General features: G+C 62.6%; 221 protein-coding genes, 3 tRNA genes and 1 pseudogene (2 of these 225 cut by a window edge). 132 read left to right on the top strand and 93 right to left on the bottom strand.

Features of this window, described 5'->3' with window-relative positions; genetic code table 11:
* The 3 genes in view from rfbC to rfbD are tightly spaced (at most 31 nt apart) and all read left to right on the top strand, a layout consistent with a single transcriptional unit that may run on beyond the window.
* Positions 1-30, top strand: the end of a protein-coding gene (gene rfbC, locus LB566_RS03705) for a dTDP-4-dehydrorhamnose 3,5-epimerase (protein WP_140550994.1). 525 nt of this gene lie to the left of the window's left edge; only the last 30 of its 555 coding nucleotides appear in the window; its start codon lies off the left edge, out of view; it ends in the stop codon at positions 28-30.
* A 31-nt stretch (positions 31-61) separates the two neighbouring features.
* Positions 62-1,132 carry a dTDP-glucose 4,6-dehydratase gene (rfbB, locus tag LB566_RS03700; protein WP_224623218.1) on the top strand — a complete coding sequence of 357 codons (1,071 nt, stop codon included), beginning with the start codon at positions 62-64 and terminating at the stop codon, positions 1,130-1,132.
* Positions 1,129-2,004: a dTDP-4-dehydrorhamnose reductase gene (rfbD, locus tag LB566_RS03695; RefSeq protein WP_224623217.1), complete on the top strand. Its 876-nt coding sequence runs from the start codon at positions 1,129-1,131 to the stop codon at positions 2,002-2,004. Before rfbB ends, rfbD begins: the two co-directional genes overlap by 4 nt.
* Before the next feature lie 80 nt (positions 2,005-2,084).
* On the opposite strand, the gene LB566_RS03690 is transcribed toward rfbD, so the two are convergent.
* From LB566_RS03690 to LB566_RS03680, 3 genes are all read right to left on the bottom strand, one after another.
* On the bottom strand, positions 2,085-2,876 hold the full coding sequence (locus LB566_RS03690; RefSeq protein ID WP_224623216.1) for an ABC transporter ATP-binding protein: 792 nt from the start codon (positions 2,874-2,876) through the stop codon (positions 2,085-2,087).
* 12 nt (positions 2,877-2,888) lie between these two features.
* Positions 2,889-3,704: an ABC transporter permease gene (locus LB566_RS03685; RefSeq protein WP_224623214.1), complete on the bottom strand. Its 816-nt coding sequence runs from the start codon at positions 3,702-3,704 to the stop codon at positions 2,889-2,891.
* A gap of 346 nt (positions 3,705-4,050) precedes the next feature.
* Positions 4,051-5,184 carry an acyltransferase family protein gene (locus tag LB566_RS03680; protein ID WP_224623212.1) on the bottom strand — a complete coding sequence of 378 codons (1,134 nt, stop codon included), beginning with the start codon at positions 5,182-5,184 and terminating at the stop codon, positions 4,051-4,053.
* A 561-nt stretch (positions 5,185-5,745) separates the two neighbouring features.
* Between LB566_RS03680 and LB566_RS03675 the strand changes: the two genes are divergently transcribed.
* Both LB566_RS03675 and LB566_RS03670 read left to right on the top strand, forming a co-directional pair.
* The gene (locus LB566_RS03675; RefSeq protein WP_224623210.1) at positions 5,746-6,888 is read left to right on the top strand and encodes an acyltransferase family protein; all 1,143 of its coding nucleotides are present in this window, start codon (positions 5,746-5,748) and stop codon (positions 6,886-6,888) included.
* Between the two features lie 553 nt (positions 6,889-7,441).
* A complete protein-coding gene (locus LB566_RS03670; protein WP_224623208.1) occupies positions 7,442-10,522 on the top strand; it encodes a glycosyltransferase in 3,081 nt (1,026 codons plus the stop codon).
* A gap of 206 nt (positions 10,523-10,728) precedes the next feature.
* On the opposite strand, the gene LB566_RS03665 is transcribed toward LB566_RS03670, so the two are convergent.
* Positions 10,729-12,192: a hypothetical protein gene (locus LB566_RS03665; protein WP_224623206.1), complete on the bottom strand. Its 1,464-nt coding sequence runs from the start codon at positions 12,190-12,192 to the stop codon at positions 10,729-10,731.
* A gap of 182 nt (positions 12,193-12,374) precedes the next feature.
* On the bottom strand, positions 12,375-13,571 hold the full coding sequence (locus LB566_RS03660; protein WP_224623204.1) for an acyltransferase family protein: 1,197 nt from the start codon (positions 13,569-13,571) through the stop codon (positions 12,375-12,377).
* Between the two features lie 548 nt (positions 13,572-14,119).
* Between LB566_RS03660 and LB566_RS03655 the strand changes: the two genes are divergently transcribed.
* The gene (locus LB566_RS03655) at positions 14,120-15,001 is read left to right on the top strand and encodes an NAD-dependent epimerase/dehydratase family protein (RefSeq protein ID WP_224623202.1); all 882 of its coding nucleotides are present in this window, start codon (positions 14,120-14,122) and stop codon (positions 14,999-15,001) included.
* Between the two features lie 120 nt (positions 15,002-15,121).
* Here LB566_RS03655 and LB566_RS03650 read toward each other — a convergent pair whose 3' ends face one another.
* The 4 genes from LB566_RS03650 to LB566_RS03635 form a co-directional block, all read right to left on the bottom strand.
* Positions 15,122-16,546 (bottom strand): mannose-1-phosphate guanylyltransferase/mannose-6-phosphate isomerase, encoded by a 1,425-nt coding sequence (locus LB566_RS03650; RefSeq protein ID WP_224623200.1) that lies wholly within the window; start codon positions 16,544-16,546, stop codon positions 15,122-15,124.
* Positions 16,547-16,652: 106 nt separating this feature from the next.
* Positions 16,653-18,092: a phosphomannomutase gene (locus tag LB566_RS03645; protein WP_224623198.1), complete on the bottom strand. Its 1,440-nt coding sequence runs from the start codon at positions 18,090-18,092 to the stop codon at positions 16,653-16,655.
* Positions 18,093-18,368: 276 nt separating this feature from the next.
* Positions 18,369-19,466, bottom strand: coding sequence for a glycosyltransferase (locus LB566_RS03640; RefSeq protein ID WP_411910456.1), 1,098 nt, complete (start codon positions 19,464-19,466; stop codon positions 18,369-18,371).
* Complete coding sequence (locus LB566_RS03635) at positions 19,466-20,593, bottom strand: glycosyltransferase family 4 protein (protein ID WP_224623194.1); 1,128 nt, start codon at positions 20,591-20,593, stop codon at positions 19,466-19,468. The genes LB566_RS03640 and LB566_RS03635 overlap by 1 nt, the downstream gene beginning before the upstream one ends.
* A 250-nt stretch (positions 20,594-20,843) precedes the next feature.
* Here LB566_RS03635 and gmd point away from each other — a divergent pair, with 250 nt between their 5' ends.
* From gmd to LB566_RS03620, 3 genes are all read left to right on the top strand, one after another.
* A complete protein-coding gene (gene gmd / locus LB566_RS03630; protein WP_140878908.1) occupies positions 20,844-21,821 on the top strand; it encodes a GDP-mannose 4,6-dehydratase in 978 nt (325 codons plus the stop codon).
* Between the two features lie 520 nt (positions 21,822-22,341).
* Positions 22,342-24,330: a nucleoside-diphosphate sugar epimerase/dehydratase gene (locus tag LB566_RS03625; RefSeq protein WP_224623192.1), complete on the top strand. Its 1,989-nt coding sequence runs from the start codon at positions 22,342-22,344 to the stop codon at positions 24,328-24,330.
* 219 nt (positions 24,331-24,549) lie between these two features.
* On the top strand, positions 24,550-25,089 hold the full coding sequence (locus LB566_RS03620) for a sugar transferase (protein ID WP_140494844.1): 540 nt from the start codon (positions 24,550-24,552) through the stop codon (positions 25,087-25,089).
* Here the strand turns inward: LB566_RS03620 and LB566_RS03615 are convergent.
* Both LB566_RS03615 and LB566_RS03610 read right to left on the bottom strand, forming a co-directional pair.
* On the bottom strand, positions 25,077-26,024 hold the full coding sequence (locus LB566_RS03615) for an NAD-dependent epimerase/dehydratase family protein (protein WP_224623190.1): 948 nt from the start codon (positions 26,022-26,024) through the stop codon (positions 25,077-25,079). The two genes, LB566_RS03620 and LB566_RS03615, sit on opposite strands and share 13 nt — an antisense overlap.
* A gap of 17 nt (positions 26,025-26,041) precedes the next feature.
* Positions 26,042-27,319 (bottom strand): O-antigen ligase family protein, encoded by a 1,278-nt coding sequence (locus tag LB566_RS03610; protein ID WP_224623627.1) that lies wholly within the window; start codon positions 27,317-27,319, stop codon positions 26,042-26,044.
* Between the two features lie 481 nt (positions 27,320-27,800).
* On the opposite strand from LB566_RS03610, the gene cysD reads away from it, so the two are divergent.
* Genes cysD through cysQ form a run of 3 tightly spaced genes read left to right on the top strand, consistent with a single transcriptional unit; the run spans position 27,801 to position 31,448 of the window.
* Positions 27,801-28,706 carry a sulfate adenylyltransferase subunit CysD gene (gene cysD, locus LB566_RS03605; protein WP_140550973.1) on the top strand — a complete coding sequence of 302 codons (906 nt, stop codon included), beginning with the start codon at positions 27,801-27,803 and terminating at the stop codon, positions 28,704-28,706.
* A 2-nt stretch (positions 28,707-28,708) separates the two neighbouring features.
* A complete protein-coding gene (cysN, locus tag LB566_RS03600) occupies positions 28,709-30,646 on the top strand; it encodes a sulfate adenylyltransferase subunit CysN (protein WP_224623188.1) in 1,938 nt (645 codons plus the stop codon).
* A gap of 10 nt (positions 30,647-30,656) precedes the next feature.
* On the top strand, positions 30,657-31,448 hold the full coding sequence (cysQ, locus tag LB566_RS03595) for a 3'(2'),5'-bisphosphate nucleotidase CysQ (protein ID WP_224623186.1): 792 nt from the start codon (positions 30,657-30,659) through the stop codon (positions 31,446-31,448).
* A gap of 10 nt (positions 31,449-31,458) precedes the next feature.
* On the opposite strand, the gene LB566_RS03590 is transcribed toward cysQ, so the two are convergent.
* The 4 genes from LB566_RS03590 to LB566_RS03575 form a co-directional block, all read right to left on the bottom strand.
* Positions 31,459-32,601: a DegT/DnrJ/EryC1/StrS family aminotransferase gene (locus LB566_RS03590; protein WP_140550970.1), complete on the bottom strand. Its 1,143-nt coding sequence runs from the start codon at positions 32,599-32,601 to the stop codon at positions 31,459-31,461.
* A gap of 496 nt (positions 32,602-33,097) precedes the next feature.
* Positions 33,098-34,021, bottom strand: a complete 924-nt coding sequence (locus LB566_RS03585; protein WP_224623183.1) for a carbohydrate kinase family protein — start codon at positions 34,019-34,021, stop codon at positions 33,098-33,100.
* Positions 34,018-34,464: an RbsD/FucU family protein gene (locus tag LB566_RS03580; protein ID WP_140638723.1), complete on the bottom strand. Its 447-nt coding sequence runs from the start codon at positions 34,462-34,464 to the stop codon at positions 34,018-34,020. Before LB566_RS03580 ends, LB566_RS03585 begins: the two co-directional genes overlap by 4 nt.
* Entirely contained in the window at positions 34,465-35,691 is a 1,227-nt protein-coding gene (locus LB566_RS03575) for an ROK family protein (RefSeq protein WP_224623181.1), read from the bottom strand.
* A 189-nt stretch (positions 35,692-35,880) separates the two neighbouring features.
* Between LB566_RS03575 and LB566_RS03570 the strand changes: the two genes are divergently transcribed.
* The 10 genes from LB566_RS03570 (at position 35,881) to LB566_RS03525 (ending at position 52,232) form a co-directional block, all read left to right on the top strand.
* A complete protein-coding gene (locus LB566_RS03570; RefSeq protein ID WP_411910452.1) occupies positions 35,881-36,936 on the top strand; it encodes a sugar ABC transporter substrate-binding protein in 1,056 nt (351 codons plus the stop codon).
* A gap of 156 nt (positions 36,937-37,092) precedes the next feature.
* A complete protein-coding gene (locus tag LB566_RS03565; RefSeq protein WP_224623179.1) occupies positions 37,093-38,154 on the top strand; it encodes an ABC transporter permease in 1,062 nt (353 codons plus the stop codon).
* 2 nt (positions 38,155-38,156) lie between these two features.
* Positions 38,157-38,939: an ATP-binding cassette domain-containing protein gene (locus LB566_RS03560; RefSeq protein WP_224623177.1), complete on the top strand. Its 783-nt coding sequence runs from the start codon at positions 38,157-38,159 to the stop codon at positions 38,937-38,939.
* Between the two features lie 132 nt (positions 38,940-39,071).
* A complete protein-coding gene (locus tag LB566_RS03555; RefSeq protein ID WP_224623176.1) occupies positions 39,072-41,540 on the top strand; it encodes a glycogen/starch/alpha-glucan phosphorylase in 2,469 nt (822 codons plus the stop codon).
* Between the two features lie 104 nt (positions 41,541-41,644).
* Positions 41,645-43,858, top strand: coding sequence for a 1,4-alpha-glucan branching protein GlgB (gene glgB, locus LB566_RS03550; protein WP_224623175.1), 2,214 nt, complete (start codon positions 41,645-41,647; stop codon positions 43,856-43,858).
* Between the two features lie 35 nt (positions 43,859-43,893).
* Positions 43,894-45,159, top strand: coding sequence for a glucose-1-phosphate adenylyltransferase (gene glgC, locus LB566_RS03545; RefSeq protein WP_140550962.1), 1,266 nt, complete (start codon positions 43,894-43,896; stop codon positions 45,157-45,159).
* A gap of 107 nt (positions 45,160-45,266) precedes the next feature.
* The gene (glgA, locus tag LB566_RS03540; protein ID WP_224623626.1) at positions 45,267-46,712 is read left to right on the top strand and encodes a glycogen synthase GlgA; all 1,446 of its coding nucleotides are present in this window, start codon (positions 45,267-45,269) and stop codon (positions 46,710-46,712) included.
* A gap of 3 nt (positions 46,713-46,715) precedes the next feature.
* A complete protein-coding gene (locus tag LB566_RS03535) occupies positions 46,716-48,344 on the top strand; it encodes an alpha-D-glucose phosphate-specific phosphoglucomutase (protein ID WP_224623174.1) in 1,629 nt (542 codons plus the stop codon).
* Positions 48,345-48,600: 256 nt separating this feature from the next.
* Positions 48,601-50,598 carry a glycogen debranching protein GlgX gene (gene glgX, locus LB566_RS03530; protein WP_224623172.1) on the top strand — a complete coding sequence of 666 codons (1,998 nt, stop codon included), beginning with the start codon at positions 48,601-48,603 and terminating at the stop codon, positions 50,596-50,598.
* Entirely contained in the window at positions 50,598-52,232 is a 1,635-nt protein-coding gene (locus LB566_RS03525) for an alpha-glucosidase family protein (protein ID WP_224623170.1), read from the top strand. Before glgX ends, LB566_RS03525 begins: the two co-directional genes overlap by 1 nt.
* Before the next feature lie 20 nt (positions 52,233-52,252).
* Here the strand turns inward: LB566_RS03525 and LB566_RS03520 are convergent, their stop codons facing one another.
* The gene (locus tag LB566_RS03520; RefSeq protein ID WP_224623168.1) at positions 52,253-54,019 is read right to left on the bottom strand and encodes a TadG family pilus assembly protein; all 1,767 of its coding nucleotides are present in this window, start codon (positions 54,017-54,019) and stop codon (positions 52,253-52,255) included.
* Positions 54,019-54,465 carry a TadE/TadG family type IV pilus assembly protein gene (locus LB566_RS03515; protein WP_224623625.1) on the bottom strand — a complete coding sequence of 149 codons (447 nt, stop codon included), beginning with the start codon at positions 54,463-54,465 and terminating at the stop codon, positions 54,019-54,021. Before LB566_RS03515 ends, LB566_RS03520 begins: the two co-directional genes overlap by 1 nt.
* 285 nt (positions 54,466-54,750) lie before the next feature.
* On the opposite strand from LB566_RS03515, the gene LB566_RS03510 reads away from it, so the two are divergent.
* From LB566_RS03510 to LB566_RS03495, 4 genes are all read left to right on the top strand, one after another.
* Positions 54,751-56,343 (top strand): peptide ABC transporter substrate-binding protein, encoded by a 1,593-nt coding sequence (locus LB566_RS03510; RefSeq protein WP_140494803.1) that lies wholly within the window; start codon positions 54,751-54,753, stop codon positions 56,341-56,343.
* A 171-nt stretch (positions 56,344-56,514) separates the two neighbouring features.
* The gene (locus LB566_RS03505) at positions 56,515-57,438 is read left to right on the top strand and encodes an ABC transporter permease subunit (protein ID WP_224623166.1); all 924 of its coding nucleotides are present in this window, start codon (positions 56,515-56,517) and stop codon (positions 57,436-57,438) included.
* Positions 57,431-58,549, top strand: coding sequence for an ABC transporter permease (locus tag LB566_RS03500; RefSeq protein WP_224623164.1), 1,119 nt, complete (start codon positions 57,431-57,433; stop codon positions 58,547-58,549). The genes LB566_RS03505 and LB566_RS03500 overlap by 8 nt, the downstream gene beginning before the upstream one ends.
* Position 58,550: 1 nt before the next feature.
* Complete coding sequence (locus tag LB566_RS03495; protein WP_140550954.1) at positions 58,551-60,170, top strand: ABC transporter ATP-binding protein; 1,620 nt, start codon at positions 58,551-58,553, stop codon at positions 60,168-60,170.
* A gap of 26 nt (positions 60,171-60,196) precedes the next feature.
* Here the strand turns inward: LB566_RS03495 and LB566_RS03490 are convergent, their stop codons facing one another.
* Positions 60,197-60,541 carry a hypothetical protein gene (locus LB566_RS03490; protein WP_224623624.1) on the bottom strand — a complete coding sequence of 115 codons (345 nt, stop codon included), beginning with the start codon at positions 60,539-60,541 and terminating at the stop codon, positions 60,197-60,199.
* A 303-nt stretch (positions 60,542-60,844) separates the two neighbouring features.
* Here LB566_RS03490 and LB566_RS03485 point away from each other — a divergent pair, with 303 nt between their 5' ends.
* Positions 60,845-61,963, top strand: a complete 1,119-nt coding sequence (locus LB566_RS03485; protein ID WP_224623162.1) for a glycosyltransferase family 9 protein — start codon at positions 60,845-60,847, stop codon at positions 61,961-61,963.
* A 218-nt stretch (positions 61,964-62,181) separates the two neighbouring features.
* Here the strand turns inward: LB566_RS03485 and LB566_RS03480 are convergent, their stop codons facing one another.
* The 15 genes from LB566_RS03480 to LB566_RS03410 form a co-directional block, all read right to left on the bottom strand.
* A complete protein-coding gene (locus tag LB566_RS03480; protein WP_224623161.1) occupies positions 62,182-63,522 on the bottom strand; it encodes a tyrosine-type recombinase/integrase in 1,341 nt (446 codons plus the stop codon).
* Between the two features lie 187 nt (positions 63,523-63,709).
* Positions 63,710-63,928 carry a hypothetical protein gene (locus LB566_RS03475; RefSeq protein ID WP_224623159.1) on the bottom strand — a complete coding sequence of 73 codons (219 nt, stop codon included), beginning with the start codon at positions 63,926-63,928 and terminating at the stop codon, positions 63,710-63,712.
* Positions 63,925-64,188, bottom strand: coding sequence for a hypothetical protein (locus LB566_RS03470; protein ID WP_224623157.1), 264 nt, complete (start codon positions 64,186-64,188; stop codon positions 63,925-63,927). The genes LB566_RS03475 and LB566_RS03470 overlap by 4 nt, the downstream gene beginning before the upstream one ends.
* Positions 64,188-64,652 carry an ASCH domain-containing protein gene (locus LB566_RS03465; protein ID WP_224623155.1) on the bottom strand — a complete coding sequence of 155 codons (465 nt, stop codon included), beginning with the start codon at positions 64,650-64,652 and terminating at the stop codon, positions 64,188-64,190. The genes LB566_RS03470 and LB566_RS03465 overlap by 1 nt, the downstream gene beginning before the upstream one ends.
* Positions 64,649-65,071: a hypothetical protein gene (locus LB566_RS03460; protein WP_224623153.1), complete on the bottom strand. Its 423-nt coding sequence runs from the start codon at positions 65,069-65,071 to the stop codon at positions 64,649-64,651. The genes LB566_RS03465 and LB566_RS03460 overlap by 4 nt, the downstream gene beginning before the upstream one ends.
* Positions 65,068-66,153, bottom strand: a complete 1,086-nt coding sequence (locus tag LB566_RS03455) for a DUF5131 family protein (RefSeq protein WP_224623151.1) — start codon at positions 66,151-66,153, stop codon at positions 65,068-65,070. The genes LB566_RS03460 and LB566_RS03455 overlap by 4 nt, the downstream gene beginning before the upstream one ends.
* Before the next feature lie 2 nt (positions 66,154-66,155).
* On the bottom strand, positions 66,156-67,277 hold the full coding sequence (gene dnaN / locus LB566_RS03450) for a DNA polymerase III subunit beta (protein ID WP_224623149.1): 1,122 nt from the start codon (positions 67,275-67,277) through the stop codon (positions 66,156-66,158).
* Positions 67,274-68,494, bottom strand: coding sequence for a DUF2303 family protein (locus tag LB566_RS03445; protein WP_224623148.1), 1,221 nt, complete (start codon positions 68,492-68,494; stop codon positions 67,274-67,276). The genes dnaN and LB566_RS03445 overlap by 4 nt, the downstream gene beginning before the upstream one ends.
* A gap of 106 nt (positions 68,495-68,600) precedes the next feature.
* Positions 68,601-68,951, bottom strand: coding sequence for a hypothetical protein (locus LB566_RS03440; RefSeq protein ID WP_224623146.1), 351 nt, complete (start codon positions 68,949-68,951; stop codon positions 68,601-68,603).
* 16 nt (positions 68,952-68,967) lie between these two features.
* Positions 68,968-69,444, bottom strand: a complete 477-nt coding sequence (gene ssb, locus LB566_RS03435) for a single-stranded DNA-binding protein (protein WP_224623144.1) — start codon at positions 69,442-69,444, stop codon at positions 68,968-68,970.
* Positions 69,445-69,726, bottom strand: coding sequence for a hypothetical protein (locus LB566_RS03430; RefSeq protein WP_224623143.1), 282 nt, complete (start codon positions 69,724-69,726; stop codon positions 69,445-69,447).
* Positions 69,727-69,972, bottom strand: a complete 246-nt coding sequence (locus LB566_RS03425; protein ID WP_224623141.1) for a hypothetical protein — start codon at positions 69,970-69,972, stop codon at positions 69,727-69,729. It abuts the gene before it with no gap.
* Complete coding sequence (locus tag LB566_RS03420; protein WP_224623139.1) at positions 69,969-70,670, bottom strand: hypothetical protein; 702 nt, start codon at positions 70,668-70,670, stop codon at positions 69,969-69,971. The genes LB566_RS03425 and LB566_RS03420 overlap by 4 nt, the downstream gene beginning before the upstream one ends.
* Complete coding sequence (locus tag LB566_RS03415) at positions 70,667-71,182, bottom strand: hypothetical protein (protein ID WP_224623137.1); 516 nt, start codon at positions 71,180-71,182, stop codon at positions 70,667-70,669. The genes LB566_RS03420 and LB566_RS03415 overlap by 4 nt, the downstream gene beginning before the upstream one ends.
* On the bottom strand, positions 71,175-71,585 hold the full coding sequence (locus LB566_RS03410) for a hypothetical protein (RefSeq protein ID WP_224623135.1): 411 nt from the start codon (positions 71,583-71,585) through the stop codon (positions 71,175-71,177). The genes LB566_RS03415 and LB566_RS03410 overlap by 8 nt, the downstream gene beginning before the upstream one ends.
* An 83-nt stretch (positions 71,586-71,668) precedes the next feature.
* Between LB566_RS03410 and LB566_RS03405 the strand changes: the two genes are divergently transcribed.
* Entirely contained in the window at positions 71,669-72,103 is a 435-nt protein-coding gene (locus LB566_RS03405; RefSeq protein ID WP_224623134.1) for a hypothetical protein, read from the top strand.
* Between the two features lie 124 nt (positions 72,104-72,227).
* On the opposite strand, the gene LB566_RS03400 is transcribed toward LB566_RS03405, so the two are convergent.
* Positions 72,228-72,497 carry a hypothetical protein gene (locus tag LB566_RS03400; RefSeq protein ID WP_224623132.1) on the bottom strand — a complete coding sequence of 90 codons (270 nt, stop codon included), beginning with the start codon at positions 72,495-72,497 and terminating at the stop codon, positions 72,228-72,230.
* A 419-nt stretch (positions 72,498-72,916) separates the two neighbouring features.
* Complete coding sequence (locus LB566_RS03395) at positions 72,917-73,303, bottom strand: helix-turn-helix domain-containing protein (protein ID WP_224623131.1); 387 nt, start codon at positions 73,301-73,303, stop codon at positions 72,917-72,919.
* A gap of 73 nt (positions 73,304-73,376) precedes the next feature.
* On the opposite strand from LB566_RS03395, the gene LB566_RS03390 reads away from it, so the two are divergent.
* The 14 genes from LB566_RS03390 (at position 73,377) to LB566_RS03325 (ending at position 81,614) form a co-directional block, all read left to right on the top strand.
* Complete coding sequence (locus LB566_RS03390; protein WP_224623130.1) at positions 73,377-73,652, top strand: helix-turn-helix domain-containing protein; 276 nt, start codon at positions 73,377-73,379, stop codon at positions 73,650-73,652.
* Positions 73,649-73,855, top strand: a complete 207-nt coding sequence (locus LB566_RS03385) for a hypothetical protein (protein ID WP_224623128.1) — start codon at positions 73,649-73,651, stop codon at positions 73,853-73,855. Before LB566_RS03390 ends, LB566_RS03385 begins: the two co-directional genes overlap by 4 nt.
* An 11-nt stretch (positions 73,856-73,866) precedes the next feature.
* Positions 73,867-73,938 (top strand) — tRNA-Met (locus tag LB566_RS03380).
* 191 nt (positions 73,939-74,129) lie between these two features.
* On the top strand, positions 74,130-74,594 hold the full coding sequence (locus tag LB566_RS03375; RefSeq protein WP_224623126.1) for a hypothetical protein: 465 nt from the start codon (positions 74,130-74,132) through the stop codon (positions 74,592-74,594).
* Positions 74,591-75,091 carry a GcrA family cell cycle regulator gene (locus tag LB566_RS03370; protein ID WP_224623124.1) on the top strand — a complete coding sequence of 167 codons (501 nt, stop codon included), beginning with the start codon at positions 74,591-74,593 and terminating at the stop codon, positions 75,089-75,091. The genes LB566_RS03375 and LB566_RS03370 overlap by 4 nt, the downstream gene beginning before the upstream one ends.
* Positions 75,088-75,651, top strand: a complete 564-nt coding sequence (locus tag LB566_RS03365) for a hypothetical protein (protein WP_224623122.1) — start codon at positions 75,088-75,090, stop codon at positions 75,649-75,651. Before LB566_RS03370 ends, LB566_RS03365 begins: the two co-directional genes overlap by 4 nt.
* Complete coding sequence (locus tag LB566_RS03360; RefSeq protein ID WP_224623120.1) at positions 75,648-75,836, top strand: hypothetical protein; 189 nt, start codon at positions 75,648-75,650, stop codon at positions 75,834-75,836. The genes LB566_RS03365 and LB566_RS03360 overlap by 4 nt, the downstream gene beginning before the upstream one ends.
* Positions 75,833-78,544: a DNA methyltransferase gene (locus tag LB566_RS03355; RefSeq protein ID WP_224623118.1), complete on the top strand. Its 2,712-nt coding sequence runs from the start codon at positions 75,833-75,835 to the stop codon at positions 78,542-78,544. The genes LB566_RS03360 and LB566_RS03355 overlap by 4 nt, the downstream gene beginning before the upstream one ends.
* Positions 78,541-78,777: a hypothetical protein gene (locus LB566_RS03350; protein ID WP_224623115.1), complete on the top strand. Its 237-nt coding sequence runs from the start codon at positions 78,541-78,543 to the stop codon at positions 78,775-78,777. The genes LB566_RS03355 and LB566_RS03350 overlap by 4 nt, the downstream gene beginning before the upstream one ends.
* The gene (locus tag LB566_RS03345; protein ID WP_224623113.1) at positions 78,774-79,040 is read left to right on the top strand and encodes a hypothetical protein; all 267 of its coding nucleotides are present in this window, start codon (positions 78,774-78,776) and stop codon (positions 79,038-79,040) included. Before LB566_RS03350 ends, LB566_RS03345 begins: the two co-directional genes overlap by 4 nt.
* Complete coding sequence (locus LB566_RS03340; RefSeq protein WP_224623111.1) at positions 79,033-79,335, top strand: hypothetical protein; 303 nt, start codon at positions 79,033-79,035, stop codon at positions 79,333-79,335. The genes LB566_RS03345 and LB566_RS03340 overlap by 8 nt, the downstream gene beginning before the upstream one ends.
* Positions 79,325-79,621 (top strand): hypothetical protein, encoded by a 297-nt coding sequence (locus LB566_RS03335; RefSeq protein ID WP_224623110.1) that lies wholly within the window; start codon positions 79,325-79,327, stop codon positions 79,619-79,621. The genes LB566_RS03340 and LB566_RS03335 overlap by 11 nt, the downstream gene beginning before the upstream one ends.
* Positions 79,618-79,872 (top strand): hypothetical protein, encoded by a 255-nt coding sequence (locus tag LB566_RS03330; RefSeq protein WP_224623108.1) that lies wholly within the window; start codon positions 79,618-79,620, stop codon positions 79,870-79,872. The genes LB566_RS03335 and LB566_RS03330 overlap by 4 nt, the downstream gene beginning before the upstream one ends.
* Positions 79,872-81,614 carry a DNA cytosine methyltransferase gene (locus LB566_RS03325; RefSeq protein WP_224623106.1) on the top strand — a complete coding sequence of 581 codons (1,743 nt, stop codon included), beginning with the start codon at positions 79,872-79,874 and terminating at the stop codon, positions 81,612-81,614. Before LB566_RS03330 ends, LB566_RS03325 begins: the two co-directional genes overlap by 1 nt.
* An 8-nt stretch (positions 81,615-81,622) precedes the next feature.
* Here the strand turns inward: LB566_RS03325 and LB566_RS03320 are convergent, their stop codons facing one another.
* Positions 81,623-82,645 carry a hypothetical protein gene (locus LB566_RS03320; RefSeq protein ID WP_224623104.1) on the bottom strand — a complete coding sequence of 341 codons (1,023 nt, stop codon included), beginning with the start codon at positions 82,643-82,645 and terminating at the stop codon, positions 81,623-81,625.
* Between the two features lie 68 nt (positions 82,646-82,713).
* Here LB566_RS03320 and LB566_RS03315 point away from each other — a divergent pair, with 68 nt between their 5' ends.
* The 21 genes from LB566_RS03315 to LB566_RS03215 all read left to right on the top strand — a co-directional run bounded on the left by LB566_RS03315 (position 82,714) and on the right by LB566_RS03215 (position 101,416).
* Positions 82,714-84,030 carry a P4 alpha zinc-binding domain-containing protein gene (locus LB566_RS03315; RefSeq protein ID WP_224623102.1) on the top strand — a complete coding sequence of 439 codons (1,317 nt, stop codon included), beginning with the start codon at positions 82,714-82,716 and terminating at the stop codon, positions 84,028-84,030.
* A complete protein-coding gene (locus tag LB566_RS03310; protein WP_224623101.1) occupies positions 84,030-85,838 on the top strand; it encodes a phage/plasmid primase, P4 family in 1,809 nt (602 codons plus the stop codon). Before LB566_RS03315 ends, LB566_RS03310 begins: the two co-directional genes overlap by 1 nt.
* Positions 85,839-86,195: 357 nt before the next feature.
* Positions 86,196-87,029: a hypothetical protein gene (locus tag LB566_RS03305; protein WP_224623099.1), complete on the top strand. Its 834-nt coding sequence runs from the start codon at positions 86,196-86,198 to the stop codon at positions 87,027-87,029.
* Positions 87,030-87,122: 93 nt separating this feature from the next.
* On the top strand, positions 87,123-87,914 hold the full coding sequence (locus LB566_RS03300; protein WP_224623097.1) for a hypothetical protein: 792 nt from the start codon (positions 87,123-87,125) through the stop codon (positions 87,912-87,914).
* 192 nt (positions 87,915-88,106) lie between these two features.
* The gene (locus tag LB566_RS03295) at positions 88,107-88,763 is read left to right on the top strand and encodes a hypothetical protein (RefSeq protein ID WP_224623096.1); all 657 of its coding nucleotides are present in this window, start codon (positions 88,107-88,109) and stop codon (positions 88,761-88,763) included.
* Positions 88,764-88,784: 21 nt separating this feature from the next.
* A complete protein-coding gene (locus LB566_RS03290; RefSeq protein WP_224623094.1) occupies positions 88,785-90,818 on the top strand; it encodes a phage terminase large subunit family protein in 2,034 nt (677 codons plus the stop codon).
* Positions 90,819-90,824: 6 nt separating this feature from the next.
* Entirely contained in the window at positions 90,825-91,052 is a 228-nt protein-coding gene (gpW, locus tag LB566_RS03285; protein WP_224623093.1) for a gpW family protein, read from the top strand.
* Entirely contained in the window at positions 91,049-92,671 is a 1,623-nt protein-coding gene (locus tag LB566_RS03280) for a phage portal protein (RefSeq protein WP_224623092.1), read from the top strand. The genes gpW and LB566_RS03280 overlap by 4 nt, the downstream gene beginning before the upstream one ends.
* Positions 92,668-93,567, top strand: coding sequence for a S49 family peptidase (locus LB566_RS03275; protein ID WP_224623090.1), 900 nt, complete (start codon positions 92,668-92,670; stop codon positions 93,565-93,567). Before LB566_RS03280 ends, LB566_RS03275 begins: the two co-directional genes overlap by 4 nt.
* A gap of 26 nt (positions 93,568-93,593) precedes the next feature.
* Positions 93,594-94,124 carry a hypothetical protein gene (locus LB566_RS03270; protein WP_224623088.1) on the top strand — a complete coding sequence of 177 codons (531 nt, stop codon included), beginning with the start codon at positions 93,594-93,596 and terminating at the stop codon, positions 94,122-94,124.
* A 128-nt stretch (positions 94,125-94,252) separates the two neighbouring features.
* Positions 94,253-94,879, top strand: coding sequence for a head decoration protein (locus LB566_RS03265; RefSeq protein WP_224623086.1), 627 nt, complete (start codon positions 94,253-94,255; stop codon positions 94,877-94,879).
* A gap of 107 nt (positions 94,880-94,986) precedes the next feature.
* Positions 94,987-96,003, top strand: a complete 1,017-nt coding sequence (locus tag LB566_RS03260; RefSeq protein WP_224623084.1) for a major capsid protein — start codon at positions 94,987-94,989, stop codon at positions 96,001-96,003.
* 74 nt (positions 96,004-96,077) lie between these two features.
* Entirely contained in the window at positions 96,078-96,593 is a 516-nt protein-coding gene (locus LB566_RS03255; RefSeq protein WP_224623082.1) for a hypothetical protein, read from the top strand.
* A gap of 41 nt (positions 96,594-96,634) precedes the next feature.
* Positions 96,635-97,009, top strand: coding sequence for a hypothetical protein (locus LB566_RS03250; RefSeq protein ID WP_224623080.1), 375 nt, complete (start codon positions 96,635-96,637; stop codon positions 97,007-97,009).
* Between the two features lie 2 nt (positions 97,010-97,011).
* Entirely contained in the window at positions 97,012-97,353 is a 342-nt protein-coding gene (locus LB566_RS03245; RefSeq protein ID WP_224623078.1) for a hypothetical protein, read from the top strand.
* A 16-nt stretch (positions 97,354-97,369) separates the two neighbouring features.
* The gene (locus LB566_RS03240; protein ID WP_224623076.1) at positions 97,370-97,810 is read left to right on the top strand and encodes a hypothetical protein; all 441 of its coding nucleotides are present in this window, start codon (positions 97,370-97,372) and stop codon (positions 97,808-97,810) included.
* A gap of 11 nt (positions 97,811-97,821) precedes the next feature.
* Entirely contained in the window at positions 97,822-98,262 is a 441-nt protein-coding gene (locus LB566_RS03235) for a phage tail protein (protein ID WP_224623074.1), read from the top strand.
* The gene (locus tag LB566_RS03230; RefSeq protein WP_224623072.1) at positions 98,262-98,609 is read left to right on the top strand and encodes a hypothetical protein; all 348 of its coding nucleotides are present in this window, start codon (positions 98,262-98,264) and stop codon (positions 98,607-98,609) included. The genes LB566_RS03235 and LB566_RS03230 overlap by 1 nt, the downstream gene beginning before the upstream one ends.
* Positions 98,513-98,833, top strand: coding sequence for a phage tail assembly chaperone (locus LB566_RS30550; RefSeq protein WP_224623070.1), 321 nt, complete (start codon positions 98,513-98,515; stop codon positions 98,831-98,833). The genes LB566_RS03230 and LB566_RS30550 overlap by 97 nt, the downstream gene beginning before the upstream one ends.
* Complete coding sequence (locus LB566_RS03220; RefSeq protein WP_224623068.1) at positions 98,820-100,808, top strand: hypothetical protein; 1,989 nt, start codon at positions 98,820-98,822, stop codon at positions 100,806-100,808. The genes LB566_RS30550 and LB566_RS03220 overlap by 14 nt, the downstream gene beginning before the upstream one ends.
* A complete protein-coding gene (locus LB566_RS03215) occupies positions 100,805-101,416 on the top strand; it encodes a hypothetical protein (RefSeq protein WP_224623066.1) in 612 nt (203 codons plus the stop codon). The genes LB566_RS03220 and LB566_RS03215 overlap by 4 nt, the downstream gene beginning before the upstream one ends.
* 63 nt (positions 101,417-101,479) lie before the next feature.
* Here LB566_RS03215 and LB566_RS03210 read toward each other — a convergent pair whose 3' ends face one another.
* The gene (locus LB566_RS03210; RefSeq protein ID WP_224623064.1) at positions 101,480-101,881 is read right to left on the bottom strand and encodes a hypothetical protein; all 402 of its coding nucleotides are present in this window, start codon (positions 101,879-101,881) and stop codon (positions 101,480-101,482) included.
* 123 nt (positions 101,882-102,004) lie between these two features.
* Between LB566_RS03210 and LB566_RS03205 the strand changes: the two genes are divergently transcribed.
* Genes LB566_RS03205 through LB566_RS03180 form a run of 6 tightly spaced genes read left to right on the top strand, consistent with a single transcriptional unit; the run spans position 102,005 to position 108,656 of the window.
* The gene (locus tag LB566_RS03205; RefSeq protein WP_224623062.1) at positions 102,005-102,583 is read left to right on the top strand and encodes a hypothetical protein; all 579 of its coding nucleotides are present in this window, start codon (positions 102,005-102,007) and stop codon (positions 102,581-102,583) included.
* Between the two features lie 23 nt (positions 102,584-102,606).
* Entirely contained in the window at positions 102,607-103,026 is a 420-nt protein-coding gene (locus tag LB566_RS03200; protein ID WP_224623060.1) for a DUF6950 family protein, read from the top strand.
* Positions 103,026-105,623 (top strand): phage tail protein, encoded by a 2,598-nt coding sequence (locus LB566_RS03195; RefSeq protein ID WP_224623058.1) that lies wholly within the window; start codon positions 103,026-103,028, stop codon positions 105,621-105,623. The genes LB566_RS03200 and LB566_RS03195 overlap by 1 nt, the downstream gene beginning before the upstream one ends.
* A complete protein-coding gene (locus tag LB566_RS03190) occupies positions 105,620-107,215 on the top strand; it encodes a hypothetical protein (RefSeq protein WP_224623056.1) in 1,596 nt (531 codons plus the stop codon). Before LB566_RS03195 ends, LB566_RS03190 begins: the two co-directional genes overlap by 4 nt.
* 59 nt (positions 107,216-107,274) lie before the next feature.
* A complete protein-coding gene (locus LB566_RS03185; RefSeq protein WP_224623054.1) occupies positions 107,275-107,502 on the top strand; it encodes a hypothetical protein in 228 nt (75 codons plus the stop codon).
* Positions 107,503-107,504: 2 nt separating this feature from the next.
* Positions 107,505-108,656, top strand: coding sequence for a tail fiber domain-containing protein (locus LB566_RS03180; RefSeq protein WP_224623052.1), 1,152 nt, complete (start codon positions 107,505-107,507; stop codon positions 108,654-108,656).
* Here LB566_RS03180 and LB566_RS03175 read toward each other — a convergent pair.
* The 4 genes from LB566_RS03175 to LB566_RS03160 form a co-directional block, all read right to left on the bottom strand.
* Positions 108,637-109,854, bottom strand: coding sequence for an acyltransferase family protein (locus tag LB566_RS03175; protein WP_224623050.1), 1,218 nt, complete (start codon positions 109,852-109,854; stop codon positions 108,637-108,639). The genes LB566_RS03180 and LB566_RS03175 overlap by 20 nt on opposite strands.
* On the bottom strand, positions 109,818-110,945 hold the full coding sequence (locus LB566_RS03170; RefSeq protein ID WP_224623048.1) for an acyltransferase family protein: 1,128 nt from the start codon (positions 110,943-110,945) through the stop codon (positions 109,818-109,820). Before LB566_RS03170 ends, LB566_RS03175 begins: the two co-directional genes overlap by 37 nt.
* Positions 110,939-111,205 (bottom strand): hypothetical protein, encoded by a 267-nt coding sequence (locus LB566_RS03165; protein ID WP_224623046.1) that lies wholly within the window; start codon positions 111,203-111,205, stop codon positions 110,939-110,941. The genes LB566_RS03170 and LB566_RS03165 overlap by 7 nt, the downstream gene beginning before the upstream one ends.
* Before the next feature lie 153 nt (positions 111,206-111,358).
* Complete coding sequence (locus tag LB566_RS03160) at positions 111,359-111,571, bottom strand: hypothetical protein (protein ID WP_224623044.1); 213 nt, start codon at positions 111,569-111,571, stop codon at positions 111,359-111,361.
* Positions 111,572-111,645: 74 nt separating this feature from the next.
* Between LB566_RS03160 and LB566_RS03155 the strand changes: the two genes are divergently transcribed.
* The 5 genes from LB566_RS03155 to LB566_RS03135 all read left to right on the top strand — a co-directional run bounded on the left by LB566_RS03155 (position 111,646) and on the right by LB566_RS03135 (position 114,408).
* The gene (locus LB566_RS03155) at positions 111,646-112,767 is read left to right on the top strand and encodes an N-acetylmuramidase domain-containing protein (protein ID WP_224623042.1); all 1,122 of its coding nucleotides are present in this window, start codon (positions 111,646-111,648) and stop codon (positions 112,765-112,767) included.
* Positions 112,767-113,162 carry a hypothetical protein gene (locus tag LB566_RS03150; RefSeq protein WP_224623039.1) on the top strand — a complete coding sequence of 132 codons (396 nt, stop codon included), beginning with the start codon at positions 112,767-112,769 and terminating at the stop codon, positions 113,160-113,162. The genes LB566_RS03155 and LB566_RS03150 overlap by 1 nt, the downstream gene beginning before the upstream one ends.
* Positions 113,159-113,452 (top strand): hypothetical protein, encoded by a 294-nt coding sequence (locus LB566_RS03145; protein ID WP_224623038.1) that lies wholly within the window; start codon positions 113,159-113,161, stop codon positions 113,450-113,452. Before LB566_RS03150 ends, LB566_RS03145 begins: the two co-directional genes overlap by 4 nt.
* 150 nt (positions 113,453-113,602) lie before the next feature.
* Positions 113,603-114,058, top strand: a complete 456-nt coding sequence (locus LB566_RS03140; protein ID WP_224623035.1) for a hypothetical protein — start codon at positions 113,603-113,605, stop codon at positions 114,056-114,058.
* Positions 114,058-114,408, top strand: coding sequence for a hypothetical protein (locus LB566_RS03135; protein ID WP_224623034.1), 351 nt, complete (start codon positions 114,058-114,060; stop codon positions 114,406-114,408). The genes LB566_RS03140 and LB566_RS03135 overlap by 1 nt, the downstream gene beginning before the upstream one ends.
* Before the next feature lie 74 nt (positions 114,409-114,482).
* Here the strand turns inward: LB566_RS03135 and LB566_RS03130 are convergent, their stop codons facing one another.
* On the bottom strand, positions 114,483-114,710 hold the full coding sequence (locus tag LB566_RS03130) for a hypothetical protein (RefSeq protein WP_224623033.1): 228 nt from the start codon (positions 114,708-114,710) through the stop codon (positions 114,483-114,485).
* A 49-nt stretch (positions 114,711-114,759) separates the two neighbouring features.
* A complete protein-coding gene (locus LB566_RS03125; RefSeq protein ID WP_224623032.1) occupies positions 114,760-115,032 on the bottom strand; it encodes a DUF982 domain-containing protein in 273 nt (90 codons plus the stop codon).
* Between the two features lie 42 nt (positions 115,033-115,074).
* On the opposite strand from LB566_RS03125, the gene LB566_RS03120 reads away from it, so the two are divergent.
* Positions 115,075-115,392, top strand: a complete 318-nt coding sequence (locus LB566_RS03120) for a hypothetical protein (RefSeq protein WP_140732025.1) — start codon at positions 115,075-115,077, stop codon at positions 115,390-115,392.
* Between the two features lie 73 nt (positions 115,393-115,465).
* On the opposite strand, the gene LB566_RS03115 is transcribed toward LB566_RS03120, so the two are convergent.
* Positions 115,466-115,542: transfer RNA gene (locus LB566_RS03115), tRNA-Pro, on the bottom strand.
* 198 nt (positions 115,543-115,740) lie between these two features.
* Here LB566_RS03115 and LB566_RS03110 point away from each other — a divergent pair.
* Together LB566_RS03110 and LB566_RS03105 are read left to right on the top strand one after the other, a co-directional pair.
* Positions 115,741-115,902, top strand: a complete 162-nt coding sequence (locus LB566_RS03110; RefSeq protein WP_224623646.1) for a hypothetical protein — start codon at positions 115,741-115,743, stop codon at positions 115,900-115,902.
* Between the two features lie 10 nt (positions 115,903-115,912).
* Positions 115,913-118,152, top strand: a pseudogene (locus LB566_RS03105) (AGE family epimerase/isomerase).
* A 30-nt stretch (positions 118,153-118,182) separates the two neighbouring features.
* Here LB566_RS03105 and betB read toward each other — a convergent pair.
* From betB to betI, 5 genes are read right to left on the bottom strand one after another with little or no spacing between them, the layout of a single operon-like run.
* Complete coding sequence (gene betB, locus LB566_RS03100; protein WP_224623031.1) at positions 118,183-119,646, bottom strand: betaine-aldehyde dehydrogenase; 1,464 nt, start codon at positions 119,644-119,646, stop codon at positions 118,183-118,185.
* Positions 119,647-119,703: 57 nt separating this feature from the next.
* A complete protein-coding gene (gene betA / locus LB566_RS03095) occupies positions 119,704-121,356 on the bottom strand; it encodes a choline dehydrogenase (RefSeq protein ID WP_224623029.1) in 1,653 nt (550 codons plus the stop codon).
* Positions 121,357-121,359: 3 nt separating this feature from the next.
* Positions 121,360-122,367, bottom strand: a complete 1,008-nt coding sequence (locus LB566_RS03090) for a threonine/serine dehydratase (RefSeq protein ID WP_224623028.1) — start codon at positions 122,365-122,367, stop codon at positions 121,360-121,362.
* The gene (gene betC, locus LB566_RS03085; RefSeq protein ID WP_224623026.1) at positions 122,364-123,893 is read right to left on the bottom strand and encodes a choline-sulfatase; all 1,530 of its coding nucleotides are present in this window, start codon (positions 123,891-123,893) and stop codon (positions 122,364-122,366) included. Before betC ends, LB566_RS03090 begins: the two co-directional genes overlap by 4 nt.
* Entirely contained in the window at positions 123,890-124,480 is a 591-nt protein-coding gene (gene betI, locus LB566_RS03080; RefSeq protein ID WP_224623024.1) for a choline-responsive transcriptional repressor BetI, read from the bottom strand. Before betI ends, betC begins: the two co-directional genes overlap by 4 nt.
* A 189-nt stretch (positions 124,481-124,669) precedes the next feature.
* Between betI and LB566_RS03075 the strand changes: the two genes are divergently transcribed.
* Positions 124,670-125,836 carry an acetyl-CoA acetyltransferase gene (locus tag LB566_RS03075; protein WP_224623023.1) on the top strand — a complete coding sequence of 389 codons (1,167 nt, stop codon included), beginning with the start codon at positions 124,670-124,672 and terminating at the stop codon, positions 125,834-125,836.
* Between the two features lie 26 nt (positions 125,837-125,862).
* The gene (locus tag LB566_RS03070) at positions 125,863-126,867 is read left to right on the top strand and encodes an asparaginase (protein ID WP_224623020.1); all 1,005 of its coding nucleotides are present in this window, start codon (positions 125,863-125,865) and stop codon (positions 126,865-126,867) included.
* A 12-nt stretch (positions 126,868-126,879) separates the two neighbouring features.
* Here LB566_RS03070 and LB566_RS03065 read toward each other — a convergent pair whose 3' ends face one another.
* Entirely contained in the window at positions 126,880-128,256 is a 1,377-nt protein-coding gene (locus LB566_RS03065) for a TIGR03808 family TAT-translocated repetitive protein (protein ID WP_224623018.1), read from the bottom strand.
* Positions 128,257-128,374: 118 nt separating this feature from the next.
* Between LB566_RS03065 and greA the strand changes: the two genes are divergently transcribed.
* Positions 128,375-128,851: a transcription elongation factor GreA gene (gene greA, locus LB566_RS03060; RefSeq protein WP_140553974.1), complete on the top strand. Its 477-nt coding sequence runs from the start codon at positions 128,375-128,377 to the stop codon at positions 128,849-128,851.
* Between the two features lie 9 nt (positions 128,852-128,860).
* On the opposite strand, the gene LB566_RS03055 is transcribed toward greA, so the two are convergent.
* The 4 genes from LB566_RS03055 to LB566_RS03040 form a co-directional block, all read right to left on the bottom strand.
* Positions 128,861-129,250 (bottom strand): type II toxin-antitoxin system death-on-curing family toxin, encoded by a 390-nt coding sequence (locus LB566_RS03055; RefSeq protein ID WP_224623017.1) that lies wholly within the window; start codon positions 129,248-129,250, stop codon positions 128,861-128,863.
* Positions 129,247-129,468 (bottom strand): AbrB/MazE/SpoVT family DNA-binding domain-containing protein, encoded by a 222-nt coding sequence (locus LB566_RS03050; RefSeq protein ID WP_140494768.1) that lies wholly within the window; start codon positions 129,466-129,468, stop codon positions 129,247-129,249. The genes LB566_RS03055 and LB566_RS03050 overlap by 4 nt, the downstream gene beginning before the upstream one ends.
* A 111-nt stretch (positions 129,469-129,579) precedes the next feature.
* Entirely contained in the window at positions 129,580-131,700 is a 2,121-nt protein-coding gene (scpA, locus tag LB566_RS03045) for a methylmalonyl-CoA mutase (RefSeq protein WP_224623015.1), read from the bottom strand.
* Entirely contained in the window at positions 131,697-133,139 is a 1,443-nt protein-coding gene (locus tag LB566_RS03040; protein WP_224623013.1) for a methylmalonyl-CoA mutase subunit beta, read from the bottom strand. Before LB566_RS03040 ends, scpA begins: the two co-directional genes overlap by 4 nt.
* A gap of 283 nt (positions 133,140-133,422) precedes the next feature.
* Between LB566_RS03040 and LB566_RS03035 the strand changes: the two genes are divergently transcribed.
* Positions 133,423-134,961, top strand: a complete 1,539-nt coding sequence (locus tag LB566_RS03035; RefSeq protein ID WP_224623012.1) for a helicase HerA-like C-terminal domain-containing protein — start codon at positions 133,423-133,425, stop codon at positions 134,959-134,961.
* Positions 134,962-135,046: 85 nt separating this feature from the next.
* Here LB566_RS03035 and LB566_RS03030 read toward each other — a convergent pair whose 3' ends face one another.
* Positions 135,047-135,871 carry a L,D-transpeptidase gene (locus tag LB566_RS03030; protein WP_140553967.1) on the bottom strand — a complete coding sequence of 275 codons (825 nt, stop codon included), beginning with the start codon at positions 135,869-135,871 and terminating at the stop codon, positions 135,047-135,049.
* Between the two features lie 216 nt (positions 135,872-136,087).
* A complete protein-coding gene (locus LB566_RS03025; protein WP_224623011.1) occupies positions 136,088-136,750 on the bottom strand; it encodes a haloacid dehalogenase type II in 663 nt (220 codons plus the stop codon).
* Between the two features lie 155 nt (positions 136,751-136,905).
* Between LB566_RS03025 and LB566_RS03020 the strand changes: the two genes are divergently transcribed.
* The 4 genes from LB566_RS03020 (at position 136,906) to LB566_RS03005 (ending at position 140,118) form a co-directional block, all read left to right on the top strand.
* Positions 136,906-137,784: a branched-chain amino acid aminotransferase gene (locus LB566_RS03020; RefSeq protein WP_224623010.1), complete on the top strand. Its 879-nt coding sequence runs from the start codon at positions 136,906-136,908 to the stop codon at positions 137,782-137,784.
* Positions 137,785-137,957: 173 nt separating this feature from the next.
* Positions 137,958-138,560 (top strand): superoxide dismutase, encoded by a 603-nt coding sequence (locus tag LB566_RS03015; RefSeq protein WP_140553963.1) that lies wholly within the window; start codon positions 137,958-137,960, stop codon positions 138,558-138,560.
* 160 nt (positions 138,561-138,720) lie between these two features.
* Positions 138,721-139,158: a c-type cytochrome gene (locus LB566_RS03010; RefSeq protein WP_140553962.1), complete on the top strand. Its 438-nt coding sequence runs from the start codon at positions 138,721-138,723 to the stop codon at positions 139,156-139,158.
* Between the two features lie 9 nt (positions 139,159-139,167).
* Positions 139,168-140,118 (top strand): cytochrome c, encoded by a 951-nt coding sequence (locus LB566_RS03005; RefSeq protein ID WP_224623009.1) that lies wholly within the window; start codon positions 139,168-139,170, stop codon positions 140,116-140,118.
* On the opposite strand, the gene LB566_RS03000 is transcribed toward LB566_RS03005, so the two are convergent.
* From LB566_RS03000 to LB566_RS02990, 3 genes are all read right to left on the bottom strand, one after another.
* Positions 140,119-140,508: an SET domain-containing protein gene (locus tag LB566_RS03000; protein WP_224623007.1), complete on the bottom strand. Its 390-nt coding sequence runs from the start codon at positions 140,506-140,508 to the stop codon at positions 140,119-140,121.
* 160 nt (positions 140,509-140,668) lie between these two features.
* Positions 140,669-141,295: a LysE family translocator gene (locus tag LB566_RS02995; protein ID WP_224623005.1), complete on the bottom strand. Its 627-nt coding sequence runs from the start codon at positions 141,293-141,295 to the stop codon at positions 140,669-140,671.
* Positions 141,296-141,361: 66 nt separating this feature from the next.
* Positions 141,362-143,476, bottom strand: a complete 2,115-nt coding sequence (locus LB566_RS02990) for a S9 family peptidase (RefSeq protein ID WP_224623003.1) — start codon at positions 143,474-143,476, stop codon at positions 141,362-141,364.
* A gap of 113 nt (positions 143,477-143,589) precedes the next feature.
* Between LB566_RS02990 and LB566_RS02985 the strand changes: the two genes are divergently transcribed.
* Positions 143,590-143,961, top strand: coding sequence for an SH3 domain-containing protein (locus tag LB566_RS02985; protein ID WP_411910455.1), 372 nt, complete (start codon positions 143,590-143,592; stop codon positions 143,959-143,961).
* A 429-nt stretch (positions 143,962-144,390) separates the two neighbouring features.
* A complete protein-coding gene (locus LB566_RS02980; protein WP_095089970.1) occupies positions 144,391-144,816 on the top strand; it encodes a MucR family transcriptional regulator in 426 nt (141 codons plus the stop codon).
* 187 nt (positions 144,817-145,003) lie between these two features.
* Here the strand turns inward: LB566_RS02980 and LB566_RS02975 are convergent, their stop codons facing one another.
* Entirely contained in the window at positions 145,004-145,432 is a 429-nt protein-coding gene (locus LB566_RS02975; protein ID WP_224623002.1) for a SufE family protein, read from the bottom strand.
* 98 nt (positions 145,433-145,530) lie between these two features.
* Positions 145,531-145,881: a DUF5330 domain-containing protein gene (locus tag LB566_RS02970; RefSeq protein WP_140553953.1), complete on the bottom strand. Its 351-nt coding sequence runs from the start codon at positions 145,879-145,881 to the stop codon at positions 145,531-145,533.
* Between the two features lie 533 nt (positions 145,882-146,414).
* On the opposite strand from LB566_RS02970, the gene LB566_RS02965 reads away from it, so the two are divergent.
* The 3 genes from LB566_RS02965 to LB566_RS02955 all read left to right on the top strand — a co-directional run bounded on the left by LB566_RS02965 (position 146,415) and on the right by LB566_RS02955 (position 149,318).
* Entirely contained in the window at positions 146,415-148,160 is a 1,746-nt protein-coding gene (locus LB566_RS02965; RefSeq protein WP_224623000.1) for a PAS domain-containing sensor histidine kinase, read from the top strand.
* Positions 148,135-148,899 carry a peptidoglycan-binding protein gene (locus LB566_RS02960; protein WP_224622998.1) on the top strand — a complete coding sequence of 255 codons (765 nt, stop codon included), beginning with the start codon at positions 148,135-148,137 and terminating at the stop codon, positions 148,897-148,899. The genes LB566_RS02965 and LB566_RS02960 overlap by 26 nt, the downstream gene beginning before the upstream one ends.
* A gap of 71 nt (positions 148,900-148,970) precedes the next feature.
* Complete coding sequence (locus tag LB566_RS02955) at positions 148,971-149,318, top strand: DUF1491 family protein (RefSeq protein ID WP_224622996.1); 348 nt, start codon at positions 148,971-148,973, stop codon at positions 149,316-149,318.
* Here LB566_RS02955 and LB566_RS02950 read toward each other — a convergent pair.
* The 6 genes from LB566_RS02950 to LB566_RS02925 all read right to left on the bottom strand — a co-directional run bounded on the left by LB566_RS02950 (position 149,296) and on the right by LB566_RS02925 (position 156,937).
* Complete coding sequence (locus tag LB566_RS02950; RefSeq protein WP_224622994.1) at positions 149,296-150,327, bottom strand: hypothetical protein; 1,032 nt, start codon at positions 150,325-150,327, stop codon at positions 149,296-149,298. The genes LB566_RS02955 and LB566_RS02950 overlap by 23 nt on opposite strands.
* A 423-nt stretch (positions 150,328-150,750) precedes the next feature.
* Positions 150,751-151,320, bottom strand: coding sequence for a DUF1254 domain-containing protein (locus tag LB566_RS02945; RefSeq protein ID WP_224622992.1), 570 nt, complete (start codon positions 151,318-151,320; stop codon positions 150,751-150,753).
* The gene (locus LB566_RS02940; RefSeq protein ID WP_140553942.1) at positions 151,313-151,897 is read right to left on the bottom strand and encodes a DUF1214 domain-containing protein; all 585 of its coding nucleotides are present in this window, start codon (positions 151,895-151,897) and stop codon (positions 151,313-151,315) included. Before LB566_RS02940 ends, LB566_RS02945 begins: the two co-directional genes overlap by 8 nt.
* A gap of 133 nt (positions 151,898-152,030) precedes the next feature.
* Positions 152,031-154,184, bottom strand: coding sequence for a transglycosylase domain-containing protein (locus LB566_RS02935; RefSeq protein ID WP_224622990.1), 2,154 nt, complete (start codon positions 154,182-154,184; stop codon positions 152,031-152,033).
* A gap of 206 nt (positions 154,185-154,390) precedes the next feature.
* Positions 154,391-155,323: a dimethylarginine dimethylaminohydrolase family protein gene (locus LB566_RS02930; protein ID WP_140553939.1), complete on the bottom strand. Its 933-nt coding sequence runs from the start codon at positions 155,321-155,323 to the stop codon at positions 154,391-154,393.
* Between the two features lie 24 nt (positions 155,324-155,347).
* Positions 155,348-156,937: an amidohydrolase gene (locus LB566_RS02925; RefSeq protein ID WP_224622988.1), complete on the bottom strand. Its 1,590-nt coding sequence runs from the start codon at positions 156,935-156,937 to the stop codon at positions 155,348-155,350.
* Positions 156,938-157,011: 74 nt separating this feature from the next.
* Between LB566_RS02925 and LB566_RS02920 the strand changes: the two genes are divergently transcribed.
* From LB566_RS02920 to LB566_RS02900, 5 genes are all read left to right on the top strand, one after another.
* Positions 157,012-157,908 (top strand): LysR substrate-binding domain-containing protein, encoded by an 897-nt coding sequence (locus LB566_RS02920; protein ID WP_140553936.1) that lies wholly within the window; start codon positions 157,012-157,014, stop codon positions 157,906-157,908.
* A gap of 157 nt (positions 157,909-158,065) precedes the next feature.
* Positions 158,066-159,160, top strand: coding sequence for an ABC transporter ATP-binding protein (locus LB566_RS02915; RefSeq protein WP_140553935.1), 1,095 nt, complete (start codon positions 158,066-158,068; stop codon positions 159,158-159,160).
* Positions 159,161-159,229: 69 nt separating this feature from the next.
* A complete protein-coding gene (locus tag LB566_RS02910; RefSeq protein ID WP_224622986.1) occupies positions 159,230-160,339 on the top strand; it encodes an ABC transporter substrate-binding protein in 1,110 nt (369 codons plus the stop codon).
* Between the two features lie 16 nt (positions 160,340-160,355).
* A complete protein-coding gene (locus LB566_RS02905; protein WP_140553931.1) occupies positions 160,356-161,189 on the top strand; it encodes an ABC transporter permease in 834 nt (277 codons plus the stop codon).
* Between the two features lie 4 nt (positions 161,190-161,193).
* Positions 161,194-162,000 (top strand): ABC transporter permease, encoded by an 807-nt coding sequence (locus LB566_RS02900; RefSeq protein ID WP_140520723.1) that lies wholly within the window; start codon positions 161,194-161,196, stop codon positions 161,998-162,000.
* Positions 162,001-162,042: 42 nt separating this feature from the next.
* Here LB566_RS02900 and LB566_RS02895 read toward each other — a convergent pair whose 3' ends face one another.
* On the bottom strand, positions 162,043-162,831 hold the full coding sequence (locus LB566_RS02895) for a 2-keto-4-pentenoate hydratase (protein WP_224622984.1): 789 nt from the start codon (positions 162,829-162,831) through the stop codon (positions 162,043-162,045).
* Between the two features lie 261 nt (positions 162,832-163,092).
* On the opposite strand from LB566_RS02895, the gene LB566_RS02890 reads away from it, so the two are divergent.
* The 14 genes from LB566_RS02890 to LB566_RS02825 all read left to right on the top strand — a co-directional run bounded on the left by LB566_RS02890 (position 163,093) and on the right by LB566_RS02825 (position 178,641).
* Positions 163,093-163,500 (top strand): DUF3168 domain-containing protein, encoded by a 408-nt coding sequence (locus LB566_RS02890; protein WP_140553928.1) that lies wholly within the window; start codon positions 163,093-163,095, stop codon positions 163,498-163,500.
* Positions 163,501-163,674: 174 nt separating this feature from the next.
* Positions 163,675-163,965 carry a hypothetical protein gene (locus LB566_RS02885; RefSeq protein ID WP_224622982.1) on the top strand — a complete coding sequence of 97 codons (291 nt, stop codon included), beginning with the start codon at positions 163,675-163,677 and terminating at the stop codon, positions 163,963-163,965.
* A gap of 72 nt (positions 163,966-164,037) precedes the next feature.
* Positions 164,038-164,703, top strand: coding sequence for a response regulator transcription factor (locus LB566_RS02880; protein WP_140494700.1), 666 nt, complete (start codon positions 164,038-164,040; stop codon positions 164,701-164,703).
* Between the two features lie 28 nt (positions 164,704-164,731).
* On the top strand, positions 164,732-166,120 hold the full coding sequence (locus LB566_RS02875; RefSeq protein ID WP_318012814.1) for an ATP-binding protein: 1,389 nt from the start codon (positions 164,732-164,734) through the stop codon (positions 166,118-166,120).
* 187 nt (positions 166,121-166,307) lie between these two features.
* Positions 166,308-166,745 (top strand): hypothetical protein, encoded by a 438-nt coding sequence (locus tag LB566_RS02870; RefSeq protein ID WP_140638774.1) that lies wholly within the window; start codon positions 166,308-166,310, stop codon positions 166,743-166,745.
* 127 nt (positions 166,746-166,872) lie between these two features.
* Complete coding sequence (gene ccmI, locus LB566_RS02865; protein ID WP_224622980.1) at positions 166,873-168,027, top strand: c-type cytochrome biogenesis protein CcmI; 1,155 nt, start codon at positions 166,873-166,875, stop codon at positions 168,025-168,027.
* A 14-nt stretch (positions 168,028-168,041) separates the two neighbouring features.
* Positions 168,042-168,485 carry a cytochrome c maturation protein CcmE gene (gene ccmE, locus LB566_RS02860; RefSeq protein WP_140494692.1) on the top strand — a complete coding sequence of 148 codons (444 nt, stop codon included), beginning with the start codon at positions 168,042-168,044 and terminating at the stop codon, positions 168,483-168,485.
* Positions 168,486-168,514: 29 nt separating this feature from the next.
* Positions 168,515-170,506 (top strand): heme lyase CcmF/NrfE family subunit, encoded by a 1,992-nt coding sequence (locus LB566_RS02855; RefSeq protein ID WP_224622978.1) that lies wholly within the window; start codon positions 168,515-168,517, stop codon positions 170,504-170,506.
* The gene (locus tag LB566_RS02850) at positions 170,503-170,970 is read left to right on the top strand and encodes a cytochrome c-type biogenesis protein (RefSeq protein WP_224622976.1); all 468 of its coding nucleotides are present in this window, start codon (positions 170,503-170,505) and stop codon (positions 170,968-170,970) included. The genes LB566_RS02855 and LB566_RS02850 overlap by 4 nt, the downstream gene beginning before the upstream one ends.
* Positions 170,971-171,105: 135 nt before the next feature.
* The gene (locus LB566_RS02845) at positions 171,106-172,647 is read left to right on the top strand and encodes a Do family serine endopeptidase (protein WP_140553916.1); all 1,542 of its coding nucleotides are present in this window, start codon (positions 171,106-171,108) and stop codon (positions 172,645-172,647) included.
* A 344-nt stretch (positions 172,648-172,991) separates the two neighbouring features.
* Positions 172,992-173,666: a response regulator transcription factor gene (locus LB566_RS02840; protein WP_181172647.1), complete on the top strand. Its 675-nt coding sequence runs from the start codon at positions 172,992-172,994 to the stop codon at positions 173,664-173,666.
* Between the two features lie 8 nt (positions 173,667-173,674).
* Positions 173,675-175,150: a sensor histidine kinase gene (locus LB566_RS02835; protein WP_224622974.1), complete on the top strand. Its 1,476-nt coding sequence runs from the start codon at positions 173,675-173,677 to the stop codon at positions 175,148-175,150.
* On the top strand, positions 175,150-178,110 hold the full coding sequence (locus LB566_RS02830) for a bifunctional [glutamine synthetase] adenylyltransferase/[glutamine synthetase]-adenylyl-L-tyrosine phosphorylase (RefSeq protein WP_224622972.1): 2,961 nt from the start codon (positions 175,150-175,152) through the stop codon (positions 178,108-178,110). Before LB566_RS02835 ends, LB566_RS02830 begins: the two co-directional genes overlap by 1 nt.
* A 51-nt stretch (positions 178,111-178,161) precedes the next feature.
* Positions 178,162-178,641: a DUF4179 domain-containing protein gene (locus LB566_RS02825; RefSeq protein ID WP_224622971.1), complete on the top strand. Its 480-nt coding sequence runs from the start codon at positions 178,162-178,164 to the stop codon at positions 178,639-178,641.
* A 44-nt stretch (positions 178,642-178,685) separates the two neighbouring features.
* Here the strand turns inward: LB566_RS02825 and LB566_RS02820 are convergent, their stop codons facing one another.
* Positions 178,686-181,013, bottom strand: coding sequence for a PAS domain-containing sensor histidine kinase (locus LB566_RS02820; RefSeq protein ID WP_224622969.1), 2,328 nt, complete (start codon positions 181,011-181,013; stop codon positions 178,686-178,688).
* Positions 181,014-181,258: 245 nt separating this feature from the next.
* On the opposite strand from LB566_RS02820, the gene LB566_RS02815 reads away from it, so the two are divergent.
* Complete coding sequence (locus tag LB566_RS02815) at positions 181,259-181,672, top strand: cupin domain-containing protein (RefSeq protein ID WP_224622966.1); 414 nt, start codon at positions 181,259-181,261, stop codon at positions 181,670-181,672.
* A gap of 101 nt (positions 181,673-181,773) precedes the next feature.
* Here the strand turns inward: LB566_RS02815 and pepN are convergent, their stop codons facing one another.
* On the bottom strand, positions 181,774-184,419 hold the full coding sequence (gene pepN / locus LB566_RS02810) for an aminopeptidase N (protein ID WP_224622964.1): 2,646 nt from the start codon (positions 184,417-184,419) through the stop codon (positions 181,774-181,776).
* A 282-nt stretch (positions 184,420-184,701) separates the two neighbouring features.
* On the opposite strand from pepN, the gene LB566_RS02805 reads away from it, so the two are divergent.
* Positions 184,702-185,604, top strand: a complete 903-nt coding sequence (locus LB566_RS02805; RefSeq protein WP_263498006.1) for a DMT family transporter — start codon at positions 184,702-184,704, stop codon at positions 185,602-185,604.
* A 9-nt stretch (positions 185,605-185,613) separates the two neighbouring features.
* Here LB566_RS02805 and LB566_RS02800 read toward each other — a convergent pair whose 3' ends face one another.
* The 3 genes from LB566_RS02800 to LB566_RS02790 all read right to left on the bottom strand — a co-directional run bounded on the left by LB566_RS02800 (position 185,614) and on the right by LB566_RS02790 (position 188,093).
* A complete protein-coding gene (locus LB566_RS02800) occupies positions 185,614-186,417 on the bottom strand; it encodes a helix-turn-helix domain-containing protein (RefSeq protein ID WP_140553898.1) in 804 nt (267 codons plus the stop codon).
* Positions 186,418-186,465: 48 nt separating this feature from the next.
* Positions 186,466-187,341 carry a uracil-DNA glycosylase gene (locus LB566_RS02795; protein ID WP_224622959.1) on the bottom strand — a complete coding sequence of 292 codons (876 nt, stop codon included), beginning with the start codon at positions 187,339-187,341 and terminating at the stop codon, positions 186,466-186,468.
* A gap of 107 nt (positions 187,342-187,448) precedes the next feature.
* A complete protein-coding gene (locus LB566_RS02790) occupies positions 187,449-188,093 on the bottom strand; it encodes a hypothetical protein (RefSeq protein ID WP_140517982.1) in 645 nt (214 codons plus the stop codon).
* A 221-nt stretch (positions 188,094-188,314) separates the two neighbouring features.
* Here LB566_RS02790 and LB566_RS02785 point away from each other — a divergent pair, with 221 nt between their 5' ends.
* Positions 188,315-189,994 (top strand): electron transfer flavoprotein-ubiquinone oxidoreductase, encoded by a 1,680-nt coding sequence (locus LB566_RS02785; RefSeq protein ID WP_224622958.1) that lies wholly within the window; start codon positions 188,315-188,317, stop codon positions 189,992-189,994.
* A gap of 137 nt (positions 189,995-190,131) precedes the next feature.
* Entirely contained in the window at positions 190,132-190,725 is a 594-nt protein-coding gene (locus LB566_RS02780; protein WP_140553893.1) for a DUF922 domain-containing protein, read from the top strand.
* A gap of 13 nt (positions 190,726-190,738) precedes the next feature.
* Here LB566_RS02780 and LB566_RS02775 read toward each other — a convergent pair whose 3' ends face one another.
* From LB566_RS02775 to LB566_RS02755, 5 genes are all read right to left on the bottom strand, one after another.
* Entirely contained in the window at positions 190,739-191,767 is a 1,029-nt protein-coding gene (locus LB566_RS02775) for an endonuclease/exonuclease/phosphatase family protein (RefSeq protein WP_224622956.1), read from the bottom strand.
* A gap of 141 nt (positions 191,768-191,908) precedes the next feature.
* The gene (locus LB566_RS02770; protein ID WP_224622954.1) at positions 191,909-193,369 is read right to left on the bottom strand and encodes an AMP nucleosidase; all 1,461 of its coding nucleotides are present in this window, start codon (positions 193,367-193,369) and stop codon (positions 191,909-191,911) included.
* A 101-nt stretch (positions 193,370-193,470) separates the two neighbouring features.
* Positions 193,471-193,665, bottom strand: coding sequence for a hypothetical protein (locus LB566_RS02765; RefSeq protein WP_224622953.1), 195 nt, complete (start codon positions 193,663-193,665; stop codon positions 193,471-193,473).
* 54 nt (positions 193,666-193,719) lie between these two features.
* Positions 193,720-193,878 carry a hypothetical protein gene (locus tag LB566_RS02760; RefSeq protein WP_181172646.1) on the bottom strand — a complete coding sequence of 53 codons (159 nt, stop codon included), beginning with the start codon at positions 193,876-193,878 and terminating at the stop codon, positions 193,720-193,722.
* Positions 193,879-194,085: 207 nt separating this feature from the next.
* Positions 194,086-194,427, bottom strand: coding sequence for a DUF2147 domain-containing protein (locus tag LB566_RS02755; protein ID WP_140517988.1), 342 nt, complete (start codon positions 194,425-194,427; stop codon positions 194,086-194,088).
* Positions 194,428-194,875: 448 nt separating this feature from the next.
* On the opposite strand from LB566_RS02755, the gene LB566_RS02750 reads away from it, so the two are divergent.
* Both LB566_RS02750 and LB566_RS02745 read left to right on the top strand, forming a co-directional pair.
* Positions 194,876-195,142 (top strand): sel1 repeat family protein, encoded by a 267-nt coding sequence (locus tag LB566_RS02750; protein ID WP_010915070.1) that lies wholly within the window; start codon positions 194,876-194,878, stop codon positions 195,140-195,142.
* A gap of 395 nt (positions 195,143-195,537) precedes the next feature.
* Positions 195,538-196,659 carry a branched-chain amino acid ABC transporter substrate-binding protein gene (locus LB566_RS02745; RefSeq protein WP_140553885.1) on the top strand — a complete coding sequence of 374 codons (1,122 nt, stop codon included), beginning with the start codon at positions 195,538-195,540 and terminating at the stop codon, positions 196,657-196,659.
* 151 nt (positions 196,660-196,810) lie between these two features.
* On the opposite strand, the gene LB566_RS02740 is transcribed toward LB566_RS02745, so the two are convergent.
* The 6 genes from LB566_RS02740 to LB566_RS02715 form a co-directional block, all read right to left on the bottom strand.
* Positions 196,811-198,772: an acetyl/propionyl/methylcrotonyl-CoA carboxylase subunit alpha gene (locus LB566_RS02740; protein ID WP_224622951.1), complete on the bottom strand. Its 1,962-nt coding sequence runs from the start codon at positions 198,770-198,772 to the stop codon at positions 196,811-196,813.
* On the bottom strand, positions 198,754-199,317 hold the full coding sequence (locus LB566_RS02735; RefSeq protein ID WP_224622950.1) for an O-acetyl-ADP-ribose deacetylase: 564 nt from the start codon (positions 199,315-199,317) through the stop codon (positions 198,754-198,756). The genes LB566_RS02740 and LB566_RS02735 overlap by 19 nt, the downstream gene beginning before the upstream one ends.
* Position 199,318: 1 nt before the next feature.
* Positions 199,319-200,926 carry a carboxyl transferase domain-containing protein gene (locus tag LB566_RS02730; protein WP_224622949.1) on the bottom strand — a complete coding sequence of 536 codons (1,608 nt, stop codon included), beginning with the start codon at positions 200,924-200,926 and terminating at the stop codon, positions 199,319-199,321.
* A gap of 1 nt (position 200,927) precedes the next feature.
* Positions 200,928-202,091, bottom strand: a complete 1,164-nt coding sequence (locus tag LB566_RS02725; protein WP_224622948.1) for an isovaleryl-CoA dehydrogenase — start codon at positions 202,089-202,091, stop codon at positions 200,928-200,930.
* Between the two features lie 67 nt (positions 202,092-202,158).
* Entirely contained in the window at positions 202,159-202,809 is a 651-nt protein-coding gene (locus LB566_RS02720; protein WP_224622947.1) for a TetR/AcrR family transcriptional regulator, read from the bottom strand.
* A 69-nt stretch (positions 202,810-202,878) separates the two neighbouring features.
* The gene (locus tag LB566_RS02715) at positions 202,879-203,163 is read right to left on the bottom strand and encodes an acylphosphatase (RefSeq protein WP_224622945.1); all 285 of its coding nucleotides are present in this window, start codon (positions 203,161-203,163) and stop codon (positions 202,879-202,881) included.
* A 161-nt stretch (positions 203,164-203,324) separates the two neighbouring features.
* On the opposite strand from LB566_RS02715, the gene LB566_RS02710 reads away from it, so the two are divergent.
* On the top strand, positions 203,325-204,326 hold the full coding sequence (locus LB566_RS02710; RefSeq protein WP_224622943.1) for a GNAT family N-acetyltransferase: 1,002 nt from the start codon (positions 203,325-203,327) through the stop codon (positions 204,324-204,326).
* Positions 204,327-204,362: 36 nt separating this feature from the next.
* Here the strand turns inward: LB566_RS02710 and LB566_RS02705 are convergent, their stop codons facing one another.
* The 4 genes from LB566_RS02705 to LB566_RS02690 form a co-directional block, all read right to left on the bottom strand.
* Entirely contained in the window at positions 204,363-205,475 is a 1,113-nt protein-coding gene (locus LB566_RS02705; RefSeq protein WP_224622941.1) for a pyridoxal phosphate-dependent aminotransferase, read from the bottom strand.
* Between the two features lie 246 nt (positions 205,476-205,721).
* Entirely contained in the window at positions 205,722-206,861 is a 1,140-nt protein-coding gene (locus LB566_RS02700) for a porin (RefSeq protein WP_224622939.1), read from the bottom strand.
* Positions 206,862-206,957: 96 nt separating this feature from the next.
* Complete coding sequence (locus tag LB566_RS02695) at positions 206,958-207,209, bottom strand: GIY-YIG nuclease family protein (RefSeq protein ID WP_224622937.1); 252 nt, start codon at positions 207,207-207,209, stop codon at positions 206,958-206,960.
* A 58-nt stretch (positions 207,210-207,267) separates the two neighbouring features.
* Positions 207,268-207,358 (bottom strand) — tRNA-Ser (locus LB566_RS02690).
* 470 nt (positions 207,359-207,828) lie between these two features.
* Between LB566_RS02690 and LB566_RS02685 the strand changes: the two genes are divergently transcribed.
* Together LB566_RS02685 and LB566_RS02680 are read left to right on the top strand one after the other, a co-directional pair.
* Complete coding sequence (locus LB566_RS02685; protein WP_224622936.1) at positions 207,829-208,968, top strand: porin; 1,140 nt, start codon at positions 207,829-207,831, stop codon at positions 208,966-208,968.
* Between the two features lie 242 nt (positions 208,969-209,210).
* Entirely contained in the window at positions 209,211-210,278 is a 1,068-nt protein-coding gene (locus tag LB566_RS02680) for a tyrosine-type recombinase/integrase (protein WP_224622934.1), read from the top strand.
* A gap of 133 nt (positions 210,279-210,411) precedes the next feature.
* Here the strand turns inward: LB566_RS02680 and LB566_RS02675 are convergent, their stop codons facing one another.
* Entirely contained in the window at positions 210,412-211,308 is an 897-nt protein-coding gene (locus LB566_RS02675) for an alpha/beta fold hydrolase (protein WP_224622932.1), read from the bottom strand.
* A gap of 176 nt (positions 211,309-211,484) precedes the next feature.
* Positions 211,485-213,530 carry a lytic transglycosylase domain-containing protein gene (locus LB566_RS02670; protein ID WP_224622930.1) on the bottom strand — a complete coding sequence of 682 codons (2,046 nt, stop codon included), beginning with the start codon at positions 213,528-213,530 and terminating at the stop codon, positions 211,485-211,487.
* A gap of 301 nt (positions 213,531-213,831) precedes the next feature.
* Here LB566_RS02670 and dapA point away from each other — a divergent pair, with 301 nt between their 5' ends.
* The 3 genes from dapA (at position 213,832) to LB566_RS02655 (ending at position 216,012) form a co-directional block, all read left to right on the top strand.
* Entirely contained in the window at positions 213,832-214,713 is an 882-nt protein-coding gene (gene dapA, locus LB566_RS02665; protein ID WP_140494617.1) for a 4-hydroxy-tetrahydrodipicolinate synthase, read from the top strand.
* A 25-nt stretch (positions 214,714-214,738) separates the two neighbouring features.
* Positions 214,739-215,218 carry an SsrA-binding protein SmpB gene (gene smpB / locus LB566_RS02660; protein ID WP_224622928.1) on the top strand — a complete coding sequence of 160 codons (480 nt, stop codon included), beginning with the start codon at positions 214,739-214,741 and terminating at the stop codon, positions 215,216-215,218.
* Positions 215,219-215,301: 83 nt separating this feature from the next.
* Positions 215,302-216,012, top strand: coding sequence for a GH25 family lysozyme (locus LB566_RS02655; RefSeq protein WP_224623621.1), 711 nt, complete (start codon positions 215,302-215,304; stop codon positions 216,010-216,012).
* A gap of 12 nt (positions 216,013-216,024) precedes the next feature.
* On the opposite strand, the gene LB566_RS02650 is transcribed toward LB566_RS02655, so the two are convergent.
* Both LB566_RS02650 and LB566_RS02645 read right to left on the bottom strand, forming a co-directional pair.
* Positions 216,025-216,687 carry a uracil-DNA glycosylase gene (locus LB566_RS02650; protein WP_224622926.1) on the bottom strand — a complete coding sequence of 221 codons (663 nt, stop codon included), beginning with the start codon at positions 216,685-216,687 and terminating at the stop codon, positions 216,025-216,027.
* Positions 216,688-216,698: 11 nt separating this feature from the next.
* Positions 216,699-217,280, bottom strand: a complete 582-nt coding sequence (locus tag LB566_RS02645) for an NYN domain-containing protein (RefSeq protein ID WP_140494612.1) — start codon at positions 217,278-217,280, stop codon at positions 216,699-216,701.
* Between the two features lie 334 nt (positions 217,281-217,614).
* On the opposite strand from LB566_RS02645, the gene rpoZ reads away from it, so the two are divergent.
* From rpoZ to LB566_RS02625, 4 genes are all read left to right on the top strand, one after another.
* Positions 217,615-218,016 (top strand): DNA-directed RNA polymerase subunit omega, encoded by a 402-nt coding sequence (gene rpoZ / locus LB566_RS02640; RefSeq protein WP_140494610.1) that lies wholly within the window; start codon positions 217,615-217,617, stop codon positions 218,014-218,016.
* 211 nt (positions 218,017-218,227) lie between these two features.
* A complete protein-coding gene (locus tag LB566_RS02635; RefSeq protein WP_224622924.1) occupies positions 218,228-220,456 on the top strand; it encodes a RelA/SpoT family protein in 2,229 nt (742 codons plus the stop codon).
* A gap of 28 nt (positions 220,457-220,484) precedes the next feature.
* Complete coding sequence (gene pyrE / locus LB566_RS02630; RefSeq protein WP_140517801.1) at positions 220,485-221,063, top strand: orotate phosphoribosyltransferase; 579 nt, start codon at positions 220,485-220,487, stop codon at positions 221,061-221,063.
* Between the two features lie 10 nt (positions 221,064-221,073).
* Positions 221,074-221,454, top strand: a complete 381-nt coding sequence (locus LB566_RS02625; RefSeq protein WP_224622922.1) for a VOC family protein — start codon at positions 221,074-221,076, stop codon at positions 221,452-221,454.
* Here the strand turns inward: LB566_RS02625 and LB566_RS02620 are convergent.
* Positions 221,435-221,626 (bottom strand): hypothetical protein, encoded by a 192-nt coding sequence (locus LB566_RS02620; RefSeq protein ID WP_224622920.1) that lies wholly within the window; start codon positions 221,624-221,626, stop codon positions 221,435-221,437. The two genes, LB566_RS02625 and LB566_RS02620, sit on opposite strands and share 20 nt — an antisense overlap.
* Positions 221,627-221,834: 208 nt before the next feature.
* Here LB566_RS02620 and LB566_RS02615 point away from each other — a divergent pair, with 208 nt between their 5' ends.
* From LB566_RS02615 to LB566_RS02585, 7 genes are all read left to right on the top strand, one after another.
* Positions 221,835-222,434: a DUF2062 domain-containing protein gene (locus LB566_RS02615; protein WP_140549343.1), complete on the top strand. Its 600-nt coding sequence runs from the start codon at positions 221,835-221,837 to the stop codon at positions 222,432-222,434.
* On the top strand, positions 222,431-222,844 hold the full coding sequence (gene acpS, locus LB566_RS02610; RefSeq protein ID WP_140494597.1) for a holo-ACP synthase: 414 nt from the start codon (positions 222,431-222,433) through the stop codon (positions 222,842-222,844). The genes LB566_RS02615 and acpS overlap by 4 nt, the downstream gene beginning before the upstream one ends.
* A gap of 77 nt (positions 222,845-222,921) precedes the next feature.
* A complete protein-coding gene (gene lepB, locus LB566_RS02605; RefSeq protein WP_140517805.1) occupies positions 222,922-223,671 on the top strand; it encodes a signal peptidase I in 750 nt (249 codons plus the stop codon).
* Between the two features lie 4 nt (positions 223,672-223,675).
* Positions 223,676-224,401, top strand: coding sequence for a ribonuclease III (gene rnc / locus LB566_RS02600; protein ID WP_140494593.1), 726 nt, complete (start codon positions 223,676-223,678; stop codon positions 224,399-224,401).
* Complete coding sequence (gene era / locus LB566_RS02595; protein ID WP_224622919.1) at positions 224,398-225,330, top strand: GTPase Era; 933 nt, start codon at positions 224,398-224,400, stop codon at positions 225,328-225,330. Before rnc ends, era begins: the two co-directional genes overlap by 4 nt.
* Before the next feature lie 5 nt (positions 225,331-225,335).
* Entirely contained in the window at positions 225,336-226,226 is an 891-nt protein-coding gene (locus tag LB566_RS02590; RefSeq protein ID WP_224622917.1) for an aminoglycoside phosphotransferase family protein, read from the top strand.
* 583 nt (positions 226,227-226,809) lie between these two features.
* On the top strand, positions 226,810-227,840 hold the 5' portion of the coding sequence (locus LB566_RS02585) for a porin (RefSeq protein ID WP_224622915.1). Its footprint extends 106 nt past the window's final position; only the first 1,031 of its 1,137 coding nucleotides appear in the window; it begins with the start codon at positions 226,810-226,812; its stop codon lies beyond the right edge, outside the window.

Raw genomic sequence — 227,840 nt, 5'->3', positions numbered from 1 at the left:
CTGCTCGCCGCCGCCGAGGTGTTTGCTTGATGAACATTGCCAGATGCATGGGGATTGCGGCATGAATTTTCTGGTGACGGGTGGGGCCGGCTTCATCGGTTCGGCGGTGTGCCGGCATCTGTGCGCCAACCCGGCCTACCGGGTGACCAATCTCGACAAGCTGACCTATGCGGGCAACCTGGCCTCGCTGCGGCCGATCGAGAATGCACGAAATTACAGCTTCGCCCACGCCGACATCTGTGACGAGCGGGCGGTGCTCGACATATTGCGCCGCGACGATATCGACATCGTCATGAACCTCGCCGCCGAGAGCCATGTCGACCGCTCGATCGATGGGCCGGGCGCCTTCATCGAGACCAACATCGTCGGCACCTACCGCATCCTCAATGCGGCGCTGGAATACTGGCGCGGCCTATCCGGCGACAGGAAGAGCCGGTTCCGCTTCCATCACGTCTCGACCGACGAGGTGTTCGGCGACCTGCCCTTCGATGGCGGCATGTTCGTCGAGGAGACGCCTTACGCGCCCTCCTCGCCCTATTCCGCCTCCAAGGCGGCCTCCGACCATCTGGTGCGGGCCTGGCACGAGACCTACGGCCTGCCGGTGGTGCTGTCCAATTGCTCGAACAATTACGGGCCTTACCATTTTCCCGAAAAGCTGATCCCGCTGGTCATCCTCAACGCGCTCGACGAGAAGCCGCTGCCGGTCTACGGCGCCGGCGCCAATGTGCGCGATTGGCTGTTCGTCGAGGACCATGCGCGCGCGCTGGAACTGATCGCCACCAAGGGGCAGCCGGGTGAGAGCTACAATGTCGGCGGCAATTCGGAACGCACCAATCTGGGTGTCGTCGAGACGATCTGCGACCTGCTCGACGCCAGGCGCCCCCGGGCCGGCGGCAAAAGCTATCGCGACCTGATCTCTTTCGTCACCGACCGCCCCGGCCATGATCGCCGCTACGCCATCGACGCCTCCAAGATCGGCCGCGAACTCGGCTGGGCGCCGAAGGAGAATTTCGACAGCGGCCTGGCAAGGACGGTCGACTGGTACCTGGACAACAAATGGTGGTGGGGCCCGATCCGCGAACAGCGCTATGCCGGTGAAAGACTGGGCGAAGCCCGCAAGGAGGCCATGTGAGGCTCGTTGTCACCGGGCGCGAGGGCCAGGTCGCGGCAAGCCTTCTGGAGCGCGGGCGCGAAGACGTCGAGGTCATCGCCATCGGCCGGCCGCAGCTCGACCTGACACGGCCCGAGACCGTGACCGCAGCGCTCGAGGCAGCTCAGCCCGACATCGTCGTGTCGGCCGCCGCCTACACGGCGGTGGACCAGGCCGAGGATGAGCCTGAGCTGGCCCATGCGGTGAACGCCGCCGGCGCCGGCGAGGTGGCGCAAGCGGCAGCGCGGCTCGGCGTGCCCGTCATCCATCTTTCGACCGACTATGTCTTCGACGGCACCAAGGACGGTCCCTATCTGGAAACCGACGCGACCGCGCCGATTGGCGTCTACGGCGCCTCCAAGCTTGCCGGCGAACAGGCCGTGGCATCAGCCAATCCGCGCCACGTGATCTTGCGCACTGCCTGGGTCTACAGCCCGTTCGGCAAGAATTTCGCCAAAACCATGCTGAGGTTGGCCAGCGATCGCGACGAGATACCGGTTGTGGCCGACCAATGGGGAAACCCCACTTCCGCGCTTGATATCGCCGACGCGATCCTGCATGCGGCAGCACGGCTGCACCGCAACGAGGATTTCGCCGCGTGGGGCATCTATCATCTGGCCGGCACGGGCGAGACCAACTGGAGCGGCTTCGCCCGCCATATCCTGGACACAAGCGGTGGGCTCGGGGGCCCCTCCGCGCGGGTACGGGACATTGCTGCGACGGACTATCCGACCAAGGCGCGCCGCCCCGCCAATTCACGGCTGTCGAGCGCGAAGTTTGCCTCCGTGTTTGGATGGCGTGCACCGGACTGGCGGCTATCGACTGAAGCGGTGGTGCGGCGTACCTCCGTCTGAGAGCCCGTTCCGGGTCACGGACGGGCGAACCATTTGCCAAGTGGGAAGCCGACTGGTCCGCAGCACACGGCCGACTAGTCCTAATTGAACAACGATTCGTCCGGCTCTCGCCCCGCATCGCGCAACGCGACAAGCCCGGAATAGGCTTTCATCGCCTCCTCGACGCCCATGATGCCTGTGGCCCTGCCACGATGCATGACAATGCACTTGTTACAGAAATCACGGATGAGGCTGTCGGAATGCGATGCCAGCACCAGGACTCCAACACTGCGCATGAAGCTTTCGAGGCGTTCGCGGGCTTTGTGCATGAAATGGGTATCGCCCGCGCCGATGCCTTCGTCCAACACCAGTATGTCAGGCTGAATGGCGGTCGAAATAGCGAAGGCCAGTCGCGCCTGCATGCCGGTGGAGTAGGTGCGGATCGGCATATCGAGATAGCTGCCGAGTTCGGTGAAGCTCTCGATTTCGGGGATGAGCTCTTCGATTTTGCTCCGGCGCAGCCCGAGCAGCAAGCCGCGTATGCGAATGTTCTCATAGCCCGTGGCTTCGGCATCTATGCCGAGACCCATATCGAACAGTGATCCAACGCTGCCTGAGACGTCGATCGATCCGGTGGTGGGGTGATAGATACCCGAAATAACCCGCATCAATGTGGACTTGCCTGCACCATTGGTTCCGATGAGGCCAAGCCTGTCGCCTGCGGCGAGATCAAGGCTCACGCCGCTGAGCGCCCGTATGACCACTGTGTTTTCATCGGCGGAGTTGATCCTGCCTCCTGTTCCAGCCGACAGGATGGTATTTTTGAACGAGCGTGACCGCGCCGAATAGATCGGGAGATCAAGGGTCACCGATTTGAGAGAGACACGTGCCATCCGCCAGCTCCGCTATACCCAAAGCGCCAGGCGCTTGTAGGCTCGATTATAGATCAGAGCGGCCACCATCCAGCCGACTACCGCCATGACCATGCTGCCGACCCACTGCAGCGTGAGAGGCATATTGCCCAGCATCGGCTCCCGAACCAGCTGGATAAGCCAGTAGAGCGGATTGTAATCTATGGCAGCGAGATAATTGGGATTGCTCGAACTGGGCTCCCAGAAAACCGGCGTCAGGAACATCAGAAAGCTGAGAAAATTCCCGACCACGAGCGGAATGTCGCGGAACCGCGCCGAGACGGTTGCAAGGATCACAGACATCCAGCCGAGGTTGAGAATCAGGAGGGCCAGACCCGGGATCGCCATGAGCAGATTGGCGCTCATCGGGATTCCGGTCAGCAGCACGACGAATGGATATAAGATCATCGTGTGGAAAAATATCAGCACCTGCACCCAGAGGGTTCGCAATATGTTCGCGCAGACCGGCTGGGGAAGGCTCTTGATATAGGCTGCGCGCCCGATCAGCGCCTGACAGGATTCGGCCAGGGCCGTGGATAGAAATTGCCAGATCATTATTCCGACGATTATGTATGCGATCAGGTTGGCGATCGGGCGTCCCTGGATGGACGACATCATGAATCCGATGCCGCCGGCAACAGCCGCCGTGCTGATCACGATCCAGAATGGCCCGATAGCCGAGCGCCGGTAACGCTGGCGTATATCGAACGCTCCGAGACTGAGCCAGGATTCGAAGGCGGCAATGGCAGCCAGAATATCGCTCGTTCCTGATCGCGGCGGGGTCGTTGCGGGAGCACCCGAGACAGTCATGATATCACCAGTGGCAATTCGGCGGGAACTCCGGCCTGAGGAGCTAGGCGAAGAGACCCTGCCTGCGCATAGCATTGAGGCAGGCCAGCGATCCCCGCAGGATTGCGCGGCTCGCGCCTGGCGTCGAGGGGCAGCGCTTAACATGAGTTTTGCAATAAGCCAAGGCGTGACCCAGTGCTTGCCCAGAAACAGTGTCGGTGGCAGGATACCTTGTACGAGTAAGTATATTAAGTATAGATATCACAAATAGGTATTTATAACGGAGGCTTCTTCGAAGAAGAACGCAACGATGCAATTGCGGGTCAGAGCACGGACCGCTGGACTGGACGCCTTAAACGAGAATTCGTCAGGATACAGGAACGGATGACACTGCCTCGGCCGACGGGCTAACCCGCGAGCCGCGCCCACTACCGGTTAGGCGTCCGCTCAAAATGATGAACGGTTTTTCCACCCATCGGTACGACAGCATGGCAACCGGGATTGTTGCTGCCACCACGAGCGCGGCCAATGGAACTCCGGCCTCAAGCGGATAGTCCTTTACCCATGGGTCAATCCATTTGAGAATCCCGCCGAGCAGAAACATCATGGGGGCCGCAAAAAGGTAAAAGCTGTAGCTAATCCGGCCCATGAACACCGAGATCGGCCTATCTAAAAACCGTCCCAGACTTCCGGCTTGACCATAGTACAGCAACGAAACCAACAGTGCAGCGGATACCCGATGAACGACTGTCGCATAACCGGGATAGGGGATGACATAGTTGGCTATCATCATCACGATCAATGCAACGATCCAGGAATGTCTTGGCAGGTACCTTGCGACAAGTTCACCAACGTGTGTCGGAACCAGCATGCCTACAGCGAAACATGACCAGTACGTTCGGAGAAATTCAGGTGGTCCAGGAGGAATTATATGGTGGAAGGCAAGAGAGATGGCTATCAAGGCAATAATTAGGCCGACCTCGCGGAAATAGGCGAAGCCAACAAAAGCCAGCAGGATCAATGGTCCCGCCAGCATTTCGACGTTCAACGTCCAGGTCGAGCCGTTGGGGGTGAAATCATAGAGAATTACGTTCCGTCCAAGGTCGGACAGCGGAATAGGATAGACCCAAGCGTTGAAAATCATCCACGCCGGAATCAGGCAGACAAGCAGCGCAGGGTAAATCCGCAGGACTCGCCTGATCAAAAAGTCTTTCGCTGTGGTGCGCAATGGGCCATCTGCCCGCATAAGGCTTTTGCTCAAAACCGCACCGCTCAGAATAAAGAAAATGACAACCGGTGTAAGGCCATTGAACAATGTGAAAACGACCTTTGTCAGCCGGTCGTAAGTTCCGTCGATCTGCCAGAACATCTGAAAATAAATGCGCCCGACCTGGGTGTAATCGACCGACGTGATGGTGTGGAAGACGGCCACGGACATAGCCGCATAGCCTCGCAAACCATCCAGTTGAGCATTGCGCCCGGACCCTTCGGAAGAGGCCATAAAAACTTGCCTTACGAGAGTTTTGACTGGGCGCGACCTACCTTACATGAGACAGTTTAACAAGCTTGGTGTTCGCCCATCAGCGTGGTTTTGTCTCGAGCATGCTGAATGACCGGTTGTTGGTGCTTCTGAGCGATTCGTCGTTTGCCTTGTACATGGTCCACCAGATCGGCATCGGGCCCCCGGGGCCACAAACCCCGATACCATCTTGAGATTGAGGGACATGCTGAAAGAAACCGTTATCCTGGTCGGGTCGCGGTCATTTTATCCGCTGTCTTGCACATTTGCTATGAAAAAGCCCGTCAACAACTGGCTTCAGCGGTGTGGAAAGGACGGTCGATCATGTTGGCCGATAGACAAGTAGCGGGCATTCGTGGCACTAGAAGCCCGGATTCGAGGAAGGCAGAGCAATGACTTGGTCGATTGTATCGGTATCGCCCTCCTAATGACCGCATGACCGCCGCGCTATGGAATGTTTGCCCGGAATGGCAAATGGCATGCATCGATGCGCAGATGGATTGGTGGGAGGTTTGAATATCGGCCGATGACCGATGACGAAGCATGGCACGACAAGGACTCAAAGATTTGGTGACATCGAACCGAAACCGCCAGCTCGACGGTCTTCGTGGATATGCGGCAATTTCAGTCGCCTTTTTCCATACCATCACGGCTCTGGATCACTCCCAAGTCCAACGCATCGAATGGACTGTTTTCTGGAATATTCCGGACTTCTACGGACGGTTGACAAAGATCGTCTTTGCCCTTTTGAATGGAGAAACCCCGGTGGTCATCTTCTTCATTCTGAGCGGCGCAGTCCTAGTCAAGAGCCTGATGCGCAGTTCCGAACCTATGCCACCGACCGCGCGGCGGTTTCTGGTGCGCCGGTTCTTTCGTATTTACCCTCCGCTTTTGCTCTGCCTCTTGCTCTGCTGGGGGGCTTTCAATCTGATCGTACGGCCGATCTCGTTAGCCGAACTTGTCAGGAACGTCTTTCTGTACGAGTTCCAAGTCAACGGAGCGACATGGACGCTCAATGTCGAGATGTTAGCCGCTCCCGTGATTTTGGTCGCCTTTACCGGATTTCGATATTTCAAAGAAGCCGGCTTGGCCTTTGCCCTGATCGTGATATGGGCCGTTTTTTCCTATGCGGGTCAGCCCGATCTAGCCAAGTCGTTTAGGTGGGTCTGGTCTTGCTTCGCTCTTGGAATGCTGATCCCAACGAGGATTGGTGGTTTTGCTGCGTACTTATTGCCGCGCTACGCATGGATCCCGGCAACCGCTGTGATGCTTTTCGCCCGACACATGATTCCTGACGTAGGCGCCTCGATCATCGTTCACCGTCTCGCGGCTGCAACACTCGTCACGTGCATCTACTATGGCAAGGCTGGGTCGCTCGGACCGTTCCTTGAACGTCCGGTTTCGCTTTTTCTCGGAGACATTAGCTACAGCTTCTATCTCTACGCTGTTTTCGTGATGGAAATAATCGACCATCCTTTCCAGGCATGGCCGTGGGCGACCGCACACCCCCTTGAAGTCGGCTTGCCGCTATCCGTTGCCGTCGTCGCATTGACCATCCCCATTGCAATCGTGTCATTCCGGTGGACCGAAAAGCCCTCGATCAGGCTTGGCAACTGGATTGCAGGGAGAGAGGGCCACGGACCCGAAAACACGACAAGGTCGGCCGCACCGGCCTCTTACGGATAGAAGCTCGCACCATCCAGACCGGTCCAGGTGGCATTTGCCGCGCCAACCCAGTACATCACCGTTCGTTCTGACCCTATACCAACAATGGTTCCGATGCAGTCACGCCGAAGATACGAACCTCGATCGAGGGACGGAAGTCGACAGGTAGAGTGCCGAAGTCACCAAAGCGTTCCAGAAGTAGTCGTGGCGCTCTTGATCACACGTCGTCAGAGATCGGCACCACGGCATCGACGATCGGCTTCGGCGGTCCGTGGGACAACGGCTTGGCGGCGCCGGCGGTACCGCACCTTCATCTGCCGCGGGGTTCCGGTCGTCGGATCTCCGGGCCCGAGCCAAGCGCAGGAAGCTTTTGCAGGCTAGCAATCCCGCAGAACTGCGTGGCTCGCTGTAGGCGCTGGCAACTCCTAAGGTGAGTGTTGCAATAAGCCAGGGCATCACCTAGTGCTTTGCCCGGAAGCGAGATCGGCGATTGGGATGCTGGTAGGAACTGGTATCTCCAATATAGATTGTCGGATCTCTGTAGATATAGTGTATAATTCCGGAGAAGAAGACGATGGCTGGAATTGCCGACGAGTTGGAACCCGTCTTGTGGATGGATTTGACCGCCACATTGCACGCCACTGGCGGAGTTGTCGGCATTATCCGCGCCGAAATGGAGCTGGCGGTCGGTCTTTATCGCAATCGGGCAAATGTCCGATTCTTTTGCCTGCAAGACGAGGCGCTTGTGGAAGTGCCGGCCTCTGATCTCGATTGGCTTTTGTCCTCGGAAAATGTGGCGGATGCGTTTGTGGCGCGGCTGAAGGATTCGGGTCGCTCCGGCAAGCCTTCCCCGGTGAATGGCTTCGATGCCGTGCCATCCCACATCCGTAAGGAAATTCAACGGGTCAGCCAACTCGATATCAGTCGTTTCAAACGGTTTCGGACGGGTCGCGCTCTGTTGATAAACGCAATGCAACCCGGCTGGCGAGGTGTTATGCGCGTGGCGACAGCGCCGGCTGTGGCAGTGGGAGTAGCGTTCTCCAAAGCAGGGGCAATCGGTCGCGCCGTCCGCGCGAAGATGAGGCGCAGCGGAACCCATCCCGTAGAATCCGTTCTTGCTGAACCTGTCGTCTCTTTTCATCCGGCCAAGGTTTTTCATCCGTTCAAGGATGGAGATATCGTCTTCAGCGCCGGGTTCATCTTTAACGACAAGGAAGAAGTGATAGAGCGGGTCAAGGCATCGGGAACGAAGATATATCTGGGGTATCTCATCTACGATACGATCCTTATCAACCCGGTTACCAAGCATCTTTATCTCGATATTGGATTCACCACGTTCCAGGCCTATTTCGACTGGGCCGCGCAAAATTGCGATTTCCTGATTTATGGTGGCCAGACTGCGTTAAATGATTCGCAGCGAATACAGCGCGAACGTGAATTGCCGGTACCCCCCGCAGCCGCCATTCAGTTTGGCAGCAATCTTGGCAACACACTCAAAGCCAGCGAGGACGATGCAACGGTGCTGGCAAGACTCGGTCTTTCCGGCAAGTTCATGATGACGGTTGGCAGTATCGAGGGTCGCAAGAACCACGAGACTCTCTATCGTGCGTACGTGATGCTTCTCGATAAGATGGGAGACGCAACTCCACAACTCGTGTTTGCAGGGCGGCCCGAACCCTATTCGGCGATCGAACTGATGGACACGCTTATGCGTGACCCGCGCATTCACGGCAAACTGTTGGTCATGCAGCCCTCCGACGGCGAACTCGATGTTCTCTACCGGAATTGCGAATTCACTCTGCTGCCGACGCTTTATGAAGGCTGGAGTCTGACGCTTCCGGAAAGCCTGGGATACGGCAAGCTATGCCTGTGTTCCGATGTCGAACCGCTTCACGAAGTCGGAGGCGATCTGGTCGACTATATCGCGCCCTGGGACGTTGTCCGTTGGCGCGATAAGATGGAATACTACGCGACTAATTCCGAGGTTCTGGCCAAACGCAACGCGACAATCGCGACGCGATGGAAAAACACGACCTGGAACGACTGTGCCATCGCGCTCAGCCAGAAGATCGCTGCACTGCACCGTGACCGCCTTCCGGCTGTTCACGCTCTGGCGATAGCACGCCCAGCGACAACTCGGCCGATATGGGTGGACCTTACCCTGAGCTATCTCTGGCCGCGTCCAGGAATCTCCGGCATCATCCGGGCGGAGCTACTTTTAGCAAAGGAACTCTACAGGATAGACCCGAGTGTTCGCTTCTTCGCCTGTGATAGAGGGCGAGCGTTCGAGGTGCCCAAGGAGAATCTTGAGTGGCTTTTCCACGGTGAAAATCTGAGCTCAGATTTCATCCAGTTCAACAAGATCATGGAGGAACGTGCGCAACAGGGAATTTATCGAAGCCCCTATATGAGCGTGGATAGCCTTAGCAATAAGAAGCGCCGCGAAAATGCTCTGGCGCTTCTGCGAAAGGGTCCGCAACTGCGCAACGTGTGGGACGCCCGTGAAGGCTCATTGCTGATCGCCAGCGTGCTGCCTAGAGAGTTACAGTCTTGGCTGTACCATAAGGCGGCGAGCCGTCGCCAAACGAAAATACTGGAGGACACGCCTTCGGATGCACCGGTTTTACAGGCGGGCGATATGAGCCTTTTTCAGGATGGGGACATTGTATTCTTTGCCGGCATCGACTGGACGTTGATATCGCTCAAGGTATTGCGCGATATGCCGGATCGTCAGCGGGTGTTTCTCGCCCATGTTCTCTACGACATGACGCCGACGATAACGCCGCATCTGCATGTCAGCCAGAACCCACCGATCTATCTCAAGTTCCTGGAGTTGGTTTCCAACACATTCGACTTTATCATCTATGGCGGGAAAACAGCGCAACGCGACGCAACGCTTATTCAAAAGCAGAACGGGTTCGAGTCCCCCGACAGTATTCCGGTCCATTTCGGAGGCGATATTGTTAAGATGGATAGCACGCAAGAGCGGGACCGTGAGCTTTTGCAATCGCTGGGCGTGACCGGAAAGTTTCTGCTGGCCGTCGGCACGATCGAAAACCGCAAGAATCACGATACGCTCTACAAGGCTTACCTCACTTTGCTGGAGCGTGGCGGGGACGTGCCACAGATGATCTTTGTCGGTGGGCATGGTTGGCATACAGACTATTTTATGAGCCGAATAACCCGTGATGACCGGGTGAAGGACAAGATCATCATTTCACGCGCCAATGACGCGCAGCTTGACGCTCTTTATCGCCATTGCGAGTTCACGCTTCTGGCAAGCCTGTACGAGGGGTGGAGCCTGACTCTGCCGGAAAGCCTCGAATACGGAAAGTTCTGCCTTGTTTCCGACGTCGAGCCGCTGCGCGAGGTGGGCGGTGATCTCGTCGATTACGTTCTGCCCTGGGATGTGATGGGGTGGGCGGACAAGATCCGTTACTATCTCGATCATCCGGCACAATTGAAGAAGCGCGAACGTGCCATCAAGCGCAACTGGAAAACCTATAGCTGGGCAGATTGTGCGAAGGACGTGTACGCGGCATTGCAAAGCAATGCCGATGCCCACTTCGCCAGGCTCGCCGGCACAGACTCGCTCGCAAAGACGTCTCAACCTGTGATTTCCCGTGCGAACCCGGCTAGGCGCGCGCAGCCATGATTTCACAACCGGGCGCGGGAAAGGCAATGGAATTGCAGGTCTGGACAGCACCAGGCGACCCCGAAAGCCTTGATCGTCGCAGTGTGAAAGACCGTCCGGCGGCGGCAGCCCACCGCGCCACCGGCCAAGCCGCAGTTTCCCGTGCTTTGACCGTTTCGTAGAACGCTTTTAAAAGCTGACGGCAGGGCCTGCCTGTGCGAACAGCGTCAGGTTCCGTCCCGCCGCAATGACCGCGTCCAGCGCCATGTGCGGCTGGATTCGATTGCCAGAATGCGCTCCCGCGCGACAGCCAAGGCAGCCTCTGCTGCCGCCAACTCAGATTGCAGGTCGGTTGATCGCTGCCTTGCACGCGCATGCTTGTCACGCCAGTCCTCGACTTCCGCGCCCAGGGCTTCGTTGACCGTGCCGAGTGCGTGGATTTGGGTGTGCAGATCGCTCGCCTCGCCCTGAGCGACCGCCAATTGCTCCCTTAGGCTCTGGACTTCATCTTTGCCTGCCGCAAATGCTCGATCCAGGTTTGCATAGTGCCCGGATGCCTCCTTCAGGCTGTCGAGCAGTTCGGCCTTCTCGGCCCTGAGTGCCTGTACGGTGTTGAGCAGTTCGGTTTTGTCGGTCTCTGCAACCCGGTCTTGCTCCTGGGCCTGTTCCTCCAGCCGCCGCACGATCCCGCGATATTCGGCTGCCGCCGACGCATCGGCCTGTGGCTCGGCTGACCAATAATCGTCGCCGCAAAACGCCAGCAACGCCTTAGTGGATACGCCGGATTGCTCCAAAAGCTCTATCGCACGCGCTTCCTGCGTCCGATAAAAATCCAGTTCGCTTGGCTGATACCAACGCTGCGGCGCATGGACACCTTCAAGATCGATGCCAGGGACGTCAAGCGCCTCCAATTGGCTCCCGGCATTCTGACGCAATTCGGGATTCTTCGTCATCCGATCGATGTCGAGTACCAGGTCGGCGTGGTCGAGGGCGTGACACAGCGCCAGCCCCCACAGAACGCAATGTTCGAGATAGCTGTCGGCGGGCGACCGATGCACACGCGAAAAATGGCCAAACTCTGCCATGATGTCGGAAGCGGAGAACGGCACAAAGGCTATAGCCTCGCGCAATGCCAGAATACTGGCTGGCGGGTTCGCCGCATTGACGCACAGCGCGCGCGCGCGCTCGAAGAATTCGTTGACCTTGTAGGACCACCACGTATCGCGCGGATTGCGGATCAGCACCAGATGCACCCCGCCCAGCCGTTCACGAAGTTTCGCGATCCGCATACCCGTCCGACATTCCTGAAATACCGGCCGGCGCGGAGAAACCTCGATGAGTGCATCGAAAAAGGCGGCCGTATCGACGCCATCGGCCGTGCCAAAAAAATCGTCATAGAGCATCGGCTTCTGCAAGACGTTCGCCCATGCGGCGTAGGTATCGTGCAGTTCCTGGAAATAGGGTTTTCCGAGATCTGGATGTCGCAATTGCGAAGCGAGCACCTGGCTGGACTGCAGCAGGACTTGCGGGTCTCGCTGCCCCAACAACGCCACTTCGTTCAGCGGCTCCTGGAATGCGTAGTAGAGCTCGGTCTGCTTGCGGAACAGCGAGTAGACGTAGGTACTGCTCGAACGCCAGGACGAGTGGATGAAGATCGGCGGCAAGCCTTTGTCGACTGCAATTTTTTTCATTGAATGCTTCCGCATGCCCGCACTTGGGTTCGTTCAACAAGAACAGTCCGGCAGAGCGGAATCCGCGCGGAAGTGCCCTGCCAGAACCTGTAGTCGTTGATTGTGTCGAATTTAGCTCGCCGCCCGATCTTGTCTCACCGGCTGGAATTTTGATTTCGATCTTGGTGAATGTGGCGAATTCTCTATTCGCCTATGTATAGGCGCTCCGGCACATCTACCCTCTTCGTTTCCGGCACGGTCGAAGGCTTGCGGGTCATGAATGGTCTTTCGACCACAATGTATGAAGCCATCGCGACAGCCACGGCAATCACAAGCATTACTGCGCTCAACGTCATATAGGCAAAAATCGAGCTTGTATTGAACAGTTTGGCGGATACCTTGATGACATACCAATTAATGACCAAATGCCACAGGTAAAGAGAATAGCTAATCTTGCCTATCAGCTGGACGGACGGCGCAAAGATCCATTTCTGAGGATTGTGTTTGCTGGCCCAAAAATAGAGGAATATGCCAAATGACACCAGCAGCAAAGGAATGCTGCGGACGGGCGCGATCGGAACATCAAGGCCCCGGATATAAAGTGCAATAACGGCAATCCATAATATGGCGAAGTAAGGTGACGCCAATATCCTCCCAAGCGTATCCAACACTTGCGGCTTCAATCTGTCGGCGTAGGACATTAGTCCACCAAGGAAGAACGCAAGCAGGAAAATTGCGTCGGAATTTCCCCCGACAATCTGCCGCGGATCCATGAAGACCATTATCAGAAATATGAGAAAGCCGGTGATCGCAGGCAGGGATTTGAAACAGGATGCCAAGGGCAGCCAAAGGTAAAATAGCCACTCCCATTTGAGCGACCATATGACATTGATACGTTGCACCGTCTCCGGGAAAAAAACGTCGTTTGTTCCGCCGAAACCAAAGGCAAGATTGCGGACGAGCAGCATGATGTGATCGAAGGTGAGGCTAGGCATCCTGGCAAGGACAAGCCAGTCAAAAAACATCACCGTGCCAACCATGACCGTCGCCGCGGGAACCAGTCTTCTCAGACGCTTGGGAAAGAATGTGGTGTAGTTAAAGCTACCCGTCAAAACCTGCGACCAGAACAGATGGCCAGTCAAAAAGAAAAACAGGATAACCCCAACTGCACCCGGGAATGAAGGGATTGGGGAGCCTGGTATGAGGTTTCCAAAATACATCATGGAGTGAGTGGTGAACACCATCATAGCTGCGATGCCGCGCACAGCCTCCAAAGGATGAGAAAACGCCTTTCCGCCGGACGGTTCTACCTTGGCCCAGCGATTGAATAGTGTGGCGACAGGCAGCGCCAACGCATAAAGAGCGCAGGAGTACACCGCAAAAAGAACTTCAAACGCCATTCATCTTACCCGGCATGATCGCGAGAGCCTTGTGCGCCCATAAACCAGCAACCAGCAATTCACCAACTCAATTCGACGGAAAAAGCTGATTGTGGTTGGTCACGCCCGGCGAAATATCCAACAACTGCACCGGACTGACCCACATGGATGAATGGTGGATCGCCCTAGGCAAAGAGCTGCAGGATCAGTAACCCATCCAGACGCGGGGCGTAGCATGACCAACTTTGCCAGTCTAGACAAACTTGAAATCGTCGGCGATGAGATGGCTCGGCGAAAGTGATCGAGGTGTTGGTGTCGAAGGTGAACACTGTGCTGGAGCCAACCTGCTGTCCGATGCCAATGATCTCCGAGAACCCTATCGTAGCCGGCGGTCGTCAGGATGTTCAGAACATCGGCCGCGCCCGTTCCGGCGATGAGGCGTCACCTGCTCGATTCAGGGAATACGCATTGAATTCGCGCGCTGGTTCGTGCCAGACAGGAGCGCGGCGTTCGGGCCATTTGCGCCGGAGTGCGGTCATTTGTGATGACAATAATGAGGCAGTCACTTCGTGAGCAAAATACTCGTTACCGGGGCTTCGGGTTTCATCGGCACCCGCCTGTGCATGTTGCTTCGAGAGCAGGGGCATACGGTGTATGGCGCGAGTTCCGGCGCGGAGCCCTTTCAACAAGGTCCCGCTTTTTCCCTTGAGAGCGCTGAAGCGGTATGGGCAGCGGTGGCCCATGCCAATCCGGATATCGTCATTCACCTGGCGGCGCTTGCCACGGTCACGGGCAACGAAGCAAGCGCCTACTACGAGATCAACGCGCTGGGCACCGAGCGCCTGATCAAGGCCGTCGACCGTCTCGGGCGGCGCACACGGCTTATCTTTGTCAGCACGGCCGGCGTCTATGGCAACCAGCCGTCCAATGTGCTCAGCGAGGATATGCCGCCTTTGCCGGTCCATCACTACGGACTGAGCAAGTTCGTTGCCGAACGGCTGACCTTTCTGGCCGCCGAACGGCACGACATCACCATCGTGCGGCCATTCAACGTCATCGGCAAAGGGCAGCGGGCGGACTTCATCGTTCCCAAGCTGGTCGACCATTTCATCCGGCGTGCGCCTGTCGTGCGTCTCGGCAATGTCGATGTCATCCGTGATTATATCAACCTCGACGCGGCATGCTCGATCCTGATCGAGGCGATCGGGGCGCCAGCCACTTTCGGTGAAGTCGTCAATCTGTGTTCGGGACGCGGAACGAAGCTGCGCGAGCTCCTGGAGGATCTGACCGGCCTGACAGGCCACAAAATTGAGATAGAAGCCGCGCCGGAATTCACGCGCAAGAATGAGGTGTGGCACCTTGTCGGCTCTGTCGAAAAGCTTAACCGCTTGCTGCCAAACCGTCTTCCGCCTTTGCCCGTTCGCGATGTCCTGGCGCAAATGCTGACCTGAAATCCAGAGCATCGGACTGAAAAGTGCGAATCTTTTTCGGATGATTCCGATGCTCAAGTAGGAGATAGAGTGGCGTCAGATTCCCATGAACGGGCGCCGATCTGGTTCAACCGCAAACCGTCAAACCCGGCCAAACTCGTCCTCGATGCGAACGATGTCGTCTTCGCCCAGATAGGATCCGGTCTGCACCTCGATCAGTTCGAGCAAGATCTTGCCGGGGTTCGCCAGCCTGTGCGTGCATCCAAGCGGAAGGTAGATGGATTGATTTTCCGTCAGCATCGAAATCGTACCGTCGATCGTCACTTCGGCTGTACCTGAAACAACGATCCAGTGCTCGGCCCGGTGAAAATGCTTTTGCAGGGAAAGCTTCTTGCCGGGCTTGACGAAAAGCCGCTTCACCTGGAAACGATCACCGTTCAGAACGGAAGAATAGCCGCCCCAAGGGCGGTATGCAGTGCGGTGGATCTCTGTAAGGTGCGACGTCTCCGGCAACGCTCTAAGCTCGCTGACAATACGGCCAACACTTTGCGCATCCGACAATTTCCCAACGAAAATCGCGTCTTCGCTGGCAACGACGACGACATCGTCAAGCCCGTGCACCGCGACATAAGCCTTCTCCGAAATGACCAACGATCGCTGCGTAGACGAAAGGCCGACGCGGCCGACAATGACATTGTCGTCGCTGCTCTTTTCACTTGCTGTCCAGACGGCGTCCCAGCTGCCCATGTCGGACCAGGAAAAATCAACGGGAACAATCGATACAATCGAAGATTTTTCAAAAACAGCGTAGTCGATCGAAATGCTGGGAGAGGCCTCGAACGATTTTCTGTCCAGGCGCACGAAATCCAGGTCGACAACCGATTTATCGACCGCATCCCGCGTAGCGGCCGAAATTTCGGGTGAGAATTTTTCCAGCTCGGAAAGGAAGGTTTCTATCCCAAACATGAACATGCCGGAATTCCAGAGGTACTTGCCTGAGGCGAGCATTCTCTGAGCTTCTTCAATGCCTGGCTTTTCCGTAAACCGCGCCACTTCATGGACGCTGGCGGAGCGCTCCTTGCCGGTCTCGATATAGCCGAAACCTGTTTCTGGCCGCGTCGGCGTGATCCCAAATGTCACCAGCCTGGCGCTGCGGGCTTCAGTCGCCGCCGTATCGACGGCAGTCCAGTAGCTTTCGTCGACAACAATGGAGTGGTCGGACGGAATGATCTGGACCACCGCGTCCTCGCCGAACTTTTGAACCGCGAAATGCGACGCCGCGGCGATCGCGGCGCTGGTATTGCGGGCGACGGGTTCCAGCAAGACGCCTGAGAGTTCACATCCGACCTCGGCTGCCTGCTCGGCGACGAGAAACCGATATTCATTGTTGGTGATAACGATCGGATCGGCATAGCGCGTGTCAGCGACCCGCTTCAGCGATTCCTGAAACAGGCTGTGCGGCCCCAACAGTGGCAAAAACTGCTTTGGCCGCGCCGAGCGCGACATCGGCCAGAGGCGCGTGCCTTGGCCGCCAGCAAGAATAATCGGAACGATCAATCCGGACATACATATTCCTCATCGAAGACAATGGAGCGTTTTAGGCAGCAAAATGCGCAAGGCAAGCGCAATTTCGCTTCTCTCCACGGCCTGTTATTTTCGCAGTCACCTTGGATTACGATTGTGCCACTGCCGCCGCCGCTCTCTCTAGGCCGGATTGCAGGATCATCTTGGAGCGTTCGGCATCGCCGGTCTCTACATAGCAACGCAACTCCGGAGCGTTTCCGGATGCGCGAAAGTGGACTGTGTCGCCATTCTCAAGTGTCATCCGAACGCCATCCATCGTGTCCGTGCCAGCCAAGTCGCCGAAATCGGCAAGAAAGTCGGCGGCGTATGACCGGCTTTCAGCCAGCCGGGCGAGGAGGGGAGCGCTCTTCTGCGATGGAATGTTCTTGAGCCTGTCGCTGACTGTGAACCGGGGCGGCAGATCGGCTGCCAGTGCAGCCACGCTTCGCTTGTTCTGCTGCGCCAACGCCAGGACGGCAATGATCGGCAAAAAGGCGTCGCGAGTGGGCAGCGCGCTCAGCACGAACCTGTCACAGTCGATATTGGAGCCAAGCAATACGCCGCCATTGGCCTCAAAGCCAACGACAAGGCGCGAACCTTCTTTTGAAGCGCGCACCATGCCTTCGATCACATAAGGCGAGCCAACCCGCGTGCGTTTTACCGATGCAAAGAGGCCGGACGCTTCGATTGCGGAGGTGGACGTGACGGGCGTGACGACTGCATCGGCGCCCAGCCAGCGAGCAGTCAGAATGCCGATGACATCGCCGCGCACAAATGCACCACTGGCGTCTGCAATCATGGGGCGGTCGGCATCCCCATCGGTGCTGACGACGGCATCGACGCGCATTGAAGCGCAGGTCTCACGCACCAACGCCGCATCTTCCGGTCGAACAGCCTCCGTGTCGACTGGAATGAAGGCTTCCGCCCTGCCAAATGGAATGCAGGAGGCACCGAGACTGGAAAGCACCTCCACGAGAAGATCGCGCGCGACTGAGGAGTGCTGATAGACCGCTATCCGCAGACCGGACAAATCGACATGGCTTGCGAGGTTGGCATAGCGTTGCTTGTAGCGATCCAAGGCTTCCGGGCTGAAGGAGGCTTCGGAACTGATAGGGGCTGATGGAGTGTCGCGGCGCGTGGTCGATCCGTCGTCAAGCTGGTCGATTATGCCGGCCTCGTCCGCTTTGTCGATTTCGCCTTCTGCCCGATAGAATTTCAGGCCATTGCGATCGTCGGGTATGTGGCTGCCGGTCACCATGATCGCCGGCCGCCTTATTCGGGCAGCCTCGAGCGCCAGCGCGGATGTCGGCAAATGCCCGCAATTCAGCGGCGTAAATCCCTGTTCGGCAATGGCTCCGAGGCAGGCAGCGGCGATCCGGGCGCTGCTGGCCCGCAAATCCTGTCCAACCAGAATCGGACCATGTTGCCTAGTCGCTCCTATGCTGCGCAGGTGGACAATGAACGCGCTTGTGTATCGTTGGCAAGCCGCATCGGTCAGATCGGTGACCAACCCACGCAGCCCACTTGTACCAAATTTGAGGTCGCTCATGTCGGTCCATGGCAGCTGGAAGGAACGGGAAATGGCGTATCTATAGCGGCGAACTGAGCTACTATGGCACGACGACATCCGTCAACCGCGTCGGCTGAAAATGGAGCCGGCATCCGTCGAAGGCATTCTTGTCAACTCGGGCGCCCGCGGCAGCAACAGCCACTCCTCCGGTTCGGCCCTCTGCTGGCTGAGACCGCCAGCCGGTGGATGCTATAGCGTGCGGCAAAGCGTCAGCGATTGCTCTCCGGCCTGATGCCCGGGATCGTCAATTCAGGATCATCCGAGCAGATTTCGATAGAGCGTAACGTAGCTGTCGATCATGGCGCCTGCCCGCAGGTGCGCCTGATAGTGCACCCGTGCCGCGTCGCCCATGCGGCGGGCAGCATCCCGGTCGGTCCAAAGCGCGCGCATGGCCCGATCCAGGGCAGGCACATCGGCTGGTGGAATGACGATCCCGGTTTCGCCGTCGCGGTTGACGAAACTTGTTCCGGTGCCGAGTTCGCAGCTGATCATCGGCCGCCCGGCCATCGCCGCTTCGACCAGCGCCAGGCCAAACGCCTCGCTGCGGACATGGGACGGAAACACGAAGGCCAGTGACAGGTGCAGCAAGGCGGCTTTGTCTGCATCGGAAAATTCGGGCACGTGAACGATGTTGGGAAGGTTGGCGTCACCCACGGCCGACGCCATATCGCCGTTGCCGGCGACAACGACCGGCAACCGGTTCTGCCGCGCGGCTTCGATCAAGAACTGCAGGCCCTTATAGTAACGCAAGGAACCGCAAAAGAGAAAAAAGCCTGATCCCACCCGCGCGCGCCATTGCTCGACCAGTGCTGGGTTGGGAGCCAGTATCGCGGGATCATCGAGCCCGATTGGAATGACCGTGGTTTTGGCCGCGTAGCGCTGCAGAACAGGGCTGCTCGCCAGGTAGTTGGGCGAGGTCGCGACGATCGCATCCACGCGGTTGAGAAAGGCGAGCATGAGCGGCCTGTAGAATGGCATCAGAAGGCGCTGCTTGACGATATCAGAATGGTAGGTGACGACGCTGGGTTTATTGACCCGGCTGACCAGATGCACCAGGTCCATGAACGGCCACGGGAAGTGGTAGTGGATGATGTCGGCGTTTTCGGCAAGTTTCTTGAAACGGCCGAACGCGTTGATCGAAAGGCCGGTGGAGGCGACATAGAAATCGAGCTTGGCCTTGTGCGCGAAATGTGAACCGGCCACCATTGCTGCGGTTTCGGACGATCTGCTGAGCGAGAGAACGTCGCTTTGAACATCGTGGTGGGCAGCACCTTCTGCTATGGTCCAGATAACGCGCTCGACGCCTCCGAAACTGTCAGGAACATAGGTTTTGAAAAAATGCAGGACCCGTATCATGTACGGTCCGCGCGTTGTGCCATCGCCTGCTGGAAACAGTCGACCAGCTTTTGGGCACTGTTGGCCCAGTCAAACCGCGCCGCATTGGGCTGAGTTCGCGCCGACAGCGTCTCGTAGAGCGGCTCGTCGGTAAGAAGACGAAAAAGGCCATCGGCGATCGAGTTGATGTCGAAAGGATCGACCAACACTCCGGCGCCCCCAACGACCTCAATCATCGACGAATTGGCCGAAGTCAAAACGGGTTTGCCGACCCGGTTTGCCTCAATGATCGGAAATCCGAATCCCTCATAGAGCGAGGGGAAGGCAACAAACCGGCAATGCCGGTACAGGCTGTCCAGCATCGCCTCGGAAACGAAGCCTAGCACTTTCACGGATCCTATAAGGTCGAGTTCAGCAACCAAGTCGGCGACATTGCGCTGCCGCCAGCCGGGCGCGCCGGCGATTGCCAGCGGGCATGCACGACGAAGCTCCGGAGCAAGCGCAGCGTAGGCCATCAGCAGGCGTTCAAGATTTTTGCGGGGCTCGAGTGTGCCGACAAAAAGCACAAAAGGTCTGTCCAGACCCTTGGGCAGGGAGGGCGTTGTTGAGTTTGCCGCCACGTCGGCGGTCGTGCCGGGATAGACGATACGCATTTTGGCGTGGGGCACCGCCAGCACGTCGTGAAGCGCGTCGGCCGTCGCGTTCGAATCGGCGACAACGATGTCCGCTGTCGCTATGGCGCGCGGCATCAACAGGCGATCTGCCAACCATCCCGAGCGGCGCATGGTCTGTCCATGATAGTACCAGACCAGGTCATGGATGGTGACTACCCTGGCAACCGTTTTCAGCATCGACAACGGCAGGCGATGAGCCGGCCCCCAGAACACGTCCAGCTTGTCCTCGGCTATCTGCCGGGGAAGGGTGATCTGTCCCCAAATATGCCGTTGGATCGCGCTGGTACGTGCTGGCGCGTCGACTCGCGACGTAACGATGAAATCGGAGGGCAGCGGCTGAGCTGGTGGCGAGGGCATATAGAGAATGAGCTGGTGGCCGGCCAACGACAAATGCCGGGCCATCTCTATGAGATAGCGCCCGATGCCGCTGAACGATGCGGTCAGGTTGCGGGCGTCGATGCCGATTTTCATTGTAACACGCACCTGGACGGCGTTGCGTTCGAACGATGATTCGCATGACGTCCGCATAGCCTTCGGCGCGATTCGAAAATGCTTTCGGCAAATCCCGGTGGGGCTTCGGCGAGACGGTGGAAACCGCTAACGTCGTGTCTTGTGCACACTGCCAAACACCATGAATTGCGGGGTGTTCGGAAGTGGACAACCCTGTATTGATGCCCTATGGGAGGGGCATGAATAGCAGTCGATTTTCTGGGAGTAGTCGTTGAAAAAGGCATTGATTACGGGCATTACCGGCCAGGACGGAGCTTATCTCGCGCAGTTACTACTGGGCAAGGGCTATGAAGTCCATGGACTTGTTCGCCGGTCCAGCCATGCGGAAGTTACCGACCATCGGTTGCGCTGGCTTGGCATCGAGAACGACGTCCATTTCGTCGACGGCGACCTTAGCGATCTTGCCGGCCTCATGCGCACCTTCAAGCTGGTAAGGCCCGATGAGGTCTATAATCTTGCCGCGCAGTCGTTCGTCCATTCGTCGTGGCAGCAACCGCTTCTCACTGCCCAGATAACCGCTCTTGGCGTCACCAACGTGCTCGAATGTGTTCGGCTCGAATGTCCGGAAGCGCGTTTCTATCAGGCTTCGTCTTCGGAGATGTTCGGCCTTATCCAGGAAGAGATGCAGAGCGAAACGACACCGTTCTACCCGCGCTCGCCCTATGCGGTCGCCAAGCTCTATGGACACTGGATAACGATCAATTATCGTGAAAGCTTCAATCTGCACGCTTCTTCAGGTATTTTGTTCAATCACGAATCGCCGCTCCGCGGCAAAGAATTCGTTACCCGCAAGGTTACGCATGCGGTCGCCCGCATCAGTCTTGGCCAGCAAGACGAGCTCAAGATGGGCAACATCGACGCCAAGCGGGATTGGGGGCATGCCCGAGATTACGTGAAAGCGATGTGGCTGATGCTGCAGCAGGACAAGCCTGATGACTTCGTCGTGGCCACCGGACGCACCACGACAGTGCGTGACATGATCCGTATCGCCTTCAACCATGTCGGCCTCGATCCTGATGCCTATGTCAAGATCGACCCGGCGCTGTTCCGTCCGGCGGAGGTCGAAGTTTTGCTCGGCAATCCCGCCAAAGCCAAGGCCAAGCTTGGCTGGAGCACCAACATCACGCTCGAAGAGATGATTGCCGAAATGGTGGACGCCGATATCGCCCGTTTGAAGCGAAACGCGTAAGGTCTTCCCATTCGGCCGTATGTGCTCGTTGGGATCAGCTTGAAACGAATTCGAAGTGCATCCGGCGCATTGCCTTGATGTTCCTTCATCCAAGGTCAACTGCAACTCGCGCTGCTTTCGGGCATTTCAATTGCCCGGTTGGGACCGGGGCTTGGCTCACAGGATTCCCGGATGACTCCGATGAATCGCAAAAAAGACCCATTCACAACCATTGTGACGGTCATGGCAACGCATTCGCAAGAAGGTTGAATGCCGCGCTGTATCGGAGGCCGTGCCCCTTGGAAGGGAACTATCGGCCTGTCCTTACGACCTAGCGTTGTTCTCCGAATTGAAATAAACATAAGCGTCAGCTTAACCAAGCGTTGTTTGAAAAAAACATCTGGCTATGATCTCAGCCCCGCAGTATGCGATACACAGGACGGCGGGGCCGGAGATGGTGCGTTGAAGGGGCGGCGAATGATCTTGGTGTCCGCACTTTGCCGGTGCCTATAGCCGAGAGCCTGGAGTCTAGTGCCGTTCTATGAATTCTTACCTCGAAGCTGTCTTCGGACTCAGGCCGGGAATGCGGCGCGCCTTCATCATGGTCCAGGACGTAGTTATGGTCTTGGTCGCGGTAGCGCTCAGCCTGGTTTTGTCGCGCTCGGATCTCTCGTTTGATGCATTCTCCCGCGAGGGTCTTGCTACCTGGGCGAGTATCGTCCTCATAAGCCATCTTCTGTTCAGATATTCCGGGCTCTACACCACGGTCTGGCGCTTTGCCTCGACGCCGGATTTTTTCAACATCCTCAAGAGCTGCTCGATTTTGACGCTAGTTCTTTATGGCGCTTCGTTGGTGGTTCGTGCTTTCCAGCCGGTCGCAGGCCTCAATGAGCGTCAGTTTATCGTCTTCTTCCTCGTCTCTTTCACCATCATCTCGGCGCCGCGGCTGTTCTACCGTTTCCTGCGCGACGGTGCGAGTTGGGGTATCCTGAACCGCAAGACCGACAAGACGCAAGTCAAGCAAGCGTTGTTCGTCGGCCGCCTCGGCGAGGCCGACTTGATCATTCGCTTCACGCGCACGGCGCAACCCGCGGATTATTCCATCGCCGGTGTCATGGCGATTGAGCACGGTGTTCCGCAGGGCACTCGGATCCAGGGCGTTCCCGTGGTGGCCACCCGCCCCCGCCTGATCGAGGTGCTGGAAGAATACGCCAAGGGTACGACGAGCCTGGACCTGCTGATTTTCGGCAGCGGCGCCGAACATGAGATCGAGGAGTATTCGGAGCTCGTCCGTGTTGCCCGGCAAGGCGACATAGCGGTGGTGCAGTTCTCAGGGCTTTCGCAGCTTGGTCAGGAAGGAAAGCTCGTTCTCGACGAGGTCGAGATGGAAACGATCCTGCGCCGCCCCACGGTTCCGTCCGACATCGAACGCATCGGGGCCTTCGTCGGCGGCAAGCGCGTCCTGGTCACCGGCGGCGCCGGTTCCATCGGCCGCACCCTGGTCAAGAGGTCACTGGAACTGGGCGCGGAGGCGGTGCTGGTCGCCGACAATTCCGAGTTCGGCATTTTCCAGTTGAGCCAATATGTCGAAGAGAAGGACCACGACCGCCTCAAGGTCCGCATTGTCGATGTCGCCGACCGGCGCCAGATGACGCGTGTCGTCACCGAGTTCAAGCCGGACATCGTTTTCCACGCCGCGGCACTGAAGCATGTGCCTTTGCTCGAGGAAAACTGGGATTCGGCCATCCAGACCAATGTCTTCGGAACGCTTGTCTGCGCCGAGGTTGCCGCCAAATGCGGCGTCAAGCAATTCGTGCTTATTTCGAGCGACAAGGCCGTGGATCCGACATCCGTGCTGGGCCTGACGAAGCGGGCGGCCGAACAGATCGTCAGCGCCTTGCATGAAACGCCCGCCGGCGAGCCCGGCGCACGGCGCCCCGCCACCAAGTTCATAGCCGTTCGGTTCGGCAATGTCTTTGGCAGCAATGGCTCGGTCGCAACCATATTCCAGGCGCAGATCGAGGCCGGGGGTCCGGTCACCATAACCGACCGGCGCATGACGCGCTATTTCATGACCGTGGCCGAAGCCGTCGACCTCGTCATCATGTCGGCGGCCGATGCCGCCTCGCGGCAAGCCGGCGACGACTACGCCGTCTACATGCTCGACATGGGCAAACCGGTGCCGATCCTCGAAGTTGCCGAGACCATGATCCGCATGTCCGGAAAAAGCCCATACACGGACATCCCCATTCGCTTCACCGGAATCCGGCCGGGTGAAAAACTCCATGAAACGTTGCACGGTGAGGATGAGGAGCTGGTCGAACTCGGCATTTCGAAGATCTTTGGCCTGAGCACCGATGTCGCGGAATGGTCCGATGTCCAGGCGGCGCTTGCGGCCCTGCAGCAATCCGTGAAGAGCCAGGACAAGGCATCCTCGCTCACTGTGCTTGCGGGTCTTGACCATACCAAGAAGGCAAGAGGGGACGTGCCTGAGGCCGTGATCCCGAAAGCGGCCGGGCAGGCGAACTGATGCTTCAAAAGACGCTGGCCCTCTTCGGCGCTTGAGCAGCCTGCGCAAGAGCGGCATTTATCGGCGGACCTTCGGGACCCTGGGGCGCTGGCTGGCATTCCTCTGCGGGCGCATCTGAGCAGGCGAGGGGTCGAGCTTGGTCGAACGATAGCCTCATGCTACGTCGAGCGGATTCGTATTTTCGTCTTTGGTTTGGGCAACGAGCACTATCGGCGGTTCATGAAGACAGCCAAGCAAATCTTCGATCTTGCCGGCGCGGCGCTGCTGCTCCTGGTCACGTCGCCCGTCCTGGCGCTCGCTGTCCTGGCTGTTCGTATATCGTCGCCCGGTCCGGCCATCTTTTCTCAAACGCGGGTTGGCCGCGATGGCGTGCTCTTTCGCTGTCACAAATTGCGCACGATGTATGTCGGCACGCCCTCCTTGCCTTCGCACGAGGCGCCGGCGAATGCCGTGACGCCGGCCGGAAAGACCCTGCGGAAGTTCAAGCTCGATGAACTGCCGCAGTTCTGGAATGTTCTGAAGGGCGAGATGAGCTTGGTCGGACCGCGTCCCTGTCTGCCGACGCAAACCGAGCTGATCGAGTGCCGCCGACGGCTGGGCGTTTCATCGGCGCTTCCCGGCATCACCGGCCTGGCACAGGTCAAGGGCATCGACATGTCGGACCCGGCCCTATTGGCCGAAACCGATGCCGACTATCTCAAGGTCGCGTCGATCGGCCTTGATCTTCGCATCCTGCTCGCGACGATTTATCCAGGTTGAGCTTGCCTGCTGCGCGCCGCGATTTCGCTTAGACGATCAAGCGTCGCTGTTTCCGGCAGCCAGCCCTGCGAGATGAGCAAGGAAGGGTCGCATATCTGTGTCGCCGTCATGCTCTCCCAAAACGCCCGCTTGCCTAGCGCCACCGCGGCCATCCGCATCAGGCTGGCCGGTACGGCAGTCAGGCGCGCCGGCCGCCCAAGTCCCTTACGGAAGGCGCTTACGACGGCCGCCATCGACACCGGAGACACGTCGCTGGCTAAATAGGCAGGGCTAAGCGGCCCCGGATGAGACAACAAATGCCGCACGGCTTGCGCCGCTGCGTCGGCCGACACCAGCGAGCGGGTTCCTGTCAGAATACCCGTCGGCAGCGGCAGGCTCGTATCGGCGAGGCGTAGCAGCATCGCCAGATTGCCTTTCATGCCGCTTGCGTAGGCGGCAGGCAGGCGCAGCACGACGGCGTCGGCGCGGCCGTGCGATGCATAGGCGTCCAGGACCCTGATCTCGCCCTCGCGTTTCGAGCGCCCGTAGGCGCATTGCGGATCGGGGACCGTATGCTCGTCTATCGTTGCACTGACGCGGGCGCCGATCACGGCCCGGACCGATGACAGTTGGATGAAGCGTCCGCTTGCCTGCATGGCAGCGGCATGCGCCAGCCGAGCGCTCAACTCCGCGTTGGCCGCTCGGTAGTCGGCTTGGGTGGCCCCGCCTTGATCATTGTTCAGGCCGGCGCAATGAACGACGTCCGTGACATCACGAGTAACGGCAAGAAAGGCCTCGGCCGGCGCATCGAAACGCGGCAAGGCGACGATGTCGCTGCCCGAACCAAGCCTTTCGGGATAGCGCGAGGCGAGGCGAACCTCCACGCCCGCCTCGCGAAGCCTTTGCACGACGAGACGTCCGATGAAGCCCGATGCGCCTGTGACCAAGACCTTCATTGCCTTGCCCGGAGCCGTTATTGCGTGACTGGCGGATGTGGCATCTCTTCCGGCAACGGGGCCTGGCGGCCCGACGCAAGATAGGTCCCGGACACCAGGAAGACCATGAATACCGAGTCCAGGATGTCTTGGCCGATCAGGATGCCCGTCATTCCGGCCGTCAGATAAGTGATCACCAGGACGACGACCATGGTGGCGCCAAAGCGCTCGATCGGGTCGGCGCTGTTGCGCAAGACCCGGGCGGCGTTTCTGGCGGCGACGACAAAGATCGCCGCCAAAGTCACGGCGCCCAGGATGCCCGCCTGCACCAATGCGGTCAGAAAACCGTTGTGGAAATGGTTGTAGCCCTGCGACTTCGCGAACAGGTCTTGAAAACCTTGGTTGATCAAAGGCCGACTGGCACCCACTCCATGTCCGAACAAGGGCATGTCGCGGAATGCCTTCAGGCCGATGTCCCAAAGGGCAACACGTATTCCAAGCGAGGTGTCGGAATTGCCGTGCGCCCCAAGCGCGTCCCAATCAGAGCGCAGAAAATCGAATCTGTCGGATATCGTATGGAAGCCGATAGCGGCGACCGCGACGCCGATAGCCGCCAGCAGAAGCAGCAGACGGACGGCATTCTTCCCTTTCAGCCAATGCTGGTTGATCAACAGCACGGCAATGCCGGAAATCAGCAGCGCCAGCCAGATGATGCGCGTGCCGGAATAGATGATGGCGATCGTTCCGCCGAGCGCTGCGCAGATCAGCGCACTCCTGTGTCTTTCGATGCCCGACAGGGCACCGGCCACGCAGGCCATCACTGCAAGGCAGACGACCGTGGCGAACACGATCGCATTTCCCGCTCCGCCCTCCGCCCTCATCCCGATCCAATATTGCTGGATGATTGCCAACAGCAGCGCGACGAAACAGGCGGCCATGCTGCTGAGGATGATGATCCGGACAAGGGTTGTTTTCTGCGTAATGCTCCAGGTTGAATAGGAGAGGGGGAAAAACAGGAAGGTGACGAGCGGAATGAGATGCGGCGCATCCCTGACGATTGCGTTGTTGGCGAGCGAAGCCAGGAGATTTGCCGCGCAATAGGCATAGATCGCGACCGTGAGCGCCATCATCGCTCGGTCGATGTTGAAGCGCCTCTTTTTCGAGGCGATCAAAAGAACCGACCACAGGCCGCCGCCGTTGAACACGAAGCTCACCGCCGACCCCAGGACCGGTGGAAAAAAGAAGCAAGCGATGGAAAAATAGATATTGATCCGCGAGGGCGAGAATTGCTGCCTTATCGATGAAAGCTGGCTCAAGGGCGGCTCACCATTCTCGGACGCTTCACACGGCGGATTGTCTGACGGCGGCGAACATAGCCCTGCCGAAATTGCCCGTGTCGCATCGTGCATCTGCCCGCTTTCAGTGGCCGGTATAGCGGCTTGGGTCTTTTCCTGAAAGTGCATCAGGGCCGATTGCCACCGAAAATCGGCAGCCGCTGACAGACGATCGGATTGGGCGCGGCGAGACTGCGTGCTTTTCATCAAGCAATTTTTTCCCCCGCATTTTCTCAGCCGCCGGCGTGACAAGCAGGAATTTCCGGATTTTGACGCATGGATGGAAAATTCATTCCCGAACCACTCCTTGCCGGGCGCGTCTTGCATTGTTCTGGGCAGCGGCGATCTGCTAGAACGCCCGCAAGAATAACATTGTCCAGAAGCAAGCTTGAACCGGGCGCGAAGCTCGATGATTTGATGCCAGGTCTTCTGTCGGAAGGCACGAGAGAACGCTAGACAGGCCATGACAACAGCGCTTACGCACCTGCAGCGGCTTGAGGCCGAGTCAATCCACATATTCCGTGAAGTCGCGGCCGCCTTCGCCAAGCCGGTCATGCTCTATTCCGTAGGCAAGGACTCGTCCGTGCTGATGCACCTGGCGATGAAGGCGTTCTATCCCGCCAAGCCGCCCTTTCCGTTCCTTCATGTCGACACAACCTGGAAATTTCGCGAGATGATCGCCTTTCGCGATCAGATGGCGCAAAAACTCGGCTTCGATCTCCTGGTTCACGTCAACCAGGATGGCGTGCGCGACAACATCAATCCCTTCGATCATGGCTCGAACACGCACACCCATGTGATGAAGACAGTGGCGCTGCGCCAGGCGCTCGACAAATACGGTTTCGATGCCGCCTTTGGCGGCGCTCGCCGCGACGAGGAAAAATCGCGCGCCAAGGAGCGCATCTTTTCCTTCCGCAACGCCCAGCATGTCTGGGATCCGAAGAACCAGCGCCCCGAAATGTGGAAGATCTTCAACACCCGCATCGCCACGGGTGAATCGATCCGCGTCTTTCCGCTGTCCAACTGGACCGAGCTCGACATCTGGCAGTACATCCTGCAGGAGAACATCCCGATCGTGCCGCTCTATTTCGCCAAGCAGCGGCCGGTCGTCGAACGCGATGGCATGCTCATCCTCAAGGACGACGATCGCATGAAATTGCGCCCCGGTGAGACGGTCGAGAACCGGCTGGTGCGCTTCCGCACGCTCGGCTGCTACCCGCTGACCGGCGCCATCGAATCGGAAGCCGACACGCTCGAGGCCATCGTCGGCGAGATGCTGACCGCGCGCACCTCCGAACGGCAGGGCCGCCTGATCGACCGGGACGAAGCCGGCTCGATGGAAAAGAAGAAGCGCGAGGGGTATTTCTGACCATGCGCCACATCATGGCAAAGAGCCTCGCACCTACCGACGGCGTCCGCGACTATCTGGCGGCGCAGGAGAAGAAGTCGCTGCTGCGCTTCCTCACCTGCGGCTCCGTCGACGATGGCAAGTCGACGCTGATCGGCCGCCTGCTGTCCGACACCAAGCAGATTTTCGAGGACCAGCTCGCCGCGCTCGAACGCGATTCGCGCAAGCATGGCACGACCGGCGACGACATCGATTTCGCGCTGCTGGTCGACGGCCTCGAAGCCGAGCGCGAGCAAGGCATCACAATCGACGTCGCCTATCGCTTCTTCGCCACGCCAAAGCGCAAATTCATTGTCGCCGACACGCCCGGCCACGAGCAGTACACGCGCAACATGGCCACCGGCGCGTCCACCGCCGACCTGGCGATCGTGCTGATCGATGCGCGGCAAGGCGTGCTGCGCCAGACCAGGCGCCACTCGATCATCGCCTCGCTGCTCGGCATCCGCCATATCGTGCTGGCCGTCAACAAGATCGATCTCGTCGATTTCGACCAGGCGGTCTTCGACCGGATCACGCAGGACTATCAGCAGTTTTCGCGCGATCTCGGCTTTGAGACCATCGTGCCGATCCCGATGTCGGCGCGCTACGGCGACAACGTCACCGGCCGCTCCGACAGGATGGAATGGTATTCCGGCCCGACGCTGATCGAACATCTCGAAACCGTTTCGGTCGACGAGGCCGCGGCCGAGTTGCCGTTCCGTTTTCCGGTGCAGTACGTCAACCGTCCCAATCTCGATTTTCGTGGCTTCGCCGGAACGATCGCCTCGGGCGCGATCTCGCAAGGCGACGAGGTCGTCGTCGCCAAGTCTGGCAAATCCTCCCGCGTCAGGCGCATCGTCGCGCAGGGTGGCGACCTTGCCCAGGCGGTTGCCGGCCAGGCCATCACGCTTGTCCTCGATGACGAGGTGGAGATTTCCAGGGGCAACATGCTGGTGGCGCCTGCCGCACGCCCGCAGGTCGCCGACCAGTTCGCCGCCAACATCGTCTGGTTCGACGAACATGCGCTGCTGCCGGGCCGCTCCTATATCCTGCGCACCGAGACCGACCAGACCAGCGCCACCGTCACCGATCTGAAATACCGGGTCAATGTCAATGACTTTGCCCGTGAAGCTGCCAAGTCGCTCGAGATGAACGAGGTGGGCATCTGCAACATCTCGACGCGCACGCCGATCGCTTTCGACCCCTTCGCCGAGAACCGTACCACCGGCGCCTTCATCCTGATCGACCGCATCAGCAACGCCACCGTCGGCGCCGGCATGATCCTGCATTCGCTGCGCCGTGCCGAGAACATCCATTGGCAATCGCTCGATGTCGGCAAGCGGGTACGTGCCGACATCAAGAACCAGCGGCCCGCCGTGTTCTGGTTCACCGGGCTGTCGGGCTCGGGCAAATCGACCATCGCCAACCTGTTCGAGAAGAAGCTGTTCGCCTCCGGGCGCCATACCTACATTCTCGATGGTGACAACGTCCGCCACGGCCTCAACCGCGATCTCGGCTTTACCGACGCCGACCGCGTCGAAAACATCCGCCGCGTCGCCGAAGTGGCCCGCCTCATGGCCGATGCCGGGCTGATCGTCATCGTTTCCTTCATTTCGCCCTTCAGCGCCGAGCGGCGCATGGCCCGCGAATTGATGGCCGAAGGCGAGTTCGTCGAAGTGTTCGTCGACACGCCGTTCGAGGAATGCGCCAGGCGTGACCCGAAAGGCCTCTACGCCCGCGCGCTCAATGGCGAGATCAAGAACTTCACCGGTGTCGACTCGCCTTACGAAGCGCCGGAAAAACCGGAAATCCATCTGAAGACACTCGGCAAATCGGCCGAGGAGATGGTAGATGCCCTGGAACACTGGCTGAACGAGCGTGACATTGCCGAAGACCAATACGACAATGGCGGCGGCATCTGACGACAGGTCGATGCTCGAAATTTTCGAGGGGCTCGCTTTGGCGGCCGGCCGCGAGGTCATGCGTGTGTTCCACGCCGGCTGCGCGGTCGACCAGAAATCAGATTCCTCGCCGGTGACCGAGGCGGACCGCGAGAGCGAGAAGATCATTCTGGCCGGATTGCGTGCCGCCTTTCCCGACATTCCCTGCGTGGCCGAGGAAGAAGCATCCGCCGGCATCGTGCCGCCGGACCTGGACGGGGCTTTCTTCCTGATCGATCCGCTGGACGGCACCAAGGAATTCGTCAATCGCCGCACCGATTTCACCGTCAACATCGCGCTTGTCCGTCATGGCGTGCCCGAAGTCGGCGTCGTCTTCGCGCCCTGCACGGGGCGCTTCTTTTCCGGGCTGCCGGGGAGGGCGGAATGCCTCGAAATAGTTGGCGACTACCGCATCGCTTCTCGCCGGCCGATTTCGGTGAGAGCGGCTGCGACGCCGCTGGCTGTGGTTGCGAGCCGCTCCCACAACACGCCCGAAACCGAAGCCTATATTCGCGACCTAGGCGTCGCCGAGATCGTCTCTGTCGGCTCGTCGCTGAAATTCTGTCTGGTCGCCAATGGCGAAGCGGACATTTATCCGCGTTTCGGTCGTACCATGGAGTGGGATACCGCAGCCGGCGATGCCGTGCTGCGCGCCGCCGGCGGCATCACGCGCACGCTGGACGGACAGCCCTTGATGTATGGCAAGCGAAACCAGGGCGGCGATGCGGATTTCGCCAATCCGCATTTCATCGCCAGCGGCAGGGCAGGGGCAAGCCCCGCCTGAAGCCGGCTGGTTACTCGGCCGCGGCCTGCGCCGAGTTCGATCCGACATAGTTGCGGATTGTCTCGATGATCCGGTCCTGATCGGCTTCGCTGAGATAGGGGTGCATCGGCAGGCACAGGATGCGCTTCGGCAATTGCTCGGATACGGCAAGGCCGGTCGGCGTTCTCGGATAGTCGCGATAGGCGATCTGCTCGTGCAGCGGCTTCACATAGTAGATGACCGACGGAATGCCTTTTTCGCCGAGATGAGCCTTCAGCCCGTCGCGCTTGGGCGTCTCGATGGCGTATTGCGCCCAGGCCGAGCGGCTGCCATCCAGGTTGCGGGCTGCCGTGACGACATCGCCAAGCCCTTCCGCATAACGGTTCGCCACCGTTTGCCGGGCAACCATCTCGTCCTCGAGAATGGCGAGCTTTTCGATCAGGATCGCGGCCTGCAGCGTGTCGAGCCGTGAATTGATGCCGACCCGGATGTTGTCATATTGCGTCTCGCCCTTGCCGTGGAAGGCGAAGGAGCGCAGCTTGTCGGCCAAGGCATCGTCGTTGGTGAACATCGCTCCACCGTCGCCGTAGCAGCCGAGCGGCTTCGCTGGATAGAAACTGGTCGAGCCGACCGTGCCGAACGACCCGCACATCTTGCCGTCCGCCGAACCGCCCATCGACTGGGCGGCATCCTCGATCACCATCAGGCCCTCCCGATCGGCGATCGCCATGATGGCATCGTAGTCGGCGGCAAGGCCGAAGAGGTCGACCGGAATGATCGCCCTGGGCTTCAGCCGGCCTTCGTTCTTGATCATCGTGATCGCCGCCTCGAGGCTGGCGATATCGATGTTGTAGGTGTTGGGATCGACGTCGACGAACACCGGCTCGGCCTTGGCGAGCGCTACCACTTCCGCCGTGGCGGCAAAAGTGAAGCTCGGAACGAACACGGCATCGCCCGGGCCGATCCCGGCGGCGAACAGCGGCAAAAGCAGTGCGTCGGTGCCGTTGGCGCAGGCCACGACATGCTTGACGCCGACATAGGCGGCGAGCTTTTTCTCGAATTCGGCTACCTGGGGACCGAGGATATAGCGGCCGTCCTCAACGACATGGTCGATCGCGGCCTTCAGCCGGTCGCGGATTCGTTCGCGCTGTGCGCCAAGATCGATGAACTGCATGTCGTCCTCAAACGATTTTTAACCAGGCGGTCTAGCCTCGGCCCGCTGGTATCAGAGTTGCGCCTGCCGAGAAAGCCGGGCGCGCGGAGCGACAGATTGCCCGGTCATGGCGGTCTGTTACCGGATTTCCCGGTGCTGGTCAGCCAGACGCCGGAAATCCGGGCTTCGTCGGGCGCAATTACGGGTTTATAACCCCAGAGTCGACCCTGCGAAACATAAAGTGATCGACCGGCTCAATCCATGTTGGGCCTTTACCGAGGCCCGAACCTGGGTCACCCAAGGCCTGAGAAGGGCAAGTCCGCTGTGCCGCAGCTATCCGAGGATAGGAATTTTTTCTTGACGGGGTGAAGGCAACTATGCTATATCTTTGCCTATGGTGCTGAGTTGCGCCAGGGACCCGCCGCACAGGCGGGTTTTTCTTTACCACTTCATCAACAGCGCGCCGGGAAGGTTCCAGGGAACCCGTTAATTCGGAGTCGTTGCCCTGGAGCGCTGCTCAGGCGATCTCATGCCGCCAGGGCGGATTGGCGCCGGCCCGCGCCACGGTTACCGCCGCTGCCTTGGCACCAAGCACCAGCGCCTTGCGGATAGCGTCCTGCGATAGCCCGGAGATTGCCGCCTTCGTCAGCAGGCCTTGTTCGTGCAGGGAGGCGAGGATGCCGGCATTGAACGTATCGCCGGCGCCGACCGTATCGACCACCTCGACTTTTTGCGGCGTCACGCTGACCATGTGATCCCTGGTGTAACCGACGGCGCCTTCGGCGCCATGGGTCACGACGATCAGCTTGGGGCCGCGGTCGAGCCAGTTGCGCACGACATCCTCGTGCGAGCCGGCTTCGTCGAACCAGTGAAGATCTTCATCCGAGAGTTTTACGATATCGGCCATCGCCATCATCTCGCGAATACGCTTCAGATGCTTCGCCTTGTCCGGGATGAAGTTCGGCCGGATGTTGGGGTCGAGCATCATGACGCGACGACCATGCTCGCGCTTCATCAATTCCTCGTAGGCGGCGCCCGCCGGGTCCGAAATAAGGCTGATGGCGCCGAACAGCATGGCCGCGATCTCCGGACCGAGTTGCGGCAGATCCTCGACGGTCAGCATGCGCCCGGCGGTGTTCTCATCGTAGAAAGTGTAGGTTGCCTGGCCATCGTTCAGCCGCACGAAGGCGAGGGTCGTGGGCCGGGGCGAAGTGTGCGCATAGGTGGAACTGACTTTGCTCGCCCCGAGCGCTTCGCGGAGTTGGCCGCCGAACAGGTCCGACGACAGGCCCGAGAAGAAGCTGGCAGGAGCGCCCAGCCGACCGAGCGCAATGGCGGTGTTGAACACCGCGCCGCCGACATAGGGTGCGAAGGCCCGTTCTCCCTCCGTCGTCGTGCGCGGCAGCATATCGATCAGGGCCTCGCCGCAGCAAAGGATCATTGTCTTGTCGTCTCCGGCGGATGGATCACGCCCTTGCGGATGATGATGTTGGCGTAAAGCCTGGGTTCGCTGGTCGCGACGATGGCGTGCGCGGCCCTGACGCGTGCATAGAAGTCGGCACCGGCCAGCGCAACCACCTTGCGCCCGGGCGCGCGTTTTGCACACAGCACTTCAATTTCATGATGCACGGGATCGGCGAGCGAAGGATCGCCCTTGGCCGAGGCGCGAAACAGCGCCTCCGGCACGACGTCATCGACGGGCAGCACGCTCAATATGGCGTCCAGCACCGGCATGAGATGGTGGCCGTCGGCCCGCACCAGCCGCCTTGCCTGCTCTTCGGCCGGGTAGTTTCCATCGACCAGGGCGATTTCGTCGCCATGCCCCATCGCACGCAGGATCGCCAGAAGCTCCGGACCAAGCAGCGCCGGAATTCCGATCAGCATTCAGATGCTCCTGGAAATCGTGGTCGAACCGATCAGGAAGCGCTCGGATAGTGGCAGGCTGGCGCCGCCGAGAGCGCGCGCGTGAATGCCGACGGTGCCTTCGCGGACGTTTGGCAGTTTCAATCCCTCGGCATCGATCGTGTCGATGGTTGCGATGACCGCGTCGACCAGCCTGCGGCGCACCTCTTTCGGCATCCAGCCGTCGATCACCGCCGCCTCGAAGTCGATGACGGACGACGCCGCGACGATGGCATAGGCGAGCGCCCGCGAGGCGTTTGTGATCCAGTCGTCGAGCTCGGCGCCGATCTCGCCCCAGTCCTCGGGCGACGTCCACAGATGCGACGCCTCGACGCCACGCGCATTGAGCGCTTTTTCGAGCATGGCGATCGAGGCCACGTCGATCAGTTGGGTCGGCTTTCCCTCCGGTCCGGGCACCGGCATGGAGCCCAGCGCGCCGGCGTTGCCGGTCGGACCGCCAAAGAGCCGTCCGTTGAGGACGATGCCGCCGCCGGCAAAGGCGCCGATATAGAAATAGACGAAATCACGCGGGGCGCCTGCCTGGCCGAAGACCAGCTCCGCGCCGCAGGCCGAAGTGGCGTCGTTCTGCAGATAGACCGGAAAATCGCAGCACGACTGGATCTCCGCGCGGATATCGCGATGGCGCCATTCGTCCATGACGTCGCGCGGCGCGCCGGCGGTATCGGCCCAGTTCCAGAGCTCGAACGGCATGGCGATGCCGAGCCCCGCTATGCGCTTGTCCTGCGCGGGCGAAAGCTCGCCACGCATCTTCTTCATGCCTGATGTGACGAAGTCCACCGTCTCGCGCGGGGCAGGGTAGCGGTAGGAATGCTGCAGCATCGAACGCACATTGCCGAGGAAATCGATCAGCACGAGTTCGGCGCTGCGGCGGCCGATCTTCAGGCCGATGAAGAAGGCACCTTCAGGATTGAGCGCCATGGGGATGGAGGGCTGGCCGATCTTGCCGCGCAGCGGCGCCTGCCGCAGCAGCAGGCTTTCCTCCTCCAGCTCGCGCATGATGACGGAGACGGTTTGCGCCGACAGTCCGGTCATGCGGGCGATGTCGGACTTCGCCAGGCTGCCATGCTGGCGCACCAGCGACAGCACCAACCGCTCATTGTGGTCCCGCATGCCGCTCTGGTTGGTGCCGCGGTGAATAAGGCTCTCATTCGCCTCGGGCGAACCATGCCTGGCAATGGCCGTCTCCACCCTGTTTCCTCCCGTCTTTCCCCTCAATGCTTTTGGGGCAGAATGTGGGAACGGCGCAAGGCTGTCAATAATAAATAAGAGTGATTTAATTATTGACAGAGAGATCGGTCTGGTGTCATTTGAGGCAGGCATCCGTACCGGGAGAGGTTGCTTGGATGCCGGAGGGGTGCCGGTTGGCCGGCATCTGAAATGTTCCACTGGGAGGAAATCGTGACCAATACAAAACTGTTGAAGTCCACCGTTTTCGCGGCGGCTGCTCTGGGCCTGATGGCATTCGCCTCGTCCGCATCCGCGGCCGGTGTCGGCGCCTGCCTGATCACCAAGACCGACACCAATCCCTTCTTCGTCAAGATGAAGGAGGGTGCGACCGCCAAGGCCAAGGAGCTTGGTGTCGACCTCAAGACTTATGCCGGCAAGATCGACGGCGACAGCGAAAGCCAGGTCGCGGCGATCGAGAGCTGCATCGCTGACGGCGCCAAGGGCATCCTGATCACCGCGTCGGACACCAAAGGCATCGTGCCGACGGTGAAGAAGGCGCGTGATGCCGGCCTGCTGGTGATCGCGCTCGACACGCCGCTCGATCCGATCGACGCCGCCGACGCGACCTTTGCCACCGACAATTTGGAGGCCGGCAAGCTGATCGGCGCCTGGGCCGCCGCGACGCTCGGCGACAAGGCCAAGGACGCCAAGATCGGCTTCCTCGACCTGACCCCCTCGCAGCCGACAGTGGACGTGCTGCGCGACCAGGGCTTCATGATGGGCTACGGCATCGACGTGAAGGATCCCAACAAGATCGGCGACGAGGATGACGCGCGCATCGTCGGCCATGACGTCACCAACGGCAATGAGGAGGGCGGCCGTAAGGCGATGGAGAACCTTCTGCAGAAGGATAACACCATCAACGTCATCCACACCATCAACGAGCCGGCCGCGGTCGGTGCCTATCAGGCGCTCAAGGCCGTCGGCCTGGAAAGCCAGGTGCTGATCGTCTCCGTCGATGGCGGCTGCCCCGGCGTGAAGTCGGTGGCCGAAGGCGTCATCGGCGCGACATCGCAGCAATATCCGCTGCAGATGGCGGCGCTCGGCATCGAGGCCATCGCCAACTTCGCCAAGGACGGCACCAAGCCGAAGCCGACCGAAGGCAAGAACTTCTTCGACACCGGCGTCAATCTGGTGACCGACAAGCCGGCCAATGGCGTGAAGTCCATCGACACCAAGGAAGGCCTCGCCAAGTGCTGGGGCTGATGCCGGCCTGACCGGCAACGAAAAACGGAGCGGCCGGTCTTGATCCCCGGCCGCTTCGGGTGGACGATTGTCGCGTGACCGCGAACAATCCCGGCAGGAGACCGGAAAGGCGTGGACGGGTGTCGCCGCGTGGCTGATACCCTACGGGGAGGAAACATGTCTCAAGCTCAGGAATTCGAGAAGGTTCTCTCGGGCAGCGACACGAGCGTTGCCGCGTTTGACGAGCATAAATCGGCGGTCAGACGCATCCAGCATTTTCTGCATTCGACGCCGGCCGCGGTGCCGCTGATCGTTCTGGTCCTGGCGATCATCGTGTTCGGCCTCACCATTGGCGGGCGTTTCTTCTCGTCCTACACGCTGACGCTGATCCTGCAGCAGATCGCAATCGTCGGCATTCTGGGTGCCGCCCAGACCCTGGTCATCCTCACCGCCGGCATCGACCTGTCGATTGGTGTCATCATGGTGATTTCAGCCGTGATCATGGGCAACTGCGCCGTCAATTACGGCTTACCGACCGTGCTCGCCGTAGCGATCGGTCTTGCCGCCGGCGCGGCTTGCGGACTGGTCAACGGACTGCTGGTCGCCAACATGAAGCTGCCGCCCTTCATCGTGACGCTCGGCACCTGGAACATCGTCATGGCCACCAACTTCATCTATTCGGCCAATGAGACGATCCGCGATACCGATGTCGATGTCCAGGCGCCCCTGCTTCATTTGTTCGCCTTGAGCTTCAAGGTCGGCTCGGCGGTGCTGACCGCCGGCGTCATCGCCATGGTCCTGCTTGTTCTGCTCCTCTGGTACGTGCTCAACCACACGGCCTGGGGCCGCCATGTCTATGCCGTCGGCGACGATCCCGAAGCAGCCAAGCTGTCGGGCATCCAGACCAAGAAAGTGCTGATCGCGGTCTACACGCTCGCTGGCCTGATCGCGGCTTTTGCAGCCTGGGTATCGATCGGGCGCAACGGCTCGATCTCGCCGTCCGCAGCCGTCACCGACTATAATCTGCAGGCCATCACCGCGACCGTTATCGGCGGCATTTCCCTGTTCGGCGGCCGCGGTTCGATCCTGGGCACGCTGTTCGGCGCCATGATCGTCGGCGTCGTCTCGATGGGCCTCAACATGCTGGGCGCCGACCCGCAATGGAAGGTGTTGCTCACCGGCGTGCTGATCATCGGCGCCGTCGCGATCGACCAGTGGATCAGAAAGGTTTCGGTGTAGCCATGACCCAACATCCCATTCTCACCGCGCGCGGCCTGGTCAAACGCTATGGTCGTGTCACCGCGCTCAACAATTGCGACTTCGATCTCTATCCCGGCGAGATCCTCGCCGTGATCGGCGACAATGGCGCTGGCAAGTCGACGCTGATCAAGGCGATCTCCGGCGCCGTCGTTCCCGATGAGGGGACGATCGAGCTCGACGGCAAGCAGGTGCTGTTCAGGTCACCCATAGAAGCACGTGAAGCCGGCATCGAGACCGTCTACCAGAACCTGGCGCTGTCGCCGGCGCTGTCGATCGCCGACAACATGTTTCTCGGCCGCGAGATACGCAAGCCCGGCTTTGTCGGCCAATGGCTTCGCATGCTCGACCGTCCGGCGATGGAAAAGCGCGCCCGTGACAAGCTGACTGAACTCGGCCTGATGACCATCCAGAACATCAGCCAGGCGGTAGAGACGCTGTCGGGCGGCCAGCGCCAGGGCGTGGCAGTGGCGCGCGCCGCCGCTTTCGGCTCTAAGATGGTCATCATGGACGAGCCGACGGCAGCACTTGGCGTCAAGGAAAGCCGCCGCGTGCTGGAACTCATCCTCGACGTGAAGAAGCGCGGTCTGCCGATCGTGCTGATCTCGCACAACATGCCGCATGTCTTCGAAGTGGCAGACCGCATCCACATCCATCGGCTGGGTCGTCGGCTGTGCGTCATCGATCCCAAACAACATACAATGTCCGATGCCGTCGCCTTCATGACCGGTGCAAAGACGCCGCCGGAGGCGGCGCTGGCGGCCTGAACTGCCAAATTGCCGCTGGGTAAGTCGGCTCCGGCTGACTTAAATCGATTGAACGTTTGCTGCAATGCGGTAGCATGGGCTGGGATGAATGATGAAAGCCGGTATGATCGTGGCAACCGCACGAGAGGCAGCATGACGCGCACGATGACATCCGATCCCCTCCCGCCACTGCTTGAAAATCCCGATCCCAAGACCCTCGCAAGGGAAGTCTTGATGGCCCTCAAATACAGGGTCGGCAAGGACACCACCGTCGCCACCCAGTACGATTGGCTGACCGCCTCCATCAAGGTCGTGCGCGACCGCATCGTCGATCGCTGGATGCAGGCGACGAAAGAGGCCTACGCCCAGCAGGAAAAGCGCGTCTATTACCTCTCGCTGGAGTTCCTCATCGGCCGCCTGATGCGTGACGCCTTCTCCAATCTCGGCCTGATGGAGAACATGCGCGAGGCGTTGTCGTCGCTGGGTGTGGAACTCGACCTCATCGCCACGCTTGAGCCGGATGCAGCACTTGGCAATGGCGGCCTCGGCCGGCTTGCCGCCTGCTTCATGGAAAGCATGGCCACCGTCGATATTCCCGCGCATGGCTACGGTATCCGCTACGCCAACGGCATGTTCCGCCAGGAGATCCATGACGGCTGGCAGGTAGAATTGCCCGAGACCTGGCTCGATCACGGCAATCCCTGGGAGTTCGAGCGCCGCGAACGGTCGTTCGAGGTCGGGTTCGGCGGCTCGGTGGAATCGGTCACCACCAGGGATGGCCGGCTGGAACGCCATGTCTGGAAGCCGACCGAGCATGTGCTGGCCGTTGCCTACGACACACCCGTCGTCGGCTGGCGGGGGAACCGCGTCAACACACTGCGGCTTTGGTCGGGCATGCCGGTCGATCCGATCCTGCTCGACAAGTTCAACGCTGGCGATCACATCGGCGCACTCGCCGAAAGCAACAAGGCCGACGCGTTGTCGCGCGTGCTCTATCCCGCCGATTCCCACATGGCAGGGCAGGAACTCAGGCTGCGGCAGGAATATTTTTTCTCCACTGCTTCGCTGCAGGACATCGTGCAGCGGCATCTCAGTCAATATGGCGACCTGAAGTCGCTGCCCGACAAGGCGGCAATCCACCTCAATGACACCCATCCGGCGATCGCCGTGCCGGAGCTGATGCGCCTCCTGATGGACGTCCACGGCATGGATTTCGACCAGGCCTGGGACACCACCAAACGCACCTTCGGCTATACCAACCACACGCTGCTGCCGGAGGCGCTGGAAAGCTGGCCGGTGCCGCTGTTCGAGCGGCTTTTGCCGCGCCATATGCAGATCGTCTACGCCATCAATGCGCAGGTGCTGCTCGAGGCGCGCGCCACCAACCAGTTCTCCGGCGAGCAGATCAGCCGCATCTCGCTGATCCAGGAGAATGGCGACCGCCGCGTGCGCATGGGCAATCTCGCCTTCGTCGGCTCGCATTCGATCAACGGCGTCTCCGCGCTTCATACCGAGCTGATGAAGGAAACGGTATTCGCCGACCTGCACACGCTTTATCCCGACCGCATTAACAACAAGACCAACGGCATCACGCCGCGGCGCTGGCTGATCCAGTGCAATCCAGGTCTGACCGCACTCGCCCGCGAGGCGATCGGCGACCGCTTTCTGGATGACATCGAGGCCATCAAGGGGCTCGATGCCTTTGCCGACGATACTGCTTTCCGCGAAAAATTCGCCGGCGTGAAGCGGCAGAACAAGGTGAAGTTGGCCAATCTCGTCGCCGAGCGGCTCGGTATCAGACTCGATCCCTCGGCGCTGTTCGACATCCAGGTCAAGCGCATCCACGAATACAAGCGCCAGCTCCTGAACATCCTCGAGGCGGTCGCGCTCTACGACCAGATACGCTCGCATCCGGAGCGTGACTGGATGCCGCGCGTGAAATTCTTCGGCGGCAAGGCGGCGCCCAGCTACCACAACGCCAAGCTGATCATCAAACTGGCCAACGATGTCGCCAGGGTCATCAACCGTGATCCGGCCGTTCGCGGCTTGCTCAAGGTGGTTTTCGTGCCGAACTACAATGTCAGCCTCGCCGAGATCATGATGCCGGCCGCCGACCTTTCCGAGCAGATCTCGACCGCCGGCATGGAGGCTTCGGGCACCGGCAACATGAAGTTCGCGCTGAACGGCGCGCTGACCATCGGTACGCTCGACGGCGCCAATGTCGAAATCAAGGAGTGTGTCGGCGACGACAACATCTTCATCTTCGGCCTGACCACGGCGGAGGTCGCCGAGCGCCGCAACAATGGCTATGATCCGCGTGCCGTCATCGAGGCATCTTCCGAACTGTCGCAGGCGCTCGCGGCCGTTTCATCGGGCGTCTTTTCGCCCGATGATCCCAACCGCTACCGCGATCTCATCAACGGTCTCTACGACAGCGACTGGTTCATGGTCGCGGCGGATTTCGACGCCTATGCCGCTTGCCAGAGAGACGTCGACGCCGTCTGGCGCAACAGTCCGGACTGGTACGCCAGGGCAATCCATAACGTTGCGCGCGTCGGCTGGTTCTCTTCCGATCGCACGATCCGCCAATACGCGAAAGACATCTGGAACGTGCCTGCCTGATGTGGTTGCATGAAGCGACGAACGATGTGGTCCTGGGTGTGAGTTCGAACGCCGAATTTATACCTTAAAACAAACATTTGGTGCCCGGGGAGGGACACTGCCCGATGAGGAAACCGCGCGCGACCGCTGCGACAAGCGGGCCGGACGGATCGGCGCCGGCCAGCGATGTCGCGGCGATTGTCGCCGGCACGCACGGCGATCCGTTTGCGGTCCTCGGCGTCCATGAGGTCGGCAAGAACCTGTTTGCCCGCTGCTTCGTTCCGCATGCGGAGTTCGTCACCGCCTATACGCTGACCGGCATGATTGCTGGTGAACTGTCCAGGCGTGACGATGGCGGCTTTTTCGAAGGCAAGCTGTCGATCAGGAAGCGCCAGCCGTTGCGCTATCACGCCAGGAATGCCGGCGGCGACTGGTGGCTGACCGATCCCTATTCTTTCGGCCCGGTGCTCGGTCCGATGGACGATTACTACATTGCCGAGGGCTCGCATCTGAGGCTGTTCGACAAGCTCGGCGCGCATGTCATCGAGCACGAAGGCGCCACCGGCGTGCATTTCGCCGTCTGGGCCCCCAACGCAAGGCGCGTCTCGGTGGTCGGCGATTTCAACGACTGGGACGGCCGCCGCCATTCGATGCGCGACCGCCGGGACACCGGCATCTGGGAGGTGTTCATCCCCGATATTGCCGCCGGCAGGCCCTATAAATACGAGATCATCGGCCCCGATGGCGTGAGGCTCCCGCTCAAGGCCGATCCGTTTGCCTTCAAGTCCGAACTGCGCCCGGCGACCGCTTCGGTGACCGCTGCGTCGCCCGCCCATCAATGGGGCGATGAGGCGCATCGCAGTTTCTGGCGCAATGCCGATCCCCGGCGCGAGGCCATCTCCATCTACGAGGTCCATGCCGGCTCCTGGCAGCTTCGCGATGACGGCGCGTTTCTGTCATGGGATGAACTGGCCGACCGGCTAATCCCTTATGTCGTCGAGACCGGCTTTACCCACATCGAGTTTATGCCGATCTCCGAACATCCCTATGATCCTTCCTGGGGCTACCAGACGACAGGCCTCTACGCACCGTCGGCCCGCTTTGGCGACCCGTCCGGCTTTGCCCGCTTTGTCGACGGCGCCCACCGTGCCGGCGTCGGCGTCATCCTCGACTGGGTGCCGGCGCATTTTCCGGTCGACGAGCATGGCCTCATCCATTTCGACGGCACCGCGCTCTACGAACATGCCGATCCGCGCCAGGGTTTTCATCCCGACTGGAACACGGCGATCTACAATTTCGGCCGCCGCGAAGTGGCGTCGTTCCTGGTCAATAACGCGCTGTTCTGGGCCGAAAAATACCATGTCGACGGCCTGCGCGTCGACGCGGTCGCCTCGATGCTTTACCTCGATTATTCGCGCAAGGCAGGCGAGTGGATCCCCAACGAGAAGGGCGGCCGCGAGAACCTCGAGGCGGTCAGCTTCCTGCAGAAGATGAACAAGGAGCTCTACGGCCACCATCCAGGCGTCATGACCATCGCGGAGGAATCGACCTCGTGGCCGAAGGTCTCGGCGCCGGTCCATGAAGGCGGGCTGGGCTTCGGCTTCAAGTGGAATATGGGCTTCATGCACGACACGCTGGAGTATTTTTCCAAGGAGCCGATCTTCCGCAAACACCACCACAACGACCTTACCTTCGGCCTGGTCTACGCCTTCTCGGAAAACTTCGTGCTGCCGCTCTCGCATGACGAGGTCGTGCACGGCAAAGGCACGCTGCTTGGCAAGATGGCCGGCGACGACTGGCAAAAGTTCGCGACCTTGCGCGCCTACTACGCTTTCATGTGGGGCTACCCCGGCAAGAAGCTGCTGTTCATGGGCCAGGAGTTCGCGCAGCGCCGCGAATGGAGCGAGGCGCGCGCGCTCGATTGGAATCTTCTCGAGTTCCGCTCGCATCGCGGTGTCTGGCAGGTGGTGCGCGACCTCAACTATCTCTACCGCTCGCGTCCGGCCCTGCACGGACGCGATTGCGAGCCGGAAGGCTTTTCCTGGTTGATCGTCGACGACAGCCAGAATTCCGTCTTTGCCTGGCTGCGCAGCGCGCCGGGAGGCAATCCGGTCGCGATCATCTCCAATTTCACGCCTGTGCCGCGCGACAATTACCGCGTGCCGCTGCCGAAAGCAGGCACATGGCGCGAAATCATCAATACGGACGCTTCCGAATATGGCGGATCCGGCAAGGGCAATGGCGGCGCCGTCGAAGCGCGGGCGGAGGAGGGGGGCATCTCCGCAACGATGCTCTTGCCGCCGCTGTCGACGATCATGCTTGAACTGGTCGCGGAATAAGCCATGTCGAGACCGGGTAACTTGGGAGGGTAGAAATGGCAAACTCGAAACGAACCCAGCCGCTGGCCCGCGACGCCATGGCTTATGTGCTGGCCGGCGGCCGCGGCAGCCGCCTCAAGGAACTGACCGACCGGCGCGCCAAGCCGGCGGTCTATTTCGGCGGCAAGACGCGCATCATCGATTTTGCGCTCTCCAACGCCCTCAACTCCGGCATCCGCCGCCTCGGCGTCGCAACCCAATACAAGGCGCATTCGCTGATCCGCCATTTGCAGCGCGGCTGGAACTTCCTGCGGCCCGAACGAAACGAAAGCTTCGACATCCTGCCGGCCAGCCAGCGCGTGTCGGAGACGCAGTGGTATGAAGGCACGGCCGACGCGGTCTACCAGAACATCGACATCATCGAGGCCTATGGTCCGGAATACATGGTCATCCTGGCCGGCGACCACATCTACAAGATGGATTACGAGATGATGCTGCGCCAGCATGTCGATGCCGGCGCCGATGTCACGGTCGGCTGCCTCGAAGTGCCGCGCATGGAGGCCACCGGCTTCGGCGTCATGCATGTCGATGCCAAGGACAACATCATCGCCTTCGTCGAAAAGCCCGCCGATCCTCCCGGCATTCCTGACAAACCCGAGTTCGCCCTGGCCTCGATGGGCATCTACGTGTTCAAGACCAGGTTCCTGATGGAGCAGTTGCGCCGCGACGCGGCCGAGCCCGGCTCGAGCCGTGACTTCGGCAAGGACATCATTCCCTATATCGTCGAGCACGGTAAGGCGATCGCCCACCGCTTCGCCAAGTCCTGCGTGCGTTCGACCGCCGAGAACGAGGCCTACTGGCGCGACGTCGGCACCGTCGATGCCTATTGGGAAGCCAATATCGACCTGACCGACGTGACGCCCGAACTCGACCTCTACGACCGCGACTGGCCGATCTGGACCTATGCCGAACTGAAGCCGCCGGCGAAATTCGTCCATGACGAGGATGGCCGGCGCGGCTCGGCCGTGTCCTCGCTGGTGTCGGGCGACTGCATCGTCTCGGGCGCCACGCTCCGCAAAAGCCTGATCTTCACAGGCGCGCGCATCAATTCCTATTCGACGCTGGAAGAGGTCGTCATGCTGCCCGACGTTCATGTCGGCCGGAACGCAAAGTTGAAGCGCGTCGTCATCGACCACGGTGTAAGGATACCGGAAGGGCTGGTGGTCGGTGAGGATCCCGTGCTCGACGCCAAGCGCTTCCGCGTTTCGGAAAAGGGCATCTGCCTGATCACGCAGGACATGATCAACAAGTTGTCAACCTGATCAGGTTGATCAACAAGCTGTCACTTTAGGGTGGTTTGTGCATGTCCTTGCCCAAGAACCGCTGCACGGTTGTGGGCTACATGCACCAGGAGCGGTTCGGTAAGCGCATGCAGGTTCTGTCGGTCACGCCCGAGATCTTTCCGCTGATCAAGACCGGCGGGCTTGCCGATGTGACCGGCGCGCTGCCCGTCGCGCTGGCCGCCAAAGGCGTGACCATGCGCACGCTTATTCCGGGCTTTCCCATGGTGATGGACGCCTTCAAGAAAAAAAAGTCTGTCTACAAGTATCCGCTGCTGCAGGGCGGCAAGGCTTCGGTCCATTCCGTCCAGCTTGCCGGGCTCGATCTTTTCGTGCTCGATGCGCCGCATCTGTTCGATCGCCCCGGCGGTCCCTACGGCAATGCCGCGGGTGCCGATTGGCCGGACAATTGGCGCCGTTTCGCAGCGCTCAGCCAGGCCGGCGCCGATATCGCCGGCGGCGCCATCTCCGGCTACATGCCCGATATCGTGCATGCCCATGACTGGCAGTCGGCGATGACGCTGGCCTATATGCGCTATGGCAAGGCGGTGGGCACGCCGTCGATGATGACCGTCCACAATCTCGCCTTCCAGGGGCAGTTCGGCGCCGGCATCTTCGGCGAACTCGGCCTGCCGACGGCGGCGATGGCGCTTGACGGCGTGGAATATTATGGCGGCGTCGGCTTCCTCAAGGCCGGCCTGCAGGCCGCCTGGGCAATCACCACCGTCAGCCCGACCTATGCGCAGGAAATCCGCTCACCCGAATTCGGCATGGGTCTCGACGGCCTGATCAACATGCGTTCCAGCGATCTCTATGGCATCGTCAACGGCATCGACACCGCCATCTGGAACCCGGAAACCGACAGGCATCTGGTGTCGAACTATACGGCCGCCTCGCTCAAGGCGCGCGCGCCCAACAGGGCCGCTGTCGAGGACCGTTTCGGGCTCGATCGCGACGGCAGCCCGATCGTCTGCGTCGTCAGCCGCCTGACTTGGCAGAAGGGCATGGATATATTGGCGACGGCGGTCGACGGCATCGTTGCGACGGGCGCGCGGCTGGCCATTCTCGGCTCGGGCGATGCCGGCCTCGAAGGCGCGCTGCTCGCCGCTGCCGCGCGCCACCGCGGCCGCATAGGCGTGGTCGTCGGCTATGACGAAGGCCTGTCTCATGTCATGCAGGGCGGCTGCGACGCCATCGTCATCCCGTCGCGCTTCGAGCCTTGCGGACTGACGCAGCTTTATGGCCTGCGCTATGGCTGCGTGCCGGTGGTCGCCCGCACTGGCGGCCTCGCCGATACCATCATCGACGCCAACGAGGCGGCGATTGCCGCCGGCGTGGCGACCGGGTTCCAGTTCGCGCCCAACGATGGCAGCGCGCTGCTTCACGCCATCCGCCGCCTGGCCGACGCCCATGCCAGCCCCGCGATCTTCGAGACCATCCAGCGCCAGGGCATGAAGACCGACCTGTCCTGGGATCGAAGCGCTGACAAATATGTTGAACTCTATCGCCTGCTGCTTTCGAAAAGGGTTGCTTGAAGCATGATACGCACCGTTCCCACCAAACCCTATTCCGACCAGAAGCCCGGCACGTCGGGGCTGCGCAAGAAGGTGCCTGTGTTCCAGCAGGAGCACTATGCCGAGAACTTCATCCAGTCGATCTTCGACGCGCTGGACGGGTTCAAGGGCAAGACCCTGGTGATCGGCGGCGACGGCCGCTTCTACAATCGCGAGGTCATCCAGAAGGCCATCGCCATGGCCGCCGCCAATGGGTTCGGCAAGGTGATGGTTGGGCAGGGCGGCATCCTGTCGACGCCGGCCGCTTCGCATATTATCCGCAAATACAAGACGTTCGGCGGCATCATCCTGTCGGCCAGCCACAATCCGGGTGGCCCGCATGAGGATTTCGGCATCAAGTACAATGCCGGCAATGGCGGTCCGGCGCCGGAAAAGCTGACCGATGCGATCTTCGCCAGGAGCAAGGCGATTTCCAGCTTCAAGACCGCCGACATCAATGCGATCGACATCGACACGATCGGCACCGTCAAGGCCGCCGGCATGACCGTCGAGATCATCGACCCGGTCGCCGACTATGCCGATCTGATGGAAAGCCTGTTCGATTTCGACGCGCTGCGCAAACTGTTCAAGTCGGGCTTTCGCATGCGCTTCGACGCCATGCACGCGGTGACCGGTCCCTACGCCAAGGAGATCCTCGAACACCGGCTCGGCGCGCCCGATGGCACCTGCCGCAACTTCAAGCCGTTGCCGGATTTCGGCGGCCACCATCCGGATCCGAACCTGGTCCATGCCAAACATCTCTATGACGAGATGATGGGACCGGACGCGCCGGATTTCGGTGCCGCCTCCGACGGTGACGGCGACCGCAATTTGATCATCGGCAAGGGTATTTTCGTTACCCCGTCGGATTCTCTCGCCATGCTTGCCGCCAACGCCCGCCTGGCGCCGGGCTACAAGAAAGGCTTGAAGGGCATCGCCCGCTCGATGCCGACCAGCGGGGCCGCCGACCGCGTCGCCGAAAAACTCGGCATCGGCATGTATGAGACGCCGACCGGCTGGAAATTCTTCGGCAATCTGCTCGATGCCGGCATGGCGACCATCTGCGGCGAGGAAAGTGCCGGCACCGGCTCCAACCATGTGCGCGAGAAGGACGGCCTGTGGGCCGTGCTCCTGTGGCTCAACATCCTCGCCGCGCGCGGCGAGAGCTGTAAGCAGATCGCCACCGAGCACTGGGCGACCTACGGCCGAAACTACTATTCACGCCATGACTACGAGGAAGTCGAGAGCGCGCGCGCCAATGCGCTGATCGACGAACTGCGCGCCAAGCTTGGCTCGCTGCCCGGCACCAGCGTGCGCGGCCTGAAGATCGCCAAGGCCGACGACTTCGCCTATCACGATCCGGTCGACGGTTCGGTGAGCGAGCATCAAGGTATCAGGGTGCTGTTCGAAGGCGGCTCGCGCGTCGTCTTCCGGCTTTCCGGCACGGGCACCTCCGGCGCCACCTTGCGCGTCTACATCGAGCGCTACGAACCGGACAAGGCCAGGCACGATCTCGACACGCAGGCAGCGCTCGCCGATCTGATCGCGGCAGCGGATGACATCGCGGGAATCAGGAGCCACACCGGCCGCAACAAGCCGAGCGTGATTACTTGAGGGTGGTGCTGCGTGCGCCCATAGCTGCTCGCAGAGTATCAGGCGAGACAATGACGGGCGTATGGCGCTGTACCCCCCTCTGGCCTGCCGGCCATCTCCCCCTCAAGGGGGGAGATCGACAGTTTCAGCGCCTCGTTCCTCATGCTGCCTTGGCCGTTAGCGAAAGCGATGAAGCAGTTCGATCTTCCCCCTTGAGGGGGAGATGCCCGGCAGGGCAGAGGGGGGTGCCTCGCGCCAACCTGGGCGACATTTTCCCGTGAACCAATTCGGTGCCACCATCACCCGCGACGGCATCCGCTTCGCCGTCTGGTCGTCATCGGCGCATCGCTTGTGGGTCTCGATCTTCGACGGCCAAGGAAACCGCGAACTCGACCGGCTGGAACTGCGGCCAGAAGGGGACGGCGTACATGCACTCTTCGTCTCCGGCCTTGCCGAGGGCACCCGCTACGGCTTCCGCGCCGATGGCGACTACGCTCCCGAGCGCGGATTTTGGTTCGACCCCGACAAGCTGCTGACCGATCCCTACGCCATCGAAATCGACCGACCCTATGCCTATCATTGGCGCCTCGCTGCGTGCCGCAACGAGGGTGCCGACACCGCGCCGCTGATGCCGAAGGCCGTGGCGAAAGCCCTGCCCACGGCTGTGCCTGTGTTGCCGCCGCTGTTCCGTCCCGGCGGCCTGATCTACGAAGTGCCGGTGCGCGCCTTCACCATGCGGCATCCCGATATACCGGAAAGCCAGCGCGGCACGATCGCCGCACTTGCTCATCCGGCTCTCATCGAGCACCTGCAAAGGCTCGGCGTCTCCGCCGTCGAACTGATGCCCGTGACCGCGTCGATCGACGAGCGGCATCTGCCGCCGCTCGGGTTGAGCAACGCCTGGGGCTATAACCCTGTCACCTTCATGGCGCTCGACCCGCGCCTGGCGCCTGGCGGCCTGGCCGAATTGCGCGACACCGTTGCCGCGCTGAGGAAAGCCGGCATCGGCACCATTCTCGACCTCGTCTTCAACCATACGGGCGAAAGCGACAGGCTCGGTCCGACATTGTCGCTGCGCGGCCTCGACAATCAGGCCTACTACCGGCACCTGTCGGATGGCAGGCTGGTCAATGACACCGGCACCGGCAACACGGTCGCGTGCGACCATCCGGTGGTGCGGGAAATGGTGCTCCACACGCTTCGCCATTTCGTCCGCCACGCCGGCGTCGACGGATTTCGTTTCGACCTGGCGCCGGTGCTGGGACGCGTCGGCGGCACCTTCGAGCCCTCGGCGCCCTTGCTTGAGGCGATCGCCGCCGATCCTGTCCTTTCAGATCGTGTGTTGATCGCCGAACCCTGGGACATCGGCCCCGACGGCTATCAGCTTGGCAATTTTCCGCCGCCTTTCCTCGAATGGAACGACCGCTATCGCGACGATGTCAGGCGCTTCTGGCGCGGCGATGCCGGCGGTGTCGGCGTGCTCGCCACACGGCTTGCCGGCTCGTCCGATATTTTCGACGGGGCTGGGCAGCCGACCAGCCGAAGCGTCAATTTCATCGCGGCCCATGACGGCATGACGCTGGCCGACATCGTTGCTTACGAGGAGAAGCACAACGAGGCCAATGGCGAGCAAAATCGCGACGGCCACAACGAGAACCTGTCCTGGAACAACGGCGTCGAAGGCGCGACGGACGACGCGGCAATTGTCAAGGCGCGCTTCAGCGACCAGTGCGCGCTGCTCGCCACGCTGTTCGCCTCGCGCGGCACCATCATGCTGACATCAGGCGACGAATTCGGCCGCAGCCAGAAGGGCAACAACAACGCCTACGCGCAGGACAACGCCATCACCTGGCTCGACTGGGCAGGCCGCGACCAGGCGCTGGAAGGCTACGCATATGCGCTGGCCGCGTTGCGCCGCGCGGTGCCGGCGCTCTCCAATACGCATTTCCTCACCGGACAGCCGCTGGCGGGTTCGGACACGGCCGACGTCACCTGGCTCACCGAGACGGGGGCGCCGCTTGGCGAGGAGGAGTGGAACGATCCCGCCCGGCATCGCCTCGTCATGCTGCTCGGGGGCGTGGATGGCCGGCTGGCCGTCATGATCAATGGCGATCGCCGCCAATGCGTCTTCACTTTGCCCGCACGAGACGGATTTCAATGGCATCCCGCCATCGAAGCGCAAGCGATCGATCTTTCTCGCGCGCTGCCGGGCCGCAGCGTGAATTTCATGATCGAGCGCGGGGCCGGAATGGCCGACACAGGGAAAGGATCGTGATGGCTGACGATAATGCCGAGCGGCCGGTCGACTGGTGGCGCGGCTGCGCGATTTACCAGGTCTATCCGCGTTCCTTCCAGGACACGACCGGCGACGGCAGTGGCGATCTCGCCGGCATCACATCAAGGCTCGCCCATATCGCCTCGCTCGGTGCGGATGCTGTCTGGCTGTCGCCCTTCTTCAAGTCGCCGATGGCCGATATGGGCTACGACGTGTCGGACTATCGCGACGTCGATCCGATGTTCGGCACGTTGGAGGATTTCGACATTCTGGTTGCCGAAGCACACCGGCTCGGCCTGAAGATCGTCATCGACCAGGTGCTGTCTCATTCCTCCGACAGGCACGAATGGTTCGTCGAAAGCCGCGCCAGCCGCGACAATCCAAAGGCCGACTGGTATGTGTGGGCCGACGCCAGGCCCGACGGCGGCGCGCCCAACAACTGGCTGTCGGTCTTCGGCGGCCCCTCATGGGAATGGGATGCGACCCGCCGGCAGTACTACCTGCACAATTTCCTCGCTTCGCAGCCGGATCTCAATTTCCACAATCCCGAGGTCCAGGACGCGCTCCTGGATACGGTGCGGTTCTGGTTGGAGCGCGGCGTCGACGGCTTTCGGCTGGACACCGTCAACTACTACGTCCACGACCGCTGGCTGCGCAGCAATCCGCCCTTGGCGTCGAGCGTTGCGGGCACCAATACCGAGACCAACACCTACCTCTACCAGGAGCACCTGTTCGACAAGACGCAGCCGGAAAACCTGGCGTTCCTGCGGCGCTTTCGGGCGCTGCTCGACGAGTACGGGGATCGCGCCGCCGTCGGCGAAATCGGCGATGAGGGGCGCTCCCTGCAGACGCTGGCCGCCTACACCTCCGACGGCGACAAGCTGCAGATGTGCTACACCTTCGATCTGCTCGGCCCGCAATTTTCGGCGGCGCATGTGCGCGGCTGTGTCGAGGCTTTCGAAAATGCTGTCGCCGATGGCTGGGTCTGCTGGGCGTTTTCCAATCATGACGTCATGCGTCATGTCAGCCGCTGGACGCGGCCTGGCGACGATCCCGACACGGTGGCCAAATTCTCGATCATGTTGCTCTCTTGCCTGCGTGGCTCGATCTCACTCTACCAGGGCGAGGAACTCGGTTTGCAGGAGGCGGAACTTGCCTATGAGGACCTGCGCGATCCGGTCGGCATCCGCTTCTGGCCCGGTGTGAAGGGAAGGGATGGCTGCCGCACACCCATGGTCTGGGAGTCCGGCGCCAACAATGCGGGCTTCTCCACCGGCAAATCCTGGCTGCCGGTGCCGGAAAGCCATCGCGCTCGCGCGGTCGATGTACAGAGCGGCGATGAGCAATCGGTACTTTCCGCTTACCGTTCGGCGCTCGCTTTGCGCAAGCGGCATCCGGCGCTGGTCGGCGGTTCGATCCACTTTCTCGACGCCGAAGGCGACGTCCTGGCCTTTGTCCGCGAGCACGGCGATGAGAGGCTGCTCTGTGCCTTCAATTTCGCCGGGGAACCGGCCAATTGGCCGCTGCCGCAAGGCTTCGGAGCGGTTGCGAAGCTTGGTGGCGATGCCTCGCTCGCCGGGGAGGCCGGGCTTTTGCTGCCGGCACTCGGATGCTTTCTTGGACGGCTTGCCTGATTCAGCGCGAGCCGGCCACCTTACTGGACAAGCACGGCACGTCCGCACGTTGCGCCGGTGACCCGGACGTCGGCCTCGCCGAGACGCACGCCAAGAGCTCCGAGCAGATTGGTAAGCAAACTGTCGACCGGGGCCGACACGCCGTTCAGAAGCGCCACCACCGGCGGCTTCACAAATCCCAGAAGGCTGTTCAGATTCAGCGGCAGACCCAGTAAATTCGCGGTCAGCGACAAATCGCTGACCAGCGACGTAGTCAATGACTGGGTGAAATTCTGCGTGTAAGCGGTCCTTATCGTCTTGGCATCGATATCAGCCTTGTTGAAGGTCAAAGTCGTCGGCGTGTTGTTGGCCATGTCAAACGCCGCTGAGCCCACCACGGACAGCACGGGGATGATCAGAAGTTTCACGGCCGCGATCTCGGTGTTGGAAAACGTCTCCTTGCTGGTGAAATCGGCAAAGCCGGCGCTGCTGCTGTCACCGAGATGCCCTTCGACGATACCGGGGCGCGTAGCGATGGTGACCTTGATACTGCCAGGGCCGGTCGGACAACTTATGTCGGCGAGCTTGGCCTCGGCATAGGCGACTTCGACATGCAGAGGCAGGCTGACCGACACCAGGGTGATGCCGCCTCCGACATTGCTGTTGCCGGCTCCGATCTTCACCACCAGCTTGATGCGGGTCTGGGCCGTCCGCACAATGGTACCGACTTCGCCGACCGTCAGCCATGGCGTGGATTGCGGCGGTTCGCCGACGGCGATGGCGAGCGTGCTCGACAGCACCCCCGGTATGCCGGTGCTGAGACCGAGGTCGATCTGCTTCGAACCGTTTGCCAGTCCGGCGGCGGCCATCAGCATTCCCATCGCGCTGGCGTCAACGCCAAGGCCGGCCGGCCTTTGCCCGAGGCCGAGGCTGCCGACGGAACCGAGGTCAATGAGATGGCTGAGCGGAATCTTGATCGTGCTGGTCGATTTGGTCGCGATGGTTTGCAGGGCGGCCTTGGCCGTGTTGCCAAGCCCGGGAACATTGGCCATGGCGATGGCGACCTGGCCGACTGTAGCCTTCGAGGCCAGAACGTCCGAATAGGTCACACCGGTCAGGTTCAACTGCACCGCCAGGGCATCGACGAAGGAAAGCACGCTGACATCGGCCGAGATCAATCCGTTGTAATCCATGACGCTGAGCGAGATGTTGCCGCCGAGGAGCCCGCCGAGAAGCGCGTTAAGGATGGGGCTGTTGCTGGTATTGACGCTGAGCAACCTCGATCCGACCGAGAAAGTGGCCTGTGGCGTCATGCTGGCGGTGGCCTCGGTGCCAATGACGGGCGTGGGGATCAGCGAGCTTGCGAAATAGCGGTTGGGGATCTTGCGCAGGGTCAAATGGACCGCGTTGTAAGGCGCTGCGCCTGCCTGGAAGCGTTGACCCACATTGACCGAGGAAGCCCCGGCATACCGGCCGGGCGTGACCGTCACGACGGTTTTGCCGACCGCCGCGGGGATGGTCTGACCCGGGCCTTGAACGACGACACCTGGCATGCCGTTGTCGGTGAGCGTGGTCACGACCGCGGTCTGGACGTTGTCGATGTTCGAAGCCGCGGTGATCGCTGCCAGGTCGACCATTGCCTGTGCTTCCCGGCGCTCGGTGTAGATGGAGGCCTCGTCGATGGCGACCGCCGCCAGCGCCAAGGCAACGGGGGCGCTCAATGCGGTCATGACGGCGAAGTTCGCCTTCCTGTCTCGCATCATCGACCGCGCGAGCCAGCCGGCACCCTTGCGCGCATCCAGAGCCATTAGATACCTCCCACCCTGATCGTGGACTGGCGCTTAATCGTGGTATCCGGCATGGCTATGCCCGGAAACAGACTCCAGATCGGCAGGTTGCGGGCATCGTACTGGATCGACACCACGAACTGATTGCCGTCGGCCGTGCTGTCATTGGCCTGGTAGGTCAGCTTGCTGGCGTCGACGAAGGGATATCCACCGGCATTATTGGCGAGAAACGAGGCCACCAGCGTCTGCCGCTCGGTCTGGTTCAGCCCCGAGATGGCCGTCCGGGCGGCGTCCGCCGCGATCTGCTGTATTGAATTGGCCGCGCCGAAATAGATACCGTATGCAACCATTCCGAGCAGGAGAAGGATGAATATCGGTGACAGCAGAGCGAACTCAACCGCCGAAGTTCCCGAAGTGTCTGTCTGGAATCGGCGCCCCGGGATCCGGCGAATGAGGTTCTGAACCATGCCGCCGAGCATGCCAAAGTTCGCATGCAGAAAGCGAAAACTCTAGGCGCAACCTGGAAGTGTGTATGATTGAAAAGCTGCGCTAATTTAGCCGCGGCTTCTTTGATTCCTGGCTATTGACTTAGGGTCAATCAGTACTCGGTTGAAAAGAGCTTGCCGCCTGTCTAGTCTCCTGCCACCAGCCGACGGAGGGAACCGGCGGCGCGCTCAAAGGGGCCAGACATCGGTCCCGGGGCGTCAACACGCAAAGGCGCGCCGTTGGCAGCGCCGACAGGGAGAAACTTCATGCTGAAAAACATGCTGAAGGCGACGGCATTCGCCACAACCATGGCGCTGGCCGCCGGAACATTTTACACGCCGGCCTTTGCCGAGGTCGTCTACAACAGGGGCACTGCTGCCGAATCCGAGTCGGTTGATCCGCATAAGACCTCGACCGTCTATGAAGCCAACGTCTTGCGCGACCTGTTCCAAGGGCTGGTGATGCAGGACGAGAAGGCCAACGTCATCCCCGGCGCCGCCGAGAGCTGGACGGTGTCGGATGACGGCACGGTCTACACCTTCAAGCTCAGGAAGGACGGCCAGTGGTCTGACGGCAGCCCAGTGACGGCCGAAGACTTCGTCTTCGCTTTCCGTCGCCTCGAAGACCCGGCCACGGCCGCCGAATATGCCTCGATGCTCTATCCCGTCAAGAACGCCGAGGAAGTCAACACCAAGAAGGGCAAGCCCGAGGACATGGGCGTCAAGGCGATCGACGCGACAACCCTTGAAGTGACGCTGAAGGCGCCGACGCCCTATTTCCTCGAAATGCTGACCCATCAGGCGACCTATCCGGTCAACAAGGCGTCCATGGACAAGCTCGGCGCCGACTGGATCAAGCCGGGCAATCTCGTTTCCAACGGCCCCTATACGCTGGCCGAGTGGGTTCCCAACGATCATATGAAACTGGTCAAGAATCCGAAATTCTGGGATGCCGGAAGCGTCAAGATCGACGTCGTCAACTACATCCCGACAGAGGATCGCTCGTCGGCGATGAAGCGCTTCGAGGCCGGCGAACTCGACAGCTACGACGATCTCCCGACCGAGCAGCTCGCCGACCTCAAGGCCAAGTTCGGTGACCAGATCAAGGTGGGGCCGTATCTCGGCACCTACTACTACGCGATCAAGACCGACAAGAAGCCTTGGGACAATGTCGAGCTGCGCAATGCCATCTCGATGGCCATCGACCGTGATTTCATCGCCGAGAAGGTCTGGCAGAACTCAATGCTGCCGGGCTATTCGATGGTCCCTCCGGGCATCGAGGGCTACACGCCGGCAATGGCCAAATATGCCGACATGTCGCAGATCGACCGTGAGGACGCAGCCAAGAAAATCCTCGAGAAGCTCGGCTACACGCCGGAGCATCCGCTGAAGATGGAGATCCGCTACAACACGTCGGAGAACCACAAGAATACGGCGGTCGCCATCCAGGAACAGCTGAAGCCGCTCGGCGTCGACGTCACGCTGCTCAACACCGACACCAAGACCCACTACTCCTTCCTCGAGCAGAGGGGCGACTATGACGTGGCGCGCGCCGCCTGGATTGCCGACTACAAGGATCCGGAAACCTTCCTGGGCATCTCGCGCAAGGCCAGCGGCAACAACTATTCGGTCTATGACAGCCCGCAATACGAGGCGGCCATGGACAAGGCGGCCGCCGCCGGCGGCAAGCCGGAAGAGCGCATGAAGGAACTCGCCGCCGCCGAACGTATCCTCGTCGATGACGTCGGCCAGATTCCGCTTCTCTACTATAGCTACCACGATATCGTTTCCCCGAAGCTGCACGGCTTCGTCGACAACGTCATGGACGTGCATCCGTCCCGCTTCATCTCCAAGGATTGAAAACCTTGATCGACCCGCCGCCCGTTCGGGACGGCGGTTCGATCTGTCGTCGCAGGGGGCCCGAAAGTCGAAATCGATTTTCGTAGGCCACGATGCGAAGATGAGAGGTGCCAGAGCGCTGCGGGCGTCCGGTTGGATGCCCGTCACCCTGGCCGAAGCAGGGCACCGCCGATGCTACGCTACATTTTCAGGCGGCTTCTGACCGCCATTCCGACGCTATTCGTCATCGTGACGTTGGCGTTCTTCCTGATGCGCGTCGCACCGGGCGGCCCGTTCAACCAGGAGCGCGGCCTGAGCCCAGAGATCAGGGCCAATCTTGAAGCCCAGTTCGGGCTCGCCGACCCGCTCTGGCTGCAATATGTCCACTATCTCGGCAATCTCCTGCGCGGCAATTTCGGCCCGAGCTACAATATGCCAGACTTCACCGTCACCGAGCTTTTCGCCAAGGGCCTGCCTATTTCCATTCAGCTCGGCGCCTCCGCGCTGATCCTGGCGCTGCTGCTCGGCAGCGTGCTCGGTACCATTGCGGCGCTCAACCAGAACAAACTTGGCGACTACACGGTGATTGCGCTGGCGACCGCCGGCAGCACCATCCCGACCTTCGTCATCGCGCCGGTGATCCAGCTTGTGTTCGGATTGACCTGGAAGCTGTTGCCGATCGGCGGCTGGGGCGATGGCGCGCTCATCAACAAGATCGGTCCCGTGCTGACGCTTGCCCTGCCGCAGATCGCCATCGTCGCCCGCCTGATGCGCGGCTCGATGATCGAATCGCTGCGCTCGCATCACATCCGCACGGCGCGCGCGCTTGGCCTGTCCGACTGGTCGGTGGTGGTCAAGCATGCGCTGCGCGGCGCCGTCCTGCCGATCGTCTCCTTCACCGGTCCGGCTGCCGCCGCACTGCTCACCGGCTCGATCATCGTCGAGACGATCTTCTCCATTCCGGGCGTCGGCCGCTACTTCGTCGATGCCGCGCTCAACCGCGACTACACGCTGGTGATGGGGACGGTGGTGGTCATCGCTATCTTCACCATCGTCTTCAACCTGATCGTCGACGTCATGTACGCCGTGGTCGATCCGAGGGTGCGCTATGACTGATATCGCGATCGCCGCACCGGTCGTCGGCCGTTCGCTGTGGGGCGATGCCTGGGCGCGCCTCAAGGCCAACCGCGCCGCCATGTTCAGCCTCTACTATCTGATCCTGATCGCTGTGATCAGCGTGTTCGGACCCTGGTTCGTACCGCACCAATACACCACCATCTATGGTGATTATGTGCGTACGCCGCCGAGCCTGTCGGCCTATCCCAAGGCGGACATGATCGAGACCGCGCTTGATGAGGCGATCAGGCGCATGCGCGTCGACATCAAGGAGTGGCGCCAGGAGGGCAATCGCGTCTTCGTCACTGTCACCTCCAGCAAGGCAATCGACGACCGCAACATCCGCTATCTCGACCGGTCCGATGCCTTCGATGACACCAGGATCGAAAGCAAATCGCCCGATGGCCTGGAAGCGACGATGAGCGCCTCGGTCAAACAGCAATATTTTCTTTTCGGCACCGACAACACCGGGCGCGATCTGTTGTCGCGGACGCTGATGGCCGGGCGCGTCTCGCTGGCCATCGGTCTGCTCGCCGGCGTCGTGGCCGTGGCCATCGGCGTGCTCTACGGCGCCACTGCCGGCTTTGCCGGAGGCAGGGTAGACGAGGTGATGATGCGCATCGTCGACGTGCTTTATTCGCTGCCCTTCATCTTCTTCGTCATCATGCTGGTGGTTTTCTTCGGTCGCAACTTCGTGCTGATGTTCCTGGCGGTCGGCGCCGTGCTGTGGCTCGACATGGCTCGCATCGTGCGCGGCCAGGCGCTGTCCATCCGCCGCCAGGAATATGTCCAGGCGGCCGAGGCCATGGGGGTCGGCCAGCGCGGCATCCTTTTGCGCCACGTCATTCCCAACCTGCTCGGGCCGGTGGTGATCTACATGACGCTGCTGGTGCCACAGGTCATTATCCTGGAGAGTTTTCTATCGTTCCTCGGGCTCGGCATCCAGGAGCCGATGACCAGCTGGGGCGTGCTGATCTCGGTCGGCGCCAAGAACATCGGCACCGCCAACTGGCTGCTTCTGTTCCCTGCCTTCTTCCTGGTCTCCACCTTGTTCGCCCTGAACTTCGTCGGCGACGGCCTGCGCGATGCGCTCGACCCCAAGGACCGCTAAGATGGACGCAGCAGAGACCATTCTCAGCGTAAAGGATCTTCGCGTGCGCTTCCGCACCCTCGACGGCGCGGTCGAGGCGGTGAAAGGCATCAACATCCATGTCAAGGCGGGCGAAACCGTCGCTGTGGTAGGCGAATCCGGCTCCGGCAAAAGCCAGACGATGATGGCGGCGATGAGCCTGCTGGCCTCCAATGGAGAAGCCACCGGCAGTGTCGATTATCGCGGCCGCAATCTTCTGACGCTGAGCAAATCCGAGCTGAACAAAGTCCGCGGCCGCAAGATCAGTATGATCTTCCAGGAGCCGATGACCTCGCTCGATCCGCTCTATTCGATCGGCAACCAGCTGATCGAACCGATCCGCCGGCATCGCGGCTTGAATGCGGCGCAAGCGCGCGAGGAGGCGCTCAACCTGCTCAGGCTCGTGCATATTCCCGATCCCGAACGGCGCATGAAATCCTATCCGCATGAAATGTCGGGTGGCCAGCGCCAGCGCGTCATGATCGCCATGGCTTTGGCAAACGATCCCGACATCCTGATCGCTGACGAACCGACGACAGCGCTCGACGTCACCATCCAGGCGCAGATCCTCATGCTTCTGGCCGAGCTGCAGCGCAAGCTGGGCATGGCGATCGTCTTCATCACACACGATCTCGGCATCGTGCGGCGCTTTGCCGACCGGGTCTATGTCATGCGCTCCGGCGAAGTGGTGGAGGAGGGGGACGCGCAAGCGATTTTCGCCAGTCCTCAGCATGCCTACACCAAGATGCTGCTGGCGGCCGAGCCGACCGGAACGAAGGCGCCGCCGCCGGCCAATGCGCCGGTCCTGCTCGAAGGCAGAAACGTCGAGGTCACCTTCCGCATCGGCGGCGGCTTTCTGGCCGGCGAGCCGCTGATGCTGCGCGCCGTCGACCACATCTCGATCAGGCTGAGGCGCAATCAGACGATCGGCATCGTCGGCGAATCAGGTTCTGGAAAATCGACGCTTGGCCGCGCTTTGCTGAGGCTGTTGCCGAGCGATGGCGTGATCCGCTTCGGCGACCGCGATATCTCGACCGCCGACCGCCAGACGATGCGGCCGCTGCGGCGTCAGTTGCAGCTGGTCTTCCAGGATCCGTTCGGTTCGCTGTCGCCGCGCATGACCATCGGCCAGGTCATCACAGAAGGGCTGCTGGTGCATGAACCGAACCTCTCGGGCAAGCAGCGCGACCAGCGCGCCGTCGAGGCGCTGCGCGAAGTCGGCCTCGATCCCAACTCGCGCAATCGCTATCCGCATGAATTCTCAGGCGGCCAGCGCCAGCGCATCGCAATCGCCCGCGCCATGATCCTCAAACCCAAGCTGGTGGTGCTGGACGAGCCGACCTCGGCCCTCGACCGCTCGGTGCAGAAGCAGATCGTGGAGTTGCTGCGCAAGCTGCAGGCCGACCATGAGCTGTCTTACCTCTTCATCAGCCACGATCTCGCCGTGGTGCGCGCCATGGCCGACTACATCATCGTCATGAAGCAGGGCAAGATCGTCGAGGAAGGGCCGACGGAAGACATTTTCAGCAATCCGCAGGCCGCCTACACGCAGACTCTGATGAGCGCCGCGATCGATGTCACGCGGTTTCGTTTGAGTGCGTGAGGCGAGTCGGGCAGCGGCACCTCAGCTCAATTCGCCAGCCCTGGGCATTTGCGCGCCCTGGCGGCGGCCATGGCCGCTTGCTGCTGCTTTAGCCGATCGATCCTGGTCGTTTCGCGATTGGCGACGGCGGCCTTGACGCTTGAGCCGCCCAGCAGCCATCTGGGAACACTGGTGCTGGCGACCTTGCCGCGCGTGATGGCTGTCTGCGAGATGCCTTTGGCGGTTTCGCCTATGGCGCTGTTCAGTTCGGCGCATGTCATCTTGTCGTAATTCGCCGGGTCGATCGATCCGCTGGTCGACGCGCAGCCTCCGACAAGGGCGAGAAGGATCACGGGGATGAAGGGCCTGCTGGGGGTCGACTGCAATTTCATGTCCACGACCTTACTCCAGCGTAAGCGACCATGGCCACCCTCCGATATGCTCGCATCCATACGTACGCCGAAACGAACCGGGATCATTCACATTCACGACGGTCCCGAGTTCGGCCTCGGCGGAACCCTTGAAAGAGACCTGCGAGCCCCACCTGCGTTGACAAATATTCCTGGCTGGTTGATGGCTGAGGCGATATCCTATATCAGCGGACAGAACGAGCTTGTCATTGCGCGGCTATTGCCTAGATCGATCGTTTGTCGAAAATTTTGGATTCTTTTTGGCTGAAATGGAATAGTCATTCCATGAAAAGTTGGATCAAGAATTCAAAAGAGCCGGCAAAGGCGCTGCCGAAGGCTGGCAACGTACAATCAATACTCATAAATCAGACGAAGTTTATCGGGGATGTTGTTCTAACTTCGGTTCTGGTCAGGCATCTGCGGGCAGAGTTTCCGAACGCGACGATCACCATGCTATGCCAGGCGGCGCTGGCGAAATTCGTTCTGGAGCAAGGCATCGCCGACAGCGTGGTTTCGCTCGATCGCGGCAAAATGCGCGGCTCCCCTTTCGAGCGCATGTCCGGAATGTCCAGGCTCCTGCACGATCTGAGGAAGTCGGATTATGATCTTATCATCGATCTGTCCGACTCCAAGACGTCACGGCTCGTCATGCGCTTCGTCAAGGCGCCCTTTCGCGTGGGCTATGTTCCATCGGAGCAGCCCCTGAAATTCTGGGAGCGCCAAAGCGCCAACATCTTTGCCGCCACATACGGCCATGGCGGCGAGCACTATCTGCATCGGTACCTGTCGCCGCTGTTTGCCCTTGGCATTCCTGTGACCGATCCTATCCCGTCCCTGAAGCCCACCGAATCCGGTTCGCGTCAGGCAAAGCAGCTGCTTGCCCGACACGAATTGGAAAGGAAGTCGTTTGTCGCCGTCCATGCCGGCGCCAGTTTCCCAGGGCGTTGCTGGCAGCCTGACCGTTTCGCTTCAGTCCTGGGAGAGATTTACCGGCGAAAGGGTCTGCGGGCGGTCATCGTTGGCGGCCCCGACGAGGCAGGTATCGCAGGCAAGGTGTTGGATGCGGCAACATCGCCGATCGTGAATCTCGTTGGCCAGGCACCCCTGACCACCCTTTTGCCCCTGCTGGGCGAGGCCCTGATCTTCCTTGGCAACGAGAGCGGACCCATGCACCTGGCCGCGGCCATGAAAACGCCCGTCGTTGGCCTGTTCGGTCTGACCCAACCTGACATCTGGGGGCCTCTTGGCGTTCCTAACCGTACGCTGCAGCCTCCGATGCCATGCAAGTGCATAGCGCCGGGCCTCTGCAAAGTGGGCAATGCAGGGGGCGTTTATTGCGTTCAACGGCTTGACGCCGCCGACGTCACGAAAGCGGCTATCGAACTCATAGACCGCGTCAGCTAAAGCAATTCCAGAAAAAGTGCGCAGCGGTTTTCCGTCCGCAATTGCGTAAAGCAAGCAGTTGGAGCGGGCGGTCCCATCAAACGCTGAGCCGCTGTTGCGGGAGCGACAAACACGCGAAGTGCTTGTTTTTTCTGGTCGGAGTGGCAGGATTTGAACCTGCGACCCCCTCGTCCCGAACGGGCGGGATGGCCAGCAAAGGCGTGAATTTCCGCGCTTTTTCAGGCGCCGCTGTGGCGCTTGTTCACGTTTGTTTCCGGGGTTTCTGTGGGGAAACTGTGGGGAGCGGCGGCTTTGTTCCCCCTTGGTTTCGCGGCGATCGGCACCACGTTGTGCGGCAGCCGGCGCGACCGCGCCTTGGACGTGATCGCCTCGGCGGCGTCTGCCTGGAAATCGGGATGATGATGACCATAGGTCTGGATCAACATCTCGACGGTCATGCCAAGGAATCCTGCGGCCGCCCACGGGTCGGCGCCCCGCTGCATCAGCCATGTCGCCGCGGTGTGGCGGAAGACGTGCGGGGTAATGTCGGTCTTGAATGCACGCCGAGTGCTGCCATCGTCGGCGGGCACGTCTTCATACCAGCCGAGGCCGGCCGCTTCGACCACCGACCGGAAGGCCTTCTTGATCGACTGGACGGGCTTGCCGTTCCACTCGACGACGTAATCTTGCGCGATCATGCGGCCGATGTTGGCGCTCTTGCCGCGTCCCTTGGTCTTGATATCTAGGGGAGTGACTGTCCATCGCCTGATATGCGCAAGCAGTCTGTCCGGCAATCTGACCGGAGGCTGCCGCTTTTTGGTCTCACGCTGGCCGCGCGCGCGGCGATAAAAGATGCCGCGATCGAGGTCGATGTGGCCCGCACCTTCCATCGGCCTGACCGCTGCGCCGCAGATCGCGCCCGAGCGCGTTCCGGTGTAGAGCGCGACCAGGATAAAGCGAGCGACATGACGCGCTACCTGCCGGTCGCTGGGCTTGCCCTTCCATGTCTGGCGCATACGCCATGCGGCGTGCAGCAATGCCGCAGCTTCGTCACGCGTCAGCCAGCGTTGGCGAGGATTGGACTTGTCCGGCAGCACGATCGCGGGCGCCGACGTGACATACCCTTCGCGATGATAGTGATTGACAGCCGAACGCAGATCTTCCAGCTGGCGACGGGCAGCGGCGCCATTCCCATGAGCCTTGGCGTAGTCGCGGCATAGCTTGCCGTTGACGTCACCGAACGTCCGTTCGCCAAACCATTTCAGGACTGTCACAAGGCGGTCGGCAGTTTCACCCGGGTCGGCATGCGCCGGCGCGACATCCGTCAGGTAGACGTTGACCGCATCGGCTATCGGGACGGAATCTGGATCACGGCCGCGCTCTCGCGTCGGCTGGTATTTTGCGGTGATGTAGGCGGCAAGCGCTTTTTCAGCGCGTTCGCGGTCGCCAGTGCCGCCGCAACCGCTGGTGAATTTCTGTCCGTCGCGGATGAACCATCCTGCCCGGTTGCGCAAGGATCCGTCGGCCTTGCGGCTTTCGTCGCGCCAGACGAGACGCGCGCCTTTCGAAGTCCGCGACATTTTTCCCTCATCAGTTCGATGTCGGCGAGGGTCACATACTCCTTGCCGGCGATCATTTCGGTCACCAGGCGGCCGGCGTCGCGCTCCTTGCGCAGGCCCGGCGCGCCCATGGTGCCGTCAGGAAAGGCGATCCTGGCGGCGATGTCCAGTCGCAGCGGCGTGGTAGCTGTGTATTGTTCGGGCACATTCACGGCCGCACCTTCTGGATGGCATTGCCGCTGGTGACCATCGCCAGGCCGTCGGCGAATTCGACCCGGATGGAGTTGAAGCGGGCGGCAGCCGGGCTGCCGAAGCCGAGCAGGGCGAAGGAGGCCAGCGCAGGCTTGCTGCGCGCGGTGACGGCGCAGCGCTGACCTTTGCGGCCATCGCGGTCCCAGCGATAGAGGTAGGGCAGGGCCGCGATCACCACAGATCCTCCGAATAGAGGTTCGGCGGCCATTGGGGCTTGATGATCTGGCCAGCCGCCCTGGCTACATCAACGGCTTCAATCCGTCCGACGAAGCGACCCGTGCTGGTCAGAAAGCCTTGATCGTTGGGCTGAACCAAGACGCCGCTCGCGATGTGCAGTGGTTTGAGGATATCGCCGTGGCGCGCGGGCGCTGGCAGCGAGACGGTCAGGCCGTATTGCCGTACCGCTGCCGCGACGATGCGTTCACACAGCGACATCAAGTCGGCCTCCAGTTCCAGAAGCCTTGCGAACCCTTGGCGGGCTGGATCGGCTGCAACGGCTCGATGTAGGTCAGCGGCCATGCCCAGTTGGCATGCTCGTTGCGGTCACTGTCGTTCAGCTGGCTGACGCCGAACTCGGCCACGATGTCGAAGGCGCGCTTCGGTTCGCCGAGCGAGGCTGTGCCGAGGATGGAGGCCAGCGGCAGGGCGGCGGGGTTGGAATGCCAGCGCTCTAGCATGGCCAGCGCCTCCGGCTTCAGCCCCGTCGACCAGGCCTCGGGCGAGCGCAGCCGGATGATCAGATCCTTCAGCTCGGCCTTCCTGACCGGCCGGGCGCCGGCGTGGATGGCTATTCGTGTGCCACGCAGCGCGCGCGGCGCCGGCCAGCCGCGGAACTCATAGGGCTTGACGCCTGCCATGATTAACGTAGCCCATGGCTGCCAGATGGTCAGCGCTTTCATGCTGCCTCCGCTTTTTCAACGGGCCACGCAACGCAATCTCGCGGGAGCAGGGCGCGACGCAACGTCGTCATCGTCTCCTCGCCGTAACCCCAAAGGTCGCCGTCGCAGATATACTGTGGCCATGGCCCGAAATGCCCGGCCGGAACACGTTCTCCGGTCCTGATGTAGCGAGCGAGGTCCTCCACAATGCGCTGAAGAGTGCCTCCGTTGCTGAAGTGCCGCCAGCGGCCCCGATAGGCCACATAGATCCGCTTGTCCGTGTACTCGTCCCGAAACCACAACTTGCCATCGATCGTTGTCTCAAAGCGAGCAACACGGTTGAAGCACGGGCTGTAAAAGAACCGCCTCCCGTAGATCGAGATCGTGAGAATCAGGTAGTTCGCGTCGGCGATGCGCTGCGTCTTGGTCAGGGATCTCATGACACTGGCAACTCCCGATATTGGGGCATGCCGTTGTGCTCGACACCGTCCAGCAGGCGGCCGGCGCGCTTCTTGCCGATCCGGGTCATTGGCTGTTCGGGCTGCCAATAATCAGTCGCCGTGATCCAGTTTTCCGGATCGTCCCAACTTCCATTCGTCTTTTCAAAGCGCTGCTTGTCGACATCCCAGACACATGTTGGGAAGCGGCTCTGCTCTGCATCGTCATCCGGAAAGTTCTCGCACTTTTCGAAATCCGGCATCCAAGCGCCCCACTGCTTGAAGAAGAACGGCACGCCGGTGGCGGCGCACTGGTCGCGGATCAAGCGCGGCCATGAGGGATGCATCGGGCGGGCGTCGGGACCGCTTTCGCCGCCGGCGATGACCCAGTCGAGCGGACGCAGGGTTTCCAAGCCGGGAGAGAAGCTGCCGCGCGTTAGGAAACCGGCCCCGATGTCGAGACGATTCGGCGATAGCGCCCATGCAATATCAAGCGACCCGAGCAGCGGCTCGGCCGAGACGAAGCGAATCTTCGCGGGCGTGCCGATCAGGTCTGGCACGCGTTCGTCGGCGCGCTTCTGATCCTCGGCCGAGACGCCGCACCACACGTTGTGAAGCGGCCAGGAATAGACCTCCGCCGGCTTGCCGGTGAAAGTGTACCAGTTGGCATAGATGTCATCGAGGAGATCGCGTCGCGACAGGAACTCGCGCATCCTGTCGGAGCGCTTGGTCAGCACCTGATAGGTGTGATGGTCGGCGGCGGCCATGACGGTGAAGACGTCGAGGATCCATTCGTCCGGCACGTTCTCGGCGAAGAGATCGCCGTGGGCGCAGACGAAGATGCGCCGCGGCTTCTTCCAGTCGAGCGGCTGGTAAAGCCACTGGCGGTTGAGCCGCACCTCGCCGGTCCAGACCGGGCCGGCCTTGGTGTCGCGGGTCAGGCCTTTGCGGCTGTCGATGTGCTTCAGCCGCGTGCCGGCAAGCTTCATGGCGTAGCAGTTGGTGCAGCCGGGCGAGACGACGGAACAACCGGTGATCGGGTTCCAGGTGGCGTCGGTCCACTCGATCGAGGAATGATCAGCCATGGTCACACCCTCATTGGCATCAGGACGAAAAGCGGCTTGAGGGCGGGGTCGCCGTCCTCGGGGCGGATCAGGGTCGGCGAGCCGGCAGTGTCCAGGCTGAAGGTCAGCCGCTTTCCTTCCGCGGCGCCGAACAGGTCGAGGCAGTAGCGGCCGTTGAAGCCGATCTCGACCGCTTCGCCTTCGGCGACATCGATCGCGATCTCGTCATTGGCGCTGCCGGCCTCGGGATTGGTCGTGGTGAGCGTCAGCGTCTCGCCGGCGAAGCTGAACTTGACGGCGCTGCCCTTGCCGCTCGAAACGGTCATGACGCGATCGACCGCACGGACCAGCGCATCCTTGTCGACGGTGAAATGGTTGGCGTTTCCGGTCGGGATGACGCGCCGGTAATCGGGGAAGGTGCCGTCGATCAGCTTCGAGACCAGCGACACGCTACCGCTCGTCAGCCGAATGCGCGTGTCCGAGACCTCGACTTTGACCGGTCTCTTGTCCTCGAGGATCTTGCCGATCAGGTCGACCGTGTGGCGCGGGATGATGATAGCCGGCATGCCGGCCGCGCCTTGCGGTGCCTGCGCCGTGAACTTCGCCAGGCGGTGGCCGTCCGTCGCGACGGCGTGCAGATGCTCGTCGACATGCCAGTGGATGCCGTTGAGATAATAGCGCGTCTCCTCGCTGGAAATGGCGAACGACACCGTGGCGAGCATGGCGCGCAGCGCGCCGGCATCGAGCTCGAATGTGTTGGCATAGCCGGCCTCGCTCATGGCCGGGAAGTCGGCCGCCGGCAGGACCTGTATCTTGAAGCGGGCGCGCCCGGCGCTGACCGTGGCGAAATCCTTTTCCGCCGCTATCGCGATCTCGGCGCCGTCGGCCATCTTGCGCACGGCGTCGTGGAGCAATGTCGCCGGCAGGGTGAAGCTGTCATCCCGGCCGGCCTGACAGGCGAGGCTGGTGCGCAGCTCGCAATCGAGATCGGTGCCGGTCAGGGTCAGGGTGCCGGCCGAGGCGTCCACGGCCAGCAGGATGTTCTGCAGCACGGGAATGGTGCTGCGCCGTTCGACGGCCTTGATGACGAGCGCGAGCGCGGGAAGCAATGCCTCCCGCGCCAGGATGATGGTGTCCGCCTTCACGCCGACATCTCCGGCGTGCCTTCGAAGGTCGGCAGGTTGGTCTTGTCGCGGGCTTCGGCCAGCACGTCGCGGACATGCTGGGTGATGAACTGGTCGGGCCGGTAGATCTGATAGAACCAGATGACCTTGCCGCCCGCCGGCCGGTAGCGCAACCGCACCGGGATGCGCACTTTCTCGCCCATGAAGAAGGGTGCGATGTTGAGCATGAAGATGCCCGGCACCTTCAGCGGCTTGCCATCCGCGCCGCTGTGGCTTTCTTCCCAGGCGATCTGACCTTCGCCGCTCTGCAAAGTGGTCGAGGCCTTGACCTTGCTTTCCACATTGACTTGAAGCCCGCGCGAAAGCTCGACCAGCTGCGCCGGCGTGGCGATGGTGGTGGCGAAGTCGCGCTCGTACTGGATCCTCTCCTCGTCGGTCGGCGACGAAAGCTCGGCGATCCGATCCTCGAGGAACCAGGCGAAGTCGCCCTGGTCCATCTTCTGGCCATCGCCGCCCACCCACTTCTGCCATTCGTCCGACAACGGGAAGGCGTAGTGCACCCGGTGCTTGCCGAAGTCGGGGTGGCCGGGCCCCAGCTGGTGGTAATCGACGATCGTCGTCAAGGTCGGCTTGCGCCAGTCCATGTTGGCGAAGATGGCGCTGTGCTCGGTCTGGTGCCGGAGCGTCAGGTTGCAGTAAGATTCGAAGGTCTGCGCCTCTGCCCGACCGGACTTGCGGGCCGGGTGCTGGCGGTACGGTTCGAAGAGTTGGGCAATGCCTTCGATACCGGGCAAGCTGCCGCGCTTGAGCAATACAGGAACGGCTTCCGGCAGGCCCGGTAGCTTTCCGGTGTTGACCAGCGGGGCGATCTCGACGCCATCCGCCTTGGTGCCAAGCGCGGCCATGATGTCGAGGTCGGCGCGCAGGGCGTCGCCTAAAGCGTCGGTTTTCTTGTCAGTCATGGAAAGGTCGTCGTCGGTGATCCAGTAGAAAGAAGATCCGCGCGGCGCCTTCGGCACCTTGGTGTCGATGCCGGCCTGTACGTTGACCGAGCCGGCCTCGACCTCGAAGTCGAGCGTCAGCGTGACCTTGCCCTTGACCTTGGCCTTGCGGCCCATGGTGTCGGACAGGTCCTTGAGCTTGGTCAGCGTCTCGGTGATGTCGCCGGACAGCGCGGCAGCGAGTTCGCCGCCCTCCAGCATGCCGATGATGGTTTGTGCGTCTCTGATCTTTTTCATGTCCTCGCGGCCGTTCCGCGCCCGCCTTGAGCTTGTCCGATCCGGAAGCGCCCGGGCGCTGGCCTCCGGACGGGGCGGCGAACGATCGCCGGCCCGCAGTCGCGGGCTAGAAGGGGATGGCGTCGTCGAGCTGGCGGCGTGTGGCTTCACGTTCGTCGAAGTCTGTGAGCAGGACGCTCATGACCTTAATGGTCTCATGAGCTCGCTCGACCCTGTTGAGCGCGGCAGTCAGTTCGCGATCGTACTGCGCCAGGCGGTTGTTGAGCCGCGAGACCTCGGATTGGAGGACCAGGAGTTTCTTCTGCTCGGAAGCCGTTACGTTCTCGTTGACGGTCTTTGCCGCATTCCTGGCAGTACGATCACTGGCGACAAGCCGTCGAGCGCGATCTCTATCGATCGCCTTCGCCTTGGCATCCGACACCGCCATCATCTTGCCGTCTATCCTGCGCTTCTGCATCGTCCAGTCCACTCCATCAAAACGGGATTTCGTCATCCAGGTCGCGCGAACTGGATTGCTGGTGGTCGGCGGGGCCGCGCTCTGGGCGGGATGAGCCGCTGCGCTGGGTGCCGTAGTCGCCGGGGTCGCGGGCCGGGTGCTCGGCCTTGTCGAGCATCTGGATTTCGCCACGGTATTTTTGCAGCACCACTTCGGTGCTGTAGCGGGCCTGGCCGGATTGATCTTCCCATTTGCGGGTCGAGAGCTGGCCCTCGACATAGACCTTCATGCCCTTCTTCAGATACTGCTCGGCCAGTTTGGCGAGGCTCTCATTGAACACGACGATCGTATGCCACTCGGTCTTTTCCTTGCGCTCGCCGCTGTTCTTGTCGCGCCAGCTTTCGGACGTTGCGATGCGGAAGTTGACCACCATGTCGCCGCTATTGAGGCGGCGGATTTCCGGGTCGGCGCCGAGATTGCCGATCAGGATGACCTTGTTGACGCTGCCGGCCATCTAGAGGCCTCCTGCCTGGAGCCGCAGCCGTTTGGCCGTTTTCTTCAGCGTGGACGTGCGGCCGGCTGGGAAGCTGCGGCGCGACATGTACTTCTTGGCCGCCTCGCGACCTCGCCAGATCGCAGGTGTAAGCTTCGGTACGAGCTTGCGCCTCTTCTTGGCACGGCTCGCTGTAACAGCCGGGCGCGCCGGCAGGATGGCGGCGAACGACTGGGCGCTGGTCGAGATGGCTGAAGCAAGCAGGGCGGTGGCCAACACGGAGCCGCGCAGAGAGATTGCCATTCAGGTGGTCCTTTCGTCGGATGGAACAGGCGAGGCGATGGTGGCCGCCTGATCTTGCGGAGTGAGGCTGGCGATCTGCGCCTCTATGTCGGCGATCAGATCGTTGCGCAGGCTGGCGCTGAAGGCTGCCGCGAGGATGATCTCGCTGGAGCTGTAGAGCCGCTCGCCGATCAGGACCCGCAGCGGTTCGCCGCTGCGCAGGCGCTCGGCCGTGTCGTGATACTGCCGGATGATCGCCTCGCTCACGACGGCCTCGCGACGATGCCGAGATAGCGCTCCAGGCGATCGAGGAAGGCGATCTCGGCCTTCATCGCCCCCCACGGTTCGATCGCACCGGTCAGGCGCGGCGGCGGCAGGTCGAGCTTGGGCAGGCACCGCCTGTCGGCCTTCGGCCCGAACAGCGCCAGCGCCTCGGCGACCAGCATGCGTTCGTCCATTTCACGGACCTGCCGCACGTAAAGCGGCATGCGCTGGATGTCGGGCAGTTGCGCCGCCTCGTAAATGGCGAGGTCGAGACACCGCTTGACCTCCCCGACCGCGCGATGGACGAGCTTGTCGATGAAATCGGGCCGGTCGAGATTGGCCGAGGCCGCGAGCTTCGCCACCCAGTACTGGATGATGTCGACGGCCGGGCGGGTGATGTCGCCGAACGGATATTCATGGCCGTCGTGGATCAGGAAATAGCCGGCGAGCACGCTGTCGCCGGTCTCGCGGAACAGCGCGTCGGCGCCCATCACCGAGTGCTGCGCCACGACATAGGCCTGGCAGCGATAGATGCCGTTGAAGCGGGCGATCTTCGACAGCGCATTGGCCATGTCGGCGAAATTGATGTCGGCGGCCGTCGGGTTCATCAGGTCGAAGGCCGACCCATCGGGGCGGAAAGCCGGCAGGATGGCTGCCGACGTCGGTTCGTGGCGCTTGGGGATGCGGATAGCTTGGTTCACTGGGCCACCCGCGGCAAGGTTTCTTCCACGGCCGTCAGCACCGCCTTGCGGATCGTCGGGAAGATCGGCAGGCGGTCGAGATAGGCCGACAGCACGAGGATGCAGCGCTCGCGCTGGCCGGGCCAGGGGTCGACCAGCAGCGCGCCGCGCGCCGCGCAATATTTACCCCAGGCTATCGTCAACGCCTGCGTCTGCGTGGTGTCGCGCGGCAGCGGCAGCCGGTTGGGAATGGCTTGGCGCGCCTTCTCGACAATGTCGGCCATCAGGTCGGGACGGATCGAGACCTGCCTTGTGCTGCTTTCGGTGGCGAGCCTGGAAGCCTCGTCCTTGAATTCGAGGATCTCGGCCCAGGTGAAGCCGGCGCCGACCAGGTCCTTGGGGCGAACCCCGCCTCCGGCCGCGAACAGGTCGCGCAGGGTCTCGGCCATTTCCAGGCAGCGCGGGTGCGCCTCGCCGCCATTCTCGGGAAGATCGGGACGGGTCTGCAAGGACGGGCGATGATGGTCAAGCATGGGCGGCCTCCACTTGGCTTCCGGGGGGGGCTTTGGCGATGTCCTCGAGGAGTTGCTTCTGCCGGTCGAGCGCGGCAAAGACGCGCTGTTCGTTTGCCGGCGTGTCCGCCGCGTCATAGGCATCGGAGGCGTCGAGCATTTCCTGCATGGCGTCGACCAGCTTGGCGGAGAACCCCCAGCGGTCGGCCTCAAGTTTCGGCATGGAGCGCTGGAAGGTAGCATTGATCGCTCCGACGACCTGGGCGGCATAGTTGTCGATGGCGACCCGAAGCTGGTTGTCGGACAGAAACTCACGCCAGTCCTTCTGGACGCCGGGCCAGGCATCGTAGCCGAACGCTTCCAGCGTCTCGATGAGGTCGCGCCGCTCGGCCGACATGCCTGCGGGGAATTCGCCGACATTCATCAGACAGCCCTCAGCATGATGGCGGCGCAGAACAGGATCGACGCCACCGCCAGGAACGAAGCGAGATTCTTGGCGAGGCTACAGTGCTCGTGATAGCCTCGCGTCCGGCTCAGGCGCTCACCTTCGATGACGCCGAGATTGCGGGGGGCTTGGACATGCGAAGACTGATGTTCGCGGCGGCGGTCATAGCGACTTGCGCCGGCCAGGCGCGTGCAAGTGACGTGGCCGAGGCGATCATCGATCCGATCGCCGAGGCGATGGCGCTCGATGGTCTGTGCGACGCCCTCAAACCCTCCGAAGCCGGTCTGGTCGCCTATTTGGCCAAGAACGGGTTCATCGAAGAGAACGCCGGTCCGGAATTCAAAAAGGGAACGCCTCTTCGTGACTTCCTCGACATGCGGGCCGCCGAGTACGAGCTCCAGTTCCGGGGCCTGTCTGAAGAAGGGCGTTGCGCCAAAGGACGATACTTCTTTGGACCGGCTGGCACCAAGGTGCCTGGCTTGCTGATTGGCAATTGAAGGGGGCACGAAACGCTCCATCGGCTGTGCGATGGGCAAAGTGTGAATTACTCACATTACGATGTCAAGCAATAATGTGATAAACTCACACATCGTGCCGCGGACGTGAGAAATCAGCTAAGGCTTATGAAACCCGTTTGCGCGGCTTTTTCGCAAGCACGGTCGCAAGTTCGCCGGCCAGACCAAGGACTTTCTCCCGGTCCTCAGCGTCGAGATGCGCAACGTAGGCAGCGATAATCGCACCGAAGCGTGTCGCCAGGTCTTCTCCGAAGGATCGTTCCAGCCTGTCGTTGACCTCGCGGTTGAGGCTCTTGTGGCCCCGAACCGCTTCCAGCCTCGACTTCAGTTCGGGCGAAAGGCGGACATGAAAACTTGGGCGCGGCGGTCGGGACATGGCTCCGACTTATCGCCGAAAGGTCAATCGTTCGAAATCGTTCCAGATTTGGCCGAAATCTGGTACTACTTTCCCCGCTATTCACAGGGCATCGTTACAGGTTGAAATAATCTGGTGATCGATACGTAAGGGTTGTAGACGTATCAAAATGAGACACCGGGCGGCATGAAAAACTTTGTTTGACAGCCTAGAGGAAATTGTTCCTAATTTCGGTGCCGTACGGTTTGGGAGAGAGAGCAGGTGATCCAGTACGAATCGCGCGAAGCGGCGGGCGAACAGGCGATGGTAAAGTTGAGGGCGATTGCGACTTCGCCTAAGTCGAGGGCGGCCATAATCGCCAAGCGCATTGACAGGGACACTCGCTCGATCGCCGCTGCAATGAGGGAAATCCACGGGGGACGCTGGCGCGTGCTAATCGATCACGATGTCGGCGTGGTTGCAGTTTCGCGAGATTTTTCGGCGCCGCTCGGCTCGCCGAGTGCAAATCTGGCGTAAGTAATTACGGCAGCCTGGACCTCCCGCGGCGCCGTCGCCAGGCGCGTGAAAACCTCACGCAGTTCGTCGCTGCCGTCGATGTCTTGGGGCAAGCCTTCGCCGGTGATCAGCCAAGCCTCTCTGACCCGGAAGGCGCGGGCATACTCTTTCGCCGCACGGGTGATGCCGGCCCTGCCGTTTTCGTGTTGGGCATAGGTATTATAGTTGAAGCCAAAATAGCTGGCGGCAGCCTTTGCGCTGTCGAAGCCGCGCATCTCGCGGGCCTTTTTTAGGCGCGCCGCCTGCTCGTCTATTCGGGTGATATCCGTCATGACGTGACTTTTTCACATATCTGATGTGAGTTTCTACTTGACAGAATGATGTGACTTTCTCACACTATCGGTCATGATGGATCAACCAATCGACGTAGAAGCCCTGCGAGGCAGGCTCGAATGGACGCAGCAACAGCTCGCGGATCATTGCGGCGTCGATCGCTCGACGGTCTCCACTTGGGAGACACGGCCGCCGACCAAAGGGCCTGCATTGATCCTCCTGCGGCAGCTTCAAGCCTCGCTTGAGGCCGATCCCTCCGATTTCGATGCCGCTCGCCCCGGTGGCGTCGCGGCCGGCTCCGATCCCCAAGCCGGAGCCGGCCATTATTCCTGCGCGGTGGCCGAATGACCGCCGTCCGCTGCTCACCCTCCTTGACGCTGCTCCAGCCGCCGGCCGAGCCTTCGCGCAAATTGCCGGCGCAGACGATGCTTCTGCTGAAGCTGTTGTCGGCCTATGCCGGGCGCCATCCGGCCGACCTCTTGTCCCGGCTGCTGCGCAACGAGGCAAAGCGCGTGCTGCGCTGGTCCCCGATGGAGGCCGGCGATGCGTGACAGTCTTTTCCGGCAGGGTAGGGAAGCGGCATCCCGCCTGGTTCATACCCAGGAGATCGCAGGTTCGAGTCCTGCCCCTGCAACCGATACCCCCCGAGCGAGAGGACCCGAGAGAGCTGGCCTTTGGCAGCTCTCTCGGGGGCCGCCCTGACAGTGTGATGTGATTGCGGGTTTCCATGCCTGCGAGTTGAACACCATCCGACCGGCCGCCGCACGGAAACAGATTTCCCGACTGTTTCCTTGACAGCTTGGCCTTGCCTCTGCGGAGCTGATGATGAAACTGCCGCGACCGACATCCGAAGCCGACCGCCTCGATCTCAAGGCGGCGACGCGGCAGGCGCTTGACATGGCGCGGCCGGCGAAGTTCGCGCTGATCACCCGCGTCGACACGCCCGCCCTGTCCAACTACGGCAGCCCGTCCGAGCCGGACAAGTTCATGCCCATCGACATCGTTCTCGACCTGTGCCGCGACATCGGCGCGCCGGTGCTGATCGAGGAAATGGCGCGCCAGCTCGGCTTCAAGCTGGTGCCGCTGGAGCCATGCGAGGGCGGCGATCCCGGCATCGCCGACATCGCCGCGGTCAGCAAGGAAGCCGCCGATGTCGTCGGCGCCCTGGCCGCGGGCCTGTCGGGTGACGGCAAGCTCGATGGCGCGCAGCGCCGGGCGGTTCGCACCGAGATCAGCGAGAACGTCACCGTGCTGCGCCGCCTCGAGCGGAAGATGGGCGGTGCGGCATGAGCGGCTGGACGCTGGCCGAAGCCGAACTGCTGCGCAGGCTCGCGGACGAAGGCCTTTCGGCCGGAAAGATATCCGCGCAGATGCCCGGCCGCAGCCGCAACTCGATCATCTCGAAGCTCGCTCGCGGCAAAGGCCGGTTCGGCAAGCTGGCCGGCCAGCCGACGAATGATGTGCGCAGCCGCCGGCGCGAGGCGCCGCCGAAGCTGCGGCGGACACCAAGGCCGCCCGTCAAGCCGAAGGTCGTCCACGCCAGCCCGGCGCGCCAGATCCTGGCCGAGGCGCCGCCGATCGTTCCGGTCGCGAACCTGCCGGCAGCGCTGCCGATCACGTTCCTCGAGGCGATGAACCGCAAGCGCTGCCTGCACTATGTCGGCGACCCCTTCGCGGCCGACGGCCCCGACATGGCGGTGTGCGGCGCCGAGCGCTCGGAGCTGTCGGGCCTGAAACCGTATTGCCGCAGGCACCTGGCGAGTTCGTTCCGGGCGGTGCCGGCATGAGGGCGATCGGCTTCGAGACCATCCATGGCGTCGAGGGCGAGCATGAGACGCCGTTCCTGACGCGGCTGCGCATCGGCCGGCTGCGCCTGCACATCTTCCACCGTGGCGATGCCGACCCCGACCCGCACGATCATCCCTGGGATTTCTGGACCTTTCCGCTGACGCCTTATGTCGAAGAGGTGGCGACGATCGGGGGGCTGGAGCCTGTCGGCGAATACGATCCATGGGTGTCGCGCGCCATTGTCGTGACCATGGCCCGGACGATCGTGCCGGCGTTCCGCTGGTCCTATCGCCCGGCCGAATACACCCACCGCGTTCTCGGCCGCTATGACGAAGCGGCCACGATGGAAGCGGCGATGGAGGCTTTCGTCTTCGGCGCCGGGCGCGCGGCCCCGCTGTTCAAGCCGGGCAAGATCGTCACTATCGTCTGGCAGGGCCGGTCTACCCGCAAATGGGGTTTCCTCAAGCAGCGTGACGGCAACTGGTGCTGGACGCCCTGGCGCGAATACGTCTTCGGCGGCGGCAAGCACGCGCCGTGCGAACCGGAGGGCGGCGAATGAGCACGCTGATCGATCCGGAGCTGAGGCGGCTGGTTCTCGCTGAAGTGCGCGACCAGGGCTTCGTAGAGCGTTTCGTTGAAAGCATCGAGGCGATGCTCGATGATGGCCGCCTGGTGCCGGTAAGGATGCCTGACGGGTCGCTGGGGGTCCGCCTGGGTGTCGGCGTCGGGAGCACACGGCAATGACCGCGCATCCCGACTATGCCGAATTCCTCAAGGCCAAGGTGCGGCTGGCGCCGTCGCTCGGCTTCGCGGTCGATCCGGCGACAATCAATCCCGACCTGAAGCCGATGACGCAGGCGATCGTGCCATGGGCCTGCCGCGGCGGCCGGCGCGCGCTGTTCATGCGCTTCGGGCTGCACAAGACGTCGACGCAGCTGGAGATCCTGCGCCAGTCGATGATGCATGCCGGCGGCCACGCGCTGCAGGTGACGCCGCTCGGTGTCCGCCACGAGTTCTTCCTCGAGCAGGCAAAGCGCCATCCGGACATCGAGCTGAAATTCGTCAACCGCCCCGAGCAGATGGAAGAGCCGAACAGGACAGGCGCCGGCACCAAGCTCATCCACCTGACCAATTACGAGACGATCCGCGACGGCAAGCTCGACCCCTGCCGGTTCACCGCCGCTTCGCTCGACGAGGCCGCCTGCCTGCGCGGCTTCGGCGGCACCAAGACTTTTCGCGAGTTCATGGCGACCTTCGCCGGCGACGATCGCAAGAACGGCCTCAAGCATGCCGGCGTGCGCTATCGCTTCGTCGCCACCGCCATCCCCGATCCGAACGATTATATCGAGCTGCTCGCCTACGCGGCCTTCCTCGGCGTCATGGATGTCGGCGAGGCCAAGACCCGGTTCTTCAAGCGGGACAGCACCAAGGCCGACAAGCTGACCTTGCATCCGCACAAGGAGGACGAGTTCTGGCTATGGGTCGCGAGCTGGGCCTTGTTCGTCCAGATGCCGTCCGACTTGGGCTTTTCCGACGAGGGCTACGACCTGCCGGAGATCGACGTGCGCTGGCACGAGATTGCATCCGACCATGGTGCCGCCGGAATCGAGAAGAACGGCCAGGCGCGCATGTTCGCCGACGCTGCGCATGGCGTCGTCGACGCTGCCAGAGAGAAGAAGCGCTCGCTCGACGCCCGTGTCGACAAGATGATGGAAATCCGCGCCGAGGATCCTACCGCGCATCGCATCATCTGGCACGACCTCGAGGCGGAGCGCCAGGCGATCGAGGCGGCGATCCCGACCGTCAAGTCGGTGTGGGGCACGCTCGATCCCGAGCCCAAGGAAAAGCGCATCATCGGTTTCGCACGAGGTGAATTCCAGGAGCTGGCGACCAAGCCAGTGATCAGCGGTTCCGGCTGCAATTTCCAGGAGCATTGCTGGTGGAACATCTATCTCGGCATCGGCTTCAAGTTCCACGACTTCTTCCAGTCGCTGTTCCGCACCCAGCGCTATGGCCAGCAGCACCGGGTCCGCGCCGACCTGATCTACACCGAGGCCGAGCGCGGCACCCGGCGCGAACTGGAGCGCAAATGGCGCGAGTTCGAAGCGCAAGCCGCCAAGATGTCGGCCATCATCCGCAAGCACGGACTGGCCGAGCAGGCGCTTGACGGCGCCATGAAGCGCTCCATGGGGGTCGAGCGGCGCGAGGTGCGCGGGGAAAACTTCCTGGTCGTGCACAACGATACGGTGGAGGAGACCAGGTCGATGGCCTCCGACAGCGTCGACCTGATCGTCACCTCGATCCCGTTCTCGACGCAGTACGAATACACGCCGTCCTTCAACGATTTCGGCCACACCGACGACGATGCGCATTTCTGGGCGCAGATGGATTTCCTGACCCCCGAGCTGCTGCGTGTGCTAAAGCCCGGGCGGCGCGCGGTCATCCACGTCAAGGACAGGATCGTGCCGGGCGGCATCAATGGGCTCGGCTTCCAGACGGTCAGCCCGTTCTCCGACGATTGCTCGGCGCATTTCCGCCGGCACGGCTTCGCCATCCTGTCGCGGGTGACGATCGGCACCGACGTCGTGCGCGAGAACAACCAGACCTACCGGCTGGGCTGGACCGAGCAATGCAAGGACGGCACCCGCATGGGCCACGGCATGCCGGAATATCTGCTCGAATTCCGCAAGCCGCAGACCGACCGCTCGCGCGGCTATGCCGACGAGCCGGTGGTGAAGGCGAAGCCCGACTTCGTCTCCATCATCGATCATCGGCCGGTCGAGCCCGGCGACGACGACTATGACGGCAAGATGATCCGCGCCGTGCCCGGCACGGGCTACAGCCGCGGCCGCTGGCAGCTCGATGCGCATGGCGTGTGGCGTTCGTCCGGCAATCGGCCGCTGCTGCCCGACGAGCTGGCGCGCCTGGTCAAGCTGACCGGCAAGGGCTCGGGCAGGGCGATCTATCAGGGCTGGAAGAAGTTCTGCCGGGAGTTCGTCTACGACCATGCGACCCATGTCGAGTTCTGCGAACAGCTCGACGAGGCGGGGCGCCTGCCGCCGACCTTCATGATCGCGCCGCCGCACAGCACCCATCCCGAGATTCGCACCGATGTGGCGCGGATGCGCACATTGAACATGCTGCAAAAACGCAAGGGCAGGGAGATGCATCTGTGCCCGCTGCAGTTCGACATCGTGGAGCGGGCGATCGAGGACTATTCGATGCCGGGCGAGACGGTGTTCGATCCGTTCGGCGGCATCATGACCGTGCCCTATTGCGCGCTGCGCATGGGCCGCAAGGCGATCGGCGTCGAGCTCAATCCCGACTATTTCGCCGACGGCGTCACCTATGCCCAGATCGCAGCAGCCGGCGACATCGGGCCGGCCATGTTCGACCTGATCGAGGCCGAGACCGAGCTTGAACAAGGGCAGACCGACGAGGCGGCGGAATGAGCAACGTCGTCGCCTTCCCGAGATCGGGTGTGCCGCGTTGGCGAGCGGAGGTCACCTATCGCTCCGACCTTGGGCCGCTTGAGATCGTCCACGTCTTCGAGGAGATCGAAGATCTGGCGGCCCTGATAGAGCGCGGTCCCGACTGGCGGTGCATGGTTTCCTGCGAGATCACGCTCAATCGAAGCGGCAAGGAATTCGAAAAACTGACGATCGAACAGGCGGCGAAGCTATGAGCCTAGCCGCTGCCCCGATCGTCAAGGACGCGTTCGACCCCAGCCATGTCGACTTCGACGTGTTCGCGATCTTCCTCGAGGCGCGGCGTATCCATCGCGGCAAGTCGGCCAAGCGCGTCGCTAGGGAGGCGGCGGTCGAGCTTGACGCCGTGCTGCGCGCCGCGCGCGGGCGCAACCCCGGCAGCCGCGAGTTCTTCGCCCTTTGCGACTGGATAGGCGAGGCGCCGGCCGTCTTTCTGAAGAAGGAGCTTCGCCATGGGTAGGCTCGCCACCTACGATTATCGCGGGTTGGGCAGGCTGTTGCGCGCCAGGCTGGAGGATGACGGTCGCGGCTGGCGCATCTGCGCCGCCGAGATCGGCGTCTGCGCCTCCGACCTCTCACGCATCTGCAACGGCCAGAGCGTCTCCGCGCCCAAGGTCATCGCCGTCTGCGACTGGCTGAAGCTCGCCGTTCGCGCCTTCTACGATCCGCCGGAGAAGCCCGATGCCGACCGTGAAACAGCGGCAGTGTTTCACGGGAAGAGCACTGAAACAGCGGGGGCGGCCGATGTCGCTTGAGCCTCTCCCCAATCAACAGGGCTACGTCTACTGGGTCCAGCTGGTGAACGGGTTCGGCCCGCTATCCAAGGCCTTCGCCGTCGTCTTCGAATGCCCCTTCGCGTCCACCGCCGATCTCGACCGCGAGTTGCGCCAGCACGGCGTCGTCAACGGTTCGCGGCTGGACACGGTCGATGACGGCAAGGGCGGCCGCCTGATCCGCAAACGGACCGATTTCATGTTCGGCGTCGCCGGCCTGATCACCGTCCAGTCCTATCACAAACCATGCTGGGAGCCGGCAGAATGACCCCTTTGACCAAGGCGCCACGCCACGGACCCGGCTTCGGCACGCCCGCCAGCGTCGATCCGGCGAAGCTTTTCAAGCTGCCGCTGCCGATGCAGGCAGAAGGTGTGCGGCTGCTGTTCGAGATGGGCCAGACCATGGACCAGGTGCGGGCGCGCATCGGCCTGTCCCGCAAAGCGGTCGAGCAGCTGTTGCAGGTCGACCTGCCGTTCCGGCGCGGCGGCGATGTCAATGTCGTGGCGGAGGGCGTGTGATGCTGCTCGACTTCGAAGCCCGCGCGGCGCAGATCGACTATCCCCCGCTGATCATGGACAGCTTCGCCGGCGGCGGCGGCGCCTCGACCGGAATCGAGATGGCCTTGGGACGCTCGCCAGACATCGCGATCAACCACAATCCGGCGGCCCTGGCGCTGCATGCGGCCAACCACCCCGAAACGCTTCACCTGTCGGAAAACGTCTACAAGGTCGATCCACTGGACTATGTGGCCGGCAAGCACATCGGCCTCGCCTGGTTCTCGCCCGATTGCAAGCACTTCTCCAAAGCCAAGGGCGGCAAGCCGGTCGAGAGAAATATTCGCGATCTCGCCTGGATCATCCCGGGCTGGGTCGAACGTATCCAGAAAAGTGGAGGCGGCATCGATGTCGTCATTCTGGAGAACGTCGAGGAGTTTCAGGACTGGGGGCCCTTGGTGGAAACCGAAAAGGGTCTGATGCCCAATCCGCAATCGCGCGGCCTTACCTTCCAGAAATGGTGCAAGGCGCTGCGCGCGCTCGGCGGTAAGATCGAACATCGCGAGTTGCGCGCCTGCGACTATGGCGCGCCGACGATCCGCAAGCGCCTGTTCATCATCATCCGCTTCGACGGGAAAAAGATCGTCTGGCCGAAGCCTACGCATGGCAAACCTGATGATCCTGACGTTATCGCAGGACGGAAACTGCTATGGCGCACCGCGGCGGAGATCATCGACTTTTCGCTGCCATGCCCTTCAATCTTCGACACGACTGCGGAGGTGCTGGAAAAGCATGGGCTGCGCGCCGTGCGCCCCCTGGCCGCCGCGACAATGAGCCGTGTGGCGCGCGGCGTCGACCGCTATGTGCTGAAGGCCAAGCGGCCGTTTTTGGTCGATGTTGCGCACGGTGAGGTATCGCCTTCCGGCGTCAAGCGTTGGGGGAATGGGTTTCGGTCCGTCGATAATCCGCTCTCAGTCGTCACCGCAGGCGGCATCAATCATGCCGTTGTTGCGCCGACGCTGATCGGTTGCGGAGGGCGCGCTGGGCAGAGCCGTCCTCGCGGCGGCGATGAGCCGATGGCGACGCAGACGGCCAAAGCTGACGTGTGTGTGGCGGCGGCGTTCCTCGCCCAGAATAACTATCAGGAACCCGGCCATGACGCGCGGGAGCCTGTTTCCACAATCGTGCAGAAGGGCAGCACGCAATCGGTAGTGAGCGCCTTCATATCTCGCCAGTTCGGGACCTCGATCGGCCACGATATGGACGAGCCGACGCATACGGCAACGGCGAAGGTCAACAAGTCGATGCTCGTCGCGCCGTTCATGCAGAAATACTACGGCACCGGCGACGGTGCGCGCGTCGACGATCCTTGCCATTCCGTGACCACGAAAGACCGCTTCGGCTTCGTGGAAGGTAAACTCGGCTGGCGGCCCTTCACCGAAGCGCAGGCGGCGCAGGCGCGCCAGGTTGCCGCCTTCATGCGCGCGCACGGCTTCTGGGACGAACGCGAGTTCGTGACCATCGATATCGCCGGAGAAACTTTCACCATCGTCGATATCGGCATGCGCATGCTGACGCCGCGCGAACTGTTCTGCGCACAGGGCTTCCCGCCTGACTACATCATCGACCTTGAATTCAACGGCAAGCCGTTGCCGAAAAGCGACCAGATATCTTGTTGCGGCAACAGCGTCTCGCCGCCAATGGCGGCCGCGCTGGTGGCGGCAAACTGCGGTCATCTGATACGGTACCGGGAGGCTGCGGAGTGAAATCGGCCTCAGCTTACGTCTTCTATCATGCCAATCTCATCGAAGAGAAGCAGCACGTCATTCCAAACTGCGTTGGGGCCGGTGTTTGCCACCGCAATGGGTGGGAAGCTTGCAAGGTAAAAATTATCCCCTTTTCGAAGGTCCGGCATGGCTTGATTGAAGACGATCTGCGTTTGCGAAAAATTGCAATTTTCGAAGAGGTGTTCCGCCAAATCGTCAGTATGAATTCGTCCGAATTCGCAATTAGTAAACCGGCACCTATCCCACGCGCAGGAGCTAAAATCCTCAATAATACAACCGCTGAATTGCACGTAAGAAAAGGCTACCGACCCACAGCCTTTGGCAATCCGTTGGCCAACCATGAGTCCTCCGGAATACATGACGCGGGCAACGCCTTCGACCATGTGCCAATTGGCATAATAGTCCTCATGAACGGCTGCAAGTTTCTCATCCATCTCGAAATGGATGCTCTCGTTGAGAAGCGCGGAGTGTTTCCTGAAGCCCGCGTTGAGACCGGCTATGGCCTGTTGGACCAGTCGCCCGCTGTGGTCCTTGTGCCCGTACGTGCGGATGAACTCAAGAAGCAAACGTCTAGATGGATCTTTGAATTTAGGAGTGTCTGCTGCCGCGACGGCCTCGAGAGTCGCAAGTCCCGCCGATCGCTTAGCTTGATTTTCGTCGGCAATAAGCTCGGCGCCTTTCTGCATCAACGATGCGAGGCCCGACTCCTCGTTGATGGCAATTTGCCTTGTGAGCCCCTCGATTTGTCGCTGACTAATATTGGCTTGCCTCGCCGAGATCAGCCCTCGCCAAACAACCGTGGCAAAAGTGATGGCCGCAACGGCAAGCACTCCAAGGGGCGAAACAGTTTGAACTCGTTGCAGCAGATCAGGGCCTGTGCTTGCCTCAATCACCCATCCAGTCAAAAACGCTCCGCTAGCCGTGAAGAGTATGGCACCAGCGATGGCCATACTAAGCCAAGTATCCTCACGCTCGTAAGCGGCTCTGCCGTCATCGTCCCGTTCGGTCATAACCCATCCCCCACTTCGACGTCTCGTTCGTACAACTTTGATCGGGCTTCATCTACCGGGCGCCGCCCGTGAGCGAGGCCATAAAACTCTTTATCGAGGATGCACGCGCCGTGTCGATCGAGGAGACGGCGAAGATCCTCGGGTTGAAATTCTCCGGCAAGCGGCACGAGCATGCGCAGCCATGCCCGAACTGCGGCGGCACCGATACCTTCGCCTTCAACACGGCCAAGGAAAAATGGAACTGCCGCGCCGGCGGCATTGGCGGCAATGACGGTATCGGCATGGCCGCGCATTGCGCCGATCTCGATGTCAGGCGCCGCGATGGCTTCCTCGAGGCCTGTTCGATCGTGCTCGACCGCGATATTCCGGACGAGGGCGAGCGTGAGAGCGACGAGGATCGCGCTGCCCGCCTGCAACGGCTGGAACAGCGACGCCTGCAGAACGAGGCGGACGCGACCGCGCGGTCCGATAGCCAGGCCGATTTCCGCGAGAAGGAACGCGCCAAGGCGCGCGGCATCATCAAGGCGTCGATCGTGCTGTGTTCGGTGGCCGCCCCGCCGCAGGGCCGGCACTACCTCCGGCATCGCTGCAACGGCTTTCCCGATGCGTCCTGGCTGCGTGTCGGCGCCAACGTCCCCTATTGGCACGGACAGGACGAGCGCGGCGGGCCCCTGGAGTTGTTCTCTGGCCCGGCGATGGTCGCATCGTTCATCGGTCCCGGCCTGGTCGAGATCGGCTGCCACATCACCTGGATCAACCTGAACGAACCGCCAAAATTCCGCCCGAAGCTGTTCGGTCTCACCAGGGACGGCATAGCGGCTGGGCTTGTCGAGTGGGCCTTTGGCGACGCGCCGCCCCCGGATGTCGATGTCGCCGACGGGCTTTATGAACCGCTGCCGGCCAAGAAAATGCGCGGCTCCAAGAAAGGCGGGCTGATCCCGATCGCCGGTCATCCGGAGGCACGGCGCTGGGTCGGCGGCGAGGGGATCGAGAACGGCGTGGCCTTCGGCATCTGGGAGGGGTGGCGCCAGGACACGTTCTATTTCGCTGCCGGCGATCTCGGCAATCTCACAGGTCCGGCCGAGCCGTCCTCGCGCTTCGCGCATCCGATGTTGAAGAAGCCGGACGCCAAGGGCGTGGCGCGCGCCGTGATGGTGCAGGGTCCGGTGCCAAAGCGCGACCAGGGGGTCGAGGATGCCATGTGGGTGGCGGATCACGTCGCCGAGCTGGTGCTGCTTGCCGATGGAGATTCGGAGCCGGTGATGACGGCCGCCGCCATGGCCAGAGCGCGAAAGCGCCATGCCCGGCCGGGGCGTCTCATACCGATCGTCTGGCCGCGCGCCGGATATGACTTTTCACGCATGGCTGTCGAGGCGGGGGAATAGTGGGCAAGAAAAAGACCGGCATGCCTGACGAGGTGGCCACCATTCTGGAGGAAGCGACGCGGCAGGCGGAGGCGGCGGGTTTACCCCGCACCCCTCTCGATCTCGATGCAGGTGTCGCGGAACTGGATGATGGCGAGCCCGGCACTGGCCCGCGGCGCGGTAGCAAGGTCGACCTCGAAGTGGTCAAGGCCTGTGCCGGCCTCGACCATTCCGACACCGACAATGCCGAGCGGCTACTCGCCCATTTCGGCGAGGATCTTCTGGTGCGCGCCCAGTCGAAGGCGCGCAAGGCCGCCTATGCGGTCTGGACGGGCACGCACTGGGATATAGACACCGGCGAGCCGCGCGCCCTGGCGGTGGCGCAGAATGTCGGCGGGCGCATTGCGCTCGAGGTCGAGTACATCGATTTCACCCCCGCCGAAAAGCAGGCGATCGAGCGCGGGCTCGAAGCAATGAAGAAGCCGGAGGAGGAGCGCTCCCCTGGCGAAAAGAAAGTGGCCAAATTGGCCGAGCGGGCCAACGCCAATCTCGCGGCGCGTCTCAGCCGGCGCATGAACCATGCCGTGTCGTCGAAAAACAAGGGCAGGCTCGAGGCGATGCTGGCGTGCGCCGCGCCGCATATCCAGCGCGGACCCGACGAATTCAATGCCGACCCGCTGAAGGTCGCGCTCGCCAACCATACGCTGTGCTTCAGGCGCGTGCTGAAGCGTGTCCGCAACCCGGCTTTCGATGATCCGGATGACAGCCGCGAGGACGTGCCGGAGTTCATCCAGGCCGCGGATGCCGAGCTGAAGGTGGTGAACGGCCATCGCCGGCAGGACATGATCACGCAACGCGTGCCGGTCGATTACGACCCGCAGGCCCAATGCCCGAAATGGGACGAGTTCCTGCGCGACAAGCTGCCGATCGACGATGTTAGGCGCATGGTGCAAGTGGCGTCAGGCCTCGGCCTGGTCGGGCTCACGGTGCAGAAGCTGTTCTTCCACTACGGCAAGGGCGCCAACGGCAAGTCGGTCTACATGGAGACGCTCTGCCGGCTGCTGGGCGAGGTGGCGGTCACACTGCCGTCCGAATCGTTCATCGGCGAGGGCAAGGCCGGCGGCGCGGCCAATCCCGATATGGCCAGGCTCTATGGCCGCCGCTTCCTGCGCGTCAAAGAACTGCCCGAGGGCGAGGATCTGCGCGAGAACCTGGTCAAGGACCTGACCGGTGGCGAGCACTTCACCGTGCGCGACCTGTTCGAGGGCTATTTCGATTTCAAGCCGGTGTTCATCGGCCACATGTCCGGCAACGGCTATCCCAAGATATCGGGCACCGACAACGGCATCTGGCGACGCATGGCCGTCGTGCACTGGTCGAAGATCATCGCCGAGGCCGACCAGCGCGAATTCGAGGAGGTGGTGGCCGAGTTCGTGCCCGAATATCCGGGCATCCTCAACTGGCTTATCGAGGGCGTGAATATCTTCCTGCGCGAGGGGCTGGTGATCCCCGACGCGGTGCGCCTGAAGACGCAGGAATACCGGGACGAGATGGATCGGACATCGGCCTTCTGTGCCCGCTGCGTCGTGCCCGACAGCACGGCCGAGCTGACCGCCAAGGAGTTCTATCAGGCCTATGTCGACTTCACCATTGACGAGGGCGGCAAGCCGATCTCGCTGACCGCCTTCGGCCTGATCATGAAGAAGAAATACGACAAGGTCGACGGCCGCATCGTCATCTATCGCGGTGTCCGCCTCGTCGACGTGCCCGCCTCGAAACAGGGCAGTCTCGGCTCCGGCTCCAACGATTTCGAGGGCCATTTGCGATGATCCCCGCACCCCTGCCGACACCTCGCAAACCCGCCTGCAAACTGGCGGATGCATTGATTTCGTTCAGTTTTCCGCCGCGACAGTTGCGACAGTTCGCGATACCACGCGACACTTGCAACGGCGGGAATAGAGTAACAAAATCAAGTGCTTGCGATAGTTTGCACCAGTTTTCCGGGGTCTATAGGTGTGAAGGGGGGTCGGGGGGAACGGCAAATCTTGCGTCTATGCATCCTCGAAACTGTCGCTACTCCCGCACATCCTCCGCAACGAATTGAAAACATTCGATAAGTCGCTCTCTGCAACTATCGCTAAACTCTCGCAAAACTCTCGAAAACTGTCGCAAGGGAATTGAGATCGATGAAAACCGTGATCATTGAAGAGCTGCTGACCTGGGCCTTTGTCCATGAATTGCCGAAGGGCGGTGGCGTGGATGGTCTGGACAACGCCAATTCGGCCTGGCGCATGCTGGAGGCGTCGTCATGGGGCAAGATCACAAGCTTTGCCGAATTGGGCGCTTTGATCGACACGGGCGGCGGCGGCAACAATTACTTCATCGAGCAGGGTGAGCCGCATGACGATGCGGTGACTGTCGGGCGCGCCGTGGCAGGGCTGGCGCGGTGCGATGTCGCCATTCCGGCGAACTGGCATGCCTTGGCCGACTGGCCGGATACGGAAGGCATGGCCGATGCCGCGGTCAAGCGCGCGGTGGATCGCTATTTGGTCAGGACGCCGCACCGTCGCGCCGCCGGCATCGTCAGCCTCGTCGTCGGCACAGCCATCCTCGGCCGCGAGCCGGACTTCGGTGCGGAGCCGAGCAAGGTCAGGATGGTCGAGCGCGGCGGCAAGCCGGCGTGGTTCGTCACGCGCCGCATGAGCCATGAGGACGGCCAGAGCTATGATCTGGAGGTGGACGGCTACAACCCTCGCACCCAGAAGCCGGTCAAGGGCGCTTACCGGAAGTACGAATTCTCGGTCGATCCGAGCGGCGACATTCTCGGCCGGCTCGATTACCAGATCTGGGTTGCCGCGCTGCGCAGGCTGGAGGCGGAGATCGCAACGGACCTGACGGCGCACCGGCTCGTCCATTCCGATCGGTCGATGACGCCTTGGCTGGACAGGGACAGGCCTGGCGTGGCCATCGTCGAAAGGGCGGCTGAGCGGTCCGCGAAAAAAACTGCGGCTGCTTGTTGACGTGCGGCAGAAACTTGACATACACCTGAACACGGTAAATCAGATCACAGCCCGCCCGGCCAGCCGAGGCGGGTTTTTCATTGGTCCCGCGACATGGCTGGCTTGAGTTTCACCAATGCCCGCGCCGGTGGCGTCGGATATTCGGCTGGCGGACCTGCCGTCTCGATGGTGTTCGACTTCGACCGCCTCTTCCTGCGGGCCGATGACATCGAGCGCAAGCAGTTGCCCTTCGCCACCGCGCGGGCGCTGACCTGGACGGCGCAGGCGGCGCAGAAGGATATGCGGGCGGCCATGGGCAAGGTCTTCGACCGCCCGATCGCCTATACCCTGCGCGGCGTCACGATCGAGCCGGCCCGGAAGGATCGGCTTAGCGCCACCGTGCTGCTGAGCGGTTATTCGCCTGGCAGGCTTCCGGTCGGCGCCTACCTCTATCCGCAGGTGTTCGGCGGCAAGCGCGGTCAGAAGTCGTTCGAGCGGGCCTTGAGCAGGGCAGGGCTGTTGCCGTCCGGATGGGTGACCGTGCCGGCTGCCGGCGCCAAGATCAACGCGGCGGGCAACATCACTGCTGGTCAGATCGTGCAGATGCTGTCCGACCTGAAGCTCCAGTTCGACGCAACGGCCAATCGCAGCAAGCGCTCTGTCGTTCGCAACAAGAACTACAAGCGTCAGCGCTTCTTCGTCCCCGCTCCTGGCTCGCACCTCAAGCCCGGTGTCTGGATCAGGGATGGCAAGGGCTCGATCCGTCCGATGCTCCTGTTCGTGCAGGAGCAGACCTACGCGCCTCGCCTCGACTACTATGCCATCGTGAGGGAGAGCGCCGAGCGCAACTTCCCCGAACTGTGGACGAAGTCATTCGGTCAGGCGATGGCATCGGCCAAGCGGTAGACCACAACAGTCGACCGATTACCCCACAAGGCAGCCGCAACCCCACAAGACCGGCTTTTGGGTCCTTCCCCGAGGCCTCCAACCGCGGGTATTTGGGACCGCGTGGGGTCGGTAGTCAGCGTCGATTTTTGAAGCCTAAAGTTGGCGCTAAACTCAGGCCTAAAGAGCGGTAAAGTCGGCGGAATTTTGCAGATGTCGACCGAGACCAAGACCGAGTTTGCCGCGCGCTGCAATGTCAGCCCGGGCCGCGTGTCGCAATGGATCGCGGCGGGCAAGATCAAACAGACATCGCTGTCGGGCGAGGGGCGCTCCGCCAAGATCGTCATCGCCGAGGCGCTGGCGGACCTGAAGCGCAATCTCGACATCACGCAGTCGATCGGCCTCAACGGGCTCGGCACGAAGCTCAACGGCGGACCGCCGCCTCCGATCTCCTTGCCGGGCGCGCCGTCCCCTGAAACGCCGTCCAACCAGTCCGAACCTGCCCGGCCCGACGACACCGCCGAGCAGATCGCGAAGGAACGCCTGGCGCTCGCCAAGATCCAGACGCGAAGGGCGGAGCGCGAAGAGGCGCTTGCCGATGGCCGCTACATGGTTCGCGAGGACGCCGAGGCGCAGATCGCCCGCACCGCCTCGATGGTGCTGACCACGGTCGAGAGCGGCTTCAACGGCATGGCCGATGCGCTCGCGGCGGAGTTCGGCATCCCGCGGCGCGACGTGTTGCACACGCTGAACAAGTCGTTCCGCGCCGTCCGCGAGGCCGCCACGCGTGCTTTCGCCGAGAAGGCGGCGGCGATCGCGAAGGCCGAGGCGGACGTACACGAAGATGAAGAGGAGGACGATCAGGACTAGTCCGATCGCGAGGTCAGCAGCATGAGCTTTCACGATCGGCACCTCGCCAATGCCGAGGCCTCGCTGTACCAGGTGCTTGGCAGCATCTTCGCACCGCCGCCGCCCGTCGACTATCTGCGCTGGGCAAAGCGCAACATCGTCTTCTCCGAGCGTATCACCGCGCGGCCGGGTCCCTACAGCGAGGAGACGTTCCCGTTCTTCTCGGAGATCCTGACGGCGCTCGGGCCGGACGATCCCTGCCAGATCGTCACCTTGCAGAAATCGGCGCAGGTCGGCGGCACGGTTGCGGCGAACATCTTCACGCTCGGCACCATGGACATGGACCCGTGCGACCTGCTGTACGTCCACCCGACGGACAGCAATGCGATCAAATGGTCGAACCAGAAGCTGGTTCCGCTTCTGAAGGAAACGACCTGCCTCGCGCCGCTGTTTCCGCTGACCAGCCGCGAAGGCTCCAACTCGAAGCTCTACAAGGAGCGGAAGGATGGACGCGGCGCGATCTCGGCCGCCGGCGCCAATTCGCCGTCGAACCTGTCGATGGTGTCGCCGAAGCGGCAGGTCCAGGACGATCTGGCGAAGTGGGAGAACAACCAGGCCGGCGACCCGGAAGCGCAGGCCGATTCCCGATCGAAGGCGTTCCTTGCCCGCAAGGTGCTCAAGATCTCGACGCCGCTGGTTTCTCCCGGCTGCCGGATCACGGCGAACTACGAGGCCGGCAGCCAGGAGCGGTATCACGTTCCTTGCCCGCACTGCGGTCACCTGCAATCGCTCGAATGGGAAGCGATGCGGGACCACATCGATCCGACCCACCCGGAGAAGGCCGCGTTCCTGTGCGTCGCCGAAGGGTGCGGCGGCTTCATCGAGGAGCATCACCGGGCGGAAATCTGCCGGCCGGTGCATCTCGGCGGCAAGGCCCGGTGGATCGCGAAATATCCGGAGCGCAAGCGCCATCACCGGTCGTTCTTCCTGTGGGTGCCGTACTCGCCGCTGGAGAGTTGGGAGGCACTGGCCCGAGCCTACCTGAATGTCCGCGCCGGCGGATCGGACGAGCAGAAGCGCGACCAGGAGGCCGAGCAGGTCTTCTGGAACGACTGGCTGGGCCTCGCCTACGAAGCGACCGGCGAGACGCTGCCTTGGGAGGATCTGCGCGACCGCGCGGAAGAGATCGGACACCGCAAGGGTGTCATCCCGAAGGGCGCCTTGACGCTGACCATCGGCGTCGACGTGCAGGGCGACCGTGTCGAATGGCACCTGGTAGGCTGGGGCGCCCGCCGGCAGCGCTGGACCATCGACTATGGCGTGTTCGACGCCCAGACGGTGCCGCCCGGCGGCAAACCGCATTCGGGTCACATCTCCGAACCGGAAATCCGCACCGCGCTCGACAATCTGCTCAAGCGCGAATGGCCGGATTTTCTCGGCAACCGCCGCGCGGCCGATCTTCTGGCCATCGACGGCAACGCCTGGACGGCGGACGTCTGGGAATGGGCCAAGCGACACCCGCTGTCGCGCGTCATCATGACCCGCGGCGTGCCGAACGAGACCGCCTCGCTGCTGGCGATGGTCAAGAAGGAGCGGGATTCGAAGGGCCGCGTCGTCAAGTACTCGCGCAAGTTCTTCAACCTCGCGGTGTCCATTCTGAAGATGGGGCTCTATCGCGGCCTGAAGAAGCAGGACCCGGACGAGGTCGGCTACGTCCATCTGCCCAAGGGCCTGCCGGATGACTTCTTCCGGCAGCTCGTTTCGGAGCGACGCCTCCAGGAGAAGAGCCGTTCCGGCATCGTGTCCTGGCGCTGGCTGCTGCCGGACGGGCTGCGCAACGAAGTGCTCGACACGATGAACATTGCCGAAGGCGCGGCGATCCGGCTCGGTGTCCGCCAGCGCACCGACGACGAGTGGGAGACGCTCGCCGCGACGATCGAGGTGCCGCCGACCGAGGCGCAGCTCGACCTCGAAGAATTCACGCCGCTGCCGCTCTTCGAGCCGGCGGCCATTCCGGCCACAGAGAAGCCGACCGGCCTCTCCGTGGCTGATCTGATGAAACAGTTGAACAGGTAAACCGCGATGGCTTTGACCGACGACGAAAGGGCGGTGCTGACCGCACGCCTGGCGTCCGCCGAGGCGGCGCTGCATAGCCTGATGATCGGCAAGGCGACGGTGTCGCTGTCCTATGACGGCGAGAGCGCGACGTTCAGCCAGACCGACGAGGCCAAGCTGCGCCGCTACATCGCCGATCTGAAATCGCAGCTCGGCCTCGGCTGCAATCCGTATCGACGGGGCATCCACGCATGAGCGCCATTCTCGATCGCTTCGGCGCGCCGATGAAAGCACAGGCCATCATCCAGCGCGGCGAGCCCTTTGGCCGCTCCGCGTATGAGGCCGCGAGCTATTCGCATCAGGACATGGCGGGATGGCTGCCGCGCTCGGTCTCGGGGCAATCGGCGCTGACCACCGAGCGCGACCTCATCAGCGACCGCGTGCAGGATATCGCGCGCAACGATGGCTGGGCCTCCGCCTCGATGTCGCGCTCGCTCGATCTCGTCGTCGGCTCCGGCTGGCGCCTGTCCGTCGACCTGCCGGCGAAGCTGCTCAACCTCGAGCCCGACGAAGCCGACGAGATCGCCGACCAGATCGAGGAGGCGTGGACCTCCTACGCCGAGGATCCCGGTTTCTGGTGCAATGCGTCACGCCAGGGGCCGATGGCCGCCGTTCTCGGTCTTGCCTACCGCCAGCGTGTCGGCGACGGCGAGGCTTTGGCCGAAATCTGCTGGGACGAAACGCGCGGCGGATCGTTCGCCACCTTCGTCAAGATGGTCGATCCCGACCGCCTGTCGAACCCGAATGCCACCTTCGACACGTCGGACCGGCGCGCCGGCGTGCAGCTGGACGAGCACGGCGCCGCGATCGGCTATCACATCCGCACGCATCATCCCGACGACGATGCGGTGTGGGGCGCGAGCTTGCCGGAATGGACCTTCGTCGAGCGCGAAACGGAGTGGGGCCGGCCGGTGATGGTGCATGCCTTCGAGGCAGACCGCGCCGGACAGTTCCGCGGCGTGCCGCCGATGGCACCGATCCTGCGCAAACTGAAGCAGATGGTCAAATATGACGAGGCCGAGCTTCAGGCCGCTATGGTCAATGCCGTTCTCGCCGCCTTCATCACGTCGCCGGGCAATCACGACGATCTCGCCGAGGCGATGACGGCAAAAGACATCAGCGCGCTCAATCTCGACCGGCTCAAATCCTACCAGGAAGCGCCGCCGCGCATGCCGGGCGGCACCGCGCATTTCCTCTATCCCGGCGACCAGGTGACGCTGACCCAGCCCGGGCATCCGAATTCCGGTTTCGAGGCCTTCTTCCGGGCCGGCCTGCGCAACGTCGCCTCGACGGTCGGGCTGACCTACGAGCAGCTGACCATGGACTGGAGCCAGGTGAACTATTCCAGCGCCCGCGCCGCGCTGCTGGAGATCTGGCGCGGCCTGACGGCGCGCAAGGACATGTTCGCGGCCCAGTTCATGGGCCAGATCTACCGGGCTTGGCTGGAGGAGTATTTTGACCGGCGCCTGATCAAGCTGCCCGCCAAGGCGCCGTCATTCGAGGCGATGTCGGCGGCATGGGCCCGCGCCGACTGGATCGGCCCGGCTCGCGGTTGGGTCGATCCACAAAGGGAAGCCGAAGCCGCCGGCATGCGCTTGTCGCTCGGCATTTCCGATCTCGATCGGGAATGCGCTGAGCAGGGTCTCGACTGGAAGCAGGTGACGCGCAAGCGCGGGCGCATCCGCCGCATGATGATCGCCGAAGGCCTTGATCCCGATGCAGGCCGCGTCGAGGCGAGAATTCAGACCGAATCGACTGTCGACACGGAATCGAACGACCAGCGCGACAAGCGCGAACGCGAGGAGGCGGCATGATGCGCACCTATCCCCTCCAGGCATCGCGCTTGTTCAACACGCCGCTGCTTGTCCATCCCGGCAAGGCGGAGATCATCTGCCGCGCCGTCGGCCGTCGCGTTCTCGGTGCACAGTTCGAAATCCGCGCGCCGCAGGCCGGCGTGCTCGGCGAGCCGATCCGCGACGACACCAATTATGATTGGTTCACCGGCGAGGAGACGAGTTCGCTCGAAAGCGTGCGTCGTGTTGGCAATGTCGCGGTGCTGGAAATCGAGGGCACGCTCGTCGCCAAGGGCAAATGGACCGGCGCCTATTCCGGCATGACCTCCTATGAGGGTATCAACGCGCAGGTCTCGGATCTTCGTGCCGATGCCGGCGTCAGCGCCGTCGTGCTGGAGGTCGACAGCTTCGGCGGCGAGGTGGCCGGCGTTTTCGATTGCGCCGATCAGATCGCAGCGCTCGCTGCCGAGAAGCCGGTGATTGCTATCCTCACCGATCATGCCTGCTCGGCCGGCTTTCTGCTGGCGTCCGCCGCGCGCTCCATCATCGTGCCGCGCACAGGCATGGTCGGATCGATCGGCGTCATCTCCATGCATGTCGACATGTCGCGCGCGCTCGACGAGGCCGGCCTGACGGTCACCATCCTGGCGGCCGGCAAGAACAAGGCGGACGGCTCGCCCTATGCGCCGCTGCCCGATGCCACGGCGGAAAAGTTCCGCACCGAGATGGAAGCGCTTCGCGACCTCTTCGCGGAGGCGGTCGGTCGCTATCGCGGCGACCGGCTGCCGAAGGCCAAGGCCCTCGCCACCGAGGCCGAGACCTACGTTGGACAGGCGGCGGTCGACGCCGGTCTGGCCGATGCGGTGGCAAACCCGACGGAGGCCTTCCGGGCCTTTGTAACCGAGATGGCCGGCTGAAGCCCGCCAAACTGGAGAACAGCACAATGAGCAGCCTGATGAACGCAATCCGTCGCGCGACGGGCGGCAAGCCGCGCCTCGAGGACGACAAGCCAGCCGAGACCGACGAAGACAAGGCCGAGGCCGTCGACACCACTGACGGCGACGACGAAGACGAGACGGATGACGACGAGCCCGACGCCGAGGATGACAAGGACGAGCCCGACGCCGAAGACGACAAGGACGACAAGGACATGTCGGCCGCCGATCGCGCCACCTTCGCCAAGGGCCGCAAGGCCGAACGCAATCGCATCGGCACGATCCTCGGCTCGAAGGCTGCGGAAGCCAATCCGACGCTCGCCGCGCATCTGGCATTCGCCACCAACGATCGCGCCGCGAAGGCGATTGCGGCGCTGAAGGCCGCCGGCCCGGCGGCTTCGGCCACCAATCTCGCCTCCCGCATGGGCAGCCGCGCCTCGCAGCTCGGCCGTGGCGGCGAGAAGCCGCGCAGCAAGGATGCCGGCGCAGCCTGGGACGGTCCGCTGGCAGCCGCCGGCGTCAAGGTCAAGGGCAAGTAGCCAACTCTGAGAAAACCTGCCGTCGCGACCAGCCGCGGCGGCCATGACATTCCCCGCTCGACGACGCCGGCTCGCCGACATGCCTTCGGGAAAAAGCGTCCGGCGTCAGAAAAGGAAAGGAAAGTGACATGACGACCTTCACGGAAGGCCCGCGCACCGCCGAATTCCTGATCTCCGAAGCGGAACATTTCCGCTCTCGCGATGTCGGGACCATCGACGCGACGGGCGGAGCGCTCGAGGCGGGCACCGTTCTCGGCAAGGTGGCGCTCGGCGCCGCAACCGCCGCCGCCAAGGGCGGCAACACCGGCAATGCGACCATCTCGGCGGTGACCCGTGGCCCCGGCGCCAAAGTCGGCGTCTATTCGGTCGACTTCACCGCCGCGACCAAGTTCGACGTGACCGATCCCGACGGGTTCCGGATCAAGTCCGGCACGACCGGCATCGCCTATGCCGACGATCTTGGTTTCACCATCACCGCCGGCGCCACGCCGATGGTGGCCGGCGACGGCTTCAACATCACCGTCGCGGCCGGTTCGAACAAGTTCAAGCGCCACGATCCGGCCGCCGTCGACGGCAGCCAGGTCGAGGCGGCGATCCTGTTCGAAGCGATCGGCGCCGTCGAGGATGAACGCACCGTGATCTCCCGCGCGGCGGCCGTGAAGTCCTCGAAGCTGATCTACGCCGCCGGCGCCAACGACGCGCAGAAGGCCAAGACCAAGGCCGCCCTCGACGCCCGCGGCATCGTCGTCCGCTGATCCCGCGCCCGGCGCTCCGGTAGCGCCTGGCGCCCTTCATCCACATCCGGCGCGAGCCGGTTCCCAACACAACAACGCGGCATGTCGCCGCCGATGGAGAAACCGCCATGCTGTCCATGGACGCATTCAACGACAGGGCCTTCTCGATGGTCAGCCTCACGGCGGCTATCAACAAGGTTGATTATGTGCCGAGCCTGCTCGGTTCGCTCGGCATCTTTGAGGATGTTCCGGTCTACACCCGCACCATCGCGGTCGAGAAGAAGGGCCAGACGCTTACCCTGATCCCGACCTCGCCGCTGGGCGCGGCGCCCCGAGAGACCGATCGCGACGGCCGCGACATCAGGGACCTCCGCACCACGCGCCTGGCCGATTCCTTCACCATGTACGCCCACGAGATCGAAGGCATCCGCGCCTTCGGCACGGAAAGCGAATTCGAATCTCTCCAGGTCGAGTATGCGGGGCGGCTGGGCAAGGTGCGCAGCAACATGGAGCTCACGCACGAGTACCATCGCCTCGGCGCCTTGCAGGGCAAACTGCTCGACGCCGATGGCACCACCGTCATCTACAATTATTTCACCGAGTTCGGCATTGCCGAGCCCGCCGCCATCAACTTCCATCTGGATGTCGATACCACCAACGTCTGGAGCATCTGCCAGGACGTCAAGCGCTTGGTGATCCGTGCGTCGAAGGGCGCTTTCACCCTTGCCTCGCGCGTGCATGCCATCGTCGGCGATGATTTCTATGACGATCTGGTCACGCATCCCAAGGTGGCCCAGTTCTACCTGCAGTGGCAGGCGGCGCAGGCGCTTCGCGAGACCCAGGCCTTCGAGAGCTTCGAGTTCGGGGGCATCGTGTTTCACAACTATCGCGGCACCGACGACAATTCGACCGTCGCCGTCGCCGCCGGCGAGGCGAAGTTCTTCCCGGTCAACGCGCCGGGCGTCTTCGTCAAGGCGATGGCGCCGGCCGAGTTCGGCCCCTTCGTCAACACGCGCGGCCAGGATACCTACGCGATCAATGTCGTCGACAAGGATCGCCAGGCCTGGACCAAGGGCGAGCTCTATTCCTACCCGCTCTACATCTGCGCACGCCCCGACGTCCTGCAAAAGGGCGTCAACCACTAATCAGGCCGCGCGATCGATCAACAGCCGGGCGTCAACGCCCGGCTGCTGGCGATTGGAGATAAGGAAAACCAGCGATGACTGCAAAAGCCTCAATTTCGATGAACGTCTCGGGCGGACAGCAAGGCGCCGATACGTTCGGCGGCGGACCGTTCTGGAACGGCGCGATTGCGTTCGCCGCCGCGCTGGGTTCCGGTGTCGCGGCCAAGCAGATCGATGTCCTCTACATGGCGGAACGGTCGGTGGCCGCCTCGGCGAACGATGACATCGATCTCGCCGGCGTTTTGACCGATGCGCTCGGAGCTGCTGTCGCTGCCGCCGAGCTGGTCGGGATCATCGTGGTCAATGAACCCAAGGACCGCGCGACGGCGAGGAATCTCTCCAGCCTGACGCTCGGCGGCGCGACAAATCCCGTCCCGGGCTTTGCGGCGGCGATTGCCCCCATCGAACCGGGCGGCATGTTCGCCGCGTTCTCGCCTGGCGCCGCCGGCCTTGCCACGGTGACGGCGGCGACCGGCGACAAGATCCGCGTCGCCAACGGCGCCGGAGGAACGGCAAAGTACCAGATCGCCATCCTGGCAAGGTCCGCCTGACCGCCAGTATTTCTCTCCGACCTTCGATAGAGGAGCCACCCATGGACAATGCCCAAACCATCCGCGTAAAGGCCGTGAATTCCAGCAACCGCGGCAAGGTGCTGCGCACCCATGGCGGCACTGTCGAGGTGCCGTCGAACGGCTCGATCGAGGCGGACATCCTGCCGCTGACCGAGGAGCAGATCGCGACCTATCGCGATGTGCACAAGGTCGCCATCACGCCGGTTCGCGCCACGCCGCGCAAGCCCAAGGGCGGCAAGCAGCCCGACCTGCTGACTGACCGGGCGGCTCTGGAAGCCGCCGTGGCGGAGGCCAGGGAGGCGTTCGAGGCGGCGCAAAAGCACGGTGACGCCGCCGATATCGCCGAGGCTCAACAGGCCGTGGATGAGGCCGAACGCGCTCTTGCCGCCGCCTGACGATGGCGACGCGTCCATCTCTGTTCTTTGGCATGGGCGAGGCCTTCGTCTCGGCCTTCGGCGGCGATCATGAAGCCCTCATCACGGTGGCGGTCGGCGACGTCAGGCGCGTGCCCTGCATCTTCCGCGAATTCCGCTCCGGCGGCTTCGCCGAGGAGCAGGGCGCTTCGGTCGAGGGCGTCACGCATACTTTGGCGATCGACGCCGCGGCCGATCCCGGCGTTGAGCAGGAGATGCCGATCCTGGTCGTTCCGGTCGGTCTCTCGGCCGGGGAGGCCTTCATCGCCGCCGGCGTGCATCGCGATGGCCGCGCCATGACGCGCGTCCTGCTTGCCGCTGCTTGAACAAGGTACCAATCCGATGCATGTCCGCGAACAGATCGCGCAGCGCTTCGACGCGCTGCTGGCTGACATTCCCGATTTCGCCGACACGTCGGGTCCGCGCACCCGCGACATTCCGGAAGAACGGCTGCCGGCCGCGACCGTCTTTTCGGCGCGTGAAACCGCGAGTGTCGATCATCAGACGTCCGTCACCGATATCGCCTACCGGCGCCAGGTCGAGTTCCTGATCGTCATCCATCTCGCCGCAGGTGCGCTGCGCACCGCCTTCAACGCCCTCTGCGTTCCGGTCGAGGCCGCGCTTCTCGCCGATCCGCGTCAGGGCGGCCTTGCGCGCGACACCACGCTCGCCGGCAGCGAGTTCGCCATCGACCCGCAGACCGCCCGGCCGCTCGGCTTCGGCTTCGTCCGCATTCTGGTGACCTATGTCGCCAGCTCCGCCAACCCTGAAACCCCGCTCTGAAGGAGACGGCAATGGAACTCGGCAGAACACTCACCATCGCCCGCCACACCACCAACACGCCAACCGCCGCGACCGATCCGGCCGAATACGATTTCGTCTGCGGCGGCCGCAGCCGCTCGTTCGACATGAGCGCCAACCGGTTCGACCGCACCATCCCCGACCTGACCAATCCGGGCGCGCCGCTGGTCAAGGCCGAAGGCTCCGGCATCCAGAACCGCACCTTCCAGATCTCCGGTCTCCAGATCAACAACACCGCCGGCAAGGGCATGCTGGAAGACGCCCGCCAGGCGCGCGACTGGTACTACCTGATCTCAGTGCCGGGCTGGGGCGACTTCTCCGGCAAGTACAACGTCTCGATCACGCTGGCCGGCGAGCTCGAGGGCGACATGACCTATGACGCCAACTTCTCGCTGGCCGACGGGTCGACCGAAGCGTTTACGGCTGAAGTCTGATGATCAAGCTGCCCAACCCGTTGCGCGGCGAGGCTTCGCTGAAGATCGGCATTGTCGATGTCGTCGTCGGCATCGAGTTCGATCGGCTCGCCGCCTACAGCGAGGTGACCGGTATCGACGAAATGTCGTCGGTGCTGCAATCCCTGATCTCATTCAGCCCACGGCGCGCCAAGCCGGCTCTTGACTGTTTTGTCATCGACGGCGACGCAATCGCGGCCAAGGCGGCGCTCACGGCGGCAGATGCGACGGCATGGCGAAAATCCTTCACCATGGCCATTGCCGCGCATCTGGCAAAGGCCGACGCCCGTGGGAAGGAACAACCCCAGGGAAACGTGCAAAGCCCCTGACAGTCAGGGGCTTTGTTGAACTGTGGCAGCAAGTGGCCACCGGGCCGCTCGGATGGTCGCCAGCCACCTTCTGGCGCTCGACCCTGGCCGAACTCGTCATCGCCCTTGAGGGCAAATTTCCAAACAGCAAACCGCGACCCTTGACTGGCGAAGAGAGCGCGGCGCTCGAAGCGCAATTCCGCGCAAAGCAGATGAAGGGACGAAAACACCATGGCGCGTCCTGATGTCGAAGCCTTCATAACCGCCAACGCCAGTGGCTTCGAGAAAGCCATGCGCGACATCCGCCGGCTGGTCCAGCAGACGGCACGTGGCGCTTCATCGGACTTCAGTGTGTTGCAATCCACCATCGCCACCATGTCGCGCGGGGTTGTAGCCTCTCTGGCGGCGATCGGTGTCGGCTTCTCGTTGGACGGGGTGAGAAAGGCGATCAAGGAGGTTGCCGATATAGGCGATGTCGCGGACAAGGTAGGCCTGACCACGGACGCGCTTCAGGAGCTTCGTTACGCGGCCGAGAAGACCGGAGCGTCGACCGATACACTCGATCAATCCATGGCCGGTTTTGCCAAGCGGATCGCCGAGGTTGCCGCTGGTGGCGAAAATGACCTGTCGCGTGTGCTGAAGGCCAACAATGTCCAGCTCCGTGACCAGGAAGGCAATCTTCGCAAACAGACCGATATCCTCGGTGACTATGCGAACCTGATCAAGAATGCCCGCACGGAGCAGGATCAGCTCCGGCTGGCGACGATCGCTTTCGGAGACAGGGGCGGAGACTTGGTCAACACCTTTCGCGGCGGCGCCGGCGCGATCCGCGACATGAGCGACGAGGCGCACAATCTCGGACTTGTCTTGTCGACCGATATGGTGAACAGCGCCGACGAGATTGACAAGAAGTTCGACGCGCTCGCCAACACTGTCGAGGTCGGTTTGAAGGGCGCCATTATCAGGGCGGCGCAGGATCTCGAGAACTTCATCGACAAATTTCAGTCTTTCGAAAACCAGAAGTCATCGAGCCTGGATGATCAGCTTGCGTCCATCGGCAAGCAGCGCCTCGATATCGAGAACCAGATCAAGCGCTACCAGAACGGTGAACAGCCGGACGATGGTATTTTCGGAACGTCGCTCGGCCAGTCAACCGCCGATGATGCCATCCGGGACCTTCAGCGCGAAAACGAGGCGCTCGGAGCGCACGAGAAGCGCATTCTGGACGTCGTTGCCGCACGGCGGCAGGAAGCGGAGGCCCGCAAGGCACAGGCGGCGGCGACGCCGCCCGAAAAGCCGACCGTCATTCCCCCTGCGCCGAAACCCGCTACGAGCCATCACGCGACCGGCGACGACAAGGTCCAGGATGACATCCAGGCGGTCAAGGATCGCACGGCTGCCCTGTTGAACGAACAGCAGGCGCTTGGCCTGTCGTTCAAGGAGCAGCAGCAGCGCCAGGTCTCGCTCGACCTCGAGCAGCAGGCGCTGAAGGATGTTCGCGAGGAGGCCCGCCGCAAGGGCGACCAGGACTGGCAGAACGCGCAGCTGTCGCCGAAGCAGGTCGCCGACATCAATGCCGTTTCGGAAGCCTATGCCGAGCAGGCCGACCAGCTGCGCAAGGCAAGTCAGACGCAGCAGCTGCAGCGCGATGTGTTGCAGGGCGCCTTCGGCGACCTCCGCTCGGCGCTCGATGACGGCAAGCTCGACTGGCAGGATCTTGGCGATGTCGCCATCAACGCCTTGAACAAGATCGTCGACAAGATCGAGAACGATCTGATCGACGCCATCATGCAGGCTAACAGCGCCGCCGGGGGCGGCGGCGGTGGAGTGCTTGGCACCATCCTCGGCGGTATCGGCAAACTGTTCGGGGGCGGTACCGGCGGCGGCGGCATCCCCTGGTCCGAGGACATATTCAGGGCCGGCGGCGGCCCGGTCACGGCCGGCCAACCCTACATCGTCGGCGAGGAGCGTCCCGAGCTGTTCGTGCCGCGCGTCAGCGGCGTCATTGTTCCCAAGGTGCCGGACATGGACCGCTATTCCGCCGAGGCCGCAGCGCCGAGCGCTTCCGTAACCTATGCCCCGAATATCACGATCGGGCCCAATGCCCAGCCGGGCGTGGCGGAGCAGTTGCAGGAGGTGATGGCGAAAGAGCGGCGCGAGTTCACCGCCAACGTTGCCAAATCGTTGCGCGAAATGAAAATCAAGGGCATCCGCGCGTGACCATCGATCTGCCTGCGGTTCGTTTCCTGTTGACGCGGCCGGCCCTGGTCGATTCCGTGTCCGTCGACCGGGCCGGCGAGCGTTATATCGGCTTCACCGAATACGCCGATTCCTACTGGCAAATCCCGATGCGCACGAAGCCTCTCGAAGCCAGCGAACTGATGCTGGTGCAGGCCTTCGGCGCGCTGGCCAGGAAGGGAAAACTCACTGTCGTATGGCGCCCGGTCGATATCAGCCTGCCGCAAGCCTATTGGGGCAACCCGACCGCCCCGGCCTTGGCTGATGACGGCAACCTGGTCTCGGTGACGAACGGCTTCACCGTTGCGCTCGACGGCGTCGTCAACGGCCTGACCATGATGCCGGGCGATCTGTTCTCGCTTCAGAAGGATGGCTATCGCTCGCTGCACCGCGTCGTCGTCGGCGCCGTCGCCGCGGCTGGAGCGATCGGCCTCACCGTCGAGCCGGAAGTCCCCGGCTACATCACGGCCGGCGCCATCGCCAAGTTCCTGCGCCCCGAATTGAACTGCCGCGTGGTGCCTGGCTCCTTCACCATTCCCGACGATCACAAGCCGGTTGTCGCCTTCACCTTGGTCGAGGTGCCGAAATGAAGAAAGCCACGAAGATATTTCGTGTTACAATGGCGAGCCATCCGGGCGCCTATTGCGGCACGGCTATCTCCGATAGTCGCCAACCCATCGAAATTCGCTTGGTTGATCTGGTTGGTCGAGGATCAGCCTGCCGTATTGGAATAGGGACTTTCCAAGGATCGACTGAAACGGGCGCCCTTGATAGGGAAACGTCATCTCGACAGCTTGAATCTCCAGCTTCATGTCGACCCCTTCCAGAATAACATCGAGATCGTACAGCGGAGAAACACCCGATTCCCCGCCGATCCCGTGCACGATGATAGAGCTTCCATTCTTGGCAGCGCCGATCTTTCGCAGGAAGTCCATTGGTAGATGGCAGTAATCAGTGCCAGTGTCGACCATCCCCCAAACCTGGATAGCACCTGTGAGGTTTGTCGAGTTCTCATCCCGTTTAGCGCAGGCAATGCGCAGGCATGGCATCGCCATGGACCGGTCTCTCGTAACTCTACCGTGCTCATCGAACCAAACAATCTTCGCGATCCCTGACACCCGTATTCCCCCCCATTTGTCCGCGCGAGGCATAACCTATCCATTCGATTGGAGAAATCCATGACCTTCCCGACCCGATTGCAGGACCTGCTTGAGGAAGGCCGCGTCGTCATTCGCGGCATGGTCAAGTTCCAGCTCGGATCCGGCTTCCATGGCATGTGGCTTGGCAATTACGACCTGGTCTATGACGATGGCGCCGGTCCGATCACCTACAGGCCGAACCAGCTGCTGTCCGCCGAACCTCCAGAGGGCTCGCTTGGCATGGAGGCGACCGAGTTTGTCGTCTCGATGCCTGCCGCGACCGACTTCGGCGTGACGCCGGACATCCTCGCCCTCATCGAGCAGGAAGACTACAAGGGCCGGCCCTGCTGGATCTACGAGGCCTATATCGATCCGGACACCCGCGAACTGCTCTATGTCGAGCAGGAGATGGCCTTCGGCTATGTCGACTTCATCGACCATGTCCAATCGGGCGGCGAGCTTCGGCTGGAAGGCCATGTCATATCCGGTGCGGTGGACAACCATCGTGACGGCTACCGCTCGGCCAGCAATGAAGACCAGCAGCTGATCTCGGCCGGCGACCTGGGCTTCCAATACGCCACCAGTATCAAGACCGAGAAATTCGACATCACCTTCTGATCGTCACCTCTCCCGGAACCAGCATGACCACGACACCTCGTCTTCACGACTGGGATCGCCGCCTCGCGCGCGTGACCGAAAAGCACCTCGCCATGGCTGGCGAGTGGGGCGTTTCCGATTGCCTGCAAACCGCAGGTGATGCCGTCGAGGCCGTCATCGCCACCAATCCGTTCGCTGAGGTCGCCGGCAAGTACAAGACGGAGCCAGGCGCCGCCCGGATGCTGCGCAGGCGCGGCTTTGCGAATGTCGAGGAGGCGCTGGCCAGCCTGTTTGCGAAGATGCCGCGGCTGATGGCGCGCCGTGGCGATCTCGTCGTGGTGGAGCGCAACGGCGATCTGTGCGCCGGCTACATCTGCGAGTACGGCGCGGCGGTAAAGACGGAGGCCGGGCTGACCTTCGTGCCGCAGACCGAAATCCGCTCGGCTTTCCGCGTGGGTGACTGATGCCTTTCCTCGGGTCGATCGTCACCACCATTGGCGGCGTCCTTTCGGGAGCGTCGGCGTTCCTGAGTTCGGGAACGATCCTGGCCGGCGTGGCGCGCCTCGGCCTTGGCATCGCCGCGCAATATGCCGTCGGCGAACTGATCGGCCAGCCCTCGGCGCCATCGCAGGTCACGCACCTCCAGGCGCAGTATGGCGAAAACCTGCCGCGCACCGTGGTGCTGGGCAAGCGGGGACTGGCCGGCCATTTCATCTACCGGAACGCCTACGAGACCGGCAACCGCAGGGTCCAGGACGTCTATGTCCTCTCCCACTTCCGGATCAGCGGCGTCACCCGCGTTCGCTACGATGGCGCGTGGAAAACTCTCGGCGGTGCGGAAGACCCGGAAAGGGGATTCCGCATCCAGGACATCGATGCCGAAATATGGGTCAAGGTTTATACGGGCGCGCTCGACCAGGCCGCCGATCCGAACCTCATAGAGGAGAGCAACCCGCCCGGCCGCTGGACGGTTGCGCACCGGCTTGCCGGCCTAGCCTACGCCGTCGTCACCCAGCAGCTCGACCGGGAAAAACTGCCCAACCCATGGGATGCCTTCTTCGAGGTCGAAGGCGTTTGCTACGATTGGCGCCAGGACGATTCGGTCGGCGGTGACGGCGATCAGCGCTGGAGCGATCCCACGACGTGGGGACCGTCCGCCAATCCGATCATCCAGGCCTATAATCTGGAGCGCGGTTTCTACCTGGGCGATCAGCTGATTGTCGGCAAGGGCATCGCGGCGTCACGCCTGCCTCTTGCGAACTGGACGCTTGCCGCCAACATCGCCGACGAGGCCATGGCCAGCGGCCCGCGATACACCTCGGCCTATATCGCCTCGGCCGGCCAGGGCGTCACCCATGCCAACAACATGGAGCCGATCCTGGCGACGTGCGCCGGCTCCTGGTACAACGGGCCAGCTGGTGAATACCCGATCGCGGGCGCGAACCAGGCCGTCGTCGCCACCATCACCGATGCCGACTTGCTGGTCGACGAGGACGAACGGATTTCGCTGAAGCGGACGCGGTCCGAGCTCGTCAACACCATCGCCGGCACGTACTACGATCCGACCACTTTCTATGAGCCGTTGCCGCTGGCGACGCGCACCGATGCGCCCGCCTTCGCAGCCGACCGCGAACGGCTTGCGGCGTCGATCGGCTACGAGGCGGTAACCGATCCTGCCGTCGGCGACCGGCTGAACGATATCGCGCTGCGCGCCAGCCGTTATCAGGGCAATGCGGAAATCTGCCTGCGGCCGAAATTTCTCGGCCTGAAGGTCGGACAGTGGATCAGGTGGCAGAGCGACAAAGCCGGGGGTTTTGACAAGAGTTTTCAGATCCTGCGCCGCCGGCTCGGCCCGCTCGGGCCAAAGGCCTGCCGCGCCGTCTACCTGACCTTGCAGGAGGTTGGAGAAGGCATATTCGACCCGACCGCCTACACGACCCAGCCGCCCGATTCCGTGGTGCCCGGCGCACCAGACTATCAAAGCGAACTGGTCAATTTCCAGGTCAGTGGCATCGTTGGAGAGGCAACCACCGGTTCGAAGCGGGCCGCCATCCGCGCAACCTGGAATGCGCTCGAAGACATCACCATCACCTATGTCGATCTTGAATACGGCCCGATCGACGCGACCGGAATGGTGCCGACCACCACGATAAGGAAGCCGGCTACGGCCGACCAGACGAGAGAGGATTTGTACGAAGGCGTCATGTCGTCGTCGCTGTGGGCGGTGCGCTATACCTTGCGATCGTCGCCGCCGCGCACGTTCTTCCCGTCCGCGTGGTTCGAGGTCGACACGCTGGAAGCGCGTCTCGGCGACGCCGACGTCTATCTCCCGGGCTTGGTAGACGAGATCAACCAGGCAACCGCCGACCAGCTTGCGCCTCTCAACGTCAACATCCGCGACCTGATCGACGAAGCGCGGCGTGTTGCCCGCGAGGCGTCGAACCAGGACGCCGGGCAATATCTCGACCGGCAAAGTTCCTTGACGCAGGTCAAGTCGGTCTACGACCGGGTGACCGCCGATTACCAGTTGCTGGTGACGGCCGCGACCGGGCCGGGATCGGCCATCGTGCAGCGGCTGGAAACGCTCGAAGTAGCTCTGCCCGGTCTGGCCACTGTCTCGGCCCTGAATTCGATCGGCCTGGTGGCGACCGACATCAACGGCCAAATCACAGGCGTAGGCACCTCGGTCTCGGGGCTCCAGGCGACCGTTGGCAACTTCTCGGCCTCCAACCTGTTTCGCGCCTATGTGAGCGCCACTGAGGCTGGCGCACTGTCCACCATCGGTATCAGCGTGGCGGCCACTGCGGGCGGCGCGACCTCGCAGGCGGCGCTGCTCCTCTCCGCCTTGGCCGGTGGCGACAGCATGCTCGGACTGGTCGCCAGCAAGGTCTACATCACCGACGGGACAAACAAATACAATCCGTTCGTGTTCACGGCCGGCGTCGCCTATCTCGAAAATATCGTCGTGGGCACGCTCAAGTTCAATCAGCTCTCTTCCAACAACAGCAAGCTTGTCATTCGCGGCTCGGGCACGCTTGCCGATATCTCGGTGTTCGTATGAAGCGCGTCTATTGGGGAAACGTCGCCGGCGTCGGTCCGGTCCTCAAGGGCTTCTACAGCGATGCCGACGATCCGCTGACGACGCCCGACACCGCCACAGGGAAGTTCTTCTTCAATTCCAATATCCAGACCATCGGCTACATTCTGGACATTGTGGCGGTCAGCCCTGACTTCGTCACGTATCCGGCAGCGGGCGGTTCGGGGCTTAACCCCAACCGCTACTATCTGCCGGCCGGTACCGACGAAGACAATTGCCAAATCAGGATTTCCAGTTGGATGAACGACGGAAATTCCTTCCAGGTGTTCGCCTATTACCAGTCCTGGTTCACGGCGACCTATGGCCTCTCTTACCTGCCTCTCGTCGAATACCGCTTGGCGCTCGACTACGTGACCAACAAGTTCCGCGGCCCGTATCTGGATCTGCGGCAGGGACAGGCCACCGGCCAGGGTAAGATCTTTTCCTGGTCCGGCGCCATATCGCAAATGTTTATCGATCTTGACTCCGGCTACGACAGCGGGGCCGGCGCCAATCGTGCCAGCGTCAAAGTGGGTGCGCTCACATCGTCCGGGGCGGCGCCGCCGACTTCCCGAGCCCTCATGTCCGTCTATGCGCTCCCTGCGGAGGCGGACGCGATTCCGAACTTTGCCGGAAACGCAGTTTCGGGCCAGGAGCCCATCCGCATAAGCCCGTCGATGTTCCGGATTGCTCTTCCTGGCTATACGGTCGCCGACACAAATCTCGACCATTACATCGTGCATGAGAACAAGGTACCGGCGAAAATCATGCGGTCCGGGTCTGTCACCGTGCCGGCGCTCGGCACCGTGAACATCACGACACGCCTGCCGATGACCGATACGACCTACATGGACTTTCTCTGCAAGAAATCGAGCGAGGCCACCTACTGGAACCCTCCCTTCATCGACAGCTTCAACTCGCACGCCAACGACTTCACCTACACCATCTCGGGATCGACGCTGACCATCGTCAGCACCTGCGATGTGTCGATCGACATCCTCTATGTGATCTACGCCGATTCAGGCGATGCCTATACGACAGGCGGCAGCAAGGTCACGGTGAGAGCTTCTGATGCCGTGGGCGAATACTATCAGATAAAGCGGCCGGGCTCTTCCGATGCCGCGCCGGGGCTGAATGACATCCTGTTCGACACCAGGCTGTCGTATCTGCCGATCCTCAAGGAGGGGTTTCTTAATTTCCCTGGCGATTTTCCGACGGACATTTCCGGCGGCAGCGACCGGTTCAAGGGCGTGCGCAAGGCGACGGTCACGGTTCCAAACCCGCAAGGCTTGGCGCTCTTTCCCAAATGCGGGTCGGTCTATAATGCGCCTGCGCCTCAAGATTACGACGAACCTCGCGTGATGTGGCAGCACCATTCGATCTTCGTCAATGTGGGATCCGATTCCGGCAAGTCGGCAGGTGGGTCGACATGGATCAACCCGACGAGCCCGACGAGCGTCGACATCTACACGTCGGGCAACCAGCCCTGGGCGGTCGCCAATGGTTCCTATAGCTCCTACAACGCCCAGCTGAAGGGCGTTCGCTACTATATCTTCGGCGTCCCCAACAGCCTCTGACCACTACCCTTTACCATCTTCGCCCTGCATCAGCGGGGTTTCCAGTCATGGAGAACAGCATGTCCGATCCCAACCAGGTGCAGATCCACCCGCTCGCCGCGCTGTCGGAAGCGACGTTCGATTGCGAGGTGCATCGAAACCGGCGCCTCATGCTCGCCGGCGACATCCATACCTTGACCCAGATGGTTGCGGAGCGCGACGCGAGGATCAAGGAGCTTGAGGCCGAATTGGGCGAGTATCGAATCCGCGGCGATGGTGGCGCCGACGGGCAGCGGGAGGCCAAATAATCATGGCCACTCCCCTCTACGCCGTCGGCACAGCCACGCTGACTGCGGGGCAGACTGCCATGGTCGGCCAGACCACGCTCTGGCTCGGCAACGTTCGGCCCTACGATATGGTCATCGGCCAGGACGGCAGCGTCAATCTGGTCTTGACCGTCAACAGCAACACGAGCATCACGCTGCTCTTCCCGTGGGCCGGCGCGACGCAGACCGCTCAGCCTTATCGCATCCTCTACACCGCCGACGATCCGTTCACGCAGACCTTGGTGCGGCAGGTGATGCAGACCTTGGCGGCCAGCGCCCTGGTCGCACTTGGCGGGCTGGTGCCGACGGCACGGCAGGGCGTCTATTTCGACGCGGTGGCGAATGCAGCGTTGTTCAGCCTCACAGACTTTGCCCGAACGCTGCTGGACGATGCCGACGCAGCGACCGCGAGAACCACACTCGGTGCGCAAGCTGCGTTGGGGTATACGCCGGTCAATAAGGCCGGAGACAGTGGCGTCGGCACAACAAGTTTCACGAACATTGTCAATGTAGGTTTCTTCAGCGCGACTGGTGTCTCTGCCGGATTTAACATTGCCGGCAGCAGCGGGCGCTTGAACGTTTCGACCAATTCGCCAACAACGCAGGGCCTCATCGGCTTCTACAACCCGAATGGAAACGTTGGCTTTATCGCCACGACCGGATCAGCCACGAGCTATAGCACCTCTTCGGATTACCGACTGAAGACCGATATCGAGCCTTTAGTGGAGTTCACTCTTTCCGGCGACCAATTCGATTTGGTGCCCGATGCGCTTTTGCGCGTGCTGGCGCTGCGTCCTGTTCGACACAAGTGGTTGGCTGATCCCAATGGACCATCTACGCACGGTTTTGTCGCCCATGAGGCGCAAATCGTCGTGCCTCATGCCGTGGTGGGCGAAAAAGACGCCGAAGTTGATATCGGAAACATTGTCACTCCCGACAAGACCATCATCACTGATGCAACCGAAGATGAAGTGACTGAAGGTTCGGCGTGGACAAAGACCGGAACTCGACCTCTATATCAAGGCATCGATCCTTCGAAGATCGTCGCTGATCTCACTGCCGGTCTTCAAGCGTTGACAGTTCTTGTGTTGGAGCAACAAGCGCAGATTGCGGCCCTCACCCCGCAATCGGAGTAATCGCTAAAGGGGTTTCCAGAAGACGCTCTGGAGCAGATTGGGCCGATGTACCATGGGGGCGCGCCTTCCACATCTTTCTCAGGAAGCGCTCGGTCGGCTTCTCGAACAGCAAATGCAGGGCGATGGCCAAAGCAATGGCTATCGTTCCTGTTATCGCCAGGATCTGCAAGGCGCCCCAATTATCGATCACTTGGTTGGTGCCATACGTGTCGAATTGCCATTGCAGGTACCGTGCGATCACCATCTGGTGAACCATATACAGGGCGAAAGATGCATTGCCGAGCAGCACAAGGGGCGGCCACGACAGGGCGCGAGAGATGGATCCGGTTCCATGCGCGAAGACGAAAATAGCCAGTGCCATCGACGGCACGTAATAGAGATCTAGTCCAAGCTGACCTGCGACCATCGGGGCGAGAAACACACATAGACCGATGCCAGCAATGGAGGCGATTTCGGCCGCCGTCACAGCGTAGGCAGGTATCGCCCATCGGTGCGAGACGAAAGCCCGGTATACAATCATCCCGGCAAGGAAATCAGCCAGCCGCATGACGGGGTTCACGTAGAACAGCCACAGGCCAACCGTCCCGTCAGGCTGTGGAGTTTGCAGTTGGATGAACACGACGGCGACTATCGCTGTCAGGATGAAAACCAGAACGCGCGTCGGCAGCCCGACCAGCAGGCAAAAGCTGAGATAAAAGAACATCTCGACTGAGATTGACCACGATACCCCATTGAATGAAAAGTACGTGAACACGTCGGTTGACCATGCATGAAGAAGCGACAGGTTGGCTAGGAGCCTGATAAGGTAGACGGCTTGCCCATCCCAGGGGTGAAACATCACAATTGATGCTGCCAGTGTCAGCCAGTGCAAGGGGAATAGCCTCGCGGCGCGGCAGTACAGGAAATAGGAAAAGGCTGCTCTGCCTTCTCGCTGCCGGGCACTGAAGCTGTAGCAGATGATGAAGCCCGACAGGATGTAGAAGAACTGAACGCCGGATAGCCCCTCATGGAAAACGGAGTAAAGTGCTCGAACATCCGGGTCGGAGCTGGTCTGCATGAACTGCATGTGATGCAGAAGCACCGCGAACGCTGCGAAAAATCTCAGCGAAGTTAGGCTGTCGATATGTCGCATCAGTCTCCCCGGTGCCAACTGCGGCTGTTCTATTCGGCGGGCGCTACTTTGCTCATTCGCAGCCATGGTGCCATCCAGAACGTCGCCACTTTGTTGCCCATCCAGATCGACGGTTTCTCAACCCATCGATACGACGCCATTGCGATCGGGATGGTCAGCAAGACAACCACAACGGACAGGGGTAGGCCGACTTCAAGCGGATGGGAGACAGCCCAAGGCCATGCCTTGAACGGACCGTCAATGATCTGCATCACGAATACTGCGTAGAGGTAGAAGCTGTAGCTGATTTCCCCGAGGAAGAGGGAGATCGGGCGTTCGAGGAATTCACCAAAACGCCCGGCCTTGCCATAGTAGATGGAGGTCACCAGAGCGGCCGCGGCAATGCGATGAACCCAGAAAGCCGAGCCGACATCCTCGATCATATGCCGGGCAAAGAACATCACCGCCAGCGAGGGTATCCACGCATATTTCGGCAGCAGATAGGCCGCGAACTCGCCAACCCTGGTAGGGATCAGCATCCCCAGGGCAAAGCATGTCCACACAAGTCTGATGTTCACAGGCGGCGCCGCCGGGTAGACATGGACGAAGGCGGCCGAGATCGCGATGATCGCCAGGACGAACCCGGCTTCCTTGAAATACCGGAATGCGAAGAACGCGACCAGGATCAAGGGCGCGGCTAGCATCTCGATATTCAAGGTCCACGTCGCGCCGTTTACCTTGAAGTCGTAGAGGAAGATGTTCTTCACCAGATCATCGACCGAAATCGGCCTCGCGATGAGATTGAACGCCGTCCAGCACGCCAGGAGACACAGCAGCAGCGGCGGATAGATACGAAAGAAGCGGCGGACGAGGAACTGCCACGCCACGACCGGAAATGGGCCATCGCCGCCGCTGCGCATCAGGCTTTTCACCAAAACCGCGCCGCTGAGAACGAAAAAGATAACGACAGGCGTTTCTCCGTTCAAAAGCGCGAAGACGAGCTTTGTCAGGCGCCCGTAAAAATCCGGGATCTTCCAGTATACCGTCCACTCGATGCGCTGGACCTGGGAGTAGTCGAGCGCCGTGATGGTGTGAAAGAAAGCCACGGAGATGGCGGCATAGCCACGAAGGCCATCTAGCTGGCGGTTGCGGTTACCCGCTGCTGTCGAGGCTACCAAATCACCGAATCCATATCGTCCCAGGCCTCATGGGCGGTCATCGGTCTGAACACCCAATGCGTGCCGGTCCAGCGCTTCATTTTCTGCCCGCCGGATACGCTGATCCATCTGCCGTCACGATTGGAAAGGTAGGCCCATCGCGCGACGACGACCAACAGAAACCCTATCCAGGCCAGTGGTCGGAAATCCATCGGGATGATTCTCCTGGCCTTGATGCAGCGCTTGTCAGAAAAACGACTGCGCGCCGAGCGTGAATGCATGGTGTCATCGAGCGAGGCCGCACCCCACTGGTTCGGTTGGTCACTACCCCGCTTTGAGATTGGCCGCAATGCTTAAGTTGCTCTTGTGCAGCACTTGCCATGCCCGCCAACGCGCCTGAGCGGCGCGCGAACACAAAAGCACACAGATAAGTTCTAGACTCCGGCCCGAAACCAGTTCGTCCGACCGCTGACGAACTCCGTCACGCGGACCCATTCCCCTGATGTCGGCTCCCGGTCTAGTCCGGATTTGACCGGACCAAGCGTTTCCGCCGCTTCGACCATACTGCCAGCCTGAACGTCGATGCGCGTCACGGCTTTGCCGTCACGCATCGTCTCGACCGTGTACCTGACCTTGATATCCCCCATCGGCCCCTCCCGGCGCCGACCATAGTCAAAATTCGAAACCGAACAACTGCCCGCGAGGGTGGAAAGGACTTGCTATGTTCGATGGATCGACCATCGCCGCGATCGGCGATCTCGCCGCACAACTGAAATGCTCACCTTTCGCGCTACAGGCCGTTGCCGAAGTCGAGAGCGCCGGCCAGGTCTTTGCCCTGGTCAAAGGCCAGCATGAGCCGCTGGTGCGCTGGGAAGGCCACTATTTCGACGAGCGGCTGTCGGCTGCCGATCGAGCGGCGGCGCGCGCCCAGGGGCTCGCCAGTCCCAAGCCCGGCGGCGTGAAGAACCCCAAATCGCAAGCCGACCGCTGGGCGCTGATCGCCCGCGCGGCCAGCATCGATCGGCAGGCGGCGCTGGAATCGTTTTCGATCGGCCTCGGCCAGGTGATGACGGCGCACTGGAAGAAGCTCGGCTTTGACAGCGTCGACGACCTGATCAGGCTGGCCCGCCGCGACGCAGCCGGGCAGATCGATCTGATGGCGCGTTTCATCGATAAGTTCGGGCTGGACGACGAGCTGCAGCGGCTCGACTTCACCGGGTTTGCCCGCGGCTATAACGGCAGCGGCTTCCGCAAGATGGGCTACCACCTGAAAATGGCGGCGGCCTACCAGCGGCTCAGCGGGGCGGCGCCGGTCTCGGCCGCCACGGGTATGCTGCGCATGGGCTCGACCGGCGCCAGAGTAAGGGACCTGCAGACTCTGCTGCTGCGCGCCGGCTACGCGGTCAAGGTCGACGGCGACTATGGTCCCTCGACGCGTGATGCGGTGAAGGATTTCCAACGCGCGCAGAAGATCACCGCCGACGGTGTGGCCGGCCCCGAGACCTTCCGGCGCCTCGAGGCGTGGAAACAGAGCCCGGCCGAACAGCCTGGCCAGCAGCTTGTCAGCCAGGTGCCGGAGGTCAAGGACGCGACCAAGGCCGGCGGCCTGATGGTGCTTGTCGTGGCGGCGCGCGACCAGATCGCCGAAACTGCGGGTTACCTCACCGGTATCGAAGCAGACACGGCGCAGACGGTCGCCAACATCCTGCTCGCCGGATCCGGAGCGATCGGCCTTGGCCTTGCCGCCTATGCCATCTTCGGCTGGCTGAAGAGCCGCAAGACCGACGAGGGCGACATCGAGACGGTGGGCGATGCCGCCGCTCTCGATCCGGTGCTTGCGTGATGCGGACGCTGCACCTCGGCGCCGCCGTCGTGGCGCTGCACGAGAATGGCCTGACGGTGACGCACCTGATGGACGGCAAGGAAATCCCGGCCGTCCCGCAGGATACCGAAGACTATCGCGCCCGTGCCCGCGAGCTCGGCTATGGCGGCGACACGGCGGCCATGAGCCGCGATCATGAAATCGGCCATTCCGTGCTGGCCTGCCTTCTCGGCCTGCCCGAAAGCCCGACGCTGCGCGGTGTAGCCGACGAAAGATTCTGGCGGCACTGGCGCGCGGAGGAGGCCGCCGTGCTCGCATTCCAGGCTTATGCCCGGATTGTCGGTGTCGACATGGTGGAAATTGCCGATCGTCTTGAGAGAGCGGCTCGCGCAAGCTTGGTGGGGGAGCGCGCATGACCTGGCTCATCACCCTTGTTGCGCGCCTGCTCGGCGTCTCGCCGGCCGTCGCCAGCATCATCGCCATCGTAGCCGCTCTGGCGGCCGTCTCCGGCACGCTCTGGGGCGGCTACGAGCTCATCAAGCATTGGGGCGCGCAGGAAGTGCGCGACCAGATCCGACAGGAGAACCAGGATGCGATCAACAAAGGCATTGAGGCCAGCCGGTCTTTTGACGACTGCATTGCTGCTGGCGGGGTGTGGGACTTCCGGCGTCAGCGGTGTTCCCGCGCTACGCTCGGCCCTCGGTAGCAGCCTCGCCGGTGCGCAGGGCAAGACGGTCGAGGATCAGAACAAGATCGACCGGACGATGGCTCCGGGATGCGCCGTGAAGCTTTACACGCCGGCTGAGTGCGACCGGCACACCAGGGCCAGCGCTGCGCGCCGGGCAGAGCTGAAGGCATGATCATCCTGCGAATAGCCGGCGGCATCCGCCAGCACTTCGGCATGCGCGTCACGGAATGGATCATGACCGCAGCGCTGTTCGGCTGGTCGGCGGTGCTCGCCGCCGATCCCTCGACCTTCTCTTCGGCGCGGTCGTTCACGGTGATAGCGAGCTACGGCAGTGAGGCGACCTGGGCGAACATATGTCTGTTCGCCGGCCTGCTTCGCCTGGGCGCGCTGACGGTGAACGGCACCTTCCGCCAATTCCGGTTCTCGCCGCATCTGCGGGCGGGCGCCTCGATCGCGTCCTGCGTGTTCTGGGGGCAGATCGCCCTTGGTGTTCTCATGGCCTGGCTGACCGTCGGCGGTGCTGGCGGCGACGGCGTGATCGCCTATTCGACTTTCATGGCGATCGAGATGTGGAACCTCTTTCGAGCATGGGCTGATGTCGGTGCTGGCCATCGGAGGCATTGATGATCTTCGGCATTCCGGCGGAGCAGCTCGTGCCCATCGCCAACTTTATCGGCCTCGGCCTCCTTGGCGTGCTTGCCGCCTTCGGCCTGGGCTATGGGCGCAAGAACGCGACGCCGGCCGAGCGCCAGGTGGAAGTTGCCGGCGCACTTGTCGACAACTCCGCGGTCAAGGAACTGGCGGAGGCGATCGAGGCCTACACGAAAGAACTGATCGAAGGGCGCGCAGACGATGAAAAGCAGCGCGCGGCCCTGTACCGGCTGATCGAGGTCGGCAACCGCTTCGTCGACGAGGTCGGTGACCTGCGCCGCGACGTCGGCGATCTCGCCAAGGAGATCGCGCGCGCGAAGTGATCCGCGCCGTTTATGTTACTGCATAACAAAATCGCCCGCCTCGGTTCGCCGGGGCGGGGTTTTTGCGTTTCAGGCTATGCCTTGATGCTCGGCGCCGGGGGCTTCGCAGTCGTCTGTAACTGCAATCTCTCGACCGTGGCGACAATTGCGGCGGCGATCGCCTCGGCCTCGCCCATCAATGTCGGGCTATAGAGCCCGTTGACCATCTCTTCGCTGGGCAGCACGCCGGGCGGACAGTGCTCCTCGATCGTGCGCCTGATCAGCGTCAGCGCGGCCTCGGCGTCCTTGATATCGATCTTCATCCAAACCATTCCCGCATTCAGGCCGGCTTGGTTTCGCCGGGGCGGGCTTTCATTGGCCGCGCAACATGCCGCAAGCCTTCGCTGCGGTCAGAAACGCTTGCCTGGCGGCCTCTGGCGTCCTGGTACCTTCCTTGGCCGCTATGCAGGCTTTGACCGCCGTCTGCCATTGGGCGTTGCGCTTGTGCCATGTCAGCAGCTCCTCCGCCGCGGCATCGACACTGTTCACCTCGCGCGTCACGCCGACGCGCTTCGTCTTGACGGGAACAGGCGGTGAAAACCACAACATCGGCATGGCATATGTGACGGCGCTAAAATTCGTCAAGGACGCCTTGACGAAACAGGAAAATGTTCCTTTTCTGTTCTCATGCCAGAGACCTATGCGCCAAAGCGGAAAGACTACCCGCTATCGAACCTCAACGACGGCCTGCGCCTGGTGCGCGTGCGCTGCGGTTACTGCAAGCGCCAGCACTGCTACTATCCGGATGACCTGATCCGCATCTTCGGCGATGTCGACGTCGACTCACTCAGCTGGCGCATGCGATGCGAGAACGATCCTGCCCACGGCCATCCGCATGTCGAAGCCTTCGCCCCAACTGGCAGGGAAGCCGTAGGCCTGGTGATCCGCCGCTTGAAGGCGCTCAAGATCCAGACGGTTCCAGTGTGGAAGGAGGAGCGGCGGTGATGCCGCGACGCCAATCTGTGGGGAAATCTGTGGGGTGCCGGGAGCAACAAACACGCGAAGTGCTTTGTTTTTCTGGTCGGAGTGGCAGGATTTGAACCTGCGACCCCCTCGTCCCGAACGAGGTGCGCTACCAGGCTGCGCTACACTCCGTGACCAGACCGCGGGCTTATAGCCGCCGCATCTGGTTCCTGCAAGCGTCAATGGCAGCACTTCTGTCGCATTTCGCCAGCTTTCTTCGCGAGCCTGTTTCAGCGCCTCGAATAAACGTCGCTTAAGGCTTCCGTGTTAGGGGCACCGTCGGCGACCGTTTGCGCGATTTGTGTTTTCAGCCGCTCGGAGATTGCAGTCTTGACCCTCAGGGTCGTTGGCGAAGCACGGCCCAACAGTTTCGGATTGCCGGAGCTTGTCGTGGTGGTGGAGAGCCCGGTATCGTCGCAGCGGCGCCGGCAGATGTTCGACGCTGTGCTGCGCCGCAGTCCGGAAGTCGGCGCCTGCAACCAAACCTTTTGACAAGGGCATCATGAGCCAGCGCATCGTCAGTTTCGTCATCAGCGGCGGCGTCGGCTCGCGGCTCTGGCCGCTATCGCGCGAGGACAATCCCAAGCAGTTCCACGATCTTTCGGGCGACGGCTCGATGCTGGCAAAGACCTTGCGCCGGCTGGCATCACGGCCCAGCGGCGAGACGCCCATCTTCATGATCGCTTCCGAACGCCATGCCGAGCGCGTCCATGCCGATCTCGCGGGCATAAACCTTGCCGGCGGCGGTCCGCTGTTCGAACCCATCGGCCGCAACACCGCCGCGGCGGTGGCGCTGGCAAGCCTGCGCACGCTCTCCGAATTCGGCGACGAACTGGTGCTGGTGGTGCCGTCCGATCACGAGATTTCGACCGCGCGGCAATTCTGGCAGAGCGTCGAGGCGGGTGCTGCCGCTGCCAATGCCGGGCGGCTGGTGGTGTTCGGCATCAAGCCGACACAGCCGGAGACCGGCTATGGCTACATCGAAGTCGCTGCCGAAAGAGAGGGCGTGTTCGACGTCTCGCGCTTCGTCGAAAAGCCGGACCTTGCCACAGCCCAGGCCTATCTCGAAGCCGGCAATTTCCACTGGAACACCGGCATCTTCCTGTTTCGCGCCGGCGCCATGCGCGATGCATTCGCGGCTTTCGAGCCGAAGATCTGGCAGGCGACCGAAGCTGCCTACAAGGCTGCGACATCGGATCTTTCCGGCTTTTACATGCCGCTGGACCTCTATGGCGCCATTCCTTCGACCTCGATCGACTACGCCATCATGGAGCGGGCAAAGGACATCGCCATGGTGCCGGCCGGCTTTCGCTGGAACGATCTCGGCTCCTGGCAGTCGCTGCTCGATGTCGGGCCTGCCGATAGCCAAGGCAATGTCATCGCCGGCGACGTCGTCGCCATCGATTGCGAGAATTCCTACATTCGCAGCGATGGCCGGCTGCTGTCGGCCATCGGCATGAGCGACGTCGCCATCGTCTCGACATCGGACGCGACCTTCGTCGCCCCGGTCAGCCACAGCCAGCACGTCAAGAAGATCGTCGAGCAGCTCGAAAAATCCGGCCGGCTGGAAACCCGCTTCACGCCTGCCCACGACCGGGTCATCGAAAGCGGCGCCTGGCGTCGCCGCGTCCATCACTGGCTGTTTCAGGAGACGCTTCCGCTGTGGTCGATATCAGGCGTCGACGAACGCTATGGCGGCTTCCACGAGGCGCTTGGCTTCGACGCCACGCCGCTGATGAAGCCCAAGCGCATGCGCACGCAGGCCCGCCAAGTCTACGCCTTTGCGGTCGCCAAGCAACGCGGCTGGGACGGCCCGGCCGCCCGGCTCATCGCCCACGGCATCGACTTCATGGCCGGAAGCGGCCGAACGGCAAGGGGCGGCTGGGTGCGCACCCTCGACATCGACGGTTCGGTCGCCGACCCGGTCGAGGACGCCTACGATCATTCCTGCGTGCTTCTGGCGCTGGCACATGCCCATATGTCGGGCCATCCGGATGCGCTGCGGCTCGGCGAGGAGACCTTCGCCTTTCTCGATGCCCATCTCGAGGATAGCCGCATGACCGGCTTTCTCGAAACCTCGGACGGGCAGGGCGAGCGGCGCTCCAATCCGCACATGCATTTCCTGGAAGCCTTCCTCGCTTGGCACCAGGCGACAGGCGAGCGCCCTATCTGCGGCGCGCGGCGCGCATCATCGACTTGTTCCGCAGCCACTTCTTCGATCCCGAAAGCTGGACGCTGGGTGAATATTTCGACGCCGGCTGGAGGCCCGTGGCGGACGAGAAGGGCACCTGGACCGAGCCCGGCCATCATTTCGAATGGGCCGCGCTGCTTGTCGATTTCGCCGCACGCAGCGGCCAGGCCGAACTGAGTGGCTTCGCCAGGAAACTCTATGCCTCGGCGATCGCCAATGGCCTTAACCGCGCCACAGGCCTTGCCTATGGCGCGGTCTCCCGGCAGGGTCTGCCGCTGGACCTGATCTCGCGCAGTTGGCCACAGGCCGAAGCGGTCAAGGCGGCGATTGCGTTGGACGGTTCTGGCGGACCCGACCTCAAGCCGGAGATCGAGGAACGCGTAGGCCGGCTGTTCCGCTGGCACATCGATCCGGCGCCGCTGGGTCTGTGGATCGACCGCGTCGACGAGCGCGGCCGCTCGCGGGCATCAGACGTGCCGGCCAGCATTTTTTACCATCTCGTGTGCGCGCTGACGCAGTATCTGGATGGGACTGCCGAGAAGGGCGGCTGAGAAAGAGTCGCTGTCCCGACGAGATTTTGCTCAATACGGGCTGGCCACATCCCCGGTCTCGACATAAACCGCCTTCAGCTGGGAATAATGCGCCAGCGCGGCCAGCGAATTCTCCCGCCCGATGCCGGATTGCTTGACACCGCCGAAGGGGATTTCGACGGGGGTCAGGTTGTAGGCGTTGATCCAGCACGTGCCAGCCTGCAGCTCGGCGATGACGCGGTGGGCGCGCGGCAGGTCGCGCGTGAACACGCCGGCCGCGAGGCCGAACTCGGTGTCGTTGGCGCGCTCGACCACCTCGTCCTCGCCGTCGAATTTCAGCACGCTCATGACAGGCCCAAAGATTTCCTCGCGCGCGATGCGCATGCCGTCGGTCACCCCGGTGAACACAGTCGGCTCGATGAAGAAGCCGCCTTCAAAACCTTGCAGCGAGGGCACGTTGCCGCCGCAGGCGAGGGTGGCGCCTTCTTGCTCGCCCGCCGCGATGTAGGAGACGACCTTCTCCTGCTGCGCCTTGCTGACCAGCGGCCCCATCTGGGTTTCGGCATCGAGCGGATCGCCGATGCGGATCTTCTTGGTTCGCTCGACGAGCCGCTCGACGAAGCGGTCATGGATGCCCTTCTGGACGAAGACGCGTGTGCCGTTGGAGCAGATCTGCCCCGTCGAATAGAAATTGCCGAGCATGGCCCCGCCGATGGCATTCTCGAGATCGGCATCGTCGAAGACGATCAGCGGCGACTTGCCGCCGAGTTCCATCGTCGCGTGCTTCATCTTCGAGCCGGCTGATGACAGCACCTTGCGGCCGGTCGGCACCGAACCGGTCACCGACACCTTGGCTACGACATCGTGGCCGACGAGGCTGGCGCCGACATCGCCATAGCCTTGCACGACGTTGAACAGCCCGTCGGGCAGGCCCGCCTCACTGTAGATCTCGGCCAGTGCCAATGCCGACAATGGCGTGTTTTCCGATGGTTTGAACACCATGGCATTGCCCATCGCGAGCGCGGGCGCGGATTTCCAGCCGGCGATCTGGATCGGGTAGTTCCAGGCGCCTATGCCAACGCAAACCCCGAGCGCCTCGCGCCGCGTGTAAGCGAAAGCCCCGCCCAGATCGACGGCCTCGCCATTGTAAGCAGCAACCGCGCCTCCGAAATATTCCAGGCAATCCGCGGCCGAAGGGGCATCCGCCACCAGCGTTTCCTGGATCGCCTTGCCGGTGTCGAGCGTCTCGATGCGGGCAAGATCGGCATTGCGGGCGCGCAAGATGTCGGCGGCGCGGCGTAGAATGCGGCCGCGCTCCACCGGCTTCAGCCGCGCCCAAGCCGGTTGCGCGGCACGCGCCGCCTCGATTGCGAGTTCCAGCACGTTCGGCGTCGCCGAGCGTAAAAGGGCGATGGTCTCGCCGGTTGCTGGATAGATGACCGGCAGCGGCGCACCTTGCTCGTCCTCTATGTAGCGTCCGTTGACATAGTGCGATGCCGTTGGCTGGGCGCGCATGGGCTTCTCCAAATCGTCTTTCGCGACATGCCGATCGTGCGGTTGCACGATCATGCTCTATCTGTCGGACGCCTGCCAGCGGGGATTGATCCATGGTTCCTGGTTGGAAGGCGCCAGCGGCGTGCGGCCAAGAATGTGGTCGGAAGCCTTCTCCCCAGTCATGATCGACGGCGCGTTGAGATTGCCGTTGGTGACGCGCGGGAAGATAGAGGAATCGGCGACGCGCAGGCCCTCGACGCCGATCACGCGGCATTCCGGGTCGACGACGCTCGCGGCGTCGTCGGCGCGGCCCATCCGGCAGGTGCCGCAGGGATGATAGGCGCTTTCGGCATGATCCCTGATGAAGATGTCGAGGTCGTCGTCCGACTGCACGTGGCTGCCGGGCGAAATTTCCTGTCCGCGGAAGCCGTCGAACGCCTTCTGGCCGAAAATCTCGCGCGTCAACCTGATGCAGTGTCGGAACTCGCTCCAGTCGTCGGGATGCGACATGTAGTTGAAGTGGATCACCGGTTTCGAATTCGGATCCGGCGAGCGCAGCGTCACCGAGCCGCGCGACTTCGAGCGCATTGGCCCGACATGCGCCTGAAAACCATGCGACTTCGCCGCCGCCTTGCCGTCATAGCGCACCGCCGCCGGGATGAAGTGGTACTGGATATCAGGATAGTCGACGCCGGCGCGCGAGCGCACGAAGGCCGCCGCCTCGAAATGATTGGTGGCGCCAAGGCCGGTCTTGAAGAACAGCCACTGCGCCCCGATCATCGCCTTGGAAAACGGGTTGAGCACCGAATTCAGCGTGATCGGCTTTGTCGATTCCTGCTGGATATAAAGTTCCAGATGGTCCTGCAGGTTGCGGCCGACGCCGGGTCTATCGGCCACCACCGCAATGCCGTTTTCCCTGAGATGCTCTGCAGGCCCGATGCCCGACAGCATCAGGATTTTCGGCGAATTCATCGACGATGCCGCGACGATCACCTCACGTCGCGCCTTAACGACTTGAATCTGTTTGCGAGCTTCGATTTCGACCCCGATGGCGCGTTGATTCTCGATGATCACCCGCCGCGCAAAGCCCTTGACCAAGCTTACGTTTTTGCGCCTGAGCGCCGGCTTCAGATAGGCTGATGCCGCCGACCAGCGGCGGCCACCGAAAATTGTCTGCTCCATCGGGCCGAACCCCTCTTGCCTGGAGCCGTTATAGTCGTCGGTCAGTTCGAAGCCGGCCTGGCGGCCCGCTTCGACGAAGGCGCCATAGAGCGGATTTTTCCGCGTGCCGCGCCGCACGTGCAGCGGCCCGCCATGGCCCCGCCAGCCGTCCTCGCCACCATCCGAATCTTCCATGCGCTTGAAATAGGGAAGCACGTCGGCAAAACCCCAGCCGGCGGCTCCCTGTTCGGCCCAGTGGTCGAAGTCGCGGGCGTGGCCGCGCACGTAGACCATGCCATTGATCGAGGACGAGCCTCCGATCACCTTGCCGCGCGGCGTTGCCAGCACGCGGCCGCCGAGATGCGGCTCCGGTTCGCTGGCGAAGCCCCAGTCGTAGAGGCTCATGTTGAGCGGGATCGACAGCGCCGATGGCATCTGGATCAGCGGCCCGATATCGGAGCCGCCGAATTCGATAACGATGACAGAGTGCTTGCCATCCTCCGACAGGCGATAGGCCATGGCCGAGCCGGCGGAGCCGGAGCCGATGATGACGAAATCCGCTTCAAGCATTGTTCATATGCGCCCATCGTTCATATGCGTGATGAAATCGGCGAGCGAGACATTGCCGCCGGTAGCCACCACAAGGACGGTCTTGCCGGCCACATCCACCTTGCCGCCGAGCAGTGCCGCCAGCGAGGCAGCTCCGGACGGCTCAAGCACCAGCTTCATCCGCTCGAAGGCGATTTTCATTGCCCGCCGCACCAAGGCGTCGTCGACGGTGATGCCGCGAACGCCGGCGGTTCTGACCGCCGCGAACGGCGCGTCGCCGGGCCGCCGCGACATCAGCCCGTCACAGATCGAGTTCGGGGCGAGCGGCATGGTCTCGATGCTGCCATGCGCCAACGAGGCGCCCATGCCGTTGAAACCTTCGGGCTCGACGCCGATGGTTTCTGTGGCCGGCGACAGATAGTGGAAAGCGAGCGAAACGCCGCCGATCAAGCCGCCGCCGCCGACCGAGCAGAACAGCACGTCCGCCTTCGCGCCCTTGGCAGAAAGCTGCTCCAGCGCCTCCAGCCCGGCACCTGCCTGGCCGGCCACGATTTCCGGATCGTCGAAGGGATGCAGCAATGTCAGCCCTTCGGTCTCGGCGATCTCGCGCGCCTTGGCGGCGGCGACTTCCTCACGCGCAAGCTCGCCGTGATCGGTAAGCACCACGCGCGCGCCGTAGCCTGCTGTGGCGTCGCGCTTGGCGGCCGGCGCGTCGATCGGCATGACGATCGTGACGGGAATGCCGAGCGCCTGGCCGGCAGCCGCCAGTCCTTGCGCGAAATTGCCGGAAGAATAAGCGACGACGCCCTTCTTGGCTTCGTCGGGCGACAGCCGCTTCAGCCGCCAGTAGGCGCCCCGCACCTTGAACGATCCCGCCCATTGCAGCGATTCCGCCTTGACGAAGACGCGAGCGGCGCCGGTTTCCCTGGCGAGCGCCGCCGATTCCAGCAGCGGCGTGATCTGCGTCGCCTTGGCGGTGACTGCATACGCTTGCTTCAGGTGGTCGAGTGAGGGAACAAGCGTAGCCATCATTCGCCTCGCGGATACCGTTTGCTCTCCTCGAGATTGTCGAGGTTCATATGGTTGCGCATGTAGCGCTCGGACGCTTTCTGCAGCGGCTGGAAATCCCAGGGGTAGTAGGCGCCGTTGCGCAGCGCCCGATAGACGACCCAGCGGCGCGCCTGGCTTTCGCGCACCGCAGCGTCGAAAGCGGCCATGTCCCAGCGCGCCCGCACCTTCTCCATGAACGCCGCGACCAGCGGTTCGTTGGCCGGATCGGCGGCGAGGTTTTTTCGCTCGAGCGGATCTGATTGGAGATCGAACAGTTGCGGCGCATCGAGCTCGCAATGGACGAACTTGTATCGGCCCTCGCGCATAGCCACCAGAGGCGCGTATGAACCCTCAGCCGCATATTCCATCAGCACAGGCGCGCTGCGCTGCTCACCGTCGATCAGGGGCAGCAGCGATTGGCCATCGGTCCATGGCGCGACGGCATCGATGTCGATGCCGGCGAGGTCGCAAAGCGTCGGCGTCACGTCGAGATTGGAAACCGGCGCTTCGATCAGACCGGCCGCAACGCCCCTGCCGGCAACCATCAGCGGCACCCGCGCCGAGCCCTCGAAGAAGCTCATCTTGAACCATAAGCCGCGCTCGCCGAGCATGTCGCCATGGTCGGAGCAGAACAGGATGGTGGTGTCGTCAAGCATGCGCGTCCGCTTGAGGACGTCCAGGAGCTCGCCAAGCTTGTCGTCGACATAGGAAATATTGGCGAAATAGCCGCGCCGCGAACGGCGCACCTGCTCAGGGGTGATCTGGAACGACGGATAATCGCTGGCGACATACAGCCGCTGCGAATGCGTGTCCTGTTCATCATACGCGATGAAACCGGTTTCCGGGTCGAGCGCCTGGCAATTTTCGTAGAGGTCCCAATATTGCTTGCGCGCGACATAGGGATCGTGCGGATGCGATAGTGAGACGGTGAGGCACCATGGCCGGCGCTCCTCATCGTCCTGTTCGCGTGAAAGCTGGTAGAGCTTCTGCGTGGCGAGGAACACGACCTCGTCGTCATATTCCATCTGATTGGTGGTTTCCGCAATGCCGGCCCCGGTCACCGAACCCAGATTGTGATACCACCAGTCGATGCGCTCGCCGGGCTTGCGATAATCCGGCGTCCAACCGAAATCGGCGGGGTAGATGTCCGTGGTCAGCCGTTCCTCGAAGCCGTGCAACTGGTCCGGCCCGACGAAGTGCATCTTGCCCGACAGGCAAGTGTAGTAGCCGGCGGCGCGCAGATGATGAGCGAAGGTCGGGATCGACGAGGCGAACTCGGCGGCGTTGTCATAGACCCCGGTGCGCGACGGCAACTGGCCGCTCATGAACGCGGCACGGCCGGGCGCACAGAGCGGCGAGCCGGTGTAATTGTTGCGGAAGCGCGCCGAGCGGGCGGCCAATGCCTTCAGATGCGGCGCGTGCAGGAAGTCAGCCGGCCCGTCCGGAAAGAAAGTCCCGTTGAGCTGATCGACCATGACGACCAGGAAATTTGGTTGCTTGCGTGTCACTGCCTCTGCCGTCCGCTGAGTTTCGTTTCGAGATAGTCTTCGACCAATGCGATCGCGGTCGCGGCATCGGGCACGCCGTCCTTGAGCGCGCGCCTGATGTAGAGCCCGTCGATCATCGCCGCCGTCGCTTCGGCGACGCGGTCGGCCTCGGCTCGGGGCAGGATGCCGGCCAGCCCGCTCATCAGGTTCGAATGCAGCCGCCGCGCATAAATCCTGAGCAGCCGGCGCAACGCAGCCGATTTCTGCGCCTCGACATAGAAGGCGAGCCAGGCGGCGATCGTTTCGGCCCGGAACTGGATCTCGGAGAAATTGACGGCCACCACCGCCGAGACGCGTTCGCGTGGGGAACCGGCGGATTGAAGCGCGCGCCGCATGTCCGCGGTCAGTTCGGCCAGGATATGCCGCATCGTCGCGAACAGCAGTTCATCCTTGGCGCCGAAATAATGATGGGCCAGCGCCGACGACACGCCGGCGCGCCCGGCGATCTCCGACATCGTCACGTCAAGCGAGCCGCGCTCGCCGATCGCCGAGATCGTCGCGTCGATGAGCGCTTTGCGGCGCAGTGGCTCCATTCCGACTTTCGGCATGCTGTTCCCGATGTTTCGGCCGAAGATTATTTTTTATTGACGGGTCAATCAACAAAAATCCAGCCCGAACGACAACCGATTGTCGGCTCTGGCTCATCCCGCGCACTGGAAAACGGTTCACTATTGAACAATATTGAATGCTCAAGCCGCGATATGACGTGTTAGGATCCGCGGCAGATGGAGATTGCCATGACCGCATGCATCGTCGGCTGGGCGCATTCGCGTTTCGGCAAGCTTGAAGGCGAAACGCTGGAGAGCCTGATCGTCAAAGTGGCAACCGAGGCGCTCGACCATGCCGGCATTGGCCCGGACGATGTCGACGAGATCGTACTCGGACATTTCAACGCCGGCTTTTCCGCGCAGGATTTCACCGCCAGCCTTGTCCTCCAGGCCGACGACCGGCTGCGCTTCAAGCCGGCGACGCGCGTCGAGAACGCTTGCGCCACCGGTTCGGCCGCGGTCAGACAAGGCATCCGCGCCATCGATGCCAATGCCGCCCGCATCGTGCTGGTGGTCGGCGCCGAGCAGATGACGACGACGCCCGGCCCCGAGATCGGCAAGAACCTGTTGAAAGCCTCCTATTTGCCCGAGGATGGCGAGACGCCGGCCGGCTTTGCCGGCGTCTTCGGCAAGATCGCGCAGGCCTATTTCCAGCGCTACGGCGACCAGTCGGATGCGCTTGCCATGATCGCCGCCAAGAACCACAAGAACGGCGTCGACAATCCCTATGCGCAGATGCGCAAGGATTTCGGCTACGAGTTCTGCCGGCAGGAGAGCGAGAAGAACCCCTTCGTCGCTGGCCCGCTGAAGCGCACCGACTGCTCGCTGGTCTCCGACGGTGCCGCCGCTCTCGTCCTCACCGACACGGCGACGGCACTGAAGATGCGCCGCGCCGTCACCTTCCGCGCCAATGAGCACGTGCAGGATTTCCTGCCGATGTCGAAGCGCGACATTCTCACCTTCGAAGGCTGCGAGCAGGCCTGGAGCCGCGCGCTTAAGAAAGCTGGCGTGACGCTTGACGATCTCTCCTTCGTCGAGACGCATGATTGCTTCACGATCGCTGAACTGATCGAATATGAGGCCATGGGCCTGGCAAAGCCCGGCGAGGGCGCCAAACTGGCGCTGGACGGCACGACCGCAAAGGACGGACGGCTGCCGGTCAACCCGTCCGGCGGCCTGAAGGCGAAGGGTCATCCGATCGGCGCCACCGGCGTGTCGATGCATGTGCTGAGCGCCATGCAGCTCGTCGGTGAGGCGGGCGGCATCCAGGTGCCCAACGCCAAACTTGGCGGCATCTTCAACATGGGGGGCGCGGCGGTCGCCAACTACGTTTCCATTCTCGATCGGATTCGGTAAAAGCGACCCGCATCCGCGGGGGCAACATGACAAATCCGGTTCTGATCGAAGTTCTGCGTGGCGCCATCGTCGAGAGCGCCCACCGGGGCGCGGTCGCGGTTTTCGATGCCGATGGCACGCCGGTTCTGGAAATCGGCGACACGTCGAGGCCGGTGTTTCCGCGCTCCGCCGTCAAGGCCATCCAGGCGCTGCCGCTGGTCGAAAGCGGCGCCGCCGATGCATATGGCTTCGGCAACCGCGAACTGGCGCTGGCCTGTGCCTCCCATTCGGGCGAACCGGCCCATGTCGAACTGGCCAGGTCGATGCTCGCCAGGGCCGGGCTGGACGGGTCGGCGCTTGAATGCGGCACGCACTGGCCCTCAAACCCTGATGCGGAGATAGCACTTGCGCGTGCCGGCGGCTCGCCCAACGCGCTGCACAACAACTGCTCCGGCAAGCATTCGGGCTTCCTCTGCACCTGCGTTCACGCGGGCATCGCGCATGGCGGCTATGTCAGGGCGGATCACGCCTTGCAGGAGATGGTGCGCGACGCCATGCAGGCGGTAACAGGAGCCCGCCACGGCGCCGACGAGCGCGCGACCGATGGTTGTTCCATCCCGACCTACGCGGTGCCGCTCAGGAGTTTCGCGCTGGGCTTTGCCCGGATGGCGACCGGGACGGGTTTTGCACCGGTGCGAGCCAAAGCTGCAAACCGTCTGCTGGCCGCCTGCATGGCAGAGCCGTTCTTTGTTGCCGGAACGGACCGCGAAGACGTCGCGTTGATGGAAGCCGCCCCCGGGCGGATTTTTGCGAAAGGTGGCGCTGAAGGCGTTCATTGTGCCGCAATTCCCGAACTGGGTCTCGGCATCGCGCTCAAATGCGACGATGGCGCCAGCCGTGCCAGTGAAGCAATGGTTGCCGCCATCCTCGCAAGGCTGTTGCGCGCGGACCACGCCCTGGCGGCGAGGCTGCTCGAAATGGCAAACGCACCCATCGAAAGCCGGGCCGGCGCCAAGGTCGGTGCGCTGAGGCCGACGGCGGCGCTGGCCTGAGACAGGCGCTTCTCAACTGACGTGATTGCGCTCGACGGTCAGGTGCGGATAGCCGGTATCGCCTGACGCGGCGAGATCGCCCGTGGCCGGGTCGGCCCAGCGCTGCCCGACAATGGCGCCGTTGCGTGCGCCGTCGATGACATTGTCGGAGATGATGGCGGTTCCGGCACCGTCGACCACGCTGACGACGATGCCGGTGCCCGCCTTGCGGATGATGTTGCCGGTGGCCACGACGTTGCGCAGATACGGTCCCCAGCCGATCGACATCCCGTAGAGCGGCGCGTTCTCGATGACATTGTTGGACACGGTGGTGTCGGCCTCGACGCCGATGCCGATGCCGAATCCCGGCGGGTCGGCCGGGTAGGGACCTGATGTCGACAGGTTGCGCACGATGTTGCCGGAGCAGACACCCATGCGTCCGCCTTCGTTGAAATTAACGATCGAGATGCCGTTGGCGGCTCCATCGACGATGTTGTTGCTGATGACGGCGCCCTCGAACGAGAATTCGGAGTAGACCGCCGTTTCGCCGGAGCGCATGCAGGTGTTACCTGATATCTGCAGATTGCTGGCGCTGTTGGCGCGGATGGCGGAGAATGCGCAGTCCGAAACGATATTGCCGGAGACGATCACGTTGGCGGCGCGGAAGGTATTGATGCCGTTGCCGTTCTGGCCTGTGCCGCCGCCGCGCGCCGCTATGCGTTCGACCCGGTTGCCCGTGACGATGGTGCCGTCCTCCGCCGCTTGCCAGCGGTGCACGAGGATGCCGCCATTGGCGCAGTCGGAGACGGTGTTGCCTGTGATCGCCAGCCCTGCGGCCTCGACCGAATAGATGCCGGCGTCCGCCGCTCCGGATATTTCCGTGCGCTCGACCCGGCCCGCCGCGTGCTCGAGCGCGAGCCCATTCTTGCCGCTACCGGTTATCTGGCAATTATCGACAATGAGATGCGCCACGCGGCGCAGATCGAGCAGTCCTTGCGCATAGTCGCCCATCGAGCGGTTTGAGCCGTCGAGGACCAGGCCGCTGAGCTCGATGTGATCGGCTTGTTCGGCCATGAACAGGTGACCGTCGCCACCATAGACGATGCGTGTTGCGCCAGGCACGCCGCTAAGGCGCACCCGGCCGGGCAGCGTCAGATTGGATACGACGTAGGTGCCGGGCTGCAGGAACACCGGCATGTCCCGATCGCTGGCCTCGCGCAGCAGCTTGGCGAAAGCCTTGCTCTGATCGTCAAAGGTGCCGGGTTGCACGCCAAGCTCGGTGGCGTTGATCGATCCGCGCATCGAGGCTTTCTCGGTGCCGGGCAAGCTCGCGGCGGCTGCCTTGCCCAGCGAAAGCCCGAACACGGCAAAACCGGCTGTCCGCACAAGCAGTTTGCGTCTGTTCAACATCGGCACAGGTCCTGGCGTTTTACACGTCTAGTGGCAGGATTCATGCCAGCCGGGCTCCTGCGTTCCCGCCGAGGGGCAATGACTTGTGAAGTCGTGAGGGCGGGCATAAGTTCAAGGAATGAGCAGAGCCTTTACCCGCGAGGAAGACAGCGAAAACGCCATCGCAGGCGTCGGCGAACGGCCGATCAGCCAACACCGCAACCTGGTGACGGAGCGTGGCCTGGCAATGATCGAGGAGAATCTGGCCGATCTGCGCGACATATTGGCCAAAGCCGAGCGCCGGGGAGACCGCGAGCGCATCGCGCTGGTGTCGCGCGACCTACGTTACTGGACCGCGCGGCGCGAAAGTGCCGAGCTTTCGGTGCCCGAGCCCGGGAGCGACGTCATCCGCTTCGGCATGGGCGCCACGCTCGAAGCCGAGGACGGCAAGAAGGTGCACTGGAAGATCGTCGGCGAGGACGAGGCCGACCCGTCGAAAGGCAGCATTTCCCATGTGTCTCCAATGGCGATTGCTTTGTTTGGCAAGAAGGTCGGCGATGTCGCCACCGTCAACGGCAAGGAATGGGAAATCGTCAAGCTGAGCGCGGGCGGCTGAACCCCAACGTCAGTTCTCAGTCTGCACGATGTGGTCGCGAAAGAACGCGGCGGCACCGGCTTCATCGATCTCGCCGGCGGCGATAGCCATCACGAATTCATAAAGCGTGCCGTTGTCCGCCGTCAGGACGTGACCGTTGACGATCAGGAAGGCGCCGGCGGCGACAATCGCCGTGCGTTTGTTGCCGTCGACAAAGGCATGATTTCTGGCAATGCCGAAGACATAGGCTGCTGCGAGATCTTCAATCGACGGAGTGCCGTAATTGGCCTTGTTCTGGGCCCGGGCCAGCGCCGATTCGAGTGCATTTTCATCCCGCAAACCTTGTGCGCCGCCATGCCGGCGCAATTGCTCGGCATGCATCGCTTCGACCGCGCGGCGCGACAGGAACTCCCAGTTCATTCGGCGAGCTTCTGAAGCGCGACCTTGTACTTGTCCATGACCTTGCGAGCAGCTTCCATCTGCCGCTCGAAACTATCGTCGACCGGTTTGAGGACGATGTCCTTGTCCGTTTCGAGAACCTGAAGCTGATCACCGGCTTTGAGATTCAGGCGGTCGAGTAGCTCCTTGGGCAGGATCACACCTTCGGAATTGCCGATCTTGCGAATGGTGGTGTTCATGCTGGATTGCTCCTGTTGCAACGTCAATTATAACTCGACCGCCGCGCCGTTGCAACAGATATTATAACTTACGAATGGGAGGAAGGCCCGGACACGTTCATTGCCGAGAATTCACGATACCAGCAGCCGGTCCATCAGCCGCTCCGCCGCTTCCGGGATCACGGTACCGGGCGGGAAGATCTCCGCCGCACCCGCTTGCAGCACGGCATCATAGTCCTGCGGAGGGATCACGCCGCCGGCAACGATCAGCATGTCGCCGTGGCCGAGCCTCTTCAGCGCATCCCTGAGTTCCGGGATGAGTGTCAGATGTCCCGCCGCCAGCGATGACGCGCCGACAATGTGCACATCCTGCTCGTGGGCGAGCTTCGCGATCTCCTCCGGCGTCTGGAACATGGCGCCGACGGTGACATCGAAGCCCAGGTCGGCAAAGGCTGTGGCGATCACCTTCTGGCCGCGGTCATGTCCGTCTTGTCCCATTTTGGCGACCAGGATGCGCGGCTTGCCGCCGGTCTTCTTTTCGAACGCGCCGATCTTCTCCTGCAGCCGGTCGACGGCCGGGTTGTCGCCGAGCGCTTGGCGGTAGACGCCGGAAATCGTCTGCACCGAAGCGACGTGGCGGCCAAAGACCTTTTCCAGCGCCAGCGAAATCTCCCCGACCGTCGCATTGGCGCGCGCGGCATGGATGGCGAATTCGAGCAGGTTCTCGCCGCTCTCGGCCGCGCGGGAGAGTGCTGCGAGCGCATTCTCGAGCACTGCCACGTCGCGGGTGCCTTTCAACCGCTGCAGCTTCGATAGCTGCCGGGCTCTTACCTCGGCATTGTCGATCTTCAAGACGTCGACTTCGATATCCGTGCCGGGCCGGTGCGCGTTGACGCCGACCAGCATCTGCTCGCCTGAATCGATGCGCGCCTGAGTGCGGGCGGCTGCCTCTTCGATGCGCAGCTTCGGAATGCCCTTCTCGGTCGCCGCAGCCATGCCGCCGAGCGCCTCGACCTCCTCGATATGGGCAAGCGCACGCGCCGCCAGATCATGCGTCAGCCTCTCGAGATAAGCCGAACCGCCCCACGGATCGATGATGCGCGTGGTGCCGGATTCCTTTTGCAGGATCAACTGCGTGTTGCGGGCGATACGGGCCGAATGATCGGTCGGCAGCGCCATGGCCTCGTCGAAGGAATTGGTGTGCAGCGATTGTGTATGGCCCTGTGTGGCGGCCATCGCCTCGATCATCGTGCGGATGATGTTGTTGTAGGGATCCTGCGCCGTCAGCGACCAGCCAGAGGTCTGGCAGTGGGTGCGCAAGGACAGCGAACGCTCGTCCTTCGGCGAAAAATTCTTCATCATCAGGCTCGACCACAGCAGCCGCGCCGCCCTGAGCTTGGCGACTTCCATGAAGAAGTTCATGCCAACAGCCCAGAAGAAGGACAGGCGCGGGGCGAAGCGGTCGATGTCGAGCCCGGCGGCGACGCCGGCGCGGGCATATTCGATTCCGTCGGCGATCGTGTAGGCGAGTTCCAGGTCCGCCGTCGCGCCGGCCTCCTGCATGTGATAGCCGGAGATCGAGATCGAGTTGAATTTCGGCATGTTCTTCGACGTGTAGGAGAAGATGTCCGAAACGATCCGCATCGAGGGTATTGGCGGATAGATATAGGTGTTGCGGACCATGAACTCCTTCAGAATGTCGTTCTGAATGGTGCCAGTGAGATCCTTCTGCGCAACGCCCTGTTCCTCGGCCGCCACGATGTAGAGCGCCATGATCGGCAGCACCGCGCCGTTCATGGTCATCGACACCGTCATCTCGCCGAGTGGAATGCCGTCGAAGAGCTGGCGCATGTCGAGGATGGAATCGATGGCCACGCCCGCCATGCCGACATCGCCGGCCACCCGCGGATGGTCGCTGTCATAGCCGCGATGCGTGGCGAGATCGAAGGCGACCGACAGGCCTTTCTGGCCGGCGGCAAGATTGCGCCTGTAGAAGGCGTTGGACTCTTCCGCTGTCGAGAAACCGGCATATTGCCGGATCGTCCACGGCTGCTGGACATACATGGTTGGATAGGGTCCGCGCACGAAGGGAGGCATGCCCGGATATGTGTCGAGATGCGGCAGCCCCTTGAGGTCGCCCTGATTGTACAGATGTTTGACGGCAAGGCCTTCCGGCGTCATCCGCTGGCCCTTGATCTCGCCCGGCGCCCGCCGCGGCGGCGCCCAGCCGACCTGGCTGAAATCCGGAATCAAGAAGCGGCTCCGATCGCTTGATCGATGCGGACCGGAAACAGCGGCTCGCACATGACGATGCCTTCCGTGAAGGCAGGTCGCCGCTCCGCGGCCAGCGTCTCGACCGCGCGCTCGATTTTCTGCGGATAGAGCGTGGCGCCGACGATGGCGCGCTCGCGGGATCGGAAGGCGGCGGCGCGCTGGGAGGCGGCGGTGCGAACGCGCTCCTGTATGTGTCCCTCCTTAAGGCTGGACAGCACGCCGCCCTCGGCCTCAATCGCCTGCAACTCGGCCCAGGCCGCTTCGCAGAGGCCAGCGGTGAGCGCTTCGACGCCACCGGAGCCGCAGGCGGGATCGGCGACCTGATCGATGTGGCTTTCATTGGCCATGATCAACTGCGCGTTACGGGCCACGCGGCGTGCGAAAGGCGCCGGCAGGCCATGCGCGACGGTGTGCGGCAGGATGGCGATCGAATCGGCTCCACCCGCCGCCGCGGCGAAGCAGGCGATCGTCGTGCGCAGGATGTTGGTCTCCGGATCCAATGCCGTCATCATGCGAAACGACGTCTCGGCGTGAATATTGGCCGTCGAAGTCGGGATCGAGCAAGCCTCTTGGACGCGAGCCCACAGCCTGCGCAAGGCCCTGACCTTGGCAATCGACAGGAACTGATCCTGGTCGGCGCTCAGCGCAAACCCGATATGGGGCGCCGCGTAGACGAGCGGTTGCCGCGCTTTCTCAAACATCCTGAGATAGGAGACGGCCGAAGCGAGCATGATGCCAAGCTCCTGCGCCTCCGTGGCGCCGGCATTGTGGAACACCCGCCCATCCGCCTCTAGCAGCACGCCGGGTACGCCCATCGAAAAGAAATGCGCCAGCGATTGCGGCATGGATTCCTGCAGCGCCTCGATCGACATACGCAACCGGCCGGTTCCGGCCAGGATAGCCGCCGGATCGATGCCGAAGGAGAGGTTGAGCTTTGCCGGGTCGGAGCGGCGCTTGCCAAGGAACGCCACCAGCCAGTCGGCCATGGGGCGGCTCCACGGATGGGCGTCGATGCGGATCTGGACGCGGTTCAACGGTATGCCGTCCAGAACCGTTTCCAGCGCCTGCGCCGTTCTCGGCAGGCCGTAGCCGAACGCGTTCGGGGCGCCTTCGAAGACGAGCGACAATCCCGTCGCACCCTGCGCGACGTCCTCCAGCGCCTGGGCTTTGGCGCGACCGATGTCGGGATCGTCGATGCGTTGGCTGACGATCCACGGCGATCCGGGGTTGGCGCGCACGATGGGCTCCGCCGCCGCCGCGCGCTCATAAATCGGTTCCACGCGGATGCCGTCATCGGTGTGCGAGACCAGTTTTTCCTCGAAGGATGCGCCGGCGAGCGCCTTTTCAGCCAAGGCCAGCCATCGCTGCCGGTCGGCATTCGGAAGTTCGTTATCCCTGGTCAAGGCTCCGGCGCTCATCCACTGTCCTCGTCACTATGCGGCCGCATCAGCCTGGAGCACTTCAGTCTACGGGTCCCGGTGCGATACCGCAATGCAATGCGCTTCCAAGACTCGAATTCGATCCCTCGAGCGTACACCAGCCTTCGAGCACGAAGCATGAACGATTGCCAAACACGGGCAAAATCCGCAAGCTCCAAAAAAGGCCATTTTCGCTGACTGCCATTGTCGCTGTGCAGGGGCGCCACTATACCTTCGGGCAAGGGGCTGGTTCTATACACAGCAGTTTGCGGAGACCGGACATATGGCTGACGACACCATTTTCATCGGCGCCAGCCGCAAGCCCGACGACAGCTATCAGCGCGGGGAAAAACTGCTTTTGCAATATGGCAACCGTCACGGCCTGGTGACCGGTGCCACCGGCACCGGCAAGACGGTTACCTTGCAGATATTGGCCGAGGGATTCTCCAATGCCGGCGTGCCGGTGTTCTGCGCCGACATCAAGGGCGACCTCTCCGGTATCGCCATGATGGGCACGGCGCAGGATTTCCTGGTCAAGCGCGCCGAGCAGGTCAAGCTCGACCCCTATGACTTCCAGGAATTCCCCGTCATCTTCTGGGATCTGTTCGGCGAACAGGGCCACCCCATCCGCGCCACCGTCTCCGAGATGGGCCCGCTGCTCTTGTCGCGGTTGATGAATCTGTCCGAAGCCCAGGAAGGCATTATGAACATCGCCTTCCGCATCGCCGATGAGGAAGGCCTGCTGCTGCTCGACCTCAAGGACCTGCAGGCGCTGCTCGCCAATATCGCCGGGCGCGCCGAAGAGATCAGCGCCCGCTACGGCAATGTGACGAAACCCTCGGTCGGCGCCATCCAGCGCACGCTGCTGGTGCTGGAACAGCAGGGGGCGGCGAATTTCTTCGGTGAGCCGGCATTGCGCATCGCCGACATCATGCGCACCACCCGCGACGGTCGCGGCGCCATCAGCGTGCTGGCCGCCGACAAGCTGATGATGAATCCGCGGCTCTACGCGACGTTCCTGCTTTGGCTGATGTCGGAACTGTTCGAGGAACTGCCCGAAGTGGGCGATCCCGACAAGCCGAAGCTGGTCTTCTTCTTCGACGAGGCCCATCTGCTTTTCGACGACGCGCCGAAGGTGCTGATCGACCGCGTCGAGCAGGTGGTGCGCCTGATCCGCTCGAAGGGCGTCGGCGTCTATTTCGTCACTCAGAACCCTCTGGATATTCCTGAAAAGGTCTTGGCCCAGCTCGGCAACCGCGTCCAGCACGCGCTACGCGCCTACACGCCGCGCGAGCAGCAGGCGGTAAGGACCGCAGCCGAGACGTTCCGGCCAAATCCGGATTTCGATTGCGCGACTGTGATCACGCAACTGGGCACCGGCGAAGCGCTGGTTTCAATGCTGGAAGCCAAGGGCATCCCGTCCATGGTCCAGCGCACGCTGATCCGCCCGCCGTCGTCACGGCTGGGGGCGATAACCCCCGCCGAGCGCCAGAAGCTGATCCAGGAAAGCCCGGTGATCGGCCAGTACGATGAGCGTGTCGATCGCGAATCGGCTTTCGAGATGCTGCAGAAGAAGGCCAAGGACGCTGCGGATGCCGAGGCACAGCAGGCCGAGGCCGGCCGTTCACGCTGGACCATTCCGGGCTTCGGCAATGATGCCCCGCCGCAGCAGCCCGGCGGCAGACGCTCCCCTCAACCGCGCCCGTCCAACCGCCAGACGGTGGCGGAAGCCGCGATCAAGTCGGTGGTGCGCTCTGTCGGCTCGTCGGTCGGCCGCGCCATCGTGCGCGGGATACTTGGCAGTCTGTCGAGGGGCAGATAGGCAAGCGCGATCGCGCAACGGCCATGCGGGGATAGGCTGATGTGGAGGGTGAAGGCGGCGAGTCGCCGCATTCACCTCCCTCCGATCAGAAAATCGCGTCGGTCACCGCTTTCACCGGGCCAAGCAGCACCGATCCGTCCGGCACGCCGGCATCGATCGGGATGGCCTTGTGGTTCGCCGTCGCCACCATGGGCTGGCTGGCGTCGCTGGTCACGATGACCGGGGTCTTCGAAGGCACGCGGTCATAGAGGTCTATAATGTCCTGGTTCATCAGGCGCACGCAGCCGGACGACACCGACTTGCCGATCGAACGCCATTCCGGCGAGCCGTGCAGTCGGTAGAGCGTGTCGACGTTGCCCTGGAAGAGATAGAGCGCACGTGCACCGAGCGGGTTTTTCAGCCCGCCCGGCATGCCGCCATTGTCGGCGCTGTATTGCCTCAGTTCCGGCTGCCGGGCGATCATCTCGTCCGGCGGCGTCCATTTCGGCCACTTCTGTTTCCACTGGACGACGGCATCGCCAGACCATTCGAAGCCGGCGCGGCCGAGGCCGACGCCGTAGCGGATCGCCTGGCCGCCCGGACGAACCAGATACAGGAAGTGCCCGGTCGTATCGACGACGATGGTTCCCGGCTTCTGGCCGGTCGGGTCGGGCACGATCTGGCGCAGGAATTGCGGATCGATCCTGTCGACGGGAATGGCCGGCACTTCGAAACCGCCATCACTGACGGCGGCGTACATCGTCACGTAGTCGGCGAGCGGCGGCTCGACGTAGGCCGGTGGCGGTGGCTCGACTGGCCCGGATCCGGTGGTGGCGCATGCGGAAACCGCGATCGAGGCGGCGCCCAGGGCTGCGGCGTTGAGAAAGCCGCGACGGCTCAGGCGATAGGATTCGATTTCGGCTGGGAACATGGTTGCCTTCTTTAAGTCTGAAATCGCAACAAAGCGTGAATATGCCGACCGTTGCGAGGGTGCCTGATCAACACTTGGGCGCGATAGGCGGTTCCGAATCTGGCCTCAAGGTGGACAAACAAAGGCGAAGCTGTGACCGCGTCGCCACTGTGGCGCTACGGTCACAGGAGTGTGCGGGCTAGAGTGAAAACCAGGCTTACTTTTGGGCCGCATGCGTTAGCCACCTGTGACAAGGGCATCGAGCGACGGCAGGATCAGGGCCGGTGGAAAATCCCGATACTCCTCCGGCTGGTTGGAGCGGTTGATCCACACGGTGCGGAAGCCGAACTTGGTCGCGCCGGCAATGTCCCAGCGGTTGGACGACTGGAAGGAGACCGCACCCGGATAAAGGCGCCAGCCCGTGGTGACCATGTCGTAGACCGACGGATCGGTCTTGAAGCGCCGTACCGCATCGACGGAATAGATATCGTCCAGCACCTGATCGAGCGCCGCGGATTTAACGGCTGCATCCAGCATTTCCGGTGAACCGTTGGACAGGATTGCCAGCTTGGCGCCGGACGCCTTGAGCGCCTTCAGTACGGCGGGCACTTCCGCATAGCAGTCCAGCCGCCAATAGGCGTCCAGCAATGCCGCCTTGAGGCCGGGATCGGCAGAGGGCACCTTGTGCAACGCGAAATCAAGTGCCTGCTCGGTGAGTTGCCAAAAATCGGCATAGGCGCCCATCAACGTACGCACCCAGGAATATTCGAGTTGCTTGGCGCGCCAGATCTCGGACAGCAACTGGCCGTCCGGTCCGATGGCGTCGGCGTGGCGGCGCACGGCGGCATGAACATCGAACAGTGTGCCGTAGGCGTCGAAAACATAAGCGGCGTATTGCATGGCAACAGTTTTGAGGCGAGGCGGGGCAAGGTGCAAGTCTTGATTGCAGCGCGCCGTCCGTGGCCTCAACAAAACTCCGCGATGCTGGTTGACGACGCCGGCCAAAGCGTCATCCAATGCCGCAACACGAGATTGGATCGAAACGGGACAAGGCAATGACACTGGCGGCTGCCGCACTTTCCGCGACATGGACTTTCGTCGACGGCGACTGGTACGAGGGCAATGTCGCCGTTCTGGGTCCGCGCAGCCACGCAATGTGGCTCGGCACCAGTGTGTTCGACGGCGCCCGCTGGTTCGAGGGTGTCGCTCCCGATCTTGAGCTTCATGCCGCGCGCGTGAATGCCTCGGCGATCGCGCTGGGTCTCAAGCCTTCGATGACGGCCGAGAAGATCGTCGGGCTGACCTGGGACGGATTGAAGAAATTCGATGGCAAGACGGCTGTCTATATCAGGCCGATGTATTGGGCCGAGCACGGCGGCTATATGGGCGTGCCGGCCGATCCCGCCTCGACGCGTTTCTGCCTGTGTCTCTACGAATCGCCGATGATCTCGCCGACCGGCTTTTCCGTGACGGTATCGCCGTTCCGACGCCCGACTATCGAAACCATGCCGACCAACGCCAAGGCCGGCTGCCTCTATCCCAACAATGGCCGTGCCATCCTCGAAGCCAAGATGCGCGGCTTCGACAACGCCCTGGTGCTCGACATGCTGGGCAACGTCGCCGAGACCGGAACCTCGAACATCTTCCTGGTCAAGGACGGCCACGTCCTGACGCCGGCGCCGAACGGCACCTTCCTGTCCGGCATCACCCGCTCGCGCACGATGACGTTGCTTGGCGAGTACGGGTTCAAGACCACCGAAAAGGCGCTGTCGGTGCGTGAATTCCTCGAGGCGGATGAGATTTTCTCGACCGGCAACCATTCCAAGGTCATTCCGATCACGCGTATTGAGGACCGCAGCCTGCAGCCCGGGCCGGTGGCCAAGAAGGCGCGGGAACTCTATTGGGATTGGGCGCATTCGACGGCGGCGGGCTGATCCGCCCAGGCTTTTTGTCGCAATGCGCCCGGTTTCCGGAAACTGTGTGACAGTTCTCCGGAACCCGCTTAGAAAGAGCACCCGGCGCTTCACTTTTCGGAGTTGTCCGAACCCAATCCAGACCTATCTTAGTCCGGTATCGACACCGGATTTTCCTTGAGGGAGTACCTTCCATGGCTTTTGAATTGCCCGCTCTGCCTTACGACTATGAGGCCTTGCAGCCCTATATGTCGAAAGAGACGCTGGAATATCACCACGACAAGCACCACAAGGCCTATGTCGACAACGGCAATAAGCTTGCCGCCGAAGCCGGCCTTGGCGATCTGTCGGTAGAAGAGGTGGTCAAGCAGTCGTTCGGCAAGAATGCCGGCCTCTTCAACAATGCCGCTCAGCACTACAATCACATCCATTTCTGGAAGTGGATGAAAAAGGGCGGCGGCGGCAACAAGCTGCCGGGTGCGTTGCAGAAGGCTTTCGACAGCGATCTGGGTGGCTACGACAAGTTCAAGGCCGACTTCATCGCCGCCGGCACGACCCAGTTCGGTTCCGGCTGGGCCTGGGTTTCGGTCAAGGATGGCAAGCTGGCGATCTCGAAGACGCCGAACGGCGAGAATCCCCTCGTCCATGGCGCGACGCCGATCCTCGGCGTCGATGTCTGGGAGCACTCCTATTACATCGACTATCGCAACGCCCGGCCGAAATATCTCGAGGCCTTCGTCGACAGCCTGATCAACTGGGATCATGTTCTCGAACTCTACGAAAAAGCGAAAGCCTGATCGAGATTAAGAAAGCCCCGGCACCCCCGGGGCTTTTATTTTTCTGTACCGGGATCCCACAGCAGCAAAGGTCTGGCAAAATCGTCGGGGGAAGGAATATTCCTCCCGCCACGTCCGTTAACGTCCTGTCCCGAAATGCCTTCATCATGGAGCCAATTGAATGAGAAAGCTTGTCATCGCCATCTCTATGCTCGCGTTCGCCGGTTCGGCGGCCTTTGCTGACCCGATCCTCGACCGCCAGGCCCTGATGAAGGAACGCGGGAAGATCGTCGGTGGCCTGTCGAAAGTGGTCAAGGGTGAGGAGCCTTTTGATGCCGCCGCCGTACTGACTGCGCTGCAGGCGCTCCAGGCGAACGCGGAAAAATTCGACGCCGACGTCCTGTTCCCGGCGGGCAGCGACACGGGCGACACCACGGCGGCGCCGAAGATCTGGCAAGACATGGCCGGCTTCAAGGCGACAGAAGACAAGTATCTTGCCAACGTCAAGGCTGCGGTCGCCGCGGCCCCAGCCGACGTGGATTCCCTGAAGACGCAAATCGGCGTCATCGGCTCCGACTGCGGCACCTGCCACAAGGGCTACAGGGTCAAGAAAGGCTGATCGCCGGCCATGGCATGGCTGAGGAAGTTGGTCGGCGCCGCACTCGTGCTCGGCGGCGTCGGCGCGGTTGCTGCGTGGACGCTTTCGGCGCCGGTGAAGCTCGATGCGGAAACCATGGCCAAGCTCGCGCCGGGTGACGCGGCCAGAGGCAAGCGCATTTTTTATGCCGGCGGCTGCACCTCCTGCCACGCAAAACCCGGTTCGAAAGGCGATGGGCGGCTCGAACTTGTCGGCGGCCTTGAACTCAAGACCCCGTTTGGCACGTTTGTGCCGCCCAACATTTCGCAAGACCCCAAGGACGGCATCGGCGCGTGGTCGGCCGAGGATCTCGCCAATGCCATGCTGAAGGGTGTCTCGCCGTCGGGCGAGCATTTCTATCCGGCATTTCCCTATACGTCCTACGCGCGCATGAAGCCCGCCGACATTGCCGATCTCTATGCCTTCCTGCAGACGCTGCCGGCGGTTGCCGGCCGAGCGCCGGCCAATTCATTGAGTTTCCCGTTCAACATCCGTCGCGGCATCGGCTTGTGGAAACGGCTCTATCTCAGCCAGCAGCCTGTTGTGTCCCTGCCCGAAGGCGCGCCTGGTCCTGTGATTGCCGGTCGCTACTTGGTTGAGGGACCGGGTCATTGCGGCGAGTGTCACACGCCGCGTGACCTTGCGGGCGGGACAAGGAAGAGCGAGTGGCTGGCTGGAGCCACAGCCGCCGAAGGCAGCGGCGTCGTCCCCAACATCACCTCCGGGGAGGGCGGTATCGGCGACTGGTCGCAGGCCGACATCGCCAACTATCTCGAAACCGGCTTCACGCCCGATTTCGACTCCGTCGGCGGGGCCATGGTCGATGTGCAGAGGAACATGGCCCAACTGGCGCCCGAGGACCGCGCGGCGATCGCGGCCTATCTCAAGGCGGTTCCGCCGCATCCGAACGGCTATCCGGCGCGAAAAAAACCGGCGAACTGACTACGGGTGGCGATCGCCCAGGAAGTCGAAACCCGCCTCGAAGAAATGATTGTAGTTGCAGGTCAGTTCCTCGCCGGCCGCGATGTCGCGCAACGCAAAGCTTTCCTCGGGCGAGGATACGTCGCAATTCGGCTCGTCGGCGTGGTTCATGTAGCGTGCATCGTCGGCCTCGAAGACGATATAGTTCGGATCTCGTCTGTCCGGATAGGCATAGCGGTCGAGATAACTCTTCACCGGTCCTGTCTGGCTCTCATAGGTCTCGACCTCGATGAGCCGGTCGAATCTCGGATCCAGCTTCCAGATCATCGTGCCGCGGGAAATGGCATTCTTGGCAAAGACACCAATCCCCTGGATGGGGGATTTGTCGAGATAGACGTCGACGAGCAGCATGGCAGGCCCTTGTGCGATTGTGGGCTGTCATGGCCCGGGACAAAACGCGCCTTGGGTAGCGCGCGGGCATCGCAATTGCGAGCGAAAACCAGCAACACGGAATTCAAAAACCACTGATTGCCCGGCTCGCCGAGAAGGCCGCGCCGGTCACCGTTTCGCGTCAGCGCTGCTGAAGCGCCAGCCGCACGCCCAGGCCGCAGTAGATGCCGCCGACAATCTTGCCCTGCCATTTCAACACCGTGGGATTTCGACGCAGGAAAGTGCCAAGCCCGCCTGCGCTCATCGCGAAAACCACTGTGCTGAAGAGGCCCAGCAGAACAAAGATGATCCCCAATACCGCCAGCTGAAGCATCACCGATCCGTTTTCGGGCCGCACGAACTGTGGCAGGAACGCGAGGAAGAAAAGCGCCGTCTTGGGGTTGAGCATCTCAGTCAGTATGGCTTGCCGAAACGCCTTGCCCGCCGATATTGGGAGCCTGCCGGCGACGAGATCGGCCGCTGTCTTTTCCATGATCGCGCGAATGCCGAGATAGACGAGATATGCCGCACCGATATACTTTACGGCGCTGAACAGCACCGCCGATGTGGCGATGATCGCCGAGATGCCGACCATGGCCGTGAAGGTATGAAACACGTCGCCGGCCGCGATCCCTGCGCCGGTTGCGATGCCGGCTTTGGTTCCCGAACTCGTTGCCCGCGCGACCGTCAGCAGCGTGGCGGGGCCGGGAATAAATACAAAACCGAGCACCACGGCGACATAGGTGGTCAATGTGGCCAGGTCGATCATTGCTCGTATCCTCCTCGGCGTTCGTCGCCGATCAAGTCACGCCAGGGCCGAAAGGCAATGACCGCTTCAGCCCTGCGGCCCTGTTGCCTTGCCTGTCACTTTCAAGGCGAATGAGTATGTGTAGGCGATCTCTTCCAGCCGGGAAAACCGGCCGGAAGCGCCGGCATGGCCCGATTCCATGTTGATCTTGAACAGAACCGGATTGTCGCCCGTCTTGCGCTCGCGCAGCCGCGCCACCCATTTGGCCGGTTCCCAATAGGTGACGCGTGGGTCGGTGAGACCGGCGAGTGCCAGGATCGGCGGATAGCCGAGCGCAGCGACATTGTCATAGGGCGAATAGGCGGCGATCGTCCGGTAGTCGTCCGCCGACGCGATCGGATTGCCCCATTCAGGCCACTCCGGCGGGGTCAGCGGCAGGCTGGCGTCGAGCATGGTGGTGAGCACATCGACGAAAGGCACCTCGGCAACGATGCCGCCGAAACAGTCCGGCGCCATGTTGGTGACCGCGCCCATCAGCATGCCGCCGGCGGATCCACCTTGCGCGACGATGCGGTCATGCACAGTGTAGCGTTCGGCGACCAGATGGCGTGCACAAGCGATGAAATCGGTGAAAGTGTTCATCTTGTGCGCCCGCTTGCCGTCATCGTACCAGCCATAGCCCTTGTCCTTGCCGCCGCGGACGTGGGCGATCGCAAAGACAAAGCCGCGGTCGACCAGCGAGAACCAGTTGGTGTTGAAGGCCGCCGGCACTGTGATGCCATAGGAACCGTAGCCGTAAAGCAGGCAAGGCGCGGAGCCGTCCAGCGGGGTATCGCGGTGATACAAGAGCGAGACCGGCACCAATTCGCCATCGGCCGCGGGCGCCATCAGCCGACGCGTGACATAGTGCTCCGGCTCATGGCCGGACGGCACCTCCTGGGTCTTGAGCAACACGCGCTCGCGGGTGCGCATGTTGTAGTCGAAGACCTGCGCCGGCGTCGTCATCGATGAATAGGTGAAGCGCATGATCTCGGTGTCGTATTCCAGGGATCCCGACAGGCCGAGCGAAAACGCCTCCTCGTCGAAGGAGATCAGGTGTTCCTCACCGGTTGCCCGGTCGCGCACGACGATGCGCGGCAGGCCCTCCTTGCGCTCCAGCCTGACCATATGGTTCTTGAAGCCGATCACCGACAGGATCAGCCGGCCGGCCTCGTGCGGAACCAGCTCCTGCCAGTTGGCGCGGATCGGATCGCTCGCCGGCGCCGTCATGATCTTGAAGTCCTTGGCCCCATCGGCGTTGGTCAGGATGAAGAAAATGTCGCCGCCTTCCTCCATCTCGTATTGAACACCGGTCTCGCGCGCCGCCACCAGCTTCGGCTCGGCAAACGGCTCACCGGCGTTCAGCAGCCGGTATTCCGAGGTCTCGTGGTCGTTGATGGCAACCATGATCCATTCATTGGAACGCGTGCCGCCGACATTCATGAAGAAGCCGGGATCGTTTTCCTCATAGATCAGCCGGTCACTTGCCGGATCCTGCCCAAGCGCATGGAACAGCACCTTGGAGGGGCGGTGGCTGGGGTCGAGCCGCGTATAGAAAAAACCGTCATTGCCAGCGTTCCACACCCCCGAACCGCCTGTGTCGGGAACCGTGTCCGCGAGTTCCTTGCCGTCGGAGAGGTTGCGCACCCGAAGCGTATAGAATTCGGAGCCCTTGTCGTCGAACGCCCATAAAAGCTTGCCATGGTCGGCCGAATGATCGACGCCGCCAAGCCGGAAATAGGCCTTGCCTTCGGCCTCGGCATCGCCGTCGAGCAGGATATGCTGTGCGCCGCCGTCCCGCGGCATGCGGAAATAGCGCGGCTGCTCGCCGCCGAGTTTGAAGGAGGAGCCGTACGCGTAGGGTCCGTCCTTCATTGGCACGGAAGAATCGTCTTCCTTGATGCGGCCCTTCATCTCCTTGAACAGCCGCTTCCGCAAATCGGCCGTGTCGGCCATCAGTTTCGACTGGTAGGCGTTCTCAGCTTCGAGATGGGCGCGGATGCCCGCATCGAGCAATGCGGGATCCCTGAACATCTCCTGCCAGTTGTCGGCCCGCAGCCAGGCATAGTCGTCCGTTCGCGTGATACCGTGATGCGTGTCGAAAACCGGCCGCTTCTCGGGCGTTGGCGGGGTGACATCTGGGAATGCAGAAGTTTTGGTCATTGCGTCTCGCTTTGGAAATGTCCTGAATGGCCAATGAACACGCCGATCAGCGCGGGTTCAAGAGCCGGGCCTTATTGCTGCGCCGGGCTCCAGAAAGTGGGCCGGGAGGAGAAATGATGAATATCTATGCTCGCACCGTCGCGGCTCTCGCCGTTGTTTCCGCAACCATGGCCATCGCCGGCCAATCTCATGCGACCGTATTCGCCGCTTGGCAAGTGGCCAACGTGCCGTTCGGCGACACGCTCAACGTGCGCAAATATCCCTCGGGCACCTCCCAGAAACAGGCCGCATATCCGAACGGCACCGTTTTGCAGATGACCGGACGATGCACCGGCGGGACGAACCTGCTCGACATCGCCAATCAGCCGGCATGGAAGCAGCAGCAGGCGGTTCGCTTTCGCTGGTGCGAAGTCTGGCATGATCCGGACAAGAACGGCGGTTTCGTCACCGGGTGGGCCTATGGCAAATACATCGCTCCGTATTGAGTAATCCCGAGCTGGTCGGCTGCACTGCGCGTGAGGGCCGGCAATGGCAGAGGTAAGCAACCTCTGGTTTTGCGAAGGAGGGTGAGCAACCAAGATTGCCGGCGCGATCGCCAAGCAAAGCAAAGCACTCGGAGATGCTTTGTGAGTTAGCGCGAATGTAATGGTTAGCTAACGCCGCGTCACCGGCCGTTGGTTTCGCCTGCGAAATATCGAAAAATTACATCGTGCACGAAAGATTGAAGCTGATTCGGAAATATTTGATCAACATCGCTCAATATAGTGCAAGGATCGAATTGACTTACTTGCTAGGTAGGTTCATTGATGCCCCCGCGACGCGAATCGCAGAAGCTCTGTCTGCACAAAATTCGTGCAATGCCTTGCCTGTAAAAAAGGGCGCACTAAACTAACTCTCGTTGGGGCCTGAAGACCATGGATATTGTCGAAACACCTTCCAGAAACAGCGACGCGCTGATCGAGCTGACCGCCGACGTGGTGGCTGCCTATGTCAGCAACAATCCCGTGCCGGTCGGCGAACTGCCGAATCTAATCTCCGATGTCCATGCTGCTCTCGGGCGTGTGGGCGGAACCGCCGAACAGCCGCCCGCCGACAAGCAGAAGCCGGCAGTGAACCCGAAGCGCTCGGTTCATGACGACTACATCGTGTGCCTTGAAGACGGCAAAAAGTTCAAGTCGCTCAAGCGTCACCTGATGACCCACTATGATCTGACGCCGGATCAGTATCGCGAAAAGTGGAACCTCGACCCGAGCTACCCGATGGTTGCCCCGAACTACGCGGCCGCCCGCTCCCAGCTCGCCAAGAAGATGGGCCTCGGCCGCAAGCGCAAGGCCCGCTAAGCATTTGCTGCCAGGTGAGTACACTTGGCATCGCAGAATGCGGTTCAAACGATAGATAGAGCCGGATGGACAGTTCAACCGGATCGACATCGGCGCCTTCGGGCGCCGTTTTACTTTGCCGGCCGGGCCGGGACAGCGCTGGTACCAGTGCGCGGCATGATGCGATCGGCTGATCGCAGAGGCGATATCAGGCCGTCTGCTCGAGTGCGGCCTCTGCGTCGCGCCTGATGCGCTTGACCATCGAGCGAAGGCCGTTGGCGCGCTGCGGCGACAGGTGCTCGTCCAGGCCGAGCGCCTTGAGCGTCGCTTCCGCATCGATTTTCTGGATTTCGCTGGCGGTCCTCCCGGAGAACAGCGCCAGCATGATCGCCACCAGCCCGCGTACGATATGGGCGTCCGAATCGCCCCTGAAAGTGATGACCGGATCGCCGCCCGGTCCCCGTTCGGTGGTCAGCCAGACCTGGCTGACGCAGCCCGGCACCTTGTTGGCGGCGGTGCGTTCCTCATCCGGGAATGGCGGCAGCGCCTCGCCGAGTTCGATGACATAACGATAGCGGTCCTCCCATTCGTCGAGGAAAGAGAAGTCGTCGCGGATCGTCTGGATCGTGGTCGTCATGACAGGGATATAGTCATCCACCATCGCCGCGTCACGGAAAAACAAGGACACCGCGGGCGTCGAGAGGCAGACTGCCCGCGGTGCGCCGTCGAAACGGCTTAATTCTTTACCGGCAGGTTGACCGTCTCCGGCAAGACGACTTCTTGCGGAACGCTGCCAGTCATTGTGGAGATGTCGGGGCCTGCGGACTTGTCGTCCAGCATGGCGGCCGCGATCTTGGCTGTCTCCTTGGCCCTTGCGGTGATGGTGTGCATTGCCGACTTGCCGGTCTCACAGACATCGGGCTTGCGTTCGCAGATGCCGGCGATGTCGCCGACCGCGTCGCGGGCCGCGAACAGGGCCTGGATCGGTCCTACGCTTTCCTGGCCCGGCTCGCCGGGGCCGACGCCCAGCGGCAGTGCCAGCAGCACTAGCGAAAACCAGAAAGCCATTCTCATCAGGAAGAACATGTTCGCCTCTCGTCGTGACCGGATCATGCATCCATGAGCATGACCTCTTTTGTGGGCGGGATATTGGCACACAGGCGCAAAGGACGGCTTGCGGGTTAGCCGAGAATTTTCTTCAAATTTGAGGCAAATTCGAAACGAAGCGTTTTGCTGTCGATTTGTCTCAGATTGGGATCATTTTTCTTATCATCCATTAACCATATACTCCCTTGTTTCTATTGCATTTTCCACAAAATCAGGCGGTCGGTGCGCTGCGGCTGGCCACGCCACGGGCGGTCCCTGCGGATAACCCTCCGTTTACTATGGTGGCATTTGCCCGGGTTTTCGGGCGCTCCCATCCCGATATTCGCCGTGGGCCGAGCCTTGGGTCGGCCCTGCCTTATCCATTCTTTAAAGGCTGGGTGCGAGTTTCAGAGTCAATCAAAACGATCTGCAAAAGCAGAGCTGTTCACGACGAGTGCGGGTGCGTTGAGTTGATGCCGATCAAGGCCAGATACGTTGAATTGCCTGGCGCAATGGCGGCCGGTTGCGAACGTATGGTCCATCCCTCCATTCTTGGGCTGGACGACCGCGAGCGTCAGCGCCGCTTTATCGGCGCCATGCTGGCCGCTCCGTTCTTTGCCGCCGGTGCCGCGGTCACGCTCGTCACGTCAGGCATGGGCGCAGCCGTCACCGTGGCCGCCATCTTCGCGGCCTTTGGTCTCTGCTGGTTCATCGCCTTGCTGGTGGCCGCGACCGGAAGGATGGATCTGGCCGGCCGGGCGGCGCTGGCGATCGCGGGACTTGCGCTCGCCGGTCTTGTTGCCGCTGCCGGCGGGCTGAGCTCTCCAGTCGCGATGCTTGTCGTGGCGCTGCCGTTCGAAGCCTGGTGGATCAGCGCCTCTCGCCGCGCGGCGCTGTGGGGGGCCGTTTGCGCCGTCGTCGCCATTCTGTTGCAGCCTGTGGCGGCAACCGTCCTCCCGCACGCCGGGGTGCCGATCGCCGCGTGGCACTGGCTGCTGCCATTGGCCTGGGCGCTGACGCTGGTGCCGCGTATATCGGCGGTTCGCAATGCGGCGGCTGCGGCCGACGTAGGGGACCCCGGCGATCGTCTCGAAGACATGATCGACGCGGTGGTCCTGCGCGTCGCCCGCCATGGCGAGGTTATCGATGCCTCGGCAAAGGCACGTACGCTATTGAAACTGCCCCCGGAACTGCTTTGCGGAACCGGGCTTTTCGATCGCGTGCATCTGTCGGATCGCGTCTCCTATCTCAGTGCCTTGGCCGACATGCGCGACGGGGCGCTGTCGCGCAGGTTGGAGTTACGCGTCAGGCTGCCGCAGGACGGCAATGGACAGAATGGCAATGGCCCGGCGGACAACTATCGGCCGTTTTCGCTCGAACTGATGCGCGCGCAGGAGCAGGGCGACGTTTTCACGCTTGTGCTGCGCGAGAACGACGAGGTCGCCCGCTTGCGTGAAGACCTCGGTGCCGCCAATGACGCCGCGGCCGCCGCCGAAGTGGCGAAAGGGCGCTTCCTGGCGGTGGTGAGCCACGAACTGCGCACGCCGCTCAATGCCATCATCGGATTCTCCGACATGCTGCTGCACGAGATGTTCGGCGCCTTCAAGGATCCGCGGCAGAAGGAATATGTCGGTCTGGTGCACGATTCCGGCCAGCATCTGCTTGCCGTCGTAACCTCCATCCTCGACGTGTCGCGGATCGAATCCGGCGTCTATGCGACCGAACCGGAGCCATTCCGCTTCATGGAAGCCGTCGACATGTGCCAATCGATGATGCGGCTGCAGGCGCAGGCCAAGAACATCGATCTCAAGGCGCAGATCGCGCCGGACGCCGGCGAAATCAACGCCGACCGACGCGCGGTGCAGCAGATCCTCATCAATCTCGTCTCCAATTCGATCAAGTTCACGCCCGATGGCGGCGATGTCGTCGTCGGCGCCAAGCGGATCGGTTCGCGCCTGCATTTCTGGGTCCGGGACACCGGCATCGGCATCGCCGAGGAAGATTTCGCCAATCTCGGCAAGCCGTTCATGCAGATCCAGAACGACTATACCCGCCGTTTCGAGGGGACCGGCCTTGGCCTGTCGCTGGTCAAGGGGCTGGTGGCGCTGCACGAAGGCACCATGTCGATCGAAAGCATGCCGGGCGAGGGCACCACGGTCACCATCAGCCTGCCGGTGAACGGACCGAAAGGGCGCCCGGCGGACAAGGCCGGGGTGCTGACGATGCCGCTGGCGAGGGCGAAAGGGGACGGAAATGGCGCGCTCCGCAAAACAGCCTAAGGCGGCCAAGCGCCGCAGCAACGCCTTCCAGGACGGGGCCGTCGCCATCGGCGGCATGATTTCGCGCAATCCCGTCCTGGTAGGAGGGTCGACGGCATTCCTGGTGACGCTGTTCTACGTTTCGGCGAATGCGCTGTGGTACCAGCCTTTTCCGCATACTGGAGCCTTCTTCGCGACCCGCAGCATACAGGGCGTTCCGCATGCGGCCGCTGATGAGCCGGAGACCACCTTCAATATCGTGCGGCCAGGTACCGCGCCGGCGCCGGTCAAGGGCGATCCGGTGGTCGAGCAGGTGCAGGGCATATTGAAGGATCTCGATTTCTACGCCGGCACGGTCGACGGCATTTCCGGACCCAACACGCGCAAGGCGATCCAGGCCTATCAGCAGAAGGTGGGGCTCAACACGTCCGGCGAGATCGACGCGCTGCTGCTCGATCAACTGGGCGCGACCCCGAAAACCGCCGCCGTGCCGAAACCGCAACCGCGTCCCGAAGTGTCGCAGGCGGTTCCAGTGTCGCTTCAGACCGATACGGCTTCCCAAGCGCCGGATCCTCGCATTGTCAAGATACAGGCCGGGCTCAAGGCCTTCGGCAATGACGACATGCAGCTCGACGGCGTCGTCGGTGCCCGTACAAAGGCGGCCATCAAGGAATTCCAGTCGCTGTTCGGTCTGCCGCAGACCGGCGAGCCCGACGAACTGGTCTATGTCAAGATGCGCGAGATCGGCCTGACCAACTGACGGCGCAGATAACGGGTCGCCCAGCGGTGTAAATACCGATAGATAGTCCGCATGCTGTTCGGACTTTTCTCATGCGCGTGACCACGGATCTGTGGGTATCGGCCCTATTGCGTCGGGTTTTCGGCGCGGGCGGATTTGCCGCCGTGGTCAAGCGCGGCGCGACCGAAGCCGGCGCCGTGTTCGTCCTGACGCGGAGCCGGCTTGGTGAAATCGCCCTCTATGGGCCGGCGCCGCAGACGAGCTACGATTCGGCCAAGCCCGACGACCGTTTCTTTAGCCTTCTCGCCACCGCCGCCGATGCTTTGGTGCTGGACGCCAGGCTGGAACGCGAGAAGAAATTCGATCCCGACATCTGGGTGGTTGAGATCGAGGCCGGCGCTGTTCCTGTCGAGGAGCTTATTTCCGTGAAGATATCCTGAGGCCAGGGAAGGCCGCTGCATCGTCGCTGTTCGACGCCTCGCGGCTGGCGCTGTTGGCGGGGGCGGCGTCGCGAACCACATCTGACGGGGTCTCGGCCTTCCATTCCCGCACCTTGTCCAGCGCCGCGTCGCGGTGCAGGAGCCGGTAGCGATCGAGGAAGGTGCGGATCGCCTGCGGATTCGGAAACTCGCGGGAGTAGACGGCAACCGTGATCAGGAATGCCCGGTCCTCGCTGAGGTCGAGCGAGCGCAGCGCCGCCAGCAGTGGCATGTAATTCTGGTTCGCCGTCAGCGACCTGGCGGTTGAGAAATCGATATCGAGCGCATCGGCGAGCGCGGTCTGGAAGAAGGCGGCGTTTCCGGTCAGCGCCGTCTCCCGCAATCTGGCATAGGTGTCGGCTCCGGTGAACGGACCGACCTGCGCCGACTGCGCCTCCTCGCCGGTCCGCATCATGGAGCGCAGCCTGCGCCGGGCATTTTCGGCACCAACGCCCGGCGTCTGCTGCTTCGCCGCGCTGTCGGCGGCCGGCGCCTTCAAGGGAGCGGTTTGTGCCGGGGAGGCTTCCGCTTCCGGATCGCGCACCCGCACCAGCGTAGGCCTTTCCAGCGCCCTGATCAGATCGGCGATGGTTGGATTCAGGTTCTTGCGGCGCGCGATCGCGCGCGCATGCGGCAGCCCGTGCCGGCCGATCAGCGCAATGAGGTCGATGTCACCGACTGCGCGCGAGCGGATGAGCAAGGGGGCGGCGATGTCCACCGGCTCCTCGCACAGGCGTCGCACCAGCCCGGCAGGAGCGTATTCGCATTCAGAGAGAGCCGCCGCCACGTAGCGGCGCGATTCGACGGAGACGTTGTCGAACAGCGGCAGCGTCAGATCTTCCAGTTGGCCGATTTCACGGCGGGACGGCCGCGTAAGCGAGCAGAACGCAGACACCGCTGCGCGGAACAGCCTTTCGGCCTTTCCCGATTCCGTCCCTACCGCGATTTGCCTGAAGTCCGAAGATGACACGAGGGATACGCCCGATACTCTATACACGCTTGACCATGCTCGACCGGAACGTGTCGGTTTCGCGATTGCCTCGGTCAGGATGTCCTGACCTTAGAACAAAGATCAATTTAGCCGGGATCCGTTAGCGCTCCGTTAACCCTCTGCCGGCCTTAATGATATTTGGAGGCGTTGCGTTGTGCTCCGGGGCAACCGAGAGGAATACGCGAACCATGGGCATGGTACTGTCTTTCGTGCCGAGAACGGCACCGACCAATCGAGCAAAGCAAACCGCCGAAATACCGGCGGCGGTGATCATCTTTCCCGGCATCCGCTATGAGCGGTCCGCCGCGGCGGAAGCGCGGCCAGCCGGCCCTGACAAACCGGGATCGCCACGCACGCCAGTGCCGCATCACTGAACTGATGCGGATTGTCCGGGCCGCGGGTCTAAAAGTCCTGCAGCTCGCACGAACTCTGCTCCAGAAAGCGCGAGACGATCGACTTCCAGCTGTCGTCCGGCACGAAGCTGCGGATGACGAATATGCCCTCGTCGATCGGCGCTTCGACGAAGATCGCTCCCTGAAGCTCCTCGGGAAGGTCCCTGCGCATGTCGATCATCTGCGCCGGCGTCAGCACCACGGCATCCAGCTTGCCCCCGGTCGCCGTGTGGTCGTTGAATGAATAGATGTTGTGGCCGTTGCGGTCATAGACCGACACCGACCAGAAGGGCACATTGCCCGGCGCCCTGATCCTCACCATTCCCTCATCCAGATCGAACCGGCAAGCCGTCGCATAAAACAGCGGGTCGACCGATTTCACCACCGGTGCGCCGCCCGCCTCGGCATCGAGCCGGGTCATCCGGTAGAGATCCGACGCCAACGACAGCCGCGACCAGGCATCGCGTTCCGAGAATTCAGGCACCAGAAGCAGCACGACGATATGCACGATGCCGGCGCCGACGAGGCCGAGAAGGACGGCATGCACAAGTCTGCGCATCGCGGCGTAGACACTACGCATCGCAGCCCACCTTGGTGATCTTGGGCAGCGAAACATCCGACAGACCGGTGCTGCTGGCGATCGGCGTGTCGTAGAATGTCAAAACGAAATACATCCTGCCGGAACCGTCGGTCAGCAGCCAATTGCCAGGCATCGGGTGATGGCCGACGGAAATGAGCACCGAATTGTCGGATTGGCGCAGCACGCCATAGGATTGAAGCGCGGCAAGCCGCGATTTGCCGGTCTCGACCACGCTGAGCGATTGGTCGGCGGCATAGAGGGTCCAGAACCGGGCGGTCGGAAATCCGCCTTCGATCGTGTAGGTGCATTCGCGCCTGAGCTCTCCGCCAGCTGCGTCGTCCTCGGCGACAAAGGACAGCCCTTCGGCGCGGCCGAGCGCGAGCACGCCCTCGCGCGCCACGCGGGCCTTGGAATAGGGGTCGGCTGTGGGTGTGCCGATATCGGGAAAGGCGGTCCACTGGCCGATCCTGATCGCCCCGACGCCATCCTGCATGTTCAGCGCATACCAGACGCTGGCGCCGCCGCCGCCAATGGCTATGGCAAGCGAAAGCAGCGTCAGGAAGGCGTTCTTGAGCATGAAAGGCCGGGCGCATGAAGAATTGCCGCTCGGGGATATCGCGGCGCGGGGTCGTGTGGCAAGCCGCAGGACGCGGATTCGGAAGGTGCGGCTTTTGCTTCTTCGCGAAGACAGAAGGGAAAAGGCGCCGCGATCACAGCGCCGACAGCGTTTCGGGCGGAGCCGACGTGCCGAGCCTGCGCGCCGTTTCGAACAGGTGGGTCATGTCCCTGAGCGTCTGCGTCGTGCGGCTGGACAGCACCGGCGGCCGTTCGGCGGCGGCATCGGCCGCTGCCTGTTCCTCGCTCTTCTTCTGCGCTTCCGCGGCCTTGGCCGCGATCTCCTCGTCGACGAAGGGCTTGTCGATACCGGGGATAGGCTTGAGGTCGATGTTCTGATGCGCATAGACCATGAGCCGCTGCCACACCATCGCCGGCAGCGAGCCGCCTGTCATGTTCTTGGTCGGCGTGAAATCGTCATTGCCCAGCCAGACGGCCGCGGTGTAGTTGCCGGTGAAGCCGACGAACCAGGCATCGCGGTAGGATTGCGTCGTGCCGGTCTTGCCGGCGACGACGATGTTGGGTATCTGCGCGCGCCTGGCGGTACCCATCGCCGGTACCGCGACAAGCATGGTGTTCATCGATTTCAGCGCCTGCTCGGACAGCACGCGATGCGGCGGCGGCGCATCCTTGGCGAAATCGTAGACCACCTCGCCGGTGCGGGTGACGAGCTGCGTGATGCCATGCCTGGAGCCGACGAAGCCGTTCTGCGCGAACACGCTGTAGCCCGTCGCCTGGTCCATCACGGTCATGCCCGAGGTGCCGAGCACCATGGTCTTGTGCGCTTCGAGCGGCGATTCCACGCCGAACGATTCCGCCATCGCCTTGATCGGCCCGATGCCGAGATAGTCCTTGGCAAGCCGCACGGGCACGGTGTTGATCGACTTGGCCATGGCCACGATCAGCGGAACTTTGCCCGCCGACTCGCCGCCGTAATTGTGCGGCGACCAGTTGCCCCAGCTGATCGGCCCGCCTGATACGATCGAATTCGGCGTAAAGCCGTGCTCCATAGCCGTTGCATAGACATAGGGCTTGAAGGAGGAGCCGGTCTGGCGCAGCGCCTTGGTGGCGCGGTTGAATTGGCTGGCGCCATAGTCGCGGCCGCCGACGATCGCGCGCACCGCGCCGTTGGTCTCGATGACCACCACGGCGCCTTCGGTGACGTTGTACTCCTTGCCGAACTGGCGCAGGTGAAACTCCACCGACTCTTCTGCCGCCTTCTGGATGTTGGCGTCGAAGGTGGTGTGCGCCACCAGCGAGTGCTGGCCGGGCTTGGCGATCTTCTTGACCTCGTCGAAGGCCCAGTCGAGGAAATAATCGGGGCTCTTCTGTTCGCCGCGATCGACGACATCGGCCGGATGCAGCCTTGCCTGAAGCACCTGGCCCTCGGTCATGAAGCCGGAATCGACGAGATTGGACAGCACCACATTGGCGCGCGCACGCGCGGCCGGCAGGTTGATGTGCGGCGCGTATTTGGTCGGGGCCTTGAACAGGCCTGCAAGCATTGCCGCCTCGGCGAGATTGAGGTCCTTGACGCTCTTGCCGAAATAGAAGTCCGCGGCCGCCTCGATGCCGAACGTGCCGCCGCCCATATAGGCGCGGTCGAGATAGAGCTGCAAGATTTCCTTCTTCGACAGATTGGCTTCGAGCCACAGCGACAGGAAGGCTTCCTTGATCTTGCGCTCGAAGGTGCGCTCATTGGTCAGGAACAGGTTCTTGGCCAGCTGCTGCGTGATGCTGGACCCGCCCTGGACGACGGAGTTTGCACGCACATTTTCGAAGATTGCGCGCGACAGGCCGAGAACGTCGATGCCATAATGGTCGAAGAAACGCCGGTCCTCGGTGGCAAGCACCGCCTTGATGACGTGGTCCGGCATTTCATCGACCGGCACGGAATCGCGCTGGATGATGCCGCGCTGGCCGATCTCGTTGCCATAACGGTCGAGGAAGGTAACGGCGAAGTCGCCCTGGGCGCGCCAGTCGCCGGCCGTGTCCTGGAAGGCGGGAATAGCCAGCGCCAGCATGACGACGATGCCGCCGGCGCCAAGCGTGAAACCTTCGCTCAACAGCTCGACGATGCCACGGCGCCAGCCGTTGACGCGGAAGCGCCGCGAGAAAATCGTCGCGCCCTCCCAGAACTGGCGCGCCTTGAACCCGATCTCGTAGAGAGAGGAATCGATCCATGCATCGAGCGCCAGCAGCCGGGCGGCGATCGGACCTCTTCTCTTAGGCGGTTCAGGACTGACCATTCAAAAACCCGGACGGCTATGGCACGGCCTGAAAACCAAGCGGGCAGTTTCAGGGCGACGCCGCCCTGACTATTCATCCATTTGCGGACGCCCACAAGGGTGGCGAGGACACACCTGCAGGGTTTGTTGATGGGGGCGGTTGCAAACCGCCATTCACCTGCCTGACGCTGATCAGGCGGGCGAAGGTGGGGGTTGCCCTTCCGGACTCAGGCCGCCTCGCGCTTCAGCGCCTGCGCCATGCAGTGGATGCCGCCGCCGGTCTTGGAGATCTCGCTCATGTCGACGGCCGCCACTTCGAAGCCGCGCGCCTTGAGTTGACCGATCAGCGTCTGGCTGGATGTCGGCGCGATCACCCTGTCCTTGCCCAGCGACATGAAGTTGCAACCGAGCGCCATCGTGTCCTGGAACGGCACGTCGATGATCTCGTGCCCTTTGCCCTTCAGCCAGTCGACGATCCCCGGCTCGGTGCAGGCGAGGCAGACGGCGGTGAGCTTTTCTGCGATCGGCACCACCATCAGGTCGATATGGACATAGTACTCGTCGATGAAGGCGATGCGTGTTTCCCAACCCTCTTTTTCGAACCAGGCCTGCACTTGGCGAGCGCCTTCTTCCTGCGTGCGGGCGCCGCCGCAGCCGATCAGCACCACGCCGTCCTCGATGACGTTGAAATCGCCGCCCTCGAAGGTGCCTGCGGTGACCATGTCGTAGATCGGGATGCCGAGTTTTTCATAGGTTCGGATGGCGGCATAATTCTCGCCGCGCCGCCACCAGTTGGCCATGGCGGTGATGATGGCGCCGTAGGGCGTCATCACGCTGGAATCGCGGGAGTAGACCTGCATCGGCAGCTCCGGCGTCGGCTCGTGCCAGTGGATGTTGACGCCGAAATGCTCGTAGGCCGCGACCAGATCCTTGTGTTGTGCCTGCGCGATCTGGATGTTGCAGGGCGCCTCGCGCAGGTGCTTGCGCGACAGCGAGCTGGTCGAGAGATGGCGCAGGAAATTGGGCGAGCCGAGCAGCACGTCGGTCAAGACGTCGGTCTCGTTGGCGAAACCCCATGATGTCAGCGGCTTGGTGCCGCCGGCCGGGTTGCGGCGCTGCAGCGAAAACGGCTCGGCGATGATGCGGTCATGAACGGTCATTCGGTTCTCCTCGGGCGTTTGCGGTCATTGCTTGCTTGGTATCCACCAGTCGCGGCCGCGCGGCGTGGTGACATATTCCGGCCAGCGGAAGTTGATGGGCGGATCGTAGTCGCAGAGCGGCGCGATCCAGGTCGAACCGCCAATGCCGCCGCCGGTCCGGGCGACGAACTCGTCCATCGCCATGCCGCGCGCGGCCTTGTCTTCCAGCAGGCGAAGGGCCGATAGCGCGATGGTCTTCGCCGCGCAGGTGACCATCGGGTCGATAGTGGCCGGGATGCCGCCCAGCGCATTCATCGCCCAGGCTGGAAAAACATGACCGTTTGCCGAACGCAGGGCAGGGCGGGCGACATAGAAACGCGCCGTCGGCGCGTGCCAGCTCATGTCGGTGTAGTCGTCCGAGGTCGAGTTCACCTGCGATGGCGGCAGATCGCGGCGCAGGATCGCCTCCGCCTCCTGCGGCGCAATCAAACGCTCCAGCTCGTCGATGAATGGATTTTCGCTCGCCACCCCACCGGCATTGACCTGGATCTCGCGGGCGATTGTCTTCGCCGCCTCATCCCATCGGGGTGGGCCGACGCTCGCCAACGCCTCATAGGCGATTCCGGCCATGGCATGATTGGCCAGCCCCGGCCGCGACTTCGAAATCCAGTGCCGTTCGTAGCGGCAGCCGCTGATCGCGGCGGCGGCCGAGGCGTTGCGGTCGAGCACCGCAGTGACCTGCTCGGCCATGCGAAGCGTCGGAACGCGGATCATGTACTGGATCTCGGCAAGACCCGCCGGCAGATTGTCGGCAGTGGCCTGGCCCGCCGTCAGGATCGCCTCGCTGATCGACCAGCCGCCCTGGTGCGGCAGCATGGAATCGCGCAGCGCCTTGGATGCCATATACATCGTCATCAGCGCGTCGTTGGCGCCGGGCGCGCGAACCGCCGAATGCGCCTGCGGGATCGGGGCGCCGTCGCCCGCGGCGCGTGCCCAATTCTGCGGCTCGTCGCAGATGAAGCGATAGATCATCGCGTAGGCCGCGCCGCAATGGGTGTCCCAGCGCGCCGTGTTGCAGAGCGGCAGCATATAGAAGGGATGGAAGGAGATCATGCCGGCAAGGCCGTCATAGTAACCTTTGGCTGCATGGATCGGTTTCGAGCCGCGCACCTTCTCCGCCGGCTCGCCGGTGAAGCGCAGCGTGCCTGCAATGCCGTGGCGCTGCATGGCGGCCTTGGTGGCAAGCAGACCGCCCAGGCTGGCCATGCCCAGGCCCGAATGTGGATCGGTATGGCCGCCGGCCTCGATGCCGAGCCCCGGGCGGGGCCGCTTCACCGTGGCGGCGTCCTGACAGTTGCCGGGCACGGCGTCGTATTCGGCATACATGCCGATGGTCGGACCGTCCCCATTGGTCCAGTGGGCGCAGAAGGCCGTCGGCATGCCCGCGGAGCCCTCCTCGACCGAAAACCCCTCGCGCTTCAGCCGATCGACATACCAATCTGCCGACTGGTACTCGCGCCAGGCGGTCTCGCCGAAGTCGAAGATGGTACGCGTCCAGGCCGACAACAGCGGCTGGATGCCGTCGAGGCAGGCAAGAGCGGTTTCTTGCGCCGATGTCGTCACCGGTTTCTCCATACCCAAAGAAAGCAGTGAAGCGGCTCGCCAAAAAGTGATATGTTTTCCCGGTTCGTGCAAATTCGGTTCACCTCTTGAGAATTCCATCGACGCAGGCGCTGCGCGCCCTCGACAGTTTCGCCCGTCATGGCAGCGTCTGGCGCGCCGCCGACGAATTGCACCTCACCCGCAGCGCGGTCAGCCATCAATTGCGCTTGCTCGAACGCGACCTCGGCTTCGATCTGCTGGAGCGCATCGGCAAGGGCGTGGCGCTGACGCCGCGCGGCCAGCGCTATGCCGCGGACGTGCGCAAGGCGCTGACCGTGCTCGGCGACGCGGTGGCGCAAAACGCCGGCACCGGCGTCGGCGGCTCTTTCGCAGTCTCATGCACGCCAGGCTTTGCCTCGCTGTTCTTGTGCACCCATATCGGCGAGTTCCGGCAGATGTATCCGGATGTGGCGCTGAGCATACTGACGCCCCGGCGGCTCGACGACGTCAGCAATCCGGACGCCGACGCCTTCATTGCCTTCGGCGTCGGCAACTGGCCGAACCGCGTGGTGGAATTGCTGTGCGAGATCTCGTTCACGCCGCTCTGCAGCCCGACGCTGCTCAACAAGGTCGGCGGCTTTTCCAAGCCGGCCGACGTCCTGCGCGCCAACCTGCTGCACCTCGGCGATACGGAGGACTGGGCGCGCTGGCTGGCGCTGGCCAAGGTCGAGAACCCCGACACCGAGGGCGGCATCTTCTTTTCCGACATGAACCTCGTTTTCTCAGCGGCGATCGCCGGCCAGGGCATCGCCATGGGCGACGAGCTGACCAGCCGCCGGGCGCTGAGCGAAGGCCGGCTGGTCAAGCCGTTCGAGACCTCGATCCCGTCGCCGCGTTCCTATTTCCTCGTTTCCGAGCACGCCAAGGCGGGGCATCCGGTACTGGAGGCATTTGGGGGATGGTTGCGGTCGAAACTATCGGAGAACAGGCTGCGGACATATTGAAATCAGCCGATCTTCCCACGAGGGGTGAAATCGGCGGTTCCAGCGTCGCCGACATTCATTATAGATGAATCAAATTTGCCGATCAGGCGAAAACTATTCGGTTGCGGTGAGCCTTCGCGCTGCCTACGATTTCCCCAGCCACCAAGGAAGAGGCAGGATGCAGCAACCCGGCCGGGCCGCAGAGATCAAGGCGAACGGGATCGGCAAGAGCTTCGGCTCGTTCCGTGCGCTGGACAATCTGACGCTCAATATCGGCCGCGGCGAGTTTTTGACGCTGCTCGGCCCCTCCGGCTCCGGCAAGACCACCTTCCTGATGATCCTGGCCGGCTTCCTGCAGCCCAGCGAGGGCCGCCTGTTCAGCGACGGCGTCGATATTACCGACCGGCCGGCCGAGCAGCGCGCCGCCGGCATGGTCTTCCAGGGCTATGCGCTCTTCCCGCATATGAGCGTCGAGCAAAACATCGCCTTTCCGCTCAAGGTGCGCAAGAAATCGGCCGCCGAGATCAAGCGTAGCGTCGGCGAGATGATCGAGCGCGTCGGTCTGCTCGGCCACGAGAAGAAGCTGCCGGCGCAGCTCTCCGGCGGCCAGCAGCAACGCGTGGCGCTGGCCCGCGCGCTGGTGTTCGAGCCGGGCGTGCTTTTGCTCGACGAGCCGTTCTCGGCGCTGGACAAGAGCCTGCGCGGCCAGATGCAGGCCGAGATGAAGCGCCTGCACCAGGAGACCGGCACCACCTTCGTCTTCGTCACCCACGACCAGAGCGAGGCACTGGCGCTCTCGTCGCGCGTCGCCATCTTCAACCATGGCAAATTGTTGCAGGTCGGAGCGCCTGACGAGGTCTATGACCGGCCCGCCAACCGCTTCGTCGCCGAGTTCCTGGGCGAGATCAACATGCTGCCGCTGAAGGGCGTGCGCGCCGCCGATCATGGCGCGACCGCGCTCTGCGAAGACCGGGCAATCAAGCTGCGCGGCAACGCCGAAGCGGTGGACGGCAACGCCATCCTGGCGATCCGGCCGGAACATATGTCGATAGCGCGCGAGGCGGCGGCAGGCGAGAACGGCATTGCCGCCACCGCGGTCGGTTCGACCTATCTGGGCGCGGCGACCAAACTCGACCTTACGACACGCCAAGGTGCGAAAGTGACCGTTTCGGTGCCGAACGAGGTCGCGGCCGCGGCACTTAGCAAGGGCAACTCCGTCTGGCTGACCTGGCCGGCGGAAAAGGGCTTCCTCCTTCCGGACGGAGGACAATGAGCACCGGCGCGGCCTGAATTCGCCGCACCGGATTCCGGATTCGATCAACGAAAACAAAGGGGAACTAACATGAACGATACCAAGAAACAGGCCCTCGAAACGCTGTCCGAAAGGACAAAGCGCGGTGAGATATCGCGCCGGCAATTCACGCAACTTGCAGCCCTCGTGCTTGCCGGGACGCCGCTGCTGCGCTCGACCAAGTCCTTCGCCGCGGCGAAGGAACTGGTGCTGGTCAACTGGGGCGGCGACGCCATCACGGCTTACGACGCCGCCTATGGACAAGCTTTCACCAAGGACACCGGCATCACCGTGAAGATGGATGGCTCCGGCCCGACCGAAGGGGCCATCGCGGCACAATTTAAAAGCGGTGCGCCGACCTGGGACCTTGTCGACGTCGACCCGTTCTCGGCCATCACGCTCGGCGCGCAAGGCATGCTCGAGCCGATCGACTACACAATAGTCGACAAGAAGAAGATGCGGCCGGGCTTCGGCTGGGATTACGCCGCCTCGACCTATTTCTTCTCCTACGTGATCGCCTACGATTCGCAGAAATACGGCAGCAATGCCCCGACCGGCATGGCCGATTTCTTCGACGTGAAGAAATTCCCCGGCAAGCGCTCCCTCTACAAATGGGGCGTGTCGAGTTGGGAGGCGGCTCTTCTCGCCGACGGCATCGCGCCGGCCTCGCTTTATCCGCTCGACCTCAAGCGCGCGCATGACAAGATCGCCGCGTTCAAGGAGAACGTCGTCGCCTATTGGGGCGGCGGCGCGGAAAGCCAGAGCGTGTTGCTCAACGGCGAAGCCTCGATGGCCATCGTCTGGTCGACGCGCGCCTCGCTGATCGAGCAGGATTCGGGCGGTCAGATCAAATTCATCTGGGACCAGGGCCTGATCTCGCCCGGCGCATTGGCCGTGCTGAAGAACAACCCCGGCGGCAAGGACGCGGCGATGAAGTTCATTGCCAGCGCGCAGGACCCGCAAAAGCAGCTCGTCATGTTCGACAAGCTCGGCCAGGGTCCGGCCAACCCCGCCGCCGATGCGCTGGTCCCGGCCGATAAGAAGCGCATCAATCCGGTCGATCCCGAGAATATGAAGAAGCAGATCCCGCTCGACATGGATTGGTACGCCAAGAATTACGGCGCGGCGCTGGACGAATACACCAAGATCATCTCCGCCTGACCGGCGCTGGGCTGACATGAGAGGCGTTCTCTCCGACAGGATGGGCGCGGCGCTATTGATGGCGCCGCTGCTCCTGTTCCTTGGCCTCGCCTATGCCTGGCCTTTCCTCGGCGTGGTGAAGTGGAGCTTCACGCTGCCGACGCCCGGGCTTGGCCAGTACGGCGCGCTGATGACCGACCCGCTGGTGCAGTCGGTGTTCGTCCGCACGCTGCGCATCGCGGCGATCGTCACCATTGTGTCGGTTGCCGCTGCCTATGCCATCACCGTGGTCTGGGTGCGCGGCAGCCCGGTGCAGCGGGTGCTGGCCGAATTCTGCATCCTGGTGCCGTTCTGGATATCGGTGCTGACGCGCGCCTTCGGCTGGGTGGCGCTTCTCTCCAACCGCGGCCTGATCAACACGTGGCTGCAGTCGATCGGTTTCATTAGCGAACCGCTGACGCTGGTGCGCAACGAATTCGGCGTCATCGTCGGCATGACGCATTTCCTCATTCCTTTCGCCGTCTTTCCGCTGGCGTCTTCCATGCGCAGCCTCGATGAGCGTGTGCTGCTCGCCGCGCGCGGGCTGGGTTCCAGCCGCATGCGCACCTTCTGGACGGTGTTCGTGCCGATGACCCGCTCCGGCATCATCGGCTCCGCGCTGATCGTCTTCGTCTTCTCCCTCGGCTTCTTCGTCACGCCGGCGATCCTTGGCGGCGGCCGCAGCGTCATGATCGCCGAATTGATCTATCTCCGCATCTTCCAGAGCCCGGACTGGGGGCTGGGTGCCGCCATCAGCGTGGTGCTGGTGCTGTTCGTCGGCGTTCTGATGGCGCTGCTTTTCCGCTACGTCAGACCAAAGCAATTGGTGTAGCGCGATGCCGACCTATCGCCCCGGTCCCGTTTCGCTGGCCCTCGCCGTCCTGGTGGCGCTGTTCCTGCTCCTGCCGCTGCTGGCCGTGATCCCGGTCTCGCTGACGCCGAGCCGCATGCTGGCGATGCCGACGGGCGAGTTGTCGCTGCGCCATTACCGCTCGCTGGTCGAGGATCCGCGCTGGCTCCAGTCCATCCTGCTTTCCATTAGGATCGGCATCGTCAGCAGTGTCATCTCGACGGTGCTGGCACTGTGCTTCAGCCTTGGCGTGTGGATGTTCCAGCCGCGCTTCACCGCGGCTCTGGTCGGCTTCGTGCTGTTGCCGATGGTGGTGCCGCCGGTGGTCTCGGCGGTGACGCTCTATTTCCTGCTCACCTCGATCTCCGGCGTCAGTTCCTTTTTCGGCTACGACACGTGGCTGGGTGTGGCCATGGCGCATTCGGTGATGACGGTGCCCTTCGCCACGGTGCTGATCCTGGTCTCACTCAGTCAGCTCGACCGTCGTATCGACCTCGCAGCGCGGGGCCTTGGCGCAAGCGTGTGGGAGCGCGCCACGCGCATCATCATGCCCAACATCAAATTCGGCATCGTCACCGCGGCACTGCTGTCCTTCGTTCTCTCCTGGGAGGAGATAGGAGTCACGCTGTTCATCACCTCGGTCAACGCCATCACGCTGCCCAGGCTGATGTGGATGGGCCTACGCGACAATATCGACCCGGCGATCGCCGCACTTTCGGTGATCCTGATCGTCATCACCGTGCTGGTGCTTGCAGTGCGCAGCGTCGTGGTGCGGCTGCGCGGAGGACAATGACCGGGGGCTGGCTGCCTCACGGGATTGTCACCGAGGTAACTGCTAGCAGAAGCACACCGAGACCCGGCCGAACCTACCCAAATCGCCGATGACTTCGTCGCCGGCCTCTATGCTGATCGGCGTCACGCAAGTGCCTGTAATCACCACTTGCCCCGGCTGGAGCGCTATGCCCAGCCCCGACAATTCGTTGACGATCCAGGTCAGCGCAATACGAGGATCGCCCAACACGGCTGCTCCTGATCCGTTATGCTGCGACTTTCCAGAGACAGAAGCTGCCACCGGGTGCTTCGCGAGATCTACGTCGCGCCAATCGTCTTCCACCGCCTCGCCGATGACGAACAGATTGGCACAAGCATTGTCGGCGATGAGCTGCGGCGCCCCGACAGCGCAGAAATCCTCATAGCGGGAGTCCGGTATTTCGATCGCCGGATGCAAACTCGCCACGGCGTCCATCACATCACCGATTTCATAAGGCGCCGGGCGAGGCGGCAACTGACGGCCGAACCGGAAGGCGAATTCGATCTCGGCGACACGCATCTTGCTAGTCGCCAGGGAAACGGAGCCACCGACCTCGACTGCCTTCTCGGCGAGGAGGCGCCCGGCCATCGGGCCATCGACATTGATATGCCGCTGGCCGGCCAGGCTGGTTGCCGCGATCTTCCAGCCGAAGAGTGGAGCCACTGAGCGATCCATCACATGCGACTGGATGGCGTAGCCTTCGGCCCGCGTCTTCGGCCGCAATTCCTCGGGTATGGCGTCGAGACGAGTGCCCTGGTCCCAATGGCCTACCAGGAGGCGCGACGCGGCCCTGGCCTTTTCTGGATCGAGCATGATCAGCTCCTGAAATCTAGGAAAATGAGCCGCTGCCGGGCGTTGCTGATGCTTGCGGTGCGCAACGGGTATCCGCTATGCGTCGTCGCTGACGAGATTATCAGGAAGTCGTATTTTCGAAATCATCGACATTCATCATCGTGACGACGAATCGGCAATCATGTCCGTACGGTAAATGGCTATATATGGCAAAGCGTCTAGAACGCGGAAGAGCTTCTGGCATGCTAGGGTCGGTAGCGCAACGGGCGAGGGAGAAAAACGATGACGGCGCCCGGCGATTTGCAGCAGGGATTGTTTCTGAGGCTGAAAAGCGATCCGTCCCTGTCGGCGCTGCTGGGCGGCGCCGGGTTGCGGCAACAACCAACCGACAACGCCGCCTTTCCCTATGTGACATGCGGCCAGACCTGCGCCTTTGACTGGGACACTGGCGCCGAGAACAGCGACGATCAACTAATTACGCTGCATGTTTGGTCGAAAGCCCATGGCGACGCCGAAACGCGCGCCATCATGGATGCCATCGAGGCCCGCCTTGCCGACGCGGTGCTGGAGGTCGGCGCTCGCGGCCAGACACGCCTGTCGCTCGAATTCAGCGAGGCACGCTATGACGAGGAACTGCTTGTCCATCACGGCCTGCTGCGTTTTCGGGCGCTGACCCAGGAAAACGCCTGACGCGCGCTTTCAATATGAACGAAACGGAGTCTAGACTGGAACTTCATGGGTTTCATCGAGTTGGGCGATGAAATCTCAATTGTTTGTCTCGCGTTGCAGGGGTGTGGCGAGCATGGTTTCAGCGGCGGTCACCGTTCATTTCACGTTCAGCGCCGATGCGTTACAACGCTGGCCATGAGAACGCTCCGCTCCCATTTCCGAACCGCGACCCTGGCGCTCTGCGCCGGGCTGATTGCGGCGCCGGCAAGCGCAGCGCCGGCAGCCGCGCAGGATGAACCGGTCGTCGTGGCGGCGGCCGACTGCTACGCGATCGGCCAGCGGGTGGCCGAGCAGAATGGCGGGACCCTTGCCAAGGCTTCGCAGTCGACGCGAGGTGGGCAGCCGGTCTGCGTCATCGTCGTGCTTGTCCCCGGCAAGGATGGGCAGCGTCCGCGCCGCTCCGAGATTGTCGTCCCGCAGAACTGACCCCATCGTTTCCCAGACCGGCGGAATCGGCCTATAGCTGGAAGCCATCGGTCAACAGGCAGTGGTCCCCGCATGCGCGTACTGGTCGTCGAGGATGACAAGGATCTCAACCGGCAGATATCGGATGCGCTGGTCGACGCAGGCTATGTCGTCGATCGGGCATATGACGGCGAGGAGGGCCATTTCCTCGGCGACACCGAGCCCTATGACGCGGTCGTGCTCGACATCGGCCTGCCGCAGATGGACGGCATCAGCGTGGTCGAGCGCTGGCGGCGCGGCGGCCGCAAGATGCCGGTGCTGATCCTGACCGCCCGCGACCGCTGGAGCGACAAGGTCTCCGGCATCGACGCCGGCGCGGACGACTATGTCACCAAGCCGTTCCATATCGAGGAGGTTCTGGCGCGGGTCAGGGCGCTGATCCGCCGCGCCGCCGGCCACGCCTCATCCGAACTGACCTGCGGGCCGCTGCGCCTCGACACCAAGGCCTCGAAGGCCGATGTCGCCGGCGTGCCGTTGAAGCTGACATCGCATGAGTTCCGCCTGCTTGCCTACCTGATGCATCACATGGGCGAGGTCGTCTCGCGGACCGAACTGGTAGAGCATCTCTACGACCAGGATTTCGACCGCGATTCCAACACGATCGAGGTGTTTGTCGGACGGCTCCGTAAGAAAATGGGCATCGACATGATCGAAACCGTGCGCGGCATGGGTTATCGCATGCGTGAGCCGGAGGCGTAAGGCGGAACCGCTCCCTACCAACCCAACCGTGAGCAAGCGGCTCTCGCTGCGCTTGTGGCCGCGCTCGCTGACGTTCCGCGTCATCGCCTTTTCCACGGTCTGGGCGATCCTGACCCTCATCGTCATTTTCACCCTCATTACCACGCTCTACCGCCAGGCCAGCGAGCGCGGTTTCGACAGCCTGCTTTCGGCGCATCTGTTCAACCTGATCGGCTCCATCGGCATTTCCGATACCGGCGCTCTCACCGGCGCTCCGGATCTCGGCGACCTCCGCTTCTCGGAACCGAATTCGGGCTGGTACTGGTCCGTCGAACCCGCCTCGGAAGGCGTGCACGGCAATCTCCACTCATCATCGATGACCCGGACGATCCCGTCGCCCGACGTGGCGGACGTTCCCTTCAACGCCAATTTCCAGCGCAGCTACGCGGCGCAAGGCATCGATGGCGAGGAGTTGGTCGTGTTCGAGAGCGAATTCGTTCTCGATGCCAAGAATCGCGCCGCCCGCTTTCGCGTCATGGGCAACAAGACCGAACTGGAACAGGAGATCGCCACCTTCCAGCGCCGCCTCCTGACCTACCTTTCCCTGTTCGGCGTCGGCATGATCGCCATCAACGCCATTGCCATCCTGCTCGGCTTGCAGCCACTGCGAAGGGTCAGGAATGCGCTCGCCATGGTGCGCGAAGGCACCGCGCAAAGGCTTGACGGCCAGTTTCCAGCCGAGATTGAACCGCTTGCCAACGAAACCAATGCCTTGATCGAGAACAACCGGCGTATCGTCGAGCGCTCGCGGACTCAGGTGGGCAATCTCGCCCATTCCCTGAAGACGCCGCTGGCGGTGCTGCTCAACGAGGGGCGGGCGCTTGGCGGCGCCAAGGGGCAACTGATCGCCGAACAGGCCGCTTCCATGCAGAAGCAGGTCGATCACTATCTCCAGCGCGCCCGCGTCGCGGCGCAGCGCGACAGCGTCGTCTACCGCACACCGATAACGCCGTTGGTGCAGCGCATGGCCAGGGTCTTGCAGAAGCTCAATCCGCAGACCAAGCTGTCGTTGTCGCTGCCGCCGATCGAGATCGTCTTTGCCGGCGAGCGCGAGGACCTCGAGGAGTTGCTCGGCAATCTGCTCGAAAACGCGATGAAATGGGCGAAGAGCGCGGTTTCGGTCTCCGTCGTTCCCGTGGGTGACAAGGACGACAACATATTCGAGATCGCCATCGAAGACGACGGGCCGGGCATACCCGAGGAAAAAGCGCGCGAAGCGTTGAAACGTGGACGACGCCTGGACGAGACCAAGCCGGGCACGGGTCTCGGCTTGGCCATTGTCGCCGACCTCGTCAACGAGTATGGAGGCGTACTGCTGCTCGAACGGTCCGGCATGGGCGGATTGAAGGCGGTAGTGCGATTGCGGAGCCTTCAGTGATGCCTTTCCCCGGCCGATCGACATTGACGGACTGGGCATGTTATGGCGGCGCACCGATTGGCTCCGTAGCGGGCCCAACGGCCAAATTTCCGACAAATATCAACATTATAGGCTCGCCGACTTCTCCGATGACGCGGCCCCCGGCTCATCCATGACAGGCTCCAGCTCAAGAAAACCGGTTGTTGGCATGAAGATTCGCGTCGCACTTGTTTCCGCATTGATGGCCGTTTCCGGCTGCACCACCTTGGGCGGCAAGGCTCCCACCATCGCTGCGACGCCGGCCTCCACGCCACCCAGCAGCGGCAAAGTCGCCACGACGATTATCTCTGCGATGGGCGGCGGCCTCATTGGCGGGTCGATCGGCAGCGGGCTTAGCGACGCCGAAAAGCGCAGCGCGCTCGAGGCGGAATACAAGGCGCTCGAATACACCACGAGCGGCCAGAAGGTGACGTGGAAGGGCACCCAGGCGTCCCGCTATGGCGAAGTGGTTCCGGCTCAACCCTACCGCGTCGGCTCACAGGACTGCCGCCAGTATACGCAGACCGTCTTTACTGGCGGGGCAGGCGTCACGGCGCGTGGAACGGCTTGCCGCAACGCCGATGGCAGTTGGACGCCGCTCACCTGACGGCCTAGCCGGTCCATTTCGGACCCGGCCGATTGATGTCGATGAAGGATATGCAGCGCGCCCGCCGTCAAAGCGTCGCAGTATGCTTGTGTTGGCAGGGCAAGGCTATGCCGTTATTGGAAGAACCATGCTGTTCTGGGTCATAGCCGCAATCCTGACGCTGGGCGCCAGCCTGGCGGTGCTGCTGCCGCTGGCCGGTGGCGCCAGAAGCGCGTCTTCAAGCGGCGAGCACGATCTGGAAGTTTATCGCGATCAACTGTCCGAACTCGACCGCGATGCCGCCCGAGGGCTGATCAAGCCTGCCGAAGCCGATGAGGCGCGCGCCGAGATCGCCCGGCGCATCCTTCGCCTCGACAATACGGACCAGGCCGGCAGCGCATCCGTCGGACGCACATCCGTCGCGACGCGGCTTGTCGCCACCGCGGCCGTGCTGGCGGTGCCGCTGGTCAGTTGGGGCTTGTACATCAATATCGGCTCGCCCGATCTGCCCTCGCAGCCGCTCAGCGAGCGCCTGGCCAAGAATCCGGCCGACAGCTCGGTCGACGAACTTGTGGCTCGCGCCGAAGCCCACCTTACCGCCAATCCGTCCGACGGCAGGGGATGGGACGTGTTGGCGCCGGTTTATCTGCGCATGCAGCGCTTTTCCGACGCGGTCGCCGCCTATCGCAACGCCATTCGCCTCGACGGCGACAGCGCCGTTCGCCGAGCCGGTCTCGGCGAGGCGATCGCCAGTGCGGCCGGCGGCATCGTTTCGGCGGATGCCCAGGAGGCCTTCGAGGCGGCCCTGAAGCTTGACCCCGCCAATGCCAAGGCCGGCTTCTACCTGGCCATGGCCCTGGCGCAGGAGGGCCGCAGCAAGGAGGCGGCCGCGGCCTGGCAGGCGATGCTGGGCACGCTGCCGAAGGATTCGCCATGGCGCGGCGCGATCGAGCAGGCGCTGGCCAAGTCCGGCAGTTCCGGCGCCGGCAATGCAGGCGTCGCTTCGAGCGAGCCGGCAAACGGACCGACCGCGGGCGATATCGATGCCGCTTCATCGATGTCGCCGCAGGACAGGGAAGCCATGATCAACACCATGGTCGCCGGGCTCGGCGAGAAGCTGCGGCAGAATCCGCGCGACCCGGAAGGATGGATGCGGCTCGTTCGTTCCTACATCGTGCTGGGCAAGGCCGACCAGGCGCGCGAGGCGCTGAGCCGCGCTATTGCCGTCTTTGGAGCCGACAGTGACGAAGCCAGGAAATTCACCGCTTTTGCCGCTTCGCTCGGCCTGACGGCGACGCAATAGGGCTGGACCGTACAATGACGCGCAAACAGAAACGATTGTCGGTGATCGCGGGCGGCCTGGCCTTCCTCGGCGCCGCCACCGGCCTGACATTCTATGCGCTCGGCCAGAAGGCGTCCTATTTCTACATGCCCGCCGATCTGGCCACGGCGACGGTGCAACCGGGCCAGCGCATCAGGCTCGGCGGCCTGGTGGAAAAAGGCACGATCCAGCGCGGGCAGGGGGCGACAGTGGCGTTTTCGGTGACCGACACCCATAAATCGGTCAAGGTCACCTATACAGGCATCCTGCCTGACCTATTTCGCGAGGAGCAGGGGGTCATCACCGAGGGCACGTTCGGCCCGGATGGCGTCTTTGTGGCCGACAGCGTTCTGGCCAAGCACGACGAGCGCTACATGCCCAAGGAGGTGGCCGATGGGCTGAAGGCCAAGGGCGTTTGGCAGGAGAGCAAGAGTGAATAGGCAGGCTCGATATAGCCGGGTTGGCGATCATGGTTGAGACCGGACATTTCGCGCTTGTCCTGGCCTTCGCGCTGGCCCTGGTGCAGACGGTGGTGCCGCTGTTCGGCGCCCGCACCAACAATCAGCGCCTGATGGCGGTCGGCGCTCCCGTCGCGATCACCGGCTTTGCTTTGACGGCGCTGTCCTTCGCCGCACTGGTCACCGCGTATGCGAGTTCCGATTTCTCGGTCGCCAGCGTCTGGGAAAATTCCCATTCGCTGCAGCCGATGATCTATAAGATCACTGGAACCTGGGGCAACCACGAAGGCTCGATGCTGCTCTGGGTGCTGATCCTGACCTTCTTCGGTGCGCTGGTCGCCGCCTTCGGCTCCAACCTGCCGGCGACGCTGCGCGCCAACGTGCTTGCCGTGCAGGGTGCGATCGGCGCGACATTCTTCCTGTTCATCCTGGCGACGTCCAATCCCTTCGCCAGGCTGTCGCCGGCGCCCATCGAAGGGCGCGATCTCAATCCCATCCTGCAGGATCTCGGCCTGGCCGTTCACCCGCCGTTGCTCTATCTCGGCTATGTCGGGTTTTCGATCTGTTTCTCCTTCTCGGTAGCCGCCCTCATCGACGGACGCATCGATGCGTCCTGGGCGCGCTGGGTGCGGCCGTGGACGCTGGTCGCCTGGATGTTTCTGACCGGCGGCATCGCCATGGGATCGTACTGGGCCTATTACGAACTCGGCTGGGGCGGCTTCTGGTTCTGGGATCCGGTCGAGAACGCCTCCTTCATGCCGTGGCTGGCGGGCACCGCGCTGCTCCATTCGGCCATTGTCATGGAAAAGCGTTCGGCGCTGAAGATCTGGACGCTGCTGCTCGCCATCCTGACCTTTTCGCTGTCGTTGCTCGGCACCTTCCTGGTGCGTTCGGGCGTCCTGACCTCGGTGCATGCCTTCGCCACCGATCCGACGCGCGGCATCTTCATCCTGTGCATACTGACGCTGTTCATTGGTGGATCATTGACGCTGTTTGCGGTGCGTGCCTCGAGACTGACGGCTGGCGGCCTCTTTCATCCGGTTTCGCGCGAAGGCGCGCTGGTGCTGAACAATCTGTTCCTGACCACGGCCACCGCCACCGTACTCGTCGGCACACTCTATCCGCTGGCCGTCGAGGCCCTTTCGGCCGACAAGATTTCGGTCGGCGCGCCGTTCTTCGACCTCACCTTCGGACCGCTCATGGTGCCGTTGCTGGCCATGGTTCCGTTCGGGCCGCTGCTGGCCTGGAAGCGCGGCGACATCTTCGCCGTCGCGCAGCGCCTGATGGCGGCGTTCGCGGCAGCGCTCCTGGCAATGCTGGTCACCGCCCTGTTCATCGACGGCGCTTCGGTATTCGCGGCCCTTGGCGTGGGTCTTGCCGTCTGGCTGATCCTCGGCGCTCTCACCGACCTCGCCGTTAAGGCAGGGTTCGGCAATGTGGCCGCAAAGGTCATGGTCAGGCGCCTGCTCGGCCTGCCGCGTTCGGTCTTCGGCACCGCGCTTGCCCACCTCGGTCTTGGCCTGACCACGCTTGGCATCGTCGGCACGCTTTGCTTCGGCACCGAGAAAATCCTGTCGATGCATGCCGGGCAAACCGTCGAATTGTCGGGCCACACTCTGCGTTTCGTCGGGCTCCATCCGGCGCAGGGACCGAATTACAGCGAGGATCGCGGCCGCTTCGAGCTGATCGGTGTCGGCGGCAGTCCCGTTGGCGAAATCAGCTCGGCCAAGCGCTTCTATCCGGTACGCCAGACGACGACGACGGAATCCGGCATCAGGACGATGGGCCTTTCGCAGCTTTATATTTCGCTCGGCGACGAGGGCAATGACGGATCGGTCGTGGTGCGCCTGTGGTGGAAGCCGCTGGTGACGCTGATCTGGGGCGGCGGCCTGGTCATGATGGTTGGTGCGGCCATGTCGCTGATGGACAGGCGCCTGCGCGTCGGCGCACCCTCGCGCCGCCGCAAGCAGACGGGCGCCATGAGCCCCGCGGGCCTGCCATGAAGGCGAAGTTGTCCATCGCGTCGCTCGTGATGGTGCTGGCGCTGTCCTTTGCTGGCACGGCGCTGGCGGTGAAGCCCGACGAGATGCTTGCCGATCCGGCGCTGGAAGCGAGGGCGCGAGCGCTGTCGGAAGGGCTGCGCTGCATGGTCTGCCAGAACCAGTCGATCGATGAATCCGATGCCGACCTTGCCCGTGACCTGCGCGTTCTGGTGCGCCAGCGCCTGGTCGCTGGCGATACCGACAAGCAGGTGATGGACTATGTGGTTTCACGCTACGGCGAGTTCGTGCTGTTGAAGCCGCGCTTCGACCTGCGCAACGCTCTACTTTGGGGCACGCCGGTGCTCCTGCTTTTGGCCGGTGGCCTGTTTATCGTACTCAACGCCAGATCGCGCCGGACACTGGCGACGAAATCCCTCTCCGCCGACGAGCGGGCGGCACTGGAGGCGATCCTGCGCCGCGATTGAGTGCAGGCGGCGATCGTTCGCCAACATTACCAAAGTTTCATGCGTCGGAAATGGCGTCGTAATGTACGCCGCTCTAATTCTCTTCCTCAGGATGCCGACAAGGCGCGTCCCTTCGAAAAGAGGATACGAGACCCCATGACTATTGCTCCCAATTCATATTCCCGCACCCGCAAGCGTCTTCTGGCTGCCGTCGCTTCCGTCGCCGTTGCCGGCGCGATAGGCGTTGGCGCGTTGACCAGCGGGACCAGCCCCGTTCTGGCCGATGCCGTGCGTGTCGAGGCGCCGCAGGTCCCCAGCTTCGCCGATGTCGTCGAGCGCGTTTCGCCCGCCGTGGTCAGCGTCAAGGTCAAGGCCAAGGTCCAGCCCACGGCCGATGACGGTTCCGACGACCAGGACGGCTTCGACAATTTGCCCAACAATCCGCAGCTGCGCCGCTTCTTCAAGGAATTCCGCGGCTTTGGCGATCAGGGCCAGAACGACGACGGTCCCCGCCGGTTCGGGCATCGTGACCGCGGCCACGGCGAGCCGCGCCCGGTGGCTCAAGGGTCGGGCTTCTTCATCTCCGAGGATGGCTATCTCGTCACCAACAACCATGTCGTCGAAGAGGGCACCGCCTTCACCGTGGTGACCAATGACGGCAAGGAACTCGACGCCAAGCTGGTCGGTACCGACCCGCGCACCGACCTCGCGGTGCTCAAGGTCGAGGGTGGCGGCAAATTTACCTATGTCGACTTCGCGGATGACTCCAAGGTTCGGGTCGGCGATTGGGTCGTGGCCGTCGGCAACCCCTTCGGTCTCGGCGGCACCGTCACCGCCGGCATCGTCTCGGCGCGCGGCCGAGACATCGGCGCCGGTCCCTATGACGATTTCATCCAGATCGACGCGTCGGTCAACCGCGGCAATTCCGGCGGCCCCACCTTCAACCTCAGCGGTCAGGTGGTCGGTATCAACACCGCCATCTTCTCGCCTTCCGGCGGCAGCGTCGGCATCGCCTTCGACATTCCTGCCTCGACCGCTAAGCAGGTCGTCGAGGATCTGATGAAGAGCGGTGCCGTGCAGCGCGGCTGGCTCGGCGTCGAGATTCAGCCGGTCACATCGGACATCGCCGAATCGCTCGGCCTGAAGTCCAACAACGGCGCATTGGTGTCCAGCGCTCAGGACGACGGCCCCGGCAAGAAGAGCGGCATCACCGCCGGTGACGTGATCACCCAGGTCGACGGCAAGGATGTTGCTTCGCCGAAGGAGCTCGCCCGCCTGATCGGCGCCTATTCGCCGGGCAAGTCGGTTGACGTCACGGTCTGGCGCGACGGCAAGAGCCAGAGCGTCAAGGTCGAGCTCGGCAAGCTGCCTTCAAGCGACAAGCAGGCCTCGGCCGACGACAAGCCGGCGGCTCCGGCCAAGGCCGATACGCTCGCCGATCTCGGTCTGACCGTCACCAAATCCGAGAACGGCAAGGGCCTGGTGGTGACCGATGTCGATCCCGATAGCGATGCCGCCGACCGTGGCATCCAGCCGGGCGACGTCATCACCGCGGTCAATTCGACGGAAGTCAACGGCACCGACGACGTCACCAAGGCCATGGATGAAGCGGTGAAATCCGGGCGCAAGGCTGTCCTGATGCAGATTACCCGCGACGACAACAACCGCTTCGTGGCGCTGCCCGTCGCCAAGGGCTGACAACGACTTTCCGGCGCGGCGGTGTCAAACACCCCCGAGCCGCCGCACGGGAAAGTATGGAGCCGAGCGCGTTAGTCAGTCATCGTGCTCCCCTCCGGCGGCAGCGGGCTTCCCATCGCCCGCTGCCGCACTCCGCCCGCGGACCATGCGCTCAGGCTTGAGCGGACAAGCGGAGCGCTTTGGTGGCAACGGCATGCCGGCAGCATGTCTGGGACAGTGACACCAGAGAACCAAGACTTTATCGCGCACGGCCTGGATCATCTTGATCGCGATGCGCTTTGGCGAAGGCTAAAATGCAGATGCCGGCTACTCAATCTTCCAGCGAAATCGCGTATAACGGCCCTATGAAGATTCTCGTCATAGAGGACGATCGCGAGGCTGCGGATTATCTGCAGAAAGCTTTTACCGAGGCCGGCCACACCGCGCATGTGGCGGGTGACGGCGAGACCGGCTTCGCGCTCGCCGATGCCGGCGACTACGACGTGATGGTCATCGACCGGATGATGCCGCGCCGCGACGGCCTGTCCGTCATCGCCGGCCTGCGCTCCAGGGGCAACACCACGCCGGTGCTGATCCTGTCGGCGCTCGGCGAGGTCGACGACCGGGTTACCGGCCTGCGCGCCGGCGGCGACGATTATCTGACCAAGCCCTATGCCTTTTCCGAGCTGCTCGCCCGCGTCGAGGTGCTGAACCGCCGGGCCAGCGCCAAGGAAGCCGAAACCGTCTACCGCGTCGGCGATCTCGAACTCGACCGGCTTTCGCATTCGGTCAAACGCGCCGGACGCGAGATCACTTTGCAGCCGCGCGAGTTCCGCCTGCTCGAGTATCTGATGCGCCATGCCGGCCAGGTGGTGACGCGCACCATGCTGCTCGAAAATGTCTGGGATTATCATTTCGATCCGCAGACCAACGTCATCGACGTCCATGTCTCGCGACTGCGCGGCAAGATCGAAAAAGGCTTCGACAAGCCCATCCTGCATACGATTCGCGGCGCCGGCTACATGCTTAGGGCCGGTTAGGCGGCGGCATGGCCCTTTCCGTGCCCGCCATCATGAAGACGACGGCTGCGCGGCTCTCGGCGCTCTATCTTCTGCTCTTCGCACTCTGCGCCGTGCTGCTTGTCCTCTACATGACCTCGCTGTCAGCGCGCATGCTGACCGCGCAGACGCAGGAGACCATCAATGACGAGGTGCTCGGCCTTGCCCGCGCCTATCAGCGCGGCGGCCTGCCGGTGCTGGTCCGCGTGGTCGAGGCCCGCTCGCGCCAGCCCGGCGCCAATCTCTATTTGATCGCCGACACCAACGGTCAGATCCTGACCGGCAACGTGCAGAGCCTGGAGCCGGGCGTCATCGAAACCGAAGGCTGGACGACCGAGCCGTTCTCCTACCGCCGTTTCGGCGAAGGCGAACTCGACCGGCAGCGCAGCACGCCCTCCGATCAGGCCACGCCGCAGCCGGGCGATACGGCGGTCCGATCCAAAGGCGAGAAGGGCCACAACGCGATCGCTCTGGTGCTCCGCCTGCCGAACCAGATGATCATGCTGGTCGGCCGTGATCTCGGCGAACCTGAGCGGTTCCGCGCCGTTATCCGCCGCTCCCTGATGCTGGCGCTCGGCATGATGGGGCTGGGCGGACTGCTGATCTGGTTCTTCGTCGGCCGCGCCGCGCTGAAGCGCATCGATGGCGTCTCGGAAGCCAGCCGCCGCATCATGGGCGGCGATCTTTCGGGCCGGCTGCCGATGACCGGCGCCGGCGACGAGTTCGACCGACTTTCCGAGAACCTCAACGCGATGCTAGCCAGGATCGCCATGCTCAACGAGGGGCTGAAGCAGGTTTCCGATAACATCGCGCATGACCTGAAGACGCCGCTGACCCGGCTGCGCAACCGCGCCGAAGCGACGCTTTCGGGCAAGCACAAGACATCGGACTACCGCCAGGCGCTGGAAGGCACCATCGCCGAGTCCGACCAGCTCATAAAGACATTCAACGCCATCCTGATGATCTCCAGACTGGAGGCGGGTTATTCCTCCGAAAGCACCAGTCGCGTCGATCTGGCCGCAGCCGTGCGCGATGTCGTCGAACTCTACGAGCCGGTGGCGGAAGAGGCTGGCGTTTCGCTCGAAGCCGCGGTCAATGGCGCATTCCTTGTCGACGGCAACCGCGAGCTGATCGGCCAGGCGCTGTCCAACATCGTCGACAATGCGATCAAGTACTCGATCGATTCCACCTCCAAGCCGGCGGTTCGCGTGACGCTCGAACGCATGCATGGCGAAATCAGGCTTGTCGTCACCGACAACGGCCAGGGCATTCCGGACGATGCCGATCGCGCCCGGGCGACGGAACGGTTCGTGCGGCTCGAGAAGAGCCGTTCCCAGCCAGGTTCCGGGCTTGGCCTCAGCCTCGCCAAGGCGGTCATGACATTCCACTATGGCCGGCTTGATCTGTTGCCTGGTAATCCCGGATTATCGGTGGTCATGAGTTTTCCCGCGCGGGAGGATCATTGATGACGGCGGCTGCAAAGCGGATGGCGAGGGACTGGCTGTTGAAGCCGGCGGCAAGGCTTGCTCCTCTGGACGACAGCCGGGCCCGGCAGGAGCTGGCCGAGATCGCCACCTTGGCACGCGAAGAAGGGTTGACGCGGCTGGCGAAATTCCTGGCTGGAACGGGTGAGGCGCAGGACTTCCTGGCCGCTGTCTTCGACCTGTCGCCGTTCCTGCGTGACACGGCGCGTCGCCGGCCGCAGATATTGGATGGGCTTTTCGACCAGCCGGTCGAGGCCCGGCTGAAGGCGATCATCGCGGCGATCGACCAGGTATCGTTTTCCGAGGCGATCTCCGAATCCAGATTGATGATGGAACTGCGGCAATGGAAGGCCGATGCGCACTTCCTGATCGCTCTGGCCGATCTGGCCGCCGAGGCCGAGACCTCGCTTACTGTGCGGCGGTTGAGCGACCTTGCCGATGCGTGCACGCGCGCTGCCGTCGATTTCCTGCTGCGCGACGTGCATGACCAGGGCAAGCTGAAGTTGCCGGATCCCGCCAATCCCTCGGACCGGTCGGGCTGGATCCTGCTCGGCATGGGCAAGCTTGGGGCGCATGAGCTTAATTTTTCCTCCGACATCGACCTTGTGGTCTTCTTCGACCCGGAAGCGCCGGCCGTCGTCGATCCGCTCGATGCGACGGAGTTGTTTTCGCGGCTGACGCGCCGTCTGGTGCGAATCCTGCAGGACCGCACCGAACATGGCTATGTCTTCCGCACCGACCTCAGGCTGCGTCCCGATCCCGGTTCGACCCCGCTGGCTATCCCGGTCGAGGCGGCGCTGCGCTACTACGAGGCGCGCGGCCAGAACTGGGAGCGCGCCGCCATGATCAAGGCGCGTCCTGTGGCCGGCGATCTGGACGCCGGCGCCGCTTTCCTCAAGGAGCTCCAACCCTACATCTGGCGCAAATACATGGACTATGCCGCGATCGCCGACGTCCACTCGATCAAACGCCAGATCCACGCCCACAAGGGCCATGGCGAGATCGCGGTCAAGGGCCACAACGTCAAGCTCGGGCGCGGCGGCATCCGCGAGATCGAGTTCTTCGTCCAGACGCAGCAGCTCATCGCCGGCGGCCGCTTCCCGGAACTGCGCGGCCGCGAGACCGTGCCGATGCTCGGCCAGCTGGCCGCGCGCGGCTGGATCACCGCCGAGGCACGCGACGCACTGGCCCGACAATATTGGTTTCTGCGCCGGGTCGAGCATGCTATCCAGATGGTGGCCGACGAGCAGACGCACACCCTGCCGGAGGATGATGAAGGGCTGGAGCGAATCGCGCGCATGTTGGGCTTCGCCGACGCGGCTGCTTTTTCCCTGGGCTTCCGCGCCTCGCTCCAGCAGGTCGAACGTCACTACGCGGCGCTGTTCGAAACCGCGCCGGAGCTTTCGGCAGGCATCGGCAATCTGGTTTTCACCGGCGACGTCGACGACCCCGATACGCTGCAGACGTTGCACGGTCTCGGCTTCCAGCGAACGAGCGACATCTGCCGCGTGATCCGCGGCTGGCATTTCGGCCGCTACCGCGTCACCCGGTCGGCCGAGGCGCGCGAACGGTTGACGGAACTGACGCCGGCGCTGCTCAAGGCTTTCGGCCAGACGCGCCGGGCCGATGAGGCGTTGATCCGTTTCGACGAGTTCCTCGCCGGCCTGCCTGCCGGCATCCAGCTCTTCTCGCTGCTCCAGTCCAATCCGGCGCTGCTGAAGCTTATGGCGACGATCATGGGCGCAGCACCCCGGCTGGCCGCGATCATCACGCGCCGTCCACATGTATTCGATGGGCTGCTCGATCCCGCTCTTCTCACCGAATTGCCGGATCGTGGCTATCTATCGGCACGGCTTACCGCGTTCCTCGAAGGCGACCGCGCCTATGAGGACGCTCTCGATCGTCTGCGCATCTTTGCCTCCGAGCAGAAATTCCTGATCGGCGTGCGGCTGCTCGCCGGCTCGATCGATCCGGCCCGTGCCGGCCACGCCTTTTCTGATCTGGCCGACCTCACCATCGCGGCCGCGTTGCGCGCGGTCATGGCCGAATTCGAGGCGCGCCACGGCACAATCGCCGGCGGCGTGGTTTCGCTGCTCGGTATGGGTAAGCTCGGCAGCCGTGAATTGACGGCGGGGTCGGACGTCGACCTCATCCTGCTCTACGATCACGATGCGGACGCCGAGGAATCCGACGGTGAAAAGCCGCTGGCGCCCTCGCATTACTACACCAGGATGACGCAGCGCCTCATTTCCGCCGTTTCCGCGCCGACCGCGGAAGGCGTGCTGTATGAACTCGACCTGCGGCTGCGTCCGTCCGGCAACAAGGGGCCGGTGGCCACCCACATCGACGCCTTCAAAAAATACCAGCGCCAGGAGGCCTGGACCTGGGAGCACATGGCGCTGTCGCGGGCGCGCGCCATTGCCGGAGATGCCAGGCTCTGTGCCGAGGTCGAAGCCGACGTTGCGGCGGTGCTCGCGCAATCGCGCGACGCAGCAAAGGTGAAAGCGGAAGCGTCCGACATGCGCGCCATGATCGAGAAGGAAAAGCCGCCGCGCGACCTCTGGGACATCAAACTCATTGCCGGCGGCCTGATCGATCTCGAATTCATCGCCCAGGTGGCCGTCGTCACGGGCAATGTCGAACCCGGCCGCAGGGTCACGGCAACCGCGGAGGTGTTGTCGCGCCTTGCGCCACAATTCGCAGCCGCCGATATCAGGGACGAGCTTGGCGAGGCCTACCGGCTCTATCTGGCGCTGACCCAGGTGATCAGGCTTTGCCTCACCGGCCAGTTCGAGCGGAACGATGTGCCGCCGGGGCTTTCGGATCTGCTTCTGGCAGTTACCGACTTGCCGGATTTCGGTGTGCTGGAAGCACATCTCAAGGAGACGTCGCGGAAGGTCAGGAAGGATTTCGACCTTCTGCTTCGTGCCCGGCGGCCGTGATCAATGGCCGTGCGGATCGCATCGGGGGTGACGATGCAACAGGAGAAGACCATGAGAAAGACAACCAAGCTCGCATTCGCCTTCATTGCGTTGGCAGGGGCCGTCGGCACTGCGGCCTATGCCGAGAACATCGACAGCGCAAATATGCGTGAGCGCACGATGATGCGCCTCAACAAGGCGATCAAAGATAATGACGGCACCATCAGCTTGGACCAGTTCTCAAGCGTCATGGATTCGCGGTTGAAGAAGCTGGTTGCCGACAATGGCGGCAAGCTCACGGTGGAGCAGCTCGCCGCCGCGCTGGAAAAGGCGCGCTTCGAGCGCATGGCCAGGCGCATCATCGCGCGTTACGACACCAAGGGCGACGCTACACTGACGACGAACGACATCGCCAGTCGCGACAAGAAGCTCTTTGCCCTGCTCGACAAGAACAATGACGGAAAGATCAAGAGGGGTGAACTGCCAAAGGGCGGCCGCTTTGGCCTACACCGTCAGTGGGATGACGAAGGCGACGACGACAGCATGCAATAACGCCTTCCGGCACGGGCTTCGGCGACGTCGCCGGAGTCCGTTGCTCAAGCTGCGACCTTGACCACGGGCGTCGCCTTCTTCACCGGAATGCGCACCGACACAATCGTGCCGACACCTTCGGTTGAGCGGATTTTCAGGGCACCGCCTTGCAGTTCGGCCAGAGAGCGCGAGATGGCGAGTCCGAGGCCGGACCCGGCATGGCTCTTGGAGAACTGGTTCTGCACCTGTTCGAAGGGCCGTCCGAGCTTGCCGAGCGCCTCCTTCGGGATGCCGCAGCCATTGTCCTCGATCGTCAGCACCAGCGCGCCTGAGGTGTTGCGTGCCCTGACCGATATGTGGCCGCCCTGGCCGGTGAATTTCACTGCGTTGGACAAAAGGTTGATGACGATCTGCTTGATCGCGCGGCGGTCGGCGAACAGCGTCAGCGCGTCTGCGATGCGGGTCTCGACGGTGATCGCCTTCTGTGCGGCCTGCAGCGACACGACCCTAACCGTTTCGCTGATCAGCGGGCCGAGATCGATCTCTTCGCGGTCGAGCGAGAATTGGCCGGCCTCGATTTTCGACATGTCGAGAATGTCGTTGATGACGCCCAAGAGATATTTGCCGCTGCTGTTGATGTCGGTGGCGTATTCCTCGTAACGCTCCGATCCCAGCGGGCCGAACAGCCCCTGTTCCATCAGCTCGGAGAAGCCGATGATGGCGTTCAAGGGCGTGCGCAGTTCATGCGACATGTTGGCCAGGAATTCGGACTTGGCCCGGTTCGCCGCTTCGGCGCGCTCGGTTTCCTTCATGTATTTGCGGTTGAGCTCGACCAGTTCGCGCGCGCGCTCCTCTTCGGCCCGGCGGGCGAGGCTGAGATCGTGGATGGTCGCCATCAGCCGGCGCTCGCTGTCGACCAGCTTCTCCTGATGCAGCTTGATCTGGGTGATGTCGGATCCGACCGAGACGATACCGCCGTCGCGGGTTCGGAGTTCGTTGACCTGCAACCAGCGGCCGTCGGCCAGCTGCCGTTCGAAAGTCGCGCCGCCCTGCGGCCCATTGCTGTTGGCAAGCCGCCGGTCGGAAGCGAAAGCGAGCATGCGCTCTTCCAGCGTGGCGCGCACGGCGCCTGGCATCACGTCACGGTCCGAAAGGCCATTGTCCTTCTGGTATTTGGAATTGCACATGATCAGCCGCTCGGCGGCATCCCACAGCACGAAGGACTCGTTGATGTTCTCGATCGCCGTCCTCAGGCGCAGATCGGCTGCCTCGGAACGAAGCACCAGGTGACGCTGCTCGGTGACATCGACGGCGATGCCGATCAACTGGATTTCGGGCGCTTCCGGATCCATGACCTGCGCCCTTGCGCGCATCCACACCCACTGGCCGTCGGCATGCCGCATCCGGAACACCTGATCGATATGATCGATCTCGCGCGCGACGATCTTGTTGGCGAGCTGGAACAGGTCGCCATCGTCGGGGTGAATGATCTCGTCGACCTCGCCAAAGGACAGCATCGTGTCGCACGGCTCGTAGCCCAGCATGTCGTACATCGAGCGCGACCAATACATCTTGCCGCGCACCATGTCCCAGTCCCACAAGCCGCAGCGGCCGCGTACCAGCGCCATGTCGATGCGTTGATGCGCTTCCAGGTAGATGCGGTCGGCCGCCTGCGCGCGCGCCGCCTGGCCGAAATAGGCATAGAGGATGATGATCAGCACGCCGGCCGTCAGCACGAACAGCGTGACGTTCAGCGAGACTGTCTTGCGCCAGGCGTCGAAAACCGCGTCCTGCGGCACCAGCGCCGCTGCCGCGCCTTTGCGACCGTTCGCCAGGCTGACCGCCGCATACCAGTCCTGCCCGCCAATATCGACCTCCATCACTCCGGCGCGGTCGCCGAACATGAACAGAGGCTGGCCGCCCTGGGCGAGGCTGTCCAGCGAACGGCCTTGCCAGGACATCGAGCGCGGCGTCACCGCGGTGATCTTGAAGGCGCCGTCGGTGACGACAAGAACGTGGCCGCGGCTCATCGCGCCCTGGCGGTTGGTCGTTTCCAACAGGTCCTGGATGGCGCCCGACGCGGTGTCGGACGTGGTGCCGGCCAGCGAACTCGCCAGTTGACTGGACGCCAGCATCAGGATCGCCTTGGCGTTGCGCTCGATATCGTCGCGTTCGTTCATCAGCGACAGGACGCGCAGCGCCGCGATCGCGATCAGGAAGATGACGATGAGAGCCGGTATCGATCGGCGCAGCAATGGCTCGGCGGCCAGAAGCCGCTTGTAGGCCGGTTCGGCAATGAGCCGCGCATTCCCGGCAAGGCCGTCGCTTCGCGGCGTCTCGCGACGCGCAAAAGCTATCCCTCCGGGCGCGCCCCACGCGTCCGCCTTCGCCATAAATGGCACTCCCCGATTTGCCTATGCTGTCTGATGATCCGGCAAACGCCGCACTTCCGAATCGTCATTAAAGAATCAAAGGTGATTCGCCTTGTCCAGTGGCCCGGCGAAAAAACATTAAAAATAGACTAAAATAGTGGCTTTTCTGCCAACCGAGCAGGGCATGCGATGGCGATCACCGTTGAAAGGGAGTAATATTAGAAATCACGCATATTCCGTGCGGGATTGCACATTGGGAGGAAAGCATGAATCGCAGATCTGCAATTGCTCTCGGCGTGTCAGCGGCAGCGGTAACGCCTTTGTTCGCCCTGGCGGCGTCGGCAAAAACCAAGACATACGGCCCGAAGGAGGGCAAGGAAATTGCGCCCGGCATCAGAGTGGTGGAGGTCGGCACGGGAAACTCAGACATTCCTGCCTACAAAAGCATCTCAATCGTCGATGTCGTGTTTCAGCCCGGCGCACATGCCCCGGCGATGGTGATGGACAACGACATGGTATGCATCGTCACTGCCGGCGAATTCACGATCAAGAAGGCCGACAAGGAGTTCAAGCTCAAGGAAGGCGACATGTACACTTGCGCCAAGGGCAAGACCGACGAGGCGACGAATACGAGCGCCGAGGTCGGCGTGCATCGCATCGCCATGTTAATATCCGCGTAGGGAGGCGGGAATCCGTTCGAGCAGCGGAGGCACAGCCCGACGGGCCGGTGGCGTTGCCTTGGCATTGCCGCCGACCATCATGGTGGCCGCTTGGATCTGGCTCACGCCAGCGTACGCTCGACAATATCGCTTAAATCCGCCGACAGGTTTTCGGCATTGGCGATCGAAAGCAGCGCTTCCCTGGCCTTGGCCTGCCGGCCAGGTTCGAGCGAACGCCACGACCGGAGCGCCGTTGCCAACCTTGCCGCCACCTGCGGATTGCGTTTTTCGACCTCGAGCACGGTCTGCGTGAAGAATAGGTAGCCTTCGCCGTCGGCGCGGTGGAAGCCGGTCTGGTTGGCACTGGAGAATGTGCCGATCAACGAGCGCACCCGGTTCGGATTGGCCATCGAGAAGGCCGGATGCGTGGTCAGGGCGCGAACCGTCTCCACCGCTTGCGGACCGGGTACGCTGGCCTGAATCTGGAACCATTTGTCCATGACCAGCGGGTCGGACGCATATGTCTCTTCGAAAGCCGCCAGTGCCTTGTTTGCCTCCGGCGAACCATGGTGGCGATGCGCGAGCACGGTCAGTGCCGCAGCGCGGTCAGTCATGTTGGTGGCCGACCGGAAGTGCTCCGCCGCAAGCCCGGCGCCGCCTGACAGCAGAGAGAGATAGTCGAGCATGACGTTACGCAGCGCCCGCCGTCCGGCGGAAGTTGCGTCCGGGCTGAACGGGCCGGCGCCGGCAAGCCGCTCGTAGAGGCCGGCGAACGCATCGCGGTTAGCCCTGGCGATTGCCAGCGCCAGCGCCTCGCGGGCAGCGAAGATGGCGTTGGGTTCGATGTTCTTGCCGATGTCGCGGGCTATGTCGGTCTCGCCCGGAAGGGAAAGCGCTAGCGCCCGGTAGGCCGGCTCCAGCGTCTCGTCGCTCGCGATCCTGCCGGCAAGCTCGGTCAGTCGCGCGGTGAAGCCAGGCTCAGCGCCGCCGAGAATCTGGCGGAAGGCCAAGATCAATGCATCCGTAAGCAGCGTGTTGAAGGTCTGCCAGCGCGAGAAGCTGTCGCTGTCATGGCCGGCAAGGAAAAATTGGTCATCGGTCTTCTGCTCGACGGCAAGCGTTATCGGCGCCGAGAAGCCGCGGTTCAGCGAAACCGCCGGACGCTCGGCGACGCCTGAGAAGCGCACCACATGCCGGCGCTTGCGGATGTGGATGATGCCGTCCTCGACGCTGGCGCCGTCGACCGCGTCATAGGCGACCGGCTCGCCATCGGCGCCAATCAGACCGAAGGCGAGCGGGATGTGCATCAGCCGTTTGCGGCTTTCCGACGGGGTCGGCGGCACCGATTGCTCGATTTCCAGCGTGAATTCCCGCTCCGCCCGGTTATAGGTCGAGCTCACCGCCAGGTTAGGCGTGCCGGCCTGATGGTACCAGAGCGCGAATTGCGACAAGTCGCGGCCGGACACCTCCTCGAACACTGTCAGGAAATCCTCGATCGTCGCCGCCGTGCCGTCGTGCCGCTCGAAATAGAGGTCCATGCCGGCGCGGAAGTTATCAGGCCCGAGGATGGTACGGATCATGCGCACCACCTCCGAGCCTTTTTCGTAGACGGTCGCCGTGTAGAAATTGTTGATCTCGCGATAGCGGCGCGGCCTGACCGGATGCGCCAGCGGCCCCTGGTCCTCGGGGAATTGATGAGCGCGCAGCGTGCGCACCTCGGCGATGCGCTTGACCGCACGCGAACGTTGGTCGGCGGAGAATTCGTGGTCGCGATAAACGGTCAGCCCTTCCTTCAGGCAAAGCTGAAACCAGTCGCGGCAAGTGATTCTGTTGCCTGTCCAATTGTGGAAATACTCGTGCGCGATGATCGCCTCGATATTGGCGAAATCGGCGTCCGTCGCGGTCTCCCGGTCGGCCAGCACGTATTTGTCGTTGAAGACGTTGAGGCCCTTGTTCTCCATCGCGCCCATGTTGAAGTCGGACACGGCGACGATGTTGAAGACATCGAGGTCGTATTCGCGGCCGAATGCCTCCTCATCCCATTGCATCGATCGCTTCAAGGCATCCATGGCGTAGCCGGCGAGCTTCTCCTTGCCGGGCTCGACATAGATGCCGAGCTCGACCGTGCGGCCGGACATGGTGACGAAACTGTCGGCGACCCGGCCGAGATTGCCGGCGACCAGCGCAAACAGATAGGATGGCTTGGGGAAGGGGTCGTGCCAAATGGCATAGTGCCAGCCATCGCCGAGATCGCCCTTGTCGACCGGGTTTCCGTTGGACAGAAGCAGCGGCGCCTCGTCGCGGCGGGCTTCGATCCGCACCGTATAGACGGACAGGATGTCGGGGCGGTCGAGGAAATAGGTGATGCGGCGAAAGCCCTCTGCCTCGCATTGCGTGCAATAGACGTTGCTTGAGCGGTAGAGGCCCATCAGCGCTTCGTTGCCCGACGGCACCAGCTCGGTCTCGATCGACAGCCGAAAGCGACGCGCGGCCGGGGGCTTGAGGATGGTCAGTCGGTCGGGCGTCACGGCAAAATCCGTCGGCTTGGCTTTCCTGCCGTCGATCTCGACGCGCCTGAGCGTCAGCCCGTCGCCGTCCAGCACAAGCGGCGCAGAGGCCGTGACGCCATCGCGGCGCTCGACGGTCAAAATTGCCGTGACGATCGTCGCCCCTGGCGAAAGACGGAATTCAAGGCTCGTTTCCGGAATGAGATAGTCGCTGGGGCGATAGTCTTCGAGTTTGAAGACCTGGCCAGTGTCGGTGCGCATCCCGTGGTTCCTGTCTTTCCGGGCCTGTCCTGCCCGTCCAAAAATTTGAAGTCCGCGCTCTTTACACGAACCGGCGCCTCGACAAAACTGCGAGAAGGTCTATTCAGACCCTCCTTTCCAACATCGCGAGGCAGTCATGGCCGCCGTCTACGACGTCAGGCATATCGAGAGACCGGCAACGCCGGCGCGCACCTGGGCAGCCATGCGGGAAGCGGCGGGAGCGTGACAGCAGGCCCCGGCAACAGTGACAATACCGTAGGGTACAACACGCTCACTGGCATTATGCTGAAGATCGTCTCGGTGGCGGTCTTCGTCGGCATGTCGACCTGCATCAAGGCGGCGGGCACCGTGCCGGCGGGACAGATCGTCTTCTTCCGCTCCTTCTTCGCTATCTTTCCGATCATCGCCTTTCTGGCTTTCAAGGGAAATCTCGGCACGGCTTTCAGTACAAGCCGTCCGTTCAACCACATCGCGCGCGGCGTCGTCGGCGTCTGCGCCATGGGGCTCGGCTTCTTCGCGCTGACGCGGTTGCCGTTGCCGGAAGCAATCACGCTGAATTACGCCCAGCCGCTGTTGGTGGTGGTGTTCAGCTCGATTTTCCTCGGCGAAGCCATTCGTGTCTATCGCTGGAGCGCGGTCGCCGTCGGTCTCGTCGGTGTGCTGATCATCTCCTGGCCGGAGCTGACGCTCCTGAGTTCCGGCGAGGCGCTTGACGACCAGGAGGTGCTCGGCGTCATCGCCGCATTGATAGCGGCGGCGATTTCGGCCGTCGCCATGCTGCTCGTGCGCAATCTCGTGCAAAGCGAGCGCACCGCCACGATCGTGCTTTGGTTTTCGGCGACCGCGAGCGTCATGGCGCTGCTGTCGCTGCCGTTTGGGTGGCAGGCGCTGACGCCGGGGCAGGCGGCCCTTCTTGTCGCCGCCGGCTTCTGCGGCGGCCTCGGCCAGATCCTGATGACCTCGGCCTATCGCCATGCCGAGGCATCGGTGGTGGCACCGTTCGAATACACCTCGATGATCCTCGGCGTCGTGGCCGGCTACCTCGTCTTCGGCGATGTCGCCACGCTGAACACGCTGACCGGCGGCCTGATCGTCGTTGCCGCCGGCATCTTCATCATCTGGCGCGAACGTCAACTCGGCCTGGAACGCACCCGCACGCGCAAGGCCGCCCCACCGCAGGGGTGATCAGCACCGTTAGGCCCGCTCTTTGGCCAATCTTACCAGCGCCGTCCGCGTCTGCTCGTCGGCCGGAAAGAAGGACTCGATCGCCAGTTCCGACAGCGTCACGTCCAGCGGCGTGCCGAACACGGTGATGGTGCTGATGAACGACAGCACCTGATCGCCATGGGCAAGCCGCAGCGGATGCACGATGCCGCTCGGCTCGACCGGCGCCGGCCGCCCGCTCTTCAGGCCGGACGGATAACCGCGCAATTCACGCTCCAGTTCGATCAGCACCGGATCGCCTGACGCGTCGTTCTGGTGCTTCAGGCGTTCCAGCAGGTGCGCCCGCCACTCCGCGAGATTGACGATGCGCGGCGCGACACCTGCAGGGTGCAGGCTGAGCCGCAGCACGTTGACTGGCGGCTTGAGCAGCGAGGGCTCGGAAATGTCGGCCAGGAACGGCCCAATGGCAGTGTTTGCCGAAACGAGGTTCCAGTGCCGGTCCACGGCGAGCGCCGGGAACGGCTCGTGCCCTCGAAGCACCGTCTCGACCGCCGCCATGGCCGGTGCCAGCGAAATGTCGGTCAGCGGCCTTTCGCTGAAGCTCGGCGCAAAGCCCGCCGCCAGCAAGAGCTGGTTGCGCTGGCGAAGCGGGATCGAAAGCTGCTCGGCCAGGTGCAGCACCATGTCGCGCGAAGGCGCGGCCCGCCCGCTCTCGACGAAGCTCAGATGCCGCTGCGAGATATCGGCTTCCGTGGCGAGGTCGAGCTGGCTCATCCGACGTCGGGTGCGCCATTCACGGATGAGGCTGCCGGCGGAGGTTTGAGGAGATGTCATGAAGGCATGGTTAGGGCGACGGCAGGCGCATTTCAATTACCCGCGAAGTCATGGAGAGGTGAGCGCTCTTAGCTTCGCCTTCACCTCGAGAAAATCCCGCCAGGCCAGCTTCTTGTGCGCCGGCGTCCTCAATAGATAGGCCGGGTGCAGCGTCGGCATCGCCGGAATAACGACGCCGGACGCTGTCGTGTGGGCGCGCCAGTTGCCGCGCAGCCGCAAGATACCTTCGCTCGTATTGAGAAGGGTCTTGGCCGAGGGCCCGCCGAGATTGACCAGCACCTTCGGCTTGACCAGTTCGATCTGCCTTTCGATGAACGGCCGGCAGATCTCGGTTTCGTGCGGCGTCGGCGTTCGGTTTCCCGGCGGCCTCCAGGGGATGACATTGGCGATATAGACGGATGTCCGGTCTAGCCCGATCGCGGCCAACATGCGGTCGAGCAGCCGGCCGGAGCGGCCGACGAAGGGCAGCCCTTCTATATCCTCGTCACGACCGGGCGCCTCGCCGACCAGCATCACCGATGCATCCGGGTTCCCGTCGGCAAAGACCAGGTTCTTGGCGGTGAACTTCAGGTTGCAGCCGTCAAAAGTCGACATGTGCTGGCGAAGCTCGTCCAGCGTCGAGGCAGCCGAGGCCAATTGACGAGCCAGCGCCGCCTGCGCCTCGTCGGGCACCGCCGAAATGGGCGGGCGCGCCGGCGGAGCGTTAGGCACGGCGCTCGCATCGAGACGCGGTCGGGCCGCGGGTCGCTCCGGTGCTCTGCTATCGCTCGGCGCGACAGACGGCATCCGCTCCGCCGGCTTGGGCGCGGCTTCCGCGAAGCGGTTCACCGGCGCGTCCTCCAACGCCTCGTCGACGCCCGCGCTGGCATAGAAGGCGAGCAACTCGGCGACATCGGGTCGGCTGTTTGGGGAAGCGGCAGTCATAGCGCCACCATCGTTCGACTGGTCGCATATTGCAAGTTGGTGATTGGGGACATTGGCACACCGGGCAATGACGGCCTGTCTGTGGCGGCGTCATAGCTCACCGCAACCTAACCCGTCGGTATGCGCGGGTCCTGCACCAGATAAAAGGTCCAGCGCGGCGTATAGTCGGTGATCAGGAATTCGAACCTGGCGGTCTTGAGCGGGTCGACCTTGCCGTTCTTGAACAGCAGACGGTCATACGGTTCAAAATCTCGGTCGAAATCGGCAAAATTGCTCGACCAGATGTTGTCAGGCGTCTTGTTGCGCTGGTCGAACGAAAGTCCGTCGCCGAAGACGCTCGGCTGATTCAGGACCTCCTGAAGCTCGAACTGGAATTCGATCCAGGCCTGGCCGCTGTTGTTGAGCACGTCCAAGCGCAAATACATGATGCCGTTGGCGAACTCGCCCGCCTTGCCGAACGCCTGGATCGGCTTGGTTGCACGGATGGTCAACGTTACCGGCGTCGCCGAATTCAGCTCTTCGGTGATGACGAGCGGATCGTCCTTGGTGCCGGTGCCGGAAGCGCCGGTGATTTCGAACCCGCCAAGCTCGTCGGAGAAGGAGTAGGCACCGGTGGCCCAGACTTTCACCTCGTCGGCAAAGGCATGGACCGGCGCCAGCAGGGGGAGGGCCGAAAGGAACGCCCGGCAGGCCCTGCCGGGCGTCGATGGGAAGCGCGTTGATGAGAAGCCGGCTGGCCCAGGAATGCGCATGGTGCGAAGTATGGCCGATAAGCAAGCCGTCGAACAATTAAAAAACGTACGCGTCGCCGGCAGGTCGACGCAAAACGGGTGTCCTTCGGCACGATGCGCGACTTTTTGGCCAAATCCACGTTGTCACAGACGCGCCGGTTTCCTGTCGCGACTTGATGCGCTATGCAGCGCGGGAGCCAGCAAGATACGCGCAATAGCGACAAGCCAGTGCGGAGGGGTTGATGAGCGATATCGAACGCGAAAGCATGGAATTCGACGTGGTGATCGTCGGTGCGGGCCCGGCCGGCCTCGCCGCCGCCATCCGCTTGAAGCAAGTCAATCCCGAGCTTTCCGTGGTCGTGCTGGAAAAGGGCGGTGAGGTTGGCGCCCATATCTTGTCAGGCGCCGTCGTCGATCCGATCGGCATCGACCGGCTGCTGCCGGGCTGGCGCGACGAACAAGACCATCCGTTCAAGACGCCGGTCACGGCGGACCATTTCCTGGTGCTTGGCCCCGCCGGCTCTTTCCGGCTGCCCAACATGATGATGCCGCCGCTGATGAACAATCACGGCAACTACATCGTCTCGCTTGGCAATGTCTGCCGCTGGCTGGCGGCCAAGGCCGAGGCGCTCGGCGTGGAAATCTATCCGGGGTTCGCCGCGGCCGGCCTGCTCTATAACGAGGAAGGCGCCGTCACCGGTGTTGTCACTGGCGACATGGGCGTCGAAAAGGATGGCACACACGGCCCGGGTTTCGCGCCGGGCATGGCGCTGATGGGCAAATATGTGCTGATCGGAGAGGGCGCGCGCGGCTCGCTCGCCAAGCAGTTGATCGCCAGGTTCAGGCTTTCCGAGGGCCGCGAGCCGGGCAAATACGGCATCGGCCTCAAGGAACTGTGGCAGGTCAAGCCGGAGAAGCACAGGCCGGGTCTCGTCCAGCACTCCTTCGGCTGGCCACTCGACCTCAAGACCGGCGGGGGCTCTTTCCTCTATCATCTGGACGACAATCAGGTGGCGGTAGGCTTCGTCGTCCACCTCAATTACAAGAACCCCTGGCTGTCGCCGTTCGAGGAGTTCCAGCGCTTCAAGACCCACCCGGCGATCAGCGGTACTTTCGAGGGCGCCAGGCGGTTGGGCTATGGCGCGCGCGCGATTACCGAAGGCGGCTGGCAGTCGGTGCCGAAACTGTGCTTCCCGGGTGGCGCGTTGATGGGCTGCGCCGCCGGCCTCGTAAACGTCCCGCGCATCAAGGGCTCGCACAATGCCGTGCTGTCGGGAATGCTGGCGGCCGAGCATGTCGCCGAGGCCATCGCGGCCGGCCGCGCCAATGACGAGCTCTCCGCTTACGAAGCGGCCTGGCGGGCGACAGACATCGGCAAGGATCTGAAGAAGGTGCGCAACGTCAAGCCGCTGTGGTCGCGCTTCGGCACCATCGCCGGCGTTGCCATTGGCGGGCTGGACATGTGGCTGAACACTTTGTTCGGCTTCTCGCCCTTCGGCACGCTGAAGCACGGCAAGGCCGACTACGCCACGCTAGAGCCTGCCGCGAAGCACAAGAAGATAGACTATCCCAAGGCCGATGGCCTGCTGACCTTCGACCGCTTGTCCTCGGTGTTCCTGTCCAACACCAACCACGAGGAAAACGAGCCGGTGCATCTGCTGGTGGCGGACATGGAGCTGCAGAAGCGTTCCGAGCATGACGTCTTTGCCGGACCTTCGACGCGCTACTGCCCGGCAGGCGTCTACGAATGGGTCGACAAGGACGGCAATGCCGCTGCCGATCCGGCGGCAAAGGACGTGCGCTTCGTCATCAACGCGCAGAACTGCGTCCACTGCAAGACCTGCGACATCAAGGATCCGAACCAGAATATCGACTGGGTGCCGCCGCAAGGCGGCGAAGGCCCGGTCTATCAGAACATGTGAGCGTGCCGGCTAAGCTGTCACGAAGAACATGCGAGCGGCGGCGGACTTGTCTGTCGCCGTCGACCGCCTGCCTCGATCAAGCCCGTTGAAGCCTCCCGCCGAGTGTGGTCTGCTCGGATCCGACAAAGGAGGCGGACATGCGCCTGACCAGCCCGACGATGCTCGCCATGGCCTTCATGCTGCTTTGCGCATCAGCCGCATCGGCGGGCACAAAGCTCACCGTTCACATCCGCACCTATGATGTCGCTGGAAACACCGGAGCCGCCCTTGTCGAGGCGATGGACCGGCTGGGGCCCAAGCACGGCTATATGACGCGCGCCATCGCCGAAACCGGTTACGCCGTGCATTGGGATCTCGATATCGTCCGGCAGGATGGAGCCTGCCATCTGCGGCAGGCCAACGGGACGCTCAACCTGACCTACACTTTCCCGCGGCTCTCGTCTGCAAGCCCGGTCCTGCGCAAGCGTTGGGACCGTTTCATGGTCGGCGTTCGCAAGCACGAGCAGACGCATGGCGGTATCGCGAGGCGGATGATGCGGGCCACCGAGACCGCGCTTGCCGGCCTGCGGCGCCCGGACAACTGGTTCTGCACCGGCACGCACCTCGAGGCGCGGCGCCGGATCAAGGCCATCTATGTCGAATATGAAGGCAGGCAGAACGCTTTCGATGCGCGCGAGCATCGCGGCGGCGGGCCTGTCGAGCACCTTGTCGAAGCGTTGACCAGGCCCTGAGAATGCCGAAGCATCAACCGCGCGGATTGTTTTGAAGGTCGCTCGCCGCGAGCGCGCTCTCATGCTCGTCATGGGGCTGCCTGTCGTCGGGGCGAAGCGAGAACTCCACGAGTACGGGAAGATGGTCGGAGCCGGTGTCTTCCAGGCGCGTTGACGACAGAATGGTCACGCCGCCCTTGCTGAACGCCTGGTCGATCGGGAGGCCTGCATAGCGGCGCAGGAAGTCGGGCAGCTTCCGGTGAATCCAGGTCGACCCGGCCGACGGCATGACGGTCAGTCCGCCGAGAGCGGCGACGCGCCGCACCGCGGCGCTCCATGGCACCGCGTTGCAATCGCCGGCCATGATGGCGGTTTGGCCGAGCGATGAAAGCTGCTCCGAGAGTTCGCCGATCTGCCAAAACTGTTCCCGCGGCCACGGCCAGCTGAGATGGATGGCGGCGACGTCGGCGCTTCTGCCGCCGAAATCGATGGTCGCAATGGCCATTGCACCCCGGCGCTCGCAATGTGGCGCGGTGCCGGCGACAAAGGGTCGCCGCGAGAGCAGCGCGACGCCGAAAACGCCGTTGGGATAGGGACAGAGGATCCGGTATGGATAGGCGCTGGCGATATAGCCAAGCTCCGTCGCCCACATCGCCGACACCTCGTCCAGGGTGATGACGTCGGGATTGGTCCGGCCGATCAGTGACAGCACTTTCTTCGGCGTCGGGTTATCGTAGCGCAGATTCATCTGCAGCAGGCTGTAGACTACCTGGTCGGTGGATTTGGCGACCGCCTGAACCGGCCATGGCCGGGGCAAGGCGGTCGAAGCGGTGGCAAGGGCTGCCACGGCAAAAACCAGGGCCGCGGCCGCTTGCAGGCGAAACGATGTCGCCAGCAGCGGCAGCGCGCAAAGCGCCATCAGCACGGCGAGGTGGATGCGGAAATGCGAGAATGAATCGAACGCCGGGTGCAAGGCGCCGAAGAAGCCGGCCACCAGCGCGACCGAGAGCGTCATCATCACGATGAATACCAGTGAAGCCGCCATGTCTCGACTGCGTTTCATCGGATCAGATCTGCATGAGTTGCCAGCGATTGTCTTCGATCGGTTATCGGCAAAAATGCGGCTCAATCAAGATAGCGAATTGCTGGCAAGATAGCGAATCGCCGGCCAGACGGCGAATGGCTCTGGCAGCGCGCAGATCGGCTACTGGAAGGCCGTTTCCGAAAAACTTCTGAGCTTGCGCGAATGCAGCCGCTCCATCGGCATTTCCGAAAGCTTTTCCATCGCCCTGATGCCGATAGTCAGGTGCTGCGCCACCTGCCGCTTGTAGAACTCGGTCGCCATGCCGGGCAGCTTCAGCTCGCCATGCAGCGGCTTGTCGGAGACACATAAGAGCGTGCCGTAAGGCACGCGGAAGCGAAAGCCATTGGCCGCGATCGTTGCCGATTCCATATCAAGTGCGATCGCCCTCGACTGCGAAAGCCGCTGCACCGGTCCGCGCTGGTCGCGCAGTTCCCAGTTGCGGTTGTCGATGGTGGCGACAGTGCCGGTGCGCATGATGCGCTTGAGATCGTACCCCGATAGGCCGGTGACTTCGGCCACCGCTTCCTGCAATGCCACCTGGATTTCGGCCAGCGGCGGGATCGGCACCCAGACCGGCAGGTCGTCGTCCAGCACGTGATCCTCGCGCACATAGGCATGCGCCAGCACATAGTCCCCCAGCGCCTGCGTATTGCGCAGGCCCGCGCAGTGGCCGAGCATCACCCAGGCATGCGGCCTCAGCACCGCGATGTGGTCGGTGATCGTCTTGGCGTTGGAGGGGCCGACGCCGATATTGACCATGGTGATGCCGCCATGGTTCGGCTTCTTCAGGTGGTAGGCCGGCATCTGTGGCAGGCGCTGCGGCGCCACCCCTTCGCTCGGCGCGCTCTGCCCGGCTTTGGTGACCACGTTGCCCGGCTCGATGAATTCGGCATATCCGCCGCCGCCATTCTCCATCAGGTCGCGGGCGCGCGCCACGAACTCGTCGATATAGAACTGGTAATTGGTGAACAGCACGAAATTCTGGAAATGCTGCGGCGTGGTCGCGGTATAGTGCGACAGCCGGTGGAGGGAATAATCGATCCGCTGCGCGGTGAACGGCGCCAGCGGCCTTGGTTCGCCGAACGCCACTTCGAACGTGCCGTTGGCGATCTGGTCGTCTGTACCGTCGAGATCCGGCACGTCGAACAGGTCTCGGATCGGCCGCTGGATACGCTCGGCCGCCGTTCCGTCGACATGTGTGCCTTCGAGAAAGGCGAAATGCAGCGGGATGGGCGTTGTCGATTCCGAAACCGTGACCGCGACCCCGTGGTTGCGCATGATCAGACGCAATTGCTCGACCAGATAGCGTTCGAACAGGCTCGGCTGGGTGATGGTGGTGGAAAAATGCCCCGGCGTCGGCATGTGGCCATAGGCCTGGCGTGAATCGATCTGGGTGAACGAGTTCGTCGTGACGCCGATCTCCGGGTAGAAGGCGCGGTAGCGCTTGCTGCTGTCCCCGCCGGCGGCAAGCGCCGCGAAGGAGTCGCGCAGGAACTTGGTGTTGCGGTCGTAGAGGGCTTGCAGCGCCGCGACCGCCTTCTCGGCGGTGTCGAAGCTTTGCCGGCCAAAAGGCTCGGGCATGACCACAGATTCGATGGCCTGGGGATAGATTCGCTTTTCCATGGCCCAATATAGAGATTTGGAAAGGCGGTTGGGAGGGGTGTCCCGATCGAAGGCGCAATTTATCCGCGCTGCAGGCTGACCAGCAGTACGAAACCGACGCCGGATTTCTTTAGTGCCGGGGCGTCGATCGTGGGCTCGGCATCGGCACGCATCATCGGCACGGCCAGGACCGGTGCGGCAAGGAACGCCAGGATGAGCGCCGCCCGCGGCAGAAGCCGAACGGTTTTGAAGAGGTTGGCGGCGATGCGGTTCATGGTCTTGGCTTTTCTTTCGAGGTCTTGGTTTGGTCAGGTCTTTGGTTTCTGTCTTTAGGGGCGAAGGCTGGTCGGGCAGGCGAGGCGGCAGGTTCTGGAACTGGCCTCGTCCCAGGAACGGGCCGAACGGCCCGCTTCGGCGACGAGGATGGCGAAGAACATTCCAAACAGGCTCACCAGCAGGCAGACGATGGTGAAGCGGCGGGCGAGCATTGGTCGTGTCTCCTTCAACACGCAGGAGAATGCCCGGGCACGACTGAACCGGCTCTGATGCCGGCGTTCATCTGCCGTTCAAATTGGTTGATGGATTTTGAGGCGGCGCTGGCCATAAGGAGCATGGCCGCCGGCACGGCATGCCAGGATCATGGAACGAAAACGGGGCCTGCCGGCCCCGTTTTCATGTCGCAAGGATGGGGTCGATCAGAGCTTGTGCCAGGTCTGGCTCTTGCAGATCAGCCCGCCGAGCACGCAGCCGCTCATTTTCAGCGAGGTGCCCGACAGTGTCGCCTTGCCGGAGTAGGTCTTGTCGTTTGCCGGGTCGGTTATGCTGCCGGTGTATTTGTTGTCGCCGGACGCCTTGAGCGAACCGATGGTCTTGCCGGCATATTTGCCAGACTTTAGCGTGATGGAAAATGAACCCGAGCCCCCGATGGCCGCGGTATCGCCGGCCTGCGTCTTCCAGTTTCCCTCGATCGGATCGGCCCAGGCCACACCGGTCAGGATCAAAGTGGCCGCCAGGGCCAGGCTTGCTTTTCGAAACATCTTTCCTCCCTTGGATACCGGGCAGAAGGCTCCACCTCACCGGTCTGCCGCTTACGCAAACGTAAGCTAATCCAGCTTCCAGCAAAACAAAAGCGGTGCCGCTGCGGAAGCCCCGGCGATTTCAGAACCGCCAAAAGAAGCAATGTCGGCAGGGAACTGAGTGCATACGTAACCTCGTGTTTGTTTCGCGTGGTTAGCGGAGTGTTGATTCCGGTCGCGGAAATTCTCGTCAAATTTGGCGCAATCGGGCTGAATCGCTGGCTTTGTATCCTTAACGAATTTCCATGTTTACCTATTGTTTTAGCTTTGTTTTCCTCAAATTAAGCACGCCATTTAACGACGGATTCAAGCCTGCGCGGCATTCTCGAAAGCATCGAACGAGCGGCCCGGACAGACAAACGGAGGCAGCTCTCGGGAGCCAGACAGGGCCGGAACAGGGGATTGAAAAATGGCACGTTTTGAAATGCTTGAAGCAGGCTTCGGCGCCATGGGGGCAACCGCCCAAGCCGACATTCTTTTCGAACTGGGGATGATGTATGCGACGGGCCGCGATTGCGAGACCGACGTCGTGGCCGCCCACAAATGGTTCAACATCGCCGCGATCAAGGGTTCGGCCCGCGCCGCGGAATTGCGCTCGGAACTGTCGGCTGCGATGTCGAAGGTCGAGATCGCCAAGGCGCTGCGCGAGGCCCGCGAATGGATGACGATGCACTGAATATAAGGCAGGGCGGCCTTCCGGTCCGCCGGACAAGGACAAGGCCGCGGTAAGACGGCCACGCGACAAAACCAAGAACGCGGCACGCCCGACAGGGCCAGCGGCGCGGCGGCCATGATCCGGTTTTCGGAAAAGAGCAGGGCCAGCAGGAAGACAGGGAAGGCGAGTTGGGTTCGAGTGCGGGGGGCGCTTGAGAAACAGCTCGACAGGCAAAGCCGCGACCGGCCGGAACAAGGCCGGCGCGGCTTTTGCCTTTTTGCTCCAGCGATGCTTCGCAGGCCCAATCGAGCGCCGCCAATGCGCCTAGACAGGCCACACGAAGGATGAAATTGTCCGGCCTCTCTGGAAGAAGCGTGGCCGGGGCGGCCGCGCGTGAGTGGAGGAGTCATACCACAATGAAAAAATTGAGTATTTTGAACGCGGCCATTTTCGGCCTGATGATGAGCACGCCGGTCGCCTTTGCCGACGACATCACCTTTTCGGTGGTCGGTCCGATGACCGGACAGCTCGCCACCATCGGCGATCAGTTCAAGCAGGGCGCGCAGGCTGCCGCCGACGCGATCAATGCCGCCGGCGGTGTCGACGGTCGCCAGATCAAGCTCGATATCGAGGATGACCAGTGCGACCCGAAGCAGGCGGTTTCGGTCGCCAACCGTATCGTCGCCAACGGCGTCAAGTTCATCGACGGCCACGCTTGCTCGGGATCGAGCATTCCGGCTTCCGCCGTCTACGCCGAAGCCGGTGCCCTGATGATGAGCCCGGCCTCCTCGAACCCGGTGCTGACCGACGCCGCGGCGAAGGCCGGCTGGCCGACGATCATGCGCCTCTATACGCGTGACGATGCCCAGGGCGCCTTCATCGGCCCGTGGATTGCGAAGAAATATGCCGGCAAGAACGTCGTCATCCTGCATGACAAGAGTGCGTACGGTCAGGGTGTTGCCGATGCGGTCAAGGCGACGATGAATGCCGGCGGCCTGAAGGAAGTGGACTATGAAGGCATCAATGCCGGCGAAAAGGACTATTCGGCGCTCGTCACCAAGCTCAAGGACCTCAAGGCAGACGTCGTCTATTTCGGCGGTTACCACCCGGAGGCTGGCCTGATCCTGCGCCAGTCGGCGGAACAGGGCATCAAGTTCCAGCTGATCATGCCGGATTCGATAGCCTCGCCGGAGTTCTGGCAGGTTGCCGGCCCGGCCGGCGAAGGCACCATGTTCGTCTTCCCGTCGGACCCTCAGGCAAAGCCGGAAGCCAAGGCAGCCGTCGAAAAGATCAAAGCCGGCGGCTTCGTGCCGGAAGGCTTCACGCTGTTCTCTTACGCCACGATCCAGGCCTTTGCGGAAGGCATCAAGCGTGCCGGCAGCGATGATCCGGCCAAGGTCGCCGAGGCGCTGAAGAACGGGCAGCCGATCAGCACGGTCGTCGGCAATGTCACCTTCGACGAAAAGGGCGACCTCAAGAACGCCAGCTACGACATCAACCAGTGGCACGACGGCAAGTACGCGCCGATCCAGCCGTAATCGCTGCCTATATCGATGATGGCCGGGCTCGTCCCGGCCATTTCATTTCTGCATGTGTGTCTTGCCATGGACATATAACGGCGGTCGACATTCTACGGCGCCTCTCTCGGTCCGGCAGGACAGGGATGCTTGGCATCCGGCAGCGAGGCTGTCAGCCTTGCATATCCTCGAACCGCACCAGCACGGTGCCCTCGGTAACCTGGGCGCCCTCGGTGGCGATCTCGGCGATCATGCCATCATGCGGCGCGGCGATGGTATGCTCCATCTTCATCGCCTCGAGAATAAGCAACGGTTGCCCCTTCATCACCGTATCGCCCTTTGTCGCCCGCACCAGCTTGACCAGTCCCGGCATCGGCGCGCGCAAGCTGCCTGACGCCGCCGCCATATCATCGCTTCTGGCCAACGGGTCCGGTACCGCGAAGGTATAGCCGATCGCGCCTTCGAATATCGTGATGTGGCCTGGCCAGCGGGCAAGGCGAGGAACGGCGCGAAGGTCATGCGAATTGGCGCTGTCATAGGGTGCATGGAGCGACACCTGGGAACGCCGGTCTGGCCCTACCGAAACCTTTGCCAGAATATCCTCATCGCCAAACCTCAGCCGGATCCGTCGCGCCATGCCATGGAAATGCGTGTAGCCGGCAAGCGACGACCATGGATCGTCCGATGGCGCCAGCACTCCCGCCCCGGAGGCCGCAATGGCCGCGGCCGCGACCGTTTCGCCGCTCGGCGGCGCAATCTCGGTCAGCGCCTGCTGATGCCGGCCTATCAGGCCGGTATCGACATCGCCCGCCGAAAAGTCCGGATCGGTCACCAGTGCGGCGAGGAAGGCGGTATTGACGATCGAACCGGCGACCTCGGTTCGCGTAAGCGCCACGCCGAGTGCCTCCAGCGCAGCCGGCCTGTCCCTGCCATGCACCACCAGCTTGGCGATCATCGGATCATAATAGGGAGAAATGGCGTCGCCGGCCCGCACGCCGGTTTCGACACGCATGGCCGCCCCTTGGGGGACCATGTCGGGAAATTTCAGATGATGCAGCGTGCCGGTCGCAGGCAGAAACTCCCTTGCGGCATCCTCGGCATAGAGGCGCGCCTCGAAGGCGTGACCGGCAAGCTTTATCTCGCCTTGCGTTTTCGGCAGCTTCTCGCCGGATGCGACGCGCAACTGCCACTCCACCAGATCGGTGCCAGTGACCATCTCGGTGACCGGGTGCTCGACCTGCAGCCTCGTGTTCATCTCCATGAACCAGAAGCGGTCAGGCTTCAGGCCTTGCGAGGCATCGACGATGAATTCGATGGTGCCGGCGCCGCAGTAGCTGATCGCCTTGGCGGCTTTCACCGCCGCCTCGGTCATCGCCTTGCGCAACGCTTCCGTCATGCCAGGGGCGGGGGCTTCCTCGATAACCTTCTGATGGCGTCGCTGCGCCGAGCAGTCGCGTTCGAACAGATGGACGGCATTGCCGAAATTGTCGCCGAAAACCTGCACCTCGATGTGGCGCGGTTTGTCGATATATTTTTCCACCAGCACACGGTCGTCGCCAAAAGCGGATTTCGCCTCGCGTCGTGCGCTGGACAGCGCTTCGGAGAACTCATCGGCATGCTCGACCCGGCGCATGCCCTTGCCGCCGCCGCCGGCGCGCGCCTTGATCAGCACGGGGTAGCCGATTTCGCGTGCCTTGGAGGCCAGGATCACGATCTCCTGCGCCTCGCCATGGTAGCCCGGCACGACGGGCACGCCGGCCTTTTCCATCAGACGCTTGGCGGCATCCTTCAGCCCCATGGCGCGGATAGAGGCCGCCGACGGGCCGATGAAGGTGAGCCCCGCGGCCACCACCTGGTCGACGAAATCAGGATTTTCCGACAGGAAGCCATAGCCGGGATGAACGGCCTGCGAGCCTGTCGCCAAGGCAGCCGCGACGATCCTGTCGCCGCGCAGATAGCTGTCGCTGACGGGCGAGGCACCGATATGCACCGCCTCGTCGGCCATCTCGACATGCAGGGATTTCGCATCGGCATCGGAATAGACGGCGACGGTGCGCACCCCCATCCTGCGCGCCGTGCGGATCACCCGGCATGCGATCTCGCCCCGATTGGCGATCAGGATCTTTGTGAACATGGAGCCTCCGTGGCCTGCGTTTGCCTCGAGGATGCAACGGCCTCGCGGTATAGCTCCGCCATTTGTTCGTCGAAGCAGCAGAAGATGACGGTCTGCGGCGTCGTATTTCGGCTCAAGAAGCTGTTTACGGCGCCGACAGCGATTGCTGCCGCCTCATCCCTCGGATAGCGGTAGATGCCCGTCGAGATCGCCGGAAAGGCGACCGAGCGGCATTCCTTCTCGACGGCGATTTCGAGCGAGCGCCGGTAGCAGGAGGCGAGCAACTCCGCCTCGCCCTTGCCGCCGCCCTGCCAGACCGGACCGACCGTATGGACGACGTAGCGGGCCGGCAGCCGATAGCCCCTGGTTAGCTTCGCATCGCCGGTCTTGCAGCCGTTGAGCGTGCGGCATTCGGCGAGGAGTTCCGGCCCCGCCGCCCGGTGAATGGCGCCGTCGACCCCGCCACCGCCGAGCAGCGAGGAATTGGCCGCATTGACGATGGCGTCGACATCCAGCTTGGTAATGTCGCCGACGTGAATGCGGATCCTGTCCTGCACCTCGCCCATCTCACATCCTGAACACGCCGAAGCGCGTTTCCTCGATCTCCGCGTTGAGCGCGGCGGAGAGGCTGAGCGCCAGTACGTCGCGCGTCCTTGCCGGATCGATGATGCCGTCGTCCCATAGCCTTGCCGAGGAATAGAGCGGGTGGCCTTCATGCTCGTATTTCATCAGGATCGGCTTCCTGAACTTCGCTTCCTCCTCGGCGCTCCATTGGCCGCCCTTGCGCTCGATGCCCTCGCGCTTGACCATGGCCAGCACCGTCGCCGCCTGCTCGCCGCCCATCACCGAAATGCGGGCGTTCGGCCACATCCACAGGAAGCGGGGCGAGTAGGCGCGCCCGCACATGCCGTAATTGCCGGCGCCGAACGAGCCGCCGATGATCACGGTGACCTTGGGCACGCGGGCGGTGGCGACTGCCATCACCAGCTTGGCGCCGTCCTTGGCGATGCCGCCTGCCTCATATTTGCGCCCAACCATGAAGCCGGTGATGTTCTGCAGGAAGACCAGCGGAATCTTGCGCTGGCAGCACAGTTCGATGAAGTGCGCGCCCTTCAGCGCGCTTTCGGAAAACAGCACGCCATTGTTGGCGATGACGCCGACCGGCATGCCGTGAAGATGGGCAAAGCCGGTGACGAGCGTGGTGCCGTAATTCTGCTTGAACTCATCGAACTCCGAACCGTCGACGAGGCGCGCGATTACCTCGCGCACGTCATAGGGCTGGCGCAGATCCGTCGGCACGATGCCGTAGATCTCATCTGCCGGATGAAGCGGCGGAATCGGTTTCCGCACGGCAAGGCTTACTGTCTTGTTCCGATTGAGGTTCTTGACGATGCGCCGGCAGATGGCCAGCGCATGTTCATCGTCGAGCGCGTAGTGATCGGCGACGCCGGAGAGCCCTGTATGGACGTCGGCGCCGCCGAGATCCTCGGCGCTGACATCCTCGCCGGTGGCGGCCTTCACCAGCGGGGGGCCGCCGAGGAAGATGGTCGCCTGGTTGCGCACCATGATCGTCTCGTCCGACATTGCCGGCACATAGGCGCCGCCCGCCGTGCACGAACCCATGACACAGGCGATCTGCGGGATGCCTGAGGCGGACAGGTTGGCCTGGTTGTAGAATATGCGCCCGAAATGCTCGCGGTCGGGAAACACCTCGTCCTGGTTGGGCAGGTTGGCGCCGCCGCTGTCGACCAGATAGACGCAAGGCAGATTGTTCTGCAGCGCGATCTCCTGCGCCCGCAGATGCTTCTTCACCGTCAGCGGGTAATAGGTGCCGCCCTTCACCGTGGCATCGTTGACGACGACCATCACTTCCGTGCCTTCGACGCGGCCGATACCGGCGATGATGCCGGCGGACGGAATGTCCTCGCCATACATCGACCACGCGGCGAACTGGCCGATCTCGAGGAAGGGCGAGCCGGTGTCGAGCAATTGCGCCAGCCGCTCGCGCGGCAGCAGCTTGCCGCGCGCGACGTGCCGCTCGCGCGCCTCCTCCGAGCCACCGCGCTCGACGCTCGCACCCTTTTCCGCAATATCGGCGACCAGCGCCCTCATGCGTTCGGCATTGGTGTGGAAGGTATCGGAGGAAGGGGAGATCTGGGTCTGGAGGACAGCCATGCTATACCCCCTCCGCCATGATCTCGCGGCCGATCAGCCATCGCCGGATTTCGCTGGTGCCGGCACCGATTTCGTAGAGCTTGGCGTCGCGTAGCAGCCGGCCGGTCGGATAGTCGTTGATGTATCCGTTGCCGCCCAGAAGCTGGAGCGCGTCAAGCGTCATCTGCGTTGCTTTTTCGGCGGCAAACAGAACGCAGCCTGCGGCATCCTTGCGACTGGCCTGGCCGCGGTCGCAGGCGGCGGCGACCGCGTAGACATAGGCGCGCGCGGCGTTCATCGTCGTGTACATGTCGGCGAGTTTGCCTTGCACCAGCTGGAATTCCCCGATCGCCTGGCCGAACTGCTTGCGCTCATGCACATAGGGCACGGCGACGTCGAGACAGGCGGCCATCAGGCCGATCGGGCCACCGGCCAGCACCGTGCGCTCGTAGTCGAGACCGGACATCAGAACCTCGACCCCACGCCCTTCCTCGTGCAGCACGTTGTCGAACGGCACCTCCACATTGTCGAAAACCAGTTCGCCGGTGTTGGAGCCGCGCATACCGAGCTTGTCGAGCTTTTGCGCAACCGAAAATCCGGCTGAAGCCTTTTCGACGATAAAGGCGGTGATGCCGCGCGCATGGCGCTCCGGATCGGTCTTGGCATAGACCACCAGCGTCTCGGCGTCCGGGCCGTTGGTGATCCACATCTTGGTGCCGTTGAGCACGTACCGGTCGTTGCGCTTTTCGGCGCGCAACTTGAGCGAGACGACGTCGGAGCCGGCGCCGGGCTCCGACATGGCCAGCGCGCCGACGCGCTCGCCCGAGCAAAGCGGCGGCAGGAATTTCTCCTTCTGCGCCGGCGTCGCCCAGCGGTTGATCTGGTTGACGCAGAGATTGGAATGAGCGCCGTAGGACAGGCCGACCGAGGCCGAGGCCCTTGAGATCTCCTCGACGGCGATCACGTGGGCGAGATAGCCCATGCCGCTGCCGCCGAACTCGGGATCGGCGGTGATGCCGAGGAGCCCGAGATTGCCGAGTTCCGCCCAGAGATGCGCCGGGAATTCGTTCGAGCGGTCGATTTCCGCCGCGATCGGCGCGATCCTGTCCTGGGCGAAGCGCCGCACCAGGTCGCGCAACGCCTCGATGTCCTCGTCATGCCCGAAGCTGAGCGTGTTCGTGTACATCCCGGTTCCTCCTGCCGCACGACCCCGAAAAATCGCCTTGGATTTTCGGAAAGGTCATGCGCGAAAATCAAAGTGCTACAGCATCCTTTGCGCGTCCAAACGGACGCGCGGCGCTGTAGGCGTCGGTCCTCGCGCCGACGAGCCGCATTGTCATCGAAAGATATATCGCCGTGACTTCAGCGATCGACAGCCGCTCGCCCGGCCTGAACCAGACGATGACGCCAGTCATCATCTGGATCAGCGCCATGGCGGTGAGGCCGGTGTCTTCGACGCTGAACACACCTGCCTCGGCGCCGTCACGCAGAATGGCGCGCAGTTCCTTCTCATAGGCCGTGCGCATCCGCAGTATCTGCGTCAGCCTTTCGGGCGACAGGCTGCGCAGTTCCATGTTCGAAACATGCGTCGCATGGCGGCGGGCGATGTGGAAGGCGATGTGGTTCTCGACATAGGCCGAAAGCCGGCTTGCCGGATCGGCATCGGCGGGCCGTGCGGCGTTCCAGGCTGCGATCAACTCCTCCATATGTTCGCGCATCAGCGTGAACAGCAAATCCTCCTTGGTCGGGAAATAGCGATAGAGCGCGGCCGCCTGCACGCCGACTTCGGCCGCCAGCTGGCGCATCGACATCGCCTCATAGCCGAGCCGCGCGATCAGGTTGACCGCCGCCTCGCGGGCTGCCGCCTCGGTCTTCCCGCCATCGGATCCGGTCGTGCGCGCCAAATGAGCCTCCTTGACGTGAATTAATAAAACGAACGTTCAATTAATTCAAGAGCTATGCCGAAACCCGCGTCACGCGTCGATCCGGAAGCCGGTAAGGAGATTGCCGGACGCCGCGTCTTCAACGTCAACGCCGGAAACGGACGCTCCCGGCGGTCCTTTCCAAAGTCGTTCGATCATGGTCGAGACGGCCTCGCCTGTGCCGGCAATTTCGGCGGTCACCGAGCCGTCCGCTTCATTGCGCACCCAGCCTGCAAGCCCAAGGCTGGCAGCCTGGCTCCGGACCCAGATCCTGTAGCCGACGCCTTGCACCTTGCCGCGGGCCTGCACACGCACTGCCTTGCGATCGTCAGCCATGTGTCTCTCCTGAGGCTTGTCTGCAGAATCTGGCGCAGGCGAGGGGGAATGCAACAGGCCGGTCGAATGAGAAAGGAGGGCCGCGTCAAAACTGAATTTAGTTGACTCAGTCCACTAAATTTCTCACACTGTGGGCCGTCACAATCTAGGGCTGAACGCAGATGCTGGACCAACGCAGCGCTTTGGTGGCCGATATCAGGCACTTCAACCGTTTCTACACCCGCACCGTTGGCCTTCTCGACGAGACCTTGACGCAGAGCCCGTTCACGCTCACCGAGGCGCGTGTCCTGTTCGAGCTTGGCCACCGGCATCGCCCGGCGGCGGAAATTGCCGGCGAGCGAGGCTTCCTTTCGGAAGCATTCGACATTGATGTCGGCCCGGCCGCTTCCGACATCGCCAAACAACTGCGTCTCGACGCGGCCTATCTGACGCGGATCCTGCGAAAATTCGCTAGTGAAGGCCTGACCGAGACCCGGACCGATCGGGTCGACCGGCGAAGGCGTATCCTGTCGCTGACGGCAAGGGGGCAGGCCGCCCTTGCCGGTCTGCAGGCCGCGGCGGACCGCGACACCTCACGGCTCATCGAGAACCTGCCCGACCACCGCTTGGCCGAACTCGGCGACGCCTTGCGCAAGGCGGCGGAGCTGCTGGGCGATCCGGCGGCCGAAGGCGAGGCGGCCGCCCCGGCGGTGACGTTGCGTCCGCATCGCGTCGGTGACATTGGCTGGGTGGTGCAGCGTCAGGCCCAGCTCTATGCCGAGGAATATGGCTGGAACATCGAGTTCGAAGCCTTGGTTGCCGAAATCGGGGCCGACTTCATCCGCAATTTCAAGCCAGGGCGCGATTTCTGCTGGATCGCCGAACGCGCCGGCCTGCCGCTCGGCGCAGTGTTTCTGGTTCACCAGGACGACGAGGTCGCGAAGCTGCGGCTGCTGCATGTCGAGGCGGCGGCGCGCGGTTTGGGTATCGGCAAACGGCTGGTCGCGGAATGCGTGAACCAGGCGCGTGCCTGCGGCTACATCAAGCTCGTTCTGTGGACGAATGACATTCTGGTCGCCGCCCGCGCGATTTATGAGCGCGCCGGGTTCAGACTGGTTTCACAGGAGCGCCATCTCAGTTTCGGCAAGGAACTGACCGGCCAGAACTGGGAACTCGATCTCTGACGGGCCGGCAAGTGTCGCCGCGATGGCAACACTCGTTCAGTTTCCACGGGCGGCGGCCAGTGCGCCGGGCAGTTCCTCGGCAAAAATGTCGAGCTCGTGGTCCAGTCCGACGCTGACGCGGATGCAACGATCGAGCCCCGGCGCCATCGGCTTGCGGATGAAGACGTCGCGCGACAACAGGCCTTGCAGGATCTTCAGCGCGAAAGCGCCGTCGCGGCCGCAATCGATGGTAACGAAATTGGTCGCCGACGGCAGCGGCGTCAGCCCGTTCTGTTCGGCTATCTGCGCGATGCGCCGGCGCCCTGCCGACACCCGCGCCACCACTGAATCCAGATAATCCTGGTCGGCGAGCGCCTCGACGCCCGCGACCTGCGCCATGCGGCTGACGCCGTAATGATTGCGGATCTTCTCGAAATCGCTGATCACCTGGGCCTCGGCGACCGCATAGCCGCAGCGTATGCCGGCAAGCCCGTAAGCTTTCGAAAAGGTGCGCATGCGGATGACATTCGGCCGCGAGACGTCGATGGGCGGCAGTGCGGAGGCTGGCCCCAATTCTCCATAGGCTTCATCGAGCACGAGCATGGTGGTTTCCGGCAGCGCTTCGATGAAGCGCGTCAGTTCGGCCGCTTCCCACCAGCTCCCCATGGGGTTGTCCGGATTGGACAGATAGACCAGCGGCGCTTTCTCCCTGGCGGCCGCAACCAGCAGTCCTTCCAGATCCTCGTGGTCGTTCGCATAGGGGACGGTGACAAGCCGCCCGCCGACACCGGCAATGTGGAAGTTGAAGGTGGGATAGGCGCCGAGCGAGGTGACCACCGCATCGCCAGGCGCCACATACATGCGCGCCACCAGACCAAGCAGGCCATCGATGCCTTCGCCGACCACGACGTTCTCGACCTTCAGACTATGATGCGCGGCCGCGGCCACCTTCAGGTCGTGATTGTCCGGATCGCAATACATCCACATGTCGCGCGCGATCTCGGCCATCCGGGCGATGACGCGCGGCGACGGCCCGAAGCTGCTCTCATTGGCGCCGATGCGGGCGCGGAATGCACGCCCGCGCTCGCGCTCCTGCGCTTCGGGGCCGACAAACGGCACGGTCGACGGAAGCGCTGCAACGAGCGGCATAAGGGGAGGGCGCAGACGCATGGCAAAAGCTCGCGTGAGGGAAGGGGCTTCTTGCTAGCGCGGTCAGTAGGCGGGTGCAAGTTGCGCGAAGCTAGATCCGCGATGCTGGATTCTTTCCTCTTAAGCGAGACGCAATCAGCAACCGTTTGCTGCCTGCCTGATCCAAACACCTGGTGCGCTCCCTCCGGTGCGGAATCGCGCAGTAGTAAATCCAATAAAAAACCCGGCGGTTGCCCGCCGGGTTTCGATGTCACGAAGCGATAGCCCTTAGAACGAGCGCTGGAAGCGGAGGATGCCGCCGATGCTGCTCTTCTTGTCGGCGCCGGTAAAGTTGGAGAAGTCGGCGTCGTCGAACTTGCCTGCATTGAGGTAGTCGACTTCGGCCGTGACCGTGAAGCCCGGGACGACGTCGTAGGCGATGTTCGCCGCGATGCCCAGGTTCTTCCAATCGTCATACGACACCTGCGCGTTGAACGAGGTCTTCTCGTTGAACTTGTAGGTACCGCCGCCCCAGACAGCCCAATTGCCGCCCCACTGCTTGTAGAAGCCGCGGCCGCCAGCAGGGGTAAAATAGGTCGGGTCGTTGAGGTTGTCGTCGGTGCCGTAGCCGCCCATGACCCACAGCGACAGTGCGTCGTTGACGTTCACGTCCAGGCGAACCTTGCCGGCGACTTCTTCGTAGTTGCTGTCATAAGCGACGACGCCGGTGATGGCGCCCCAGCCCTGCGTCCACTTCAGACCGCCGACGACATGCGGAACGTAGCTGTCGATCGTGCCGACAACGCCCTGGCCTTCTTCGAGAGAGACCACGGCCGAGAAGCCGTTGCCAGCGTCGAAGTAGTACTGGACGACGTTGGTGTCGAAGTCACCGTAGGGAACCAGCGTATCCTGGATGACGTTGCCGGCGTAGCCGATGAACGTATCGAAGGCCGATTCGTCCTTACCGACGCGCAGGCCACCGAGCTGGATCCAGGCGAAGTTCAGCGAGACGTCCTTGTTGTGGGCGGTGTTGTCGACCTCGATGGCGTTGTCGTTGCCGAAGTTGAAGCGGGTCTCGGTGTAGGTCTTCAAGGTGCCGAGTTCGGTTTCCTGGCCGGTCCAGGTCTTCAGCGTGAAGCGGGTATTTTTGTGCCAGGTGTCGTTTACCGAGCCATCCTCGTGGTCCGCAGTCTTCGAACCATTGAACGTGCCGACGTCGCCCACGCCGATGTCATAACGGATGTAGCCGCCGACGCGCAGGCAGGTTTCGGTGCCGGGGATGTAGAAGTAGCCAGCGCCGTAGACGTCGCAGATCTTGACGTATTCAGCGGGCTCCGGCTCGGCGACGACGACGGCGTCGGCGGCGCGCGCACCGGAAACTGCGATCAGGGCCGCAGCGGAGCCGAGAAGAAGGCTCTTGATGTTCATTTTCTGACCTCCAGTCAGAATCGAGAGCTGAGGTCCGCGAAAAATGGCGCGCAACGCCATTTCTCTCGTGATTTCAACGAGGTAATTAAAAGGCCGTCAGCGACGCGCTGTCCGCCAAAAACGTTTGCTCGCGAAAGCCTTGCCAGATCCGGTCTTGAAATACCGCTCGAGTTGCCGTGCGCTGGCCCCGGTTTCAACCGCAATGTAGGTCTTCAAGATCACAGGCAGATAAGCCTTGGTCGACGTCACATCGCCCGATCGATGCGATTCGAGTCGGCGTCGAAAGTCGTTTGTCGATCCGACATAGGTATCGCCGTTACGGAGCAGCAGGAAATACACGTACCACATGGTCCCCTACGCTACTTCGTAGCTTCGGGCGACACTCCTACGCCCTGCGGGCTTAGGGTGGCGGAGAGGATGGGATTCGAACCCACGAGAAGCTTTTGACCTCTACTCCCTTAGCAGGGGAGCGCCTTCGACCACTCGGCCACCTCTCCGTTGCGCCGCTGGATAAAGAAAAGCGCCGGCACAATCAACAAGCCCCAGCCAATATCTGGGAAAAAGAAGACATTATACGGAAAAATAAGAACGCACCGGGCTGGGGCCTTCCGCGATGTGGCGGTTCCGCGGCGATTCCCTGGCTGGCGGCTCAAGGCCTCGCCATGATTCCGTCAGCCGATCGCCGGATTCGCCCGTAAACAAGGGGCTGGGGCGGGTCGAAGGTTAATGAGAGCTTTCTGAGTGAGGCCAAATCGTGTCATTTGTGCAACAACGTTGGGGGATAGCAGCCGCACAGCCCTTTCGCCGGTACGATCGTGGTTGAACCCCGTCTGCTCATGGGTAATGTCGATTTCGAAGGAGCGGCGCGGTGCGCATCTTTTTCGGTAGTGGGGATGGGGCAGGGAACGCTGTCCTTCAGCAAAGAATACCCAGACCCGTTTTTTAACTTTTGACTGGAGGTCAGAAAATGAACATCAAGAGCCTTCTTCTCGGCTCCGCTGCGGCCCTGATCGCAGTTTCCGGTGCGCGCGCCGCCGACGCCGTCGTCGTCGCCGAACCGGAGCCCGCTGAATACGTCAAGATCTGCGACGTCTACGGCGCTGGCTACTTCTACATCCCCGGCACCGAAACCTGCCTGCGCATCGGCGGCTACATCCGTTATGACATCGGCGTCGGCGACGTCGGCACGTTCAATGGTTCGAAGACTGCGGACCACGAGGACGGCTCGGTAAACGACACCTGGCACAAAAATGCCCGCTTCACGCTGAAGACCTGGACCGGCCAGGAAACCGAACTCGGCACCTTGAAGACCTACACCGAGACCCGCTTCAACTTCGGCAACGACAACGCCATCGAATTCGCCAACACCGCCCACAACAAGGACGTCTCGCTGAACTTCGCCTGGATCCAGCTCGGTGGTCTGCGCGTCGGTAAGGATGAATCGGCCTTCGATACGTTCATCGGCTACGCCGGCAACGTCATCCAGGATACGCTGGTTCCCTACGGCGACTTCGACACCAACGTCGTCCAGTACTACTTCGACGCTGGCAACGGCTTCTCGGCCGTGGTCTCGCTCGAAGAAGGCCAGGGCGTTGTCGGCACGATCGACAGCTACGTTCCGCATGTCGTCGGCGGTCTGAAGTGGACGCAGGGCTGGGGCGCCATCACCGGCGTCGTCGCTTATGACAGCAACTACGAAGAAGTCGCCGGCAAGGTTCGCCTGGACGTGAACGTCAACGACGCATTGTCGCTGTGGGTCATGGGCGGCTACGGCACCGACGACAACCTCAACGATCCGACCTACGCTATCGCTGCTGGCGGCCGCGGCTTCTACAAGCAGTGGGGCGGCAACTGGGCTGTCTGGGGCGGCGGTACCTACAAGTTCAACGAGAAGACCTCGTTCAACGCGCAGGTGTCGTATGACGATTGGAAGAACCTGGGCATCGCGGCGAACATCGCCTACGACGTCGTCCCGGGCTTCACGGTCACGGCCGAAGTCGACTACCTCAATGCAGGCAAGTTCGACGACGCCGACTTCTCCAACTGGACCGGCGCCGACAAGAAGAGCAGCATCGGCGGCATCCTCCGCTTCCAGCGCTCGTTCTAAGGGCTGGCTCCATACAGGTGAAATCCAGCCCGGGCGCATCAACGCCCGGGCTGTTTCTGTCTCGTGACTGGATCAAGGCAAACAGAAGGAACAGGGGGTAACGGTAGCTGAATTGGATCCGTGAGTGGTTTCGTGGGATCCGCCGCCTGGTGGATGAAATCACAAATGCGTGATTCAAAACTCTTGAAAGGACGCTTCCATGTGGGTTAGGTGGTTGACCTGTCCACTCGGGGGTGTGGCAAATGATGACGACCGAAGCGATTCAAGAGGGTGAGCCCTCCGATCATTTTTCGATGTTTTCTTCTCAGAATTCAAAGTTTAACTACACCTACAATAAAATACGAGAAGTAAAGTCGCATAGGGTTGGAGATCTTTTTTCAGCATATCGAGATATATTGTGGGATGATGGGCGGCATAAATACAATGTCAGTTCGTTCATCGGCGAGATAGACGAGATTCTGCTCGGGGAGCGTTTCAGCGCCTTTGATCAGAGTACCCTGGACAACCTTATTGGCACCTTGCGCCAGCGCGGCAACAGCAACGCAACCATCAATCGGAAGATGGCTGCCCTCAGCAAACTGCTGCGCAAGGCCTACAAGATGGGAGATATCCACAGCCTGCCCGAGTTCCGCCGCCAGAAGGAGCGGTCGGGACGGATTCGTTTCCTTGAAAGGGACGAAGAGGCCAGGCTGTTTGCCGCCATCAGGAGCCGCAGCGAGGATGCTTACCGGCTTTCCGTCTTCCTGGTCGACACTGGCTGCCGCCTTGGCGAGGCGCTCGGGCTGATCTGGAACGATGTCCAGGAGCATCGCGTCTCCTTCTGGATCACCAAGTCCGGCCGCAGCCGCACCATTCCGATGACCGAGCGTGTCAAGGAAGTGATCAAGCTGCCTCCCGGCGAAGGTCGTCGGCCGAAAGGCCCGTTCACCACATTCAGCCAGGCTCAATACCGCGCCATCTGGAACGACGCGAAGGCCGAAGTCGGTCTGGCCGCCGACGACCAGGTGGTGCCGCACATCCTGCGCCATACCTGTGCCTCGCGTCTTGTCCAGGGCGGTATCGACATCAGGCGCGTGCAGATGTGGCTTGGCCACCAGACCCTGTCGATGACCATGCGCTATGCGCATCTGGCCACCAACGATCTCGACGGCTGCGTCACCGTGCTGGAAGTACCCCGGTCTGGCGGCGCCGACAGCGCGAAGGCAGCGCCCGAACCGTCCCCTCGCGCCGCTGCGCGCCGTGCGGCAGACGAACCGGTTGCCGTGAAGACCACGGCCAAGGCAATGAAGAAGGCCTCAAAGTCCCGATAAGTTCACGCTCTGAAGGGGCTGTAGGCGACCAATCCCGTGGGTCCCCCGATCCGCGGGTCGTTGGGGCATGCTATCCAGGCTGCGAAGCCTGCCCTCGGTCCACTGCTGTCGTTTGCCTTGCGGGCAACGGTTTTTAAAGGCGAGTCGGCAGCCGCTCGGCTCTGTCGAGGAAAGCGGCGATGTCGCCCGGCAAGGTTCCGGTTTCGAGGAAAGGGGCATGGCCCTGGCCTTCGACGGTGATCGTCTGCATGGCCGGATGGTGCTCTCGCATCTGCCTGTGTGTGTCCACCGACAGCAAACTCGAATTGGCGCCGCGTATGGAGAGCATGGGAAGGGCCGACAGCGCGTCGAATTGCGGCCACAGCGCCGGCAGCGGCTGCGTCAGGTCGAGATTTGCAACCGTGTCGACCAGCTTCGGGTCGAAATCCGGCAGCAGGCCTTGATTCGTTTCGCGGTAGAGCGCCAGCACCATGCGGTCCCAGTCCGCATCGGTGAGCGCGGAAAAATCCCGGCCATGAACGCGGCGCTGGGCCGCCACTGCTTCGGCGAAGGTCTTCGGCTTCGGTTCGCGCTCGAGATACGACTGGATAAGGGCAAGGCCGGCCGGCTCGATCACCGGTCCGATATCGTTCAGCACGATCGCTTTCAATATGACCGGCCGCAGCGCGCCCAGGACATGAATGATCAGGCCGCCGCGCGAGGTGCCGATGAAGGCGGCTTCCTCGATTCCCAAGGCCGCCAGTCCGGCAAGAATGTCGTCGGCTTCGACGCCGACAGTATAGCGGCTGACATCGGGATCATAATCGGACTGCCCGCGGCCGCGATAGTCGAAGGCGACGACCTTGCGCGAGCTCCCGGCTTTGCCGGCCAAATAGAGCGCGAGTTCATGGAAGTCGCGTGCATTGCGGGTGAGGCCGGGCAGGCAGACGACTGGCCAATGTCCCGAATTTGCTTCGCCATAGATCCGGGCATGGAGCTTCAGCCCATCCGGCGCGGTGTAGAAGAAATCGGAGAAACGTTCGCCCGCCATTGGAATGCTGTCCCTTGCTCTCGCCCGATCGTCCGTCTGCTACAGGCGGGGGAAGGGATGGTCAAATGGGGCAGTTACTTCTCCTCTTGCGGCCGAAGGTGGCGAGGCCCTTCACTCAGCCAAGGCGGGCGGATACGCGCGAGGCCAACTCCTCTCGCAAGGAGGAACGAAAGCCGTCAACTCCGCCCGTTCACAAGATCTCCCACAATGTCGTACTTGCCGGAAATACGCATCTTGTAGACCTCGTAGTTCTCCATCACGCGCTGCACGTAACTTCTTGTTTCCGTGTACGGAATCCGCTCGATCCAATCGACTACGGCGTCGATGTCCTTGCCGCGCGGATCGCCGTATTTCGCCACCCATTGGGCGGCGCGGTTGGGGCCTGCATTGTAGCCGGCGAAGGTCAGCACATAGGAGCCGTTGAAGCGGTCGAGCTGCTGGCCGAGGAAGGCCGAGCCCAGCGTCGCATTGTAGCCGGCATCGGTGGTCAGGCGTGCCTGCGAGAATTGCAGCCCGGCCTTCTTCGCAAGTTGCTTGGCGGTTGCCGGCATCAGCTGCAGCAGCCCCCGCGCGCCGGCGCTCGATATGGCGCCGATGTTGAATTCGCTTTCCTGGCGGGCGATGGCATAGGCCAGTGCCTTGCCCGAACCGGAAATATCGGCGCTATCGGGGATGACCCCCAAAGGATGCGACAGTGCGCCGACATCGATGCCACGCGCGCCGGCGATCTTGCCGATCTTGAGCGACATGAAGTGGTTGCCCTGCTTTTCCGCCAGCACCGCCAGCAGCGCCAGTTCGCCCGGGCTGGTCAACTGTCCTGCGAGGTCGCGATAGAGAGTCTCGGCATAGCGGTCGTAGCCTGCCTCCTGCAATCGCTTGATGGCGGCGACGGCCTCGCGGCCGGCAAAACTCTGGCGATCGGCGGCGCTCGGCGTGGGATAGGCGATGTTCAGCACCGGGCGACCAATGCGCTCGGCGGCGAGCTGGCCGTAGAATGTCGTGCCGTAGGCCGCCGCGCGCGCAAAATAATCCTTTGCGCTACCCGGGCCGCCAACTTCGGCGGCGCGGCCGAGCCAGTAATAGGCGCGCGACAATGTCATCGGCCCCTGCGCAAGGTCGGCGATGCGCGCGAAATGGGTTGCCGCAAGCCTGGGATCGTTCAAGCCGCGCAGCGCGTACCAGCCGGCATGGAATTCGGCTTCGGCGGCGTTCGCTGTGCTTTCGGCCGCATGCATGGCGACGATCTTGTAGGCGGCTTTCATGTCGCCCTTGTCGACCAGCTCGCGCGACAGTACCCGGCGCTCCACCCACCAGGCATCCGGGTCGACCAGCGCTTCGCGATCCGTCGGCGCCTTCATCACAATGGCGGCGGCGTCGGCAATATTGTCTTGCTTGCGCAGATATTCGGCCTGCGCGAAGAAATAGCCGGCCGAACGCTGGGAAGCCGGTACCGCCTTGAGCAGCTTGGCGGTGTTCTTGTCGCCCTTGTCGGCGGCCGCCCAGGCGGTGGCCAGTTGCTGCGCTTGCGCCAGGCCGGCGACGCGCTGCGCCGCGCCGACCCGGTCGGCGTAGAACATGCGCTCCATGCGGAACCGGTGATCGGCCGCCGGGATCAGCCCGCCGAACTCCTTGATCAGCGCTGTCTCGTCCTTGGCGTCCAGGATCGCGGTGCGCCAGAACGGCACCAGCACCGAAAGCGCCGCCTTGGTGTTACCCTGCGCCACAAAGGCGCGGGCAAGAAGCATGACGCCTTCGAATGTCTGCGGCTGGCTGCCGTCGAACGCTTGCACGACGACGTCGGGGGCGGGGTTTTCGCGATAGAGTGCGCGTTCGCTGTTCTTGCGCAGCGCGGTTGTCCCCGGCCAGTTGGGCAACATCTTCGCTGCGGCCGCAATGTCGCCGCTCGGCACCTTGTCGCCGCCATAAAGCGCGATTGCCCAGGCAAGGATGTGCTGGTCGAGCGAACGGGCGGGAAGGGCATCTCGCGCGGCGCGGGCACCGGGAATGTCGCCCGCCGCCAGTGCGTCCAGACCGCTCTTCAACTGCACAATGCTGGCAGAGGGGGCCTCATCGCGTGGACCCGCATCTTGCGAGCCTTGCATGCCGGGCATCGGAATGGCCGATGTCAACTGCACGTCGACGCTGCCGCCGATCGCCATCTCCGGCATCAGCGCGACGACCGCGCCCAGGAGCGCGAAAAGATGAGGCCGCCTAGTCGGCATCGTTCAGCCTTTACACATCACCAGCAGGCGCGGAAGCTTCGCGACCTGGACCAGACCGTAAGCTTAGGTCATGAAGGGCCAGTTAACAAAAGGTTATCGAGGCCGTTCGAATTGCGTTTGCTGGCAGCATGGCAATGCTTGCCGCGCAACCATGTCGAGACTATGGTGCGCCGCCTCGCTTTCGGCTAGAAGGCGCGACATTAAGACCAGAAACGAAAACCCATGCATATCGCCCAAAAGTGGCTACCGGTTTTGGGATAACGATATGCGTGAACAAAGAAGTCCCAAGGAGTTGGACGACATGCTGAGAGGCTCGCTGACCGCGCTCGTGACACCGTTCGAAAAGAGCGGGCGTTTCGACGAGAAAGCCTTTCGCGCCTTTGTCGACTGGCAACTTGCGGAGGGCACGACAGGCCTTGTTCCCGTTGGCACCACCGGCGAGTCACCGACGCTGTCGCATGACGAGCATCGTCAGGTGGTCAAGGTCTGCATCGAGGCGGCCAGGGGCCGCGCTCCGGTCGTCGCCGGCGCTGGCTCCAACAACACCGCGGAAGCGATCGGCCTGGTCCAGTATGCCGAACAGGCAGGCGCCGACGCTGCACTTGTCGTCACTCCCTACTACAACAAGCCGACGCAGCGCGGTCTCTATGAGCACTTCGCCGCCGTCGCCAGGGCAACCAAGCTGCCGATCATCATCTACAACATCCCGCCGCGGTCGGTCATCGACATGATGCCGGAGACGATGGGCCGGCTGGCGCACGACTTCAAGAATATCGTCGGGGTCAAGGACGCGACCGGCAAGGTCGAACGGGTTTCCGAGCAGCGTATGACTTGCGGCAAGGATTTCATCCAGCTTTCCGGCGAAGATGCATCCGCGCTCGGCTTCAACGCGCATGGTGGTGTCGGCTGTATCTCGGTGACGGCCAACGTCGCGCCGCGGCTTTGTGCCGAATTCCAGGAGGCGACGCTGTCCGGCGACAGCGCCAAGGCGCTGGAATTGCAGGATCGCTTGCTGCCGCTGCACAAGGCGATCTTTATCGAGCCCGGCGTGTCCGGCGCCAAATATGCGCTTTCGAAGCTCGGCAAGGTCGAGAACGTGCTGCGTTCGCCGCTGGTCACGGTCGAACAATCGACTGCCGAAAAGATCGACGCGGCGATGAAGCACGCCGGCTTGATAAATTAGGGATGAGGCGCCACCTCTCCGCATTATGAATCAAGTCAGAAAAGCCGATCCCAACAACAAGACCGTTGCGGAAAACCGCAAGGCGCGGTTTTCCTATGAGGTGCTCGACACGGTCGAGGCCGGTCTGGTGCTGACCGGCACCGAGGTCAAGTCGCTGCGTCAGGGCCAGGCCAACATCCAGGATAGCTACGCCTCGGTCGAGGGCGGCGAGATCTGGCTGATCAACTCCTACCTCCCGGAATATCTGCAGGCCAACCGCTTCAACCACGAGCCGCGCCGGCGCCGCAAACTGCTGCTCAACAAGCGCGAGATGGCCAAGTTGTCGCAGAGCGTCGACCGCGAAGGCATGACCTTGGTGCCGCTGAAGATCTATTTCAACGACCAGGGCCGCGCCAAGCTGCTGCTCGCCGTCGGTCGCGGCAAGAAGTTGCACGACAAGCGTGAGACGGAAAAGCAGCGCGACTGGTCACGTGAGAAGGGCAGGCTCTTGAAGGAGCGCGGGTGACAACCATCAGGTGGTAGCCAAGCGGACGAGTGTTTGGCTTCAGGCTCGAGCCAAGGAGCCAGAAAATGCCGGAGGGGACAGTCTTGAAGAACCGGATCATCCTCTGGGGATCGGTCGGCCTGGTTTTTGCAATCCTCATTGTCGCTGGCGGCTTCTTCTATTTCCATGCGTTTTCTCCGGATCGCGGCAAATATCCTGTCAGGGGCATCGACGTTTCGCATCATCAGGGCCGGATCGACTGGCGGCGCGTTGCCGCCGCCGACGTCGCCTTTGCGGTCATCAAGGCGACCGAGGGCGGCGATCATGTCGACGATGCCTTCGCCACCAATCTGCGCGAGGCTCGTGCTGCTGGGCTCGCTGTCGGCGCCTATCACTTTTTCACCTTCTGCCGGCCGGGCGCCGACCAGGCGAAGAATTTCATCGCCGTGGTGCCGCACGACCAGCCTTTGCTGCCGCCGGTTGTCGACATCGAGTTCGGCGGCAATTGCCCGCAGCGTCCTTCGCCCGAACACCTCGACGCCGAACTCCAGGCCTTCCTCGGTCCCGTTGAAGCCGCCTTTGGCAAGAAGGCTATCATCTATCTGACGGACGATGCAGCAACGGCCTATGCCGGGCAGATCGCCGCCCGCCCGCTCTGGCTTCGCTCACTGCTGCTCGAGCCGGGTCGCGACGATTGGGTCTACTGGCAGTACCACAACAGGGGCCGCGTCGAGGGCATCGTCGGTGACGTCGACCTGAACGTCCTGCAAGGCGGTCAGGAGAAACTGTCCGCATTGTTCGCGCCGGCGTTGTAAGGCAATTCCAGACTACAAGTCGAGGAACGCCGCGATCTCGCTGAAAACGTTGACGAACATCGCTTCGGTCAGCACCCCGGTGTTGGTGTTGTAGCGCGAGCAGTGATAGCTGGAAAACAGCGTGATGCCGCCGGCCTCCTGCCGCCCGCCATGCTTGAAGGGATAGGCGGCGACGCGCTGGCCCAGTGCCCGCACGGTCGACTGGTGCGCGATCGAACCAAGTGCCAGCACGGCGCGCAAATTGGGAAACCGTGCGATCGTCGGCACAAGGAAAGTCCGGCAGGTGGCGATCTCGGCGCCCACAGGCTTGTTCTCGGGCGGCACGCAGCGGACGGCGTTGGTGATTGCCGTTCCAACGAGTTCCAACCCATCGTCAGGCCGCGCCTTGAATTCGCCGCGCGCCAAGCCGTGCGCGATTAACGTGCCGTAGAGCAGGTCGCCGGCATAGTCGCCCGTGAAAGGCCGGCCCGTGCGGTTCGCTCCGCGCAGGCCGGGCGCAAGCCCGACGATCAGCAGCCGAACCGAATCGCCGCCTTCGGGCGGCAAGAAGGTCGGAACCGGGGCGTTGAACCACGATGGCTCGCGTTGCCGCCACTCGGCAATGAAGCCATGCAGCCGCGGGCAGAGCGGGCAGTCGCGATCGGGTTCCGGGGAGGCAGCGAGACGTGCGGCCAACGCCGCCGTCCTCAGTACTCGTCCTCTTCCGTCTCGGCCGGTTCGGGTCGGCGCACCGGCCTTTCGGAGGGATCGCGGCCCACTTCGTTCTTCAACGTCATCAGGTCGATGAAATGATCGGCCTGGCGGCGCAGATCGTCGGATATCATCGGCGGCTGCGAGGCCATGGTCGAGACGATCGACACCTTGCGCCCGCGCCGTTGCAGCGCCTCGACCAGCGTGCGGAAATCGCCGTCCCCGGAGAAGATGACATAGTGGTCGACGACATCGGCCAGTTCCAGCGCATCGACGGTCAATTCGATGTCCATGTTGCCCTTGATCTTGCGGCGGCCGGTCGAGTCGGTGAATTCCTTGGCCGGCTTGGTCACCACCTTGAAGCCGTTATAGTCGAGCCAGTCGATCAGCGGCCGGATCGAGGAATATTCCTGATCCTCGACCAGGGCGGTGTAATAGTAGGCGCGCAGCAGGTAGCCGCGTTTCTGGAAGCTCGACAGGAGCTTGCGATAATCGATGTCGAAACCGAGCGCGCGCGACGTGGCGTAGAGATTGGCGCCGTCGATGAACAGGGCGATCTTTTCACGGGGGTCGAACATGGAAAAATTCCTTTTCGAAATAAGCGGCCGTCAAAACGAAATGCGACTATCAGTAGGGCTCGCAATAAACCGGCTGACCTTACGCTTTTCGAAATAACGCCAGTTTTGTGGCAATCCAAGGGTGCGTTGCCGCACTGCAAGCAATTGTGATCGCCGGCTTGGTACCGGGCGCACCGGACCTCGACTGAAACCGGTTTCGGGGGAAATCCGGCAAAGCAATGACAGATCGTCCGTTCTCCGGCCCCGGCATTCCATAATGCTTGTATTTCGGCGGCGTTCGGGTTATTGACCGCGCCTGTTTTCCATTAAATCCAGGCATGAAAGGGGCAAATCCATGGCCCGCGTAACCGTTGAAGATTGCATCGACAAGGTCGACAACCGCTTCGAACTGGTGCTTCTGGCCGGCCACCGTGCTCGTCAGATCAGCCAAGGCGCGCAGATCACCGTCCCGCGCGACAATGACAAGAACCCGGTCATCGCACTGCGCGAGATCGCCGACGAGACACTGTCGCCCGATGACCTCAAGGAAGACCTGATCCATTCGCTGCAGAAGCATGTCGAGGTCGACGAGCCCGAAGCCGATGGCGAGGCGATCGCCGATCAGACCGGCGCAGCCGTCACGGCCGCCGATACCGATGATGCCGAGGACAACATCGCCTTCGATCGCATGACCGAGGAAGACCTGCTGGCCGGCATCGAAGGCCTGGTGCCGCCGGAAAAGAGCGACGACTACTAAGACTGCTTCGCGGAGGCGCCTGGAACAACCTTCCGGTACTTCCGTCCCGGCAGTTTCGTGGCTATCTAGTACCAACTGTCGCAAATACCAGATGCAGTTTTGGCCGCGCTTGGCATAATGCGTGAATCTGGTATTTGCGACAGTTGGTGCCGGACATGCGCCGTGCAGCAGTGCGGCGCATGATTCATTTCATCGCCGAGAGATTCCGCCCATGATGCGTCAGTATGAGCTTGTCGAGCGCGTCCAGCGCTACAAGCCTGACGTCAACGAGGCGTTGCTCAACAAGGCCTATGTCTATGCCATGCAGAAGCATGGCCACCAGAAGCGCGCTTCCGGTGACCCCTATTTCTCGCATCCGCTCGAAGTCGCCGCCATCCTCACCGAGATGCACATGGACGAGGCGACGATCGCCGTCGCCCTGCTGCATGACACGATCGAGGACACCACGGCGACCAGGGCCGAGATCGACGAACTGTTCGGGCCCGAGATGGGCAAGCTGGTCGAGGGCCTGACCAAGCTGAAGAAGCTCGACCTCGTCTCCAAGAAGGCCGAGCAGGCCGAGAACCTGCGCAAGCTTCTGCTGGCGATCTCGGAAGACGTGCGCGTGCTTCTGGTCAAGCTCGCCGACCGCTTGCACAATATGCGCACCCTCGACCATGTGCCGGAAGCCAAGCGCCTGCGCATCGCCGAGGAGACGATGGATATCTATGCGCCGCTGGCCGGGCGCATGGGCATGCAGGGCATGCGCGAGGAACTGGAAGAGATCGCCTTCCGCTACATCAATCCGGAAGCCTATCGCGCCGTCACCGCCAGGCTCGCCGAGATTTTCGAGCGCAACAAGGGTGTGCTGTCCGAGATAGAGAAAGCGCTGTCGGCGCTGTTCGAGAAGCACGCGATCAAGGCCAGCGTCAAAAGCCGGCAGAAGAAGCCGTGGTCGGTGTTCCGCAAGATGGAGGCCAAGGCGCTCTCCTTCGAGCAATTGTCCGACATTTTCGGCTTCCGCGTCGTCGTCGACAATGTCGAGGACTGCTATCGCGCGCTTGGCGCCATCCACACCGCCTGGTCGATGGTGCCCGGCCGTTTCAAGGACTACATCTCGACGCCGAAGCAGAACGATTACCGGTCGATCCACACCACCATCGTCGGGCCGTCGCGCCAGCGCGTCGAGCTTCAGATCCGCACCCGCGAGATGAACAAGATCGCCGAATATGGCGTCGCCGCCCATTCGATCTACAAGGACACCGGCGGCAAGGCGAACGGTGCGGCCCATTCGATCTCGAAGGAAACCAATGCCTATGCGTGGCTGAGGCGCACGATCGAACAGCTCGCCGAGGGCGACAATCCCGAGGATTTTCTTGAGAACACCAAGCTGGAACTGTTCCAGGATCAGGTGTTCTGCTTCACCCCCAAGGGCATGCTGATCGCGCTGCCGAAAGGTGCCACGCCGATCGACTTCGCCTATGCGGTGCACACCGATGTCGGCGACACCTGCGTCGGCGCCAAGGTCAACGGCCGCATCATGCCGCTGATGACTGAACTGAAGAATGGCGACGAGGTGGAGATTATCCGCTCCAAGGCACAGGTGCCGCCGGCCGCGTGGGAATCCGTCGTCGTCACCGGCAAGGCGCGCGCCGCCATTCGCCGCGCCACCAAGAACGCCATCCGCAAGCAGTATTCGGGTCTCGGCGCGCGCATTCTCGAACGGGCTTTCGAGCGGGCCGGCAAGAATTTCACCAAAGAAAGCCTGAAGCCCGTCCTGCACCGGCTGGCGCGCAAGGATATCGAGGACGTGCTGACATCCGTCGGCCGCGGCGAATTGGCGTCCACCGATGTCATGAAAGCCGTCTTCCCAGATTACAAGGACGAGCGCGTCACGCCGGCGGCGCCCAAGCAGCGCGAGGAAGGCTGGTCGAAGATTCGCAACGCCGCCGGCATGCTGTTCCAGATCCCGGGCCGTGCCGCGCGCAAGGACAAGGACCAGCCGCGCGACGGCGCGGTGCCGATCCGTGGCGTGCGCGGCGACCTGCCGGTGCGTTTCGCGCCGGAAGGGGCGGTGCCTGGCGACCGCATCGTCGGCATCGTGCAGCCGGGCACCGGCATCACCATCTATCCGATCCAGTCGCCGGCGCTGCAGGCTTTCGACGACCAGCCCGAGCGCTGGATCGACGTGCGCTGGGACATCGACGAGCGCACCAAGGAACGCTTCCCCGCTCGTGTTTCCGTCACCGCCATCAATGCACCGGGATCGCTCGCCGACATCGCCCAGGTCGTTGCCTCGAACGATGCCAATATCCATACGCTGTCAATGGTGCGCACCGCGCCCGATTTCACCGAAATGCTGATCGATCTCGAAGTCTGGGATCTGAAGCATCTCAACCGGCTGCTGTCGCAGCTCAAGGACAATTCGAGCGTCAGCGATGCACGGCGTGTCAATGGCTGACTCGGCTGATCTACACGGGGATAGACAGATGAATACGGACGAAGTGCTGGATATTTTTCGCCAGGCTGGTGCTGTCCTGGAGGGGCATTTCATCCTGACGTCGGGTCTGCGCAGTCCGGTGTTCCTGCAGAAGGCGCGCGTGTTCATGCATGCCGATAAGACCGAGCGGCTGTGCAAGGCGCTGGCCGAAAAGATCCGCGCCGCCGTGCCGGGCAAAATCGACTATGTCGTCGGCCCGGCCATCGGCGGGCTTATCCCGGCCTACGAGACCTCGCGCCATCTTGGCGTGCCGGCGATCTGGGTCGAGCGGGAAGGGGGCGAGTTCAGGCTGCGCCGCTTCGAGATCGCGCGTGGCGCGCGTGTCGTCATTGTTGAGGACATCGTCACCACTGGATTATCTATCCGCGAGACCATCGACTGCCTGCGCGAACTTGGCGCCGAGGTCACAGCGGCGGCCTGCATCATCGACCGCTCGGCGGGCAAGACCGATGTCGGCGTGCCGCTGATCGCGCTGGCCGAGTACGAGGTGCCGGCCTATCCGGCCGATCGGCTGCCGCCGGAACTTGCCGCCATACCGGCGATCAAGCCGGGCAGCCGCAATATCTGAGAGGGGCGGGATGATCATCAGTATCGATCATTTCGTGCTGACGGTGGCGTCGCTCGAGGCCACCTGCGCCTTTTACCAGCGCGTGCTGGGCTTTCGGCGCATCGATACGCCGGGCCTGCCGACAGCGCTGGCTTTCGGCAACCAAAAGATCAATGTCCACGAGGTCAGCCGCACCTTCGAGCCGAAGGCGAAGTCGCCGACGCCCGGCTCCGGTGATTTCTGCCTGATCACCGATCGGCCGCTCGGCGAACTCCTCGCCAGTCTCGAAGCCGATCGTGTGACGGTGGAACTTGGACCGGTCGAGCGGATCGGCGCACGCGGCCGCATGAAGTCTGTCTATTTCCGCGATCCTGACGACAATCTGGTCGAGGTCAGTGAATATCTGGAATAGCCGCCGTTAAATCCGCGCGAGATCGAGCAGCATTGCGCAGCGCCGGCTCGCCGGCATGCCGTCCAGGCGAGGTCCGGTATGGAACGAAACGCCAGCCGGCGGATTGCTCGATATAGGGCAACTCTTTCGCCTCGTCGTCGCGCGCTGGCCGAATGGTGGTTATGCCGGCCATCCTTCTTTTCCTCAGTTTCGCCTCAATGGCGATCTTGTTACCCCCTGCGGCAGACCATCGCGGCAGCGTTTCGTTGTTCCGAAGCCAGCCTGTCGCTATATCAAAGTCGTTGTTGCCTTTCTGCGCCCCGGAAGCGCAAGATAAGTTGCTGTGACCCGGCTTGGGGTGGCAGGACGGCGGGTATTGGTAGATCAGGAATTGGAATAGAGTGCTTTTTCGACGCCGCGAGCCTGATGGCCTCTTGGAGCGGGTGCGTACCTATCTATGGCCGCGCCGGTCGTTTTCACGCTCGCTGCAGTACTTCTCCAAGCGCATCCTGCGGCTGAAGGCCACGCCGCATGCGGTGGCGGCCGGCGTCGCCGCTGGCGTCTTTGCTTCGTTCTTTCCGGTGGGCTTCCATTTCGCCATTGCCGCGGTGCTGTGCTGGCTCATCGCCGGCAATCTGGTGGCGGCCGCACTTGGCGCCGTATTCTTCGGCAATCCGCTGACGTTCCCGCTGCTGTGGGGCGCCTCCTGGGAGACCGGCAAGCTGATCCTGCACAACCGCCTGCCGGCGCACGGCCCGCCCGCGCACCTGGGCGAGATGCTGCACAACCTTTCCTTCGCGCAATTGTGGGCCCCCGTGCTGAAGCCGATGCTGATCGGTGCGATACCGCTCGGACTGGCCTTTGGGGTTCTGTTCTACGCCATCACGCGCTGGGGCATGAACGCCTTTCGCGAGCAGCGGCGCAAACGGTTGGCAGAGCGCGCGGCCCGCCATGAGCAAGCGTCTAACCCAAACGCCAGCATCGGTTCCACCGCGCGATGATCATCGGCATTGGCAGCGACCTGATCGATATCAGACGCATTGAAAAGTCCTTGGAGCGCCATGGCCAGCGCTTCATCCAGAGAATCTACACCGAGGTCGAGCAGGCCCGCTCCGAAAATCGTCGGGCGCGGGCGGCCTCCTACGCCAAGCGCTTCGCCGCCAAGGAGGCCTGCGCCAAGGCACTGGGCACCGGCCTGGCGCAGGGCGTGTTCTGGCGCGACATGGGTGTCGTCAATCTTCCGAGCGGCGCGCCCACCATGGCACTGACCGGTGGCGCCGAGGCGCGGCTGAACGCGATTCTGCCAAAGGGCCATCGGGCGATGATCCATCTCACCATCACGGATGATTTTCCCCTTGCTCAAGCCTTTGTGATCATCGAAGCATTGCCCGTCGAACAAGCGCCACATTGATTGCATCTGACCACCGGCATGACGTTGCCCAGCGCGCGCCGAGACTCTATACCATCCAACGCACAATCGAGGACGACATGAGCGTGGCTGAAAAACCCCAGAAGAAATCCGGCGGGCTTGGCGAAACCGTCAGCGTCATCGTCCAGGCGCTTTTGCTTGCCTTGGTCATTCGCACGCTCTTGTTCCAACCCTTTTCGATCCCGTCCGGTTCGATGCGGCCGACGCTGCTCGAGGGCGACTATCTCTTCGTCACCAAATGGTCCTACGGCTATTCCCGTTATTCGCTGCCCTTCGGCCCGGACATCTTCTCGGGTCGCATCTGGGGCTCCGAGCCGAAGCGTGGCGACGTGGTGGTGTTCAAGTTCCCGCCGGATCCGTCCGTCGACTACATCAAGCGTGTGGTCGGCCTGCCCGGCGACAAGATCCAGGTGAAGGACGGCCAGTTGTTCATCAACGGCGTCGGCGTGCCGCGCGTGAAGACCGGACAGATCGACAATCCCGACATCACGGAAAAGGATTATCCGATCGATGTCTATCGCGAGACGCTGCCCAACGGCGTCAGCTACGACACGCTGGATCTGTCGCCGAACTCGATCGGCGACAACACGCGCGAGTTCGACGTTCCCCCCGGTCACTATTTCATGATGGGCGACAACAGGGACAACTCCGCCGACAGTCGTTTCTCCGTCGGCTACGTTCCGGCCGAAAACCTGGTTGGCCGGGCCAACCTTGTTTTCTTCTCGATCGCCGGCAAGGCGAGCCCGCTCGAAATCTGGAAGTGGCCGTCGCTTATGCGTGCTTCGCGCCTCTTCCACTTCGTTAACTAGGGTCATGGCGGCGACAAGACGGCTGACCGCCGACGCGCTCGCCGAAGCGCTGGTGGAGCGCACGGGCCATGCCTTTGCCGACCGCCGGCGCCTGCAGCGTGCCTTGACCCATGCCAGCGCCCGCGGCGCCAATGCCGGCACCGACTATGAGCGCTTTGAGTTCCTGGGCGACCGGGTTCTCGGCCTGGTGGTGGCCGATATGCTGCTGGCCGCGTTTCCCGATGCGGCGGAAGGCGAATTGTCGCTGCGGTTCAACGCGCTGGTCAATGCCGAGGCGCTGTCGGAGATCGCCGAGCACATTGGTTTGCCGGAGCTGATCCGCGCCGGATCCGACGTTCAAGGGCTCGAGGGACGCAAGCGCGTCAATCTGCGCGCCGACGCGCTGGAATCACTGATCGCCGTGCTCTACCTCGACGGAGGCCTGGAAGCGGCGCGCGCTTTCATCCACAAATATTGGCAGCCGCGCTCGCAGGCGTCGGGCGCCGGCCGACGCGACGCCAAGACCGAGTTGCAGGAATGGGCGCATCAGGCGGCAAGCGCCGTGCCCGTCTACCGCATCGATAGCCGCGAGGGGCCGGATCACGATCCGCTGTTCACCGTCAGCGTCATGGTTGGTGGATTTCAGCCGGCTGTCGGCAGCGGCCGCTCCAAACGCGAGGCCGAGCAGGCCGCCGCCGCCGCCCTTCTCATTCGTGAAGGTGTCTGGATCGATCAGGGAGACGCGGCATGACAGCCACGGAAGACACGGTTCCGGCCGCGCCTGCTGCCGTTACGCATTCCGGCTTCGTAGCGCTGATCGGTGCGCCCAATGCCGGCAAGTCGACGCTGGTCAACCAGCTTGTCGGCGCCAAGGTGTCGATCGTCACCCACAAGGTGCAGACGACGCGTGCCATCGTCAGAGGCATCGCCACGCACGACAACGCGCAGATCGTCTTCGTCGATACGCCGGGCATCTTCAAGCCGAAGCGGCGTCTCGATACGGCAATGGTGACGACAGCCTGGGGCGGCGCCAAGGATGCCGATATCGTGCTGCTCCTGATCGATGCCGAGCGCGGCATAAGGGGCGATGCCGACGCCATCCTCGAACGCCTGAAGGATGTGCGCCAGCCGATGGCGCTGATCCTCAACAAGGTCGACCGCGTCAAGCCGGAAGTGTTGTTGGCGCTGGCTGCGGCGGCGAACGAAAGAGTGCCGTTCAAGCGCACCTTCATGGTTTCGGCGCTGACCGGCTCGGGCTGCAAGGACCTTCTCGATTACCTTGCCGAGGCGCTCCCGGTGGGCCCCTGGTATTATCCTGAAGACCAGATTTCCGACCTGCCGATGCGTCAGCTCGCCGCCGAGATCACTCGCGAGAAGCTCTACCTCAGGCTGCATCAGGAATTGCCCTACTCCTCGCATATCGAAACCGAGAAGTGGGAAGAGAAGAAGGACGGCTCGGTGCGCATCGAGCAGGTCATCTATGTCGAACGCGACAGCCAGAAGAAGATCGTGCTCGGCCACAAGGGCGAGACCATCCGCGCCATCGGCCAGGCGGCGCGTATGGAAATCGCCGGCATCCTCGAGCAAAAGGTGCATCTGTTCCTGTTCGTCAAGGTGCGCGAGAACTGGGGCGACGATCCCGAACGCTACCGCGAGATGGGGCTCGAGTTCCCGCACTAGGATGGATGGATAGCAAGTCGAATATCGACGCAGCTTTGGTCAGCCGGTTGATCGCGGCGCAGTTTCCTCGCTGGAGGCATCTCGCGGTTCGGCCGATTGAACCTGGCGGATGGGACAACAGAAGCTTTCGTCTCGGCGACGAGATGACCGTTCGGTTGCCCAGTGCCGCCGCCTATTCCCTGCAAGTGGAGAAGGAACATCGCTGGCTGCCGAGGCTGGCGCCGCTGTTGCCGCTGCCCATCCCTATACCGCTGGCGATGGGAGCCCCGGCCGAAGGCTATCCGTGGCATTGGTCCGTCTACAGATGGATCGAAGGTGAGACTGCAAAGCGGGAGCGTATCGCCAACCTGTCGGAATTCGCGGCGGACCTGGCCGGCTTTCTGGTTGCGCTGAAGCGGATCGACCCGGCTGGCGCACCGGGGCCGGGCAAACACAATTTCTTTCGCGGCGGGCCGCTGAGCGTCTATGACGGCGAAACGAGACAAGCGATCGCGGCGCTCGACACCTGTATCGATGCCGGCGCGGCCAGCGCTGTCTGGGAAACGGCTCTTGCCGCCCCTTGGCAAGGCCCGCCCGTCTGGTTCCACGGCGATGTCAGCTGGGGCAATCTTCTGGTTGAACACGGCGGGCTAAGCGCGGTGATTGACTTCGGCACCTCCGGCGTCGGCGACCCCTCATGCGATCTGGCGATTGCCTGGACGTTGTTCGAGGGGCAAAGCCGTGAAGTGTTCCGCGCTGGCCTCGGCGTTGACGACGCGACCTGGGCACGCGGCCGCGGCTGGGCACTGTGGAAGGCGCTGATCACCGCCGCCGGCGAGATAGACGTCAACTCGGCCGAGATCGAACAATCCTGGCGCGTGATCGACGCGGTGCTGGCCGACCACAAGCGCCGGTAATAATGACCAAAACCGTTGGCTGGCGGCTATCGACCAGGGACGCCGAGGCTCCGCGTAGGTCGACTTCTCAGTTGGCCAGCGCGGATTCTTGCAGACGAGTCCACTGACGTCGGGTTGATCTTCCCATCATGGCCCGTGGTCCGTCCCGGCGTGCCCGTGACCCGCTGAAAAGACCCCTTCGAGGGGATCGGCTTCGGTTTCACGTGGCTGGGGAATGGTTAGGTAGAAACGACCACGCGAGTGGGTTTATTTACGCGAAATTTCTCACACAATCCGCGTTCGTAGAATATCATCATGAAATTGGAAACATACAAGGAATTATTACGGAAATATGACAATGTTCCACTTGTGCGGTGCCGTAGTTTGAAGTGAATTCGCCAGTGTTATTTTTGCAACACGGATTTAATCTATGTCATGAATCCGGAATGTTTGTGGAATTGTCATTGAAGGCGGAAGATTGATGGGTATGTTCGCCGCGAAAAGGGGGCGCGGTGCGGGCCTTTTTCGTTGTGGGTGAGGCGGGAAATATATCCGCCAACCAAAATCCGAAGCCATTTTTAACTTTGACTGGAGAGGTCAGAAAATGAACATCAAGAGCCTTCTTCTCGGCTCAGCCGCGGCACTGATCGCGGTCTCCGGCGCTCGCGCCGCCGACGCTGTCGTCGTCGCCGAGCCGGAACCCGCTGAATACGTCAGGATCTGCGACGTCTACGGCGCCGGCTACTTCTACATCCCGGGCACCGAGACCTGCCTGCGCATCGGCGGTTACCTCCGTTATGACATTGGTGTCGGCGATTCCGGTACGCTGGATGGCGTCAACAACGTTGCCGATCACATGGACGGCGACAGCCACGACACCTACTACAAGAACATGCGCTTCACGCTGAGGACCTATACCGGCCAGGAAACCGAACTCGGCACGTTGAAGACCTTTACCGAGACCCGCTTTCAATTCGGCAACAGCAGCGGCGACTATGAAGCTGGCGGCACTGGCTGGCAGGCCGGCAACAAGGCGACCACCCTCAACTTCGCCTGGATTCAGCTCGGCGGCCTGCGCGTCGGTAAGGATGAAACGGCATACGATTCGTTTATCGGCTATGCCGGCAACGTCATCCAGGACACGATCATCCCGTACGGTATCAAGGATACCAACGTTGTGCAGTACTATTTCGACGCTGGCAGCGGCTTCTCGGCCGTGGTCTCGCTCGAAGAAGGTACCGGCGTCAACACGATCGACAGCTATGTCCCGCATGTCGTCGGCGGCTTGAAGTACAAGGGCGACTGGGGTGCGGTCACCGGCGTCGTCGCCTATGACAGCAATTACGAGGAAGTGGCCGGCAAGGTTCGCTTGGACGTCAACGTCGGCAAGGAACTGACGCTGTTCGTCATGGGCGGCTACGGCACCAACGACAACATCAACGACTTCGGCACGGGCCGCACCCAATACAAGCCGTGGGGCGGAAACTGGGCGATCTGGGGTGGCGGCACCTACAAGTTCAACGACAAGACCTCGTTCAACGCCCAGATCTCCTATGACGACTGGAAGAACCTCGGCGTCGCTGCCAACGTCGCATACACGATTGTGCCCGGTTACACGATCACGGCTGAAGTCGA

Source organism: Mesorhizobium sp. CA13, assembly GCF_020165235.1.
Classification (GTDB): Bacteria; Pseudomonadota; Alphaproteobacteria; order Rhizobiales; family Rhizobiaceae; genus Mesorhizobium.
Note: the sequence above shows the minus strand (reverse complement) of the source record. Positions and strands in the feature narration are given on the sequence as shown.

Excerpts from the sequence above, each read along its gene's own strand:
- rfbB (WP_224623218.1), top strand. The coding sequence starts at position 62 with ATGAATTTTCTGGTGACGGGTGGGGCCGGCTTCATCGGTTCGGCGGTG.
- LB566_RS03690 (WP_224623216.1), bottom strand. The coding sequence starts at position 2,876 with ATGGCACGTGTCTCTCTCAAATCGGTGACCCTTGATCTCCCGATCTAT.
- LB566_RS03685 (WP_224623214.1), bottom strand. The coding sequence starts at position 3,704 with ATGACTGTCTCGGGTGCTCCCGCAACGACCCCGCCGCGATCAGGAACG.
- LB566_RS03680 (WP_224623212.1), bottom strand. The coding sequence starts at position 5,184 with ATGGCCTCTTCCGAAGGGTCCGGGCGCAATGCTCAACTGGATGGTTTG.
- LB566_RS03675 (WP_224623210.1), top strand. The coding sequence starts at position 5,746 with ATGGCACGACAAGGACTCAAAGATTTGGTGACATCGAACCGAAACCGC.
- LB566_RS03670 (WP_224623208.1), top strand. The coding sequence starts at position 7,442 with ATGGCTGGAATTGCCGACGAGTTGGAACCCGTCTTGTGGATGGATTTG.
- LB566_RS03665 (WP_224623206.1), bottom strand. The coding sequence starts at position 12,192 with ATGAAAAAAATTGCAGTCGACAAAGGCTTGCCGCCGATCTTCATCCAC.
- LB566_RS03660 (WP_224623204.1), bottom strand. The coding sequence starts at position 13,571 with ATGGCGTTTGAAGTTCTTTTTGCGGTGTACTCCTGCGCTCTTTATGCG.
- LB566_RS03650 (WP_224623200.1), bottom strand. The coding sequence starts at position 16,546 with ATGTCCGGATTGATCGTTCCGATTATTCTTGCTGGCGGCCAAGGCACG.
- LB566_RS03645 (WP_224623198.1), bottom strand. The coding sequence starts at position 18,092 with ATGAGCGACCTCAAATTTGGTACAAGTGGGCTGCGTGGGTTGGTCACC.
- LB566_RS03635 (WP_224623194.1), bottom strand. The coding sequence starts at position 20,593 with ATGAAAATCGGCATCGACGCCCGCAACCTGACCGCATCGTTCAGCGGC.
- LB566_RS03625 (WP_224623192.1), top strand. The coding sequence starts at position 22,342 with ATGAATTCTTACCTCGAAGCTGTCTTCGGACTCAGGCCGGGAATGCGG.
- LB566_RS03620 (WP_140494844.1), top strand. The coding sequence starts at position 24,550 with ATGAAGACAGCCAAGCAAATCTTCGATCTTGCCGGCGCGGCGCTGCTG.
- LB566_RS03615 (WP_224623190.1), bottom strand. The coding sequence starts at position 26,024 with ATGAAGGTCTTGGTCACAGGCGCATCGGGCTTCATCGGACGTCTCGTC.
- cysD (WP_140550973.1), top strand. The coding sequence starts at position 27,801 with ATGACAACAGCGCTTACGCACCTGCAGCGGCTTGAGGCCGAGTCAATC.
- cysN (WP_224623188.1), top strand. The coding sequence starts at position 28,709 with ATGCGCCACATCATGGCAAAGAGCCTCGCACCTACCGACGGCGTCCGC.
- cysQ (WP_224623186.1), top strand. The coding sequence starts at position 30,657 with ATGCTCGAAATTTTCGAGGGGCTCGCTTTGGCGGCCGGCCGCGAGGTC.
- LB566_RS03590 (WP_140550970.1), bottom strand. The coding sequence starts at position 32,601 with ATGCAGTTCATCGATCTTGGCGCACAGCGCGAACGAATCCGCGACCGG.
- LB566_RS03585 (WP_224623183.1), bottom strand. The coding sequence starts at position 34,021 with ATGATCCTTTGCTGCGGCGAGGCCCTGATCGATATGCTGCCGCGCACG.
- LB566_RS03580 (WP_140638723.1), bottom strand. The coding sequence starts at position 34,464 with ATGCTGATCGGAATTCCGGCGCTGCTTGGTCCGGAGCTTCTGGCGATC.
- LB566_RS03570 (WP_411910452.1), top strand. The coding sequence starts at position 35,881 with ATGTTCCACTGGGAGGAAATCGTGACCAATACAAAACTGTTGAAGTCC.
- LB566_RS03565 (WP_224623179.1), top strand. The coding sequence starts at position 37,093 with ATGTCTCAAGCTCAGGAATTCGAGAAGGTTCTCTCGGGCAGCGACACG.
- LB566_RS03560 (WP_224623177.1), top strand. The coding sequence starts at position 38,157 with ATGACCCAACATCCCATTCTCACCGCGCGCGGCCTGGTCAAACGCTAT.
- LB566_RS03555 (WP_224623176.1), top strand. The coding sequence starts at position 39,072 with ATGACGCGCACGATGACATCCGATCCCCTCCCGCCACTGCTTGAAAAT.
- glgB (WP_224623175.1), top strand. The coding sequence starts at position 41,645 with ATGAGGAAACCGCGCGCGACCGCTGCGACAAGCGGGCCGGACGGATCG.
- glgC (WP_140550962.1), top strand. The coding sequence starts at position 43,894 with ATGGCAAACTCGAAACGAACCCAGCCGCTGGCCCGCGACGCCATGGCT.
- glgA (WP_224623626.1), top strand. The coding sequence starts at position 45,267 with ATGCAGGTTCTGTCGGTCACGCCCGAGATCTTTCCGCTGATCAAGACC.
- LB566_RS03535 (WP_224623174.1), top strand. The coding sequence starts at position 46,716 with ATGATACGCACCGTTCCCACCAAACCCTATTCCGACCAGAAGCCCGGC.
- LB566_RS03525 (WP_224623170.1), top strand. The coding sequence starts at position 50,598 with ATGGCTGACGATAATGCCGAGCGGCCGGTCGACTGGTGGCGCGGCTGC.
- LB566_RS03520 (WP_224623168.1), bottom strand. The coding sequence starts at position 54,019 with ATGGCTCTGGATGCGCGCAAGGGTGCCGGCTGGCTCGCGCGGTCGATG.
- LB566_RS03515 (WP_224623625.1), bottom strand. The coding sequence starts at position 54,465 with ATGGTTCAGAACCTCATTCGCCGGATCCCGGGGCGCCGATTCCAGACA.
- LB566_RS03510 (WP_140494803.1), top strand. The coding sequence starts at position 54,751 with ATGCTGAAAAACATGCTGAAGGCGACGGCATTCGCCACAACCATGGCG.
- LB566_RS03505 (WP_224623166.1), top strand. The coding sequence starts at position 56,515 with ATGCTACGCTACATTTTCAGGCGGCTTCTGACCGCCATTCCGACGCTA.
- LB566_RS03500 (WP_224623164.1), top strand. The coding sequence starts at position 57,431 with ATGACTGATATCGCGATCGCCGCACCGGTCGTCGGCCGTTCGCTGTGG.
- LB566_RS03495 (WP_140550954.1), top strand. The coding sequence starts at position 58,551 with ATGGACGCAGCAGAGACCATTCTCAGCGTAAAGGATCTTCGCGTGCGC.
- LB566_RS03490 (WP_224623624.1), bottom strand. The coding sequence starts at position 60,541 with ATGAAATTGCAGTCGACCCCCAGCAGGCCCTTCATCCCCGTGATCCTT.
- LB566_RS03485 (WP_224623162.1), top strand. The coding sequence starts at position 60,845 with ATGAAAAGTTGGATCAAGAATTCAAAAGAGCCGGCAAAGGCGCTGCCG.
- LB566_RS03480 (WP_224623161.1), bottom strand. The coding sequence starts at position 63,522 with ATGTCGCGGACTTCGAAAGGCGCGCGTCTCGTCTGGCGCGACGAAAGC.
- LB566_RS03470 (WP_224623157.1), bottom strand. The coding sequence starts at position 64,188 with ATGTCGCTGTGTGAACGCATCGTCGCGGCAGCGGTACGGCAATACGGC.
- LB566_RS03465 (WP_224623155.1), bottom strand. The coding sequence starts at position 64,652 with ATGAAAGCGCTGACCATCTGGCAGCCATGGGCTACGTTAATCATGGCA.
- LB566_RS03460 (WP_224623153.1), bottom strand. The coding sequence starts at position 65,071 with ATGAGATCCCTGACCAAGACGCAGCGCATCGCCGACGCGAACTACCTG.
- LB566_RS03455 (WP_224623151.1), bottom strand. The coding sequence starts at position 66,153 with ATGGCTGATCATTCCTCGATCGAGTGGACCGACGCCACCTGGAACCCG.
- LB566_RS03445 (WP_224623148.1), bottom strand. The coding sequence starts at position 68,494 with ATGAAAAAGATCAGAGACGCACAAACCATCATCGGCATGCTGGAGGGC.
- LB566_RS03440 (WP_224623146.1), bottom strand. The coding sequence starts at position 68,951 with ATGCAGAAGCGCAGGATAGACGGCAAGATGATGGCGGTGTCGGATGCC.
- ssb (WP_224623144.1), bottom strand. The coding sequence starts at position 69,444 with ATGGCCGGCAGCGTCAACAAGGTCATCCTGATCGGCAATCTCGGCGCC.
- LB566_RS03430 (WP_224623143.1), bottom strand. The coding sequence starts at position 69,726 with ATGGCAATCTCTCTGCGCGGCTCCGTGTTGGCCACCGCCCTGCTTGCT.
- LB566_RS03415 (WP_224623137.1), bottom strand. The coding sequence starts at position 71,182 with ATGCTTGACCATCATCGCCCGTCCTTGCAGACCCGTCCCGATCTTCCC.
- LB566_RS03410 (WP_224623135.1), bottom strand. The coding sequence starts at position 71,585 with ATGAATGTCGGCGAATTCCCCGCAGGCATGTCGGCCGAGCGGCGCGAC.
- LB566_RS03400 (WP_224623132.1), bottom strand. The coding sequence starts at position 72,497 with ATGTCCCGACCGCCGCGCCCAAGTTTTCATGTCCGCCTTTCGCCCGAA.
- LB566_RS03395 (WP_224623131.1), bottom strand. The coding sequence starts at position 73,303 with ATGACGGATATCACCCGAATAGACGAGCAGGCGGCGCGCCTAAAAAAG.
- LB566_RS03390 (WP_224623130.1), top strand. The coding sequence starts at position 73,377 with ATGATGGATCAACCAATCGACGTAGAAGCCCTGCGAGGCAGGCTCGAA.
- LB566_RS03385 (WP_224623128.1), top strand. The coding sequence starts at position 73,649 with ATGACCGCCGTCCGCTGCTCACCCTCCTTGACGCTGCTCCAGCCGCCG.
- LB566_RS03375 (WP_224623126.1), top strand. The coding sequence starts at position 74,130 with ATGAAACTGCCGCGACCGACATCCGAAGCCGACCGCCTCGATCTCAAG.
- LB566_RS03370 (WP_224623124.1), top strand. The coding sequence starts at position 74,591 with ATGAGCGGCTGGACGCTGGCCGAAGCCGAACTGCTGCGCAGGCTCGCG.
- LB566_RS03365 (WP_224623122.1), top strand. The coding sequence starts at position 75,088 with ATGAGGGCGATCGGCTTCGAGACCATCCATGGCGTCGAGGGCGAGCAT.
- LB566_RS03360 (WP_224623120.1), top strand. The coding sequence starts at position 75,648 with ATGAGCACGCTGATCGATCCGGAGCTGAGGCGGCTGGTTCTCGCTGAA.
- LB566_RS03355 (WP_224623118.1), top strand. The coding sequence starts at position 75,833 with ATGACCGCGCATCCCGACTATGCCGAATTCCTCAAGGCCAAGGTGCGG.
- LB566_RS03350 (WP_224623115.1), top strand. The coding sequence starts at position 78,541 with ATGAGCAACGTCGTCGCCTTCCCGAGATCGGGTGTGCCGCGTTGGCGA.
- LB566_RS03345 (WP_224623113.1), top strand. The coding sequence starts at position 78,774 with ATGAGCCTAGCCGCTGCCCCGATCGTCAAGGACGCGTTCGACCCCAGC.
- LB566_RS03340 (WP_224623111.1), top strand. The coding sequence starts at position 79,033 with ATGGGTAGGCTCGCCACCTACGATTATCGCGGGTTGGGCAGGCTGTTG.
- LB566_RS03335 (WP_224623110.1), top strand. The coding sequence starts at position 79,325 with ATGTCGCTTGAGCCTCTCCCCAATCAACAGGGCTACGTCTACTGGGTC.
- LB566_RS03330 (WP_224623108.1), top strand. The coding sequence starts at position 79,618 with ATGACCCCTTTGACCAAGGCGCCACGCCACGGACCCGGCTTCGGCACG.
- LB566_RS03325 (WP_224623106.1), top strand. The coding sequence starts at position 79,872 with ATGCTGCTCGACTTCGAAGCCCGCGCGGCGCAGATCGACTATCCCCCG.
- LB566_RS03320 (WP_224623104.1), bottom strand. The coding sequence starts at position 82,645 with ATGACCGAACGGGACGATGACGGCAGAGCCGCTTACGAGCGTGAGGAT.
- LB566_RS03305 (WP_224623099.1), top strand. The coding sequence starts at position 86,196 with ATGAAAACCGTGATCATTGAAGAGCTGCTGACCTGGGCCTTTGTCCAT.
- LB566_RS03300 (WP_224623097.1), top strand. The coding sequence starts at position 87,123 with ATGGCTGGCTTGAGTTTCACCAATGCCCGCGCCGGTGGCGTCGGATAT.
- LB566_RS03295 (WP_224623096.1), top strand. The coding sequence starts at position 88,107 with ATGTCGACCGAGACCAAGACCGAGTTTGCCGCGCGCTGCAATGTCAGC.
- LB566_RS03290 (WP_224623094.1), top strand. The coding sequence starts at position 88,785 with ATGAGCTTTCACGATCGGCACCTCGCCAATGCCGAGGCCTCGCTGTAC.
- gpW (WP_224623093.1), top strand. The coding sequence starts at position 90,825 with ATGGCTTTGACCGACGACGAAAGGGCGGTGCTGACCGCACGCCTGGCG.
- LB566_RS03280 (WP_224623092.1), top strand. The coding sequence starts at position 91,049 with ATGAGCGCCATTCTCGATCGCTTCGGCGCGCCGATGAAAGCACAGGCC.
- LB566_RS03275 (WP_224623090.1), top strand. The coding sequence starts at position 92,668 with ATGATGCGCACCTATCCCCTCCAGGCATCGCGCTTGTTCAACACGCCG.
- LB566_RS03270 (WP_224623088.1), top strand. The coding sequence starts at position 93,594 with ATGAGCAGCCTGATGAACGCAATCCGTCGCGCGACGGGCGGCAAGCCG.
- LB566_RS03265 (WP_224623086.1), top strand. The coding sequence starts at position 94,253 with ATGACGACCTTCACGGAAGGCCCGCGCACCGCCGAATTCCTGATCTCC.
- LB566_RS03260 (WP_224623084.1), top strand. The coding sequence starts at position 94,987 with ATGCTGTCCATGGACGCATTCAACGACAGGGCCTTCTCGATGGTCAGC.
- LB566_RS03255 (WP_224623082.1), top strand. The coding sequence starts at position 96,078 with ATGACTGCAAAAGCCTCAATTTCGATGAACGTCTCGGGCGGACAGCAA.
- LB566_RS03250 (WP_224623080.1), top strand. The coding sequence starts at position 96,635 with ATGGACAATGCCCAAACCATCCGCGTAAAGGCCGTGAATTCCAGCAAC.
- LB566_RS03245 (WP_224623078.1), top strand. The coding sequence starts at position 97,012 with ATGGCGACGCGTCCATCTCTGTTCTTTGGCATGGGCGAGGCCTTCGTC.
- LB566_RS03240 (WP_224623076.1), top strand. The coding sequence starts at position 97,370 with ATGCATGTCCGCGAACAGATCGCGCAGCGCTTCGACGCGCTGCTGGCT.
- LB566_RS03235 (WP_224623074.1), top strand. The coding sequence starts at position 97,822 with ATGGAACTCGGCAGAACACTCACCATCGCCCGCCACACCACCAACACG.
- LB566_RS03230 (WP_224623072.1), top strand. The coding sequence starts at position 98,262 with ATGATCAAGCTGCCCAACCCGTTGCGCGGCGAGGCTTCGCTGAAGATC.
- LB566_RS30550 (WP_224623070.1), top strand. The coding sequence starts at position 98,513 with ATGGCGAAAATCCTTCACCATGGCCATTGCCGCGCATCTGGCAAAGGC.
- LB566_RS03220 (WP_224623068.1), top strand. The coding sequence starts at position 98,820 with ATGGCGCGTCCTGATGTCGAAGCCTTCATAACCGCCAACGCCAGTGGC.
- LB566_RS03210 (WP_224623064.1), bottom strand. The coding sequence starts at position 101,881 with ATGGCGATGCCATGCCTGCGCATTGCCTGCGCTAAACGGGATGAGAAC.
- LB566_RS03205 (WP_224623062.1), top strand. The coding sequence starts at position 102,005 with ATGACCTTCCCGACCCGATTGCAGGACCTGCTTGAGGAAGGCCGCGTC.
- LB566_RS03200 (WP_224623060.1), top strand. The coding sequence starts at position 102,607 with ATGACCACGACACCTCGTCTTCACGACTGGGATCGCCGCCTCGCGCGC.
- LB566_RS03195 (WP_224623058.1), top strand. The coding sequence starts at position 103,026 with ATGCCTTTCCTCGGGTCGATCGTCACCACCATTGGCGGCGTCCTTTCG.
- LB566_RS03190 (WP_224623056.1), top strand. The coding sequence starts at position 105,620 with ATGAAGCGCGTCTATTGGGGAAACGTCGCCGGCGTCGGTCCGGTCCTC.
- LB566_RS03185 (WP_224623054.1), top strand. The coding sequence starts at position 107,275 with ATGTCCGATCCCAACCAGGTGCAGATCCACCCGCTCGCCGCGCTGTCG.
- LB566_RS03180 (WP_224623052.1), top strand. The coding sequence starts at position 107,505 with ATGGCCACTCCCCTCTACGCCGTCGGCACAGCCACGCTGACTGCGGGG.
- LB566_RS03175 (WP_224623050.1), bottom strand. The coding sequence starts at position 109,854 with ATGGCTGCGAATGAGCAAAGTAGCGCCCGCCGAATAGAACAGCCGCAG.
- LB566_RS03165 (WP_224623046.1), bottom strand. The coding sequence starts at position 111,205 with ATGCATTCACGCTCGGCGCGCAGTCGTTTTTCTGACAAGCGCTGCATC.
- LB566_RS03160 (WP_224623044.1), bottom strand. The coding sequence starts at position 111,571 with ATGGGGGATATCAAGGTCAGGTACACGGTCGAGACGATGCGTGACGGC.
- LB566_RS03155 (WP_224623042.1), top strand. The coding sequence starts at position 111,646 with ATGTTCGATGGATCGACCATCGCCGCGATCGGCGATCTCGCCGCACAA.
- LB566_RS03150 (WP_224623039.1), top strand. The coding sequence starts at position 112,767 with ATGCGGACGCTGCACCTCGGCGCCGCCGTCGTGGCGCTGCACGAGAAT.
- LB566_RS03145 (WP_224623038.1), top strand. The coding sequence starts at position 113,159 with ATGACCTGGCTCATCACCCTTGTTGCGCGCCTGCTCGGCGTCTCGCCG.
- LB566_RS03140 (WP_224623035.1), top strand. The coding sequence starts at position 113,603 with ATGATCATCCTGCGAATAGCCGGCGGCATCCGCCAGCACTTCGGCATG.
- LB566_RS03135 (WP_224623034.1), top strand. The coding sequence starts at position 114,058 with ATGATCTTCGGCATTCCGGCGGAGCAGCTCGTGCCCATCGCCAACTTT.
- LB566_RS03130 (WP_224623033.1), bottom strand. The coding sequence starts at position 114,710 with ATGAAGATCGATATCAAGGACGCCGAGGCCGCGCTGACGCTGATCAGG.
- LB566_RS03120 (WP_140732025.1), top strand. The coding sequence starts at position 115,075 with ATGCCAGAGACCTATGCGCCAAAGCGGAAAGACTACCCGCTATCGAAC.
- betB (WP_224623031.1), bottom strand. The coding sequence starts at position 119,646 with ATGCGCGCCCAGCCAACGGCATCGCACTATGTCAACGGACGCTACATA.
- betA (WP_224623029.1), bottom strand. The coding sequence starts at position 121,356 with ATGCTTGAAGCGGATTTCGTCATCATCGGCTCCGGCTCCGCCGGCTCG.
- LB566_RS03090 (WP_224623028.1), bottom strand. The coding sequence starts at position 122,367 with ATGATGGCTACGCTTGTTCCCTCACTCGACCACCTGAAGCAAGCGTAT.
- betI (WP_224623024.1), bottom strand. The coding sequence starts at position 124,480 with ATGCCGAAAGTCGGAATGGAGCCACTGCGCCGCAAAGCGCTCATCGAC.
- LB566_RS03075 (WP_224623023.1), top strand. The coding sequence starts at position 124,670 with ATGACCGCATGCATCGTCGGCTGGGCGCATTCGCGTTTCGGCAAGCTT.
- LB566_RS03070 (WP_224623020.1), top strand. The coding sequence starts at position 125,863 with ATGACAAATCCGGTTCTGATCGAAGTTCTGCGTGGCGCCATCGTCGAG.
- LB566_RS03065 (WP_224623018.1), bottom strand. The coding sequence starts at position 128,256 with ATGTTGAACAGACGCAAACTGCTTGTGCGGACAGCCGGTTTTGCCGTG.
- greA (WP_140553974.1), top strand. The coding sequence starts at position 128,375 with ATGAGCAGAGCCTTTACCCGCGAGGAAGACAGCGAAAACGCCATCGCA.
- LB566_RS03055 (WP_224623017.1), bottom strand. The coding sequence starts at position 129,250 with ATGAACTGGGAGTTCCTGTCGCGCCGCGCGGTCGAAGCGATGCATGCC.
- LB566_RS03050 (WP_140494768.1), bottom strand. The coding sequence starts at position 129,468 with ATGAACACCACCATTCGCAAGATCGGCAATTCCGAAGGTGTGATCCTG.
- LB566_RS03040 (WP_224623013.1), bottom strand. The coding sequence starts at position 133,139 with ATGAGCGCCGGAGCCTTGACCAGGGATAACGAACTTCCGAATGCCGAC.
- LB566_RS03035 (WP_224623012.1), top strand. The coding sequence starts at position 133,423 with ATGGCTGACGACACCATTTTCATCGGCGCCAGCCGCAAGCCCGACGAC.
- LB566_RS03030 (WP_140553967.1), bottom strand. The coding sequence starts at position 135,871 with ATGTTCCCAGCCGAAATCGAATCCTATCGCCTGAGCCGTCGCGGCTTT.
- LB566_RS03025 (WP_224623011.1), bottom strand. The coding sequence starts at position 136,750 with ATGCAATACGCCGCTTATGTTTTCGACGCCTACGGCACACTGTTCGAT.
- LB566_RS03020 (WP_224623010.1), top strand. The coding sequence starts at position 136,906 with ATGACACTGGCGGCTGCCGCACTTTCCGCGACATGGACTTTCGTCGAC.
- LB566_RS03015 (WP_140553963.1), top strand. The coding sequence starts at position 137,958 with ATGGCTTTTGAATTGCCCGCTCTGCCTTACGACTATGAGGCCTTGCAG.
- LB566_RS03010 (WP_140553962.1), top strand. The coding sequence starts at position 138,721 with ATGAGAAAGCTTGTCATCGCCATCTCTATGCTCGCGTTCGCCGGTTCG.
- LB566_RS03005 (WP_224623009.1), top strand. The coding sequence starts at position 139,168 with ATGGCATGGCTGAGGAAGTTGGTCGGCGCCGCACTCGTGCTCGGCGGC.
- LB566_RS03000 (WP_224623007.1), bottom strand. The coding sequence starts at position 140,508 with ATGCTGCTCGTCGACGTCTATCTCGACAAATCCCCCATCCAGGGGATT.
- LB566_RS02995 (WP_224623005.1), bottom strand. The coding sequence starts at position 141,295 with ATGATCGACCTGGCCACATTGACCACCTATGTCGCCGTGGTGCTCGGT.
- LB566_RS02990 (WP_224623003.1), bottom strand. The coding sequence starts at position 143,476 with ATGACCAAAACTTCTGCATTCCCAGATGTCACCCCGCCAACGCCCGAG.
- LB566_RS02985 (WP_411910455.1), top strand. The coding sequence starts at position 143,590 with ATGATGAATATCTATGCTCGCACCGTCGCGGCTCTCGCCGTTGTTTCC.
- LB566_RS02980 (WP_095089970.1), top strand. The coding sequence starts at position 144,391 with ATGGATATTGTCGAAACACCTTCCAGAAACAGCGACGCGCTGATCGAG.
- LB566_RS02975 (WP_224623002.1), bottom strand. The coding sequence starts at position 145,432 with ATGACGACCACGATCCAGACGATCCGCGACGACTTCTCTTTCCTCGAC.
- LB566_RS02970 (WP_140553953.1), bottom strand. The coding sequence starts at position 145,881 with ATGTTCTTCCTGATGAGAATGGCTTTCTGGTTTTCGCTAGTGCTGCTG.
- LB566_RS02965 (WP_224623000.1), top strand. The coding sequence starts at position 146,415 with ATGGTCCATCCCTCCATTCTTGGGCTGGACGACCGCGAGCGTCAGCGC.
- LB566_RS02960 (WP_224622998.1), top strand. The coding sequence starts at position 148,135 with ATGGCGCGCTCCGCAAAACAGCCTAAGGCGGCCAAGCGCCGCAGCAAC.
- LB566_RS02955 (WP_224622996.1), top strand. The coding sequence starts at position 148,971 with ATGCGCGTGACCACGGATCTGTGGGTATCGGCCCTATTGCGTCGGGTT.
- LB566_RS02945 (WP_224622992.1), bottom strand. The coding sequence starts at position 151,320 with ATGCGTAGTGTCTACGCCGCGATGCGCAGACTTGTGCATGCCGTCCTT.
- LB566_RS02940 (WP_140553942.1), bottom strand. The coding sequence starts at position 151,897 with ATGCTCAAGAACGCCTTCCTGACGCTGCTTTCGCTTGCCATAGCCATT.
- LB566_RS02935 (WP_224622990.1), bottom strand. The coding sequence starts at position 154,184 with ATGGTCAGTCCTGAACCGCCTAAGAGAAGAGGTCCGATCGCCGCCCGG.
- LB566_RS02930 (WP_140553939.1), bottom strand. The coding sequence starts at position 155,323 with ATGACCGTTCATGACCGCATCATCGCCGAGCCGTTTTCGCTGCAGCGC.
- LB566_RS02925 (WP_224622988.1), bottom strand. The coding sequence starts at position 156,937 with ATGGAGAAACCGGTGACGACATCGGCGCAAGAAACCGCTCTTGCCTGC.
- LB566_RS02915 (WP_140553935.1), top strand. The coding sequence starts at position 158,066 with ATGCAGCAACCCGGCCGGGCCGCAGAGATCAAGGCGAACGGGATCGGC.
- LB566_RS02910 (WP_224622986.1), top strand. The coding sequence starts at position 159,230 with ATGAACGATACCAAGAAACAGGCCCTCGAAACGCTGTCCGAAAGGACA.
- LB566_RS02905 (WP_140553931.1), top strand. The coding sequence starts at position 160,356 with ATGAGAGGCGTTCTCTCCGACAGGATGGGCGCGGCGCTATTGATGGCG.
- LB566_RS02900 (WP_140520723.1), top strand. The coding sequence starts at position 161,194 with ATGCCGACCTATCGCCCCGGTCCCGTTTCGCTGGCCCTCGCCGTCCTG.
- LB566_RS02895 (WP_224622984.1), bottom strand. The coding sequence starts at position 162,831 with ATGCTCGATCCAGAAAAGGCCAGGGCCGCGTCGCGCCTCCTGGTAGGC.
- LB566_RS02890 (WP_140553928.1), top strand. The coding sequence starts at position 163,093 with ATGACGGCGCCCGGCGATTTGCAGCAGGGATTGTTTCTGAGGCTGAAA.
- LB566_RS02885 (WP_224622982.1), top strand. The coding sequence starts at position 163,675 with ATGAGAACGCTCCGCTCCCATTTCCGAACCGCGACCCTGGCGCTCTGC.
- LB566_RS02880 (WP_140494700.1), top strand. The coding sequence starts at position 164,038 with ATGCGCGTACTGGTCGTCGAGGATGACAAGGATCTCAACCGGCAGATA.
- LB566_RS02870 (WP_140638774.1), top strand. The coding sequence starts at position 166,308 with ATGAAGATTCGCGTCGCACTTGTTTCCGCATTGATGGCCGTTTCCGGC.
- ccmI (WP_224622980.1), top strand. The coding sequence starts at position 166,873 with ATGCTGTTCTGGGTCATAGCCGCAATCCTGACGCTGGGCGCCAGCCTG.
- ccmE (WP_140494692.1), top strand. The coding sequence starts at position 168,042 with ATGACGCGCAAACAGAAACGATTGTCGGTGATCGCGGGCGGCCTGGCC.
- LB566_RS02855 (WP_224622978.1), top strand. The coding sequence starts at position 168,515 with ATGGTTGAGACCGGACATTTCGCGCTTGTCCTGGCCTTCGCGCTGGCC.
- LB566_RS02850 (WP_224622976.1), top strand. The coding sequence starts at position 170,503 with ATGAAGGCGAAGTTGTCCATCGCGTCGCTCGTGATGGTGCTGGCGCTG.
- LB566_RS02845 (WP_140553916.1), top strand. The coding sequence starts at position 171,106 with ATGACTATTGCTCCCAATTCATATTCCCGCACCCGCAAGCGTCTTCTG.
- LB566_RS02840 (WP_181172647.1), top strand. The coding sequence starts at position 172,992 with ATGAAGATTCTCGTCATAGAGGACGATCGCGAGGCTGCGGATTATCTG.
- LB566_RS02835 (WP_224622974.1), top strand. The coding sequence starts at position 173,675 with ATGGCCCTTTCCGTGCCCGCCATCATGAAGACGACGGCTGCGCGGCTC.
- LB566_RS02830 (WP_224622972.1), top strand. The coding sequence starts at position 175,150 with ATGACGGCGGCTGCAAAGCGGATGGCGAGGGACTGGCTGTTGAAGCCG.
- LB566_RS02825 (WP_224622971.1), top strand. The coding sequence starts at position 178,162 with ATGAGAAAGACAACCAAGCTCGCATTCGCCTTCATTGCGTTGGCAGGG.
- LB566_RS02820 (WP_224622969.1), bottom strand. The coding sequence starts at position 181,013 with ATGGCGAAGGCGGACGCGTGGGGCGCGCCCGGAGGGATAGCTTTTGCG.
- LB566_RS02815 (WP_224622966.1), top strand. The coding sequence starts at position 181,259 with ATGAATCGCAGATCTGCAATTGCTCTCGGCGTGTCAGCGGCAGCGGTA.
- pepN (WP_224622964.1), bottom strand. The coding sequence starts at position 184,419 with ATGCGCACCGACACTGGCCAGGTCTTCAAACTCGAAGACTATCGCCCC.
- LB566_RS02805 (WP_263498006.1), top strand. The coding sequence starts at position 184,702 with ATGCTGAAGATCGTCTCGGTGGCGGTCTTCGTCGGCATGTCGACCTGC.
- LB566_RS02800 (WP_140553898.1), bottom strand. The coding sequence starts at position 186,417 with ATGACATCTCCTCAAACCTCCGCCGGCAGCCTCATCCGTGAATGGCGC.
- LB566_RS02795 (WP_224622959.1), bottom strand. The coding sequence starts at position 187,341 with ATGACTGCCGCTTCCCCAAACAGCCGACCCGATGTCGCCGAGTTGCTC.
- LB566_RS02790 (WP_140517982.1), bottom strand. The coding sequence starts at position 188,093 with ATGCGCATTCCTGGGCCAGCCGGCTTCTCATCAACGCGCTTCCCATCG.
- LB566_RS02785 (WP_224622958.1), top strand. The coding sequence starts at position 188,315 with ATGAGCGATATCGAACGCGAAAGCATGGAATTCGACGTGGTGATCGTC.
- LB566_RS02780 (WP_140553893.1), top strand. The coding sequence starts at position 190,132 with ATGCGCCTGACCAGCCCGACGATGCTCGCCATGGCCTTCATGCTGCTT.
- LB566_RS02775 (WP_224622956.1), bottom strand. The coding sequence starts at position 191,767 with ATGAAACGCAGTCGAGACATGGCGGCTTCACTGGTATTCATCGTGATG.
- LB566_RS02770 (WP_224622954.1), bottom strand. The coding sequence starts at position 193,369 with ATGCCCGAGCCTTTTGGCCGGCAAAGCTTCGACACCGCCGAGAAGGCG.
- LB566_RS02765 (WP_224622953.1), bottom strand. The coding sequence starts at position 193,665 with ATGAACCGCATCGCCGCCAACCTCTTCAAAACCGTTCGGCTTCTGCCG.
- LB566_RS02760 (WP_181172646.1), bottom strand. The coding sequence starts at position 193,878 with ATGCTCGCCCGCCGCTTCACCATCGTCTGCCTGCTGGTGAGCCTGTTT.
- LB566_RS02755 (WP_140517988.1), bottom strand. The coding sequence starts at position 194,427 with ATGTTTCGAAAAGCAAGCCTGGCCCTGGCGGCCACTTTGATCCTGACC.
- LB566_RS02750 (WP_010915070.1), top strand. The coding sequence starts at position 194,876 with ATGGCACGTTTTGAAATGCTTGAAGCAGGCTTCGGCGCCATGGGGGCA.
- LB566_RS02745 (WP_140553885.1), top strand. The coding sequence starts at position 195,538 with ATGAAAAAATTGAGTATTTTGAACGCGGCCATTTTCGGCCTGATGATG.
- LB566_RS02740 (WP_224622951.1), bottom strand. The coding sequence starts at position 198,772 with ATGTTCACAAAGATCCTGATCGCCAATCGGGGCGAGATCGCATGCCGG.
- LB566_RS02735 (WP_224622950.1), bottom strand. The coding sequence starts at position 199,317 with ATGGGCGAGGTGCAGGACAGGATCCGCATTCACGTCGGCGACATTACC.
- LB566_RS02730 (WP_224622949.1), bottom strand. The coding sequence starts at position 200,926 with ATGGCTGTCCTCCAGACCCAGATCTCCCCTTCCTCCGATACCTTCCAC.
- LB566_RS02725 (WP_224622948.1), bottom strand. The coding sequence starts at position 202,091 with ATGTACACGAACACGCTCAGCTTCGGGCATGACGAGGACATCGAGGCG.
- LB566_RS02715 (WP_224622945.1), bottom strand. The coding sequence starts at position 203,163 with ATGGCTGACGATCGCAAGGCAGTGCGTGTGCAGGCCCGCGGCAAGGTG.
- LB566_RS02710 (WP_224622943.1), top strand. The coding sequence starts at position 203,325 with ATGCTGGACCAACGCAGCGCTTTGGTGGCCGATATCAGGCACTTCAAC.
- LB566_RS02705 (WP_224622941.1), bottom strand. The coding sequence starts at position 205,475 with ATGCGTCTGCGCCCTCCCCTTATGCCGCTCGTTGCAGCGCTTCCGTCG.
- LB566_RS02700 (WP_224622939.1), bottom strand. The coding sequence starts at position 206,861 with ATGAACATCAAGAGCCTTCTTCTCGGCTCCGCTGCGGCCCTGATCGCA.
- LB566_RS02695 (WP_224622937.1), bottom strand. The coding sequence starts at position 207,209 with ATGTGGTACGTGTATTTCCTGCTGCTCCGTAACGGCGATACCTATGTC.
- LB566_RS02685 (WP_224622936.1), top strand. The coding sequence starts at position 207,829 with ATGAACATCAAGAGCCTTCTTCTCGGCTCCGCTGCGGCCCTGATCGCA.
- LB566_RS02680 (WP_224622934.1), top strand. The coding sequence starts at position 209,211 with ATGATGACGACCGAAGCGATTCAAGAGGGTGAGCCCTCCGATCATTTT.
- LB566_RS02675 (WP_224622932.1), bottom strand. The coding sequence starts at position 211,308 with ATGGCGGGCGAACGTTTCTCCGATTTCTTCTACACCGCGCCGGATGGG.
- LB566_RS02670 (WP_224622930.1), bottom strand. The coding sequence starts at position 213,530 with ATGCCGACTAGGCGGCCTCATCTTTTCGCGCTCCTGGGCGCGGTCGTC.
- dapA (WP_140494617.1), top strand. The coding sequence starts at position 213,832 with ATGCTGAGAGGCTCGCTGACCGCGCTCGTGACACCGTTCGAAAAGAGC.
- smpB (WP_224622928.1), top strand. The coding sequence starts at position 214,739 with ATGAATCAAGTCAGAAAAGCCGATCCCAACAACAAGACCGTTGCGGAA.
- LB566_RS02645 (WP_140494612.1), bottom strand. The coding sequence starts at position 217,280 with ATGTTCGACCCCCGTGAAAAGATCGCCCTGTTCATCGACGGCGCCAAT.
- rpoZ (WP_140494610.1), top strand. The coding sequence starts at position 217,615 with ATGGCCCGCGTAACCGTTGAAGATTGCATCGACAAGGTCGACAACCGC.
- LB566_RS02635 (WP_224622924.1), top strand. The coding sequence starts at position 218,228 with ATGATGCGTCAGTATGAGCTTGTCGAGCGCGTCCAGCGCTACAAGCCT.
- pyrE (WP_140517801.1), top strand. The coding sequence starts at position 220,485 with ATGAATACGGACGAAGTGCTGGATATTTTTCGCCAGGCTGGTGCTGTC.
- LB566_RS02625 (WP_224622922.1), top strand. The coding sequence starts at position 221,074 with ATGATCATCAGTATCGATCATTTCGTGCTGACGGTGGCGTCGCTCGAG.
- LB566_RS02620 (WP_224622920.1), bottom strand. The coding sequence starts at position 221,626 with ATGGCCGGCATAACCACCATTCGGCCAGCGCGCGACGACGAGGCGAAA.
- acpS (WP_140494597.1), top strand. The coding sequence starts at position 222,431 with ATGATCATCGGCATTGGCAGCGACCTGATCGATATCAGACGCATTGAA.
- lepB (WP_140517805.1), top strand. The coding sequence starts at position 222,922 with ATGAGCGTGGCTGAAAAACCCCAGAAGAAATCCGGCGGGCTTGGCGAA.
- rnc (WP_140494593.1), top strand. The coding sequence starts at position 223,676 with ATGGCGGCGACAAGACGGCTGACCGCCGACGCGCTCGCCGAAGCGCTG.
- era (WP_224622919.1), top strand. The coding sequence starts at position 224,398 with ATGACAGCCACGGAAGACACGGTTCCGGCCGCGCCTGCTGCCGTTACG.
- LB566_RS02590 (WP_224622917.1), top strand. The coding sequence starts at position 225,336 with ATGGATAGCAAGTCGAATATCGACGCAGCTTTGGTCAGCCGGTTGATC.